General features: G+C 65.1%; 203 protein-coding genes, 9 tRNA genes and 4 pseudogenes (1 of these 216 cut by a window edge). 128 read left to right on the top strand and 88 right to left on the bottom strand.

The annotated features are described in order from the left end of the window. Positions 1–49 precede the first annotated feature (49 nt). Positions 50–1198 (top strand): acyl-CoA dehydrogenase family protein, encoded by a 1149-nt coding sequence (locus IFT65_RS03035; protein WP_192080029.1) that lies wholly within the window; start codon positions 50–52, stop codon positions 1196–1198. Between the two features lie 89 nt (positions 1199–1287). Further along, positions 1288–1581 (top strand): hypothetical protein, encoded by a 294-nt coding sequence (locus IFT65_RS03030; protein ID WP_188326900.1) that lies wholly within the window; start codon positions 1288–1290, stop codon positions 1579–1581. A gap of 69 nt (positions 1582–1650) precedes the next feature. Here IFT65_RS03030 and IFT65_RS03025 read toward each other — a convergent pair whose 3' ends face one another. Genes IFT65_RS03025 through IFT65_RS03015 form a run of 3 tightly spaced genes read right to left on the bottom strand, consistent with a single transcriptional unit; the run spans position 1651 to position 6773 of the window. Beyond that, entirely contained in the window at positions 1651–4824 is a 3174-nt protein-coding gene (locus IFT65_RS03025) for a multidrug efflux RND transporter permease subunit (protein ID WP_192080027.1), read from the bottom strand. 15 nt (positions 4825–4839) lie between these two features. Beyond that, the gene (locus IFT65_RS03020) at positions 4840–6117 is read right to left on the bottom strand and encodes an efflux RND transporter periplasmic adaptor subunit (protein ID WP_192080025.1); all 1278 of its coding nucleotides are present in this window, start codon (positions 6115–6117) and stop codon (positions 4840–4842) included. Further along, the gene (locus IFT65_RS03015) at positions 6117–6773 is read right to left on the bottom strand and encodes a TetR/AcrR family transcriptional regulator C-terminal domain-containing protein (RefSeq protein WP_192080151.1); all 657 of its coding nucleotides are present in this window, start codon (positions 6771–6773) and stop codon (positions 6117–6119) included. The genes IFT65_RS03020 and IFT65_RS03015 overlap by 1 nt, the downstream gene beginning before the upstream one ends. Positions 6774–7033: 260 nt before the next feature. On the opposite strand from IFT65_RS03015, the gene IFT65_RS03010 reads away from it, so the two are divergent. From IFT65_RS03010 to IFT65_RS03000, 3 genes are all read left to right on the top strand, one after another. Beyond that, positions 7034–12010: an NAD-glutamate dehydrogenase domain-containing protein gene (locus IFT65_RS03010; protein ID WP_192080023.1), complete on the top strand. Its 4977-nt coding sequence runs from the start codon at positions 7034–7036 to the stop codon at positions 12008–12010. Positions 12011–12218: 208 nt separating this feature from the next. After that, positions 12219–12992: an NAD kinase gene (locus IFT65_RS03005; RefSeq protein ID WP_188326905.1), complete on the top strand. Its 774-nt coding sequence runs from the start codon at positions 12219–12221 to the stop codon at positions 12990–12992. Positions 12993–13041: 49 nt separating this feature from the next. Continuing rightward, positions 13042–13989, top strand: coding sequence for a 5'-nucleotidase (locus tag IFT65_RS03000; RefSeq protein ID WP_188326906.1), 948 nt, complete (start codon positions 13042–13044; stop codon positions 13987–13989). 1136 nt (positions 13990–15125) lie between these two features. On the opposite strand, the gene IFT65_RS02995 is transcribed toward IFT65_RS03000, so the two are convergent. The 6 genes from IFT65_RS02995 to kynU all read right to left on the bottom strand — a co-directional run bounded on the left by IFT65_RS02995 (position 15126) and on the right by kynU (position 21531). Next, positions 15126–15680 carry a DUF2939 domain-containing protein gene (locus IFT65_RS02995; RefSeq protein WP_192080021.1) on the bottom strand — a complete coding sequence of 185 codons (555 nt, stop codon included), beginning with the start codon at positions 15678–15680 and terminating at the stop codon, positions 15126–15128. A gap of 63 nt (positions 15681–15743) precedes the next feature. Continuing rightward, positions 15744–16733 (bottom strand): aldo/keto reductase, encoded by a 990-nt coding sequence (locus IFT65_RS02990; RefSeq protein ID WP_192080019.1) that lies wholly within the window; start codon positions 16731–16733, stop codon positions 15744–15746. A 5-nt stretch (positions 16734–16738) separates the two neighbouring features. Further along, positions 16739–17425, bottom strand: a complete 687-nt coding sequence (locus tag IFT65_RS02985) for a TIGR02453 family protein (protein WP_192080017.1) — start codon at positions 17423–17425, stop codon at positions 16739–16741. Next, positions 17422–18861: an exodeoxyribonuclease I gene (gene sbcB / locus IFT65_RS02980; protein WP_192080015.1), complete on the bottom strand. Its 1440-nt coding sequence runs from the start codon at positions 18859–18861 to the stop codon at positions 17422–17424. Before sbcB ends, IFT65_RS02985 begins: the two co-directional genes overlap by 4 nt. Beyond that, entirely contained in the window at positions 18861–20240 is a 1380-nt protein-coding gene (locus IFT65_RS02975; RefSeq protein ID WP_249405031.1) for an NAD(P)/FAD-dependent oxidoreductase, read from the bottom strand. The genes sbcB and IFT65_RS02975 overlap by 1 nt, the downstream gene beginning before the upstream one ends. 16 nt (positions 20241–20256) lie before the next feature. Beyond that, positions 20257–21531 carry a kynureninase gene (kynU, locus tag IFT65_RS02970; protein WP_192080011.1) on the bottom strand — a complete coding sequence of 425 codons (1275 nt, stop codon included), beginning with the start codon at positions 21529–21531 and terminating at the stop codon, positions 20257–20259. A gap of 282 nt (positions 21532–21813) precedes the next feature. On the opposite strand from kynU, the gene IFT65_RS02965 reads away from it, so the two are divergent. Further along, positions 21814–22431 carry a haloacid dehalogenase-like hydrolase gene (locus IFT65_RS02965; RefSeq protein ID WP_192080009.1) on the top strand — a complete coding sequence of 206 codons (618 nt, stop codon included), beginning with the start codon at positions 21814–21816 and terminating at the stop codon, positions 22429–22431. 184 nt (positions 22432–22615) lie between these two features. On the opposite strand, the gene IFT65_RS02960 is transcribed toward IFT65_RS02965, so the two are convergent. Genes IFT65_RS02960 through asnS form a run of 6 tightly spaced genes read right to left on the bottom strand, consistent with a single transcriptional unit; the run spans position 22616 to position 26536 of the window. Beyond that, entirely contained in the window at positions 22616–23128 is a 513-nt protein-coding gene (locus IFT65_RS02960; protein ID WP_192080007.1) for a 3-hydroxyanthranilate 3,4-dioxygenase, read from the bottom strand. Positions 23129–23149: 21 nt separating this feature from the next. Beyond that, positions 23150–23812, bottom strand: a complete 663-nt coding sequence (can, locus tag IFT65_RS02955) for a carbonate dehydratase (protein WP_188326915.1) — start codon at positions 23810–23812, stop codon at positions 23150–23152. Positions 23813–23856: 44 nt separating this feature from the next. Beyond that, positions 23857–24483, bottom strand: coding sequence for an FMN-binding negative transcriptional regulator (locus IFT65_RS02950; protein ID WP_192080005.1), 627 nt, complete (start codon positions 24481–24483; stop codon positions 23857–23859). Positions 24484–24488: 5 nt separating this feature from the next. Then, on the bottom strand, positions 24489–24803 hold the full coding sequence (locus IFT65_RS02945) for a hypothetical protein (protein ID WP_188326917.1): 315 nt from the start codon (positions 24801–24803) through the stop codon (positions 24489–24491). A gap of 7 nt (positions 24804–24810) precedes the next feature. Next, complete coding sequence (locus IFT65_RS02940) at positions 24811–25110, bottom strand: hypothetical protein (protein WP_188326918.1); 300 nt, start codon at positions 25108–25110, stop codon at positions 24811–24813. A 31-nt stretch (positions 25111–25141) separates the two neighbouring features. After that, positions 25142–26536, bottom strand: coding sequence for an asparagine--tRNA ligase (gene asnS / locus IFT65_RS02935; RefSeq protein ID WP_192080003.1), 1395 nt, complete (start codon positions 26534–26536; stop codon positions 25142–25144). 130 nt (positions 26537–26666) lie between these two features. Between asnS and IFT65_RS02930 the strand changes: the two genes are divergently transcribed. Further along, entirely contained in the window at positions 26667–27005 is a 339-nt protein-coding gene (locus IFT65_RS02930; RefSeq protein WP_192080001.1) for an iron-sulfur cluster assembly accessory protein, read from the top strand. Between the two features lie 572 nt (positions 27006–27577). Here the strand turns inward: IFT65_RS02930 and IFT65_RS02925 are convergent. After that, entirely contained in the window at positions 27578–28819 is a 1242-nt protein-coding gene (locus IFT65_RS02925; protein WP_192079999.1) for an MFS transporter, read from the bottom strand. A 316-nt stretch (positions 28820–29135) separates the two neighbouring features. On the opposite strand from IFT65_RS02925, the gene rpsF reads away from it, so the two are divergent. From rpsF to IFT65_RS02865, 12 genes are all read left to right on the top strand, one after another. Beyond that, entirely contained in the window at positions 29136–29579 is a 444-nt protein-coding gene (gene rpsF / locus IFT65_RS02920; RefSeq protein WP_188326922.1) for a 30S ribosomal protein S6, read from the top strand. An 11-nt stretch (positions 29580–29590) separates the two neighbouring features. Beyond that, positions 29591–29821, top strand: a complete 231-nt coding sequence (gene rpsR, locus IFT65_RS02915) for a 30S ribosomal protein S18 (protein WP_005926280.1) — start codon at positions 29591–29593, stop codon at positions 29819–29821. 101 nt (positions 29822–29922) lie between these two features. Continuing rightward, positions 29923–30375: a 50S ribosomal protein L9 gene (gene rplI, locus IFT65_RS02910; protein ID WP_188326923.1), complete on the top strand. Its 453-nt coding sequence runs from the start codon at positions 29923–29925 to the stop codon at positions 30373–30375. 234 nt (positions 30376–30609) lie between these two features. Beyond that, a complete protein-coding gene (gene smc / locus IFT65_RS02905; protein ID WP_192079997.1) occupies positions 30610–34113 on the top strand; it encodes a chromosome segregation protein SMC in 3504 nt (1167 codons plus the stop codon). Positions 34114–34220: 107 nt separating this feature from the next. Then, positions 34221–34961 carry a cell division protein ZipA gene (zipA, locus tag IFT65_RS02900; protein ID WP_188326925.1) on the top strand — a complete coding sequence of 247 codons (741 nt, stop codon included), beginning with the start codon at positions 34221–34223 and terminating at the stop codon, positions 34959–34961. 143 nt (positions 34962–35104) lie between these two features. After that, the gene (gene ligA / locus IFT65_RS02895; RefSeq protein WP_192079995.1) at positions 35105–37570 is read left to right on the top strand and encodes an NAD-dependent DNA ligase LigA; all 2466 of its coding nucleotides are present in this window, start codon (positions 35105–35107) and stop codon (positions 37568–37570) included. 49 nt (positions 37571–37619) lie between these two features. Beyond that, entirely contained in the window at positions 37620–38102 is a 483-nt protein-coding gene (locus tag IFT65_RS02890) for a GNAT family N-acetyltransferase (RefSeq protein ID WP_192079993.1), read from the top strand. 5 nt (positions 38103–38107) lie between these two features. Further along, complete coding sequence (epmA, locus tag IFT65_RS02885) at positions 38108–39052, top strand: EF-P lysine aminoacylase EpmA (RefSeq protein ID WP_192080149.1); 945 nt, start codon at positions 38108–38110, stop codon at positions 39050–39052. Positions 39053–39184: 132 nt separating this feature from the next. Next, on the top strand, positions 39185–39883 hold the full coding sequence (locus tag IFT65_RS02880; protein ID WP_192080147.1) for a DUF3011 domain-containing protein: 699 nt from the start codon (positions 39185–39187) through the stop codon (positions 39881–39883). A gap of 20 nt (positions 39884–39903) precedes the next feature. Then, positions 39904–40968: an S-methyl-5-thioribose-1-phosphate isomerase gene (gene mtnA, locus IFT65_RS02875; RefSeq protein ID WP_192079991.1), complete on the top strand. Its 1065-nt coding sequence runs from the start codon at positions 39904–39906 to the stop codon at positions 40966–40968. Between the two features lie 189 nt (positions 40969–41157). Beyond that, complete coding sequence (gene gyrA, locus IFT65_RS02870; protein WP_192079989.1) at positions 41158–43869, top strand: DNA gyrase subunit A; 2712 nt, start codon at positions 41158–41160, stop codon at positions 43867–43869. Between the two features lie 410 nt (positions 43870–44279). Continuing rightward, positions 44280–44771 carry a transposase gene (locus IFT65_RS02865; protein ID WP_342365835.1) on the top strand — a complete coding sequence of 164 codons (492 nt, stop codon included), beginning with the start codon at positions 44280–44282 and terminating at the stop codon, positions 44769–44771. Between the two features lie 232 nt (positions 44772–45003). Here IFT65_RS02865 and IFT65_RS02860 read toward each other — a convergent pair whose 3' ends face one another. The 3 genes from IFT65_RS02860 to IFT65_RS02850 all read right to left on the bottom strand — a co-directional run bounded on the left by IFT65_RS02860 (position 45004) and on the right by IFT65_RS02850 (position 47517). After that, positions 45004–45396, bottom strand: a complete 393-nt coding sequence (locus IFT65_RS02860) for a DUF3037 domain-containing protein (RefSeq protein ID WP_192079987.1) — start codon at positions 45394–45396, stop codon at positions 45004–45006. Beyond that, positions 45374–46150: a HipA family kinase gene (locus IFT65_RS02855; RefSeq protein ID WP_192079986.1), complete on the bottom strand. Its 777-nt coding sequence runs from the start codon at positions 46148–46150 to the stop codon at positions 45374–45376. The genes IFT65_RS02860 and IFT65_RS02855 overlap by 23 nt, the downstream gene beginning before the upstream one ends. Before the next feature lie 140 nt (positions 46151–46290). Next, positions 46291–47517 (bottom strand): MFS transporter, encoded by a 1227-nt coding sequence (locus IFT65_RS02850; RefSeq protein WP_192079985.1) that lies wholly within the window; start codon positions 47515–47517, stop codon positions 46291–46293. A 71-nt stretch (positions 47518–47588) separates the two neighbouring features. Here IFT65_RS02850 and IFT65_RS02845 point away from each other — a divergent pair, with 71 nt between their 5' ends. Next, positions 47589–48386, top strand: a complete 798-nt coding sequence (locus IFT65_RS02845) for a helix-turn-helix transcriptional regulator (protein WP_192079984.1) — start codon at positions 47589–47591, stop codon at positions 48384–48386. 189 nt (positions 48387–48575) lie between these two features. Here the strand turns inward: IFT65_RS02845 and IFT65_RS02840 are convergent, their stop codons facing one another. After that, the gene (locus IFT65_RS02840) at positions 48576–49478 is read right to left on the bottom strand and encodes a LysR family transcriptional regulator (protein WP_192079982.1); all 903 of its coding nucleotides are present in this window, start codon (positions 49476–49478) and stop codon (positions 48576–48578) included. A 105-nt stretch (positions 49479–49583) separates the two neighbouring features. On the opposite strand from IFT65_RS02840, the gene IFT65_RS02835 reads away from it, so the two are divergent. Next, positions 49584–50318: an SDR family oxidoreductase gene (locus IFT65_RS02835; protein WP_192079981.1), complete on the top strand. Its 735-nt coding sequence runs from the start codon at positions 49584–49586 to the stop codon at positions 50316–50318. Between the two features lie 233 nt (positions 50319–50551). Here IFT65_RS02835 and IFT65_RS02830 read toward each other — a convergent pair whose 3' ends face one another. Further along, positions 50552–51700: an aldo/keto reductase gene (locus IFT65_RS02830; protein ID WP_192079980.1), complete on the bottom strand. Its 1149-nt coding sequence runs from the start codon at positions 51698–51700 to the stop codon at positions 50552–50554. 184 nt (positions 51701–51884) lie between these two features. Here IFT65_RS02830 and IFT65_RS02825 point away from each other — a divergent pair, with 184 nt between their 5' ends. The 4 genes from IFT65_RS02825 (at position 51885) to IFT65_RS02810 (ending at position 54295) form a co-directional block, all read left to right on the top strand. Continuing rightward, positions 51885–52622 carry a YqcI/YcgG family protein gene (locus IFT65_RS02825; protein ID WP_192079979.1) on the top strand — a complete coding sequence of 246 codons (738 nt, stop codon included), beginning with the start codon at positions 51885–51887 and terminating at the stop codon, positions 52620–52622. Then, positions 52619–53248, top strand: a complete 630-nt coding sequence (locus IFT65_RS02820; protein ID WP_192079978.1) for a LysE family translocator — start codon at positions 52619–52621, stop codon at positions 53246–53248. The genes IFT65_RS02825 and IFT65_RS02820 overlap by 4 nt, the downstream gene beginning before the upstream one ends. Positions 53249–53515: 267 nt before the next feature. Then, positions 53516–53839, top strand: coding sequence for a hypothetical protein (locus IFT65_RS02815; RefSeq protein ID WP_192079977.1), 324 nt, complete (start codon positions 53516–53518; stop codon positions 53837–53839). 30 nt (positions 53840–53869) lie between these two features. Next, positions 53870–54295, top strand: a complete 426-nt coding sequence (locus IFT65_RS02810) for a hypothetical protein (RefSeq protein WP_192079975.1) — start codon at positions 53870–53872, stop codon at positions 54293–54295. Between the two features lie 93 nt (positions 54296–54388). Here IFT65_RS02810 and IFT65_RS02805 read toward each other — a convergent pair whose 3' ends face one another. Genes IFT65_RS02805 through IFT65_RS02785 form a run of 5 tightly spaced genes read right to left on the bottom strand, consistent with a single transcriptional unit; the run spans position 54389 to position 60791 of the window. Beyond that, complete coding sequence (locus IFT65_RS02805; RefSeq protein WP_192079973.1) at positions 54389–55324, bottom strand: BadF/BadG/BcrA/BcrD ATPase family protein; 936 nt, start codon at positions 55322–55324, stop codon at positions 54389–54391. Then, positions 55321–56481, bottom strand: coding sequence for an SIS domain-containing protein (locus IFT65_RS02800; protein WP_192079971.1), 1161 nt, complete (start codon positions 56479–56481; stop codon positions 55321–55323). Before IFT65_RS02800 ends, IFT65_RS02805 begins: the two co-directional genes overlap by 4 nt. Further along, positions 56468–57757, bottom strand: a complete 1290-nt coding sequence (locus IFT65_RS02795) for a D-tagatose-bisphosphate aldolase, class II, non-catalytic subunit (RefSeq protein ID WP_192079969.1) — start codon at positions 57755–57757, stop codon at positions 56468–56470. Before IFT65_RS02795 ends, IFT65_RS02800 begins: the two co-directional genes overlap by 14 nt. Positions 57758–57768: 11 nt before the next feature. Next, positions 57769–58677 (bottom strand): DMT family transporter, encoded by a 909-nt coding sequence (locus IFT65_RS02790; protein WP_188327243.1) that lies wholly within the window; start codon positions 58675–58677, stop codon positions 57769–57771. 17 nt (positions 58678–58694) lie between these two features. Continuing rightward, positions 58695–60791 carry a glycoside hydrolase family 36 protein gene (locus IFT65_RS02785; RefSeq protein ID WP_192079966.1) on the bottom strand — a complete coding sequence of 699 codons (2097 nt, stop codon included), beginning with the start codon at positions 60789–60791 and terminating at the stop codon, positions 58695–58697. A gap of 114 nt (positions 60792–60905) precedes the next feature. On the opposite strand from IFT65_RS02785, the gene IFT65_RS02780 reads away from it, so the two are divergent. Further along, entirely contained in the window at positions 60906–62051 is a 1146-nt protein-coding gene (locus IFT65_RS02780) for an amidohydrolase family protein (protein WP_192079964.1), read from the top strand. A 327-nt stretch (positions 62052–62378) separates the two neighbouring features. Here the strand turns inward: IFT65_RS02780 and IFT65_RS02775 are convergent, their stop codons facing one another. Then, on the bottom strand, positions 62379–63161 hold the full coding sequence (locus IFT65_RS02775; protein ID WP_188326945.1) for a DeoR/GlpR family DNA-binding transcription regulator: 783 nt from the start codon (positions 63159–63161) through the stop codon (positions 62379–62381). 157 nt (positions 63162–63318) lie between these two features. On the opposite strand from IFT65_RS02775, the gene IFT65_RS02770 reads away from it, so the two are divergent. Next, complete coding sequence (locus IFT65_RS02770) at positions 63319–66168, top strand: TonB-dependent receptor (RefSeq protein WP_342365834.1); 2850 nt, start codon at positions 63319–63321, stop codon at positions 66166–66168. A gap of 404 nt (positions 66169–66572) precedes the next feature. Here the strand turns inward: IFT65_RS02770 and IFT65_RS02765 are convergent, their stop codons facing one another. Next, positions 66573–68747 carry a hypothetical protein gene (locus IFT65_RS02765; RefSeq protein ID WP_192079960.1) on the bottom strand — a complete coding sequence of 725 codons (2175 nt, stop codon included), beginning with the start codon at positions 68745–68747 and terminating at the stop codon, positions 66573–66575. Between the two features lie 215 nt (positions 68748–68962). Here IFT65_RS02765 and IFT65_RS02760 point away from each other — a divergent pair, with 215 nt between their 5' ends. Together IFT65_RS02760 and IFT65_RS02755 are read left to right on the top strand one after the other, a co-directional pair. Next, a complete protein-coding gene (locus tag IFT65_RS02760) occupies positions 68963–69691 on the top strand; it encodes an SGNH/GDSL hydrolase family protein (RefSeq protein WP_249405026.1) in 729 nt (242 codons plus the stop codon). 43 nt (positions 69692–69734) lie between these two features. After that, the gene (locus IFT65_RS02755) at positions 69735–70052 is read left to right on the top strand and encodes a hypothetical protein (protein ID WP_192079956.1); all 318 of its coding nucleotides are present in this window, start codon (positions 69735–69737) and stop codon (positions 70050–70052) included. A 235-nt stretch (positions 70053–70287) separates the two neighbouring features. On the opposite strand, the gene IFT65_RS02750 is transcribed toward IFT65_RS02755, so the two are convergent. From IFT65_RS02750 to hutI, 6 genes are all read right to left on the bottom strand, one after another. Further along, positions 70288–72249 carry an HWE histidine kinase domain-containing protein gene (locus IFT65_RS02750; RefSeq protein WP_192079954.1) on the bottom strand — a complete coding sequence of 654 codons (1962 nt, stop codon included), beginning with the start codon at positions 72247–72249 and terminating at the stop codon, positions 70288–70290. A 145-nt stretch (positions 72250–72394) separates the two neighbouring features. Next, positions 72395–74506 carry a TonB-dependent receptor gene (locus IFT65_RS02745; protein ID WP_192079952.1) on the bottom strand — a complete coding sequence of 704 codons (2112 nt, stop codon included), beginning with the start codon at positions 74504–74506 and terminating at the stop codon, positions 72395–72397. A gap of 205 nt (positions 74507–74711) precedes the next feature. Further along, positions 74712–76379: a urocanate hydratase gene (hutU, locus tag IFT65_RS02740; RefSeq protein WP_188326953.1), complete on the bottom strand. Its 1668-nt coding sequence runs from the start codon at positions 76377–76379 to the stop codon at positions 74712–74714. Further along, the gene (gene hutG / locus IFT65_RS02735) at positions 76376–77230 is read right to left on the bottom strand and encodes an N-formylglutamate deformylase (RefSeq protein WP_192079950.1); all 855 of its coding nucleotides are present in this window, start codon (positions 77228–77230) and stop codon (positions 76376–76378) included. Before hutG ends, hutU begins: the two co-directional genes overlap by 4 nt. After that, a complete protein-coding gene (gene hutH / locus IFT65_RS02730; RefSeq protein WP_192079948.1) occupies positions 77227–78783 on the bottom strand; it encodes a histidine ammonia-lyase in 1557 nt (518 codons plus the stop codon). The genes hutG and hutH overlap by 4 nt, the downstream gene beginning before the upstream one ends. A gap of 14 nt (positions 78784–78797) precedes the next feature. Next, positions 78798–80003, bottom strand: a complete 1206-nt coding sequence (gene hutI / locus IFT65_RS02725) for an imidazolonepropionase (protein WP_192079946.1) — start codon at positions 80001–80003, stop codon at positions 78798–78800. 67 nt (positions 80004–80070) lie between these two features. On the opposite strand from hutI, the gene IFT65_RS02720 reads away from it, so the two are divergent. Further along, the gene (locus IFT65_RS02720; RefSeq protein ID WP_192079944.1) at positions 80071–81441 is read left to right on the top strand and encodes a formimidoylglutamate deiminase; all 1371 of its coding nucleotides are present in this window, start codon (positions 80071–80073) and stop codon (positions 81439–81441) included. A gap of 23 nt (positions 81442–81464) precedes the next feature. Next, on the top strand, positions 81465–82193 hold the full coding sequence (gene hutC, locus IFT65_RS02715) for a histidine utilization repressor (RefSeq protein ID WP_188326958.1): 729 nt from the start codon (positions 81465–81467) through the stop codon (positions 82191–82193). Positions 82194–82326: 133 nt separating this feature from the next. Here the strand turns inward: hutC and IFT65_RS02710 are convergent, their stop codons facing one another. The 3 genes from IFT65_RS02710 to IFT65_RS02700 form a co-directional block, all read right to left on the bottom strand. Further along, positions 82327–83310, bottom strand: a complete 984-nt coding sequence (locus IFT65_RS02710) for a restriction endonuclease (RefSeq protein WP_192079942.1) — start codon at positions 83308–83310, stop codon at positions 82327–82329. 245 nt (positions 83311–83555) lie between these two features. Continuing rightward, positions 83556–84059, bottom strand: coding sequence for a phasin family protein (locus tag IFT65_RS02705; protein WP_188326960.1), 504 nt, complete (start codon positions 84057–84059; stop codon positions 83556–83558). Between the two features lie 106 nt (positions 84060–84165). Beyond that, positions 84166–84441: a polyhydroxyalkanoic acid system family protein gene (locus tag IFT65_RS02700; RefSeq protein ID WP_188326961.1), complete on the bottom strand. Its 276-nt coding sequence runs from the start codon at positions 84439–84441 to the stop codon at positions 84166–84168. Between the two features lie 115 nt (positions 84442–84556). On the opposite strand from IFT65_RS02700, the gene IFT65_RS02695 reads away from it, so the two are divergent. The 4 genes from IFT65_RS02695 to aroA all read left to right on the top strand — a co-directional run bounded on the left by IFT65_RS02695 (position 84557) and on the right by aroA (position 89248). Continuing rightward, positions 84557–85357 (top strand): FHA domain-containing protein, encoded by an 801-nt coding sequence (locus tag IFT65_RS02695; RefSeq protein ID WP_188326962.1) that lies wholly within the window; start codon positions 84557–84559, stop codon positions 85355–85357. Between the two features lie 155 nt (positions 85358–85512). Beyond that, a complete protein-coding gene (gene serC, locus IFT65_RS02690; RefSeq protein ID WP_188326963.1) occupies positions 85513–86598 on the top strand; it encodes a 3-phosphoserine/phosphohydroxythreonine transaminase in 1086 nt (361 codons plus the stop codon). A 60-nt stretch (positions 86599–86658) separates the two neighbouring features. Continuing rightward, on the top strand, positions 86659–87861 hold the full coding sequence (pheA, locus tag IFT65_RS02685; RefSeq protein ID WP_192079940.1) for a prephenate dehydratase: 1203 nt from the start codon (positions 86659–86661) through the stop codon (positions 87859–87861). A gap of 79 nt (positions 87862–87940) precedes the next feature. Further along, a complete protein-coding gene (aroA, locus tag IFT65_RS02680; protein WP_192079938.1) occupies positions 87941–89248 on the top strand; it encodes a 3-phosphoshikimate 1-carboxyvinyltransferase in 1308 nt (435 codons plus the stop codon). Between the two features lie 86 nt (positions 89249–89334). On the opposite strand, the gene IFT65_RS02675 is transcribed toward aroA, so the two are convergent. Then, the gene (locus IFT65_RS02675; RefSeq protein ID WP_249405023.1) at positions 89335–89880 is read right to left on the bottom strand and encodes an energy transducer TonB; all 546 of its coding nucleotides are present in this window, start codon (positions 89878–89880) and stop codon (positions 89335–89337) included. A gap of 167 nt (positions 89881–90047) precedes the next feature. Continuing rightward, positions 90048–90692 (bottom strand): energy transducer TonB, encoded by a 645-nt coding sequence (locus IFT65_RS02670; RefSeq protein ID WP_192079934.1) that lies wholly within the window; start codon positions 90690–90692, stop codon positions 90048–90050. A 112-nt stretch (positions 90693–90804) separates the two neighbouring features. Between IFT65_RS02670 and serS the strand changes: the two genes are divergently transcribed. After that, a complete protein-coding gene (gene serS, locus IFT65_RS02665) occupies positions 90805–92085 on the top strand; it encodes a serine--tRNA ligase (RefSeq protein WP_192079932.1) in 1281 nt (426 codons plus the stop codon). A gap of 408 nt (positions 92086–92493) precedes the next feature. Here the strand turns inward: serS and IFT65_RS02660 are convergent, their stop codons facing one another. Continuing rightward, entirely contained in the window at positions 92494–93072 is a 579-nt protein-coding gene (locus IFT65_RS02660) for an NAD(P)H-dependent oxidoreductase (RefSeq protein ID WP_192079930.1), read from the bottom strand. A 120-nt stretch (positions 93073–93192) separates the two neighbouring features. Between IFT65_RS02660 and IFT65_RS02655 the strand changes: the two genes are divergently transcribed. Both IFT65_RS02655 and IFT65_RS02650 read left to right on the top strand, forming a co-directional pair. Further along, positions 93193–94185: a LysR substrate-binding domain-containing protein gene (locus IFT65_RS02655; protein WP_188326970.1), complete on the top strand. Its 993-nt coding sequence runs from the start codon at positions 93193–93195 to the stop codon at positions 94183–94185. A gap of 149 nt (positions 94186–94334) precedes the next feature. Continuing rightward, positions 94335–94424 (top strand) — tRNA-Ser (locus IFT65_RS02650). Positions 94425–94460: 36 nt separating this feature from the next. Here the strand turns inward: IFT65_RS02650 and IFT65_RS02645 are convergent. The 3 genes from IFT65_RS02645 to IFT65_RS02635 are packed head-to-tail and all read right to left on the bottom strand — an operon-like array spanning position 94461 to position 95393. Then, the gene (locus tag IFT65_RS02645; protein WP_101099120.1) at positions 94461–94703 is read right to left on the bottom strand and encodes an AlpA family phage regulatory protein; all 243 of its coding nucleotides are present in this window, start codon (positions 94701–94703) and stop codon (positions 94461–94463) included. Beyond that, complete coding sequence (locus IFT65_RS02640) at positions 94703–94948, bottom strand: hypothetical protein (protein WP_249405000.1); 246 nt, start codon at positions 94946–94948, stop codon at positions 94703–94705. The genes IFT65_RS02645 and IFT65_RS02640 overlap by 1 nt, the downstream gene beginning before the upstream one ends. Further along, a complete protein-coding gene (locus IFT65_RS02635; protein WP_192079928.1) occupies positions 94941–95393 on the bottom strand; it encodes a hypothetical protein in 453 nt (150 codons plus the stop codon). The genes IFT65_RS02640 and IFT65_RS02635 overlap by 8 nt, the downstream gene beginning before the upstream one ends. Positions 95394–95674: 281 nt before the next feature. Here IFT65_RS02635 and IFT65_RS02630 point away from each other — a divergent pair, with 281 nt between their 5' ends. Further along, entirely contained in the window at positions 95675–96061 is a 387-nt protein-coding gene (locus IFT65_RS02630) for a hypothetical protein (protein ID WP_192079926.1), read from the top strand. Positions 96062–96089: 28 nt separating this feature from the next. Here the strand turns inward: IFT65_RS02630 and IFT65_RS02625 are convergent, their stop codons facing one another. Beyond that, a complete protein-coding gene (locus IFT65_RS02625) occupies positions 96090–96539 on the bottom strand; it encodes a hypothetical protein (protein ID WP_192079925.1) in 450 nt (149 codons plus the stop codon). Positions 96540–96648: 109 nt separating this feature from the next. On the opposite strand from IFT65_RS02625, the gene IFT65_RS18635 reads away from it, so the two are divergent. The 5 genes from IFT65_RS18635 to IFT65_RS02600 are packed head-to-tail and all read left to right on the top strand — an operon-like array spanning position 96649 to position 99429. After that, positions 96649–97839 carry a DUF1376 domain-containing protein gene (locus IFT65_RS18635; RefSeq protein WP_249404999.1) on the top strand — a complete coding sequence of 397 codons (1191 nt, stop codon included), beginning with the start codon at positions 96649–96651 and terminating at the stop codon, positions 97837–97839. After that, positions 97832–98269 (top strand): hypothetical protein, encoded by a 438-nt coding sequence (locus IFT65_RS02615; RefSeq protein ID WP_249404998.1) that lies wholly within the window; start codon positions 97832–97834, stop codon positions 98267–98269. Before IFT65_RS18635 ends, IFT65_RS02615 begins: the two co-directional genes overlap by 8 nt. Beyond that, positions 98259–98450 (top strand): hypothetical protein, encoded by a 192-nt coding sequence (locus tag IFT65_RS02610; RefSeq protein WP_192079921.1) that lies wholly within the window; start codon positions 98259–98261, stop codon positions 98448–98450. The genes IFT65_RS02615 and IFT65_RS02610 overlap by 11 nt, the downstream gene beginning before the upstream one ends. Continuing rightward, positions 98447–99028 carry a hypothetical protein gene (locus tag IFT65_RS02605; protein WP_192079919.1) on the top strand — a complete coding sequence of 194 codons (582 nt, stop codon included), beginning with the start codon at positions 98447–98449 and terminating at the stop codon, positions 99026–99028. Before IFT65_RS02610 ends, IFT65_RS02605 begins: the two co-directional genes overlap by 4 nt. After that, positions 99025–99429, top strand: coding sequence for a recombination protein NinB (locus tag IFT65_RS02600; protein ID WP_192079917.1), 405 nt, complete (start codon positions 99025–99027; stop codon positions 99427–99429). Before IFT65_RS02605 ends, IFT65_RS02600 begins: the two co-directional genes overlap by 4 nt. 8 nt (positions 99430–99437) lie before the next feature. Here the strand turns inward: IFT65_RS02600 and IFT65_RS02595 are convergent, their stop codons facing one another. After that, positions 99438–100097: a DUF4145 domain-containing protein gene (locus tag IFT65_RS02595; RefSeq protein WP_192079915.1), complete on the bottom strand. Its 660-nt coding sequence runs from the start codon at positions 100095–100097 to the stop codon at positions 99438–99440. Here IFT65_RS02595 and IFT65_RS02590 point away from each other — a divergent pair. The 8 genes from IFT65_RS02590 to IFT65_RS02560 all read left to right on the top strand — a co-directional run bounded on the left by IFT65_RS02590 (position 100096) and on the right by IFT65_RS02560 (position 103431). After that, positions 100096–100284 carry a hypothetical protein gene (locus tag IFT65_RS02590; protein WP_192079913.1) on the top strand — a complete coding sequence of 63 codons (189 nt, stop codon included), beginning with the start codon at positions 100096–100098 and terminating at the stop codon, positions 100282–100284. The genes IFT65_RS02595 and IFT65_RS02590 overlap by 2 nt on opposite strands. A 297-nt stretch (positions 100285–100581) precedes the next feature. Further along, complete coding sequence (locus IFT65_RS18470; protein WP_197973954.1) at positions 100582–100728, top strand: hypothetical protein; 147 nt, start codon at positions 100582–100584, stop codon at positions 100726–100728. Positions 100729–100731: 3 nt separating this feature from the next. Beyond that, entirely contained in the window at positions 100732–101022 is a 291-nt protein-coding gene (locus IFT65_RS02585; RefSeq protein ID WP_197973953.1) for a RusA family crossover junction endodeoxyribonuclease, read from the top strand. Then, positions 101019–101255, top strand: a complete 237-nt coding sequence (locus IFT65_RS02580; protein WP_192079911.1) for a hypothetical protein — start codon at positions 101019–101021, stop codon at positions 101253–101255. Before IFT65_RS02585 ends, IFT65_RS02580 begins: the two co-directional genes overlap by 4 nt. Beyond that, complete coding sequence (locus tag IFT65_RS02575) at positions 101248–101961, top strand: hypothetical protein (protein WP_192079909.1); 714 nt, start codon at positions 101248–101250, stop codon at positions 101959–101961. Before IFT65_RS02580 ends, IFT65_RS02575 begins: the two co-directional genes overlap by 8 nt. A 544-nt stretch (positions 101962–102505) precedes the next feature. After that, a tRNA-Gly gene (locus tag IFT65_RS02570) sits at positions 102506–102580 on the top strand. 157 nt (positions 102581–102737) lie between these two features. Next, positions 102738–102950 carry a hypothetical protein gene (locus tag IFT65_RS02565; RefSeq protein ID WP_192079907.1) on the top strand — a complete coding sequence of 71 codons (213 nt, stop codon included), beginning with the start codon at positions 102738–102740 and terminating at the stop codon, positions 102948–102950. 55 nt (positions 102951–103005) lie between these two features. Further along, positions 103006–103431, top strand: coding sequence for a hypothetical protein (locus tag IFT65_RS02560; RefSeq protein WP_192079905.1), 426 nt, complete (start codon positions 103006–103008; stop codon positions 103429–103431). Positions 103432–103977: 546 nt separating this feature from the next. On the opposite strand, the pseudogene IFT65_RS02550 reads toward IFT65_RS02560, so the two are convergent. Then, positions 103978–104643: pseudogene (locus IFT65_RS02550) on the bottom strand (SOS response-associated peptidase). 423 nt (positions 104644–105066) lie between these two features. Here IFT65_RS02550 and IFT65_RS02545 point away from each other — a divergent pair. From IFT65_RS02545 to IFT65_RS02535, 3 genes are all read left to right on the top strand, one after another. After that, entirely contained in the window at positions 105067–106218 is a 1152-nt protein-coding gene (locus tag IFT65_RS02545) for a DUF1173 family protein (RefSeq protein ID WP_342365832.1), read from the top strand. 135 nt (positions 106219–106353) lie between these two features. Further along, positions 106354–106599 carry a type II toxin-antitoxin system ParD family antitoxin gene (locus IFT65_RS02540; protein ID WP_192079899.1) on the top strand — a complete coding sequence of 82 codons (246 nt, stop codon included), beginning with the start codon at positions 106354–106356 and terminating at the stop codon, positions 106597–106599. Next, positions 106592–106882 carry a type II toxin-antitoxin system RelE/ParE family toxin gene (locus tag IFT65_RS02535; protein ID WP_192079897.1) on the top strand — a complete coding sequence of 97 codons (291 nt, stop codon included), beginning with the start codon at positions 106592–106594 and terminating at the stop codon, positions 106880–106882. The genes IFT65_RS02540 and IFT65_RS02535 overlap by 8 nt, the downstream gene beginning before the upstream one ends. Before the next feature lie 222 nt (positions 106883–107104). Here IFT65_RS02535 and IFT65_RS18835 read toward each other — a convergent pair whose 3' ends face one another. Genes IFT65_RS18835 through IFT65_RS02525 form a run of 3 tightly spaced genes read right to left on the bottom strand, consistent with a single transcriptional unit; the run spans position 107105 to position 110504 of the window. Further along, positions 107105–107230 (bottom strand): hypothetical protein, encoded by a 126-nt coding sequence (locus IFT65_RS18835; RefSeq protein WP_274602776.1) that lies wholly within the window; start codon positions 107228–107230, stop codon positions 107105–107107. Continuing rightward, on the bottom strand, positions 107227–108357 hold the full coding sequence (locus IFT65_RS02530) for a PepSY-associated TM helix domain-containing protein (RefSeq protein ID WP_192079895.1): 1131 nt from the start codon (positions 108355–108357) through the stop codon (positions 107227–107229). Before IFT65_RS02530 ends, IFT65_RS18835 begins: the two co-directional genes overlap by 4 nt. Before the next feature lie 8 nt (positions 108358–108365). Continuing rightward, complete coding sequence (locus tag IFT65_RS02525) at positions 108366–110504, bottom strand: TonB-dependent receptor (RefSeq protein ID WP_192079893.1); 2139 nt, start codon at positions 110502–110504, stop codon at positions 108366–108368. Positions 110505–110814: 310 nt separating this feature from the next. On the opposite strand from IFT65_RS02525, the gene IFT65_RS02520 reads away from it, so the two are divergent. The 3 genes and pseudogenes from IFT65_RS02520 to IFT65_RS02510 form a co-directional block, all read left to right on the top strand. Beyond that, entirely contained in the window at positions 110815–111264 is a 450-nt protein-coding gene (locus IFT65_RS02520; protein WP_192079892.1) for a GNAT family N-acetyltransferase, read from the top strand. Positions 111265–111746: 482 nt separating this feature from the next. After that, positions 111747–112205 (top strand): BLUF domain-containing protein, encoded by a 459-nt coding sequence (locus IFT65_RS02515; protein WP_192079890.1) that lies wholly within the window; start codon positions 111747–111749, stop codon positions 112203–112205. Between the two features lie 76 nt (positions 112206–112281). Continuing rightward, positions 112282–112616, top strand: a pseudogene (locus IFT65_RS02510) (IS3 family transposase); the annotation flags it as partial. A gap of 40 nt (positions 112617–112656) precedes the next feature. Here the strand turns inward: IFT65_RS02510 and IFT65_RS02505 are convergent. Beyond that, complete coding sequence (locus tag IFT65_RS02505; protein WP_192079887.1) at positions 112657–113406, bottom strand: abortive infection family protein; 750 nt, start codon at positions 113404–113406, stop codon at positions 112657–112659. A 117-nt stretch (positions 113407–113523) separates the two neighbouring features. On the opposite strand from IFT65_RS02505, the gene IFT65_RS02500 reads away from it, so the two are divergent. Then, positions 113524–119124, top strand: coding sequence for a DUF3320 domain-containing protein (locus IFT65_RS02500; protein ID WP_192079885.1), 5601 nt, complete (start codon positions 113524–113526; stop codon positions 119122–119124). Between the two features lie 344 nt (positions 119125–119468). Here IFT65_RS02500 and IFT65_RS02495 read toward each other — a convergent pair whose 3' ends face one another. Continuing rightward, on the bottom strand, positions 119469–119831 hold the full coding sequence (locus tag IFT65_RS02495; RefSeq protein WP_192079883.1) for a hypothetical protein: 363 nt from the start codon (positions 119829–119831) through the stop codon (positions 119469–119471). 135 nt (positions 119832–119966) lie between these two features. After that, positions 119967–121205, bottom strand: coding sequence for an MFS transporter (locus tag IFT65_RS02490; protein WP_192079881.1), 1239 nt, complete (start codon positions 121203–121205; stop codon positions 119967–119969). A 105-nt stretch (positions 121206–121310) separates the two neighbouring features. On the opposite strand from IFT65_RS02490, the gene IFT65_RS02485 reads away from it, so the two are divergent. Beyond that, positions 121311–122267, top strand: coding sequence for an AraC family transcriptional regulator (locus IFT65_RS02485; RefSeq protein ID WP_192079879.1), 957 nt, complete (start codon positions 121311–121313; stop codon positions 122265–122267). Between the two features lie 76 nt (positions 122268–122343). On the opposite strand, the gene IFT65_RS02480 is transcribed toward IFT65_RS02485, so the two are convergent. Beyond that, a complete protein-coding gene (locus IFT65_RS02480) occupies positions 122344–123252 on the bottom strand; it encodes a LysR family transcriptional regulator (protein ID WP_192079877.1) in 909 nt (302 codons plus the stop codon). Between the two features lie 110 nt (positions 123253–123362). On the opposite strand from IFT65_RS02480, the gene IFT65_RS02475 reads away from it, so the two are divergent. The 5 genes from IFT65_RS02475 to IFT65_RS02455 all read left to right on the top strand — a co-directional run bounded on the left by IFT65_RS02475 (position 123363) and on the right by IFT65_RS02455 (position 127674). Further along, complete coding sequence (locus IFT65_RS02475; RefSeq protein ID WP_192079875.1) at positions 123363–124466, top strand: alkene reductase; 1104 nt, start codon at positions 123363–123365, stop codon at positions 124464–124466. Positions 124467–124569: 103 nt separating this feature from the next. After that, positions 124570–125475, top strand: a complete 906-nt coding sequence (locus IFT65_RS02470; protein WP_192079873.1) for a LysR substrate-binding domain-containing protein — start codon at positions 124570–124572, stop codon at positions 125473–125475. 101 nt (positions 125476–125576) lie between these two features. Further along, entirely contained in the window at positions 125577–126779 is a 1203-nt protein-coding gene (locus tag IFT65_RS02465; protein WP_192079872.1) for an MFS transporter, read from the top strand. 34 nt (positions 126780–126813) lie between these two features. After that, positions 126814–127173 (top strand): hypothetical protein, encoded by a 360-nt coding sequence (locus tag IFT65_RS02460; protein WP_192079870.1) that lies wholly within the window; start codon positions 126814–126816, stop codon positions 127171–127173. A 99-nt stretch (positions 127174–127272) separates the two neighbouring features. After that, the gene (locus IFT65_RS02455) at positions 127273–127674 is read left to right on the top strand and encodes a tautomerase family protein (protein ID WP_192079868.1); all 402 of its coding nucleotides are present in this window, start codon (positions 127273–127275) and stop codon (positions 127672–127674) included. A gap of 105 nt (positions 127675–127779) precedes the next feature. On the opposite strand, the gene IFT65_RS02450 is transcribed toward IFT65_RS02455, so the two are convergent. After that, complete coding sequence (locus tag IFT65_RS02450; protein ID WP_192079867.1) at positions 127780–128685, bottom strand: LysR family transcriptional regulator; 906 nt, start codon at positions 128683–128685, stop codon at positions 127780–127782. Between the two features lie 120 nt (positions 128686–128805). On the opposite strand from IFT65_RS02450, the gene IFT65_RS02445 reads away from it, so the two are divergent. The 7 genes from IFT65_RS02445 (at position 128806) to IFT65_RS02415 (ending at position 137671) form a co-directional block, all read left to right on the top strand. Next, positions 128806–130134: an MFS transporter gene (locus tag IFT65_RS02445; RefSeq protein WP_197973952.1), complete on the top strand. Its 1329-nt coding sequence runs from the start codon at positions 128806–128808 to the stop codon at positions 130132–130134. Between the two features lie 9 nt (positions 130135–130143). Then, positions 130144–130770: a TetR/AcrR family transcriptional regulator gene (locus IFT65_RS02440; protein ID WP_192079865.1), complete on the top strand. Its 627-nt coding sequence runs from the start codon at positions 130144–130146 to the stop codon at positions 130768–130770. Positions 130771–130835: 65 nt separating this feature from the next. Then, positions 130836–131948, top strand: coding sequence for an efflux RND transporter periplasmic adaptor subunit (locus IFT65_RS02435; protein ID WP_192079864.1), 1113 nt, complete (start codon positions 130836–130838; stop codon positions 131946–131948). Further along, positions 131945–135010 (top strand): efflux RND transporter permease subunit, encoded by a 3066-nt coding sequence (locus tag IFT65_RS02430; protein ID WP_192079862.1) that lies wholly within the window; start codon positions 131945–131947, stop codon positions 135008–135010. The genes IFT65_RS02435 and IFT65_RS02430 overlap by 4 nt, the downstream gene beginning before the upstream one ends. A 36-nt stretch (positions 135011–135046) precedes the next feature. Continuing rightward, positions 135047–136324: a beta-ketoacyl-ACP synthase II gene (gene fabF, locus IFT65_RS02425; protein ID WP_192079860.1), complete on the top strand. Its 1278-nt coding sequence runs from the start codon at positions 135047–135049 to the stop codon at positions 136322–136324. A 77-nt stretch (positions 136325–136401) separates the two neighbouring features. Continuing rightward, positions 136402–136926, top strand: coding sequence for a TetR/AcrR family transcriptional regulator (locus tag IFT65_RS02420; RefSeq protein WP_192079858.1), 525 nt, complete (start codon positions 136402–136404; stop codon positions 136924–136926). A 364-nt stretch (positions 136927–137290) separates the two neighbouring features. Then, a complete protein-coding gene (locus IFT65_RS02415; protein WP_192079856.1) occupies positions 137291–137671 on the top strand; it encodes a hypothetical protein in 381 nt (126 codons plus the stop codon). A gap of 43 nt (positions 137672–137714) precedes the next feature. On the opposite strand, the gene IFT65_RS02410 is transcribed toward IFT65_RS02415, so the two are convergent. After that, positions 137715–138266, bottom strand: coding sequence for a CPBP family intramembrane glutamic endopeptidase (locus tag IFT65_RS02410; protein ID WP_192080139.1), 552 nt, complete (start codon positions 138264–138266; stop codon positions 137715–137717). Between the two features lie 376 nt (positions 138267–138642). Here IFT65_RS02410 and IFT65_RS02405 point away from each other — a divergent pair, with 376 nt between their 5' ends. Further along, positions 138643–140091 (top strand): DUF4832 domain-containing protein, encoded by a 1449-nt coding sequence (locus IFT65_RS02405; protein ID WP_192079854.1) that lies wholly within the window; start codon positions 138643–138645, stop codon positions 140089–140091. 160 nt (positions 140092–140251) lie between these two features. On the opposite strand, the gene IFT65_RS02400 is transcribed toward IFT65_RS02405, so the two are convergent. Then, positions 140252–140503: a plasmid stabilization protein gene (locus IFT65_RS02400; protein WP_192079853.1), complete on the bottom strand. Its 252-nt coding sequence runs from the start codon at positions 140501–140503 to the stop codon at positions 140252–140254. Positions 140504–140701: 198 nt separating this feature from the next. Here IFT65_RS02400 and IFT65_RS02395 point away from each other — a divergent pair, with 198 nt between their 5' ends. After that, positions 140702–142879: a TonB-dependent siderophore receptor gene (locus IFT65_RS02395; RefSeq protein WP_342365831.1), complete on the top strand. Its 2178-nt coding sequence runs from the start codon at positions 140702–140704 to the stop codon at positions 142877–142879. An 80-nt stretch (positions 142880–142959) separates the two neighbouring features. On the opposite strand, the gene IFT65_RS02390 is transcribed toward IFT65_RS02395, so the two are convergent. Then, entirely contained in the window at positions 142960–143454 is a 495-nt protein-coding gene (locus tag IFT65_RS02390; RefSeq protein WP_192079851.1) for a ferritin-like domain-containing protein, read from the bottom strand. Between the two features lie 282 nt (positions 143455–143736). Continuing rightward, positions 143737–143916: pseudogene (locus IFT65_RS18630) on the bottom strand (DUF1415 family protein); the annotation flags it as partial. Positions 143917–144272: 356 nt separating this feature from the next. On the opposite strand from IFT65_RS18630, the gene IFT65_RS02380 reads away from it, so the two are divergent. From IFT65_RS02380 to IFT65_RS02365, 4 genes are all read left to right on the top strand, one after another. Continuing rightward, positions 144273–145013 (top strand): CS1 fimbrial subunit B flags: Precursor, encoded by a 741-nt coding sequence (locus tag IFT65_RS02380; protein WP_192079849.1) that lies wholly within the window; start codon positions 144273–144275, stop codon positions 145011–145013. Between the two features lie 249 nt (positions 145014–145262). Further along, complete coding sequence (locus IFT65_RS02375) at positions 145263–145769, top strand: CS1 type fimbrial major subunit (RefSeq protein ID WP_192079847.1); 507 nt, start codon at positions 145263–145265, stop codon at positions 145767–145769. Between the two features lie 80 nt (positions 145770–145849). Further along, complete coding sequence (locus tag IFT65_RS02370; RefSeq protein ID WP_249404995.1) at positions 145850–148354, top strand: TcfC E-set like domain-containing protein; 2505 nt, start codon at positions 145850–145852, stop codon at positions 148352–148354. A 219-nt stretch (positions 148355–148573) separates the two neighbouring features. Continuing rightward, positions 148574–149803 carry a hypothetical protein gene (locus tag IFT65_RS02365; RefSeq protein WP_192079845.1) on the top strand — a complete coding sequence of 410 codons (1230 nt, stop codon included), beginning with the start codon at positions 148574–148576 and terminating at the stop codon, positions 149801–149803. A gap of 25 nt (positions 149804–149828) precedes the next feature. Here the strand turns inward: IFT65_RS02365 and IFT65_RS18625 are convergent. Continuing rightward, a pseudogene (locus IFT65_RS18625) lies at positions 149829–149927 on the bottom strand (NAD-dependent dehydratase); the annotation flags it as partial. Between the two features lie 130 nt (positions 149928–150057). Further along, on the bottom strand, positions 150058–151122 hold the full coding sequence (locus tag IFT65_RS02360) for an SDR family oxidoreductase (protein ID WP_192080131.1): 1065 nt from the start codon (positions 151120–151122) through the stop codon (positions 150058–150060). Between the two features lie 139 nt (positions 151123–151261). Between IFT65_RS02360 and IFT65_RS02355 the strand changes: the two genes are divergently transcribed. Next, positions 151262–151588 carry a helix-turn-helix domain-containing protein gene (locus IFT65_RS02355; RefSeq protein WP_342365830.1) on the top strand — a complete coding sequence of 109 codons (327 nt, stop codon included), beginning with the start codon at positions 151262–151264 and terminating at the stop codon, positions 151586–151588. An 11-nt stretch (positions 151589–151599) separates the two neighbouring features. Here the strand turns inward: IFT65_RS02355 and IFT65_RS02350 are convergent, their stop codons facing one another. Next, entirely contained in the window at positions 151600–152394 is a 795-nt protein-coding gene (locus IFT65_RS02350) for an NYN domain-containing protein (protein WP_192079841.1), read from the bottom strand. Positions 152395–152867: 473 nt separating this feature from the next. On the opposite strand from IFT65_RS02350, the gene IFT65_RS02345 reads away from it, so the two are divergent. Further along, on the top strand, positions 152868–153092 hold the full coding sequence (locus tag IFT65_RS02345) for a hypothetical protein (RefSeq protein ID WP_192079839.1): 225 nt from the start codon (positions 152868–152870) through the stop codon (positions 153090–153092). Positions 153093–153143: 51 nt separating this feature from the next. On the opposite strand, the gene IFT65_RS02340 is transcribed toward IFT65_RS02345, so the two are convergent. Then, positions 153144–153404 (bottom strand): DUF3253 domain-containing protein, encoded by a 261-nt coding sequence (locus tag IFT65_RS02340; RefSeq protein ID WP_192079837.1) that lies wholly within the window; start codon positions 153402–153404, stop codon positions 153144–153146. 156 nt (positions 153405–153560) lie between these two features. On the opposite strand from IFT65_RS02340, the gene IFT65_RS02335 reads away from it, so the two are divergent. Together IFT65_RS02335 and IFT65_RS02330 are read left to right on the top strand one after the other, a co-directional pair. After that, complete coding sequence (locus IFT65_RS02335; RefSeq protein WP_192079835.1) at positions 153561–154775, top strand: OmpA family protein; 1215 nt, start codon at positions 153561–153563, stop codon at positions 154773–154775. A gap of 38 nt (positions 154776–154813) precedes the next feature. Then, positions 154814–155197 (top strand): DUF6180 family protein, encoded by a 384-nt coding sequence (locus IFT65_RS02330; protein WP_192079833.1) that lies wholly within the window; start codon positions 154814–154816, stop codon positions 155195–155197. Here IFT65_RS02330 and IFT65_RS02325 read toward each other — a convergent pair. Then, entirely contained in the window at positions 155186–155848 is a 663-nt protein-coding gene (locus tag IFT65_RS02325) for an NAD-dependent epimerase/dehydratase family protein (RefSeq protein ID WP_192079831.1), read from the bottom strand. The genes IFT65_RS02330 and IFT65_RS02325 overlap by 12 nt on opposite strands. 193 nt (positions 155849–156041) lie before the next feature. Here IFT65_RS02325 and IFT65_RS02320 point away from each other — a divergent pair, with 193 nt between their 5' ends. The 15 genes from IFT65_RS02320 (at position 156042) to IFT65_RS02245 (ending at position 171811) form a co-directional block, all read left to right on the top strand. Further along, positions 156042–157718, top strand: coding sequence for a type IV secretory system conjugative DNA transfer family protein (locus IFT65_RS02320; protein WP_223203017.1), 1677 nt, complete (start codon positions 156042–156044; stop codon positions 157716–157718). Between the two features lie 408 nt (positions 157719–158126). Then, the gene (locus IFT65_RS02315) at positions 158127–158597 is read left to right on the top strand and encodes a toxin co-regulated pilus biosynthesis Q family protein (protein ID WP_223203053.1); all 471 of its coding nucleotides are present in this window, start codon (positions 158127–158129) and stop codon (positions 158595–158597) included. An 84-nt stretch (positions 158598–158681) separates the two neighbouring features. Continuing rightward, positions 158682–159767 (top strand): type IV secretion system protein, encoded by a 1086-nt coding sequence (locus IFT65_RS02310; protein ID WP_192079829.1) that lies wholly within the window; start codon positions 158682–158684, stop codon positions 159765–159767. Then, a complete protein-coding gene (locus IFT65_RS02305; RefSeq protein WP_188327014.1) occupies positions 159764–160540 on the top strand; it encodes a TrbG/VirB9 family P-type conjugative transfer protein in 777 nt (258 codons plus the stop codon). The genes IFT65_RS02310 and IFT65_RS02305 overlap by 4 nt, the downstream gene beginning before the upstream one ends. Then, a complete protein-coding gene (locus IFT65_RS02300; RefSeq protein ID WP_188327015.1) occupies positions 160537–161775 on the top strand; it encodes a TrbI/VirB10 family protein in 1239 nt (412 codons plus the stop codon). Before IFT65_RS02305 ends, IFT65_RS02300 begins: the two co-directional genes overlap by 4 nt. 15 nt (positions 161776–161790) lie before the next feature. Further along, positions 161791–162834, top strand: coding sequence for a P-type DNA transfer ATPase VirB11 (virB11, locus tag IFT65_RS02295; protein WP_192079827.1), 1044 nt, complete (start codon positions 161791–161793; stop codon positions 162832–162834). Between the two features lie 55 nt (positions 162835–162889). Beyond that, the gene (locus tag IFT65_RS02290) at positions 162890–163840 is read left to right on the top strand and encodes a lytic transglycosylase domain-containing protein (RefSeq protein WP_192079825.1); all 951 of its coding nucleotides are present in this window, start codon (positions 162890–162892) and stop codon (positions 163838–163840) included. Between the two features lie 72 nt (positions 163841–163912). Then, the gene (locus IFT65_RS02285) at positions 163913–164299 is read left to right on the top strand and encodes a TrbC/VirB2 family protein (protein ID WP_188327018.1); all 387 of its coding nucleotides are present in this window, start codon (positions 163913–163915) and stop codon (positions 164297–164299) included. Beyond that, a complete protein-coding gene (locus tag IFT65_RS02280) occupies positions 164292–164624 on the top strand; it encodes a VirB3 family type IV secretion system protein (RefSeq protein WP_188327019.1) in 333 nt (110 codons plus the stop codon). The genes IFT65_RS02285 and IFT65_RS02280 overlap by 8 nt, the downstream gene beginning before the upstream one ends. 45 nt (positions 164625–164669) lie before the next feature. Further along, positions 164670–167117 carry a VirB4 family type IV secretion/conjugal transfer ATPase gene (locus IFT65_RS02275; RefSeq protein WP_192079823.1) on the top strand — a complete coding sequence of 816 codons (2448 nt, stop codon included), beginning with the start codon at positions 164670–164672 and terminating at the stop codon, positions 167115–167117. 32 nt (positions 167118–167149) lie between these two features. After that, a complete protein-coding gene (locus tag IFT65_RS02270; protein ID WP_192079821.1) occupies positions 167150–167920 on the top strand; it encodes a hypothetical protein in 771 nt (256 codons plus the stop codon). Between the two features lie 77 nt (positions 167921–167997). Further along, entirely contained in the window at positions 167998–169149 is a 1152-nt protein-coding gene (locus IFT65_RS02265) for a type IV secretion system protein (protein WP_192079819.1), read from the top strand. A gap of 843 nt (positions 169150–169992) precedes the next feature. Next, complete coding sequence (locus IFT65_RS02255) at positions 169993–170502, top strand: DUF4189 domain-containing protein (RefSeq protein ID WP_249404993.1); 510 nt, start codon at positions 169993–169995, stop codon at positions 170500–170502. A 43-nt stretch (positions 170503–170545) separates the two neighbouring features. Beyond that, positions 170546–171085, top strand: coding sequence for a DUF4189 domain-containing protein (locus IFT65_RS02250; protein ID WP_192079816.1), 540 nt, complete (start codon positions 170546–170548; stop codon positions 171083–171085). A 195-nt stretch (positions 171086–171280) separates the two neighbouring features. Next, positions 171281–171811 carry a DUF4189 domain-containing protein gene (locus IFT65_RS02245; RefSeq protein WP_249405018.1) on the top strand — a complete coding sequence of 177 codons (531 nt, stop codon included), beginning with the start codon at positions 171281–171283 and terminating at the stop codon, positions 171809–171811. A gap of 57 nt (positions 171812–171868) precedes the next feature. Here IFT65_RS02245 and IFT65_RS02240 read toward each other — a convergent pair whose 3' ends face one another. The 7 genes from IFT65_RS02240 to IFT65_RS02210 all read right to left on the bottom strand — a co-directional run bounded on the left by IFT65_RS02240 (position 171869) and on the right by IFT65_RS02210 (position 178545). Then, entirely contained in the window at positions 171869–173197 is a 1329-nt protein-coding gene (locus tag IFT65_RS02240; protein WP_192079812.1) for an XVIPCD domain-containing protein, read from the bottom strand. Next, complete coding sequence (locus IFT65_RS02235) at positions 173194–173844, bottom strand: hypothetical protein (RefSeq protein WP_192079810.1); 651 nt, start codon at positions 173842–173844, stop codon at positions 173194–173196. The genes IFT65_RS02240 and IFT65_RS02235 overlap by 4 nt, the downstream gene beginning before the upstream one ends. A 58-nt stretch (positions 173845–173902) precedes the next feature. Then, positions 173903–174490, bottom strand: a complete 588-nt coding sequence (locus IFT65_RS02230; RefSeq protein ID WP_192080125.1) for a hypothetical protein — start codon at positions 174488–174490, stop codon at positions 173903–173905. A gap of 76 nt (positions 174491–174566) precedes the next feature. Then, positions 174567–175892 (bottom strand): XVIPCD domain-containing protein, encoded by a 1326-nt coding sequence (locus IFT65_RS02225; protein WP_192079808.1) that lies wholly within the window; start codon positions 175890–175892, stop codon positions 174567–174569. After that, positions 175889–176536 carry a hypothetical protein gene (locus tag IFT65_RS18620; RefSeq protein ID WP_197973976.1) on the bottom strand — a complete coding sequence of 216 codons (648 nt, stop codon included), beginning with the start codon at positions 176534–176536 and terminating at the stop codon, positions 175889–175891. The genes IFT65_RS02225 and IFT65_RS18620 overlap by 4 nt, the downstream gene beginning before the upstream one ends. Positions 176537–176615: 79 nt before the next feature. Continuing rightward, on the bottom strand, positions 176616–177895 hold a 1280-nt coding region (locus IFT65_RS02215), incomplete at its 3' end, for an XVIPCD domain-containing protein (RefSeq protein ID WP_192080121.1). Beyond that, a complete protein-coding gene (locus IFT65_RS02210; protein WP_188327031.1) occupies positions 177895–178545 on the bottom strand; it encodes a hypothetical protein in 651 nt (216 codons plus the stop codon). The genes IFT65_RS02210 and IFT65_RS02215, both read right to left, overlap by 1 nt. A 395-nt stretch (positions 178546–178940) precedes the next feature. On the opposite strand from IFT65_RS02210, the gene IFT65_RS02205 reads away from it, so the two are divergent. From IFT65_RS02205 to IFT65_RS02185, 5 genes are all read left to right on the top strand, one after another. Then, the gene (locus tag IFT65_RS02205) at positions 178941–180068 is read left to right on the top strand and encodes a DNA adenine methylase (protein WP_197973948.1); all 1128 of its coding nucleotides are present in this window, start codon (positions 178941–178943) and stop codon (positions 180066–180068) included. Positions 180069–180200: 132 nt separating this feature from the next. Continuing rightward, a complete protein-coding gene (gene mntR / locus IFT65_RS02200) occupies positions 180201–180653 on the top strand; it encodes a manganese-binding transcriptional regulator MntR (RefSeq protein WP_223203019.1) in 453 nt (150 codons plus the stop codon). Beyond that, positions 180650–181171: a tRNA adenosine(34) deaminase TadA gene (gene tadA, locus IFT65_RS02195; protein WP_192079804.1), complete on the top strand. Its 522-nt coding sequence runs from the start codon at positions 180650–180652 to the stop codon at positions 181169–181171. Before mntR ends, tadA begins: the two co-directional genes overlap by 4 nt. A gap of 69 nt (positions 181172–181240) precedes the next feature. Next, positions 181241–181810, top strand: a complete 570-nt coding sequence (gene orn, locus IFT65_RS02190; RefSeq protein ID WP_192079802.1) for an oligoribonuclease — start codon at positions 181241–181243, stop codon at positions 181808–181810. A 123-nt stretch (positions 181811–181933) separates the two neighbouring features. Then, complete coding sequence (locus IFT65_RS02185) at positions 181934–182782, top strand: EcsC family protein (RefSeq protein ID WP_192079800.1); 849 nt, start codon at positions 181934–181936, stop codon at positions 182780–182782. Positions 182783–183225: 443 nt separating this feature from the next. Here IFT65_RS02185 and ppsA read toward each other — a convergent pair whose 3' ends face one another. After that, the gene (gene ppsA / locus IFT65_RS02180; protein WP_192079798.1) at positions 183226–185604 is read right to left on the bottom strand and encodes a phosphoenolpyruvate synthase; all 2379 of its coding nucleotides are present in this window, start codon (positions 185602–185604) and stop codon (positions 183226–183228) included. A 145-nt stretch (positions 185605–185749) separates the two neighbouring features. Between ppsA and IFT65_RS02175 the strand changes: the two genes are divergently transcribed. The 12 genes from IFT65_RS02175 (at position 185750) to IFT65_RS02120 (ending at position 197692) form a co-directional block, all read left to right on the top strand. Continuing rightward, positions 185750–186571, top strand: a complete 822-nt coding sequence (locus tag IFT65_RS02175; protein WP_192079796.1) for a pyruvate, water dikinase regulatory protein — start codon at positions 185750–185752, stop codon at positions 186569–186571. A gap of 362 nt (positions 186572–186933) precedes the next feature. Continuing rightward, positions 186934–187446, top strand: coding sequence for a DUF1249 domain-containing protein (locus tag IFT65_RS02170; RefSeq protein WP_192079794.1), 513 nt, complete (start codon positions 186934–186936; stop codon positions 187444–187446). Between the two features lie 41 nt (positions 187447–187487). Next, entirely contained in the window at positions 187488–187976 is a 489-nt protein-coding gene (locus IFT65_RS02165) for an 8-oxo-dGTP diphosphatase (protein ID WP_192079792.1), read from the top strand. 465 nt (positions 187977–188441) lie between these two features. Beyond that, positions 188442–189056, top strand: a complete 615-nt coding sequence (locus IFT65_RS02160; RefSeq protein ID WP_188327041.1) for a CDP-alcohol phosphatidyltransferase family protein — start codon at positions 188442–188444, stop codon at positions 189054–189056. A 13-nt stretch (positions 189057–189069) separates the two neighbouring features. After that, positions 189070–190167 (top strand): class III poly(R)-hydroxyalkanoic acid synthase subunit PhaE, encoded by a 1098-nt coding sequence (phaE, locus tag IFT65_RS02155; protein WP_192079790.1) that lies wholly within the window; start codon positions 189070–189072, stop codon positions 190165–190167. Beyond that, complete coding sequence (gene phaC / locus IFT65_RS02150) at positions 190164–191231, top strand: class III poly(R)-hydroxyalkanoic acid synthase subunit PhaC (RefSeq protein ID WP_192079788.1); 1068 nt, start codon at positions 190164–190166, stop codon at positions 191229–191231. The genes phaE and phaC overlap by 4 nt, the downstream gene beginning before the upstream one ends. 117 nt (positions 191232–191348) lie before the next feature. After that, positions 191349–191555: a PspC domain-containing protein gene (locus tag IFT65_RS02145; protein ID WP_192079786.1), complete on the top strand. Its 207-nt coding sequence runs from the start codon at positions 191349–191351 to the stop codon at positions 191553–191555. Continuing rightward, positions 191552–192010: a hypothetical protein gene (locus IFT65_RS02140; RefSeq protein ID WP_188327045.1), complete on the top strand. Its 459-nt coding sequence runs from the start codon at positions 191552–191554 to the stop codon at positions 192008–192010. The genes IFT65_RS02145 and IFT65_RS02140 overlap by 4 nt, the downstream gene beginning before the upstream one ends. A gap of 216 nt (positions 192011–192226) precedes the next feature. After that, positions 192227–192442 carry a hypothetical protein gene (locus tag IFT65_RS02135; RefSeq protein ID WP_188327046.1) on the top strand — a complete coding sequence of 72 codons (216 nt, stop codon included), beginning with the start codon at positions 192227–192229 and terminating at the stop codon, positions 192440–192442. 156 nt (positions 192443–192598) lie between these two features. Then, a complete protein-coding gene (locus IFT65_RS02130) occupies positions 192599–194989 on the top strand; it encodes a Tex family protein (RefSeq protein ID WP_192079784.1) in 2391 nt (796 codons plus the stop codon). Positions 194990–195219: 230 nt separating this feature from the next. Then, positions 195220–197397 (top strand): PAS domain S-box protein, encoded by a 2178-nt coding sequence (locus tag IFT65_RS02125; RefSeq protein WP_192079782.1) that lies wholly within the window; start codon positions 195220–195222, stop codon positions 197395–197397. 79 nt (positions 197398–197476) lie between these two features. After that, a complete protein-coding gene (locus tag IFT65_RS02120) occupies positions 197477–197692 on the top strand; it encodes a hypothetical protein (RefSeq protein ID WP_192079780.1) in 216 nt (71 codons plus the stop codon). 48 nt (positions 197693–197740) lie between these two features. On the opposite strand, the gene IFT65_RS02115 is transcribed toward IFT65_RS02120, so the two are convergent. From IFT65_RS02115 to IFT65_RS02070, 10 genes are all read right to left on the bottom strand, one after another. Continuing rightward, positions 197741–197826: transfer RNA gene (locus tag IFT65_RS02115), tRNA-Leu, on the bottom strand. Positions 197827–197881: 55 nt separating this feature from the next. Beyond that, positions 197882–198829, bottom strand: a complete 948-nt coding sequence (locus tag IFT65_RS02110) for an SOS response-associated peptidase family protein (protein WP_192079778.1) — start codon at positions 198827–198829, stop codon at positions 197882–197884. A gap of 57 nt (positions 198830–198886) precedes the next feature. Next, positions 198887–198962, bottom strand: a tRNA-Glu gene (locus IFT65_RS02105). A 49-nt stretch (positions 198963–199011) separates the two neighbouring features. Continuing rightward, positions 199012–199087: transfer RNA gene (locus IFT65_RS02100), tRNA-Ala, on the bottom strand. A 43-nt stretch (positions 199088–199130) separates the two neighbouring features. Beyond that, a tRNA-Glu gene (locus IFT65_RS02095) sits at positions 199131–199206 on the bottom strand. A gap of 49 nt (positions 199207–199255) precedes the next feature. Next, positions 199256–199331, bottom strand: a tRNA-Ala gene (locus IFT65_RS02090). A 181-nt stretch (positions 199332–199512) separates the two neighbouring features. Continuing rightward, positions 199513–199588, bottom strand: a tRNA-Glu gene (locus tag IFT65_RS02085). 52 nt (positions 199589–199640) lie between these two features. Next, positions 199641–199716, bottom strand: a tRNA-Ala gene (locus IFT65_RS02080). 76 nt (positions 199717–199792) lie between these two features. Continuing rightward, on the bottom strand, positions 199793–202123 hold the full coding sequence (locus IFT65_RS02075) for a heavy metal translocating P-type ATPase (RefSeq protein WP_192079776.1): 2331 nt from the start codon (positions 202121–202123) through the stop codon (positions 199793–199795). Further along, positions 202120–202518: a heavy metal-responsive transcriptional regulator gene (locus tag IFT65_RS02070; protein ID WP_192079774.1), complete on the bottom strand. Its 399-nt coding sequence runs from the start codon at positions 202516–202518 to the stop codon at positions 202120–202122. The genes IFT65_RS02075 and IFT65_RS02070 overlap by 4 nt, the downstream gene beginning before the upstream one ends. A gap of 196 nt (positions 202519–202714) precedes the next feature. Between IFT65_RS02070 and IFT65_RS02065 the strand changes: the two genes are divergently transcribed. The 4 genes from IFT65_RS02065 (at position 202715) to IFT65_RS02050 (ending at position 208712) form a co-directional block, all read left to right on the top strand. Further along, entirely contained in the window at positions 202715–203770 is a 1056-nt protein-coding gene (locus IFT65_RS02065) for a helix-turn-helix domain-containing protein (RefSeq protein ID WP_192079772.1), read from the top strand. Between the two features lie 97 nt (positions 203771–203867). Further along, positions 203868–204668: a TlpA disulfide reductase family protein gene (locus IFT65_RS02060; RefSeq protein WP_192079770.1), complete on the top strand. Its 801-nt coding sequence runs from the start codon at positions 203868–203870 to the stop codon at positions 204666–204668. A 31-nt stretch (positions 204669–204699) separates the two neighbouring features. Continuing rightward, positions 204700–205536, top strand: a complete 837-nt coding sequence (dsbG, locus tag IFT65_RS02055; RefSeq protein ID WP_192079768.1) for a thiol:disulfide interchange protein DsbG — start codon at positions 204700–204702, stop codon at positions 205534–205536. Positions 205537–205928: 392 nt separating this feature from the next. Beyond that, positions 205929–208712, top strand: a complete 2784-nt coding sequence (locus tag IFT65_RS02050; protein WP_192079766.1) for a glycoside hydrolase family 3 C-terminal domain-containing protein — start codon at positions 205929–205931, stop codon at positions 208710–208712. Between the two features lie 72 nt (positions 208713–208784). Here IFT65_RS02050 and IFT65_RS02045 read toward each other — a convergent pair whose 3' ends face one another. Beyond that, positions 208785–209876, bottom strand: coding sequence for an alkene reductase (locus IFT65_RS02045; protein WP_192079764.1), 1092 nt, complete (start codon positions 209874–209876; stop codon positions 208785–208787). A gap of 186 nt (positions 209877–210062) precedes the next feature. On the opposite strand from IFT65_RS02045, the gene IFT65_RS02040 reads away from it, so the two are divergent. The 3 genes from IFT65_RS02040 to lldD all read left to right on the top strand — a co-directional run bounded on the left by IFT65_RS02040 (position 210063) and on the right by lldD (position 212701). Then, positions 210063–210821 (top strand): SDR family NAD(P)-dependent oxidoreductase, encoded by a 759-nt coding sequence (locus IFT65_RS02040; protein ID WP_192079762.1) that lies wholly within the window; start codon positions 210063–210065, stop codon positions 210819–210821. Between the two features lie 130 nt (positions 210822–210951). Continuing rightward, a complete protein-coding gene (locus IFT65_RS02035) occupies positions 210952–211413 on the top strand; it encodes an MgtC/SapB family protein (RefSeq protein ID WP_192079760.1) in 462 nt (153 codons plus the stop codon). Positions 211414–211540: 127 nt separating this feature from the next. After that, positions 211541–212701 carry an FMN-dependent L-lactate dehydrogenase LldD gene (lldD, locus tag IFT65_RS02030; protein WP_192079758.1) on the top strand — a complete coding sequence of 387 codons (1161 nt, stop codon included), beginning with the start codon at positions 211541–211543 and terminating at the stop codon, positions 212699–212701. Here lldD and IFT65_RS02025 read toward each other — a convergent pair. Beyond that, positions 212698–213363: a hypothetical protein gene (locus IFT65_RS02025; protein WP_192079755.1), complete on the bottom strand. Its 666-nt coding sequence runs from the start codon at positions 213361–213363 to the stop codon at positions 212698–212700. The two genes, lldD and IFT65_RS02025, sit on opposite strands and share 4 nt — an antisense overlap. Before the next feature lie 172 nt (positions 213364–213535). Here IFT65_RS02025 and IFT65_RS02020 point away from each other — a divergent pair, with 172 nt between their 5' ends. After that, the gene (locus tag IFT65_RS02020; RefSeq protein ID WP_192079753.1) at positions 213536–214711 is read left to right on the top strand and encodes an amidohydrolase family protein; all 1176 of its coding nucleotides are present in this window, start codon (positions 213536–213538) and stop codon (positions 214709–214711) included. A gap of 10 nt (positions 214712–214721) precedes the next feature. Here the strand turns inward: IFT65_RS02020 and IFT65_RS02015 are convergent, their stop codons facing one another. Then, positions 214722–215603, bottom strand: a complete 882-nt coding sequence (locus IFT65_RS02015; RefSeq protein WP_192079751.1) for a LysR substrate-binding domain-containing protein — start codon at positions 215601–215603, stop codon at positions 214722–214724. A gap of 116 nt (positions 215604–215719) precedes the next feature. Between IFT65_RS02015 and IFT65_RS02010 the strand changes: the two genes are divergently transcribed. After that, on the top strand, positions 215720–217174 hold the full coding sequence (locus tag IFT65_RS02010) for an amidohydrolase family protein (RefSeq protein ID WP_192079749.1): 1455 nt from the start codon (positions 215720–215722) through the stop codon (positions 217172–217174). A 3-nt stretch (positions 217175–217177) separates the two neighbouring features. Here IFT65_RS02010 and IFT65_RS02005 read toward each other — a convergent pair whose 3' ends face one another. Further along, positions 217178–217969 carry a potassium channel family protein gene (locus IFT65_RS02005; protein WP_192079746.1) on the bottom strand — a complete coding sequence of 264 codons (792 nt, stop codon included), beginning with the start codon at positions 217967–217969 and terminating at the stop codon, positions 217178–217180. A 172-nt stretch (positions 217970–218141) separates the two neighbouring features. Here IFT65_RS02005 and IFT65_RS02000 point away from each other — a divergent pair, with 172 nt between their 5' ends. The 3 genes from IFT65_RS02000 (at position 218142) to IFT65_RS01990 (ending at position 224904) form a co-directional block, all read left to right on the top strand. Continuing rightward, positions 218142–218567, top strand: coding sequence for a hypothetical protein (locus tag IFT65_RS02000; RefSeq protein ID WP_192079744.1), 426 nt, complete (start codon positions 218142–218144; stop codon positions 218565–218567). A 168-nt stretch (positions 218568–218735) separates the two neighbouring features. After that, complete coding sequence (locus tag IFT65_RS01995; RefSeq protein ID WP_192079742.1) at positions 218736–221432, top strand: ATP-binding protein; 2697 nt, start codon at positions 218736–218738, stop codon at positions 221430–221432. A gap of 34 nt (positions 221433–221466) precedes the next feature. Then, positions 221467–224904, top strand: a complete 3438-nt coding sequence (locus IFT65_RS01990) for a hybrid sensor histidine kinase/response regulator (RefSeq protein ID WP_249404990.1) — start codon at positions 221467–221469, stop codon at positions 224902–224904. 26 nt (positions 224905–224930) lie between these two features. Here the strand turns inward: IFT65_RS01990 and IFT65_RS01985 are convergent, their stop codons facing one another. Further along, entirely contained in the window at positions 224931–225584 is a 654-nt protein-coding gene (locus IFT65_RS01985) for a response regulator transcription factor (protein WP_192079741.1), read from the bottom strand. Positions 225585–225706: 122 nt separating this feature from the next. Between IFT65_RS01985 and IFT65_RS18905 the strand changes: the two genes are divergently transcribed. Then, positions 225707–226381 (top strand): response regulator, encoded by a 675-nt coding sequence (locus IFT65_RS18905; RefSeq protein ID WP_192079739.1) that lies wholly within the window; start codon positions 225707–225709, stop codon positions 226379–226381. 89 nt (positions 226382–226470) lie between these two features. After that, entirely contained in the window at positions 226471–226671 is a 201-nt protein-coding gene (locus IFT65_RS01975) for a hypothetical protein (RefSeq protein WP_192079737.1), read from the top strand. Positions 226672–226753: 82 nt separating this feature from the next. Here IFT65_RS01975 and IFT65_RS01970 read toward each other — a convergent pair whose 3' ends face one another. Both IFT65_RS01970 and IFT65_RS01965 read right to left on the bottom strand, forming a co-directional pair. Beyond that, positions 226754–227449 (bottom strand): DUF2968 domain-containing protein, encoded by a 696-nt coding sequence (locus IFT65_RS01970; RefSeq protein WP_192079735.1) that lies wholly within the window; start codon positions 227447–227449, stop codon positions 226754–226756. 95 nt (positions 227450–227544) lie between these two features. After that, positions 227545–227551, bottom strand: partial view of a TadG family pilus assembly protein gene (locus IFT65_RS01965; protein ID WP_192079733.1) — the end only. It continues 2135 nt past the right edge of the window; only the last 7 of its 2142 coding nucleotides appear in the window; its start codon lies beyond the right edge, outside the window — the gene reads right to left on this strand; its stop codon occupies positions 227545–227547.

The following is a 227551-nucleotide window of genomic DNA, read 5'->3' as shown; positions in this document are numbered from 1 at the left end:
CACGGCGCCCCCAGTACAATCCCGTATTCGTTACCCGGGAGGGGTTGTTGTGGATTTCAGCTTTACCGAAGAGCAGTTGATGCTGCAGGACGTTGCGCGCCGCATTGCGCAGGAAAAGATCGGCCCCAGCGCCGAACACCATGACCAGACCGGCGAGTTCCCGCTGGCCAATATCCAGCTGCTCGGTGAGAACGGGCTGATGGGGATCGAAGTGCCAACGGAGTACGGCGGCGCGGGCATGGACCCGATCGCCTATGTGCTGGCGATGGTGGAAATCGCCGCGGGTGATGCCGCGCATTCGACCATCATGTCGGTCAATAATTCGTTGTTCTGCAACGGCATCCTGACCCACGGCACCGAAGCGCAGAAGCAGAAGTACGTGCGCGCCATCGCCGAAGGTACGGCCATCGGTGCGTTCGCGCTGACCGAGCCGCAGTCGGGCTCGGACGCCACCGCCATGCGCTGCCGCGCCGTGAAGCAAGCTGACGGCACGTATGTGATCAACGGCAAGAAGAGCTGGATCACGTCCGGTCCGGTGGCAAAGTACATCGTGCTCTTCGCGATGGCCGACCCGGACAAGGGCGCCAAGGGCATTACGGCTTTCGTGATCGACACTGACAACGCCGGCTTCGGCCGTGGCAAGACCGAGCCGAAGCTGGGCATCCGCGCGTCGGCCACCTGCGAAATCGAGTTCGACGACTACGTTGCGCAGGCAGAGGACGTGCTGGGCCAGGAAGGCGAGGGCTTCAAGATCGCGATGGGCGTACTGGACGCGGGCCGTATCGGTATTGCGTCGCAGGCCATCGGCATCGCGCGTGCGGCGTACGAAGCCACGCTGGAATACGTGAAGGAGCGAAAGGCCTTTGGCGCGCCGATCGGCACCTTCCAGATGACCCAGTCCAAGATCGCGGACATGAAGTGCAAGCTGGACGCGTCCCTGCTGCTGACCCTGCGCGCGGCGTGGGTGAAGGGCGAGGGCAAGCGCTTCAGCAACGAGGCGGCCATTGCCAAGTTGACTGCATCGGAGGCTGCGATGTGGATCACCCACCAGGCCGTGCAGATCCATGGCGGCATGGGGTACTCCAAGGAAATGCCGCTGGAGCGTTACTTCCGTGATGCCAAGATCACCGAGATCTACGAAGGCACTTCGGAGATCCAGCGGTTGGTGATCGCCCGCAACGAAACGGGCCTGCGCTGACCCAATGGCGAGCGCGCTGAAGCGGGTCCATGACCCGCTTCGTGTCGCTGATCACCTAGAATGCCCGTCCTTTCAAAGCAAGTACGGGCATGATCATTTACCGCGGCGCAGGGTTTTTCACCCTGCTCACTCCCATCGTGGCCGTGTTGCTGCTGATGTGGCTGCAACAGGATCCGACCGTGGCCAAGGGCAACATGACGTTGCCGCAGTTCCTGCTGGGCTGCGGCATCGGTGCGGCGATCAATACGCTGCTGGGGTTCGTCCTCAATCGTGGCGTGCGTGCAGACGGCGAGCCGGCGAAGCATCACTTCTTCTACCTGCCCATGCAGTGGCCTTCGTTGGCCATCGTGGTCGTCTGTGCGGTAGTTGCGGCCGTTCGCTGAGTCAGCGTCCCCCGAAAATGAAAAAGGCCCCGGATCGCTCCGGGGCCTTTTCATTTCAACCGCAGCGGATCAACGATCCGGGCGGTGCGGGCCATTGGCCTCGCTCTGGCTCTGCAGGAACTCCTTGGATGGCTCGTCGATCTTGTCGCCCAGCATGCGGCGGACCACGACGAAGAACACCGGAATCATCAGCAGGCCCAGGAACGTGGCGAACACCATGCCGCCGATCACGCCCGTACCAATGGCGTGACGCGAGTTGGCGCCGGCACCGGTACTGATCGCCATCGGGATGACGCCCATGATGAAGGCGAAGGACGTCATCAGGATCGGGCGGAAGCGCAGGCGCGCCGCCTCGATGGTCGCATCGCGCAGCGTCTTGCCCGCCGCACGCTGTTCCACCGCAAACTCCACGATCAGGATCGCGTTCTTCGCCGCCAGGCCGATCACGGTGATCAGGCCGATCTTGAAGAACAGATCGTTGGGCAGGCCACGCGCCATCGAGAACACCAGCGAACCCAGTACGCCCAGCGGCACCACCAGCAGCACCGCCACTGGGATGGACCAGCTTTCATACAGTGCGGCAAGGCACAGGAACACCACTACGATGGACAGCACCATCAGCAGGGTCGCCGCGTTGCCCGCCAGGATTTCCTGGTAGGACATGCCTGACCAGTCGTAGCCGAAGCCGGCCGGCAGCTCGTTGCTGACGATGTCTTCCATCGCCGTCATCGCTTCACCGGAGCTACGTCCCGGCGCCTGCGAGCCGACGATGTTCACCGCCGAATAGCCGTTGTAGCGGCTCAGCGACGGCGGCGCCGACACCCATTCCGAACGCACCACGGTGTTCAGCGGGATCATCGAGTTGGTGCCATCGGCATTCTGGGTCAGCGTCGACGGGCTGTAGAAGCTCTTCAGCGATTCCTCGCCGGTGCGATACGGCGCATCGGCCTGCATGGTGACGCGCTTGATGCGGCCTTCGCTGAAGAAGTCATTGACGTACACCGGGGCCAGCATCAGCTGGATGGTGCTGTACACGTCCGACACCGACATGCCCATCGCCTGCGCCTGCACACGGTCGACGTGCAGCGCCAGCTGCGGAGCGTTTTCCAGTCCGTTGGGGCGCACGCCGGTCAGCAGGTCGCTCTTCTGTGCCGCCGCACCCAGCAGGGTGTTGCGCGCGCTGGTCAGCTGGTCGAAGCCGGCACCGGCACGATCCTGCAGCCACATGTCGAAGCCGCCGAACTGGCCCAGGCCCTGCACGGTGGGCAGGTTGACCACGAAGATCTGCGCTTCCTTGATGCCGTAGAAAGCGCCATTCATGTTGCCGATCAGCTCGGGCACGGTGACCTCGCGATCAGCCCAGGGCTTGAGGCGGATGAAGCCCATGCCCACGTTCTCGCCGGAACCGACGAAGCTGAAGCCGGCGATCTGCAGCAGGCCCTCGAAGCCCTCCTGCTTTTCCAGGATGCCACGCATCTGCGCGAACACTTCGTTGGTCTGGCCCTTGGTCGAACCCGGCGGCAACTGCACGATCGCCAGTGCGTAGCCCTGGTCTTCTTCAGGCAGGAAGCTGCCCGGCATGCGGGTGAACATGAAGGCGCACAGCGCACCCAGCACCACGAACAGGATCATCCAGCGCGGCGCATGCTTCACCGCCGAGGTGATGTGGCCCACGTAGGTGCCACTGATCTTGTCGTAGTACTTGTTGAAGGTGCGATAGACGATGTTGGGGTTGTCGTTGTGCGTCGGCTTCAGGAACGTGGCACACAGCGCGGGGGTGAAGCCCAGTGCCAGGAACGCGGAGAACGCCATCGAGATGGCGATGGTCAGCGCGAACTGCTTGTAGATCTCACCGGCCGCACCGCCCTGCAGGGCCGACGGGATGAACACCGCCGCCAGCACGACGGTGATTGCCACCACCGCACCGGTGATCTGGGTCATCGCCTTCTGCGTTGCCTGCTTGGGCGGCAGCTTTTCCTCGGTCATGATGCGTTCGACGTTCTCGATCACCACGATCGCGTCATCGACCACGATGCCGATGGCCAGCACCAGCGCGAACAGGGTCAGCTGGTTGATCGTGAAGCCGATCATCCACATGCCCAGGAACGTACCCAGCAGCGCGACCGGGATCACCAGGGTCGGGATCAGGGTGGCGCGGAAGTTCTGCAGGAAGATCAGCATCACCAGGAAGACCAGGATGATGGCCTCGATCAGGGTCTTGATCACTTCCTCGATCGAGATCTTCACGAAGGTGGTGCTGTCGTACGGCGAGAACCAGCTGACGCCTGCCGGGAAGCTGGGCTGCAGCTCGTCCATCTTGGCGCGCACGGCCTCGGCCACGTTCAGCGCATTGGCGCCAGGCAGCAGCTGGATGGCGAACGCACCGGTCGGCTTGCCGTTGTACTGGGTATCAAAACCGTAGTTGCCGGCGCCGAAGCCGATGCGGGCGATGTCCTTCAACAGCACGCGCGAGCCGTCCGGATTGGCACGCAGGATGATGTTCTCGAACTCTTCCGGGGTGCTGAAACGGCCTTCGGCCGATACGGTGGCGGTGAAGTGTTGGCCGACGGGAGCCGGATCCGAGCCCAGCGAACCGGCGGCGAACTGCACGTTCTGCTCGCGCACGGCCGCCAATACCTGGCTGGCCGACAGGCCGTAGCCCTGCATGCGCTCGGGGTTGAGCCAGATGTTCATGGCGTACTCGCCGCCGAACTGCTGGGTGCTGCCGACGCCGGGGATACGCGATACCTGGTCGAGCACGCGCGAGGCCACGATGTCGTTGAGCGCATCGCGGCTGTTGGTTCCCGAATCCGAGCGCAGCGCCACCACCATCAGGAAGCCGGCGTTGGCCTTGGCCACCACCACACCCTGCTGGGTCACTTCGGTGGGCAGGCGCGGCGTGGCCAGCGACACCTTGTTCTGTACCTGCACCTGCGCGATGTCCGCGTCGGTGCCGGTTTCAAAGGTCAGGGTGACCGTGGCGCGGCCGTTGGATGCCGATGACGAGCTGAAATACAGCAGGTGATCGATACCGGTCAGCTGCTGCTCGATCACCTGGGTGACCGATTTTTCCGTGGTGTCGGCGCTGGCGCCGGGGTAGGTGGCCGACACGGTGACCTGTGGCGGGGCGATGCTGGGGTAGGACTCCACACCCAGGTTGAGGATCGCGATCACGCCGCTGAGCGAGATCAGGATCGCTACCACCCAGGCAAAGACCGGGTGTTCGATGAAAAATTTAGGCATGACGGATGATTCCCGTTACTGCTTGGTCGAATCGGATGCCGGCGCCGCCGGTTCGGCGGGTGCCGGTGCCTGCGGTGCGGCGTCAGCTGCTGGGGCTGCATCGCCCTGCGCGGCGGGTGCGTCGCCGGCCGGCTTGCCGCCCGCTGCGCCGCCCTGGGCGGCTGCCTGCTCGGGGGTCCACGGCTTGGCCGTCGCCGGTGCACCTTCCTTCACCTTCTGGGTGCCGGCCACCACGACCTTGTCGCCCGGCTCCAGACCGGCGGTGACCAGCCAGTTGCCGCCCTGCGCGCCTTCGGTCTTGACGTTGCGGCGGACGACCTTGCCATCGGCACCGACCACCATCAGGTAGCCGCCGGTGGCGTCGCGCAGCAGTGCCGGCTGCGGTACCAGGTAGGCGTTGTTGCGCTCACCCAGGGTCGCCTGGAAGCTGACGAAGGCGCCGGGCAGCAGAATGCGCTGCGGATTGGGCAGGATCGCACGCAGCGACACGGCACCCGTGGCCGGATCAACGGTGGTGGACGAGAAATCCAGCGTGCCGTTTTCACCGTAAGTGGTGCCATCGGACAACTTGACCTGCACAGTGGCCTTGCCATCGCCGCTCAGCGCGAGCGCGCCCTTGGCCTGCGCGGCACGCAGCTGCGACAGCTCGTCCACGCTCAGCGAGAAGTTCACGTACAGCGGATCGAGCTGGTCCACGGTGGTCAACAGGGTCACATCCCCTTGGCCGACCAGCGCACCTTCGGTGACCTGCTGCTTGCCGGCGACGCCGCTGATCGGCGCCTTGACCTCGGCATAGCCCAAGCTGATGCGCGAGCTGCTCACGGCGGCTTCGGACTGTTTCACCGCCGCCAGCGCGGTGCGCTCGGCCGATTCGGCGTTGTCCAGGTCTGCCTTGGACACGTACTTCTGGGGGGCCAGCGAGCGGGCGCGATCAGCGGCCACCTTGGCATTGGCGTACGAGGCACGGGCCGAAGCCAGCTGGGCTTCGGTGGCATTGAGCTCGGCGCGCAGCGGTGCCGGGTCGATCAGGAACAGGGTCTGGCCCTGCTTGACCTCGCTGCCTTCCTGGTAAACGCGCTTGAGCAGCACGCCCGGGACGCGGGCGCGCACATCCGAACTGCGGTACGGCGACAGCCGGCCGACCAGCTCGCGCTGCAGCGGCAGGGTCTGCGGCTTGGCATCGATCACGCCCACTTCCGGCGGCGGCGGTGCTTGCTGCTCTTCTTTCTTGCAGGCAGCCAGCGCAACGGCGACAGCGCACGTCAAAGCGAGGGTGCGGAGTGGGGCGATCATCAGGAGAAACTCCGGTGTTGGTTTGAAGACGGTTGGGTCGAAGCGTCCGGCGCGAACGCGCGCAGGAAGCTGTCGACGGAGAATTCGGCCCAGCGCCGACGCGCCAGGGCGTCGTCGCGGTGGGTAATGAAGAAGCGTTGCCGGTCAAAATCCTGCCCGCCGATCATGCTGATTAGCAGCTCGGCCATGAAGTGCGGGTCGTCATGCCTCAGCTGGCCACGCGCAACGGCGGCGCCTATCCATTCAGCAAGATGAATCGTCAACGCGCCGGTGCCGTCGCGGTAGAGGTTGCGCGCCTCATCAGGGAACTGCGCGGCGTCGGCGGAAATCAGCCGACAGGCCTGGGCCACGTGCGGCTGGTTGAAATGATCCAGATAGTCGGTAGCGAACTGCAGCAGGCTGCCGCGCAGGTCGTCGCCGCGCAGGCTGCGCAGACCGGCCGTGGCACGGCAGACGTGGCGCTCCACCACCCGGCGCATCAGCTCCTGCTTGCTTCCATAGCGCGAATAAAGGGTCTGCTTGGAGCAGCCCGCGTGCTGGGCCACCGCCTCCATGCTCATCTGCATGCCATGCCGCGCCAACAGTTCGCGCACTGCGTCAAACACACGCAGGTCGCGCGCGTCCGTGGCGGAAGCGGGGAGGGAAGAGGGGTTCACGGAGTGGACTATACCGTCCAGTTCAGAATTGTGGAAACGTTTTGCGGTCAAACGCCGCCGCGCTGTCACACGCTTTGCCGATCCTGTCGGCAGACCTTGCCGATCGCGACAGCCGTACGTCTGCGCATGGGCCAGGTGTCGGCAATCGCATGTAAACCGCACCCAACCCGCGGATTCATATTCCGTCCTGCAGCAAGGCCTTTTCGTGCAACAGGGCTACACTTTCATTTTCCCAACTGGGCAACACGACTCGCTCTGCCATGAAATCGCAAAAGTCTGCAGTCAAAACCGTGAAAACCAAGCCCGCTACGGCGGAAACCCAGCTTGTCCCGGCAACTGGTTTCTCGCTGGAACCGGTGTACACGGCCTTGCGCAAGCGATACCCCGCGGCGGGGCAGGCCGAGGCCGTGGCCTTCGCCGCCGATTTCTACAAGCGCATGGAGGCGGACGAGTTCCCGCACCACAGCGCCGAAGAATGGGCTGCGCTGGCCGCCGATACGCTGGAATTCGCCCGCAACCGCAAGGTCGGCAAGGCCAATGTGCGCGTGTTCAATCCGACGGCCAAGGCCAACGGGTGGGAATCGCCGCATACGGTGCTGCAGATCGTCAATGACGACATGCCGTTCCTGGTCGACACCGTGACCATGGCGCTGGCCGAACAGGGCATCGGCGTGCACGTGCTGGGTCACCCGGTGATCCGCTTCGGGCGCGACAAGGCCGGCAAGCTGTCCACGGTCGGGGAGGGTGACGTCGAGTCGGTGATGTTGCTGGAGATGGACCGTCAGTCGCCCGAGGCGATGGCCGACATCGAGCAGAGCATTGGCAAGTCGCTGGAAGAAGTGCGCTCGATCGTGCGCGATTGGCAGCCGATGCGTGACAAGGCGCTGGCCGTGGCCGAAGACCTGGGCAGCCGCCAGCTGCCGGTCGACGATGCGTCGCGTCGCGAGGCGCAGGAGTTCCTGCGCTGGGCGGCCGACAACCACTTCACGTTCTTCGGCTACCGCGAGTACCGCGTGCAGAAGGAAGGCAAGGAAGACGTGCTGGCGCCGCTCAACGACACCGGCCTGGGCCTGATGCGCGGCCGTGACAAGTCTGCCGCACGTCCGGTCAAGACGCTGGCCGCCCAAGGTCTGAACACCACCACCGGGCTGAAGGATGCGTTGATCCTGACCAAGACCAATGCCCGCTCGCGCGTGCATCGTGCAGGTTACATGGATTACATCGGCGTGCTCGAGTTCGACGCCAAGGGCCGCATCATCGGCGAGCAGCGCTTCCTGGGTCTGTTCACCTCCAGTGCCTACAACCGCCGTCCGTGGGAAATCCCGCTCGTGCGCCAGCGCTACGAGCACGTGATGGAGCGTTCGGGTCTGTCGTTGTCCAGCCATAGCGGCAAGGCACTGCGCCACATCCTGGAAACCCTGCCGCGCGAAGAGCTGTTCCAGTCCAGCGAAGACGAACTGTTCCGCACCGCCATGGGCGTGCTGGGCCTGCAGGAGCGCGTGCGCAGCCGCCTGTTCCTGCGCCGTGACAAGTATTCCCGTTTCATCTCCGCGCTGGCGTTCCTGCCGCGCGAACGTTTCAACACAGACGTGCGCCTGCGGATCGAAGCCATGCTGCGCGACGCCCTGCAGGGTGAGCACGTGGACAGTTCGGTCGTGCTCGGCGATTCGCCGCTGGCCCAGGTGCACCTGATCGTGCGGCCGAAGGCCGGCCCGGTGGTCGATGTGGACACCAACGCGCTGGAACAGAACCTGGCCCACCTGCTGCGCAACTGGCAGGACGACCTGCGCGAAGCGCTGGTCACCCGTCACGGTGAGACCGAAGGCCTGCGTATCGCGGCCCGGATCGGCAAGGCATTGCCGGCCGGTTACATCGAAGACAACAGCACCGCCGTGGCCGCCAGCGATGTCAGCCAGCTTGACGCGCTGACCGGTCCGGACGATCTGCGCCTGAGCCTGCAGACGGTACCGCGCGAGAGCGGTGACGGCCTTCGCCTCAAGCTGTACCGCCAGCTGGACGACATCCCGTTGTCCGATGCGCTGCCGATGATGGAAAACATGGGCCTGCGGGTCATCTCCGAGCGCCCGTACCGGCTCTCCGTGGACGACGCGCCGGTGTACGTGCAGGACTTCGAAGTGGAGTCGGTGGCCGGTGCCATCGATGCCGCCAGTGTCGACGAAGCCTTCGGCCAGACCTTTGCCCGCGTGTGGCACGGTGACGCCGAGAACGACGGCTTCAACCGCCTGGTATTGGCCGCCGGCCTGCATTGGCGCCAGGTCGCCATGCTGCGTGGTTACTGCAAGTACCTGCTGCAGACCGGCGTGCCGTTCTCGCAAGCCTATGTGGAAGGCACGTTCACCCGCTATCCGCTGCTGGCACGCCTGTTGGTGGAGCTGTTCGAAGCGCGCTTCGATCCGGCGACCGGCAACGAGAGCAAGGACGACATCGCGGCCGGCCAGGCCACGCTGAAGGCGCATCTGGATGTGCTGGCTGCCGGTGACGACGCCACGCTGAAAGTGCTCAAGGGCGTGGTCGACGCTCGCAAGGGCGACCGCAACGGGCAGATGCAGGCCGCGCGCGATGCGCTGCTGAAGCTGATGGACCGTGTGTCCAGCCTGGATGAGGACCGCATCCTGCGCAGCTTCATGGGCGTGATCGATGCGACCCTGCGCACCAGCTACTACCAGAGCGATGCCAACGGCCAGCCCGGCCATTGCATCAGCTTCAAGTTCGACGCCGCGCTGGTGCCGGACCTGCCCAAGCCGCGCCCGTACCGCGAAATCTTCGTCTACGGTCCGCGCGTGGAAGGCGTGCACCTGCGCTTCGGCGCGGTGGCCCGCGGCGGCCTGCGCTGGTCGGATCGTCGCGAAGACTTCCGTACCGAGGTGCTGGGCCTGGTCAAGGCACAGATGGTCAAGAACACCGTGATCGTGCCGGTCGGCGCGAAGGGCGGCTTCTTCGCCAAGGTGCCGCCGGCCAGCGGTGACCGCGATGCGGTGTTCGCCAATGGCGTGGCCTGCTACAAGCTGTTCATCCAGGGCCTGCTGGACATCACCGACAACATCGTCAACAACAAGATCGTGCCGCCCATCGATGTGGTGCGTCACGACATGGACGACCCGTACCTGGTGGTGGCCGCCGACAAGGGCACCGCGACGTTCTCCGACATCGCCAACGGCCTGGCCATCGCGCACGGCTTCTGGATGGGCGATGCGTTCGCCTCCGGCGGCTCGGTCGGTTACGACCACAAGGGCATGGGCATCACCGCACGCGGTGCGTGGGAGTCGGTCAAACGCCACTTCCGTGCACTGGGCCGTGACAGCCAGAGCCAGGACTTCACCACGGTCGGGGTCGGCGACATGTCCGGCGACGTGTTCGGCAACGGCATGCTGTTGTCGCGCCACATACGCCTGCTGGCCGCGTTCGATCACCGCCACATCTTCCTTGACCCGAATCCGGATGCCGCCACCACGTTCGTGGAGCGCGAGCGTCTGTTCACCGTGCCGCGCTCCAGCTGGGCCGACTACGACGCCACGCTGATCAGCAAGGGCGGTGGCATCTTCCCGCGTTCCCTGAAGTCCATCGAGATCACCCCGCAGGTGCGCGAAGCGCTGGGCCTGGAGGACGGCGTCAAGGCGATGTCGCCCAACGACCTGATGAGCGCCATCCTGAAGGCGCCGGTCGACCTGCTGTGGAACGGCGGCATCGGCACCTACGTCAAGGCAGCCAGCGAGCAGCACAGCGATGTCGGCGACCGTGCCAACAATGCGCTGCGCGTCAACGGCGGCGAGCTGCGTTGCAAGGTGGTAGGCGAGGGCGGCAACCTGGGCATGACCCAGCTGGGCCGCATCGAGGCGGCACAGGCCGGCGTCCTGCTCAACACCGATTTCATCGACAACTCTGCCGGCGTGGACACCTCCGATCACGAGGTGAACATCAAGATCCTGCTCAACGACGTGGTGCGTGCGAAGAAGCTCACCGTCGAGCAGCGCAACAAGCTGCTGGCGTCGATGACCGATGAGGTCGCCGCGCTGGTGTTGAACGACAACTATCGCCAGAACCAGGCCCTGAGCCTGATGGAGCGGATGGCGGTCAAGCGCCTGGGTTCCAAGCAGCACTTCATCCGCACCCTGGAACAGCAGGGTCTGCTGGATCGCCAGATCGAGTTCCTGCCGTCCGATGCCGAGCTGTCCCAGCGCAAGGCGCGCGGCCAGGGCTTGACCCGTCCGGAGCTGTCGGTGCTGCTGTCCTACTCCAAGCTGGTGGCCTTCCAGCAGCTGCTGGAATCGGACATCCCGGAAGACCCGTACCTGTCCAAGGAGCTGCAGCGCTACTTCCCGCAGCCGCTGCAGAAGAAGTACGCCGATGCGATGGAACGCCACCGCCTGAAGCGCGAAATCATCGCCACGGCGGTGACCAACCAGACCATCAACCGGATGGGCGCCACGTTCCTGATGCGCATGCAGGAAGATACCGGCCGCTCCATCGCCGAGGTCGCCAAGGCATACACCATCAGCCGCGAAACACTGGATGCCCGCGCGCTGTGGGCGCAGATCGATGCGCTGGACGGCACCCTGCCCGAAGCCGTGCAGATCGACGCGCTGGAAGTCATCTGGAAGCTGCAGCGCGCCTTCGTGCGCTGGCTGCTGTCGCGCCCGGGCCCGATGCCGGGCATCACCGAAGCGGTCAACCGGTACCAGGCGCCGTTCAACGACATCCGCGTCGCGTCCGGCGTGCTGCCCGATTCCCAGCGCCCGACCTACGAGGCCCTGGTACAGCAGTGGAACGAGAAGGGGCTGCCTGCCGCGCTGTCGCAGCAGCTGGCCGAGCTGCACTTCCTGGAACCGGCGTTCGACATCATCGAGCTGGCCCGCACGCGCAAGCTGAAGCCGGTGGATGTATCGAAGATCCACTTCCGCCTGGGCGAAGCGCTCAGCCTGCCGTGGCTGTTCGAGCAGATCGACGCGCTGGAGGTCAACGGTCGTTGGCATGCGGTTGCACGCGGCGTATTGCGTGACGAACTGGCAGCGCATCACCGCAATCTGTCCGGCCAGGTGATCGGCACCAAGGGCAGCGGCGCGGAGGCCAAGGTGGCCGCCTGGATGGGCCGTGACGACAGCAGCCTGCGCTTCACCCTGGCCATGCTCAGCGAACTGGCCGAGCAGAAGACGCTCGATTATCCGACCGTGTCGGTTGCGGTACAGCGGTTGGGTCAGCTGGCGTCGCACGGTTCGTAAGCGCATCCGCACTGATGCCCCACGGTCTGCATTGCACACCGTGGGGCACGTGCAGAGCGTGCTTCCAGACTCCCGCGCCTCTTTGGCGCGCCCCCCTGACTGAGGGGGCTCTGGTCCGGATACCGTCCGGGCCGGCGGCACGTGGCGCGGTTTCCGCGCCACGTCCGGTTATGCTCTACCGGTACCCGCGCATCACCGGACAGCCTGCATGAGCGATTCTCCCCGCATTGCGTTTCTTGCCAGCAGTACCGAGCCGGCACGGCTTGCCTTGGCCGCGATGGTGGCACGGCATGGTGCCCATGCCCCCGAGGACGCGGACGTGCTGTGCCCGCTGGGCGGCGATGGCTTCATGCTGCAGACCCTGCACCGCTTCGGTCATCTCGGCCGTCCCGTGTTCGGGATGAAGCTGGGGACGGTCGGTTTTCTGATGAACCAGTACCGCGACGATGACGATGTCGCCCGGCGCATCGCAGAGGCCGAGCCGGCGCACCTGCGTCCGCTGCAGATGATGGCCCTGACCGAATCGGGTTCAACCACCGGGTCGCTGGCCTACAACGATGTGTCCCTGCTCCGGCAGACCCGTCAGGCCGCCCATATCGGCGTGGATCTGAACGGCCAGGAACGCGTCGCCGAACTCATCGGCGACGGCGTGCTGGTGGCAACGCCGGCGGGCAGCACCGCGTACAACTACTCCGCGCACGGTCCCGTGTTGCCCTTGGGCTCAGCGACCATCGCCCTGACCCCGCTCGCCCCGTACCGTCCACGACGCTGGCGCGGCGCCATCCTCAAGGCGGATACCGAAGTGCGCTTCCGCGTACTGGACCCGTACAAGCGACCGGTCAGCGTCACGGCCGATTCGCATGAGACCCGGGACGTGGTCGAAGTCACCATCCGGGAATGCCGCGATCGCCAGGTCACGCTGCTGTTTGACCCGGAGCACAACCTGGAAGACCGGATTCTGTCAGAACAGTTCGTGTTCTGAGCGACAATAGGCGGCCGGCAACCGCCGGCTGCAGCAAGGAACCGAGCCGATGGGCGACAACACCCCCCGATTGTTGACGGTCGCGGTGACAGCACGCGCGCTCTTCGACCTGGAAGAGAGCCACGCACTGTTCGAGAGTGACGGTGTGGATGCCTACGCGCAGTACCAGCGCGAGCACGAAGACGATGTGCTGGGTCCCGGCGTTGCCTTCCCGGTGGTGCGCAAGCTGCTGGCCCTCAACCAGGGGGCAGGCCCGGAAAACCCGCGGGTGGAGGTCATCCTGCTGTCGCGCAATTCGGCCGATACCGGCCTGCGTATCTTCAACTCCATCCAGCATTACGGCCTGGACATCATCCGCGCCACGTTCACCGCCGGTGAACCCACCTGGCCCTACGTGAAGCCGTTTGGCACCGATCTGTTCCTGTCGGCCAACCCGGAGTCGGTGCGCAGCGCACTGCTGCACGGAATTGCCGCGGCCACCATCCTGCCGAAGCCGCCGGGCGAAACGGCCGCTGCGGCGGCCGACCAGTTCGTGGACATGCGTCGACCGGCGGGACAGTTGCGCATCGCCTTTGACGGCGACGCGGTGATCTTCGGCGATGAAAGTGAGCGTATTTCGCGCGAGCAGGGCGTGGAAGCGTTCGGCCGGCATGAGCGCGAGCGCGCACGCGAAGCATTGAGCGGCGGCCCGTTCCGTAACTTCCTGTCTGCGTTGCACACGTTGCAGGAGGTCTTCCCGTCCGGCGAAGACGCACCGATCCGTACCGCACTGGTGACGGCCCGTTCGGCACCGGCACACGAGCGGGTCATCCGCACGCTGCGGGAGTGGGGGGTGCGGCTGGACGAGGCGCTGTTCCTCGGCGGACGGCACAAGGGCCCGTTCCTGCAGGCCTTCGGCGCGGATATCTTCTTCGACGACTCCCAGCACAATATCGACAGCGCCCGCGAGCACGTCGCCGCAGGCCACGTACCGCACGGCGTCGCCAACGAACGCTGACCTGCCGTCGCAACACACCCCGGGCGGCCTGCGTCCGGGATCGCGACGTCGCAGCACGCCCCGGTAGCGCCGACCCATGGTCGGCGAGCGCCCCGCGCGGCCTGTGTCCGGGATCGCGATGCCGGGACGCGGAGCCGCCGAGCGTGGCTCGGCGCTACAGAACACCTCCCAGGTAGCGCCGACCCATGGTCGGCGAGCGCCCCGCGCGGCCTGCGTCCGGGGTTCGCGATGCCGGAACGAAGGGCCGCCGAGCGTGGCTCGGCGCTACAGAACACCTCCCCGGTAGCGCCGACCCATGGTCGGCGAGCGCCCCGCGCGGCCTGTGTCCGGGATCGCGATGCCGGAACGGAGAGCCGCCGAGCGTGGCTCGGCGCTACAAAACACCTCCCCGGTAGCGCCGACCCATGGTCGGCGAGCGCCCCGCGCGGCCTGTGTCCGGGATCGCGATGCCGGAACGGAGAGCCGCCGAGCGTGGCTCGGCGCTACAAAACACCTCCCCGGTAGCGCCGACCCATGGTCGGCGAGCGCCCCGCGCGGCCTGTGTCCGGGATCGCGATGCCGGAACGGAGAGCCGCCGAGCGTGGCTCGGCGCTACAAAACACCTCCCCGGTAGCGCCGACCCATGGTCGGCGAGCGCCCCGCGCGGCCTGTGTCCGGGATCGCGATGCCGGAACGGAGAGCCGCCGAGCGTGGCTCGGCGCTACAAAACACCTCCCCGGTAGCGCCGACCCATGGTCGGCGAGCGCCCCGCGCGGCCTGTGTCCGGGATCGCGATGCCGGAACGGAGAGCCGCCGAGCGTGGCTCGGCGCTACAAAACACCTCCCCGGTAGCGCCGACCCATGGTCGGCGAGCGCCCCGCGCGGCCTGTGTCCGGGATCGCGATGCCGGAACGGAGAGCCGCCGAGCGTGGCTCGGCGCTACAAAACACCTCCCCGGTAGCGCCGACCCATGGTCGGCGAGCGCCCCGCGCGGCCTGTGTCCGGGATCGCGATGCCGGAACGGAGAGCCGCCGAGCGTGGCTCGGCGCTACAAAACACCTCCCCGGTAGCGCCGACCCATGGTCGGCGAGCGCCCCGCGCGGCCTGTGTCCGGGATCGCGATGCCGGAACGGAGAGCCGCCGAGCACGGCTCGGCGCTACGGGTGGGGTGCCGGTATCGCGTTGCGCAGGTCGACCACCCGCCAGCGCAGTCCCTGCGGTTCCAGCACCACCTGCAACGGCGGCTCGGCGGGACCCCGATCTACATCCACCACGAACCGATCCAGCCGCTCGAACCGATGCCGGGCTTCCTTCAGCGGTTGCGCCGGCTCGGTGGCACCGTACGCATCGCCCCCCTGCAACTCGTTGCGACCCCGCTTGTACAGCACGTGTCCCTGCAGCAGGGCGCCGATACCCATCGGGGTGATCATCGTATCGACCGCGGCACCGCCCAGCTGTCCACCCAGCCCGTAGAGCAGCGCACCGAACGGGCTTTCGGCCACGCCGGGTCCCGCCTGGCGGACCAGGTAGTCGCTGATCTGTGCGCGCAGGCTGACGCGAACCCGCGGGAAATCGACGTAACGTTCCAGGCGGGAGGTATCACGCTGCTCGATGGCAGTGGCCAAGCCATGGACGGTCAGATACGGGCCACTGAACCACCAGCCCGCAAGCGCCAGCACCAGCAACACGACAACGGTAATGAGTTTCTTCATCGGACAGGCAGCGCAGAGGAGGACACACAGCGTGCCGCATCGCCAAGGCGGCCGGGTTAAGCCTCAGTGACTGGGTGAGCCACTGCCGTCGCCGAAGGCCTCGACCAGCGCCGCCAGGTCGGCCTCCGTCAGCCGGTCCGGATCGGTCTGCAGTACCTGTTCCAGGCTCGCCACCCGGGTCGTACCGAGGATGCCAGCCGCCACCCCGGGATGCCGCAGCACGTAAGCAAACGCGGTCTGCGCCGGGCGCTGCGAGCGGATCGCCGCCACTGCCTGCTGCATCGCGCGGGCGCTGTGCATCACGCGCCGGCTGCTCGGTTTCAGCCACGCGCGGGCGAGATACCAGGCATCGGCGAGGCGCGGCACACGGGCGCGCGCAGGCAGCAGGTGCCCCTGCGCCAGCACCGTACCGGCCAGTACGCCGATGCCCGCGTCGTGCAGCCGGCTGATGTGCGTGCCGCGATCCTGCTGCAGTGCGTTGTAGTCCAACAGGACCACATCGAAGGCCGCCGGATGCGCCAGCATCCAGTCGAACGTCACCGCCGAATGGGTGTTGATGCCCGTGCTGCGGATAAGCCCGCGCTGTCGCAGCTGCTGCAGGGCGTGCAGTAGGTCATCGGTGATTTCGTGGCCACCGATGCCGTGCAACTGATACACGTCAAGGTAGTCCAGCCCCAGATTGCGCAAGGACGCCTCGCAGCTGGCGACGATCGCCGCCGGCGAAAAGTCGCGTTGCTCCGCTCCGCTGATTCCCGCTTGGCCGGTCAACGTGCCGCCCTTGCTCGAGATCACCAGCGAATCGCGTGGAAAACGTGACAGCAGCGGGCGCAGGATGCGACCTAGCCGAGGTTCCGCGTTGAACCCCGAGTAGTTGTGGCCCGTATCCAGCAGATTGAGTCCGCGTTCCAGCGCATGGGCGACCACGCGCGCGGCTTCGGCTTCATCGAAGCGCCGGTGCCCCCAGAATCCAGAGCAGCCCAGGCCGACGGGCGAAACCTGCAGGCCGGTGCGTCCGAGCGTTCGCCGTTGCTGAGCGAGCGGAGTGGTGCTCACGGGACTCAGAATTCCAGGTCCAGCGCAGCGCACAGGTAGTCCACGAACGGTCCCAGCGCGGCCAGGTCCTTGCCCAAGGTGGAGAGCAGACGCGGCCCCGTCATCATGGTGTCGTCGAGCGGACGCCACATGACCCAATTACGGTGCTTCAGGTCTTCGATGAACTCGAAATCCGCCGGGAATCCGCGCGGCGGCCGGACCAGTTTTTCCGTCTGCTCCAGCTCGAACCGTCGACGCAGTGCAGGGGCATGCGCGGCCTGTTTCCAGCTGCCCGGGTTGTCCAGGATGAAATGACGGATGCGCCGCTGGGTGTCCGGCTCCGGGTGCCACAGTCCTGCGCCGACGAAGCTCCCGCCGGGCTGCAGGTGGATGTAGAAAGACGGGGCGGCGACTTCACGGCGCCGCTCATGGAACAGGCGGGCGCCCTGCCAGTTCTTGTACGGTGATTTGTCGTTGGAAAAACGCGCATCGCGGTAGATGCGGAACAACGATCCGCCCATCGTGCGCGTATCGGCACGGAACTTCGGGCTGACCTCGGCCAGTGCGGGCTGCAGGTCGCCGATCAGGCGCAGGAACGGCTGGCGCACGTGATCTTCGTACTGCTGCTTGTGCTCGTTGAACCACGGCTTTTCGTTATGCAGGGCCAGGTTGCGCAGGAAGGCGAAGCTGGCATCGGAAAAATAGGCACTCACAGGCTGTCCTCAAGCTGCTTGCCCCAATCGCGCAGTGCCTGCAGCAGCGTGTTGCGGCGCAGGTCGTCGGCCGACTCGGCGGCAAGGGTATCGATCTGTTCGCGGTACTCGGCGAGATTCACCTCACCCAGACGGTCGTCGCCCCGCAGTCGCTGCTGCCGGTACGCCTGCCAGCGCGCCTGCGCGGCCGGGTCCAGGCTGCCGGGATGGTTGCGTGCCCGGTAGCGCAGCAGCAACTCGGGCAGACGCGGGTCGTTGAACTCGCCCTCCAGCGCAGCCAATCCGTCCGCCGCTGTAGTGCGTACGCGTGCCAGCAGCGGTTTGTCACCGGCACCGAGGAAGCCATCGTAGATCGAGGCATCCACATCGGAGGGGCCACCTTCGCGCGGGCGGGAAAAGACCAGGCGCGCCTTTTCGGCCAGCATCGGGGCGTGCGGACGCAGCCGCTCCACCTTGGCCTGGATGGCGTCGACGTCCAGCCCCAGCCGCGCGTGGTCGTCCGCACGCAGATGGTTCCAGGCGACCAGCGCCGGTACCTTGTTGGTGTGCACTTCTTTCAATGGCACGCGCGCCATGCCCTCGGGCATCTCACTGGAGCGCAGGTACAGCCGCTCGGCGATGGTCTCGGCCGGCAGTTCCAGCAGCGCATCGATATCGCCCTCCAGATCGAACACGATGTACCGGTTGTTGATCTGCGGGTGCACGGCCAGCCGCAACACCGGGGCCGCGCACAGGCGCGTGGCGGGGTACCGCATGGAGATGTGCAGCAGCGGTTGCAGTGCGGTCACATCCAGCAGGCTGGAAACAAAGCGCTTGTCACGCAGACGCAGCGCGTACTCCCACAGGCGCGGCTGCGCCTTGCGGAACAGGCGTGCCATGCCGATCGTCGCGCGCACATCCGACAGGGCCTCATGGGCGTCGCCATCGCGCACCCCGTTGGCCTCGGCCAGATGTTCCAGCTTGAAGGACGTGGCGCCGTCCTCGCGTTTGGGCCAGACGATGCCCTCCGGGCGCAGTGCATGCATCAACCGCAGCATGTCCAGCAGGTCCCAGCGCGAGTTGCCGTTGCGCCATTCGCGCTCATACGGGTCGAAGAAGTTGCGGAACAGACCATGACGGATGAACTCGTCGTCGAAGCGCAGCGTGTTGTAGCCCAGAGAGCAGGTGCCCGGACGGCTCATCAGGTCGTTGATGCGCGCCAGCGCGTCGGCCTCGCTGATGCCCTCGGCCAGCGCATGCTGCGGGGTGATGCCGGTCACCAGCGTGGCGTACGGCGAGGGCAGCAGGTCATCGGCGGGACGCACGTAAAAGCTGACCGGCGTGTCGATCTCGTTGAGCTCGGCATTGGTGCGGATGGCAGCGAACTGGGCGATGCGGGTGCGGCGTGGATCCTGGCCGAACGTTTCCAGGTCATAGAACAGGAAGCTGTCAGCCATCAGTGCGCGCCCTCCAGCACCGGCAACTTGGCGTGCACTTCGGATTCGAGGGCGGACCAGTCGATCTGCAGCAGCGAATCGAGGCCGTGGGTGGCGTTGCGCAGGATGCGGCGCTGGATCCGGGTGCGCTCCAGCGCGACCGCGTAGGGCGTGTGCAGGAAGGTAACCATGGTGTAGTGTGGCACGAAGCGGGTAGGCCAGCGCTGCTGCAGCGCAAGCTCCAGTTCACGCTGCAGCAGGAACGTCGGCTCGGCGACCTGGTCGCGCATTTCCACGTAGTTTTCCAGCGCCATCTGCTGGATCGCCCACGCATTCGGCGAGCGCTCCACTTCGAATGCGGCGTACGCGGTGCGCAGGTCCGTGGCCACATCCAGGTGCCGCGCCAGTGCCACGCAGTCTTCAAAGGCGCAGTTCATGCCTTGGCCGTGGAACGGCACCATCGCGTGTGCGGCATCACCGATCAGCACGGCCTTGTCGTCACTGTGCCAGCGCTCCAGATACAGCGTGCCGAGCAGCCCGGGCGGATGTGCATCCCAGTCCGCGCGCAGGTCGGGTATCAGGGGCAGTGCATCCGGGAATTCCCGCGCGAACAGCGCATGCGCCTGTTCACTGTTCACCACGGTGTTGAACCCCGGATTGCCCTTGTTGGGCAGGAAGACGGTGACCGTGAACGTTCCTTCGTGGTTGGGCAGGGCGATGCACATGAAGCGACCGCGCGGCCAGATGTGCAGCGCATTCGGATCGATCTGGAACGCACCATCGGGGCCGGGCGGAATCTCCAGCTCCTTGTACGAGTGGTCCAGGAATTCGGTCCGCTCACCCAGTGGCTGGCGGCGGTTCATTGCCCCACGCAGTGCCGAGCCGGCACCGTCGGCACCGATCAGGCTGTCGAAGCGGATGTCGTGCGGCGTATCGTCACGGTCATCGATGAACCGCGCCTGCTGCGCATCGAAGTCGACAGTGTGCAGGCGGCGGTGGAAATGCACCGTCGCACCCGCCGCCTCGGCAAGCTCCAGCAGGGTGATGTTGAGATCGCGGCGGTGGATCGACCAGATCACTTCGCTGTCGTCGCGGCCGTAGCGCTGCAACTGCGGCGCGTCGCCGTCGCGCAGATGGACCATGCGGCCGCGCATCATCACCGCGCGCGCCATCACCGCTGCTTCCACGTGGGCGCCGGCCTGGCGCAGTGCATTGCGTCCACGCTCGGCCAGCGCCAGGTTGATCGAGCGCCCGCTTTCATAACCGCTCACGCGCGGATCGCCACGGCGTTCGTACACCGTGATGTTCCAGCCCTGCCGCGACAGCAGGATGGCCAGCAGCGAGCCGGCCAGGCCCGCGCCGACAAGGGTCAAAGATCGCGGGCGGGCAGGGGTCTTCAGAGAGGGCTGCACGGGCTCAGGCACCGGCCCACGCTTCCACTTCGTCGACGAAGTGGTGCACGTCCTGGTAGCGGTTGTAGAGCGGCGTGGGGGAGATGCGGATGACATCCGGCTCGCGCCAGTCGCCCAGCACGCCAACCGAGCGGAGATGCTCGAACAGGGCGCGGCCCCGCTCGCGGCCACCGATCACCCGCAGCGAGAGCTGGCAGCCGCGCCGCTCGATTTCGGCCGGGGTGATGCGCTCCAGCACGTGCGGCAGTCGTGCCTGCACCAGCGCGTCAAGCAGGCCGGTGAGCACCTCCGATTTCTTGCGCAGCGCGTCCATGCCGGCGCGTTCGAACAGATCCAGCGAGGCACGCAGCGGCGCGAGGCCGAGGATCGGCGGATTGCTCAACTGCCATCCCTCTGCACCGTCCGCCGGGGTGAACTGTGGGGCCATCTGGAAGCGGGTGGACTCTTCATGACCCCACCAGCCAGCGAAGCGGGGCAGGGTGCGGTCGCGGTGATGTCGTTCGTGGACGAACGCACCGGCCACGGCGCCGGGGCCGCTGTTGAGGTACTTGTAATGGCACCAGACGGCAAAGTCCGGTGCCACGTCGTGCAGGTTGAGTGGCAGATTGCCGACCGAGTGCGCCAGGTCGAAGCCGATGGCGGCACCCTGCGCCCGCGCCAGTGCGGTAATGGCCTGCAGGTCGAACGCTTGGCCCGTGCGGTACTGCACGCCGGGCCACAGCACCAGCGCCAGCCGCGCGCCATGCGTGGCGATGGCCTGCTCGATGGCGGCGAGCGAAATCGTGCCGGCCGTCTCGTCGGGCTGTACTTCCACCAGACAGTCGGCCGGGTCGAAGCCGTGGAAACGGATCTGTGCCTCCACCGCATGGCGGTCCGTCGGGAAGGCGCCTGCTTCCATCAGGATCACCGGGCGCTGCGCGGTGGGGCGGTAGAAGCTCACCATCATCAGATGCAGGTTGACGCTCAGCGTGTTCATCGCCACTACTTCGCTGGGCAATGCCCCCACCACCCGGGCCAACTGCTCGCTGACCAGCCGGTGGTAGCCCAGCCACTGGGTGGGGCCGGTGAAGTGGCCTTCCACGGCCAGGTCGCCCCATTGGCCCATCACTTCCTGCACCATCGCCTGCGCACCGCGCGGCTGCAGGCCCAGCGAGTTGCCGACAAAGTAGATCTGCTGGCCGCCATTGTGGCGTGGGATCAGGAATTCATCGCGCAAGGCGCGCAGCGGATCTGCGGCATCCAGGGCCAGGGCATGGGCGCGGGTAAGCAGTTCGGACATGAGGGCAGCGGCATAGATTGACGTGGCACGAAGTGTACCGCGCAGCGGACGGGCCGATCGTCGTCGACCCCGGTGGCGCCGATCCACGCTGGGTGGAATGGCCGAGCCGTGTGAAGCGCCGCCGAGCACGGCTCGGCGCTACCGGATCGTGGCGGTGGCCTTGGCGGGGGATGCAGGTAGCGCCGAGCCATGCTCGGCGGGACGTTCCAGACTGCAGCGATGCCCATGGCCGCGCTGCCGTGCGTATCCCAGTCTTGATGGCTTCGGAGACCGGATACGAAGATGGGCGACGACGTGTTCTTTGATGTCGATGGCACGCTCCACGGCGGCGATCTGTTCAAAGACTATCTACGGCACCTGGCCCGCACACGTCCGCTCAGGCTGGCGCTGACGTGGCCGCTGGTTGTCACCGCGCTTCTTTGCTACCTGCTGCGCCCGCATGGCCGGCGAAGCCTGGGCTTCCTGCTGTGGACGCTGACTCTGGGGCTGTCGGAGGCGGCACTGCAGCGCGGCACGCAGCGCTGTCTGAGTGCGTTCTGTATGAGGGGCGAACGTCATTCTGCAGTGTGGGCTGCACTTGAGCGGCACCTTGCCCGTGGTGACCGTGTGTGGCTCATATCGGGAAGCCCGGAATGCCTGCTCCGGGGGCTGTATCCGCGATTTGATGAAGATCCACGGGTGAGGGTCATCGGCTCGCGGATGGCGCCTTTCCTCGGCGGGCAGGTGCTCGCGATGCGTTGCATTTCGCTGGAAAAGGCGCGGCAACTGGACCTGCGCGCGCAACGGGAAGTGACCTTCCGCGCAGGCTATTCGGACAGCGCGCAGGATATGCCGCTCCTCAGTCGGTGTCGGCGGGCGTACAAGGTGGAGCGTGCGGGCCGCATCACGCGGTGGCACTGACCGGGTCCGCGCGCAGAGCCGCCGAGCACGGCTCGGCGCTACCAGGCAGGTCGGCAATCGTGACCGCAGCGCCAGGTCGCCGATCATGGCGAACGCAGGGTGCAGGGTAGCGCCGAGCCATGCTCGGCGGAATGTCCATCCCGCGCGCAGAGCCGCCGAGCACGGCTCGGCGCTACCAGACAGGTCAGCCCGCAGGCAGCGGGTCGACGTGACCGCACTGCGCACACGTGCGCAGCGACAGATCGCCTTGGTAGCGGGCGAAGACTCTTGGCAGATCACTTTCGATGTTCTGCAGGTGGAACCACTCTTCATGCAGCAGGTGGTTGCAGCGCTCGCAATGCCACGCCACGCCGTCGCGCTCATGGGGAAGTCGCTTGCGCTCCACCACCAGCCCGACACCACCGGCGGGGCGACGCGGTGAGTGCGGTACGTTGCCGGGCAGCAGGAAAATTTCACCGGCGCGTATCGGAATGTCGCGGACCCCGCCGTCCTCCTGCACTTTCAGCACCATCTCGCCCTCGAGCTGGTAGAACCATTCCGGGCCGGCATCGATATGGAAGTCGGTGCGCGCGTTCGGACCGCCGACCACCATCACGATGAAGTCGCCGTCCTCGATCATCTTGTTGCCCACCGGCGGCTTCAGCAGGTGGCGATTCTCTTCTACCCAGGCCAGCAGGTTGATCGGCGACGCAAGCATGACGCTACTCCTGTGGAAAGCTCAGTCGCGCTTGCCGGTGCGCGGAACGAAGGACAGCGCCTTCTCATAAGCCGGCTGCAGTGCTTCGGCGCTGTCCACGTCGATGCCCATCTCGCGCACGCGGCCATCGCGCAGGCTGTAGACCCATCCGTGCACCGTCAGCTTCTGGCCGCGGGTCCATGCATCACGGACGATCGTCGACTGGCACGCGTTGGCCACCTGTTCGATGACGTTCAGTTCGCACAGCCGCGCATGACGCTGGTCCGGATCGTCGATCGCATCCAGGATCGCGGCGTGCTTCTGCGCCACATCGCCGACGTGGCGCAGCCAGTTGTCGGCCAGGCCCACGCGCACATTGTTGAGGCTGGCATGCACGCCGCCGCAGCCGTAATGGCCGACGATCAGGATGTGCTTCACCTTCAACTGGTCCACGGCGTACTGGATCACGCTCAGGCAGTTCAGGTCGGTGTGCGCCACGACGTTGGCCACGTTGCGGTGGACGAACACCTCGCCCGGCGCCATGCCGATGATCTGGTTCGCCGGCACGCGCGAATCGGAGCACCCGATCCACAGATACTCGGGACTCTGCTGGGTAGACAGGCGATGGAAGAATTCGGGGTCTTCCTTCTGCACCCGATCAGCCCATTCGCGGTTGTTCTGCAGCAGCTTGAAAACGTCTTTCATGAAAGTGTCCCTGCGGGAAAGGGGTTGGCTCAATCAGCCATACGCTATGGCGTGGCAAGGAAGCGGCGCATCCACTGCGCCAACTCGTGCGACGCGGGGGAGGGCAACGCCTCCAGCGCGCCCATGACGGCCTGCTGGTTGGCCACCGGATGGTTCTGGCTGAGCTTGAGTTTGAGTTGCACATCGTCCACCACGAAACGGAAGCCGATGATGCCGCGCAGTTGACTACGGTGGTCTTCGCGTTCGGGTTCGAACCGCCATGCCTGGCCCACGCCGGCTTCAAACAGATCGCCGGTAGCGGCAACCAGGTCGGCCAGCGCGTCGGTGTCGTCGAAGCGCTGCAGCTGGCCGCGCAGTTCGGCGGCGGCATAGTTCCAGGTCGGTACGCGGGCCATCTGTTCTTTGTCGGGATACCACGACGCCGAGATATAGCCATGCGGTCCGTCCACCAGCACCTTGGCGGCCCCGTCGCGACGCGACTGCGGGTTCGCCCTGGCCCAGTGGCCATGCAGTGTGATGTCACTGCCTTGGCGCTGGTACAGCACCGGCAGTCGGGTCAGCTCCGGCAGGCCATCGTCACCGGTGGTGAGCACGGTGATGAACGGATCGCGCGCGAACAACGCGTCCAGCCACTGCAGGTCGGTCTCGGCGAACGCGCGCGGGGTGAACACCGTGCTTAGACCGTGCGGCCCAGCGACTGCACCATCAGGCCGCGCAGGCCTTCGTCGCTGGACGCTTTCGGCGGCTGCACTTCATGCAACGAGAAACCGCGCACCAGCGCGTCTTCTTCATCCAGCCCTTCGAACTCGACGAAGTCGGCGTCGAACAGTTGCGCGCGCGCGGTGTCTTCGCCGTCATAACTCAGCGTGTTGCCATCACTGTCGAGCACCTCGGCGGTGCCGGCAGGCCGGATACGCAGGCGTGCCCAGATCAGCGTGTTGCCGAGGCTGGCCAGCCACCAGGTGTCCTGGGATGCGGTTTCTTCATTCATTTCGTGATTACCAGAGCGATGCCAGCCAGAGCAGGGCAGCCATGCCCAATCCTGCCAGCAGGGTCAGCAGCGACACCCAGGCCGGTGTCGCCAGCCCGGACAGCGAGCGGTCCGGCTGCGCGCGGTAGTCACGCCGCAGCAGCCAGGCCAACGCCTCGGGCTTGAGGAAGGCGCCGCTGCCGAAGCGCTGCGACAGCGCCGGATGGCGGTCGCGCAGGTGCACCAGGGTCAGCGGCCAGAAAATCACGAAGGCACTGAACCCGGCGATCGCCACGCCAAAAAAACACAGCGCGAAGAACAGGGTCATCGTTGCAGTACCTCCGTGAGTGCGGGATGGATCAGAAGTCGGCGCTGCCCGGTGCACGCGGATACGCAATCGCATCACGGATGTTGGACAAGCCGCACACGTAAACCACCAGGCGCTCGAAGCCGAGGCCGAATCCAGCATGCGGCACCGAACCGTAGCGGCGGAAGTCGCGGTACCAGCTGTAATGCTCGCGGTCCAGGCCGAACTGCGCCATGCGTGCATCCAGCACGTCCAGGCGCTCTTCGCGCTGGCTGCCACCGATGATCTCGCCGATGCCCGGCGCCAGTACGTCCATCGCGGCGACGGTCTTGCCATCGTCGTTCAGGCGCATGTAGAACGCCTTGATGTGCTCGGGGTAGTTGGTGACCACCACCGGACGCCCGATGTGTTCTTCGGTCAGCCAGCGCTCGTGCTCGGTCTGCAGGTCCAGGCCCCACTCGACCGGGAAGTCGAACTTCTTGCCCGAGTTCTGCAGCAGCTTCACCGCTTCGGTGTAGTCGATCTGCTCGAACGGGGCGTTGATGAAGTTTTCCAGCTTGCTGATCGCATTCTTGTCCACGCGCTCGGCAAGGAAGGCCAGATCATCACCGCGCTCGTCCAGCACCGCACGGAACAGGTATTTCAGGAACTCTTCGGCCAGGCGCGCATCTTCGGCCAGGTCCGCGAACGCGATTTCCGGCTCGATCATCCAGAACTCGGCCAGATGCCGCGTGGTGTTGCTGTTCTCGGCGCGGAAGGTCGGACCGAAGGTATACACCTTGCTCAGCGCCAGGCAGTACGCCTCGACATTCAGCTGGCCGGACACGGTCAGGAAGGTTTCCTTGCCGAAGAAGTCGCGGCTGAAATCCACTTCGCCGCGGTCGTTGCGCGGCAGGTTGATCATGTCCAGCGTGGAAACGCGGAACATCTGCCCTGCGCCTTCGGCATCGGAGGTGGTGATGATCGGCGTGCTGATCCAGTTGAACCCGTTCTGGTGGAAGAACCGGTGCACTGCCTGCGACAGGCAGTTGCGGATGCGGGTGACCGCACCGAACAGATTGGTGCGCGGGCGCAGGTGGGCGACTTCGCGCAGGAACTCCGGCGACATCGGCTTCGGCTGGATCGGGTAGGTAAGCGGGTCTTCGACCCAGCCGACCACTTCCACGTGGCTGCCCTGGATTTCGAACGACTGGCCCTTGCCCTGGGACTTCACCAATGTGCCCTTGGCGATGACCGAGCAGCCACTGGTCAGGCGCTTGATTTCATCGAAGTTGGCCAGTGATTCGGCCGCCACCACCTGGATGGGGGCAAAGCAGGAGCCGTCGGTGACATTGATGAAGGCCAGATTCGCTGAGCCACGGACCGTACGCACCCAGCCGCGCACCGTGACTTCGCCGCCTTCCGGGATCTTCCCCGCAAGCGCATGTTCAACGCTGACCACCGTCATGACTTGAATCCTCTGCTGATCGACTCGATCTGTGAATTCGAAGTTTACCGGTTGCAGCGTTCTGCTTGCGAGGCATTTCTGCCGGGCCGGTCCCCTTTATACTCGTCTGGTACCTTCGTGGAGCACCATCATGGCTGTCAGCCTGACCCCCATTGCCTTTGAGCGCGTCCAGCGCTTCGTTTCCCAGAGCCCGGGGGCGCTGGGCCTGCGCTTCGGCGTGACCCGTACCGGCTGCTCCGGCTGGGGCCATGTGACCGACCTGGCACGCGACGAGCGCGAGGGCGACAGCGTGTTCGAGCAGGAGGGCGTGCGCATCTACGTGGACGCACAGAGCCTGCCGCTGGTGGATGGCACGGTGATCGACTTCGGCAAACACGGCCTGAGCGAGACGTTCACGTTCAAGAATCCGAACGCGTCGGCCGAATGCGGCTGCGGCGAGAGCTTCACCACGGACGAAACCCACCGCTGAAGGGTGGTTGCCGGGCTGCGCCCGGCGCCCGCAGAGGCGGCGTCAACGGCAACGGCAACGTCCAGAGCCGTTTGGCTGAGGGCTGGCGGGGCGGGGTAGGTTGGCGGGGGACGGCAAAAGCCGCTCCTGCGTGCGTCGTTTCGCGCCATCCATGGCGGGGTCCACGTCATCGCATTCGCGCTGCCGCTCCCACGTTTTGCTTCGCAAACCGCGGGCCCCGCCTCACCAGCACCCACACCCCGCCGCTTAGCGGCCGCCCCTGACTCAGGGGCCCCCTCCACCAGACGGATTGCCATCATCGGTAGCGCCGAGCCGTGCTCGGCGGAATGTTCCCGCCAACGGCCCGCTGCGCTCGCCGACCATGGGTCGGCGCTACCGCTTTTCCTTTTTCTTTATTACGCGGCGGGCGGCCCCGGAACCTGTCAGGGGCCGGGCGGTGGGGCTGGGCGGGGGCGTTGAGTGCCATGGATGGCACGAAACGAGCGCTACATGGACGTACTTGTGCGCGTCCCCCGACCAGCCCCACCGCCCGGCCCAGGCCTAGATGCACTCCAGCCAGCCGCGAGGGGGTCTCACCCGTTCGACGCCGCCGCTGCCAGCGACCCGGCGCCACGCCGACGCTCGATCAGCACCGACACACCCCACAGCAGCAACCCCGCCGCCGCAGTCGCAGCGCCCACGTAACCGGTGGAGGCGTAGCCGAACCCGCCGCCGATGGCCATGCCGCCCAGCCACGGGCCCAGCGCATTGGCCGTATTGAACGCCGCGTGGTTGGATGCCGCCGCCAGCGTCTGCGCTTCACCGGCGGCATCCATCAGGCGGGTCTGCAGGGCCACGGCCAGCGCGCCCATCGTGCCCACCGCGATGATCGCCGGCACCATCGCCCACGCCGTGTGGGCCGCCAGCGGAAACAGCAGCAGCACCACCACCGACCACGCCAGCAGCACACCGGCCGCGCGGAACTGCAGGCGATCCACCAGCCAGCCGCCCATCATGTTGCCGATGATCGCGCCGACACCGAACAGGCCCACGGCCGCCGGCATCCAGCGCTCGTTGATGCCAGTGACATGCACCAGCGTGGGGGCCAGATAAGTGAAGACGCAGAACATGCCGGCAAAGCCGATCGAGCCGATGGCCAGCGCCAGCCACACCTGGGTGGTGTTGAACGCGCGCAGTTCGCGCATCGGACTGGTGCGCACTTCATTCGGGTCCGGCGCCAGGTGGCGGGCCACCATCACCACCGTGGCCAACGCCAGCAGGCTGACCAGCGCAAACGCGGTACGCCAGGTGAACTGTTGGCCCAGCCAGGTGGTCAACGGATTGCCGACCAGGATGGCGACGGACAGGCCCAGCAGCACCTTGGACACCGCGGCGCCGCGTTGCGCCGGCGGGCTGATCGACGCCGCCACCAGCATGGCAACGCCGAAGTACGCGCCGTGCGGCAGCCCGGCGACGAAGCGCGCCAGCAACATCGTGGGGTAGCTGGGCGCCAGGGCGCTGGCCAGGTTGCCGATGGCATAGAAGCCCATCAGTCCCAGCAACAGGCTGCGACGGCTGATCCCCGCACCGGCGAACGCCAGCACCGGCGCGCCGACGACCACGCCGATCGCATACGCGCTGATCAGGTGGCCGACCTGGGCTTCAGTGATGGACAGGCCGCGGCTGATGTCCAGCATGAGGCCCATGCTGGCGAACTCGCTGGTGCCGATGGCAAACCCGCCCAGCGACAGCGCCAGCAGAATGAAGGTGCGCTGGCGCGGTGTCAGTGTGGCCGCCAGTGAAGAAGTGACGACAGGGGCAGGGGACGGGTTCACGACAATCCGGGGGCATGTAAACGATTGCAGATTGTACTGCTGCGCTGCAGCACGGTCGCGCGTTTTCCGTCCTGTGCGCTGAACGCTGTATTTCCAATAGCCGGCAGAGATCCCGCCGAGCGTGGCTCGGCGCTACCCATGTCGGGCGCAAACAATGTGTCAGCTCCACCGCCCGGCCCACCCAAGCTTGCCCCGCGCGAGCCAGCAAGGCATACTTGGCGGCTTCCTGCGCCCAGCGCGGGAACCCTTGCCCCACCGCCGAACTTACTGCGGGGGGCTGTCCGGCCTAACGGCCACATCCGAAAGGTATATAAACATGAGTCGTCATTACGAAATCGTGTTCCTGGTCCACCCGGACCAGAGCGAGCAGGTCCCGGCCATGATCGAGCGCTACAAGTCGCTGGTCGAGAACGGCAACGGCACCATTCACCGTCTGGAAGACTGGGGCCGTCGTCAGCTGGCTTACCCGATCCAGAACTTGGTGAAGGCCCACTACGTCATGCTGAACATCGAAGTGGACCAGGCCGTGCTGAGCGAGCTGGTGGAAAGCTTCCGCTTCAACGACGCCGTGCTGCGCAACCTGGTCGTCAAGCGCGATGGCCCGGATACCGAGCAGTCGCTGATCATGAAGAGCAAGGACGAGAAGGGCGAAAAGCCCGAGCGTGGCGAGCGTCGTCGTCGTGACGACGAAGAAGGTGAGACCACCACCACCCCCGCCGCTGACACCGATGCCGGCGAAGACGCCGCTTCGGCCGCTTAAGGAGCACTGACATGTCCAAGTTCTTCCGTCGCCGCAAGTTCTGCAAGTTCACGGCCGAAGGTGTCAAGGAGATCGATTACAAGGATCTCAACACCCTGCGCCAGTACCTGACCGAGAACGGCAAGATCGTGCCGAGCCGCGTCACCGGTACCAAGTCGAAGTACCAGCGCCAGCTGGCAACGGCCGTCAAGCGCGCCCGTTTCCTGGCCCTGATCCCGTACACCGACAACCACGACATCTGATGCCGGCGGGCGGCCCCGTGCCGCCCCTCTGCACCTGATATTCGGACAGCCATCCGCTGCGGGGCCTTGCCTCGCTAACGAATACATTCTGGAGTAACACCATGCAGCTGATCCTTCTGCAGAAAGTCACCAACCTCGGCAACCTGGGCGACCTGGTCGACGTGAAGCCGGGCTACGGCCGTAACTTCCTCGTGCCGCAGGGCAAGGCCGTGCCGGCCACCGAGAGCAACAAGGCCGAGTTCGAAGCCAAGCGCGCCGAATACGAAGCCAAGGCAGAGTCGATCCATTCCGACGCCGAAGCCCGCAAGGCCAAGCTGGAAGGCAAGAGCGTCACCATCGGTGCCAACGCTTCGACCGAAGGCAAGCTGTACGGCTCGGTCGGCGCACGCGAAATCGCTGATGCCTTCACCGCTGCTGGCCTGCCGGTCAACAAGAGCGAAGTCATCCTGGGCGAAGGCGCTTTCCGCAACATTGGCGAGTACGACGTCCTGGTGCACCTGCACGCTGACGTTGAGACCACCGTCAAGGTCGTGGTTGAAGCCGAAAAGGCCTGATCCCACGCCGAAAGGCATGGAATCACCAGAACGGGCTCCCGCAAGGGGGCCCGTTTTGCGTTGGGCGGGCGGAAGGCGGATGCCGGGTGGTGCGCGATCACGCGGGCGCGTTCGTACAACACGGCCACATCGGTATACTCGGCGCATGACACCCGTCCGACGGCCCTGACCCAACCGGGCCAAGGGGTTGGCGGGTAAATGCAGGCCGTACCCCGGCCCCAGCCCGGAAACCCTATGCGTCTTTCCACGATCAAGCTGTCTGGCTTCAAGTCCTTCGTCGATCCCACCACGCTGCACCTGCCGACCAACATGACCGGCGTGGTCGGACCGAACGGCTGTGGAAAGTCCAACATCATCGATGCGGTGCGCTGGGTTATGGGCGAAAGCTCGGCCAGCCGGCTGCGTGGTGACTCGCTGACCGATGTGATCTTTGCCGGTTCGTCGGCCCGCAAGCCGGTATCGCAGGCGACGGTCGAGCTCATTTTCGACAACAGCGACCACACCATCTCCGGTGAGTACGCCTCGTTCAACGAGATATCGGTAAAGCGCACCGTCAGCCGCGACGGCAGCAGCAACTATTATCTCAACGGCACCAAGTGCCGCCGCCGCGACATCACCGATCTGTTCCTCGGTACCGGCCTGGGGCCGCGCAGTTATTCCATCATCGAACAGGGCATGATCAGCCAGATCATCGAGGCCCGGCCCGAAGACCTGCGTGTCTACCTGGAAGAAGCCGCCGGCATTTCCAAGTACAAGGAGCGGCGCAAGGAAACCGAGACCCGTATCCGCCACACCCGTGAGAACCTGGATCGGCTGGGTGACCTGCGCGATGAGATCGGCAAGCAGCTCGAGCACTTGAAGCGGCAGGCGCGGCAGGCCGAGCAGTACCAGGCATTGCAGGAAGAACGTCGGGTCAAGGATGCAGAGTGGAAGGCGCTGGAGTTCCGCGGGCTGGACGGGCGCCTGAGCAAGTTGCGCGAAGGGCTGGCGCAGGAAGAAACGCACCTGCAGCAGCTGATCGCCGAACAACGCGAGGCAGAGGCGCGCATCGAGACCTCGCGCGTCCGTCGCGAAGAATCCGCCGATGCCCTCAATGCGGCACAGGCCGAGGTGTATCAGGTGGGCAGTACGCTGGCCCGCCTGGAACAGCAGATCCACCACCAGCGCGAGCTGTCGCAGCGCCTGCACAAGGCGCGCGATGAAACGCAGCAGGCGCTGGCTGAGCTGGGCCACCACATCAGCGGCGACGAGGCGAAGCTGATGGTGCTGCGCGAATCGGTCGATGCCGCGACCCCGCAGCTGGAGCAGTTGCAGGAAGAGAACGAGATCAAGCAGGACAGCCTGCGTGAAGCAGAAGCGCGACTGGCCGACTGGCAGGTGCGTTGGGAGCAGCACACCCGCCAGAGCTCGGAAGCATCGCGCTCCGGCGACGTCGAGCGCACCCGCGTGGACTACCTGGACAAGCAGGTGCTTGAGGCGGATCGTCGTCGTGAGGCCCTGCAGGCCGAGCGTTCGGGACTGGATGTCGATGCCCTCGAAGCGGTGTTCGAGCAGCTGCACGTGCAGCACGACACGCAGAAGAGCGCGCTGGAAGAACTGGGCGAGCAGGTCGAGCTGCGCAAGCAGGAGGTTGCTGCCGTCCAGGAGCAGCAGCGCGGCACCCAGAATGAGCTGGCCGAGCTGCGCAAGCAGGGCAACGGGGTGCGCGGTCGCCTGGCCTCGCTGGAGACCTTGCAGCAGGCCGCACTCGGCCAGGAGCAGGGCGCCGCCGTTGCCTGGTTGAAAGCGCGAGGGCTCGATTCGGGCGCGCGCGTGGGTGAACGCCTGCAGGTCGAGGCGGGCTGGGAAAACGCGGTGGAAAGTGCGCTCGGCCAGTTGATCGAAGGCGTGCTGGTGGATGCACCCGAGCACCTCGTCGAGGCGTTGGGTGAGCTGGGCGAAGGCCGCATCGCGTTGGTTGCCGATGACGATGCGCCGTTGCAGGTCGCCGCCACGTCGCTCGCAGCAAAGGTGACAGGGCCGGCGGCGATCCGTCGCCTGTTGGCCCGCCTGCACGCCGCCGAAGATCTGGCGGACGCGGCACGGCTGCAGGCCACGCTGCCCGAAGGCGATTCCGTGATCACCCGTGGGGGTGAGCGCCTGGGTACAGGCTGGGTGCGTGTGTCGCGCTCCGGTGCCGCCAAGCAGGGCGCGCTGCTGCGCGAACGCGAGATCAACACCCTGCGCGAGCAGATCGAAGTACTGGCGCAGCGCGAGGCGCAGCTGGAACAGTTGCTGGTCGGCTTCCGTGAGCAGCTGCTCGACGCCGAGCAGCAGCGCGAAGACGTGCAGCGGTCGCTGTACCAGATGCACCGCGGCGTTTCCGAGCTCGCTGGCCAGCTGCAGGGCCAGCAGGGCAAGCTGGAGTCGGCGCGTACCCGTATTGATCGCATCGAAGGTGAGCTGAGCCAGCTGCTGGAGACGTTGGACGTCAACCGCGAGCAGGTGCGCGAGGCGCGGGCGCGGTTGGACAGTGCCGTCAACAGCATGGGTGACCTGGAGTCGGTGCGGAACGCCCTTGAAAACGAGAGGCGGCAATTCACCGAAGCGCGCGATCGCGCCCGTGACGCCGCCCGCAGTGTGCGTGAAACGGCGCATTCCCTGGCGCTGACCCTGGAATCACAGCGTGCGCAGGTGGCGTCGCTGAGCCAGGCGCTGGAGCGCATGAGCAACCAGCGCGGCCAGCTGGATTCGCGGTTGGGCGAACTGCATGCGCAGCTGGACGATGGCGATACGCCCGTCGAGTCGTTGCAGGCCGAGCATCAGGCCGCGCTTGAAGCCCGTGTCCGTGCAGATGGCTTGCTGTCGCAGGCCCGCTCGCTGCTGGATGGCATCGATGTGGAGCTGCGCGAGCTGGAGCAGACCCGGCACAAGCGGGACGAGCAGGCCTTGGCCCAGCGCGAAAAGATCTCGCAGCGGCGGCTGGACCAGCAGGCACTGGTGCTCAGCGCCGAGCAGCTTCAGGCGGCCGTGGAAAAGGCCGGGTTCGTGCTGCAGGATGTCATTTCAACCCTGCCGGACGATGCCCGGCTGGGCGACTGGGAACAGACCGTGCAGCAGATCGACGGCCGCATGCGCCGGCTGGAGCCGGTGAACCTTGCGGCCATCCAGGAATACGGCGAAGCCTCCCAGCGCTCGGAGTACCTGGATGCGCAGAACCTGGACCTGACCACCGCGCTGGAAACGCTGGAAGATGCGATCCGCAAGATCGACCGCGAAACCCGTGGCCGCTTCAAGGACACCTTCGACCGGGTCAACGCCGGCGTGCAGGCGCTCTATCCGCGCCTGTTCGGTGGTGGCCATGCCTATCTGGAGCTGACCGGCGAAGACCTGCTTGATACCGGCGTCACCATCATGGCGCGGCCTCCGGGCAAGCGCGTGTCGAGTATTTCGCTGCTGTCCGGCGGTGAAAAGGCGATGACCGCCGTGGCATTGGTGTTTGCGATCTTCCAGCTCAATCCCGCACCGTTCTGCCTGCTGGACGAGGTCGATGCGCCGCTGGACGAAGCCAACGTCGGCCGGCTGGCCAACATGGTGAAAGAGATGAGCGAGAAAGTGCAGTTCCTGTTCGTCAGTCACAACAAAGCCACGATGGAAGCGGCGCACCAGCTTTCCGGCGTCACCATGCGCGAGCCCGGTGTCAGTCGCCTGGTCAGCGTGGACCTGGAAGAGGCGGCGCGGCTGGCAGGCGCGGCCTGATACACGCTCTGCACGGGGGGATCAGGCATTCTTGCCGCCCCCCCGGTGCAAGAAGCCTTGCATCGTGCCATTCTTGTCTGAACGTATTTAGCCGGAGACCCTCTCGAATGTCCGACACCGCACTGCTGCGCATCGGCATCCTCACTGCCGGCCTGCTGTTGATCGCTGCGATCTTCCTGTTTGGCCGACCGAAAAAGAAAACCCAGGGGCGCCGCGTCGAGGGCGAGCCAGGTGGGGACAAATCCGCGCGTCGCGAGCCCGTGCTGGGTGGCGGCGTGCCAGGCGAGGAGGGCGAAGGCCTCCCATCCTCGGGTATGGAAGGCGAACAGCCCGAGCTGGGCCTGTCCGACGCGGATCCGCACGGAAACAGCGATCTGGGCAAGCGGGCCAGCCAGGACTTCGACAAGATCGTGTCGCTGTTCGTGGCCGCGCGTGCGGGTGAAAAGCTGCGCGGCGAAGACATCGTGGTGGCGGCGGAAAAGACCGGTCTGGTGTTCGGCCACATGAATGTGTTCCACCGTCTGGTTGAAGGCCATCCCGAGCGCGGCCCGATCTTCTCCATGGCCAGCATCATGAAGCCGGGTAGCTTCGACATGGGCACCATCCGCGAGATGGAGACCCCGGCAATCGCCTTCTTCCTGACGCTTCCCGCCCCGCTGACCGCGCTGGATGCCTGGGAAAAGATGCTGCCGACCGTGCAGCGCATGGCCGAGCTGCTGGACGCGGTGGTGCTGGATGACGGGCGCAATGCGCTGGGTCGCCAGCGCATCGCGCACATCCGTGACGACCTGCGTGCGTACGACCGCCAGCATCAGGCACCGCCGCTGACCAAGACGCCGCGCTGGTAAGCAGGGCGCTGACAGGGGAGGCGGGCTGCTGTGCTCGCCGTCCCTGGGTCAACGCTGCAAACGCCTGCACATCACGGACTGCACCGTGTCATGGCGGCCGGTGGCGGTAGAATCTCTGCCTGTCCAAGACCCACCGGATCTGCATGAACGTTACTCCCGCCGAGCGCATCGAAGCGCTGCGCCGTCAGCTTGCCAGTGCCAATGCGGCCTACAGCGAGCGCGATGAACTGCTGATCCCGGACGCGGATTACGATGCGCTGATGCGTGAGTTGCAGGGGCTGGAGCAGGCGCATCCTGAGCTTGCCGCTGCGGATTCGCCCAGCAGTACGGTGGGCGGACGACCCTCATCGCGCTTCGCCGAAGTCACCCACGCCCTGCCCATGCTGTCGCTGGGCAATGCCTTCAGTGACGAAGAGGTTGCCGATTTCGTGCGCCGTATCAGCGAGCGCCTGCGTCGCCCGGCGCTGCACTTTTCAGCAGAGCCGAAGCTGGATGGGCTGGCCATCAGCCTGCGCTTCGAAGACGGCCACTTCGTCCAGGGCGCGACCCGGGGCGATGGCAGCAAGGGAGAGGACGTAACCGCCAACCTGCGGCAGATCCGTGACATCCCGCACCAGCTGCAGGGCAGCGGCTGGCCCGCGGTGCTGGAAGTACGTGGCGAGGTCTACATGGCACGCGCGGACTTCGAGGCCTTCAACGAACGCGCACGACAGCAGGGCGGCAAGGTGCTGGCCAATCCACGCAACGGGGCAGCCGGCTCGCTGCGCCAGCTCGACCCGAAGATCAGCGCGCAACGACGGCTGAGTTTCTTCGCCTACGGCACCGGCCAGGTTGAAGGCGGGGAGCTGCCCGACACCCATTCGCAGACGTTGCAGCAGTTGCACGGCTGGGGCTTCCCGGTCAGCGAACTGTGCAAGGTGGTGAGCGGGACCGAGGGCCTGCTCGCGTATTACCGCGACATCGGCGCGCGCCGCGATGGGCTGGCATTCGATATCGATGGGGTCGTGTACAAGCTGGATGATCGCGAAGGGCAGCAGGCCATGGGCTTTGTCGCCCGCGCCCCGCGCTGGGCGATCGCACACAAGTTCCCCGCGCAGGAACAGAGCACGACGGTCGAGGCGATCGAGATACAGATCGGCCGCACCGGCGCCGCCACACCGGTCGCGCGTCTGGCACCGGTCGCTGTGGCCGGAGTGATCGTGTCCAACGCCACGCTGCACAACGCCGACCAGATCGCGCGGCTGGATGTACGGGTTGGCGACAGCGTGATCGTGCGCCGCGCGGGCGACGTGATTCCCGAAGTGGTGAGCGTCATCGCCGACCGCCGACCTGCCGGTACGGTGCCGTGGACCATGCCCACCGTGTGCCCGGTCTGCGGATCGGAGATCGTGCGCGAAGAGGGCGCCGCCGCGTGGCGCTGCTCTGGCGAACTGAGCTGCCCGGCACAACGCAAGGAAGCCATCGCGCACTTCGCCTCACGACGCGCGATGGACATCGACGGCCTGGGCGGCAAGTACATCGAGACCCTGGTGGATGCGGGCATCGTACGCAGCGTCGCCGATCTGTACCGGCTGACCCGCGACACCCTGCTGCAGCTGAAGCTGGTGCTCGATGCCGAAGATCCCTCTGCGCTGGCGGCCAGCTATCAGCCGCATCTGCCGCCAGAAGGCAGCAGCGCGGTACTCAATTCCGCGATGAAGCTCGACGGTGGCGATGCAGGCTGGCGTGCGCAGGCGCTCGCGCAGCCCGTAGCGTTTACCTGGAACACGAAGAAGATCGCCACGCGCTGGGCCGACAATCTGGTCGCCGCGATTGACGCCAGCCGTGACGCTACGCTGGAGCGCCTGCTGTTCGCACTCGGCATCGAACACGTGGGCGAGAGCACCGCCAAGGCGCTGGCACAGTGGTATGGCGAGCTCGAGCTGATCCGCCACCTGCCGTGGCCGCTGTTCAAGCGGGTGCCGGATATCGGCGGCGAAGTAGCACGTTCGCTGGGACATTTCTTCGAACAGGCAGGCAACCAGCAGGCCATCGATGACCTGCTGCAGGTGGGTCAGGTGCGCATCACCGATGCCCATCCGCCCAGCGCGAAGCTGCGCGAAGGACTGGATAGTGCACAGCTGCTGGTGGAAGCGGAGATTCCCGGCATCACCCGGCTGCGTGCCGAAAAGCTGGTGGCCGCGCTCGGCAACGCGCAGTCCGTGCTCGACGCCGAGCATGGCCAGCTGGTCAATGCCGGGCTGCCGGATGACACGGCCCGCGCCGTGGCTACCTGGCTGGACAGCGAAGGCCATGGCGAGATGTTGTTGAAGGCCGAACAGGCGATGCGCGAGATCCTGCAGAAGGCGCCGACGCAGGTGCAGCAGGCCGCTGGACCCCTGGACGGGCAGACTGCAGTGCTCACCGGCACGCTGACCGCGTTGACCCGCGACGCGGCGAAAGAGCGGCTGGAAGCGCTGGGTGCCAAGGTCGCAGGCAGTGTGTCGAAGAAGACCAGCTTCGTGGTGGCCGGCACCGAGGCCGGGTCGAAGCTGGAGAAGGCGCAGTCGCTGGGCGTACCGGTCTGGGACGAAGACCAGCTGCTGGCGTTCCTTGCCACACACGAATGACGGATACAGGCCGGGCCGATGCCCGGTCGCCCCCTTGAAGGAGACTTGCATGCAGACCGCCCCCCTGGATTTCCGCCTGGCCACGCGTGCCGACGAGGCGCAGCTGATCGAGCTGATGCGCGCGTTCTACCTCGAAGACCAGATCGAGTTCGATGATGCGCGCGTGCGCCGTGGCGTGGATGCGCTGCTGGCCGATCCCCGTAACGGCGAGGTGCTGATGCTGCTGGACGAGCACGGCGCGGTAGGTGGCTATGTGGTGATCGCGATGGGGTTCAGCCTGGAGCAGGGCGGGCACTTCGCGCTGCTGGATGAACTGTATCTCGCTCCCGGCGTACGCGGCCGTGGGCGCGGCAAGCAGGCGCTGGCGATTGTCGAGCAGCGCGCACGCGGGCGTGGCGTCGGCCGCTTGCGCCTGGAAGTGAACCGCCACAACGAGCTGGCGCGCCGCCTGTACACCGCCACCGGTTACATCGACGACACGCGCGACCTGATGACGCTGCCGCTGGACCACCCGCGCGACGGCGTGCTGTGAGCCCCTTGCTGCACGCGCTGCGGCAGCGCGCCGCGCTCAATGCGCTCATCAGGCACTTCTTCGCCGAACACGCTGTGCTGGAAGTGGAGACCCCGATCCTGTCGGCGGCCGGCAACACCGAGCCGAACATCGACAGCTTCCACACCGATTTCAGCGGCCATCGCGATGCCGGCGTGCGCCGGCGCTGGCTGCGTACCTCGCCGGAGTTTCCGCTCAAGCGTCTGCTGGCTGCAGGCGTGGGTGACTGCTACGAACTGGGGCGCGTTTTCCGCAACGGGGAAGCAGGCGGGCGGCACAACCCCGAGTTCACCATGCTGGAGTGGTATCGCATCGGCTGGGATCATCATGGACTGCTGGTGGAAACCGCCGCACTGGTGAATCAGGCGCTCGCGCTGGTGGGACGGCAGGCGACGCTGCAGGTCATCGATTACCGGTCGCTGTACCAGCAGCGCGTGGGCGTTGACCCCTTCGAGGACAGCATCGAGCAGTTGCGGCAGCCACTGGCCGACATCGCCATCGATCCCGCCGGCCTGGGGCGTGACGACTGGCTGGACCTGCTGATGACCCATTGCATCCAGCCGCGTTTCGACGACGCGGTCATGACCGTGGTGCACGACTGGCCGGCATCGCAGGCCGCGCTGGCCCGCATCCGCCCCGGTACGCCTGCGCTGGCCGAACGCTTCGAGCTGTATCTCGGTCCGGTCGAGCTGGCCAACGGGTACCACGAGCTGGGCGATGCGCACGAACAGCGCGCACGGTTCGAGGCCGACCATGTGCGCAGGCAGGCGCGCGGTGACGTATTGCCGCCGCTGGACGACGCATTGCTGGCCGCCCTGCCGGCAATGCCGGCCTGCGCAGGCGTGGCGGTGGGGGTGGACCGGCTGCTGATGGCGATGGCGCAGACCCCGCGCATCGCCGACGTGCTGGCGTTTGATTTCAGCCGTGCCTGAACGACGTGTTTTACGCTTGCGGCGCGCGCGTGATGATGCTCTTATCACGCCGGTTGCCGCATGGTGGCAAGTGAATCGCGATTACAGGCGGGGTTGTCGTTGAACAAGCTGTTGGCAAGCACGGGGGCCTCGATGGGCGCGCTGCTGCTCTGGACCGCGTTGCTGCCTTCGGCGGCCGCGGCGCCGGGGCAGGGCGGCTATGCCGGCGAAGTGGTGCGCTGCCAGTCCCGCGATCTGGAGTGGAAGCATTGCGATATGGACGTCAGCGGAGGCGTTGAACTGGTCCGCCAGCTGTCTGACAACGCGTGCGTGCGCGGCAGCGAGTGGGGCACTGATCGTTCAGGTGTGTGGGTCACCCTCGGCTGCCGGGGCGAGTTCCGCGCGCGCGGTAACGCAGCGCCTGCGGTCGAAGGGGCCGCGCCCAGACTGGTGCGCCGCGTCGTGCGTTGCGAATCCAACGGCCGCCCGCAGAGCTGCCCGGTGCGTCTGGAAGGGGCGCCGGTGCGCCTGCTGCGGCAGAACTCGCGCATGCCTTGCCGCGAAGGCCACAGCTGGGGCTACCGGCGCAACGAAATCTGGACCACCCGTGGCTGCGAGGGCGACTTCGAGATCGGCGCGGAAGACGGCGGCGGCTTCGTCGACGTGCCGCGCCGGTTGACCTGCGAATCCAAGGACCGGCGCAAACGCTTCTGCGGGGCCACCATCAGCACCGGCGCGAACATGGTCCGCCAGCTGTCCGGCAGCCCCTGCGTGGAAGGCCGCAGCTGGGGTTGGGACAAGCGCGGGGTGTGGGTGGACGATGGCTGCCGCGCCGAGTTCTCGGTGAACTGAGCGCGCATTACAATGGGCGCATGAACGCGCCTACCGATATCGATTACGCCCGCTACGACCACATCCGTCCGATCCTGTGGACCGGCGATGCCCTGCAACTGCTGGATCAGCGCAAGCTGCCCTTCGTGGTGGAGCACGTGGCCTGCACCACCAGCGACGACGTCGCCGCGGCGATCCATGCGCTGACCGTGCGCGGCGCACCCGCCATCGGCATCGCCGCCGCGTGGGGCGTCGTGCTTGCCGCCCGCGAGGTGGACGCCGACGACGGCGCGCAGGCGCTGATGAAGCTGGAGCCTGCGCTGCAACGCCTCAATGCGTCGCGGCCGACAGCGGTCAACCTCGCGTGGGCCCTGGCCCGCATGCGGCGCGTGCTGGCCGGAGCCGATGGCCAGTGGAAGCAGGTGCTGGAGGCTGAAGCCGAAGCGATCGCCACCGAAGACCTCGCGGCCAACCGCCACATGGGGGCATTGGGTGCCGGCCTGATCGAGCCCGGCAGCGGCGTGCTGACCCATTGCAACACTGGTTCGCTGGCCACGGCCGGCTTCGGTACGGCCCTCGGGGTGATTCGTGCCGGCATGGCGCAGGAGCGCATCGCGCGCGTGTTCGCCGGTGAAACACGGCCATGGCTGCAGGGCGCCCGGCTGACGGTGTGGGAACTCCAGCAGGACGGTATCGAAGCCACCCTCATTGCCGATTCGGCCGCCTCGCACCTGATGAAAACCGGTGCGGTGCAGTGGGTGATCGTGGGCGCAGACCGCATCTGTGCCAACGGCGATACCGCCAACAAGATCGGCACCTATCAGCTGGCGATCGCCGCGCGCCACCACGGCGTCAAGTTCATGGTGGTGGCACCGTCCTCGACGGTCGACATGGATACCGCTGATGGCACCGAGATCGAGATCGAGCAGCGTGACCCGGGTGAGCTGTACGGTGTCGGTGGCACGCGCACGGTGGCAGAGGGCATCGCCGCCTGGAACCCGGTGTTCGATGTCACGCCGGGTGAGCTGATCGATGCCATCGTCACCGAGCGCGGCGTCATTCTGGCCCCGTCGGTGGCGAGCATGCAGGCCGCTTTCGGCCGCTGATGGGCCGAGCTCGCTCCGATCATCGCGAACCGGTCCCTAAGTTGCTGATTTCTTCGGGTAAAAACCGGCTGAACAGGGGCGGAAAAGGCTGTGTTGTGGTAGACTCCGTCAGTTAATCGAGATTCCGTCGCTGCCGCTCCGCAAGGGCTGGCGCGACGGACTGGACCGCTACCAGACAACGGAACCCGAATGGCAGAATCCGCCAAGGAAATCATCCAGGTAAATCTGGAAGACGAGATGCGCAAGAGCTACCTCGATTACGCGATGAGCGTGATCGTGGGGCGCGCATTGCCTGATGCGCGCGACGGCCTCAAGCCCGTGCATCGCCGTGTGCTGTTCGCGATGAATGAGTTGAACGCGCACAGCAACAAGCCTTACTTCAAGTCGGCCCGTATCGTCGGTGACGTCATCGGTAAGTACCATCCGCATGGCGATCAGTCGGTGTACGACACGCTGGTGCGCATGGCACAGCCGTTCTCGCTGCGCTACATGCTGGTCGATGGCCAAGGCAACTTCGGTTCCGTCGACGGTGACTCCGCCGCGGCCATGCGTTACACCGAAGCCCGCATGTCCAAGCTCACCCATGAACTCATGGCTGACCTGGACAAGGAAACGGTCAATTTCCAGCCCAACTACGACGAAAAGGAACTCGAACCGACGGTCATGCCGACCCGGTTCCCGAACCTGCTGGTCAACGGCTCGGCCGGTATCGCCGTGGGCATGGCGACCAACATCCCGCCGCACAATCTCACCGAGTCCATCAACGCCTGCATCGCGTTGATCGATAATCCGGAGATCGATGTCGACGGGCTGATGGAATACATCCCGGGCCCGGATTTCCCCACCGCCGGCATCGTCAACGGCACGGCCGGCATCATCGCCGGTTACCGTACCGGGCGTGGCCGCGTGCGCATCCGCGCCAAGGCGGCCGTGGAAGTGGCCGACAACGGCCGCGAATCCATCATCGTCACTGAAATCCCGTACCAGGTGAACAAGGCGCGTCTGATCGAGAAGATCGCCGAGCTGGTCAAGGAAAAGAAACTCGAAGGCATCAGCGAACTGCGCGATGAGTCCGACAAGGACGGCATGCGCATCTTCATCGAGATCAAGCGCGGCGAGTCGGCGGAAGTTGTGTTGAACAACCTCTACCAGCAGACCCAGATGGAATCGGTGTTCGGCATCAACATGGTGGCGCTGGTCGACGGCCGTCCGCAGTTGATGAACCTCAAGCAGATGCTCGAGGCGTTCGTCCGCCACCGCCGTGAAGTGGTCACCCGCCGCACCGTGTTCGAGCTGCGCAAGGCGCGCGCCCGTGCCCACGTGCTGGAAGGCTTGACCGTTGCACTGGCCAACATCGACGAGATGATCGAGCTGATCAAGAGCTCGGCCAATCCGAACGAAGCCCGCGAGCGCATGCTGACGCGCGTGTGGGATCCGGGTCTGGTGGGTTCGCTGCTGGGCGCTGCCGGCGCCGAAGCATCGCGCCCGGAAGACCTGCCCAAGGGCGTGGGCCTGATCGAAGGCGGCTACCAGCTGACCGAGATCCAGGCGACGCAGATCCTGGAAATGCGCCTGCACCGCCTGACCGGGCTGGAGCAGGACAGGCTGACCGACGAGTACAAGCAGTTGCTGGAAGTGATCGCCGGGCTGATCCACATCCTGGAGAACCCGGACCGCCTGCTGGAGGTCATCCGCGAAGAGCTGATCAACGTGCGCGAAGAGTTCGGCGACGAACGACGCACCGAAATCCGCCACAGCGAAGAAGACCTGGACATCCTCGACCTCATCGCGCCGGAAGACGTGGTGGTCACGCTGTCCCATGCCGGCTACGCCAAGCGCCAGCCGGTCAGTGCATACCGGGCACAGCGCCGTGGCGGCCGTGGCCGCAGTGCCGCGTCGACGAAAGAAGAGGATTTCATCGAGCAGCTCTGGCTGGTCAACACCCATGACACGCTGCTGACCTTCACCAGCGCCGGCAAGGTGTTCTGGCTGCCGGTGCACCAGTTGCCGGAGGCCGGCTCCAATGCCCGTGGCCGCCCGATCATCAACTGGATTCCGCTGGAGCCGGGTGAACGCGTGCAGGCCGTATTGCCGGTGCGCGAGTACACCGAAGGCCAGTTCGTGTTCTTCGCCACCCGCAACGGCACGGTGAAGAAGACGCCGCTCAGTGAGTTCGCGTTCCGTCTTGCGCGCGGCAAGATCGCCATCAACCTCGACGAGGGCGATGCCCTGGTCGGCGTCGGGTTGACCGACGGTGTGCGGGACATCCTGCTTTTCGCATCGAATGGCAAGACCGTGCGCTTCGGTGAAGACAAGGTCCGCTCGATGGGCCGCACCGCCACCGGCGTGCGCGGCATCAAGATGCCCAAGGGCGAGGAAGTCGTCAGCCTGATCGTCGCAGAGAGTGCCGGCGTCGTTGAGGAAGAGATCGAGGACGACAGCACCGTCGAAGACACCAGCGTGGAGAGCGCAGACGTCGTGGTCGACGTCGGTGACGAGGCCGGCATGCAGTTCATCCTGACCGCCACCGAGAACGGCTACGGCAAGCGCACGCCGCTGCCGGAGTATCCGCGCAAGGGTCGCGGCACGCAGGGCGTGATCGGCATCCAGACCAGTGAACGCAACGGCAAGCTGGTCGCTGCGGTGCTGATGGGACCGGCCGACGAAGTGCTGCTGATCTCCGACGGCGGTACCCTGGTGCGTACGCGCGGCTCGGAAATCAGCCGTGTCGGCCGCAACACCCAGGGTGTCACCCTGATTCGTCTGTCGAAGGAAGAGAAACTGCAGGCCGTCGAGCGGATGGATGCCTTCATCGAAGCGGAGGAGCTGGACGTGGCGGTCGACACCCCCACCGAAGCGCCCACTGCCCCGGTGCCAAGCGACGAGCCACCGCAGGAGTGATGATCGAAGAACGCCGGCCGCAAGCCGGCGTTTTTCGTTACACCGGCCGCATGTAGACGGTAGAGCCGACTTCAGTCGGCTGCCGTTCGCCGGAAACCCAACGCAGCAGGTAGAGCCGACTTCAGTCGGCTGCCGTCCGCCGGAAACCCAACGCAGCAGGTAGAGCCGACTTCAGTCGGCTGCCGTCCGCAGGAAGCCCAACCGCAGCAGGTAGAGCCGACTTCAGTCGGCTGCCGTCCGCAGGAAGCCCAACCGCAGCAGGTAGAGCCGACTTCAGTCGGCTGCCGTTCGCCGACTAGTGAACCAGCCGACTGAAGTCGGCTCTACCCCCCGCCGTCGCCACTCACGGTGCATCTCTCACCCCACTTACCGCTGTGCCCCGATTCCGTGCACGCCCGGTGCTGCCCACCATGGACAGCATGTCCAGCCCACGGCTCCACCTCGGTCGCCACTCTTCCCTCGGCAACGTCTACGCCGTCACCACGATCTGTCGCCACCGCGCGCCGCTGTTCCTTGACCCCGCCAACTCGGCCATCATCAGGGAGGTCATCGCGTCGCTCGACGTCCGAGGCGTCACCAGTACGTTCGCATGGGTTGCCATGCCAGACCATCTGCACTGGCTCTTCCAACTGCAGCAAGGATCGCTGGCGCAGTGCATGCAATCCATGAAAGGGCGGAGCAGTCTGCAGATCAATCGGCAGAGAGGCGGGGGCGGCGCGATATGGCAACCGGGGTATCACGACCACGCCGTCCGAGCAGACGCATCGCTGCACAAGCACGCCCGCTACATCCTGGCCAACCCCATCCGCGCAGGTCTCGCCACCACCCTCGGCGAATACCCACACACCTGGTGCCGATGGACGCTCCAAGAAATAGACGACTCCCAGGCACCCGTAATGTGACCGCAGCAGGTAGAGCCGGCTTCAGCCCGCTGCCGTCCGCGTGGTGTCACGCAAGCCGACTGAAGTCGGCTCTACCCCTCCGCCGGCCGTTCGCGCGGTCACACAAGCCGACTGAAGTCGGCTCTACCCCCCCCGCCGGCCGTCCGCGCGTTGTCACGGAAGCCGACTGAAGTCGGCTCTACCCCCACCGGCCGCATCGGTAGAGCCGGCTTCAGCCGGCTGCCGTTGGCGCCTAGGTCGGTACCCGCACCATCTTCTTCAGCAGATGATCCACCACCCCCAGCGGGTCGGCGGTACGGCCGACATGCGTGCTCGACATCTGCACCACTGAGCTGCGTTTTGCCGTCAGAAAGTGGAAACGGGCCCGGGCCGGAAGTTGTGCGATCGGTCCGGCATTGGCGTCGCCGCGGCAGATGGCCACGATGGCGTCCAACCACGGCTGCAGGTCCTGAAGTTCCAGCGTCGGTGCGAATGCACGCAAGCGCGCCGGATCGATCTCAATTGCGGCTTCCAGGTGCTGGGCGCCGGGGCAGGACACGATCACACCGACATTGATGAACTCCTCGCGGTCGACCCGGGGTACCACGCGGATCACCGCGTAGTCATACGTGTGCAGCGTGGGCACGGATGGCCTCCTGGACGAAGGCGGCGCGGACGCGCAGGCGATGGACGAAATAGTCGACGTAAGCTTGTCGGTACATCGCCGGGGTCGGGAAAGCCGGCTCGTTGACCAGCCAGGCATCGGGCACCAGGGCCACGATGCGCTCGATCTCCTGCGGCGGCAGGCGCGCCGCCAACGCCTCGTCAACATCGGCAATGCATGAGGCAAACGGTAACAGCACGTGGTCACGGATCAGCACGAACGGCTTCGTGCAGGCTTCACCCGCACTGTCCCAGTCGTGGTGGAAGTACATCGCTGCACCATGGTCGATCAGGTACAGCTTGCGATGCCAGACCATCAGGTTGGGATTGCGCGCAGTACGATCCACGTTGCTGGTGAACGCATCGAACCAGACGATGCGCGAAGCCAGATCCGCCTCGACGGGCATGGCCGCAGGATCGTAATTGATGGCCCCGGGAAGATAATCACTTCCCAGATTCAGCCCCTCACTGGCGCGAATCAGTTCCTGGATTTCCGGATCGGGTTCGGTGCGGGCGAACTCGCGGTCCAGCTCGACGAACAGGATCTCCGGAATAGGCAGGTCCAGCGTTCTGGCAAGCTCGCCAGCAATCAGTTCGGCAATGAGCGCCTTGGGGCCTTGCCCGGCACCGCGGAACTTGAGTACCACCATCCCGTCATCGTCGGTCTCGACGATGGCGGGCAGCGATCCCCCTTCGCGCAGCGGGGTGACGTAACGCAGGGCGTGCACGGTGCGCACGGCAGGTTCCTTGGGCGGGGGACCGCAAGATTACCGCAAGGGCGATGATCCAAGCATGCCCAGGTAGCGCCGAGCCGTGCTCGGCGGAGTGGGCGGAGGGAACGGGGTGTGAGCAGCCGACTAACGTCGGCTCTACGCTGTCATGCACGGCGGTTCGGCAGCAGAGCGGCGACGATGCCGAGCAGCGGCAGGAAGGAGATCAGCTGGTACACGTGCACGATACCGGTGTGGTCGGCCAGCACGCCGAGCACGGCGGCGCCCAGTCCGCCCATGCCGAAGGCGAAGCCGAAGAACAAGCCGGACACGGTGCCGATGCGATGCGGCATCAGTTCCTGCGCATACACCAGGATCGCCGAGAACGCAGAAGACAGCACAAAGCCGATGATCACCGCCAGCACGCCGGTCCATGCCAGGTCCACATACGGCAGGGCGAGGGCGAACGGCGCCACGCCGAGGATGGAGGCCCAGATCACCGGCTTGCGGCCGATGCGGTCGCCCACCGGACCGCCGATCAAGGTGCCTGCAGCAGACGCCAGCAGGAACGCGAACAGATGCATCTGTGCGCTCTGCACGGACACATGGAACTTCTGTATCAGGAAGAACGTGTAGTAGCTGCTCAGGCCGGCGATGTAGAAGTACTTGCTGAAGATCAGCACCAGCAGGATGCCGATCACCCAGCGCACCGTGCGGGCAGGAAGCACCTCCGCCGATGCGGCAGGGTCTGCGGAACGCGGCCGCTGTGGTTCCGCTGCCACGCTGGCCAAGTGCTGCTGATACCACCGGCTGACATAGGTCAGCAGTGCGATGCCGATCAGCGCTGCGCCGGCAAACCACGCCACACTGGTACGCCCGTTGGGAACGATCACTGCCGCCGCCAGCAACGGACCGATCGCGGTGCCGGTGTTGCCGCCGACCTGGAACACCGACTGTGACAGGCCATGCCGACCACCAGAAGCCAAGCGCGCGATGCGCGAGGATTCAGGGTGGAAGATCGCCGACCCGATACCCACCAACATGGCAGCTGCCAGCACCAGCGTGAAGCTGGGGGCATAGGCCAGCAACAGCAGACCACAGAGCGTGGACACCATGCCGAAGGGCAGGGAGTAGGGGGCGGGACGACGGTCCGTGCGCAGCCCGATGAGCGGTTGGAACAGCGACGCAGTCAGCTGGTAGGTGAGGGTGATCAGGCCGATCTGGGCGAAGCTGAGATGGAACTGCCCCTTCAGGATCGGATACAGCGCCAGGATCAGCGACTGCATCATGTCGTTGACCAGATGCGAGCCGGTGATCGCGGCAAGGACGCCGCCAATCAGGCGACGGCGCGGTGCAGCGACGGAGGATGACAAGGAAGGGGTGGTGCTGGACATGGGCGCGCTGCATCAGCGGGGGGAGCCGCATGGTAAAGTCGCCGCCGAAGTCCCTCCCGCGCGATATGGTCATGGATCATCGAGAAAAGGACAGCTCGGCGCCCGCCGGTCAGGGACGTCCCCTGCCGATAGGCCTGTCCACGGCGGTGTCCTGCCGAGCGCGCAACTATCAGGCCGATACCGTCATCCCGCTGCACCATCACCCGGATCGGCACCAACTGGTCTATGCCGAAAGCGGGGTGCTGGTGGTGCATGCCGGCACGGGTCGCTGGGTGGTGCCCAGCACGCGCGCGATCTGGATGCCTGCCGGGGTCGGGCATCGGGTCGATTGCCTGGGGCCGGTGCGCATGCGCAGCCTGTACATCGCGCCACAGGCGATGCCGCATGCGGCCGCCGAGGCGTCCACCGTGTCGATCACCCCATTGCTGGCCGCGCTGATCCACGCCGCGGTCGAGGTGCCCCAGCCCTACGCGCCAGACTCCCGTGACGGCCGGCTCATGCAGTTGATCATTGATGAATTGCAGACCCTTCCCGTGCTGCCGCTGCACCTGCCCGAACCCCGCGATCCACGCCTGCGGCGCATTGCACGCCACTGGGAGCGCACGCCCCACGATGTCTCGACCCTGCAGGACTGGGCGCAGCGCCTGCAGATCGACGTCAAGACCATCCAGCGTCTGTGCGCGCGCGAGTTGGGCATGACGTTCGGGCAGTGGCGGCAGCAGGCGCGCCTTCTGCGTGCGTTGGAACGGCTGGCGCAGGGCGGCAAGGTGATCGATGTCGCCCTGGCATTGGGGTATGACAGCCCCAGTGCGTTTGCCAGCATGTTCAAGAAGCGGTTCGGCCTCAGTCCGAGCCAGTTTTTTCGCTGACGCATTACCGCCGTTGGTAGAGCCGGCTTCAGCCGGCGCCGCTATTGGTAGAGCCGGCTTCAGCCGGCTGGCTCGGTGCAGCCGACTGAAGTCGGCTCTACCCGGGCGGGGTGGGTGCAGCGCTTGGTAGAGCCGGCTTCAGCCGGCTGGTTCGGTGCAGCCGACTGAAGTCGGCTCTACCCGTGAGCTCTACCCGTCGGCTGCCGGGGTGTGGGCGCGGATGTGGTCTATCAGTGCGCGCAGCTTCGCCGGCGGATTGTGGCGGCTTGGAAAATACAGAAAGAAGCCCGGGAAGGGCGGCAGGTAGTCGTCCAGCATCGTCACCAGTTCGCCGCGCGCGATATACGGGGCGAAGGTTTCTTCCATGCCGAAGGTGATGCCCCCGCCGGACAGGGCGGTACGGACCATCAGCAACATGTCGTTGGTGGTCAGCTGCGGGGATACGGTGACGTCGAACGCGCGGCCGCCCTCGGCGAACTCCCAGCGATAGGGCGCTGCTTCCGGCGCGGGTCGCCAGCCGATGCAGCGGTGGCGGGAGAGCTCGCCGGGATGCGTGGGAACGCCATGCTCCGCGACATAGCCGGGCGAGGCGACGACGACCTCGCGCTGTGGACCGGTAAGCGCGATGGCCACCATGTCCTGTTCGATCACCTCACCCAGCCGCACACCCGCATCGAAGCCGGCCGCCACGATGTCCGATGGCGCGTCGGTGACGGTGACATCCAGCGTGATGCCGGGATGCGTCTGCAGGAAGTCGGATATCAGCGGCCCGGACAGGAAGCGCTCGGCGATGGAGGTCACTGCAACGCGCAGCAGGCCGCGTGGCTCGCCCACACTGGCGGCATCTTCGAGTGCCGAGGCAACAAGGTTCAAGGGCGCGGCGATCTGGCCGAGCAGCCGCTCGCCGGCTTCGGTCAGCCGCACGCTGCGGGTGGAGCGCTGCACCAGCGCGATGCCCAGGCCGTCCTCCAGTCGCCGGATGCCTTGGCTCACCGCAGAGCGGGTCACGCCCAGGCGGTCAGCCGCCGCACGGAAGTTGCCTCCCTCGGCAACGGCAAGGAACAGGCGCAGCAGGTTGAGATCGGTGTCCATTGGTTACCGATACTAACCACTCTGTCCAGCGGGCGGGGAGTTCTCTGGACACTGCCGCGCTCGTAGGGTGGCTGCTCTTCCACGAAGTCACCACAGGAGTTCGCCATGAACCAGATTCAGGACAAGATCGTGCTCATCACCGGGGCCAGCAGCGGGATCGGCGAGGCCACCGCGCGGCTGCTTGCGCAGCAGGGCGCGACGGTGGTGCTGGGGGCGCGCCGCATCGATCGGTTGCAGGCGCTGGTGACCGAGATCCAGGCTGCCGGCGGAACCGCGATGGCGCTGGCGTTGGATGTCACCGATCGAACGCAGACGGCGGATTTCGTCCAGTGTGCCGTGGAGACCTACGGGCGGGTGGACGTGATCATCAACAACGCAGGGGTCATGCCGCTGTCCCCGTTGGCGTCGTTGAAGCTGGATGAGTGGGATCGCATGATCGACGTCAACATCCGCGGGGTGCTGCACGGGATCGCAGCGGTGCTGCCGCAGATGCAGGCGCAGGGCCATGGGCAGGTGATCAACATTGCCTCCATCGGGGCGCATGCGGTTTCACCGACGGCGGCGGTCTACTGCGCAACCAAGTACGCGGTCTGGGCGATCTCCGAGGGGTTGCGGCAGGAGAGTCCGTCGATACGGGTGACCACCATCAGCCCGGGGGTCACCACGTCCGAACTGGCGGACAGTATTTCCGATGCGCAGGGCCGCGAGGAAATGAGGGCGTTCCGCGCGACGGCGATCCCGGCCGAAGCAGTGGCACGTGCGATCGCGTTTGCGGTGGCGCAGCCGGCTGATGTGGATACCAGTGAGATCATCGTCCGTCCGACCGCCAGTCCGCATTGATTTCCGCACGTACGCTGTGAGGAACCGAGACCCGCAGCCCGCACGAAATGGAGACCGCAGCCCTGGTAGCGCCGAGCCATGCTCGGCGGAATGCGGGACGGCGAGCGCGCCAACAGCAGCCGACTGAAGTCGGCTCTACCAAGCGATCAATCCACCGCCCCGTCAATCCACCAAGCGATCAATCCACCAAGCGATCAATCCACCAAGCGATCAATCCCCGCTTGATCCACACCTCACGCAGGCACTTCGGCGTCGGCGGAAATCAGTTTTTCTTTCTTCAGTTCCGCCCAGAAATCCGCCGGGATGGCGATCGACATCGACGCGACGTTCGCGCGGACCTGCTCGGGCGTCCGTGCACCGGGGACGATGCACGAGACCACCGACGGCGCGTCGGCAAATTGCAGCGCCGCCGTGCGCAGGTCGATGCCATGGCGCTCGCAGATCGCGGCGATCTTGGCGCGCTTGGCCGGCGCCCATTCCGGGATCGGGCTGCCGTACAGATAGCGCTCGCGGCCGGTCAGGTAGCCTGCCAGCAGCGGCGAGCCCACCATCACCGAAACGCCTTTTTCAGCGAGCTTCGGGAAGGTGTCGCGCAGGGTGGTTTCGTGGTCCAGCAGTGAGTACTGGCAGGCCAGCAGCATGATGTCCGGATCTGATTCGGCCACCGCGCGCAGTGCAGGCTGCGGCCGGTTCACCCCGAACCCCCAGCCTTTGATCAAGCCTTCCTCACGCATCTTCGACAGTTCCGGCATGGCGCCGCGCAGTGCTTCGGCAAAGCGCTGTTCCCACGGCATGCCGAGGTCTTTTTCGTTTTCCGGCGACAGGTCATGGATGAACACGATATCCAACTGCGATACGCCCAGCCGGTTGAGGCTGTCTTCCACGGAACGCCGTGCGCCGTCTGCGGAATAGTCGTAGCGATAACGGAACGGCGCCGGATCGTGCCAGTTGGTTTTCTGCAGGGGGCCGGCCGTGCCCGTGAGCAGGCGACCGACCTTGCTGCTGAGGGTGTACTGATCGGCGGGGTGCAGGTGCAGTTCATTGCCCATGCGCCTTTCGCTCAGGCCCAGTCCATACCAGGGCGAGGTGTCGAACAGGCGAACGCCGGAGGCCCACGCCGCCGCCATGGTGGCCTGCGCTGCGTCACGGGTAGTGGGTGCCAGGCTGCCACCCAAGGGCGCACCGCCGAGTCCCATGCGGGTCGGCGGACGGTAGCGGCCACCCGTGGGCTGCGGTCGCGCAACTGGGCTGCCGCCGCTGCGGGGTGTGCCACGCGTGGGCAGCACGCTGCCCGGTGCCGGTGACTGCGCGAACAACGGCGAGGCCGCCATGACCGCCGCGCTGGCCGCGGCAAGGGAAAGAAACTGACGTCGTGAGTTCACTGGGGTCTCCTGGAGGGGAAGGCGTGCAGGGCGCTCGCAAGCCACACGACCTTATCGCGGCACCGTGTCAACGCAGCGGGAACGGCCATCGCCGACGCCCGTTCCGCCGGGGGCGAGCGATTCCTGCAAGTGCGCTGCCAGCGCGCTGCCTAGGCTTTTCCCATGCAACGGAGGGGAGAGTGCGATGCAGGGTGCAGGCAAAGAAACAGGCAGCGATACCGGTCTCGAACTGCCTGCCTGGCAGCAGGTGGCACGGGAAGAAATCCGCCAGCGGCTGGCGGATGCTGATTTCCCGTGTCTGTTCGCGCGCAAGGCGTGGCGGGCCGGTTCCATCTGGTTCCAGTTCTGCGAGCGCGATCGCTACGTTGCCGCGCGTGAAGCACTGGCCGCCTACACCGACATGGTCAAGACGGTCGCCATCGAGGAGCGTCTCTATCGGCCGCTGTGCCTGGTCTTCCGCAGCGAAGAAGGCGAGCAGCCAATGGACCAGCATGCGGCGGCGTGGCAGCTGCTGGAATGGCTGCATCGCTACGATCCGCAGGCATGGCCGGCGAAAGTGCCCGATGACACCGACGACCCGGCCTGGAGTTTCTGCTTCAACGGCGTGCCGTTGTTCGTCAACATCAGCTCGGCCGCCCATGTGCAACTGAGGAGTCGCAACCTGGGCCGATGCCTGGTGCTGGTGGTCAATCCGCGCGAGAACTTCGACGTGGTCGCCAGCGCAGCCTCGCCGCATGGGCGAGCGTTGCGCGCGCGGATCCGTGATCGCGTGGAGTGCTACAACCAGGCGCCTGCGCCGGCGAGCCTGGGATTCCATGGCGAACCGGGCAACCGCGAATGGATGCAGTACCAACTGGACGAGCCAGGACTGGAGGCGCCTGCGTGCTGCCCATTCTCCACGCAGCGCAGGCGCCTGCGATGATCGGACTCGATCTGAACCTGTTACTGCTTTACATCGTGACGGTCACGGTGATGATCGCGCTGCCCGGCCCGGTGATGATCCTGGTGGTCAGTGCGGGACTGTCCGGTGGGCCGCGGCGCGCATTGTCGACCATCGCTGGTACCAATGCGGCGTCGCTGCTGCTGATCGCGCTGTCGGCGCTCATGGTCCAAGGTCTGCTGGCCATCGACGAGGCGTACTTCAACGGCGTCAAACTGCTGGGGGCGCTGTACATCGGCTACGTCGGCTGGGGGCTGCTGCGCGCGGTCCCCTTCGAAGGCCGGCCGCAGGCAGGCGGCGGTATCGGAGGCTTCGGCAAAGGCTTCGTGGTCGCCATCGCCAACCCCAAGGACATCATCTTCTTCGCCTCGTTCTTCCCGCAGTTCATCGGCATCATGCCGCAGCCGGCACTCAGCCTGGTGGTGTTGACACTGCTCTGGGTGGCGCTTGATTTCGCTACGCTGATGGTGATGTTCCAGCTGGTGCGTCGACTGCTTCGACCGGTGCTGCAGCGTGCGCTGCTGCGGTGCTCGGGCGTGCTGCTGATCGTTGTGGCACTGGTGGGGGTGGTGCTTGCCGGGCGCGCGTTCTGGAGCGCGTCGGGATGACGGTCAAGCGGCCGTCCCGGCGATGCGTCATCGCACTTAACCACCGCGCCCTGCGGCAGCTCGCCCAGCCAGAGCGGAATGCGAAAGCGCATCCGCACGCAAGCAGTTTTACTGAAACTCGTGAAATCAGGTGCGCTCCCCCCCGTGTTTCCGATCTCCCCTGTTGGCGGCCGCTCCATCCTGCGAGAGCCCTCTGCACCGGGCGCGCCCGTGACTGCGACCGCCCCCGGCCCGCTCCCGCTGCGAGCAGTTGGCAATGGAGGTGCCATGCAGGCCTCGCCCGTGCGCTCTTCCGATCCGGCGCGGGAGGACTGGAGCAAACGGCTTCCTGCGGTGTGGGAGGCGAGGCAGGCAAGCGTCACGGATCGCGCCCTGGAGCCATGGCGTCTGCAACAGATCGTTCTCGGTCTCGGAGACGATGATGTCTGGCGCCGCCTGAGTTCGCGCCTGGACGAAGCGGCAATGGCGCCGTATGCCGATGCGTTGAGAGACCTCGTTGCCGCGGTCAGCGCACTGCCAACCAGCGTGTGCAAGGCGTATCCGGGTCTGCCCGGCTTCACGCGCCATCAAGCGTTCAAGTCATTGCTGTAGTCCAGAACAGATGTGCCCGTACCCCCAAAGATGCTCGTCAGCATCATGGGATGGCAGCAGTCGGTCATCGGTGAGGTGTACGCCGCACTTTTCTCCGATGGCGAGCTTGACTGGGATAGCACGTGGTTCGACTTCGGCCTGGATCACGACAGTCTCGCCACCGGTGCCATACGCACGGAGTTGTGGGCCGCGATGGTCGTGGGGCCGACATACTCCAGTGTCGAATACAGCGGCGTGGTCTCGCCTGACCAATTCAATGGTCCGATTGTTCAGCGACTGCGGGGCGAAGAATCGGCTGAACAGGTAAGCGTTGCGATGCACATCAATGACGCTGCATTCAACAAATGGATTTCACGTGCGGCCGAGACGTTGCGACGTGGCGGTACCCTGTCGTCGGAGCATGTCCTGCCGTTGAACAGGGACGGTAGTGGACCTGCGCCTGCGGACACGCGCTAACGTTGCCTGATGCGCGTGGGACCTGACAGCCATCATGGTCGTGGCCGCGAGGGCCGCGAACATGGCGCGGCCCCACCCATCTTCGTTACAGCGTCAGTGCGCCAACAGTCGCGCGTAAAGTGCGGCGCCGTAATGCGGTGGATGCTGGGGTGCCTGCAGGGTGAAGTGCGGGCTGGCAGCGTGCAGCGCGGTCGAGAACGGCCCCATCAGTGCATCCCCTGCGCTGAAGGCACCGCCGGACCAGGACAGCGGCACGGTCTCACCCGGCGCGAACCCCAGGCTGATGCGCAGCGCGTCGGCGATGGCAGCCAACTCGTGCCCGGCCCGCTCGAAGATCGAGGCGGCCACCGGGTCGCCTGCCTGTGCTGCGCGCGACACCAGCGGCGACAGCTGCGCCAACTCACCCCGTGAGCCGTGGCCCTCGCCGTATACATGCGCGCAGATGTCCAGGTCATGCTCGCCCAGCTGGAAGTGCTCGCGCAGGATGCCGTGCAGCGGCCCGCGCGGCAGGCGCCCATCACTCATCCGCGAGAACGCATTGAGCCCCTGCACGGCGATCCAGTACGCCGACCCTTCATCGGAAAACGCTTCTCCCCAGCCGCCGGCACGTGCCGAGGCCGCACCGCGACGTCCGTAGCCCATCGAGCCCGTGCCGGCGATGATGTTGATGCCGTCGGCGCAGGCCAACGACCCGGCCCAGCCACAGACCATGTCGTTGTCGCAGCTGTAACGTGCGTGACCCAGCACGTCCCCGGGAATCGACTGCAGCCGGGCAGTGGCGCGGCTGTCTTCGCCGTACGCAGGCAGGCCGAAGAACGCCTGGCGGATGGCCTCGCGTCCTGCGTCAACCTGCGTCAGGACCTGCTCGATGCCTTCAGCAAGAATCGCACGCACGCCGTCCAGCCCCACCTGCGGGTGATACGTCGTCCCCAGCTGCGCCTCGGCCAGCAGCGTGGCCTGCGCATCGATCAGGGCGAAGCGGGTCTTGGTGCCGCCACCGTCCACGCCCAGGTACAGCGCGCCACTCATGCGTCCAACGCGTACAACTGCACGCCCTGTACCACGCGGTTGACGATGCCGGCCGGGTTCGGATTGTCCGGCGTCACCCCGCGCGCCAGCGAATGCAGGAACGCGTAGATCTGCGCCGCGGCGACATAAGGCCACAGGAGCTCGACATCGTGTGCGTCCTGCAGCCCGCGCACCGCCAGCGTATCGGCGGCGTCCGCGTCGCGCGGCTGGGCGGAGATCTCGATCACCCGCGCCGCACAGCCGTCGCGGCGCAGTTCGTCGATCAGGTCGTGGTCGTAGCGCCGCGTGTGCGGATCGTTGGACACGAACACCACCACCAGCGTGGAATCGGTGACGAAGGTCTTCGGACCATGGCGGAATCCCAGCGGTGAGTCATAGCACGTGACCACGGCCCCGTTGGTCAGCTCGCCGAGCTTCAGCGTGGCTTCGCGCGCCAAGCCCTGCAGCAGCCCGCTGCCCAGATACACCACGCGATCATGGCGGGCTTCGGCCAAGGTGTGGAGCAGGGGCAGGGCGGTGTCGATCACCTGCGCGGTGGCTGCCGCAATGGCGTCGACGCGACCGCCGCGCACGCTGGCAGGCACCAGCGCGGCCAGCGTGGCGTACATCATGCAGCTGAAACTGGAGGTCATCGCAAAGCTGGTGTCGTGCGTCTGCTCGGGCAGCAGCAGGGTCATCGAGCGGGCCACGGGCACCCGCGCCAACGCGCCGGTGGGATTGCAGGTCACCACCAGATGGTGCACCTCATTGACCAGCGATTCGGCCAGCTCGACCGCTGCCAGACTTTCCGGACTGTTGCCGGAACGCCCGAAGGACACCAGCAGCAGGCGCTGGGTCGGGTCCAGGTACAGGCGCGGTGCACAGACGATGTCGGTGGTCGGTACGGCGTCCACGCGTGCGGCCAGCTGGCGGTCCAGCAGCGGTGCAAGGCATTGGCCGATGTACGCCGATGTGCCCGCACCGGTCAGCACGACGCGCGCGGACGGGTCATCGATCAGGGGCCCGACGAACGCGCGCAGCTGATCGGCCATCGTCGCCACCAGGGCATCGGTGGCCTGCAGCATGTCCGGTTGCTGGGCGATCTCGCGCGCGGTCCACAGTGCACCGTTCGCTTCCAGCGTCGGTTCGGGGAAACCGAGAATGTCAGGTGAGGTCATGGTTCGTGCATGCATGGTGGTAGTCATCGAGGACAGCGCTGATATGGGCCATGGCCAGGGACTGCGGATCGAACGTTGCCGTTCCGTTGCGCACCGCGTTCAAGGCATGGGGAAGGTACTGGCCGATGAGCGGCATCGGCGGCGGGTCGGCCCGCAGGTTGTCGAACAGCTGCACCCGCGCCGCTTCGATCTGCGGGTCAGGCCAGTAGTAGCGGATGCGGTCGCTGAGGCTGTACTGCAGATCGGTGGACAGGGCACGGCCTTCGCCGTGGTAATAGCGCTGCCAATAACCGGGTGCATCCTGCATGCGGCGCAGGGTGACCTCGCGCAGCCGCGCGCGCTGGTCATCGGCGATCCATTCGCGCTCGATGGCATCGAGTCCCCACAGTGCTTCGCGCAGGGCGAATGTCAGGCCCGGACCCACCTTCAGGATCGCGAAGTGATCACGCACCAGCGCGGCCAGCGCATCGCGGGTCTGGTAGTCGGTGGAATGCGCTTCGAAGACCAGTCCCGGCACCGTGGTGACCGACTGGCTGAGCGCCTGTGCCTTGCTGCTGTCGTAGTCGATGACGTCGTGGTGGTCGAACTCCACGCCCGGTTGCACCACCGAGGCCAGCACGCGCAGCCACGCCTCGCCCAGGCCGGCGGCCTCGAAGGCGACGCGATGCGCCTGGATGGTGGCCAACGCGGCATCGGCAGTGGTCACCGCCAGGCCTTCGATGGACTCAGTGGCGCCGCCGGGCACGGGCACTTCGGTGCCGATCACATACACCGGCGCCTCGCCACCGGCCTGCTGCCACGCGGCCTCCGCAGCACGGCACAGGCGTACGGCACGCCTTACGATCTCGGCTTCCGGCAACGGCTCCGGATCGCCACTGCAGGCCATCGAGCAATCCAGGTGGATCTTGCGGAAGCCGGCAGCGACGTACTCACCGACCATCACCTCGGCCTTGTCCATCGCGGCCGCCGCGTCCAGCGACGTCCACGGATTGGGACCCAGATGATCGCCACCGAGCACGATGCGGCCGGCGTCGAAACCCACGCGCTCGGCGATGTCATGCACGAAGCGCACGAAGTCCGCCGGTCGCATGCCGGTATAGCCGCCATCCTGGTTGACCTGGTTGCAGGTCGCCTCGAACAACAGCAGATCCTGACCGGTGCGCTGCGCGTGGCGCAGGCTGGCCTCGATGACCAAGGGATGGGCCGAGCAGATCGAGGTCACGCCGATGGCGTGGCCTTGCCGATGCCGCGCGACCAGGTCGAGCAGAACGTGCATGGGAAGTCCTGTCAGGGGAGGGGGGAAGGCGGTGTCTGGCGCTCGGGTTCGAGCACCAGCAGCAGCGATGCGATCAGGGCGAGGACCAGGCCGACCGTCTTCAGCGGGCCCGGCACGACGCTGGCGAACAGCAGCGACAGCACGGCCGTCACCAGCGGTGCGCCTGCGTTGCTCAGCGGCGCCACCACCATGGCCTTACCGTAGCGGAAGGCAAAGACCAGGGTGAGCGCGCCGATCGCGTTGAGGATCTGGATGCCGGCGGTCATCCACGGCCCGGTCAGGCCCCAGTTGATCGGTTGCGAAAAGTCGGTCATCGCCAAGGCTACCGGTGCCAGCAGCAGCGCGCCGAGCGTCATGTAGGCAAAGATGCTCTCCGCCCGCACCGTGTCGTTGGCCAGTTTCATGAAATAGGCCTGCAGGCCCCACGCCAGCATGATCAGCAGGGATTGCACGAACCAGCCCAAGCCGGCTTCGCCGCGCCCGAAAGACAGGTCCAGCAGCGGCAGCGCCACCAGGGCCAGCACGATGCCCAGCGTGCCCTGCCAGCCGGTGCGCTCGCGCAGCAGCAGGAAAGACAGCGCAATGGTCACCACCGGCGACAGCGAAATCACCGGGAACACGAAGTACGCAGGACCGATGGTCAGCGTATGGAACAGCAGCATCTGCCCACCGGCACCGAGCAGGCCGATGATCAGGCCGTAGCCGATCGCCCGCTTCGAGCGCTCCAACTGCCAGCCGCCGCGCCACAGGATGTACAGCGCCGGCGGCACCATGGTCAGCGCCCAGACGCAGTACACCAGCGTATCCGGGAAGCCATGCGCAGCGGATAGCGGGGACAGCGCGCCCCACACACCCCACAGGGCCACCGTGGCCAGCGCGAATCCCAACCAGGGGCGACGGCGCGCGGGCGGGGCAGCCATCACGACGGCCTCCGCGCTCATGCGCGGGTACCGGCAGGGGTGGCCTGCAGCATCAGGAAGCGCTCGAACCGCGCGGGCAGGCGGGCCACGGTGCCGCCGTCCACCTCGCCCAGATCGGCGTCGTTGAACAGGTCACGCACCGCCCAACGGCCGGCCGGCAGTCCACGCAGCTCGACCTTGCCATCCCAGCGGGGCGCATAAAAGGTGTAGTAGCGAGCTCCGTCCTTGGCGATGGCATGCGCTTCGGGCTTGTCGAAGCCGATGTCGTACAGCGTGCCCAGGTACTCGCCCTTGGGCAGCATGTGCGTGTTGTACAGGCCCACCCACCGACGCCACAGCGCTTCGCGCTCGTCGGTCAGTACGAAGCCACCGGGCGGAAGGGGGACCGAGGGATGATCGGTGTCTTTCGGCCAGGTGAACTTGCTGGAGATCACCGCGCCGATGCCCACGCTGGAAGCGAAGTCATCGCGGTTGTCGGACAGCTCCACATGGTCGCCGGCGTAGCTGCTGCGGTCGCCGATCAGCGCCTTGATGGATTTACCCTTGCTGCGCACCTGCCACGACGACAGCGGATCCGACGACGGGAACTGGTCGGTGGCCGGCAGGTTGTGGAAGGCGAATGCGGTGCCGCAGGGGCACAGCTCGACGACGGCATCAGGGTTCGCATCGTGCGCCGCGCGGTAGATTGCATCCCAGAATTTCGCCAGGCCGACCACGGAATCCTGCGGGCTGGCGTGCTTGTGCGCCGGATTGAAGCAGGGAGCAACGGCATTGAGGTGCTGGCCATCCAGCTTGATGCCCTCGAAGCCCCAGTCGGCGATCGCCTTGCGGGTCAGTTCGACGTAGAAATCAATGGTCGGCTGGTAAGCCGGACACTGGGTCAGCGCGTTCCACCAGGTGACGGTCTGGAAGGCGCCTTCCTTGTCCAGCAACAGCATGTCGACATGGTCGTGCAGCACGTCGCTGCCCGGATCGGCGGCCAACGGCGCCAGCCACAGGCGCGGACGCATGCCGTGGCGGCGTACCTCCGCGGTGAACGCGCGCATGTCCGCATCGCCGCGCGGGAACTTGCGTAGGTCGATCTTCCAGTCGCCTTCGTTGGTCTGCCACCCGTCATCCAGTACCGCCCATTCGAAGCCGAGCTCCTTCGCCTTCGGCAGCGTGGCGAAGATCTGCTCCACGCTGAAGTCGCGCTCGTAGCCCCAGGCACACCAGATCGGCGCAAACGCCGAATCGGGCGGACGTGGGCCTTCGATGCCTTCGCCGCGCATGAAGACCTGGTACTGCTGCAGGGGCGCGTAGAAATCGCCTTCGTGCACGGCCAGCAGGGTCCGCTCGGTCACCAGTTCCTGGCCCGGTGCCAAGGTGACGGCCTGCGGTGATTCGATGGCGATGGCCGCACCCTTCGCAGTGCGCTTGACCGGCATGTCCAGTGGGCGCGGGACGGGCTCGACATGGCCAACGGCCAGGCCGACATCGCGGCGCCAGATATTGGCAACCGGCGTGCCGCCGCCGTAGTCCGATGAATCCATGGACAGCGTGTTGCGCTGGTCGAAGCCCGCATCCATCGGCTGCACCCAGTCGCGGCGATCGGTGTGGGTGGCACCGGAAAAACTCCAGAAACCGCCCGGCGCCTCGTCCAGCTGGTACGCGCTGTTGCGCCAACCGGTGACGGCCAGCGGCGCGCTGCCGATGTTGCGGTAACGCACCTGCAGCAGGGCCAGACCGGGCTGCTGGTCAAAACTGCTCACCGCAACCTGCTTTTCCACCCCGTCGCGGGAGCGGCCGGTGAAGACCACCTGCTTGCCGGAGCCATGACGGGGGTCATCCAGCACATGCGCCTGCTGATCCACCAGTGCAAAGTCGACGATCTCGCTGTCGGCCAGCAGCAGCGCTTCACTGGGCTGCCAGCCGGTCAGGGGCTTGCCGTTGCGGGAAACGCGGGTATGCATGCGCTTGTCGAAGGCAAGGCTCAGCACGGCATCGCCGGCGGCCTGATCCGTCGAACGGGGAGCCATCGCGGCGCGCGCCCAAGGGGCTGCACTCCACGCCATGCTGCCTGCCACGGTTCCGGCAATCAGCTTCAATGCGGTACGGCGTCCAATCGGTGGCATAACGTCATTCCGAGTAACGATGAGGGTCATTCTGCGCACGCGCCAAACGTTGATGCAAGCGTTTTGTTGCGATATGGTTCGATTAAGTTTCGTTTCCTAACAGTGGAGTGCGTCATGGCAGTGAAGCAGCAGGTGTTGGCCCTTGGAGTGGCGCTGGCGGCCATCAGTCTCACGGCCTGCTCGCCGTCACCCGGGGCCGGCAAAACCGATGCGTCGGTGCCCGCACCGAGCGCTGACGCCGTCACGACGAACACTACGCCCTATGCGATGGCCGACTTCGCCACCGTGCGCAAATTCGATGCCCATGTGCACGCCAACGACCGTGACACCTCCCTGTTGCAGCAGGCGCGCGCGGACAACTTCGAGGTGCTGTCGATCAATGTCGATTACCCGGACTTCCCCAGCCTGCAGGATCAGCATGCGATCGCCGTCGCGCAGGCGAAGCAGGATCCCGCGCACTTCCACTGGGCGACCACATTCTCGATGAAGGGCTATGGCAGCGAGGGCTGGCTGCAGCAGGTCAGCACGGGGCTGGACCGCGACATCGCCGAGGGCGCGCGGGCAGTCAAGGTCTGGAAGAACATCGGCATGGTGGAGAAGGATGAGCAGGGCAGGGCGATCATGCTCGACGACCCAGGCCTTGCACCGGTGGCCGAGCATGTGCGCGCGCTGGGTGTGCCGTTGATCGCGCACCAGGGCGAGCCGTACAACTGCTGGCTGCCGCTGGACAAGATGACCACCAACAACGACCGCGAGTACTTTGCCAAGCACCCGCAGTACCACATGTTCCTGCATCCGGAGCAGCCTTCGCACGCCGACCTGATGGCGGTGCGCGACCGCTTCGTCGCCGCGCATCCGCAGTTGCGGGTGATCGGGGCGCACATGGCCAGCCTGGAGTACGACGTGGACGTGCTGGCCGGCTTTCTTGACCGGTTTCCGAACGCGACGGTCGATCTGGCTGCACGCATGAGTCAGGTGCAGTACCAGTCCAATGCGGACCGCACGAAGGTGCGCGACTTCTTCATCCGCTACCAGGATCGGCTGCTCTACGGCACCGATCTGACCCAGTCACCGGGCGCGGATACGGCACAGTTCAAGGCGGAAACGCATGCGGTGTGGCAATCAGACTGGCGCTACCTGGCCACTGACGAAACCCAGCACATCGACGTGCTGGCCGCCGATGTCGCCGGACTGGCGCTGCCGCGTACGGTGATCGACAAGGTGTACTACGGCAACGCAGCACGCGAGTTCAAGCTGTAACGGCGGGCCCAGGAATCCGGGTGACGCCGCGCCGTGCCTCGCGGCTTCCGGGCGACCGGTGAATGGGATTTGGTAGCGCCGAGCCGTGCTCGGCGGAGTGGGTCGGCGCGTGTGGGTTGGGTGCAGCCGACTGAAGTCGGCTCTACCCGCCGGCTCTACCCCGCCGGTAGGCGGTTGACCACGCGCGGCGACCGGTGAATGGGCTTTGGTAGCGCCGAGCCGTGCTCGGCGGAGTGGGTCAGTGCGCGTGGATTGGGTGCAGCCGACTGAAGTCGGCTCTACCCGCTGGCTGTACCCCGCCAGCCGCCGCCGCCGCTGCGCTGCAAATCAGGTCAGCTGCAGGTCCACGCCCAGGGCCCGGCAGTGCTGGGCCACGTCGTCGGGGGCGCCGACATCGGTGATCAGCGTGTCGATGTCCGATACCGGAATGATCCGGTGCAGGCAGACCTTGCCGAACTTGGAGCTGTCCGTGATCGCGACCACCGCACGTGCCGCCTCGACCATCTTGCGGTTGAGCATGGCTTCGGGTTCGTAATGCGTGGTGATGCCGCGCTCCACATCGAATCCATCCACGCCCAGGAACAGCAGGTCCACATGCAGGGCATCGAGTGCTTCCACGGTCAGCCCGCCATAGAAGGCCATGTTCTTGCGCCGCAGTTCTCCGCCCAGCATCACCAGGTTGATCCGGGTCTTCGGGCTGAGCACGGTCAGCACGCCGAAATCGTTGGTGACGACGGTCAGATCAATGTCCGGCAGGGCCTCGGCCAGCTGCATCGCCGTGGTGCCCGAATCAATCGCGATGGTGTCGCCCGGCCGTACCATCGCCGCAGCGCGTGCACCGATGCGGCGCTTCTCATCCAGAAACACAGTGCGCTTGGTCTCGTAATGAGGCTCGGCCGCAGGCGCAGCACTCACCGCACCGCTGTCGATGCCGCCGCCGTAGGCGCGCGCCATGACCCCGCGCTCAGCGAGGTAGCGCAGGTCCTTGCGCACGGTCTGCAGGCTCACGCCGAACTGTTGGGCGAGCGAGGACACCTGCACACTGCCGTGCTGGCGAACCAGTTCACTGATCTGTTGGCGGCGATGGCTGGTGTCCCGGGTGGCGACCATGCAGAGAGCTCCTTTCAAACGTTCAAGAGTATGCGCCTTTTCGTTACATTTCGCTATTGATGCAAAACGAAACCTCATATACGCTCGGTTTCGTTGCTTCACCAGCCAGGCCCCCACAGCCACCGTCCTACGCTTCATGCCTCAGGAGAAAGAGCCCGTGAACGCCGTCCGTCCGCATCGCCATTGTCTTTACCATGGAATCACCCTTGCCTTGCTGCTGCCCGCCACGGCGTGGTCGCAGCAAGCCAGTCCCGACACGCCGCCGCCCGCCGGCACACCGGTGGCTGCTGCTGAGCAGGCACCTGCCGGCAGCGCCGTCGATCTGGAAACCGTGCAGGTCAGCGGTGTCCGCGCCGCGCTGGCGCGCTCCACCGAACTGAAGCGCGATGCGTCTACCGTGCAGGATTCGATCAGCGCGCTGGAACTGGGCCGCTTCCCGGATGACAACGTGGCCGACTCGCTCAGCCACATCACCGGCGTATCGATCACCCGCACGGCCGGTGGCGAAGGGCAGAAAGTCAGCGTCCGTGGCCTGGGCCCGGAGTACACGCTTACCACCTTCAACAATCGCATCCTCGCCACCGACGGCGCAGGGCGCGACTTCGCCTACGACGTGTTGCCGTCGGACGTGATCAGTGGCGCCGATGTGGTCAAGGGCGCGCAGGCGTCCCTCACGGAAGGGGCGATCGGCGGCCTGATCAATCTGCGTTCGGCCAGCCCGTTCGACAACAAGGGCCAGCATGCGATCGTGCGTGCAGAGGGCGACCACAACCAGATGTCCGAGTTGAACGGCCGCAAGTTCTCTGCGACCTACAGCAACACCTTTGCCGACGACACCATGGGCCTGCTGATCGGCGCGGTCTACGCCGAGCGCAAGGACCGCACGGATATCGCGGGCAATGACGGCGGCTGGACCCGCAATCCGGATCCGGCCGACCCCAGCTGGGGTGGCAATGCCTGGGGCGGCAACATCGACCCGAACGGCAATGGCGAACTGGATCCGGACGAATACGGTCTGATCGCGCCGGGTCAGTTCCGCGTCGGTTCGGTGCTGGAAGACAAGAAGCGCAAAGCCTTCTCGGGCAAGTTCGAGTGGCGTCCCAACGACGACGTGCGCATCGTGGTGGACGGCCTGAAGACCCGCCTGGATTCGCCGCAGGTGTCTTACCAGCAGTCGTTCTACCCGCTGTTCGCACCGGGTCGTTGGTCGGATATCAACGTGCAGAACGGCATCGTCACCGGCTTCACCATGGACAACCCGGATCCGGAGCAGCGGATGAACCCGGAAGTGCTCAACCAGACCGAGCACCGCGTGGTGGATACCGATCTGTTCGGCATCAACGGCAGCTGGAAGGTCAACGACAGCCTGACCATGACCGGCGATGTGTACCGCTCCACTTCCGAGCGCAAGTCGGGCGGGCAGGACACCTACGTGGTGCTGCGCATGAACCAGCCGAACGTCACGCGCATCGATCTGACCGGCGACGCCGTGCCGAATGTCACAACGACGTTGGATGACGGCCGCGATCTGTCCACGGGGCTGGCCAACGGCCAGTTCAATGACCGTGATTTCAACACGCACTACATGGAACTGCGTGGCGACAACATCAAGGACGAGATCACGGGCGGCACCATCGCCGGCAAGTTGTACGTCGGCGAGTGGGGCGTGGACTCACTGAACTTCGGCATGACCCGCACCGAGCGCAGCAAGCGCCGTGACCTGGTCAACAACACCCTCAACGGCGGCGCCGACTACTACTCGGTGGACAACGCGATCAACGTCGGCGACCTGGGAGGCGGCGTGCTGGACCGCACCCTGTCACTGCCGAACTTCATGAACAAAGTGGGCTCGAACTTCCCGCGCAGCTTCCTGGGCTTCGACGTGCCGAACTACCTGGCCAGCCTGGAAGCCTACAACGGCAACCCGCGTCCCGACGGCAGCGTGTACGACTTCGCCAACGCCGCACCGCAGTGGAATCCGCTGGAAAGCTACCGCGTGGAAGAAAAGACCAACGCGTTCTACGTCCAGGCCGACCTGTCCGGCGAGCGCTGGAGCGCGGACGTGGGGGTGCGCGTGGTCAGCACGACGACGCGCGCGCAGGCGTGGGATGCAAAGATCATCAGCATCACCGAGAACGGCGCGTTCAACTACACCGCACGCTACGCCGACCCGACGCCGGTGCTGCAGGACGGCAGCTACCGCTACATCCTGCCGTCGGGCAACTTCACCTGGCGCTTCACCGATGATCTGCTGCTGCGCCTGGGTGCGGCCAAGACGATGGCGCGCCCGCCGGTGGACAAGCTCGCACCGACCAACACCACGGCCAGCGTGTCGTGGGGCGAGTTCACCCAGATCTACGGCGGCAACGTGGATCTCAAGCCGTACACCGCGCAGCAGGGCGATGTCTCGCTGGAGTGGTACTTCGACGAGCAGTCGATCGCCAACATGGCGGTGTTCTACAAGCGGATCGAAAACCAGATCACGACCAGCTGGGAGCCGGGCCAGGACATCGGCGTGCCGGGTTACCTGTTCAACGTGATGCGCCCGATCAACGGCGACTACGCCAAGGTGCACGGCATCGAAGCCGGCCTTCAGCACTTCTGGGAGAACGGCCTGGGCTTCCGCGCGCAGTACACGCGCAACTGGTCCAAGAGCTTCGTCGGCGGCGAAGAGCGCCCGCTGGAAGGCATCGCGCCGTCGGTGTATTCGTTGGGCCTGATGTATGAAAAGGGCCCGTGGTCGGTGAGTGCGACGGCCGATTACAGCGACGGTTTCGTGACCGCCACCAACGTGCTGGGAGCGGGCTACAACGAACAGGCCGACGAGATCACCTGGCTGACCGCGAGCATCTCGTATGAGATCAACGACATGTTCAGCGTCAGCCTGCAAGGCCAGAACCTGCTGGACGAAGCACAGACCTACAGCATCAACGGCAACCCGTTGCTGTCGCAGGGCTACTACCGCTACGGCCGCTCGTTCACGCTGGGCTTCAGCGCGCGCTTCTGAGCGAGCGAAGCGTAGTGCCGGTGCGTGACGGTCGCAGACTGTCACGCATCGGGTGAACCTGACCGGGTGAACCTGACCGGGTGAACCTGACTGGATGAACCTGACTGGATGAACCTGACTGGATGAACCTGACCGGATGAACCTGGACTGGTAGAGCCGACTTCAGTCGGCTGCTTTTGCACCTGCACCTGCACCTGCACTTGCACCTGCACCTGCACCTGCACCTGCACCTGCACCTGATCCCGCTCTTGCATTGGTAGAGCCGACTTCAGTCGGCTGCTTTTGCAGGCCGAAGCCGACTAAAGTCGGCTCTACCATTCTCGGTGAAGCCGACTGAAGCCGACTGAAGTCGGCTCTACCATTTTCCGTGCAGCCGACTGAAGTCGGCTCTACCGGTGTCGGCGCTACCGGGCCGGCAGCAGCCGGGGCTGCTTTTCATACCATTCCTTGGCGCCGGCCAGATGCCACTGGCGGTTCTCACCGTCCAGTTCGATGCCGGCGCCCAGCACGCCCCAACGCAGGTACAGGTCGCCGCGCTTGCCCGGCTTGCCGATGTCCAGCCGCCCGCGCAACGAAAGCCGTGCGTTCTCCGCTTCCAGATCATCCACCACCAGCTGGCCCTGCCGCCAACGCAACTGGCCGCTGGCCTGCACCTCACCCGAATCCACCAGCCCCAGTACCCACCGGGGATAGGCGCTGCGTTCGCCGAATACATCCAGCAACGGTCCTGCATCGCGCAGGCGGATGTCGGCCACCGCATCGGCATTCAGCGGCGCCGACGCACCCAGATGCCCGCTGCGCACCGCCAGCTCGCCCCACCACCCGGCATCGGTGCTGTCGGCGATGCGGACGTCCTGCAGACGTACGGTGGTGCCGCCCAGGTCGAACTGCTTCTGCTCGAAATCCGCCCGCTTGATGCGTGCCCGCAGCAGCGCATCGCCGCGCATCGCGACACCGGCCAGCTGCATCCGCGCACCTTCGCCACGCAGGTCGGCCTTGCCCGTCCCGATGCGGCCGGAGGTATCCAGCTCGACATCGCCACTCAGCAGGCCGGTGCCGCCCAGCAGCCGCAGCTGGTCATTGCCCACGAAGCGGTTGTAGCGCGACAGGTCGGGCACGCGCGCGTCGTTGAACCGCAACCGGGCGCGCACGCCTTCCTTCAGCTCTTTCAGGCGTGCATCCCCGGTGAGATCCAAGGACATGGCGCGGCCGTCAAACAGCACCTGATCGGGCGCATTCATCGGTGCGGCGCGGAACTGGGGAATCTCCACCTTCAACTCCGCCTGCGGCGTGGCGCCTTCGGTAATGCGGCCCTTGGCATGTGCATCGCCGCGCATCCGCACCCCCGCCACATCGGCAATGGCCACCACCTGCGGAACCTCGGCGGTGCTGCCCGGTGCCAGTTGGCCATTGGCCAGTTTCAGGTCTGCCTTCACCAGTCCGCCACCATCCAGCCGGAACCACGGCTTGCGCACGATCAGCTCGGAGATCCAGTTGAGCGATTCGAACTTCCAGCTCGCGCGTACGTCGCCGGAGGTCCGTGGCAGCAGGTCGGACAGATCATCGAAGGGAATCGTGCGGCCGGCGATGTGCAGGTCGGCGTCGATCTCGCTGCCGGTGTCCTCGTCCTTTGGAAGCCGGGCCTGCAGGCGGATCTGCTCGGCGACGTTGAGCTGCAGTGCCAACAGGCCGCGATCGGTCGCGTGATCACCGGCGTGCACCGGCAGGCGCCACACCAGATGGCTACCCGGCCGTAGCACGCCGCCGTGATCCATTGCCAGATCGGCCTGCAATCTCGCCGTAGACGGAATCGTGCCGACCTTGACGTGGGCGCCGGCCGTGTCGATGCGCAGGGCCTGGCTGCGCGCATCCACCTTCAACTCGGCGGTCAGGATGCCGAGCTTGCGGCGTCCCGGCGCTTCGTCGCGGTAGTGGCGCGGAAAGCTGGCACGCGCGTCAAGGTGGGCCTGGTCCAGCACGGTCGTGCCATCGAGGCTGATCGTGGCCTCATCGAACGTCGCCGTGCTGTCGAGCAACTCGGCGGGTCCGCCGCGCAGCTGCTTGACAAATCCCACAGTCGCCTGGCCCTTGCCGGCTATCAGCAGCTTGCCGAACTCGCCGCTGCGGATGCTGTCGCTATGGATCTCATCCATACGCACGGTCCATCCCTGGTCGCTGCGCGGCGGGGGCGGGATGGCCTTGTCGACCTGGCGGATCACCGCGCGTACGCCGGCGGCATCCACGCGCGGGATATGGATCTCACGACGCAGCAGCGCGGGCAGCGAAATATACGCGCTTGCCCGCTCACCACTGAACACGAACACCGTCCGGTTGGCCTGCACCCGTACATGCACGTTCCACAGCACTGCATGCCCTGGCACCACGGTCAGGGCAGGGCCGCTGTGCAGCTGGAATTTGTCCGGCTTGCGGTTGGTGACCATGTCGAACAGCGGCGTGTTGAGGAAGATGTTGCCTGCAAGCAGATACAACAGATACAGCGCCAACAGGGCTGCCAGCGCGATACGGACAGGTCGGGGCCAGCGCGGCAGGCGCTGCAGACGCGCAGGAATCAGGGGCATGGTGGACCGCAGGCGGGAATCATGCCGCTACTATCGGCAGCGGCCGGCGGCAACAGCGTGAAGGCTGCAGGCTCAGGTGTTACTTTCTGCAGGGGGGCTGCACGTCCCTGTTGCCTGTCACTGGAGTGAACCGCATGTCGCTGCTGTCCAACCTGCTGCCGATCCTGATGATGGCCAGCCCCGCCGCACTGCCGGAACCGCCGGCCAGTGACCCGATGTTCCATGCCGAGCCCGGATCGCTTCAGCCCGAACAGATACGCGCCATGCAGCAGCGCCTGGCCGACTGGCCGCAACTGGGGTATTACCGCGAACAGAATGCCGCCTTGCCTGCCGCCCCGGCCGACCGCCCGCGTGTGGTCTTCTTCGGCGACTCCATCACCGAAGGATGGGGCGCCACCGGCAGCAGTACGTTTTTCCCCGGCAAGGGCTACATCAACCGCGGTATCTCCGGACAGACGACGGCGCAGATGCTGCTGCGCTTCCGCCAGGACGTGATCGCGTTGCGCCCGGCGGTCGTCGTGGTGCTGGCCGGCACCAATGACATCGCCGGCAACACTGGCCCTGCGACACAGGCGATGATCGAGGACAACCTGCACGGCATGGTGGAACTGGCCAAGGCCCATGGCATCGCGGTGGTGCTGTCATCGGTGCTTCCCGTGAGCAGTTACCCGTGGCGCGCAGGGCTGCGGCCAGCGGACAAGGTGCGGGCCCTGAACACAGCGCTGAAGCAATACGCAGGCACAGAGGGAATCGTGTTCCTGGACTACCACGCGCTCATGACCAACAAGGAAGGCGGGCTGGATGTCGCGCTGTCGGCGGACGGGGTGCATACCACGCCGGCCGGATACGCGCGCATGGCCCCCCTGGCCGAGGCCGCGATCGCCGACGCACTGGCTGCGGCGGGCGTGGTGCCATCAGGCAGGACGCAGGGGACGCAGCGGTGAAACGAGCCGGGCGGTCTGGTCGCTCGCCGGACGGAATGCTGCGTTGAGCGTGCCCAGCACACCGGATGGCCGTTACATTGTCGTCCGCGGACGTCTGTGGCGTGCAGCCAACCCTGGATTGGACGAGGTCACCCGGGCGGCGTTGGTGGCCCAACTGATGGATGCGCGGCGAGCGGTGAAAACGGCCTTGGCTGCAGACGACGCAGCGCAGCTTGCTGCCGCGCGTGCCGCGGTTGACGCCGCGAAGATAGGGCTGGGAGAGCGTGGGCCGGTCTGGTGGAGCGATGGGGCGAAGGACTTCAACCGTCATCTGGTGAAGAACACGCCGTATGCAACGTGGTATGCGGGTGCACAACGTTAGCGCCGAGCCACGCTGGGCGGAGTGCTGCACCGCGCGGCCGCTGCGCTCGCCGACCATGGGTCGGCGCTACCGGGGCGTCGGCAGATATCAGTAGCGCCGAGCCACGCTCGGCGGAGTGTTGCACCACGCGGCCGCTGCGCTCGCCGACCATGGGTCGGCGCTACGGGGGCGCCGGCAGATATCGGGGCGTCGGCAGATATAGGTAGCGCCGAGCCACGCTCGGCGAAGTACCCGATCAGTTCGCCATCGACGGCTGTGCGCGGTCCATCGCATCGAGCTGCAGCTGTGAAGCATCCAGCTGGATGGTGCAGCGCAGTCCATCATCGGCAAAGCCGTAGTCGACGTCGGCGCCGATCTGGTACGGCAACGCGCGTTCGATCAGCTCACGTCCTGCACCACCGCCACGGATCTGCTGGGGATTCTCCGGCAGGTCGTGTACATCGTGTTCGTTCCAGTCGATGCGCAGCGTAGGGGCACCGTCGGCAGCAGCGCCGGCCTCCAGCAGCGACCACCGCACATGCAGCCGACCTCCCTGCTGGCGCAGCGCGCCGTACTTGACCGCGTTGGTCGCCAGTTCGTGCAACGCCATCGCCAGGGGCTGCACGCTGCCTGATCTCAAGGGAATGTTGTGCGGACCTTCCAGTACGATCTGATCGCCCTGTGCCGCCGGATCGCAATGCGCGGCCAGCTCCCCGCGCAGCAGCGCATCGAACTGCACCCGGTCCAGTTCGCCGAGCCGCGACAGCAGGCCTTGCGCGCGTGCCAGGGCATCCAGGCGGGCATCGAAACGGCCGGCGAAGTCGGTCATGTCGCGGCTGGTGGCGAGGGTGCGGCTGGCCATCGCACGCACTACCGACATGATGTTCCGTGTCCGGTGTTGCAGCTCATCGACCAGGATGCGGAGCATCGCTTCACTGCGTCGCCGTTCTTCTTCATGTTCGCTGCGCTCGGTGACATCGCGCGTGGTCCCGACGATCGCTTCGACGTTGCCGCGCGCGTCCAATTGCGGGACGAAGATGTAGTCGTACATGCGACGCCCCAAAGGACCTTCGAACGGGACGTCGCCACGTACGGGCTTGCCGGTCGCGATCACTTGATCGAGCTCGCGGCCATGCATGGCTGCATGCCAGTCGGGGTAGCCCAGCTCCAGGCAGTTCAGGCCCAGCGCCTCTTCCTCGGTCTTGCCCCACATCCGCAACAGGGCACGATTGGCGTAGGTGAAGCGATGATCGAGGTTGAAGATGTAAGCAAGGTCCGGTGAGCTGTCCAAAAACGCTTTCAGGCGGCGACGCTCGCGTTCTGCGTCATGCAGCGCGTGCACCACCGCATCGGCCGCCCGCTCCAGTGCCAGCTGCTGGTCTTCGCGGTCCAGCACGACGGCCGCGATACGGGTGCCGAACTGCGCGACCTCTTCTTCCCATCCGCTGAGCGGGCGCGCCTCGGACAGGCACATCAGCAGCCATGCACGCGGACCTGCACCGGCGTGGGTGATGGCAATCGGGTTGCACGCCTCTAGTCCCTGTTGCTGGCAATGGCCCTGCCACTGCGTCGCCCATGCCGCGTCCGTCGAAACGTCTGGCGACACAGCAGCGACAGACCCGCCAGTAAAGCGGGCGGCGAGCGGGGAGCAAGACGCGCGCTCGAGTTGCTCCAGCAGAGCAGGGGGCATGCTGCTCCCGATGACATAACGCACCAGCGGCTCACGTGCGGAGGTGACGATGACGCACGCCCGCAGACCCGGCTTCATCCGTTCAATCGAGTCGATCAGTACCTGCAGGCACTCGCGCGGCGGTGTGCCCCGTGCCAGCGTATCCAGCAGTGTTGCTTGTTCTCGTACCAGCAGTTCGGCGCGCACCCGGCGGGTCATGTCCAGGCACATGCCGTTGATATGGTCACGCTGCCGATCCAGCCGCCCGCGCAGCATCAGCCAGCGTCGGCTGTTGCCATCGGTCCAGGGGAGTTCGATCTCAAAGTGCGGGGCGTCGCGGGTCTGCCGATGTACGCGCCGCCATGCAGCGCGCAACACGGCAGGTGCGATGCCGCCCAGTTGATCAGCGGCGGTACCCGACGCCGTGAGCTGCCGTCGAGCGATATCGAAGTGCCAGACACCCAGGCGGGAGTCGTCGAGGATCGTTTCGACGGCGACGTCGGACAGGGCAGGGGGCATGGTGGCGAAGGGAAAGTTCGTCAGGCCCACCGTTTTGCCAACCCCGACGCAAAGAGCACGTGAAGGCTGCCCGGTAGCGCCGACCCATGGTCGGCGAGCGCAGCGGGACTCGAACGGTGCAGGAATCCGCCGAGCGTGGCTCGGCGCTACCCGCCAGTACGCGCAGGGCGCGCCATCACCAACGCAATCGTGCGCCGGCGTACACGCCGAATCCTTCGCCCGGCGTGGAACGGGCCACGTCACGTCCAGCGTCGTCATACCCCGGCGTCACCGTGGCGGCGTAGTGCTTGTCGCCCAGGTTGCGCAGCTCCAGCCACCCCTGCCACCTACCACTCGGGGCATCGAAGCCCACACGGCTGCCGAAGATGACATGGCCGTCCGCGCGGAAGCTGTTCGCGTAGTCAACAAAGGTCTTCGACGCATACTCGGTGTTCACCGCCGCATACAGACCGGACGCGTGGTCGTACCGCAGCTCGGCCTGGTAGTAGTGCCGGGGCAGCCCAGGCAGCCAGTTCTCGCCGAACCGTGCGTCATGCCGGTACCGGAAATCGCTGAACGTGTAGGCCTGCCGCAGTGACATCCGCCCCGTGCTGCCCTGGTACAGGGTGCTGTCCAGCCCGGCTTCCACACCGCGATGCACGGTGGGGCTGGCGTTGTTCTCCGCAATGAACAGGTTCGGGACCGGCGCCACTTCCACGCTCAACAGCTCATGGTTCACGTGCGCGTAGTAGCCGATAAGTTCCCATTGCCCGATGCCCGCCGTGCCACGCGCGCCGAGCTCAAGCGTCGTCGCGGTCTGGTTGTCCAACGCCACCGGCGCACGCTGCCGTCCACTCGATGCGCCATTGCCCGCAGGGAAGAACAGGTTTGATCCCCAGATCATCGACCAAGGATGTGCCGGCTCGACCGAACGGCTGAGATTGCCGAACCACTGGGCGGCCGGCGAGGCCTGCCACGTGAAGCCGAGCCGCGGCGCGTAATCCCAGTCGCGTTCGTTCAAGCGTTCACCGGTGCGTGGCCAGGTGACCTCCACCTCTCGCCGCGTCTGCACCAGCGCCACGCCCGTCTGCACGCTCAGGGCATCGCTCAGCTGCAGCTCATTGCTGACATGCAGCGTGCTGTCGGTGCCGTGATGGGAGAAGTCGCGCGTGTGGGTTCCGGCGGGATAGCCATTGCTGGGGAAGCGCAGCGTCTCGCGCACGTCCGCATCCAGGTCATGGGTGACGCGCAGGCCGATGGTGGTCACGCTGTCACGGCCGAACACTGTGTGGCGGCGGCGGTAATCCAGCGTCGCGTTGAGGTTGGCGTAATCCAACTGCTGCCGGTAGAGGCTTTCGTTCAAGTCCATCGGGTACTTGTGATACACCACGCCAGCCTGCAGCGATGAATCCTCATCCACCTGCAGCGTGGTCATGTTGCCGATCCACGTGCTGCCGGGTTGTGGCCGGCTGGCATCGATGGCCAGGTTGGCTGGGTTGGCCGCGCGCGGGTCGTTGCGGATCTGCGCGCGGGTCAGGCGCCCGGGCGTCTCGTGGTGGGTCTCGCGATAACGCACGAAGAAGCGCGTCTGCAGGTCCGGGGTGATCTGCCAGCCGATGTTGGCCATTGCGCCTTTGCCGTCGCCGGACGCATGCCGCTGGTAACCGTCGAACTGCGTGTCGGTGTAAGCGACGTAGTAATCCAGTGCGTCCTGCACCCCACCGTAGCCGACGCTGCGCTTCTGGTAGCCACGGCTGCCTGCTTCGTAGTGCAGCTCCAGCCCTGGCGCGTCGCGGCCGCTGCGGCTGACGTAGTTGATGGCACCGCCCAATGCCAGCGCGCCACGCTCGAACCCGTTGGCACCGCGCAGCACGTCCACGCGTGAGAGCCACAGCGGTTCCAGCAGTTCGTACGGCGTACCGCCGGCGCCGGTCAGGGGCAGCCCATCCAGTGATACCGAAATGCCCGAGGCATGCGCACCGGGACCGCGATTGATGCCAGATCCGCGGATGGACACCTTCGTGCCTTCGTTCCCCGGTGACTGCGCGGTGATGCCCGGCTGATAGGCGAGCACGTCCGCGGTGCCGACGACCCGGCCCTGCGATACCTTGGCCAGATCCACGACATTGCCGGCGCCCGGCACCCGCGCAAGCGCCTTGCGGGCGGCGTCGGTGGTATCGGCTGCGGTGACATCGACCCGGTCCAGCGTGGTCGGCTGGGCCGCAGTTTCAGCGCGGGCGGGCAGGGCAGCAAGGGCGGTCAGTACCGCAACGGCAAGCACGCAGGGAGGCAGGACAACAGGCGTCATGAGGAGTAAAACCAGCAGCGGAGTGAGGCCGCGGCCGGGCATGAGCCCTGTAAACCGCAGCGAGGCGGCGAAAGTTAACAGGGCGCATGCAGGTTGTCGAGCCCGCGCTGAAGGGGGCGACGGGTATCGGTAGCGCCGAGCCACGCTCGGCGAGCGCAGCGGCAGGGCGTTGACGGCCAGCGGCCGTCACTACCGATCAGATGGCTCAGCCCAGAATGCCCGGCAGGTCCAATCCCTTTTCCTTCGCGCACTCCAGCGCGATCTCATAGCCGGCGTCGGCATGCCGCATCACGCCGGTGGCCGGGTCGTTCCACAGCACGCGGGCGATTCGCTTGGCGGCCGCCTCGGTGCCATCGCAGACGATCACCATGCCGGCATGCTGCGAGAAGCCCATGCCCACGCCGCCACCGTGATGCAGCGATACCCACGTCGCGCCGCTGGCGGTGTTCAACAGGGCGTTGAGCAGCGGCCAGTCCGATACCGCATCGGAGCCGTCCGCCATCGCTTCGGTTTCGCGGTTGGGCGAGGCCACACTGCCCGAATCCAGATGATCGCGGCCGATCACCACCGGCGCCTTCAGCTCGCCACTGGCAACCATTTCATTGAACGCCAGCCCCAGGCGATCGCGATCCCCCAGCCCGACCCAGCAGATACGCGCGGGGAGGCCCTGGAACTTGATCTTCTCGGCGGCCATATCCAGCCAACGGTGCAGATGCGGATTGTCCGGAATCAGTTCCTTTACCTTGGCATCGGTCTTGGCGATGTCTTCCGGATCACCGCTCAGCGCAGCCCAGCGGAACGGGCCGATGCCGCGGCAGAACAACGGACGGATGTAGGCCGGTACGAAGCCGGGGAAATCGAACGCATCTTCAACGCCTTCTTCCAGCGCCATCTGGCGCAGGTTGTTGCCGTAGTCGACGGTCGGGACGCCCAGCGCATGGAAGGCGAGCATGGCGCGGATGTGGTTGGCCATCGATTCGCGTGCGGCTTTCTCCACCGTCTTCGGCGCGGACACACGCTTCTCGTCCCATTCCTCCACGGTCCAGCCCTGCGGCAGATAGCCGTTGACCGGGTCATGTGCGGAGGTCTGGTCGGTCAACAGGTCCGGCTTGACCCCGCGCACCAGCAGTTCGTCCAGCACGTCGGCGACATTGCCGAGCAGGCCGACCGACAGCGGCTTCTTCGCCGTGCACGATTCCTCGATCAACCGCAGCGCTTCATCCAGGTCGTCGGTCCAGGTGTCCAGGTAGCCAGTGCGCAGGCGCATCTCGATGCTGGACCTGCGGCATTCCACCGCCAGGCACGAGGCGCCGGCCATCACCGCAGCCAGCGGCTGTGCCCCGCCCATGCCGCCCAGCCCACCGGTGAACAGCCACTTGCCGGCCAGGCTGCCGTCATAGTGCTGGCGGCCCATCTCCACGAAGGTCTCGTAGGTGCCCTGCACGATGCCCTGCGCGCCGATGTAGATCCAGCTGCCGGCGGTCATTTGGCCGTACATCGCCAGTCCCTTCTTATCCAGTTCGTTGAAGTGGTCCCAGTTGGCCCAGCGCGGTACCAGGTTGGAATTGGCGATCAGCACGCGCGGTGCATCGACGTGGGTGCGGAACACGCCTACCGGCTTGCCGGACTGCACCAGCAGGGTCTGGTCGTCGTCCAGCCGGGTGAGCGCGGCCACGATCGCATCGAAACTTTCCCAGTCACGCGCGGCGCGGCCGATGCCGCCGTACACCACCAGTTCCTGCGGTCGCTCGGCCACATCCGGGTGCAGGTTGTTCATCAGCATCCGCAACGGCGCTTCGGTCAGCCAGCTCTTCGCGGTGAGGGTGGTGCCGGTGGGCGCGATGATGGTGCGGGACGGGTCGTTACGGGTCATGCGGCGCTCCGGGTCGATGCGAATTCAAGGCAGGCGTTCAGTACCTGCGCCAAGGTGTGGCGCAGCGGTGCGGCGTGGTCGTCGTCCAGCGGCGTAGGCCAGCTGTGCGCGTCCAGCGCGGCGGGGGCCGGCTCGTGCATGTAGCCCCGGCAGGCCAGTTCCATCTGCAGGCTGTGCACACCGCCCGGGATGTCGCTGTAGTGACGGGTGATCCAGCCACCCTTGAAGCGGCCGTTGCGCACGTGGGGCATGCCGCTGAGTCGGCAGAAATTCTCCACCACGTCCGACAGCGCGTTGTCGCAGGACGTGTCCACCGCGCCCGACGGACCGGCGGTGCCCAGGTTGAACTGCGGCAGTTCACCGTCGAACAGGTGCGGAATCTGCGATCGGATCGAATGCGCGTCGTACACCACCACGGTGGGGTGGCGCTCGCGCAGGCGCGCGATCTGTGCGCGCAGCGCAGCGTGATAGGGCGCGAAATACGTGTCGCGGCGCCGCGCGATCTCCGCTGCATCCGGCTCCATTCCGTCCGAATACAGGGGCTGATTGTCGAAGGTCGTCAGCGGGCACAGGCCGGTCGTATTCTGGCCCGGATACAACGACACGCCGCTGGGGTCGCGGTTGAGGTCGATCACCGATCGTGAGATCGCCGAACGCACCGTGGTGGCCCCCAGCCCGCGCGCGAAGGCGTAGAGCTCATGCACCCACCAGTCGGCGTCACGTCGCGCCAGCCATGGCGAGACGAAACGGCCGCGCAGGTCGTCGGGCAGCTCACTACCGGTGTGGGGGAAGCTGATCACCAGCGGCGCATCACCTTCATGCACCTCAAGCCAGGACGGATAAGCGTTCATGCAACTGGCTCCACGCTCGGCAGTACCTCGGCGAGTCCAGCAGACAGCGCACCGCTGCGCACCAGGTTCGTTGCCGCCACCATGTCCGGGTGGAAATAGCGGTCGTCTTCCAGCGTCGGCACCTGCGCGCGCAGCAGCACACGCACCGCTTCCAGCGCCCCACTGGACTGCAGCGGGGCATGGAAATCGCAGCCCTGCGCGGCAGCCAGCAGTTCGATACCGACTACATTGGCGGCGTTCTCGGCCATCTGCATCAAGCGGCGTGCGCCATGCGCTGCCATCGACACGTGGTCTTCCTGGTTGGCCGAGGTGGGAATCGAATCCACGCTGGCCGGGTAGGCGCGCTGTTTGTTCTCCGACACCAGCGCGGCGGCGGTGACCTGCGGAATCATGAAGCCGGAGTTCAAGCCAGGACGCGGGGTCAGGAACGCAGGCAGGCCGGACAAGGCAGGGTCGACCAGCATCGCAGTGCGGCGCTCGCTGATCGAGCCGATCTCGCAGATCGCCATCGCCAGCATGTCCGCGGCAAAGGCCACCGGCTCGGCATGGAAGTTGCCACCGCTTAGCGCTTCACCGGTATCGGTGAACACCAGCGGATTGTCCGTCACGCCATTCGCCTCGATTTCCAGCGTCGTGGCGGCCTGGCGGATGATGTCCAGCGCCGCGCCCATTACCTGGGGCTGGCAGCGCAGGCAGTATGGATCCTGCACGCGCACGTCGTTGTCGCGGTGCGATTCGCGGATCGCCGAGCCCTGCATCAGGGTGCGCAGCGCGGCGGCGGTGACGATCTGTCCGCGCTGTCCGCGGATGCTGTGGATGCGCGGATCGAACGGGGTATCAGAGCCCTTGGCCGCTTCCACCGACAGCGCGCCGGTGACCAGTGCAGCCTGGAACACGATCTCGATCTCGAACAGCCCCGCCAGCGCATACGCGGTCGAAAACTGCGTGCCGTTGAGCAGGGCCAGCCCTTCCTTGGCACCCAGCTGCAGCGGCTGCAGGCCCGCCTGCGCCAAGGCCTCGGCGGCCGGCAAGCGAGCGCCCCCCACGAACGCCTCGCCCACGCCGATCATCACGCTGGCCAGGTGCGAAAGCGGCGCCAGATCGCCGGATGCACCGACCGACCCCTGCGCCGGGATCACCGGCACCACGTCGTGCTGCAGCAGCGCTTCAAGCAGCTGCAGGGTCTGCACGCGGATGCCCGATGCGCCCTGCGCCAGGCTGACCAGCTTCAACGCCATCATCAGGCGCACCACCGGCGGCGGCATCGGCTCACCCACACCGGCGGCATGGGACAGCACGATGTTCCGCTGCAGCGTCGCCAGGTCTTCGGGCTCGATGCGCACGCTGGCCAGCTTGCCGAAGCCGGTATTGATGCCATAGACCGGCGCGCCCTTGGCGACGATGGCGTCCACGGTCGCGGCGCTGGCCTGCACGGCCGGCAGGCACGCCGGATCCAGTGCGATGCGTGCGCCGCGATACACCTGCCGCCACTGCGCAAGGGGTACATGGGCGGGGCGAAGGACCAGCGGGGTGTTGCGCGTGTCATCTTGCATTGAAGCGTGCTCCATCAAACAGGGTCGGGCTGCCCGCGCACCACGCGCGCGTGCAGCGGATTGAAGCCGATGCGGTACACCAGGTCGGCCGGCGCGTCGATGTCCCATATCGCCAGGTCGCAGTCCATGCCCACTGCCAGCCGGCCGATGCGATCACCCCGGCCCAGCGCCTGGGCCGCATGCCGGGTGAAGCCGGCAATGCACTCTTCCACCGTCAGCCGGAACAGCGTGGCGCCCATGTTCATCGCCAGCAGCGGGCTGGTGAGTGGTGAGGTGCCGGGATTGCAGTCGGTGGCCAGTGCCAGCGGCACGCCGGCTGCACGCAGCGCCGCGATCGGCGGCAGGGTCGTGTCGCGGGTGAAGTAGAACGCGCCGGGCAACAGCACGGCCACGGTGCCGGCCTCTGCCATGGCGGCGATGCCGGCCGCATCCAGATGTTCGACATGGTCGGCCGACAATGCGCCGTGGCGCGCGGCGAGTTCGGCACCGTGCTGGTTGCTCAGCTGCTCGGCATGGATCTTGATCGCCAGCCCGTGCGCCTCCGCGGCGGCGAATACCTGGCTGGCCTGCGCGGTGGAAAACGCAATGTTCTCGCAGAAGATGTCGACCGCTTCAGCCAGCCCCTCCGCTGCAATGGCCGGGATCATCACGGTGCAGACTTCGTCGATGTATTCCTGCGCCTCACGTCCCGGCGGCACCGCGTGCGCGCCGAGGAAGGTCGGCACGACGTGCACGTTGCACGCTTCCCCCAGTGCGCGTGCAACCTGCAGTTGCTTGCGTTCGTCGTCCAGGGTCAGGCCGTAACCGGATTTGACTTCCAGCGTGGTGATGCCTTCCGCACGCATCGCCAGCAAGCGAGGGCGACTTTGAAGCGCCAGCTCCTGGTGGTCTGCCGCCCGTGTGGCGCGCACCGTGGAGACGATGCCGCCGCCGGCGCGGGCGATGTCGGCATAGCTGACCCCCTGCAGGCGCTGCTCGAACTCGTTGGCGCGGTTGCCGGCGTACACCAGATGGGTGTGGCAGTCGATCAAGCCGGGGGATATCCAGCGGCCTTCGCCGTCGATACGGCGCGTGGGCTGCAGGTGGGCGCCGCTGCCTGCGGGTCCGACATGGAGGATGCGACCCTCATGCGCGGCAAGCTCGCCATCGCGCAGGATGCCCAAGCCGTCGCCGCACAGGGTGATCAGGTGTACGTTGGTCCACAGGGTGTCGCACTGCATGGGCGTCGCTACACGGTTGCGCTGATATGTCTATACAATATAGGCGTCCTTTCCGGGTTGTCCAGCCATGACCGATGCGATGTCTCCGCCTGCCTTCCACGCTGCCCACGCCCTGCTGCCTGATGGCTGGGCGCGCGATGTCAGGTTGCAGGTACGCGACGGATGCATTGCGTCGGTCGACGCGGGTATTCCGGCGCAGCCCAGCGATACGGCGGTGGAGATTCTGGTCCCCGGCCTTCCCAACCTGCACAGCCATGCGTTCCAGCGGGGCATGGCCGGGCTGACGGAGATCGGCGGCGGCGACGGCGACAGCTTCTGGAGCTGGCGCGAGCTGATGTACCGCTTCCTGGCCCGGCTGGTACCCGACGCGGTCGAGGCCATCGCGGCACAGGCGTACATGGAGATGCTGGAGAGCGGGTTCACCCGCGTCGGCGAATTCCATTACCTGCACCACGATGCCGACGGCAACGCGTATGCGGACCCGGCCGAGATGTCCGCGCGTATCGCCGCTGCGGCCGCGCAGACGGGCATCGGCCTGACCTTGCTGCCGGTGTTCTATGCGCATGCGGACTTCGGTGGCGCGGCGCCCAATCCGGCGCAGCGGCGGTTGATCCACGACGTGGACGGGTTCGCGCGATTGCTGGAAGGCGCGCGCGCCGCGTTGGCCTCGCTGCCGGACGCGGTGCTCGGCATGGCCCCGCACAGCCTGCGCGCGGTAACCGGCGATGAGCTGTCCGCGTTGCTGCCGCTGAACGACGGTCCGGTGCACATCCATATCGCCGAGCAGCTGCGCGAGGTCGATGCCTGCGTGGCGTGGAGCGGCGTGCGCCCGGTGCGTTGGCTGTACGAACACGCCGCAGTGGACGCACGCTGGTGCCTGGTGCACGCCACCCATATCGACGAAGACGAGCGCGCACGCATCGTGGCCAGCCAGGCCGTAGCAGGGCTGTGCCCGATCACCGAAGCCAACCTGGGTGATGGGCTGTTCCCGATGCAGGCCTTCGCGCGCGAGGGCGGGCGCTTCGGTGTCGGCTCCGATTCCAATGTGCTGATCGATGCGGCCGAGGAACTGCGCCTGCTGGAATACGGGCAGCGCCTGAGCCTGCGCGGGCGCAACGTGATTGCACCCGATGCGTCGCGTAGCTCGGGACGGTTCCTGTTCGACGGCGCGGTTGCCGGGGGAGCACAGGCCCTCGGCGTAGCCGCCGGGCTGCAGGTGGGCGCAAGCGCGGACCTGCTGGAACTGGATGCAGCGCACCCGGCCCTGGTGGGCCGCAGCGGCGACGCCTTGCTTGACAGCTGGGTGTTTGCCGCACGTAATGGCGCGCTTCGCACGGTGTGGCGACACGGTCGCCCGTGCGTGTCCGGTGGGCGCCATCATCAGCGCGATGCCATCACCGCCCGCTTTGCCCAGGCCCTGCGCGGCGTGCTGGGCTGATTTCCCTACCTCAAGAGACATCCGTGAAGGCCAGCAAGTCCGCCACGCTCAATCAGCGCATCCGCAGCGAACTGGAAGGCCGCATCCTGAGTGGTGAGTGGGCGCCCGGTTTCCGCATCCCGTACGAACACGAGCTGATGGAACAGTACGGCTGCTCGCGGATGACGGTGAACAAGGTGCTGACCGCGCTGGCGGAGAGCGGCATGATCGAGCGCCGGCGTCGCGCCGGTTCGTTCGTGGCCAGGCAGTCACCGCACCTGGAGCAGGTCGCGCTGGAGATTCCGGATATCGCGATGCAGGTCAGCGCGATGGGTCATGCCTACGCGTATCGGCTGCTGCGGCGGCAACTGCGTACCGCGCACGAAGGGGATGCGGGCGAGGCCGAATTGGCAGGTACCGCGCGATTGCTGGCGATGGACTGCCTGCACCTGGCGGATGGTCGGCCGCTGGCGCTGGAGCATCGCCTGATCAGCCCGACCGGTGTGCCGGAAGTGCTGGAAGTGGATTTCGCGGTGACGGCGCCGGGCAGCTGGTTGCTGCAGAACGTGTCCTGGACGCGCGCACAGCACCGCATCAGCGCATGGGGGGCGGACGCTGCCACGGCCAAGCTGCTGGACGTCAAGGCAGGCACAGCGTGTCTGGTGATCGAGCGGCATACGTGGCGCGGTGAGCAGGCCATTACCCGCGTGCGGCAGATATTCCTGGGCGATGCCTGGGACCTGGTGGCCCGCTTCGCACCGGGAAACCGGTGAATGGGTGAGGGCGGGTAGTGACGGCCGCTGGCCGTCAAACGCCGGGTTCGGGCATTCCGCCGAGCGTGGCTCGGCGCTACAGACATCGCGCGGATAGGGACGGCCGCGGGCCGTCAATCGCGTGATCCAGGCATTAAAGCGTGGTGCACTGCCGCCAGCGCACGGGCTCGTCCACGCCGGGACGGGCGTTGAGCTGTACGCGTACGTTGCGCAGGGCGGGGTAGCGCATCACTTCCTCGCAGATGCGGGGCCACACCTCGTCGATCTCCGCGGTGCGGTTCACCGCCAGGGTCTGCCGGGTCTGCCAGATGCCGCTTGCCACGCCGGGCAGGCGGCCCAAGGCGCGCGACAGCTCCTGCTGGTAGCGATCCAGCGTTGCGGTATCCGGATTGATCTCCTGGCCCGCCGGTTCGCGACCCGGGGCATCGGCGGGCGCTGTCGGAGCAGCCGCCGCAGGCGCCACGGCAGGGGCGGCTTCCGCACGGGGTGCCGCTGTGGTCGACTCCACCACCGGTGCCTCGCTGTGCACCGTCTGGTAGCCCACGCCCACCAGCAGCCCCAATGTGCTTGAGGCCAGCGCGGCAATCATGATCCGGCGCAACGCTTCGTGCCGCGCGGCATTCTTCACGCCCGATTCGATATCGCCCGGCAGGTACGGTGACAGCAACGGCCACAGGCGCCGACCGTCCAGCACTTCCACGGACTGCTTTTCAGCAATCGCCTGGCCGTCGCCGTCCACCAGCCCTTCAGTGATCAGGATCCCGCCGCGTGCACCGGCAAGGCGGGCGGCGGCGCCCAGCTCGTTGATGGCGGCCGTGCCGATGCGGTAGGCCAAGCCGTGCTTGCACGACACCAGCCACTGGTTGGCACCCTCGGCCATCAGGAAGTCGCTGCGCGGTTCGCGGCTGTCGTCCTCATGGCGTCGCATCTCTTCCAGCCCGCGTCGCTCACGCAGGGCGCGCTTGACCAGTTCAGAGAAATCGCGCCAGTGCATGCCGGCCAGGGCCTGCAGCCCGAGACTCATTTCCTTGCGCCGCCGTTTCACCAGCCACAGGTAGGCGGTGGCGAGCAGGAAACAGGTGAGGGCCAGCAGCAGGGCCAATATCCAGGAGAACATGCAGGCGGGAACGCTGACGGCAGAGGGGGGCGGACAGTGTAAAGGTCCTGCGTGCCCATCGCGTCAGGGCCACCCTGACACAGCATCAGCCAAGCCAGGTGCCAGACATGAAAAACCCGCCATTACCTGAAGCCGTGAGGGGAGGGACAAACGGCGGTAACAGCGGGTTGGGGTGATTCTGTTCCAGCAGCCTGCTGCTTTGCAACAAAGCAGCAGGAACGCTGTGTTTCCCGCAGCAACTCCAATCAGGGCGTGCTGCCCGGCGACTGGTGGCTGCCCGGGGTGGGGTCGCCGCTGGCGGTGCTGGCAGTGCGGCTTTCCAAGCGGTTGAGACGGGTGGTCAAGGCATCGATGCGCGCATTGAGCGTTGCCACGTCTTCCGCGTTCGGCACGTGCAGACGCTTCAGCACACCGTGCACGCGGTCTTCGAAGGCTTTCTCGACCTTGTCCCAGGTGCCGGATGCTTTCTCACGTGCCTGGCCCAGATGCTCTTCCACGTTGTCGCGCCAACCCGGGCCGTCTTCGGTGGATTTCTCGCGGCGGCGGTTTTCGAACGCTTCGCCTTCCTTCACCAGGCCATCGAAGAAGCGGTTGCCTTCCGCCTGTGCGCGGCCCAACGCGCCGAGACCGGCCAGCCAGACCTGCTGGGCCGAATCACTGAGGCGTCGGGAAACGCGCTCGGCCTGATCCTGGAAGGACGCCTTGTCCTGCGCGTCGTTGCGGGGGTCGTGCTCGTCGTACTGGTTCATGGGGTCTCCTGCATGGACGGATGCAGGAGTCAGCCTAGCGCTGCGAATGCTGGGGCGGCGTGATGGCCGCCCGCCCGGTCGATCCGTGATTCAGCCGGGCGTTGGCTCAGCCCAGCTTTTCCTGCAGCACGCGCTGGATCTCACTTTCCACCATGCCCTTCATCGCTGACAGCAGGAAGCCCAGCTTGGCCGTCACCCGCACGGCGCTGGCCTGCAGCTCGATGGCACCGTCCACGCCGCTGCCGGAGAAATCCAGCACATCGCCGCGCCAGTTCGACTGCACGCCGAACCGCTCGGTGAGTTTGGCCGCCACGTCCTCGATGGCCTGGCGCGCAGCGGGCGCGGGCAGGGCGTGGGCGTGGACGATATCGATGCTGGACATGGCGGTTCCTTGCGAATGCTGGTGGTGTTTGACCGTGCATTGTGCGCATGGCGACAGCAAACGCCAACTGACAAGGTTCTTCTGCGAATGTCAGCCACCTGCTAGGCTGCGCCGCATGCCTAATCTGCACGTCCATTACAGCCAGAACCCGCAGCCCGACCAGCCCTTGTTGCCGGGGGTGCAGAAAATAGTGCGCCAGGCCAACGGCAGCATCAAACTGGTGGAAGGCAGCCAAGGCAGCCTGTTGCTGGCCCAGCTCAGCCTGGACCAGCGCGGCCTGTGGCTGCAGGTGGCTGCCGGGGTGCGCGGGCTTCATGTCAACGGCCGTCCGGTGCGGCGCATGGCGCTGCTGCGTGCCGGCGACGCGGTGTATGTGGAAGGGGTGGAGTTGTTGATCGTGGGTGAGGTGGACACACCGGTGATCGCCCCGTCGGCACAGGCCGCACACCCGTCCGACGAACCGCGCCTGCTGCGAGGCGTCGGCGGACCGCACCACGGCCGCGGCTTTCCGCTGGATCGCCCGCTGGTGGTGGGGCGCAGCGCCGACGCAGATATCCAGATCGACGAGCCGGCCTTCGCCGATCAGCATGCGCGCGTGGAGAGTCACGGCGAACGCATCCTGCTGCGCGACCTCGGCACCGGCGAAGGCAGCCGGGTGAACGGCGTGGCCGTGCGGCATTGCTGGCTGCAGGGCGGCGACCAGGTGGTGTTCGATGGCCAGCATCGTTTCGTGCTGGAGCTGCCGGATGATCCGCGCCAGCGACCGCAGCCGATGGACGAGTACACGTACAGCGAGCCGGATGAAGCCGCGACGGATCTGGCACCGCGCCGCGTCCGGCGTTGGCCGTGGTTGTTGGTGAGCGCGCTGCTGCTGGCGGGTGTGCTGAGCCTGCTGCTGTGGTTCGGCGCGCGCTGAGAGATGGCCGCTGCGCTCGCCGAGCGTGGCTCGGCGCTACCGATGTATCCGGGCGCGCGCCGATGGATACCGATGCAACCAAATTTCCCTTGAACGGCCGCCTCTAAAGGCTGGTGCGCTGCGGCATACTAGGGGTCTTGCCTCACAGGTGTGACATGACCCGCGCGTACAACTTCAGTGCCGGCCCTGCAGCGTTGCCGGAAGTGGTCCTGCGCCAGGCGCAGGAAGAGATGCTGGAATGGCATGGTGCTGGCGCCTCCATCGTGGAGATGAGCCATCGCGGACCGGAGTTCATGGCCGTGGCCGCCGCTGCCGAAGCCGATCTGCGGCAACTGCTCAGCGTGCCGGACGACTACGCCGTACTGTTCCTGCCCGGTGGTGCCACCACCCAGCAGGCGCTGATTCCGCTCAATTTCGCCAGCGCCGGCCAACGCGCCGATTATGTGCTGACCGGTCATTGGGGCAATACCGCGGTCAAGCAGGCCTCGCCGTACGTGTCGCCGGTCATCGTCGCCAGCAGCCAGGCCGACGGATTCCGTGACATCCCGGCGCGTGCCGGATGGCAGCTGTCCGACGATGCGGCTTACGTGCATATCACCGCCAATGAAACCATCCACGGCGTGGAGTTCCGCGACACGCCCGATACCGGTGGCGTGCCGCTGGTGGCCGATTTCAGTTCGTCCATCGCCAGCGAGCCGCTGGATATCAGCCGCTACGGCGTGATCTATGCCGGCGCGCAGAAGAATCTCGGCCCGGTGGGTATTGCGGTGGTGATCATCCGCCGCGACCTGCTGGAACGCAGCGGGCAATCGCGCGCCGACATTTTTGATTACCGCTCGCACGCCGCGCGCGACTCCATGCTCAATACCCCACCGACCTGGAACTGGTACCTGGCCGGGCTGGTGTTCAAGTGGATGCTGGCCGAGGGCGGCGTGGTCGAATTCGCCAAGCGCAACGCGGCCAAGGCGGCGCTGGTGTACGCGGCGATCGATGCGTCCGGCGGGTTTTACCGCAACGAGGTCGCCGTCGCCGCGCGCTCGCGGATGAATATCCCGTTCTTCCTGCCCACTGCCGAGTTGGATGCGCGATTTGTCGCCGATGCCAAGGCGGCGGGACTGCTCGCCTTGAAAGGCCACAAGGCCGTGGGCGGCATCCGTGCCTCGCTGTACAACGCCATGCCCGTCGCCGGCGCCGAAGCGCTGGTCGCCTTCATGGCGGACTTCCAGCAACGTCACGGTTGAGTCGCTTCACTGTCCATCCCCGGCGCGCGCTGACTGCGCGCCCTGCATCAAGGAACACAGATGGCTAGCAAACCTGCCAAGCCGGCTGCCGCCAAGGCCGCCAAGGCCAAGCCCACCGCGCCGGGCAAGCCGAACGCCGCCTCGAAAGCCAAGGCCGCGAAGGTCGAAGCACCCGCATCCGCACCCCCGGTGCTGGCCGATGTGCGCGGCAAGATCGACCAGATCGACCGTGACATCCAGTCGCTGATCGCCGAGCGCGCCCGTTTCGCCCATCAGGTGGGCAAGGCCAAGGGCAAGCTCGCCGCGGCCGTGGATTACTACCGCCCCGAACGCGAAGCCCAGGTGCTGCGCATGGTGGTGGACCGCAACGAAGGCCCGCTCAGCGATGAGCTGCTGGTGCATGTCTACCGCGAGATCATGTCGGCCTGCCTGGCCCAGCAGGAGCCGCTGAAGATCGGTTATCTCGGTCCGGAAGGCACCTTCAGCCAGCAGGCTGTGCTCAAGCATTTCGGGCGCTCGGCGCTGGGCCTGCCGATGGGCAGCATCGAAGAAGTGTTCCAGGAAGTGGAAGCAGGCAACGCCGATTTCGGCGTGGTGCCGGTGGAAAACTCGGGGCAGGGCACCATCCAGATCACCCTGGACATGTTCCTGACCTCCAACCTGAAAATCTGTGGCGAAGCCGAACTACGCGTGCAGCAGTTCATCATGTCGCGCAGTGGCCGACTGGACGACATCGAGCGCATCTACGCGCATCCGCAGTCCTTCATGCAGACCTCGGCTTGGCTGCGTGCCAACCTGCCGAAAGCGGAGAAGATCCCGGTATCGAGCAACGCGGAAGGCGCACGTCGCGCGCGGAACGCCGATGATGCGGCGGCGATCGGCGGCGAGAACGCCGGCCACGTGTACAACCTGAAAAAGGTCGTCACCAAGCCGATCCAGAACGACGCCGACAACACCACGCGCTTCCTGGTGATCGGCCGCAACATCTTCCCGACGTCCGGCCATGACCGCACCTCGGTGCTGGTGTTCATCCATGACAAGCCCGGCGCGCTGTTCGACGTGCTCAGCCCGTTCGCGCGCCATGGCATCAGCATGAACCGCATCGAGTCGCGGCCCTCGCACCACGGCAAGTGGGAGTACGGCTTCTTCATCGATCTGGCGGGGCACATCGACGATGAGCCGATGCAGGCCGCACTGGCCGAGCTGGAAGCGCATGCCGCACAGATCAAGGTGCTGGGCTCGTACCCGGTCGCCGTGCCCTGAGTTCATTCCTGCGGGGCCGCCCATGCGCCCCGCACCCAGTTCCATCGCCGCACGGCGGCGCTGACGGAAGCAGCAGACGATGAGCAACACGCAGCATTGGATCGCCCGCAAGGGCCAGCCCCTGCAGGGCAGCCTGGTCATTCCCGGCGACAAATCGGTGTCCCACCGCGCGGTGATGTTCGCCGCGCTGGCCGACGGCACCTCCACCATCGATGGCTTCCTGGAAGGCGAAGATACCCGTGCGACCGCGCGCATCTTCAGCCAGATGGGCGCACGCATGGAAACGCCATCGCCGTCGCGGCGCGTGGTGCATGGCGTGGGCATTGACGGCCTGCAGGCCCCAGTGGGCGAGCTGGATTGCGGCAATGCCGGCACCGGCATGCGGCTGATCGCCGGCGTGCTGGCCGGGCAGGCGTTCGACAGTGTGCTGGTCGGCGATGAATCCTTGTCGCGTCGCCCGATGCGCCGCATCACCGGCCCGCTTGCGCAGATGGGTGCCCAGATCGATACGCAGGAGGACGGCACGCCGCCCCTGCACGTGCGCGGTGGCCAGGCGCTGCACGGCGTCGACTTCGCCTCGCCGGTGGCCAGCGCGCAGGTCAAATCCGCTGTGCTGTTGGCCGGGTTGTATGCCAGCGGCGAAACGTCCGTGGTGGAACCCCATCCGACGCGCGATTACACCGAGCGCATGCTCGCCGCTTTCGGCGTGGACATCGAGTACTCGCCGGGCAAGGCCCGCCTGCGCGGTGGCCAGCGCCTGCGTGCGACCGACATCGTGGTGCCGGCCGATTTTTCGTCGGCCGCGTTCTTCCTGGTCGCCGCGAGCATCATCCCCGGTTCCGAACTGCGACTGCAGCAGGTGGGTTTGAATCCGCGCCGCACCGGGCTGCTGCATGCGCTGCGCCTGATGGGCGCGGACATCCGTGAAGAGAATCCGGCCGAGCAGGGCGGGGAACCGGTCGCCGATCTGGTGGTGCGCTACGCACCGCTGAAGGGCACGCAGATTCCCGAGGCCCTGGTGCCGGACATGATCGACGAGTTCCCGGCGCTGTTCGTGGCCGCCGCCGCAGCGGAAGGCAACACCGTGGTGACCGGCGCGGCCGAACTGCGGGTGAAGGAATCCGACCGTCTGGCCGCCATGGCGACCGGCCTGCGTACGCTGGGTGTGCAGGTGGATGAGACCGAAGACGGCGCCACGATCCATGGTGGCGCCACGCTGGGCAGCGGCACGATTGAAAGCCACGGCGACCACCGCATCGCGATGTCCTTCGCCATTGCCGGGCAGTTGAGCAACGGGGAGGTGCGGATCAACGATGTGGCCAATGTGGCGACCTCGTTCCCCGGGTTTGATGCGCTGGCGGGTGGTGCGGGGTTCGGGTTGGCGTGAGGGCAAAGACGGCCGCTGGCCGTTCCCGGAATTGAAAATGCCGACCCGCTGGGTCGGCATTTTCGTTTCACGTCACGCGATGTTGCTTAACGCTGAGTACGGAAGTCCACCGGCACGTTGACCACGCTGGCAACGGCACGGCCATTCTGCATGGCCGGCTCGAACTTCCAACCGCGCACGGTGCTCAGCACGGCGCGGTCGAGGTCGCGATCACGCTGGCCGGTACGCGACACGATGCTCGCATCGGTGACGGCACCCGTCGGCGCTACCTTCAAGCTCGCCACCACGCTGCCCTGCACGCCATTACGCAGCGCAGTGGTCGGGTAAGTCGGCTTGGCATTGCTGGTCAGCGGACGCGCCTCGCGATTGCGTACGGCGGGGGCCGCGCGCTGCTGTGTGGCAGGGGCTGCGGCACGCGGGCGCTCGGCTGGCGCGGTGGCCACGGGGGCATTGGTGGCGGGCAGCATGCGCTCGCCGATCGGCGCTGGCGCCACTTCGGTGTCCGCCATCCGCAACCACACCAAGGCCGCCGCAAACATCGCCACGATCAACGCCATCCACAACAGCGGTGAGGGGCGACGGCGTTCTACTGCGAGGTCACCATCGGCCTGGTGACGCGACGAAGCGGGCATATCGGGAGCATGGGTCGCACTCATGGTGATTCTCCTGCACTGTCGTTTCCGACGTCGCCCCGAGTCTTGCGCGGTCGGCATGGCGTGTGCGTAAGCATCGCGTCAACGCGGTGCATGGAGTTCAGGTTCGGGTATCGGCACCGTTCAGCGATGCAGACGGGTTGTGATCAACGACCCGGCGTGAAATCGAACGGCACTTCGACACTGCCCGTCACCGGCTGGCCATTGCTCACCGCAGGGGTGAACTTCCAGCGGCGCACCGCTTCCATGGCGGCGCGATCCAGATCGCGCGAACCGCTGCGCTGCACCAGGGTCACGCCATACGCGCGGCCGGTGGCATCCACATCCACGCGCACCACGACGGAACCGGCGTCGCCGCGGCGCAGGGCAGCGGGCGGATAGGTCGGCGGCGGCGACTGGCCCGGGATCGGCATCGGGCGGTCATTGGCCGGGGCACCTGCGGTAGCCGGGGCAGTGCCCGGTGCCGGAACGCCTTCGCTCATTGCCGGCGGTGCAGGCGTGGTCTCGACCAACTGCGGTACTTCTTCCGACGGCGGGGCAGGGCGCGCCTCGGGCATGTCACTGGACCCGGCCGCAGCGGCCAAGGGCTCCGGCAACGGCTCGACTTCCGCCACTTCCTGCGGCGTCTTCGCTGCCGGTTCGGCCTGGAAGAAGCCCTTGTCGCGGCTTGCCAGCCAGACCGCCACGAAGAGCAACAGCCCGACGGCAAACGCGATGCCGGCGATTTTCAGGCTGTTGCGCGGAATCTGCAGGGTGATCGACTTGCCGGACGTAGAACGGGTAGCAGGCATGACTGAAACCGTGAAGGGACCAGGCGATTCTGGCACAGCCCCGATGAACCGGCGGCAGAAATCCGCATAACAAGCGATAATCGGCTTCCTGATCCACAAACGACCTTCCGCCATGCTCGATCCAGCCCTGCTTCGCCAACAGCCCGCCGACCTCGCCGAACGCCTGCGCACCAGTCGCGGCTTCGAGCTCGACGTGTCTGCACTGGAGTCGCTGGAAAGCGACCGCAAGCGCATCCAAGTGCGCACGCAGGAGCTGCAGAGCCTGCGCAACAGCCGTTCCAAGGCGATCGGCCAGGCCAAGGCGAAGGGCGAAGACGTGTCGGCGATCATGGCCGAAGTGGCCGCGTTCGCAGATGAGCTGAAGGCATCGGAAGTGACCCTGGACGAACTGCGCGAGAAGATCGACGCGATCGCGATGATGATCCCGAACATTCCCTCTGAGGACGTGCCAGCCGGCGCCGACGAGAGTGACAACGTGGAGCAGTCCCGTTGGGGCACCCCGCGCCAGTTTGATTTCAAGGTGCTCGACCACGTAGAACTGGGTGCCCGCAACAAGTGGCTGGACGGCGAGACCGCGGCCAAGTTGTCCGGCTCCCGCTTCACCGTGCTGCGCGGCCCGATCGCGCGCCTGCATCGCGCCCTGGCCCAGTTCATGCTCGACCTGCACAGCGGCGAGCACGAATACCAGGAAACCAACGTGCCGGTGATCGTCAACGCCGACAGCCTGTACGGCACCGGCCAGTTGCCGAAGTTCGAAGAGGATATGTTCATCACCCATCTGGGTGAGCAGAAGCGGTACCTGATCTCGACCTCGGAAATCTCGCTGACCAACATCGTGCGCGACGAAATCGTCGACCCCGATCGCCTGCCGCTGCGCATGACCGCCCACTCGCTGTGTTTCCGTTCCGAAGCCGGCAGCGGTGGCCGCGACGTGCGCGGCATGATCCGCCAGCACCAGTTCGAGAAAGTGGAACTGGTCACCGCCTGCCGCCCGGAGGACAGCGATGCCGAGCACCAGCGCATGACCCGCTGCGCCGAAGTGGTGCTGGAAAAGCTGGGCCTGCCGTACCGCAAGGTGCTGCTGTGCACCGGCGACATGGGCTTCAGCGCGGTAAAGACGTACGACCTGGAAGTGTGGCTGCCCTCACAGGACACCTACCGCGAGATCTCCTCGTGCTCCAACACCGGCGACTTCCAAGCCCGCCGCATGCAGGCCCGCTGGCGCAACCCCACCACCGGCAAGCCCGAGCTGCTGCACACGCTCAACGGCTCCGGCGTGGCCGTCGGCCGCGCCATGATCGCCGTGATGGAGAACTTCCAGAACGAAGACGGCAGCATCACCGTCCCCGACGTCCTGCGCCCCTACATGGGCGGCCTGGAAACCATCGCCTGACCGACCAACCGGGTAGAGCCGGCTTCAGCCGGCTGCCCTTCGCACCACACCATGGTGCAACGACGGCCCCCGGCCGTCCAATCCACCGCACCTCGCGCCACGCCATCGGGCAACGACGGCCCCGGCCGTCCCACCCGCCCCGCCGCCGCACCCGCGTGCGCGCTCGGTAGAGCCGGCTTCAGCCGGCTGCACTTCGCGGCAATGTCGGCCGCCGGCCGTCAGCCCACCCACCGCTGCGCTCGCCGAGCACTGCTCGGCGCTACCCCGCGCCCCAACACACCGCAAAAAAAAACGGCCCCACATCTCTGCAGGGCCGCTACACGGGCTGAAACGGGGGAGGGACACTTTCAGCCCACGGTCACCGGCCGACGACGAGCCGCCAGCAACCGCTGGAACACTTCAACCACCTCAGGCCGCAGCCAGCTCCGCTTCCGGCAGGTTCGCCAGTGCCGCCGCGATCGCTTCTTCGCGATGCTTCGGCGAATACGCGATGCCTTCAGCACGCACGAATTCCACGTCATTGATGCCCATGAAGGCAAACACCTGACGCAGCAGCGGCTCCTGGAAGTCCGCCGGCGAATCGGTATAGATGCCGCCACGGCTGCTCACAATGATCACCCGCTTGCCACCCGCCAGCCCAACCGGGCCTGCCTCGGTGTACTTGAACGTCTTGCCGGCCACCGCAACGCGGTCGATCCAAGCCTTCAGCGTGGACGGGATGCTGAAGTTGTACATCGGCGCACCGATCACCACCACGTCAGCAGCCAGGAACTGCTCCAACACCTGCTGCGCATCGGCGGTTTCTGTCGCATCCAGCTGGGCCAGCGAGCTGCCGCGCAGGTGGGGGATCGGGTTTGCGTCCAGATCGCGGTACGCCACATCCAGGTCCGTAGCGGAATCCTTGAAACGGCCAACCACCGCCGCGGACAGCTGGCGGGAAACCGAATTGTCGCCAAGCGCGCTGGCGTCGATATGCAGAAGCTTCATGGCAGTCACCTATGTATGGGGGAGGCTTAAGCGCCGCCGACAGGGCACACGATAGGTTGTTGCCAATGTGGGATAAAGATGGTTGAATGCCACGTATTGTTCTACCTATGGAACTGCGACATGCAAGACCTCAACGATCTCTACTACTTCGCCATGGTGGTCGACCACGGCGGTTTTGCCGCAGCAGAACGTGCGCTCGGCATCCCCAAGTCGCGCCTGAGCCGCCGTATCAGCCAGCTGGAAACCGACCTCGGCGTCCGCCTGCTGCAGCGCTCCACGCGTCGCTTTGCCGTCACCGACGTCGGCACCAGCGTGCACCGCCATGCGCAGACAATGTTGGCTGAAGCCCAAGCCGCCCGCGAGGTCGTGGACCGCCTGAGCGCCGAGCCGCGTGGCCTGGTACGCGCAAGTGTGCCGGTATCGCTGGCGCAGATGCAGTTGCCCAAGCTGCTGCCGAAGTTCCTGGAGCAGTACCCCAAAGTGCGGCTGCAGTTGAACATCAGTAATCGCCGCGTAGACATCATCAATGAAGGCTACGACGTCGCCCTGCGCGTCCGTTCGCGGCTGGATGACGACGGCAGCCTGGTCATGCGCAGCTTCGGCCAGGTGCAGGAACTGCTGGTCGCCAGCCCGAAGTATCTGGATCGGGCCGGCCGCCCGAAGGATCCGGATGAGCTGATCAACCACGTAACACTGAGCATCAGTGAAGACGAGGCCCGCCAGCGATGGGAACTGCATGGACCGGAAGGCGCCGTGCGCCGCGTCGACCTGCAACCGCGCGTAGCCGGCTTCGATTTCCCGCTGCTGCAGAGCATGGTCAAAGACGGTTTCGGCATCACCATGCTGCCGGAAACGGTCTGCGCCGATGCCGTGCGCAAGGGCGAGCTGGAAGTGGTGCTGCCCGAATGGTCGCTGCCGCAGGGCATCTGCCACGCGGTGTTCGCCTCACGCCGCGGCTTGCTGCCGGCCGTGCGGGTGTTCATCGATTTCCTGGCCGAGCACCTACCGCCGCAACTGGAAGCCTCACGACTGGATTGCGGCGGCGCGTGCGAACGGGCCAAAGAGAAGATCAAGGCGACAGCCTTGGGCGCGTTGGCCGTAGACGCCGGCTGACCCAACAGGCTGACCTCTGGTAGCGCCGAGCCATGCTCGGCGTAAACCTTCACCATCCGGGCTACTGGCACGCGCCGAGCCATGGGCAAACGCCCCCGACGCATGCGAGAATACGCCTCCCCGGACAGCCTCCGGGACTGCAGCACATCGGAGAGATGGCCGAGCGGTTTAAGGCACCGGTCTTGAAAACCGGCGAAGGGTCAAACCTTCCGTGGGTTCGAATCCCACTCTCTCCGCCAAGACCTTTTGTAAGTGACTGAAAAGGCAGTGGAATACTACGCTGCCAAATCCTGTCCCATACAGTCTCCCATACTTCCGTCTCCGATCACTTCAGCGCAGAAGCGGTCGATATCCGATTTCGCCCACACCGTACGTGCGCCCAGCTTCCGCTGCTTAGGGAAGCTGCCTTGTGCCATTCGGCGATAGATCGACGCCCGACTCAATGAGGTGCGGATCATCACGACCTCGATGTCCTGGAGGTCGGCGGCCAGATCGGCCGCGGTCTTCTTGCCGCTCATCATTGCTCCTTCGCCGCGTCGATCGCGGGCGGTTTCGTTTTGCCAGTGCGGCCTTTCGCATGCGCCATGATCCTGGCCACCTCTTCTTTGTCGCCGCGCACCAGCGCGATCAGCGCCAGGCCGCGTGCTTGCCACAGCCGCACGACGCCTTTCCGTGCGCGCGTCAGGTCCACCCCGGAGCGCCGGGCCAGCTCGTGGCCCACCGCCCGGTGGTCGGGCGCTTCTTCCTTCAGCAGGTCAGCCACCTGCCACCTCCACGCGCTTGAACTCAATCACCCACACCCACGGGTTGTTGCCCCAGTCGCCGCCGGTGCTGGTCCAAAGGTCGCGGAAGGCGAACTGCTTGCCGCCACCCGACATAGTGGTCGGCAGGCCGCCCCACGGCCCCCAGCGCTCGCCATCGGCGCGGTGCTGGCCGTGCGTAGGGAAGATGGCGTGCGTCTCCCGCACCCACAGCCGGTCGCCGGGCTGGCCGAAGGGGCAGTTCACATCCACCAGCGAAGTGCCGACAACACGATTGGCCACGCTGTCGAACATAGGCTTCCGACGTAGATGCGAACCGTGCCTTGCTGCGCCAAGATCGACGGGATTCTGGTCGCGGAGCGCACGCCGCGTCTGCGTCTTCGCGCCGGCCAAAATGGCGCGCACCATGGCGCCGTTGAACAGGATGGGTCGTTCGCGGGCTGTCATGACAGAATCGGCTCCTGGCCAGGTGAGGAAGGACGGCAGTGGATAGCCGATTGCGAGACGTCTTGCGGCATGGGGCAAGCCCTTGGTTCTTGGCGCCTCTTTGTTTCGGGCTCGGAGGTGCGGTAACCATCGGCTTTATGGGCGTCCCTCAACTTGCGAGCGCTGAGGCTGCCGGTTGGGCGTCGGCGGTTGGGACCTTCGCTGCCGTGGTCGTTGCGCTCGTGCTTGCTCAAGCAGAGGGCCGACGCAGGCGACGTGATGCAGTAGATCAATCTCGCGGCATGAGTGTTTTGCTTTTGACCGGCTTGATCGATTGGCAGCACAAGATCAGGCAACTGGCGCACCACGTTAAGTTGAAGCGTCGGATGGCAATCACCGAAAGCTTCGACGTGGAGGGTGGCGATATTCTCCGGATTCCGCCCATGCTGGAAGCGCGTCTGGAGAAACTGCACGTTCTCGGTTCCGCTGCTGTGCCGCTTAGCCGAGCGGTGATGGGAGCAGCGGCCGCCAAGCGAATGGAGTGGGCTGTTCGTGACGCGGTGAAGAATTACACCGGTGACAACGTGGAAGTCATGGATGTTTTTCAAAGCACTCTGGAGAAGGCGGCTGCCGATCTCTTGGTTGCGATTAACCTCATCGGTGGAGCTTTGCAGGCTGAGGAAAGTTGAGGGGCTGCCAGCAAGCAAGCGCTTTGTCTCAACCATTCGCCTGCTCCTGTGGGAGCAGCTTCTGGTGCTGCACGTGCTCGATGACCGTCTGCCCGCTGGGCAGCAGGATGTGCGACAGGAACGCCGCCTCGAAGGTCAGCATGCCGATCTCGATGGCGGTGACCTGACCCTTCACCCAGTCGCGCAGGATTGAGTAGACCGCGATACCGCCGATCTTCATTGCCTTCGATTCGTGCTCGGCCTTGGTGGCGCGCACGCGCGGGCCGTATGGATGCTCGCGTAGCCAGGCGGCGGCGTAGCCCCGCGCGCTGGCCTTCAACTGCACCTGCCGGCCGCGGTGCTCGAACTGGATGAACAGCTCGCCCGTGTCGTAGTCCTCGCCGGTGGCAAAGCGCTGGCAGCCGAAGGCGCGCAGCATCTTCTGGATATCGTTGATGGCGTTGCTGCCGCTGGTGGCGTTCTCGTAGGGCAGGCTCACGACTGGACCGCCTGGCCGTCGATCAGGGCTAGCGCGTCGCGGAACTGGCTGCGCATGTTCTGGCCGAACGCATTCAACTCACTGCGCGAGTATGCCATTCGGGCGTGCCTTGGATCAGGTTGACGTCGACCTCCGCGGCATGCCGTTCATGCCACTGGACGTTGCGAGGCTCCGTGACAGCGATCTAGCCATCATGGCCACCGGCGACGAGTTCCGTGCTGCGGTGCTGCTGTGGTGCGCTGCCTGGAATCAGCTGCCGGCGGCGAGCCTGCCGGACAACGATCAAGCACTGGCAGCCTATGCCGGCTTCGGTCGCGATGTTCGCGGCTGGTTGGCCGTCAAGCCTGGCGCGATGCGCGGCTTCGTCGTATGCAGCGATGGGCGCTGGTATCACCCCGTGGTCGCGGAGAAGGCTGTCGAAGCGTGGGCCGAGAGAAAGGAATACCGCGCCGGCAAGGAGCATGACAACGACAGGAAGCGCCGGGAGCGCGAGTGGCGTTCCTTGGCATTCAAGGCACTGCGCGCGGTGGGTATCTCCCCCGTATGGAACATCAGAACCGGCGAGCTGAGGAAGCTGCTGGAGCGATACGAGCTACAGGTCGTGCAGGTCGATAAGCAGTGCAGCGGCGGGGAAGGCGACGACGATTCGGACGACTGTGACGGCATGGAGCGTGTCACTCCACCTGTCACACCACCTGTCACAGGGACAGGTCACGGACATGTCACGGCTAAGACAGGGACAGGGACAGGGACAGGGACAGATATATCTACTCCAGATAGATCTCAGCAAGCACCAGAGATCTCTGAGGGCGCGACCTTGGCGGGGCAGGCGTGCTTGCTCATGCGCCGAGCTGGTTGCCACACGACGAACCCGAGCCATCCGGACCTGCTGGCCGCTCTCGGCGAGGGCGTCACGCCGCAGGCCTTGGGCGACACCGTCACTGAGGGCCTGAGCCGCGCACCACCGGTGGCGAAGCCCTTCGCCTGGGCGATCACCACCGCCCGGGCCCGCCACGCCGAAGGCCCCAAGCAACCACCGCAGAACACCGGAACCCACCATGGAACACGTCGCCTCGCTCCTGCCGACCAAGTTGAGCAGTTCATCCGCGCCCGAGAGCAGGGCGGAAACGTCATCGACGCCACGTCTGCAATCGCAGCACGTCATGGATCAGCTCTGGAAGCACATGGCTCAGATCTACGGACACAAGTGGACGAGTGGGTATACGGCGGATCCGGCGGGGGCAGCGGCGAAGACGTGGTCGAAGGGTCTTTCCGGGTTGTCGGGACGGCAAATGGCTGACGGCCTCGCCGCCTGCATTGCCACTGCGGATCCGTGGCCGCCGACGCTGCCGCAGTTCCGGATGATGTGCCTGGGCATTCCTCCATTCGACGCGGTGCGCGCCGATGCTGGCCAGCAGGACGGCTTCACCCGGCTGGTGTGGCACTACCTGGACGGACACCGCTACCGGCTGGCCAGTGCCGACAAGGCCGACAAGCTGCTGCAGGCCGCCTACAACCGGGCGAAGGAGTTTGTGATGCGCGGCGGTGACCTGCCGCCGGCGCCGGTGGCTGAGATCGAGCACGAGGTGCGGCATCCGGTTCCGGCGACCCGCGACCAAGTTGCCCGCCACATGGACGACATCGCGGACTTGCTGGGAGTTGCGGATCCGGCGCCGGAAGTGCAGGCCGCTCCGGTTAGCGAGCCCGATGAGGTCCGACATGCAGCCTGAGGTCAGCAAGGAGCTGCTGCTGCGCGCGCGCCAAACAGGCCGCTACATGCGCGAGGCGCACAAGCCGCGCAGCTCGGTGCCGCTGTACGAGATGGGCACCGCCGGACATCTGCAGCGCAAGGAATGGGAAGCCGGCTGGGACCAGCGGGACTACGAAATGAAACTGGGAGTGGCGGCATGAGCGACCTTACCCATACGGACCTCGTCAAGATCGCCGGTCGCTGGCTACGCAATACCGCGGGTTGCCCGGTGGTGTTGGAAGAGCTGTGCGCAGCGACGGCCAACGGTGAAAACCCGGATGCCATTGGCTGGTACACCGGGCGTTCGATGCTCATCGAATGCAAGGTCAGTCGCTCGGACTTCCTCGCTGATCGGAAGAAGCCGTTCCGCGCGGAACCTTCCAAAGGCCTTGGCCTGTACCGGTACTACATGGCCCCGAGGGGTTTGCTCCGTGCGGCCGAGATACCCACCGGCTGGGGCCTTCTGGAGGTTTCAGGGAGGCGCGTGTTCCTGACCTCCGGCCACGAGCCGAAGACCTGGCACCAAGGTCACAACCCATGGGCATTCGAGCGCCGTTTCCACGAAGGCGAGATGCAGATGTTGTTGTCGGCCATGGCCCGCATCAAGGTGCGCGTTGGTGCGGCGGAGTTCCATTCCGTGCTTCACCAGCGGCTTATGCAGCCAGCGCCGCAACCGAGCACTCGCGCGGCGGAGACCGCTGCGGCGTTGGCGGCCGTCGCTGCGGAGAAAGCAGCATGAGCGGAATCCAGCCCTCCGACTGGCAGGACCGCGGCGAGGGGATGATGACGACCAAGCAGCAGCGCATGCTCAACGCCATCTGCGGTGATCTTGCCGCCGGCCTGTCCTGGCACGGCCAGCGTCTTACGAAGGACGACTGGCGGCACATGGTGGCCGGCACGATGCTGGGCTGGCGCCTAATACCCGCGATCGACCGGGGGCAGGGCGCACCTGGCCACATCATGCTGGGCGGATCCAGCATGAAGCTGACGAAGTCGCTGGCCTGCGATGCCATCACCGTGCTGGTGCACATCGGCGACCACCCAGACGAGCAGGGCATGCACGCGCGGCCGGTGCGCTGGTCGGACACGGTGCTCCTTGGACTGGGGCACAACCCGCGCGATTTCGCGGAGGCCGCATGAGTGACGAGCTAGGGGCCATTTCCAACAGCTTGAACTGCAGCGGCCTTCTTGCCTGCAACTTGAGCCGGAAGAGTGAAGGTGTAGGTAAGGAACAGTTCTGTGAAGCTAGCGAGCTGTGCGATCTCCTCTCGCGTGAGTTCTTCGTCGTCGTGGGCGCCATGATTCCCATCCAATCGAATCATATGCGCCCAGTCTTTGAGGTCCTGAGTCAGTTTCCCCGCCTTATGAAGTGCATCGATTCGCGGCGCGAGATTTTTACCAGCAAGGCCTGCATCAAGCTCCTTCGTCGCCAGATCGAGGGCCTTTCGGTACATCGCCGCTGCAGCATCAGATTGGCGCCTGGCGGCGTTGTCTTCGCCTTGGAGGAAAGCCCGCTTTACTGCGTTCGAGACGTGTTCTGGTGCGTATGCACGCTCCTGCTGCGGGTAAACATGCTGGATCCGGGCGTGGTTTACCCGAGATACGTCATCCAAGTTCCCCGCCGACTGCTCAATCCAGTGGTACATGCCGCTGTCAGATTTAAGGAGAGCGCACACCAAATTAAGGCAGCTATTGCAACGAAAAACGACCGTTGGATCACTCCTGCGCGGAACAGATGTCGCGACGTAGGTCATTCCGACATTTTCCGTTCGGCAGTGAGGGCAATTCGCAACGTGGGTAACAGCCATGTCTGATATTCCTTTCCAGTCCAAGAAAATTGAGGGCGAGCTTGATTACCTCGACGCTACAACCGCAACGCGTCTCTTTGAGCATTATGATGGCTGCTCAGCCGACGGCAAATTTGATTTCGTCGCGGCTTTGATTGCGGCGCTGTTGGTTTCTCGCGCCCGCTGCAGGGGTGACGCCGGTGCATAGCAACTACCGCGACCGCGCGTTACTGGACGCTGTCTACCAAGTCGAGTGCAGCCTGCAGATCGAAAACTGCTGCGACGGCGGCTTCGGCGAGCCCGCGCACAGCAACCAGAGCCGGCACGGGTAGGGCGGCGGACTCAAGGCCCACGACTGTTTTGTCGCCAGCGGTTGCCGGAGCTGCCACCGCGAGCTGGACCAAGGGAGGCGCTTCACCCGCGAGGAGAAGGCTGAGATCTGGCTACGCGGGCACGAGCGCACGATGCTGGCCCTGTGGCAGATGGGCGCGATCCAGGTGGCCGCATGAGCATCCGCATCGTGGTCTACGGGTCGCCGGCGCCGCAGGGCAGCAAGTCGTTCAAGGGGCTGGCCAAGGATGGCCGGGCGATCCTGGCCGAGTCGTCGAAGAAGGTCAGGCCGTGGAGACAGGACGTCAAAGCTGCGGCGTAGCAGGTGCGTGCGCAGCTGGGCCTCGCGCTGCTGGATGAGCCCCTGCGCGTGCGGATGACCTTCACCCTGCCCAAGCCAACCAGCGCCCCGAAGCGCCGCGTAACGCTGCCCAGCAAGCTGCCCGACCTGTCGAAGCTGGTGCGTTCCACGGAGGACGCCATCACCGACGCGGGCTTGTGGCGCGATGACGCGAGGGTGGTCGAGTGCACAGCCTCGAAGCGTTACCCAGGCGAGGGCGCGCACGCTCTCGATGCGCCGGGTTGCGTAATCGAGATCGAGCGGCTGCTGCCATGACCACGCGGCGCTACAGCGAGGAGATCGGAGGGCCCCGGCACTCAGTTCGCCTGGGCCTGCTGATCGCCTGCCGGGTTGCTGACAAGTACCGGCGCCGCCTCCCCACCTTCCAGGAGCTGATGGACGACTTCGGCATGCATCGAGCAACCGCATATCGCTGGCGCGCCACCCTTGCAGAAGCGCGCGGCATTTCTACCAACAGTAGTACCCCAGGAGAGAACACCCATGGTTGACCGCCGCGAGATGCTGGCCCGCCTGAACCCGCAGACCGTGCGCTTTGACGTGGGGCAGGGGGGAGGCGCGCCCAGCCTGACGACGTCCGATATCGCTGCCGCGCTCGGCATGGTCCCGGCCGGCTTGGGCCGCGAGGTGATGGAAGCGGTGTACCTGCCCGATGGCGCCTTGCGGCACCGGCCCAAGCTCGCTGAGGCGGTGCTGGCCATCGTCCGGCCTGAGTTCACCCGCCGCGCGCGAGCGCTGGCCGATGCGGAGGCCGACCTGGAGTTCGTGCAGGCCATCGTGTCGCTGGGGCGGCGCGGGATGTCGGATGCGCAGCGCCGCGCCCTAGAGCAGCGCAAGGTTGCCGTTGACCAGGCGCGCGCCGCCGCTTGGCTGCGCAACACCTACCAGCACCTCAGCCGAATGGTCGATGCCGTCGTGCAGGAGCTGGCCAGCGGCAACCACTGCGGTAACTGTCGCGGCACCGGGCTGGTCAGCGAGAAAGGGTGCCCCGAGTGCAGGTGCACCGGCATTGAGCCTCTTCCGGACCGACGTCGAGCTCTGGCGATGGGGTGTGATCCCTCGGCGTACCCGAAGCGTTGGAGGCCGGTGTTCGAGTGGTTACTGGCCGAGCTGCATCAGGCGGGCGAGGTGTCAGCGCGCAAGTTTTCCCGCGCACTGAGCAGCTCGGATTACGTGCCCGAGGCACGCGCAGCATAGGTCCGGAAAACGTGGTGTTGCCGGGTCCATGCTTTGGCCTGCAGAATCCACAACATCGCGAGACTTGGCCGCCGGCCAAACTTACCAGCCCCGCCATCGAGCGGGGCTTTTTCGTTCATGGGGTGCGTTGCCAGATGGGCGCTGGGCCAGTCTGCAGATCCGCCGTCTTCGACCCTCGTGCTTCAAGTCCAAGGCACGCCTCCAAATGCAACTCACTCTCTATCTTCTCAATGAAGTCGCACTGAGCAGCGAGCAGCCTCTCATGGCGGCGCGCGAGCCGGTTGAGGGGCCACACCGCCTCAGCAGGCATTAGCTCGGCACCCGTTGCCCAGGCGCGGATGGTTTGCTTCGAAATGCCAAGCAGGCTGGCCATTCCCGATTCCCAATCAGGGCCGCAGAGAATGCGGCCAACGCTGATCAGGTGTTGCTGGCGAGGGTAGGGGGCGAGTGACGCTTGTGTACTCATGGAAGTGATCTCCGCGATGGAGATGCCACTACAACAGTTCTGCGGGAACCGTCAACGGACGCGTCCCGAACACTTAGCGCGGGCCTGGCCGAGTGGCTCAGGCATCAGCCTTCCAAGCTGACCACATGGGTTCGAATCCCATGGCCCGCTCCAGCTACGCCCGCATCCCCACACCGGATCAACCCTCGTGCCCAGCCGGGAGCGGGGCGGGCACCCATACCCCGAGCGAGGTTCTGCCCCAGCGCGGTGATCGCTCACCGTACAGGGCGGCAACGAAGCGTTGTGGACTTCGTTCACAGCCGGCGGTGGCGTGGACATCACCAACGAGACGGACGGCCCGGACATCGCCAACTCGGCGTGGTCAGGTTCGATCACGTTGAACGACAGCGCCAACGGTGCGCTGGACCGCTCCTACCGCGCCGAAATCGTGGCCTATGGCGAGCAGTCTGTGACCCACAGTTCCGGGTCTTTCGACAGTCAGGCAATCACGCAGAACCTTTCCATTGTTTCCATCGAGCAGTAACCCTGCCTGGCCGCCAGCGCATGCGCGGCCCATCCTTTTCAAGAGGCGGAACACCATGAATTTTGAGACCGTATTGAACCTCCGTACCGAAAGCGCTTCCCAGCGCGGCGTGGTCATCCTGCAGTTCGTCCCGCAACAGGCCATTGGCACTCAGCAGCTCACGCTCTCCACTGCACCCGCGACCGCCGCAGCCATGGAGGTCGGCGCCCGCTATAACTGGACCGCCGTGAAGGTGGAGGCGGGCGAGGCCGGCGCCGGTGAGGCGTCCGCAGCCATGAGCTTCGCAGCCAGCCTCAATCAGCGCACCGAGTCCGCAAACCAGCCTGGCGTGGCCACGCTGCAGTTCCAGCCGGAGGCCAGCATCGGTGCGGCCCAGCTGACCATGACGGTGCCGCTGGCCATGTCTTCGCCGCTCGAGGTCGGCTCTACCTACCGCTTTGAGGCGGTCAAGGTCGAAGAACCGACGGAAGGCACTCTGTAAACGACGGACGCAAACTTCTCAGAAGTCTCCTGTCCAGACAGCTTGCCCCCGAGCCGCTCCGCGATCCGGCGGCTCGCCTGATTGGCAACGGCCACAGGATAGCGGTAGGCGGCGGGACAGAACCGCACGTTCGACCAACCAATCAGCGCTTTCACTGCCTCGCCTCCGTAGCCATGCCCGTGCTCTTGCTCGCTGACCCAGATGCCTAGTTCGGGCTCGCTTATATCCCGCCTGTGCAGGGTTGCGACTCCGACGAACTGATCCGTTTGGAGGCGGCGCACGACGAACGTGAACTCCGACGCATCCTCCATTGAGCGGACCCACTGTTGCCAGATACCCTCGAACTCGTCCCGCGTTGGCGGTTCGAAAGACATGTAGCGTGTCAGAGTCGGCGTCAGCGCACCAAATACCTCGTCCGCGTCGGCTGGAGAGAACGGGTTGAGTGAGAGGCGCGCGGTTCGTATTGCATCTGAGAATTTGGCGTCTGGGTGCATCCGGATCTTTCGCCCCACGAAGAGGTATGAGCGTAGCATTCCGGTGTTCCGCTCAGGCCACCGGCTCAAGTAACTGTTCCACGTTGTTGCGGGGCGAGTTCACAGCACGGCTGACGCGGTAGGTCTCCATGGCTGGAGGCTCGCTGGCCAGCAGCATCCCCATGGCGTCGTCGGGCTCGGCGGCCATCCAGTCGTCCACCTGCCCGGGCTGCAGCCACACCGGCATGCGGTCGTGGATATCAGCCGATACGCCGCTGCTGTCGCCGGTGATGATGGTGAAGGTGCCGAGGTTGCCCTCGGCCAGCAGTGGGCTGTTGTCTTCCCACAGGCCGGCCGCCAGCAGGGGCCCGGCCGCGTGGATGAACCACGGATCCTTCTTCCCGTCCTCGGGGCTAACCGATCATTCGTAGTAGCCGGCAATCGGCACCACGCAGCGGCGTTTCTTGAAGGCCGTGCGGAACGCTGGCTTCGTGGCCACGGTTTCGATCCGCGCGTTGATCGTCGATCCCTGCAGGCCCTTGGCCTTTGCCCAGAATGGCAGGAGGCCCCACGCCAGGCGGGTGACCTGCCGCCCTGCGCCGCGGTCGAGGATGACCGACGCGCGATGGGTCTGCGCCAGGTTGTAGCTGGGCGGCAGCTCGACCAAGTCCTGCGCCAGATCGGGCAGGCCGAGCTGGTCAGGCTTGAAGATCGGGGTTTGGACGAATCGGCCGCACATAGCTCTAGCCTAAGCCTGACCGTGTGAGGGCGCTTGCATCGGCGTTGTGGTCTGGCAGGCAGTCACATCGTGGGCCGGCGGACCAAATGATGCTGGCAGGGTCATGAGGAATGCTGAAAGCAAGAGGTTGGCGCGCGTGGTGCGGAATTTGAGCTTCAGTTGCAAGGCGAACATCGGCGGGTGTGTCCTTCTGGTGGTTTGACGATGCAAGTTATTCATTTCCGCAGCGCCGTAAATACCCGCTTTTGACGCGTGTTCAGTTGCCGATGACCTTCCATGAACTCGCGTGATCTTCCGTGTTTTTTGGTGTGATAGCGTGACGTCGAATGGGGAAGGAGCATTCATAAAAATGTTGCCGATCACACGCTGTCACGCCACATGCGCGCGTGAAACTGCGCTGAACTGACAGGACTGTCGTAGCCCGTGAGACTGAGCCTGCCTACCCGTGCCCAACGTGTGACCCATTTCGTTTGTCTTTGCACGCCGACTGGCGAAGGTCGGCTTTCGGTCCAGTTGCGCAACAACTATCACCTGCATCGTTACCCTGGCTCTGGTCCGAGCCATCGTCGGAACTGCCGCTTCTACTCACCGGATGCCACCAGTTCGGGGTTGCAGGCTTACAGCCTCAAGGCGGTCAAGGAACTTGAGGATGGGGGGCTGAATGTCCGGTTGGACCTTCCACTGCGTCAGCCGCGTCAAGCCAAGACAGAGGCCAAGCCAGCACCGCCGCGCGTTGCGGGACCGGGCGTGAAACGCGACGCGATGTCGCTGCTGGGACTCTTGCATCTGCTCTGGACCGAAAGCGGTCTGATCCAGTGGTACCCGGCAATGGATGGAAAGCGTGGCGAATGGCTTGTCGCCCGTTTGATGGCCGAGCAAGCGCAACGGATCAGTACTGCAAGAATGACCTTAAACGACGTGCTGTTGGTGCCCGCCGCTGATGGTTCCAAGGAAAAGGAAAGGAACCTCCAGGTCGTGGCGACTGCCCGGCAGCACAAGCGCAACGTGGTGGCCATTGCGCCGCTGGCAAGATACAACCCGGATCGTGATGCAGTGCTCGAACGACTGCCCCTGCGCAGCGCCGCCGGCATGCCAGCTATGTACTTGGCCGATATGGCGAGGACGGCGGTAACCGAGAGCTTCGTAGCCGAGTTGAATGCCTGGGAGGCGGGGGCTCAGATCTATGCCATCTTGCATGTGAGCGTTCGGGCCGGAACCAAGCCCTATGCGGACGTGAACAAGGTCGCGCTGATGCGGGTCAGTGAACGCCTGATTCCTCTGGATTCCGGCCATGAGGCGACAGTGGAACAGTTGCTCTACGACAACCAACGCAGCTTCTACAAGCCGCTTCGTTTTGACTCGGCGCTTGATGCGGTTTTCCCGGATTTTTGGCTGCTGGACATGTTTCGCGATTACCCGATGGAAGTGTTCGGCATGAACACGCCGGAGTATCTGGCGCGAAAGGTGATCAAAGTTGCTCACTACAATGCGAGCTACCCATCTGGTTGGTGGCAATGGGATGCCTATGCGACTGCTACGATTCCGCCCCTTCCTGTGTCGGCTGAGTCTGCTTAGGTCAGTCGTCCACTGCGGATACGCCGCCAAGGGACTTGGCTCGGCTGCGTGGTCAACTAATGCCTCGCCTGCGTCATTGCGCACCAATAGTATGATAGCCTTTGCGCTGCTGATGACGATACAGGACGCCGAATCATGGGAACCGTGCGTAAGACCATCACTGTGACCGACAAGCAGGACGGCTGGATCAAGGCTCAGATCGATGGCGGTCACTACACCAACGACAGCGAATACATCCGCGACCTGATCCGCCGTGAGCAGGAGCGTAGCGCCGAAGTGGAGGCGATCCGTTCGGCGCTGATGGTCGGTGAGTCCAGCGGCGAACCGCGCCCCTTCGACGCTGACGCCTTCAAGCAGCGGATGTCGGCCAAGCATGGTTGAGTATCGCCTTGCACCGGCCGCCGAGCGTGACCTGGAGGTGATCTGGGCCTATACCGTTCAACAGTGGAGCGTGGAGCAAGCGCATCGCTACATCGACATTCTGACCGCCGCTTTTGCTGCTTTGGCGCAGTCGCCCAAGACCGCCCAAGCTTGTGACCACATCCGGCCGGGTTACCGTTGCAGCCGCGTTGAGCGGCACATGGTCTACTTTCGCATCACCGAGTATGGGATCGCGATCATTCGTGTCTTGCATGATCGGATGGATGCGCTGCGTTACCTGTGAGGTTCCCCAATTCCCCCCGTTTCTAGCGGTCGCCTAAAGTGCAGCTATGCTGTTGACGCCGGCCTTCTTGAGTACGGCGATGATCTGGCTGTCGGTGAATCGTGACGTTTCATGGGATCTCCTCGGGTTAGGTTACGAGAAGATTCCACTTATGGCTTCTGCTTACCTGCGGGGGAATCACCCCGGCAGCACGAGTGAAGCCAGCAATTTGGCCAACCGAATCTATTTCCCCGCCTCAAACGGCACCAGCGACGCCCACACCAGCAACAACACCAGCCACAGCCATCTCCAACGCCCCATGCCGTGCCATGCCGCGCGCCAAGGCCCCGGCAGCTTCTCACCACTCATGCCTGCCTCCTCTTTGCTGCCGATCGCAGGGAATCCACGGTACGCAGTCCATAGAGATATACCCCGGTAAAGCACAGACCGGTCAGCAGGGTGCCGGCCAGCAACCAGAGCAGTCGGATGGACCAGCCACCGAAACTGCCGAAGTGCAGCGGATCGGCCATTTCTGCAATGCGCTGATGCACGCCCAGCGCGCGGCCGTCATGCATGCCCATCACCTGCCCGGTATGCAGGTCGACGGCGATGTTGTTTGCTCGCTCCCGCACCAGCCAGGCGTCGGCTTCGCCCATGAAGAGGATGCTGCCGCCATCGACCGCGGGAATGGCCGCGAGGATGGCGAGCCCGGGCCATTGCTGGCGGACGCTCGCTACCGCGTCATCGACGGCGGCCGGGTCTACGGGGGCAATGCGGTCGCTGCCCTTGGCCAGTTGCATCGTGGGCGCAGCCGGTGCATCGCCGCCGAGCGATTCGATCAGGTACCACGCCCCGGTCAACCCGATCAGCAGCAGAAACCAGAGTGACCACACCCCTGCCAAGCGATGCACATCGCCCCACAGGCGGCGCGGTCGCGAAGGGTCGGGCCGTTTGAAGAAACCCCGCCACCACTTCTTGTAGATGTAGAGGCTGCTCACTAGCGAAAGCAGCAGCGGGATGGAGAGCGCCGCCACCAGTGGCACGCCCCAGACCACCGGCAGCATCAGGTGGCGGTGGGTGTTGCGGAGCAGCCGTTGCGTATTGAACCAGCCGGTGTCGCCGGTCACCCGCGCGGTATACGGATTGACCCAGACGAAGCGTCGCTTTCCATCGGGCAGGTGCATCTGCGCGCGCGCCGCGAACAGGCGGGTATGGCCGGCGGTGATGCCTTCCAGTTCCCAGTCCGGATGTGCCGTCTGTGCGGAATGGATGACCGCACCCCAGCTGGCCTGCTCGCCCCCGTCAGCCACGCGCATGGGGGAGTGCAGCAGCCAGTCGATCTCCTGCGAGAACACCGCCAGCGTTCCGGTGAGGCAGACAAAGCCCATGAACAGGCAGAGCTTCAGGCCCAGCCAACTGTGCAGGTCGAACCACAGCCGGCGCCCACTCCCGCTGCGCGCAGGGCGGGTGGGGTGCGCTGGCGTAGGCTGGCGCATGGGCAGGCTCAGAAGGAGTAAGCCGCTTGCACGTACACGCGGCGTGGCTCACCCGGGAAGTGGCCGGTGCGCTCGGTGAACCCACTGGCGGCATAGACCTTGTCGAACAGATTCTTGATGTTGGCCTGGAACTGCCACTGCTGCCACTGCGTCTTCCAGCTCATGTCGAACACGGTGTATGGCTTGACCCGTTGACCATCCAGGCTGACGCGCTCATCCACGTAATCGGCGCCGAAGCCGATGGCGGAGTTGATCGCCGGCAGGTCGTAGCGTGTCCACAGGCCGAGCTTGTTCTGCGGCGCATTGGCGAAGCGGTCGCCCGAAGCATTGGTGATGCCGTTGCTGCCGGCATCCTTCACCCGCGCATCGTTGTAGGCGTAGGTCAGGTTGAGCACCCAGCGCTCGGTGACGTCGGCCAGCAGATCCAGCTCCATGCCCGTGCTGCGCACGAGGCCCAGGGCGGCCAGCTGGTTGACGCCGTCCACGATCTCGCCGGTGGCCTGCACGATATTACTGCGGTCGATCCGGTATGCGGCCAGGTTCAGGGTCACACGCTCGGCCAGCAGGGATTTCAACCCGACTTCCCATTGTTTGCTGCGCTCGGCATCGAACGGGCCGCCCGCCTCGGCGCTCTGGTTGGCCGCGCTCTGGGGCATGAAGCCGCTGGCGATGTTGGCGTAGACATTGACGCCGTCGCGCACGGTATACGTGCTGCCCAGCCGCCAGCTGATGTCGTTGCCATCCACGCTGGTGCCGGCAATGCGGTCATCGTCCTTGAACCCGTCCCAGCGCAGTCCGGCCAGCACATGCCAGCGCGGTGTCAGGGTCAGTTCGTCCTGCAGGTAGCCGCCATAGCGCTTGCTGCGCGTGCTCGTGCTGCGCCAGGGCAGGGCGGCCAGGTTGTAGTCGCGCCACGAACTTGCGCCATACACCGGGTTGAACAGGTCGATGCCCGGCACCGGGCCGGCACCCCGCGCCAGGTCGGCGCTGTTGGCCGTCTGCGCGGTGAAGTCCGCATCCTGCTGGTACACATCGGCGCCGAACAGCACCTTGTGCTCGATACTGCCGGTGCTGACGCGCCACACGGCGTTGCCGTTGGCCGTGAATGCGTCGTTGTCGCGGATCTGGTTGCGCAGCTGGCGGGTCATCCATTCGGGCACGCCGTCGCGGTTGCGGTCGATCAGCCCCATCGGCTCGTGGTAGATCTGATGTTCGTTGTTCTCGAACCAGCGTGCACCCACATCCACGTCCAGGTTGCTGCTGGGCGAGAAGCGGTACTGCGCCAGGGCAACCTTGGCGCGCATGTCGAGAAAGTCGGTGGCTTCGTTGTGGTTCCAGCGACGGTCGGTCAGAAAGCTGCCGTTGTCGTCCACAGGCACGCCGCGCAGGCGGTTGCCGCCCAGGTTCTGGGTGATGTCGGTGAACTGCAGGGTCAGCTCGCCGGTGTCGCCGACGTCGAAGGCCAGCGATGCATCCCCGATCACGCTCTCGCTGTCCGCGTTCCAGCGCACGCCCTGTTCGGTGTCGCCATACAGCCCGGCGCGATAGCGCACGGTGCCCGCCGCATTCAATGGCCCGGTGGCGTCGATCGATGCGGCCCTGAAATCGTTGTTGCCGGCCTGCAGTTCGATGCGGCGCTCCGGGGTGGCTTTCGGCTTGCGCGTCACGTAGTTGATGACGCCCCCAGCATCGCCGCCGCCGTACAGAGCGCCGGCCGGCCCCTTCAGGACCTCCACGCGCTCGATGTTGAACAGCTGCGGCACCGAAAAACCAGCATAGGGGTCGCCACGCAGGCCGTCATACAGCACGTTCTCCTGGCGAAAGCCGCGCAGGGTCACGCCGGCATAGCTGAAGAAACTGATGCCGCTGATGCTGCGGTACAGGTCGGTGATCTGGCGGGCCGCCTGGTCTTCAATCAGCTCGCGCGGCACCACCTGGATGGACTGCGGCACCAGCGCCAGTGGCGTGTCCGTGCGCGTGCCGACCGTGGCGTCGTCCACCCGGTAGAGGCTCTGGGCGCGACCGAGCACCTGCACAGCGTCCAGCTGGCGCACATCGGGCGAGGAGGGCGGGGCCGCATGGGCAGACGCACAGGCCGAGGTCAGGGCCAGGCCCAGGGCAGAGAAGCGGAGCGGCTTGCAGGTCATCGAGGCGGCGGTCAGTAGGTGCGAATGAGAAATATTAACATGTAGGCCGATCGCGTCGACCCTTCGGTTTGAGGTCCGGTCTGATGTCGTGGCGACGCCGAAGAGGCTGCAGGCGCAGGACATCGTCGGCGATTCCAACGCTGGGATCGCCACAGTGCCGCGTCGACCCTGCCACTTCGCCAGGCCATCCATAGCCGTATCCGTGACCAATTTCGTTACCCGCCTTCGCCTGCAGTCAATTATGCAAGCCCGCCTGTGCAACGCATCTGTAAAATCGTGTTTACCTGTCGATGGTGATTGAGGTCAGCTCTTGTCAGTTCGCGCGCTCGCTCCAGACGATTTCGAAGCCGCCAGTGCAATCTGCGTAGCGGCATTCGCACAATCGGTTGCTCCTACGGTTACCGCTCAGGGTGTCGCGACATTCGGCTCGATCGCAGCCGCGTCATCTTTCGCCAAGCGTTTCGTAGGCGACAACAACATGTTCGTGTTCGAAGAGACTGGACGCGTAGTCGGTGTGATCGAGCTCAAGGAAGGCCGGCACATTTCCATGCTGTTCGTCGACCCGAACGCCCAGGGGCGCGGCATTGGGCGACAGCTGGTTGAAGCGGCGCTGGCGCAGGCTCGGGCCGATTTGATCACCGTCAGCGCGTCGCTGCCCTCGGTGCCGGCATACACGCGCTACGGATTCGCCTTGGCCGGTCCGGTGGCTGAAGCTGCTGGGCTTATCTATCAGCCCATGAATCGCGCTCTGGCTGCCTGAGTGGCGTCCAAAAAATGATCGGCCAGGCGTGGGCAACGTCGGTCAGGCCAAATTTGGTAGCGCGCAACGCCGGGCCAGAACGAAGCGACCGCACTTGGCCATTTACGCTCTGGCGGCGTCAGAGCGAGCAGATGACAAGCCCGCATTGGGGAGCGCTTGCCGATTGCTGCACTGCTCGCATTGCATTACCAAGCCCCCGGTCAGGTGGTGGATTGCCCCGTCGGTGATGGTGGTAACGTGGCCACACCGCAGGCAACGGGCCGTGATGGAATCGACCACCTCGTCTTCAGCCTCGGGAATACGGACCATTTCGAATCTCAGGATCTGGAATGCGCCGGTGTTCGTCATAGCTGATCCATGTTGTGACCTGCACTGAACGTACGCTCGCGCATGTGAAGTTGACCTCACCCTTTCGTGGGCCTAGCATCAAGGGCTCTTGAGGGCATGAGCACGCTGCTTTCATATTTCCCAAAGTGGGCGCAATGCCAATTCGAGCAATTGCTTACACCAGCAATGCAAGTCCGGGGCTTTCCCTGGCGTCAGTCCAAGATTTAGTCCGAAAAGCCGCTGCGTTCAATATGCAGGCCGGCGTGACGGGCGTGCTGTTATTCGACGGCGAACGGTTCTTCCAGTACATCGAAGGGCCGGAGGACGGCTTGTCTGTGGCCTTCGCCCGTGTGATCCATTCTGAGGCCCACACCGGCATTACTGAGCTGGGCCGCGCGCGGACAGGTGGGCGCCACTTTCCTTACTGGTCTATGCGGGTGCTGTCCACGGATGAGCGGGACATCAGCAAGCTTGTGGCCAGTGCGTGGGACAGTTTTGCTCTCCGTCCGGTTCGTGATGAGCAGACCTTGCCTACCGGCGTGGAGGAGCTGTCTCAGATTGTGCTCCCGCACGTGGTGGGCGGCCTTTCGATCTCTGTCCCAAGCCAACCGTAGGCGATGCACTGCTTGTGCGTGCAAGGCCGACTATTTGAGCAACGCCTGCCATCACTATCAGGCAACGGTCTGCCAGGAAGACGCGGTCATCGCCGACGTTTCGGTCATGATGGGTAGTGCTTGCCGTGACTGGGGGTTAGGGCTGTTTTCTTGCATCTGCGGAACGTGAAAGGGTTTGCCTGGAATCACGAGCACGTGTATCGCATCTACTGCGAGCTGGAACTGAATCTCCGGATCAAGCCACGCAAGTGCATCATCCGAGAGACCCTGGAGCCGCTGGCGGTACCGGAGGCGGCCAACCAGACCTGGTCGCTGGATTTCCTGCAGGATCCGCTGGCCGATGGGCGAAGCATTCGGCTTCTGAATGTATTGGACGATTTCAGTTGGCACGGACTGGCGACGGAGGTCGATATCTGACTGAATGCAGCGAGGCCCGATAGGTCTTCAATCTTCAGGAAAACTTGCAGTCTAGGTACTGAAACACGGACCGGGCGGCGTTGATCGCGAGCATGGCCTCATCTTTATCCAGCAGAGCGTCGTTGGCATGAGCCAAACTGCCGTGGTTGCGAACTGGATTGAGGCAGTCAATAACATTGCTCAACGACCTCAAAATATTGTTCATTGTTTCCGATTGGCTTCCCAAGTCGCGCAGGCTCGGGTGCTCTGTTCGAAGAAGCTTGAATAAGTTAGTGATTGTTGCGCTTGGCGGTGTTTCAAGGCCTTGCGCGTGACAAACAGCTTTCAGGTAGGCATGAAGCGCCGTATGGACGCGATCAACCGCGTGCGTTGGGCCCGCGCTTTGGATCAGCGTATTGGCGTCGGCAAGTGCGCGCTTCAAGATATCGCTCGTGATGACGGGGTTGCTTGCTTGCACTGAAAGCCCATCGGCGCATCGCATAGCCAGCGCTAAAAGTTTTTGATAGGCCTGTGGCGTCCGAAAGTGTTCCCCTCCATGCGGATACTTCTCGGCAATGCCTCGAAGAATGGCTGCTTGTTGGTGTCCTTCAACGCCACTTAGGATGGCCAGAAATCGCTCGCGCGTTGTGTTACCGCCGAAGGCATCGAGATCCAGGTCCAGGTCGCAGAAAGCTGAATAAAACTCGCGGTGGGTACGGTAGGAGAAGTCGCCCAAGTAGCCACCCTCCACGCCGACGTAGTGGTGGACTACCCAATGAATCTCACTGCTTCGCAACTCGCCCACAGATCACCCCTTAATCGGCTGGAACACTCGTCGCATTAAGAGCATTATAGGCAGACGCTTTGGGGCAGCGAAGGGGCGTTCGACGCCCGGCCTGGCCCCGTAATCAGGGAAAAGTCAATGGATCAGACGGCGCTGGCACAGGCAGGTGAAGAGTCCTCCTCGCTCCGGGGGGCTGGTGGCCTTAATGACAAGATCGAAAGGGCCCGCTTGGAGCTTTTGGATCTGTCGACGCGTAATCGACTCCTTCACACGCCCCGAGGCGGACGCGCGAAGACCATCGAGGTTGCCCATGAGCTGGCCAAGGCGATGTATCAGACCTTGGTCATCGACGGTAAACGCTTCACCTTCGTAGCAGGCAAAGAAGATCCAAAGCGGGGCAGCGCGATGCCTGGCATGGATGAAGATGACACGGAGGTTTTCCTGGATGAAGCGCCGGAAGACCCGGATCTGATCGCGCAACCAGACTTTGAGCTCGATGAGAACGGGCGCGTCAAGGCGCATTGGGATGCGCATCTCACAACGCGCCTAACGCCCACGGGCCTGCAAAAGCGTTTATTGGATCTCTATATGGACGCGCGGACGCTCCAAGAAGAGCAGGGCGTCAATGTCCTTTACTTGGCGGTCGGCTACTTGCGCTGGCGCGCTACCTCCACGCCGCAAACTGACCGCTTTGCGCCTTTGGTGTTGATCCCCGTTCAATTAGAGCGCAGCACAGCAGGCGAGAAGTTCCACCTTAAATGGACCGGCGACGACATCCAAGCGAACTTGTCATTGCAGCTTTTTCTGCAGCGCGAGTTTGGTCTTCGTTTGCCGGGCATTGAGGAGTTCGAAACACTCGATATAGATGCCTACTTGGCGTCGGTTGAAGTGATGCTGGAAGGGAAAGAAAGCTGGGGCGTGCTTCGCGATGACGCCATCCTTGGGCTTTTCTCTTTCGCCAAGTTCATGATGTATCGAGACTTGGACCCCCAAGGCTGGGTGGCGCTTGGCGGTATGGAGTCCATCCCGACGCTTCGCGGCGTCGTTCAGGACGGCTTTCCGGGTGCGAGTCTGACGGATGAAGCAAGCAATCTGGATTTCATCATCCCTCCCGAGAAGATGCGTCATGTCGTTGATTGCGATTCGTCGCAAGCCTTGGTGGTGCACGATGTGCTCCAAGGCAACAATATCTTGGTGCAAGGGCCGCCTGGAACGGGTAAGTCTCAGACCATCGCGAACATCATCTCTGGCGCTGTGGCTGAGGGTAAGCGCGTGCTGTTCGTGGCCGAAAAGATGGCCGCGCTTGAAGTTGTCAAACGGCGGTTGGACCATGTCGGTGTGGGCGTGGCGTGTTTGGAGCTTCACAGCAACAAGGCCAACAAGCGTTCTCTTCTGGAAGAACTTCGGCAGACGCTGAGCCTAGGTGAACCGAAGCGAACCAGCACGGCGCCCATCATCGAGCAGCTCACCGAGCGACGCGACACGCTCAACGCCCATGTTGCGCGAGTCCACGAAGCTCATCAGCCGTCTGGACTGACGGCCTACCAAGTCTTCGGACACATGGTGCGCCTGCGTCGCTTGGGCTACACGACCCAAAGCCTGCCTCTCGCAGAACCGACCTCTTGGGCGTCCCATCAAAAAGACGAGCGGGAATCGCTCCTGCGCGAACTTATCGAGCGAATTGAGGTAATCGGCGTTCCAGATGAGCACGCTTGGAGCGGCGTTCAGAACGACGGCCTCTTGCCGAGTGAACGCGATCGGTTGCTCATTTTGGTCGCGGAAGTGAGCGAGCGATTGAACGATTGGGAGGCATCTACCACCGAGCTTCACAGTGCGCTGGATCTTGCCCCTCCGGTTCGGTTTGATGACGCCGGCCTTGCTGTTCAACGCGTTAAGGCTCTGCTCGAAGCGCCGAAACTTGGTTCCAATGCGCTTCAGAGCAAGGTTTGGGATGAGCCTGATCGTGCTTCGAAAGTCATCGATGCGCTGGAAAACGTTCAGAAGGCGAGGGCGTCGGTCGAGGGACGGATCAAGGTAGAGGCGGTGGAGCAAGACTGGGACGCTACCAGGGCCGCTTTGAGTTCCTTGCCAGACAGTTTCGTTTTGGGGAAAGAGCTTGCAACGCTAGGTGCTGCACACAGTGCCTTGGCCCGGATCCTGCCTGACCTGACTCGGTTGACGCAGCTTCTGGCCGAGAGGGCGCCACTTACTCTGGATCTGGCCCTTCGACTGGTTGCCATTGCTGAGCGCGCGACGAGCATTCCGGAACTCGACCGCGATGCGTTGGTAGCTCACATTTGGGACCGAGGCGTTGATGCAGTCGAAGATATCGTGGTCGACGTTGAAACGGTCCAGCGGGCAAAATCAAACTTGTCCACGGTCTTCCGAGACGCAGCTTGGAGCAAAGACAGCGCGGAGCTTGAAGAGGCGCGTGGGCAGCTGGCCATGCGCGGCACAAGCCTGTTCCGCTTCCTGCGTGGAGATTGGCGTCGCGCCAATCAGACAGTCCGCACACTGCTTTCTAATCCCAAGCTGCCGGTTCTGGACATGCTTGGGTCGCTCGATGTGCTCTTGGATGCCAAGAGCGCTCAGAAAAGAATTGTTGAACACGACACCCAAGGACGAGAGGCATTTGGCTCGAATTGGCAGGGTGAGCGTTCGAATCCATCGTTCCTCAGAGGAGTCGTGGCCTGGATGCGTACGCTTCGTCCCTTGGGAAGCGGAGTGCGCGAGCGTTTGGCCGATATCGGTGATCGGGTGCTGGCAACCGAGATCGCCAAGCGTGTGAAGCCATTCTTGGAAGAACTCAGTCGCAATCTTTCGCCCGTGCACGAAGCGCTGCTTGCAGCTGAGCGTAATCCTTGGGGCGAGGAGACAGTCTTAAAGCGTGTTGCGCTCTCTGATCTCACGGATAAATCTGCCCTGTGGTTCGCCGCATTTGAACAGGCAGCATTCTTGCGCGGGTCAGAGGATCTGCCGGTTGAGCAGGCGCTTGCCGTGATTGGGGAGATCCAGCAGGCACAAGCAGCACATGCTGCTTATGAGGCCATGGCAGAGGATGGAGGCGCTGCGTTCGGCTCGTTCTGGCTTGCGCTTGAAGGTAAGCCGGAGGAGCTTCGCGAACTTGTGTCTTGGATTGAGCAGAATCCTGAGCTTCGCCCATTGGCAGCACGTATCAGTGAGCCTCAGCTGCTGTTGGGCCAAGCCGAGCGCGCTTCGTCGTCGGCAGGCGTCTTGGCAGGGGAAGTAACAGATCTTCTGGTTGGCCTGCAGTTTGAAGGTAGCGACGAGATCACGCGCAATCCGAGCCACGCTCCTTTGGCAACGCTCAAAGCACAGCTGGCAAGCTGGCAAGCCGACCCGGAGGGCCTTAGGACTTGGGTGGCGTATCTGGCCATCGACAACGAAGCCAAGCGCAAAGGACTCGGCGCGGTGGTGGATGCGCTTGCTGAGGGCAACCTCGCCGTTGCTGATGCTTTGGGCGTGTTTGAGCTGTCTTACTACGAGGCGGTGCTTCAAGCATTGGTGCAGCGCGATCGAGCCCTTGCAAGCTTTGACGGGCAGCGGCAATCGCAAGTGGTGGCAAGCTTCGCAAGCCTCGACCAAGAGCGCATGCAGCTCGCTCGCTACGAGGTCGTCAAAGCGCATCACAGCAAGATCCCGCGTCAAGGTGGCGCGACTGGGCCGACCGCCGTCTTGATTGGCGAGATGGCGAGAAAGAAGGGGCATCTGCCGATCCGCCAACTGATGCAACGGTGTGCCCCCGCGATCCAGGCGCTCAAACCCGTCTTCATGATGAGCCCGCTTTCGGTGGCGCAATTCCTGCCGGCAGGGGCGCTGGACTTTGACATGCTGGTCATCGACGAAGCGAGTCAGGTGCAGCCCATTGATGCGCTCGGTGCTATTGCACGCGCCAAGCAGTTGGTGATCGTCGGTGACGAGCGACAATTGCCGCCAACGCGCTTCTTTTCTAAGGCCCTTGGCGATGGCGGTGACCGGGATGACGACGAAGGCGGGGCGCAGGCGTCAGACGTTGAGAGCATCTTGGGGCTTTGCCGTGCGCGAGGCTTGCCCGAGCGCATGCTTCGTTGGCACTACCGGAGCCGCCATCAGTCCCTGATCGCCGTTTCCAATCAGCAGTTCTATGAAGGCAAGCTCTTCATTGTTCCCAGTCCGTACACCAGCGAGGCGGGTGTTGGTTTGCGACTGCATCATCTGCCAGAGGCCATCTACGACCGGGGCAACACGCGCACCAATCCGAGAGAGGCCAAGGCCGTAGCGCTCGCGGTGCTGGCGCATGCCCAGAACACACCGCAGCTCACACTCGGTGTGGCGACCTTCTCCACTGCACAGCGTCGTGCCATTCTCGACGAGCTGGAATTGCTGCGCCGCCAGCACCCGGAAACAGAAGGATTCTTTGCGGATCATCCGGCAGAGCCCTTCTTCGTGAAGAGTTTGGAAAACATCCAAGGTGACGAGCGCGATGTCATCTATATCTCGATCGGCTATGGCCGTGACGCTCAGCGTCACATGACGATGAATTTTGGTCCCGTGAGCAGCGACGGCGGCGAACGCCGCTTGAATGTGCTCATCAGCCGTGCCAAGTCGCGCTGCGAAATATTTACCTCTATCACCGATGAGGATATCGACACCGATCGAGCCAAGGGCAAGGGTACCTTTGCCTTGAAGCTCTTTCTGAACTACGCCAGGACTGGTCGTCTTACGCTCACCGCGGAGGAGCGCGACGCCAAGCAAAGCGTGTTCGAGCAAGAGGTCGCCCAAGCTCTCCGCGCGCGGGGCTACGATCTTCACACCGATGTGGGCCTGGCTGGCTTCTTCATCGATATCGCGGTTGCCAATCCGGACGAACCTGGGCGCTACATCTTAGCGATCGAGTGCGACGGACAATCGTATCGAGACGCAAGAAGTGCGCGTGATCGGGATCGCTTGCGTGAGAGCGTGCTCCGTGACAAGGGCTGGCAGGTTTACCGCGTTTGGAGTTCGGACTGGTTCCATCGTCCGGAGGCCGAGCTTGAAAGGCTTGTTGCGGCCATTGAACGCGTGAAGTCCGAGGCAGGCGCCTTCGCGTCCAAGACTAAGGTTTCGCACCGTGCGGTGCCTGTTGAGATCCTGACCGTTGATCGCGGTGAAGTGGCCGAGATGGGGCTCATCGAGGCGCAAAGTCCGCTTGACACTGAGCATTACATCGAAGCTTCCTTTGCCGTGCCAAGCAATCAGTTCGAATTGCATCTGGTTCCAACAGGGCAACTCGCGACCATTGTGCGGCAGATTGTTGAGGTGGAAAGCCCCATTCATCGCAGCGAGGTAGTCACGCGCGTCCGAATGCTTTGGGGCTTGCAGCGTGCTGGCTCGCGCATTCAACAGGCGGTTGAAGAGGCGATTAGGTCGGTAGTGTCGCTGGGTTGGGTGCAGATAATCGACAAGGACTTCTTGGCCGTTCCGGGGAAAGAGGTCCGCGTACGGGACCGCTCGATGGTCGAGTCATTAACGCTGCGCCGCCCGGAATTCCTGCCCCCTTCCGAAATCGACTCTGCTCTGATCAAGGTCGTGCGGGATAATTTGGGCGCGAAGGCTGAGGAGTTGGTAACGATGGTCTCGCGGCAGCTGGGATACAAGAGCACAAGTCCACAACTTCGGCGGGTCATTCTTGATCGCTGTGAGGCCCTCGCCGGTGCGGGGCGATTGGTTTCGAAGGCTGATCTTTTAGTGGTGCCCTGATCGGCCGCTGGGGCATTTACCCTTGACGTTGATCTTCGCCGACTCTAAGGATGGTCTGAGCAGATCAACCGCGTTCGTGAATTCGCGCGCCGAGCGGGTTCTGCGCTCTATCTGAACAGCAGATCTTGTTGTAAGCGGGGTTCGGAGGGGGCCGGTCGGCACTTCCAAAGCCCCACTTCCATCGAAATCCACCGCAGCAGTCGGTTGCGGGTTGCGCTTGCCTCACAAATCGAGCATTGCGGGTGATCGTCTCAGACTTTGCCTAGCCTGCCGGCCAGCGGCCGGCACTACCGTCGGATTTCGTGCAGATTTATTCAGGCCTTCCCTAGGGAGAGCCACGAAGCTCAATCCCTACGATGCAGGCGGCGACGCAGAGCGCCCGCTGCCGCCGCGATAGCCAAAGCAGGCACGGCCAGCACCAGCGTGTATACCAGTCCGGCCAGCAACAGGGGGCCAAAGCCCGACGCCACGACAACCACCGGCACCTGCACCACCATGAACAACACTCCCCATAGCCACGCGCGCCGTGGAAAACAGGCGCCTAGAACCGCCGCAATGGCCAATGCAATGGGATAGACGACAGTCCAGTACGCGGGCGCGTCCCAAGGCTCGCCCCCCGGAGTGCGCCAGGCCACCAGCACCCAGAAAATCACCCCGACTGTCAGCGTTACGACGCTCGCTGCAAGCAAATTATTTTCTTTCCGCATTGTTGGTCTCCCGCACGAACATGCAGCATCTCACCTTCGCTATTGATGGTGTATGACCAGCACCCGCATCAGGCACGCAGCAGCCAGGCACGTTAACTTGCTATCGCATTTCGTGCAGCTCCACTCAGACCTTCCCTAGAGAAAGTGGCCACCAGGCGCCCCAATGCCTTGGGCCTGAACCTTGACGCGCAGCGCGATAACAATGCTTGCAACCAGCATGGTGATCGCCGCGACCACGAAGACCGTCGTGATGCCGCCCATGCCGAAGACGAGGCCGCCGAGTGCCGCCCCTGCTGCAATGGATGACTGCACAGCAGCGACCACCATCCCGCCGGCACTCTCTGCCTGATCCGGAAGAGCGCGAGCGACCCAGCTCGACCACGCGACCGGGACGCCGCCGAACGCCAGGCCCCACAGCAAGACGAGGAAGCTCAGCCCCGTGACGTTCACGGGGAGCAAGACCATGCCAAGCGCCGCAATGGCGACCAGCGCGGGCATCACAACGAGCGTGGCGCGCAGAGTGCGCTCCATCAGCCAGCCCGCAAATAGAGTGCCGACAAAGTTGGCCACGCCGAAGCCGAGCAGCATCAGGGCGATGCCATCAACATCGATCGCCGCTAAGGTTTCCAAGGCGGGACGGATGTAGGTGAACAGCGAATACTGACCGGTATGGGCCAGCACGCAGCCTGCCATCCCGACGGCAATCCCGGGCCGACGCAGCAGTGCCACTACGGACACCGCATGCGTGGTCGAGCGAGGGGCCATACGTGGCAGCGTGAACCACTGGAACAGCAGCGTCAGGCTGCCGACCCCAGCAGCCGCCCAGAAGGCGCTCCGCCAGCCAAACAAGCCGCCCAGGTAGCTGCCGAGCGGAACGGATACGACGGTGCCCACGGCGATGCCACTGAAAATGATCGAGAGGGCGCGCGGCACCCGATCTGCTGGCACAAGGCGCATCGCCACGGCCGCTGCCATGCTCCAGAAGCCGCCCAGTGCGATGCCCAGAAGAACGCGCATCACCAGCAGGGTGACAAGGCTGTTCGACACCGCGACCAGCAGATTGGACAGGATCATCAGCACTGTGAAAGAGAGGAGGACATGCCGTCGGTCAAACCGCTGGGTCAATCCAGGCACCAGCAGTCCGGCAAACAGAGCGACGACCGCCGTCACCGTTACCGCCTGTCCTGCGAGTGCTTCTGACACGCCCAGGTCTGTTGCCATAGGCGTGAGGAGGCTTGCGGGCAAGTATTCGGCCGTGAGAAGCCCAAAGACGCCCATGGCAAGCGAGAACACAGCGACCCATGCCGGCGGCGGCAGCTCTCCCACTGGCTCTGCGGGCACCTCGCGTGCCGGTTCAACGACGACATTACTCATTGCATGGTTCTCGACGAAGCGTGGAATGCCGAGAGTCTAGGGATGCGATGCCGGATGATCTATGATCATATGACCTGAAGTTTTGATCGAAACACCGAGCCCTTTATGAGCGAGCATGCTCCCGCGCCTGCGGATCTGATCAACCAGCTGCTGGGCGATATGCATCTGCACGGCGTTGAATATCGCCGTATCCAGACCGGCCCAGACTTTGGTTTGGGATTCGAGTTCAAGCCGGGTCACGCCTACTTTCACTACATTGCGGTTGGCAGCGCTGTGCTGCGTTGTGACGACGGAAGCGAGCACGTGTTGACTGCTGGGGATGCGGTGTTCATGCCGCGCGGCGAGGGTCATTCGCTGGTGTCCAGCCAAAAGCAGCGGGTAAGACCCATCGACAGCTTTTCAGCAGCGCCCCTCAGCGATTCAGTGGCGGGGGTCGACACGTGTCCGAGCACGCATGCGGTGCCCAGTGCGGTGCTCTTCTACGGACGCATGGCGTTTGATCTTGGTGGCATGCAGGGCCTGAGCAAGTTGATGCCGAGCGTGATGCTTGCCGGTTACAACGACGCCCAATTCGCTGGACTTATGCCGTTGATCGATTCAATGAAGCGCGAGGTGTGCTCAGGTCGGATCGGCTTTGCCGGCATATTGGCGCGACTGGCGGATGTGATTGCGGCCATGATCGTGCGGGGCTGGGTGGAGCGGGGGTGCGACGATGCGTCGGGGTTGGTTGCAGCATTGCGCGATCCCCGCTTGGCTCGGTCATTACTGGCGCTGCATGACAACCCGGGCCGGGACTGGACGGTAGACACCTTGGCGGCGGAGTCGCACGTGTCCCGATCCGTCTTCGCCGAGCGCTTCCAGAGCACCATCGGCGTGCCGCCCCTCCGATATGTCACGCAGATCCGGATGCATCTGGCGACACGGTGGCTCTCGGTCAACCAGCTTCCGATCGAAGAGGTCGCGCTTCGCTTGGGCTACACCTCGCAAGCGGCGTTCAGCCGAGCCTTCAAACGAGTGAACGGTCAATCGCCTGGCGCGAGCAAACGAAATCGGCTCGCCTGACGGCACGTTGCCACGCTCAGCTGCGCCCACGCGACAGCCCTCCCGGGCCCGCGACAAATCGGCAGGACGCGCGGAGTCAGTCAAACACCCCCGCAGCCGAAAGCCTGAGCAACTCATCCACGACGTACCGCACCTTGGGACGCAGGTTGCGTGTGCGAGGCCACAGCGCGTGAATCTCGATGTAGTGCTGCGCACAGTCCTCCAGGACCAGCTGCAGTGAGCCTGCCTCCAGATAGGGGCGCACCAGGGAAATGGGCATTTGACAGACGCCAAGACCGCCGACCGCAGCTGCGATGACCCCATCTCCATCGCTCAGGTGGTGCGTCCCCCTCGGAACAAAGCCAGGCTTCATATTCTCTGGGCCGACGCGCCACGGGACGGCTTGTCCATAGCGGAGTCCGACGATGCTGCGATGGGTGCGGAGGTCATCTATCGTACGGGGCACCCCGAAGGTCTGGAGATAGGAAGGTGATGCGCAAAGCACCAGCCGTTGGTGGCCAAGCTTGCGCGCAACCAGACTGGCTGAATGTTCGAGCGCTCCGAATCGAATCGTCAGATCGATGCCTTCTTCAACGGGATCGACCAGGTGATCCGTGAACGTCAGCGTGTAGTGGAGGTCGGGATGCGCAGCACCGATGCGCAGCAATATCGGCAGGAGTACGTGGCGCCCGAACGAGGTCGGCATGTCGATGCGTAGCCTTCCGACAGGCAGGGATGACCTGGACGCCAAAGATGCCTCGGCGCTGGCGATTTCCTCCAACGCGGCAGCGCATGTGGCGAAATAGGATTCGCCGTCCGCCGTGAGGGCGATTCGCCGCGTCGTGCGATGGAAGAGGCGCACCCCCAGCCTGCTCTCCAGTCGCGCGATGGCCTTGCCCACGGCCGACCGCGATATCCCGAGCGTCTCGGCTGCCTCCGTGAACGTAGTCGACCGGGCGGCGGTCACGAAGGTCGTCAAACCTGTCAGGGATTCGACAGCAAGCATGCGGATCCTATTGGGGAATTGTGTTCCCTAATGAGGGGATAGTTGGCTCCTTTATGCCGCATCCTGTCAACCTTATCTTGGTAGTCACTACATCGTTCGAGACGTCCGTTATGACACCCAAGCTGTTTGCACCCTTTGACCTCGCTGGAACACCGCTTAGCAACCGCGTCGTGATGGCGCCGATGACTCGCGCCCGGAACCCTGGCTGCGTTGCCAACGCGTTGACGGCGGAATACTACGCACAGCGATCCAGTGCGGGCTTGATCATCAGCGAGGGAACGCCCGTGTCGCCGGAAGGTCAGGGTTACATTGATGTCCCGGGGATGTGGTCCTCGGAACAGGTTGCCGGTTGGAAACGTGTGACCGACGCAGTGCATGCGGACCAGGGCAGGATCTTCGCCCAGCTGTGGCACGTAGGGCGCATGTCGCACTCCTCTCTGCAGCCCGGCGGTGCGGCTCCGGTCAGCGCAAGCAGCCGGCCGGTTGCTTCCAGCTCGAAGAGTTTTGCCTTCATCTACCGCGAAGACGGGTCGCGTGGGACGGCGGAGCCAAGTCAGGCGCGCCCACTCGAAACCGAAGAGGTGCAACGGGTTGTGAGCGACTTTGTCGAGGCGGCCCAGCGGGCGCGCGAGGCCGGCTTTGATGGGATCGAGATTCACGCCGCCAACGGCTACCTGTTCGAGCAGTTCCTCAACCCGGTGACGAATGACCGGACGGATGCTTACGGTGGTTCGCTGCAGAATCGGGCGCGCCTGATCCTGGATACGGTCGATGCGATCGCCAGCCGGATCGGGTCGAGCAGGGTGGGTATCCGCCTGGCTCCGAATAACCGTCAGTTCGACATGCCGGAGTACGCGGAGAACGAGGCCAGTTATCTGTACCTCGCCAAAGAGTTGGGCACCCGGGATCTCGCGTACGTCCACCTCAACAACAATTTCTCCCATGGCGAGTCAGCCCTCGACGAAGCGTTCCTGCGCACATTCAAGCGTGCTTATGGCGGGGTCGTTATCTTGGCCGGTGGCATGACCCGCGAATCCTCGTTGAGGCTGGTCGAGGAGGGAGTAATCGATCTGGCAGCCTTCGGCCAGCCCTTCATTGCCAACCCCGACCTGGTAGAGCGACTGGAGAGCGACCTTCCGCTCGCGCTGCCTGATCGCGCGACGTACTACGGCGGCGGCGCAGAGGGATACACCGATTACGCGCGGGCTACCTGACCGTTAGAGATGGATGATCGGCCCCGGAAGGGGCGATCATCCGCTCACTGATTTGCTATGTTGAACACGCCCGATCCAGGGAAACCAGAGGTGTGGCGCTTCAGTGATAGAGACCCGCCTGCTCCAACAGTTCGTTGCCGTCGCCGAAGAGCTCCATTTCAATCGGGCTGCCGAGCGGTTGCACATGGCGCAGCCCCCGCTGAGCCAGGCGATCCGCAAGCTTGAGAGCGCTGTCGGTGCACCTCTCTTCGTGCGCACCCATCGCAGTGTGGCGCTGACCCCGGCCGGTGCGGCATTTCTTGTCACGGCGCGCACCACCCTGAGCGCTTTGGAGGAGGGGGTAGCGCAGACGCGACGGGTTGCGCGGGGGATTGAGGGCCACCTCACGCTGACTTTCATCAACATTGCGCCCTATACCCCTCTGTTACGAGCACTGCGTGGTTTTCGAAACGCCTGCCCCGGCGTTGCGTTCACCATGGTGGAGGCCACGACCCAGGAGCAGGTCATCGCGCTGGAGCAGGGCAGGGCGGATATCGGATTCATGCGGACGCCAGGAACGTCTGTCCCGCACTTGCGCATGGCCACCGTATCCAGCGAACGGATTTACGTGGCGCTGCCCGCCGGCCATCGGCTGGAAGCGGCCCCGACCATTGAGCTGGCGTCGCTCAAGGACGATGCGTTCGTCGCCTCACCGCGGACGCTTGGCAAGGGGTTCCATGACCAGCTGATCAGCCTTTGCCAGGCAGCAGGGTTCGTTCCCAACATCGTGCAGCACGGCCGACAGATGCAGACCCTGATCGCCTTGGTGGCCGCCGGGTTTGGTGTGGCACTGCTCCCCGCGTCCTTGGCGACGACTGCGCGGGAAGATGTAGTGTTCCGCCCACTCCAGGCGGACCCATCCGATGAAATGGCCCGCCTGGACCTGTTCATGGCGTGGAACGAAACCCGGGCATCCACACTCCGCGACCGGCTGATACAGGCTGTCCTGCAGAGTCTGTCAGCGTCGTGACCTGACAAGACGCGCCGCGTCTTGCTGCAGTATGTAGAGCGTCCTTCACCAGCGCCACGCCAGCCACTACGCTTCGGCAGCATCGCTGTTGAGGATTTTAAATGCCTGCCGCCATCTATGTATTTTCGCTGTGCGCATTCGCGTTCGGCCTTTCCGAGTTCGTTGTCGCTGGCCTGTTGACCGCGCTTGCCGACGACCTTGATGCACCAATCTCCCTCGTCGGCACGGCCATCGCCGCCTATGCACTGGGCGCCGCCATCGGTGCGCCTTTCCTCACTGCGCTGGTCGCCCACTGGCGGGACAGGAACATCCTGCTTCTGGCAACGGCATTGCTTGGGGTGGGCAGCTTGCTGATGAGCGCGTCACCCAATCTGGTGTTCCTGCTGGTTGTTCGCTTCGTGGTCGGGCTGGGCCACGGCGTGTTCATGGCGGTGGCCTCCGACGCAGCGACAAGGCTCGTGGATCCACAGCGGTCAGGCCGGGCGCTGTCGGTGGTGTGGATTGGATTGACGCTTGCATTGGCAATCGGTGTTCCCCTGGGCACCTATCTGGGAAGCCTGTGGAGTTGGCGGGTGGTCTTCCTGGCCATCGGCGTACTCAGTGTGGGGGGAATGCTGGGATTGGCACTGTCCATGCCACGCGGCGAGGTCGCGGTGGACTCAACCGGCGGCGGCGCGTGGAAGGGCATCCAGGCGGTCGCCCATCCCCAGCTGCTGGTGACGGCCAGTATCGGCGCACTCGTCAGCATCGCCACCTTCGCGTTCTTTACGTTCGTTTCGCCCTACTTGCAGCAGGTAACTGCGGTGGATATGCAGTGGCTGAGCCTGGGGATGTTGTTGTTCGGCGTCTGTGCGATCGCAGGCAATCTGCTGGGTGGATTCCTTGCCGACGCGATGGACGTGGATCGCAGTATCCGATTTGCGTTGATCGCATTGGCGCTGAATCTGCTGGGGTTGTACGGCTTCGCACGCATGCCGGTCCCGATGATGATTCTGATCGGCACGCTGGGCATCTGCTTCTTTTCTATTGTGACGCTGCTGACCCTTCGGCTGCTCCGGCTGGCTCAGCGCTTCATTCCTGCCTACAGTTCGGTGGCAGCGGGATTGAATATCGCTTCCTTCAATCTGGGGACCGCGCTGGGTGGTGCGCTGGGAGGCCTCACGATAAGCTTTGCGACCTTGGCTTCCGTCCCGCTGACGGGCGCGTCGGCCGCGGTGCTGGCCCTCGTGGTGCTGTACCTGCAGAGGCGGTGGATGAGCGAGCCGTCAGAGGACATGCCGCAACAAGCCGGGCAGGGCACTTGACTCAAACACTGGCACTGCAAAATAAGGGAATGGCATGAAGGCGTACTGGAATGACTGCGGCGAAGGGCCAACGTCTGATGCCCCCGTGGAGCTTGATCTCGCGCAGACGCAGTTGGTCTGGTCCGATGAAGTCCGAGGGGTGGAGGGTAACTTTCTGGGTATCACGGATGGTTCCGGAAACACAGTCCAGTTCTATTTTACCGAGGGCATTCCAGACGACGTTGAAGATGCGAGTCATCTCACTATCGTTCTTGTCGACTTTCCCGTCATCGAAGAGCGCGGCTCGTACTCAAAACAGGTCGCCATAGGTGAGGTCGCCGGACTTGTAGCAAAAGTGTTTGAGATGGGAGCGAGCTATCGGTCTTTCAGTGGCTTGCGTTTTGTCGAGTGGTAGATATCGAGGAAGTGCGGGCCCTGCGGACGCGCGCGTGACTGAACATCCCGGTCCGGTACACTTCAGATAGCGCGTTCGCCACCTTCGGAGAGTCCCGGTATGCCGTATCTCAGTTTCCATGTCTCTGCGGACGCATCGCAAGCCCAGTCAGACGACGTCGCACGTGTCCTCACGGAGCTTACAGCGACCGTGCTCGGCAAGAAGCGCGAGCTCACTTCGGTCGAGATAAAGGCAACGTCGCCTGAAAGCTGGTACATCGGTGGCAAGCGTGTTGCGGGGCAGGACGTGGTGACGTTCTACCTGGACATCAAGGTAACCGAGGGGACCAATACCAAGAATGAAAAGTCCCAGTACGTCCGCCAGGTCTTTGATGCGGTGGCTGAAATCTTCGGGCCACTGGCACCTGCGAGTTACATCGTGATCCACGAAGTGCATGCAGACGCGTGGGGCTATGAGGGGAAGACGCAAGAGTACCGTTACATCTCTGGTGCCTCGCTCTAAGGCGCCTATCGGTGCATTTCAGGATTTCGTTGCGGCTGGCCTGACGGTGATTCCCTTGGACTACGGCCACATCCGAAAAAGTGAGCGATGCAGCCGACTGCCCACTCAAATTCCCCTGCTCTCCACATCCGGAAACACCCGCTCACAGAGAAAATCAACGAGCGCCCGGATCTTCGGCGAGGGATGCTTGCTCGCCGGCCACAGCACATGGAACACGCCGCTGCGCTGCACGTAGTCACTCAGGATCGGCGTGAGCCGGCCATCAGCCAACGGCTCGCGCACCGCGAAGTCCGGAAGGTAGGCAATCCCAAGCCCGCGCAGTGCAAAACAGACGCGCGTCTCGATGTTGTTGCAGATCATCGACGTGGGCAGCTGTAACTCTGGGTCACCTGATGCCTGCACCAGTGCCCAGGTCTCCAGCTTGCCGCTGTTGGGAAAGCGGTAGTGCAGGCAGGTGTGTTGCCGTAGATCGTCTGGCGCCATGGGCGTCCCTCGACGTGTCAGATACACCGGCGAGGCCACCAGCCGCATCTGGAAGGCGCCCAGCCGACGGGCCGACAGGCGTGAATCGGCCGGCTCGCCCGTGCGAACCACCGCGTCGAAGCCTTCTTCGATCACGTCGACCATCCGGTCGGTGAAGTCCAGATCGAGCTCGATCTCCGGGTACGCCTGCATGAACTCGCCGAGCACCGGCAGCACCAGCGAGCTGACCAGCGGCAGGCTGATCCGCAGCCGTCCGCGCGGGGCGGCGCTTGCCTGCGACAGTTCCATTTCGGCCGCCTCGATCTCAGCCAGGATGCGGCGGCTGCGCTCCAGGAAGAGCGTGCCCTCGGCCGTCAACGTGACGCTGCGCGTGCTGCGGTGGAACAAGCGCACCCCCAGCTTCTCTTCCAGCCGCGCCACGCTCTTCCCCACCGCCGACGCCGATACGCCCAGCAGCCGTCCCGCCGCGACGAAGCTCCGCGTTTCGGCGACCTGCACGAACACCACGAAGCCGCTCAGGCTGTCCATGATCTTTTCACTGTCCATTGCGGACAAGGTGTTCCGCACATCGAGGAACTGTAGCCCAGTTTTTCTTTAATCGCCCGGTATCTATCGTCATGGCCTGACCCACGAAACGAGTTCAATGCCATGGCGCGTCATCCAATTTCTCTGCGCGAGCATCTCCGGCCTTCATCGCTGGCCCAGCGTGTGGAGCAGGCTGAGTTCCGTCCCGTGTTGGCTGACGACCGCCCCGCAACCCTGACGACGCAGAGGGGCACTGCCGCCCAAGAGCGCCTGCCGCTGGCCTCGCTGCTGGCGCTGGCGATGGCGGCGTTCATTACCATCCTGACCGAAGCGCTGCCTGCCGGTCTGTTGCCGCAGATGGCGCACAGTCTGGCGGTGTCTGAAGCCTGGGTCGGGCAGACCGTCACCCTCTACGCCGTGGGCTCCCTGTTGGCGGCGATTCCACTGACGGCCTCGACGCAGGGCCTACGTCGCCGACCCCTGTTGTTGGCGGCCCTTGCGGGCTTTGTAGTGGCCAATACCGTGACGACATTTTCTGCCAGCTATGTGCTGACCATGGCGGCGCGTTTTGTGGCGGGCGTGTCGGCCGGACTGGTGTGGGCGCTGCTGGCCGGTTACGCCGCGCGCATGGTTCCGGCCCATCAGAAGGGCCGTGCGATTGCGGTTGCGATGGTCGGCACACCGTTGGCGCTGTCGCTGGGCGTACCCGCCGGCACCTACATTGGCAATCTGGTCGGCTGGCGGATGTGCTTTGGCATCATGAGCGCGCTGGCGCTGGTGCTCATGGTGTGGGCACGCATCAAACTGCCAGATTTTGCAGGCCAGCCCGCCGGCAGGGCGTCGTCGCTGCGACAGGTCTTCACGTTGCCCGGCGTGCGCCCGGTCCTGTTCGTCGTCCTGGCTTTCGTATTGGCGCATAACGTTCTCTATACCTACATCGCGCCGTTTCTGTCGGCGGCGGGCATGGTGGAGCGGACAGACGTGGTGCTGCTGGTGTTCGGCGTCTCGTCGCTGCTGGGGATCTGGATCGTTGGTGTACTGATCGACCGTCGGCTGCGTGCACTGACGCTCGCCAGCATGGCGTTGTTCGGAATGGCCGCGTTGGCGCTCGGCGTGGCCGGTGATGCGCCCAAGGTCGTGTATGTGGCGGTGGCAGCCTGGGGCCTGGCGTTCGGTGGGTCGGCGACGCTGTTCCAGACAGCATTGGCCAACGTGGCAGGGGACGCTGCAGATGTCGCACAGGCGATGCTGGTCACGGCGTGGAACCTGGCGATTGCCGGCGGCGCCCTGGTGGGAGGCGTGCTGCTTGAGCGGGTGGGCGTCCACGGTTTCCCGCCGGTCTTGCTGGGGCTTTTGGTGGCGGCGCTGGGGGTGGTGTGGGCAGCCAGGCGGCACGGGTTTTCTGCTCCGGTGCCCCCGCCACCATTTGCCCACAAAACCGAGCAGCGCTAACCTCCCGCAATGACAATTCCACTCTCCGCAGCGCCCGAGACCGTCCGCGGCCCCGCTGAGCATGATGTGCGCACCCAGATCATCGAGGCGGCCACGGCGCACTTCAGCCACTACGGTTATGACAAGACCACGGTGTCCGACCTGGCCAAGGCCATCGGCTTTTCGAAGGCGTACATCTACAAGTTCTTCCCGTCCAAGCAGGCCATCGGCGAAGTGATCTGTGCCAACTGCCTGAGTCAGATCGAAGCGGACGTGCATCAGGCACTCAGTGCGACGGCTGCGCCGCCAGAGAAGCTGCAGGTGCTGTTCACGGTGATTGTCGAGTCCAGTCTTAGGCTGTTTCTGCAGGACCGGCGCCTCTACGAAATCGCGGTCGCGGCCGCGACCGATCAGTGGCCCTCGGCGCAGGCCTACCAGGCCCGTATCCGGAAACAGGTCGAGGGCATCCTCAAAGAGGGGCGTGCATCGGGCGAGTTCGAGACCGTGTCAGACCTGCAGATGACGAGCCACGCGGTCTATCAGCTGCTGGCCCCGTACCTGAACCCCGTAACGCTTCCCCATCTGAAGGCGTTGCACGCTGAACACCCTCAAGCGCTGCAGCAGCTGGTCCTGCGGAGCCTTGCGCCACAACGATAGTGACCATTGACGAAAACGGTCACTAGGAACAGAATGCATCCGGATATCCCACTCCGGAAGACCGCATGCGGCGCCGTCTTGTAGTCATAGCCCTCTCCTGTGTTGTTCCGCTTTTCCTTGTGGCGTGCGGAAAGTCGGAAGACGTCGACCCCCGGACCGCTCCGCCCATCGTCCGGGTTGCTCAGGTGCAACCGGCCGCAGGAAACGCGCGCACGTTTACCGGTACCATCGCCGCCCGCGTGCAGAGCGATCTCGCCTTCCGCGTGGGGGGCAAAGTCACCGAGCGCTTGGTAGAGACCGGTCAGACCGTCAGGCGAGGCGATGTGCTCTACCGGATTGATCCGCTTGATCTGAACCTGGCAGCGGCCTCGCAACAGCAAGCCGTTAACGCGGCCCGGGCGCAAAGCGTGCAGGCCACCGCGGACGAAGCGCGGTACCGCGATCTGGCGACCAAGGGCGTCGTGTCCCGGTCGGCCTACGATCAGATCAAAGCGGCGGCAGATGCAGCATCGGCGCAGCTCAAGGCGGCCGAGGCGCAATCCCGGGTTGCACGCAATGCCAGCCAGTACACCGTGCTCGTCGCCGATGCCGATGGGGTGGTGATGTCGATCTCCGCGGAGCCCGGCCAGGTCGTCGCGGCGGGACAGATCGTCGCCCGGCTTGCCCGTGCAGGTAGTCGAGAGGCGCTGGTCCAACTGCCCGAGACGCTGCGTCCCTCGATCGGCTCGGTGGCCTCGGCGTCCGCGTTCGGGGGGAGCGTAAAGATTCCCGCCCGGTTGCGCGTGCTCTCCGAATCGGCCGACCCCGCAACCCGCACGTTTGAAGCGCGCTACACCCTGGAAGAGGGCGGCACGGCGCTGCCCTTGGGTTCAACGGTGGCCGTAGAGATGGCCGGTGCTGTACCTGCCGGCGCGTCCGCGGGCGTTGAAGTGCCGCTGGGTGCGCTGTTCGATCCTGGCACCGGTCCCGGCGTCTGGGTGATCGGCGGTAAGCCGCTCAAAGCCCGTTGGATGCCGGTAGAGGTCAAGCAATTGGGCGATGACCACGCCCTGGTTGCGGGTGCCCTGAACGCATCGGATCGCGTGGCGGCCCTAGGCGCCCATCTGCTGCGCGAAGGCCAGCTGGTTCGCCTGGCTGACACGGCCAGCAACGCCGCGGCAGACGGAGTGCGTCCGTGAGTGGCTTCAACCTCTCAGCGCTTGCGGTACGCGAGCGCGCCATTACGGTCTTTCTGATCTTTCTGATCTCTGTTGCCGGCATCGTCTCTTTCTTCCAGCTGGGCCGCGCCGAGGACCCGGCGTTCACCGTAAAGGTGATGACCGTGGTCACGGCCTGGCCGGGCGCCACGCCGACGGAAATGCAGGACCAGGTCGCAGAGAAGCTGGAAAAGCGCCTGCAGGAGCTGCGCTGGTACGACCGCAGCGAAACCTATACCCGACCGGGGTTGTCCTTCACCACGCTGACGTTGCAGGACGGCACGCCCCCTTCGGCCGTGCAGGAAGAGTTCTATCAAGCGCGCAAGAAAATGGCAGACGAAGCCGCCAATCTGCCGGCGGGCGTCATCGGTCCGATGGTCAACGACGAATATGCGGATGTCACCTTCGCGCTGTTCGCCTTGAAAGCGAAAGGGGAGCCGTTCCGTTTGCTCGCGCGCGATGCGGAGACCCTGCGCCAGCGATTGCTTCACGTGCCCGGTGTAAAGAAGGTCAACATCATCGGCGAGCAGTCCGAGCGCATCTATGTGGAGCTGTCCCATGAGCGGCTGGCGAACCTCGGCATCACACCGCAGGACGTGTTCGGGGCGCTGAACGGCCAGAACGCCCTCACGCCGGCCGGCTCTGTGGAGGCCAAAGGGCCGCAGATCTTCATTCGCCTGGATGGTGCGCTGGATCAGCTGGAAAAGATCCGGGATACGCCCATCGTGGCACAGGGCAGGACGCTGAAGCTGCGGGATATTGCCACCGTCAAGCGGGGTTATGAGGATCCGTCGACCTTCATGATCCGCAACGGTGGCGAGCCGGCCATGCTGCTGGGCATCGTCATGCGTGACGGCTGGAATGGCCTGGATCTTGGTGAATCCCTCGATGCAGAGGTCAAGAAGATCAACGACGGGCTGCCGGTGGGGATGGCCTTGGACAAGGTCACCGATCAGGCGGTGAACATCAGCTCGTCGGTAGACGAGTTCATGATGAAATTCTTCGCCGCGCTGCTGGTGGTGATGCTGGTCTGCTTCGTCAGCATGGGCTGGCGGGTGGGTGTGGTGGTGGCGGCGGCCGTGCCGCTGACGCTGGCTGCGGTGTTCATGGTGATGGCCGCCACCGGCAAGAACTTTGACCGCATCACGCTGGGTTCGTTGATCCTGGCGCTCGGCCTGCTGGTCGACGACGCGATCATTGCCATCGAAATGATGGTGGTGAAAATGGAAGAGGGCTACAGCCGGGTCAAGGCATCGGCCTACGCGTGGAGTCACACGGCAGCCCCCATGCTGGCGGGCACGCTGGTGACCGCCGTGGGCTTCATGCCCAATGGCTTTGCCCGGTCCACCGCGGGCGAATACACCAGCAACATGTTCTGGATCGTGGGCATCGCGCTGATCGTGTCGTGGGTGGTCGCGGTGTTTTTCACGCCCTACCTGGGCGTGAAGCTGCTGCCCGAACTCAAGACCGTCGAAGGCGGGCACAGCAGTCTCTACGACACGCCGCGCTACCACCGTTTCCGATCGATCCTGACGCGTGTGATTGCGCGCAAGTGGCTTGCCGCTGGCTCGGTGATTGCGCTGTTCGTGCTTTCGGTGGTGGGGATGGGGTTGGTCAAGAAGCAGTTCTTCCCTATCTCTGATCGCCCGGAGGTGTTGGTCGAAGTGCAGATGCCCTACGGCACGGCCATCGAACAGACCAGCCTGTCGACGCGGAAGGTCGAGAAATGGCTTTCTGCGCAGGAAGAATCGAAGATCGTCACGGCCTACAACGGCCAAGGGGCGCCACGGTTCTATCTGGCCATCTCGCCGGAACTACCGGATCCCGCGTTTGCCAAGATCGTGGTGCGCACCGACAGCCAGGAACAGCGCGATTCCCTGAAAGCAAAGCTGCGTCAGGCGGTGTCCGAGGGACTGGCACCGGAAGCACGCGTGCGTGTGACGCAGCTGGTGTTTGGTCCTTATTCGCCCTATCCCGTGGCCTATCGGGTCAGCGGACCAGATGTCGACGTGATCCGTGGCATAGCGGCCAAGGTCGAGCAGACCCTGCACGCCAGCCCGATGATGCGCACCGTCAACAGCGACTGGGGCGTGCGCACGCCGACGCTGCACTTCACCTTGGATCAGGACCGCCTGCAGGCGATGGGGATGACCTCGGCCTCTGTTTCGCAGCAGCTGCAGTTCTTCCTGAGCGGGGTGCCGGTGACGGCGGTTCGCGAGGACATCCGCACCGTTGAAGTGGTGGCGCGGTCCGGTGGGGAAACACGGCTGGATCCTGCTCGGATTGCGGACTTCACCCTGGTCGGGGCGGCTGGCCAGCGCGTGCCCCTGTCCCAGATCGGCGCGGTGGAGGTCCGGATGGAAGAGCCGGTGCTGCGCCGTCGTGATCGCGTTCCCACCATCACCGTGCGCGGTGACATTGACGATGCGCTGCAGCCACCGGACGTATCCACCGCGATCAGCACGCAGCTGGAGCCGCTCATTTCCTCGCTGCCCGAGGGCTACGCCATCACCCAGGCGGGCTCCATCGAGGAATCCGGCAAGGCCATGAGCGCGATGCTGCCGCTGTTCCCGATCATGTTGGCGGTGACCCTGCTGATCATCATCCTGCAGGTACGCTCCATCTCAGCGATGATCATGGTCTTCATGACCAGTCCGTTGGGGCTGATCGGCGTGGTGCCGACCCTGCTGCTGTTCCAGCAGCCGTTCGGCATCAATGCGCTGGTGGGTTTGATTGCCCTGTCGGGCATCCTGATGCGCAACACGCTCATCCTCATCGGGCAGATCCACGAGAACGAAGCAGCAGGGATGGAGACCTTCCACGCCATCATCGAGGCGACGGTGCATCGCGCGCGCCCGGTGATCCTGACTTCCTTGGCGGCGGTGCTTGCGTTCATTCCGCTGACCCACTCGGTGTTCTGGGGAACGCTCGCCTACACGTTGATCGGCGGCACCATCGCCGGCACGGTGATGACGCTGGTGTTCCTCCCGGCGATGTATGCCATCTGGTTCAAGGTCCGGGCGGAAAAAGCCCCCGCTGTCTGACAGCGACCCGGACCTCTTTTATATGGGAAGTAACTCATGAGCATTGCTGACAAAGATCGCATCGTGGTGACCGGAATGGGCGCGGTCAGCCCACTCGGCTGCGGTGTCGAAACGGTTTGGTCGCGCCTGTTGGCCAGATGCTCCGGCATCGGGTCGCTGGGTGCCGAGCTTGCGGAGGGAACCGGCTGTGCAGTCGGTGGTCGCGTGCCTGATCGTCTCCAAGACCCGGAAGCGGGCTTTGATTCCACCGGCATCATCGCGCCGAAGGACCTCAAGAAGATGGATCGGTTTGTCGAGTTCGCGCTGGTCGCCGCCCACGAAGCGCTCGAACAGGCGGGCTGGCGCGAAGCGGATGAGCGCGGGCTGCTGCGAACCGCGACGGTGATTGCCACCGGCATCGGAGGGTTCGGATCGATCGTCAATGCCGTCCACACCACCGAGAGCCGGGGGCCTGGCCGGCTGTCGCCGTTCACTGCGCCCACGTTCCTGGCCAACATGGCGGCGGGGCAGGCGTCGATCCGTTATGGCTTCAAGGGCCCGCAGGGCGCCCCTGTCACAGCCTGCGCGGCAGGGGTCCAAGCGATCGGTGATGCGGCGCGCCTCATTCGTTCCGGCGAGGCGGACATCGCCCTGTGCGGCGGCGCCGAGGCTGCAATGCACCGGGTCAGTCTGGGCGGCTTCGCTGCTGCCAAGGCGTTGAGCACGTCCTTCAATGACACGCCCCACGCCGCGTCTCGCCCGTTTGATGAGCAGCGCGATGGATTCGTCATGTCCGAAGGGGCAGGGCTGTTGGTGATCGAGCGGCTGGATCATGCGCTGGCGCGTGGTGCCACGCCACTGGCAGAACTGGTCGGCTATGGCACGACGTCGGACGCGTATCACCTTACTGCCGGGCCCGACGACGGCAGCGGCGCGCGGCGGGCAATGGAGATTGCGCTGACCCAGGCCGGCATTTCTCCGGATCAGGTCCACCACATCAACGCGCACGCAACGTCGACCCAGGTGGGCGATCGGGCAGAGCTTGCCGCCATGCGCGCGTTGTTTGGTTCGCGTGCCGATCTGCTGATCTCCGCCACCAAGTCGAGCACGGGACATCTTCTGGGTGCAGCGGGTGGCATCGAGGCGATCTTTACGGTGCTCGCGTTGCGCGACCAGATCGTGCCTGCCACGCTCAACCTGGAGCATCCCGATGCGCTCGCCACTGGGCTGTCGATTGTCTCCGGGCAACCCCAGAACGCCGACATCCAGTTCGCGCTGACCAACGGGTTTGGCTTCGGCGGAGTAAATGCCAGCGCGTTGTTCAAACGCCTGTGAGCATCTGCGGGCCCGCGCACAGTGCCAGCAGAACGGCATTGCGCTGGGAAGATGCGAGATCGAGAAGTCGGCAACGCATGCTGGAGGCCGCCAGCACGGTGTTTGCGCAATACGGCTTCGAGAACGCGACGATGAATCGCATTGCTGAAGGGTGCGGGATCACCAAGGCGACGATCTACGCGTATTTCCGTGACAAGGAATCTTTGTACCGGGTGGTGATGGACGGCCACCTTGATGGGCTCCCTGCAGCGGAAGTGGATCTGCCGAACAGCGCCCCTACCGCCAAGGCGTTGCAGCGGATACTGGAGGGCATCGCGCGCCTTGCTGAGCATCCGGGCTGCCGGGCGTTTTGTCAGGCGCTGGAACGTTCTGGGCACGATCGCAGCATTTACTTCGCCCGCTGGGAGACGGTGCTGCACCCATTTCTGGCCTTGGCAGCGCGGACGTTTGCAAACGCGCCGCCACAGCTGGAGATGTGGGATGACGGCGAGACCTTCATCCGGCTGGTAGCGGAAGAACATGGCTTGCCGCGTGGCCCATCACCGATGTTCAGACGCGGGATGGCCGAAGCGCTCGTTGTCCAGGCTTGCCCGCTCAGATAGGGGGCGCTCGACACCCTGCGGGCGAGGCCGCCCGTCGCGGTGACTGTCAGCAATGCCTTGGTTCTGATGCGATGCCATGACGAGAAAGGCAGCAATCCTCATGGACGCTCGAGGCTGTCCCACCCACGATGTCGGTGCTGACCCGCAGGGCCAGCCGGGATTGCCATCCCGAACGTCGTTAGCAAAGCATCTCTGTTGTCGCCTTCGGGCACGGCGGAGCATGCGCCCTCGTGCCATCCTTTTGGCGGACGGTGCGGGGGATCGCATGATCCGCCGGTTAACTGCTTTGTACGACACCGGTATGGCAACCCGCACCGTCCGCCGCCCAGCGCCTGCGCGCTGGCGGCCGCATGCGAGGCCTTTCATGTCTGTAGAACTCACTGCCGGCGCACGCCTGTACGCCGTGATCGGCGAAGCCGTACACGACCTTCCGCCGCGTTTCGTCAGCCGTCTTGAAGGCATCCTGAAGGCGCAGGAGGACGCGCAGTACGCCGGGCATCCCGCCGTGCCATCAGCCTCCCCGCAGCCCGGTCACTTCAATGGCGGCAAACGCGCTCACTTGATGATGATCGAGCGCAAGCTCTCCGGTCTGGACGCCATTCTGGAGATCCTCCATGCCGCGCATATCGACGCCGCCGACGGAGCCGACGAGCCGGTGATCGGCGAGCATCTGGTAGAGGGTCTGCTGGTGGCAGGGCGCGATCTGCTGAAGACCTCGCGCGATGCACTGAACGGCGCGCTGTGAGCGCCTTATCGCGACGTTGCGAGGCGCGCTGCACGCTGCCGTATCAATACCACCCCAGATACAGCGTAGCGACGCCCCACGTATCGATCAGGCCATGCGCCACGATCATCGCCCACAGATTGCGCCCGGAGCGCAGATACACATAGCCGAAGAGCACGCCGACCACGCCGGTGAGCAGGACGCCGGACAGGCCCTGCGACGCGTGCATCAGGCCGAAGGCCGCGCCACCCAGCAGCGCGGCGAGCAGCATCCCGCCGAGCAGGCGGCCGACCAGGCGCTCCAGCTGATGCATCAAGAAGGCACGGAACACCAGTTCCTCTCCCACTGCGGCACTCAGCCACGCACCGCCGACGAGCTGGGCGGCGGCGGCGATGTTTCCCCGCAGCGCGCCGTAGCCGCTGTAGTCGGCCTTGGTCCCGGTCAGCTGATCCATCAGCGGCTGCACGAAGGGATTGACCAGCCCGATCACGATCACCAGCAACAGGAGGATCCAGCCCAGCGTCGCGCGCAGGGAGCGCGGCTTCAGTCCGCAGGCGTCCCATGAGCGCGTTTCCACCCAGACCAGACCGACCGCGAGAGCACCCACCACTGGCATCCGCCACGGGAAGGACAGCCAGTGGAAGTGGGCGAGAGCCCCGATGAGCATGATGGCAGCGACGCGCGCAAGCGGATGGCGAAGCGCCGACATCAAGGCGGCTGGTGGTGGGGCAGGGTGGCCAAGCGGAGGCATGCGAGTGCGCGATCAGGACAGGGATCCCGAGCGTAGCCAGCCGTAGCGCCAGTTCCCCGTGCCAGAGGACATGCGTCGACCTTGTTATCGAAACTGTGATGCGCTCGTTATATTTCGCTATTGATGCATAACGAAACATAAGATACCGTCAATCCCGCCATAGATGCGGCCTGACGACTGACAGCCCGCATGCACCGCCCCTCGTTGCCGTCTTTCCCCGCGCACCTGAAGAGGTAAGTCCATGTCGTCACGTCCCGTCCGCGCAGCATTGGCTGCCGCTGTTCTGGCGAGCGCGCTCAGCGCCGCCTGTGCCCACGCCGGCACCCTGACCCCGGCCGTATCCACCCAGGAGTTCGACAACCCGCACCGCGGCTTCATGCTGTGGGGCAGTTCCTATGCCGTGGATGGCGGTGTGGACAACTTCCACGGTGCGCACATCTATCACGTGTACCTGCCGTGGCGGATCATCGAAACCGCAGACCAGGTATTCGACTGGAATGCCGTGGAAACCCATTACCTGCAGCCGATCCTCGCCGACGATCCGTTGGCGACTTTCGTACTGCGCCCGGTGGCCGATTATCCGGAAAGTGCCGCCAGCCAGATCGACGCGCATTACACCGGCGGTGAAAACGAGCGCGACTATCCCAAGTTCCTGGAACAGGCGCCGCTCAATATTCCGTACACGGTACGCGCCAAGTGCGATTCCGATGGCCCCATCCGCAGCCTGGATTACAACAACCCGGCGGCGCGACAGCAGATGCAGCAGTTCGTGCAGGCGCTGGCCGCACGCTTCGACGGCGATCCGCGCATCACCGCGATCCAGGTCGGCTTGCTGGGGTTCTGGGGGGAGTGGCACACCAGCGGGTGCGACGACCTGCAGCCGAACGCGCAGACACGCTCGCTGATCCGTGACGCGTATACGGCAGCCTTCATCAAGACCCCGCTGCAGACGCGCTATGCGCGCGCATCGGACGTGGGCTCGGCGATGTTCGGCTTCCACGAAGATTACTTCCCGTCCTTCACTGGCAAGTGCAATGCCTTCAGCCCGCAGATGCCGGACTGCAGCGACGATGGCTGGTGGAACCTGGAGTACGGCCTGACCAACGAGGTGCCGGCGGCGCGCCAGAACTGGATGGTCAATCCGATCAGCGGCGAGAGCCCCAACACCGACCAGAAGAGCACCTGGATCAACCGCACCGCCAACGTGCGCAAGCTGCTGCGCGATTATCACTTCAGCTTCCTCGGCCCGGCGGGTGCCCACGAAACCAGCGGCAATGCGAGCAAGCTGAAGGACATCAAGCGCGACCTCGGCTATCGCTTGGGCATTACCAAGGTGACCTGGCCCAATACCCAGGTGCGAGGCCAGCAGGCCGCGCTGCAGTTGGACATCACCAACCATGGCTCAGCCCCGCTGTACAACGCATATCACGTGGAACTGCACTGGGTGGCGGCCGACGGCAGCACCAAGGCCCGCACCTCCATCCCGGCCGTAGCCCTGAGCGAGATCATGCCCGGCACGGTGCAGGCACGCAGCACGACGTTCACCGTGCCCGGCACGCTGGCGGCAGGCAGCTATTCGCTGCGCCTGGCGCTGGCCGACGACGCACCGGGCCGCCGCAACATCGCTCCCCAGAACGACGGCCAAGACACACAGCGTCGCCTGCCGCTGGGACAAGTGCAGGTCAACTGAGCCCGCAGGGGCAGCCAGGGGGCTTCCAAGGGTAGAGCCGACTTCAGTCGGCTCCTCCCTTCCATGGATTGATGACATGCATGCCAGCGGCCTCAAAAGCGCTGACATCGCGAGTCGCCACGGCGACTCTCTGACACAACGTTCGTGCTCAGGACGAGCATTACAGATCCAAGGGCACGGCTGGCGTCGTATCGCGGTTTCGCTCAAACGCGTCGACATCCGCATTGGTCATCCCAGCCTCCCGACCGAGTTCAGCCAGTGCCTTGCCCACAAGCAGGCACTCACCAGAGTGAACCGCATCTTCCAGCATGGTGTTGATTTCGGCCTCCGCGCTGCGCCCGTGCCGCGCGGTGCGGACCTTGATTGCCTGTTGTGCCGCGCATGGCAGGTGGCGGATGGTGGTGATGGGCATCGAGTGGGCTCCTTCAGGAGTGCACCGTATGCCATCACATTAAAAAATACTGGTGCCTTTCCGTCTAAGGCAGGCGTCAGCCCTTGCCCATCAGGCCATCGGCACCTTTCCACGTCGTCACATTTGCGTCATCATGCCGCCCATTCCTTTACCTCAAGCCGCCGCCAGAGGGAGTCATTCCTGCCTGGAGGCCTTGCCGTGTCCGTTGTCCCGTTCCGCGCCATCCCCGCTGTTTCCCCGTTGACCCAGGCCATCCTGGCCGGCCTTGCCCTGGGGCTGCTGACCTCTGCCGCCCATGCGCAGCAGACCACGGCGCAGGTCGACGACGAGGCGGCCCGCACGCTGCAGACCGTGCAGGTCACCGCGAACCAGCTGGGTACCGTGACCGAGGGCAGTGATTCCTACACGCCCGGCACCATCGCCACCGCCACGCGCCTGGTGCTGACGCCGCGGCAGACCCCGCAGTCGATCAGCGTGATCACCCGGCAGGAAATGAATGACTTCGGCCTCAACGGCATCGACGATGTCATGAAGGTCACCCCGGGCATCAGCATCGTGACCTACGACAGCGAGCGCACCGAGTACTACGCACGCGGGTTTGCGGTGCAGAACTTCCAGTACGACGGTATTCCGATGGCGCGCGACTCGGCGTACTCGGCGGGCAATACGCTCAGCGACATGGCCATCTACGACCGTGTGGAAGTACTGAAGGGCGCTACCGGCCTGCTGACCGGCATGGGCGACCCGGGCGCCACGATCAACCTGATCCGCAAGAAGCCCACCCGCGAGCTGGCCGGTAGCGTAGGTCTGGGGGTCGGCTCGTGGGACAGCTACCGTGCCGAAGTGGATGTGAGCGGCCCGCTGACCGAAAGCGGACGCGTGCGCGGCCGCGCGGTGGCGGCGCAGCAGGACAAGCATTCCAACGTCGACCATTACCAGCGCACCAACCAGGTGTTCTACGGCATCCTCGAAGCGGACATCGATGACAGCACCCTGCTGACCGTCGGCGCTGATTACCAGGACAGCGATCCGCAGGGTTCCAGCTGGGGCGGCATTCCGCTGCTGGACAGCACCGGCAACTTCAACAAGATGCCGCGCTCGTTCAACAACGGCGCGCGCTGGAGCAGCTGGGCGCAATACAGCCGCACCGCCTTCGCGACGCTGGAACATACCTTCAGCAACGACTGGGTGGCCAAGCTGCAGCTCAACCACCAGGTCAACGGCTACGACGCGCCGCTGGGCGCAGCAGCCGGCGGCAACCCGGACCCGGTCACCGGTGAGGGCGTGAGCATGTGGCTGGGCAAGTACGTGGGCAAGACCACCAGCAACGCCGCGGACCTGTATGTCAGCGGCAAGTTCGACTGGTTCGGTCGTCAGCACGAGCTGGTGGTCGGTGGCAGCGTGTCGCGCAAGCGCTGGATCAACAACGGGTACTCGCCGCAGCCGGGATACGTGAGCAGCGTCGCCGATTATTACGGCTGGACCGGCGATGTGCCCGAGCCGGACTGGCAGTGGGGCTACGGCGATAACCAGGTCACCCGCGAGAGCGGTGCGTACGTGGTCGGCCGCTTCGACCTGGCCGATCCGCTCAAGCTGATCCTGGGCACCCGCATCGCCAACTACACCTCACCGGACACCGACGAAAGCGGTGTGGTCGTGCCGTATGCCGGCGTGGTCTATGACCTCAACAAGAATTACTCAGTGTTCGCCAGCTACAGCAGCATCTTCAAGCCGCAGGGCAACCAGGACGAGCAGGGTCGGGTGCTGGATCCGCTGGAAGGACGCAGCGTCGAGGCCGGCCTGAAGGCGGAGTTCCTGGAAGGGCGTTTCAATGCCAGTGCAGCGGTGTTTCAGCTGGAGCAGGACAACTATGCCGAGCCCAGCGGCGGCCTGACCCCCGGCGGTGGTATCGCCTACCGTGGCCTGATGGGCGTGCGTACCAAGGGCTACGAGCTGGAGATGTCCGGCCAGGTTGCGCCGGGCTGGCAGGTGCAGGGCGGCTATGCGCACAAGATCGCACGCCAGCAGTCGACCAAGGTCTCCACGCTGGAGCCGGAAGACCAGTTCAGCGTGCACACCACCTACCGCCTGCAGCGGGGCGTGCCGGGCCTGAGCATCGGCGGCGGCGCGCGCTGGCAGGGCACCACCTTCGGCACCATCACCAACCCGGTGGATGGGGGCAGCCTGGTGCATCGCACCGAGCCGTACTGGCTGCTGGATGCAATGGCGCGGTATGAGTTCAACGACCAGCTGTCAGCCACGCTCAACGTCAACAACCTGCTGGACAAGCACTACTACACGATCTTCAACTGGTACAGCACGTACACCTGGGGCGAGCCGCGCAATGTCCGACTCACGGTGAACTACAAGTTCTAAGAAGCCGCCTGCGTGGCAGCTTCGGGATGAGAGCCGCTGGGGTCGGACACCCCCAGCGGCCATCGTCACTGCGCCGGGTATCAGCCCGCCGCAGCCGCTTCCTTGGCGCCTGCCTTGGCGATCATCGTCAGCTTCTCGTCGGTGACCTTTTCCTCTTCCAGGGTTTCCAGCAGCAGCGGCAGGGCGTCTTTGTAGCCCAGCTGCTTGGCCAACGCGGCGATGGTGCCGTACGAGGCAATCTCGTAGTGCTCCACTTTCTGCGCGCCACCAATCAGTGCCGCATCGCGCACCGGGCCCTTCTCCACGCTGTCGATCACTTCCTTGCCTTCTTCCACCAGGCCTTCCATCGCGGCGCACTTGATGCGCTTCAGGCGGATGCCCAGCGTCTCGACCACCTGGTCGATGCGCTCGATCTGGCCTTTGGTTTCTTCCAGGTGGGTCTCAAAGGCCGCCACCAGGTCCGGGTTGGTCGCTGCACGGGCCAGGCGGGGCAGCGCCTTGGTCAGCTGCTTTTCGGCGCTGTAGATATCGGACAGCTCGTGGATGAAGAGGTCTTCGAGGGTCTTGATGGCCATGCGGATTCTCCGGCTGGGTGGGTGGGAGCGCAAAGGTAGGCGCGGGTCCGTTAGCGTCCGCTGGAGGAAGGGTGAAGGGGGCATGCAGGTGGGTCGGGGAGGGGTGGGCAGCCGACTGAAGTCGGCTCTACCACGTCGGCTCTACCACGTAGGCTCTAGCACGTCGGCTCGGGGAATCAGGCGCTGGTCGCGTAGTTTCTGGAACAGCGCAAAGAACGCGTCGTCGCTGGGCTGGTAATCCAGGAAGCCCATGCTCCGCTGCCAGCTGTGCCCACGCTGCGGCACCAGCTCCTCGGCCAGTTCTTCGACCAAGGCTTGGGTCTGGTCGCATCGCTGAGTGACAAAACGCACCTGGTCGTTCACATACACGGTCTCAGCGAACGGGCACAGGTTCAGGCCGATGACGATCTGCTCGAGCCAGGTGCGGGGGCCGGCCCGATATCGCGGCAGATGATATCGCAGGGGCCTTCCGCGCCGGCATATCGGCGGCCCGGTCCGGTGCGGTCCAAGAGCGTCATCCCCTGGGCTTGCGTAGGGTGACGTTTTAGGCCTGGAACTATGCTTCAGCCCCAAGGGACTGGATAGTATCTACCTCGTCAGGACCGGCCAAGGCGAGGAACGGCAAGCGTTTCAGGCAGAGTCCCATGAGCAGTTTAGGTCGCGTCCTATCTCAACAGTCAGTATCAGCTGTCATGATTAACCCGTACCGAGAAAGGCACTGAATGTCAAGCGCTCCATTTACAGCACCAATGAACTGAACGTCCTTCAGCACCGGCAGTCATCCCGGTCAACGTATCGAACACCAAGAGGTCCTTCTTATGCGACGCACACTGATTGCCCTGGCGCTGACTTCGCTCGCCGCCACCAGCCATGCCGCTTCGCCGCAGATCAATGTCGGCCCGATGTTCGAATACATGCCGGCCGGTAGCAGCCAGTATCTCAAACGCGTGCGCAACAGCGGCGACGCCACAGCCTACGTGCGGGTGGAAATCACCCGGATGAACTTCGACTCTGCAGGGAAGATCAGCGAAACGCCGGTGGACGCTGCTGCGCTGGCACGCAACCAAACAGATGCAAGTGGCCTGATTGCCAGCCCCAGCCGCATGATCATCCCGGCAAACAACGGCATGCAGGCTACGCGCCTGATCTTTCGTGGCCAACGCGATAGCGAACAGTACTACCGCGTGCGCTATGTTCCGGTGGTCCCCGAATCGGGCGAATTCTCACTGGATGAGCAGCAGTCCGAGGATTACAAGCGGGGCATGAGCGCCGGGGTCAACGTGTTTACCGGTTTCGGTACGGTGGTGTTCGTGCCGCCAAGCAATGCGCGCTATGACACCCGGGTGGAGGGTCGCCAAGTAAGCAACCATGGCAATGCAACCGTCGTTCTCGACAACGTCAAGACGTGCCAGCTGGCCAAGCCTGATCAATGCGTGAAGGGCAACAAGGTTCATCTGCGCCCAGGCCAGAGCAGCGCACTCCCTGCGGATGCTGCCGTATACAACCGTTTCGATGTGATCGAAGGCGGCAACAAACGCAGCGTGGATTCGCGGCGCTGAGTCAACCATTGCCGCGATGGGTTTCCTGTTGAACCAGGGTGTGACGCCCTGAGGCGGGGCGATATGCATCGACCCGGCCACGCGCTGCTTCGCTACACCCGAGCCATCCCGTAACCCTGAATATCGAGGGCGGCTTTGAATCTCCAATTTTTCCTCACCAGTCCTTTGCCGGGGCTGCGGGGAGCGCTGTATCCAAAAACCGGCATCTTCCCTTGTTTCAACCTATTAATACTCCGAGGAATATCCAACATGAACATCAAGAAGACCCTGCTGACCGCTACCGCTGCTCTGATCATCACCCCCGCCGTCAGCTTCGCTGCCGATTCGGCCATTACCGTGGACGTTCGCGCGATCGTGCCGAACGCTGATGGCATGTCCATCACCGCCGAAGGCGGTTGGGATTCCACCGCGCAGACGCTGCGCTGGGATGAAGACAACGAGGTGTTCGCGGCCTTCCGCAACAACATCAGGGCCAAGAGCACCGCCCCCATTGAAGCTTACCTGGATGTCACCCCGCAGCTGCGCTCGGGAACCGACACTGTCAACATTTCGGTGAAGCTGGACGGTGCCGAACTGGGTGTGGGCGCGGCCAGCAGGAAAGTCGTTGCCAACTTGGCCCAGGCCACTGCCGGGAAGCTGATCGAGACCGAGATCAATGCCGTCGAGCCGACTGGCGGCTTCGTTCCGGGCACCTATCAGGGCAACGTCACCATGATGTTCGAAAGCGCGGTCACCGACAGCTCGCCCGCTTTTTAACAGCAAATGCTGGCACTCCGGGGGGGCGGCTCCCGTCCCCCCCATTTTGATCGATTCGAACCTCTGCGGGACTCCTCGCCATGCGTACCATCCATCGTCTCAATGGGCTGGCCGCTGCAACGTTGTGCCTGCTGGCAACGATGGCAGCGGTACCTGCACACGCCTCCGCCGATGGGGGCTTGGGCACGCTGCTGCATCAACGCGAGCGGATGCCCGCAGAGTTCCGTGAGCACCTGTTCGGTACGCCATTGACGGTGCGAGTGGAGCTTGACGGAACTTACCTGGGCAATGCCGATGTGGTGCTGGGAGAGGACAACAGCGTGCAGCTGATCGGCTTTGTTGAAAGCCACGACAGTGAATTGCCGGCGAGCGACCGCGCGCGCTGGTCGGCCCTGTTGGCTGATCCGGTGCCGTTGGGCTTGCGCGGCAGCAGCAGCCAGGGCGTGGCTGCGGTGCATTACAATCTCGAAAATTCCCTGCTCTCGCTGATCAGCAGCGAGGGCCAGCGTGCCACCGTGGACGGGCGCTATCTTCTGCAGCCCGAGGGCGGTAGCACCGGTCTAGTGCTGCGCAACAGCCTGAATTTCAGCGGTGGCCAACAGCAGGACAGCGCGCTGCGCTACAACGCTGACCTGCAGGGTAGCCTGGGCCAGTGGACAACACTGGGCAGCTACCAGTACTACCACTCCAGCGCCAATAGCCGCGCGTCCGGGCACTATCTCAGCGCGCTGTATGCGCAGCGCGAGTTCCGCGACAATTTCCTGCGGGTGGGTTATTTCCTGCCGAGCTTCGAAGGCGCTACCCGCCAGCCGCGCGCACCGGGCACGGCCAACTACACCAGCCTGGGCATCATGCTGGGTTCCTCCGATGCGCTGCTGGCCGACAATGGCAGCGCCAGCGTGTACCCGATCTACGTCACCGCCAGCCGCGAAGGCGTAGTGGAAATTTATCGTGATGGCAGGTTGATCAACGTTCAGCCGGTCAAGCCGGGCATGCAGCAGGTGGATACGCGCCGGTTGCCGGGCGGCATCTACGATGTCGAACTGCGCGTGGTGGCTGATGGCCAGACCCTTTCAAGTGAATCGGCGGCGATCCACAAGCCCAACAGCTGGAGCGATCCCTCGCGCCGCTGGCGCTACAGCGTGTTCGCCGGACAGCAGGCAGGCCTGCTCGACAGCGGTGGCGATCAGCAGGATGGCAAGCTGGCTGCAGGGGCGGTGGTCAATTATCTACTGCACCCGCGCGCCGTGGTGGGCGCCACCGTGCAGCAGGTCGGTGAGCGGCGCAGCGCGGGTGTTTCCCTCGATTGGCAGGCCAGCGATCGTTTCAACCTGTATACCAATCTCTATGATTCCACCGATGCCGGCCGGGGCATGGACGTACAGGGCATGTTCCGCCTCGGTAGCGGCTCGATCGTTGCCTCCCATGCCAGAACCTGGGTGGAACAGCGCGATCGGATGCCGCCCGGCGATGGGCAGCCTTCGCGTTGGGAAACCCGCAGTGGCTGGCAGGACAGCAGCAGCGTGTCGTTCTCGCAACGCATCGGCAGCCGCGACGACCTTACCGTGCGCGTGGGCCAAAGCAACGGTTTCAATGCCGGCACATCCTGGGATGCGTCCTGGAACCGGCGCCAGCCGTTGTTCGGCAACAATGCCAGTTGGCGCGTGTCGCTCTATGACCGTCCCAGTGGCACGTTCGCCACCCAACGCCGCGATCGTGGTATTGATTTTTCGCTCAGCCTGTCGCTGGGTAACGATAAGCGCAACTACAGCGGCAATCTGGGGAGCCGTAACACCCAGGGCGGCATCGGCGATCTGTACGCCGGTGTGGGCGTGCAGCAGGAGCTGGATGCCGCGTGGCTGAAGAGCGTGACTGCCAGTGCCGGTTTTGATCGGAGTGGCGTGAGCGTGGCGACCGGTGGGTACTTCGACCAGCAGCAGTTGCAGGGCAACGTGCAGCTGCAGCGATCTGCGGCGAATGGCGAAGTAAGTGGCAGTGCCAATCTGGAGAGCACCTTGGCCCTGGGCGGCGGTAAGGTTGCGCTGCTCGGTACCACGCAGGCCAGTGGCAGCGGTGCCGGCATGATCGTGGACGTACGTTCGGACTTCGCGGATCTGCAGTTGCGTGCCGACGATAGCCGCGGTGGCGGCACGGTGCTCAAGCCTGGCCGCAACTTCGTTCCGGTCACCGCTTACCGTCCCGGCCAGGTGCAGTTCGACTTCAGCGGTGCCACGGCGCCGGCGGCGGCCATTCATCCGGCCACGGTCAGCTACCACCTCAACCGAGGCGGCGTAATGCATGCACAAATCGATGTGCTGCGCACGTTCACCGTGATGGGGCAGGTGCTGGATGCCGACGGCAACGGCGCGCGCGGCGTCCAGGTCATCAACCATGCCGGGCGCAGTGTCAGCCAAGAGGAAGGTTTCTTCACCGTGGAACTGAGCAGCCGCGAGCCTGTGGTGGAGCTGCGCCACCCTGACCAGAGCCGGTGCATGCTCCGCCTGGATGAGGCCCGCTACCCGCGTGAGGGCGATGTGTTGATGGTGGGGGGGCTGCAGTGCCCGGTGCAGGTGGCCGGGTCTTGAACGTCATCGCCTCGTCACTCTTTTACAGGGAATAACAATGTACTTGTGGTCGCCCTTTCCCCACCCGCATCCCCCCTCTTGGATGGGAGCAACACGATGCGCCGCGGGCCGCGATGCACGCGGGCTGCCCCTGCCGCGAGCCGAGGGTCGAAAAGTGCCATCTTGGCCAGCGCGGGTGTACGCTCGGCCAGGACGAGGTCCGTTCACGGGAAGAGCACGATGAAAGCAGTTTCGTGGATTACCCGAGGCCGGGTGAAGTATGTAGTGGCAGCATTGTCGGCGCTGGCCATGCCGCTGGCATCGGCTGCGGTGGTGGAGGTGACGGCCGAGTACAGGCCCACGCCGGGCGGGGCGCTGGAGTTTACCAACACTACCGTGGAGTCTGGAAACTGCACCAATCCCGGTCATCGGCCACGGTGCTTGGCTGCAAAAATGTTCGGCATTTCGGTTCCCGGTATTACCGGAACCAAAACACTCTACCGAAGCTCGCTTCGAAATCGCTGGTACATGGGTATGCCGTTGGGAACTGTACAAGTGCCGCTGCAAAGTGAGGACGGGCGTGATTTCAGCGTGAACTTTTCGGTAGTGGCAGGCGGGCACCGTTACATCGTGGGTAACGGGTCGGGGGGGCGTCTCATCAATCCGGAGGATCTGAGATTGGACAACGGCTGCAGCGTTGTCGTTGACGGGCAGGGCGTCCCTCCCAATGAGGCAACCCTTTTCATCCTGGCAGTGAGAAATCCTGCTCATCGTGTCTGCAGTAATCAGGGATTTAATAGTGGATATAATGGGGCGGCATTCAGGGATTTCGAGTTTGGATTCAGGATCTCGGCGGATTCGCCAACTTCGCTGCCCAATGGCATATACCGGGGGGTCAAAACATTCAGCGTAGGCGGGGAGGGGGCCGATTTCGATCTTGGCAACATCCTCACCATCAGCGACCCCGTGTTGACCGTCAATTTCACCCTGACCGTCGAGCACGCGTTCTCGGTTGTGTTTCCAGATTATTCGACCGTTTACCTTACGGCAGTCGGAGGATGGGACCGGTGGCTCAACGGGGGGGCGCCCCCGGCCCGGCTGGAGCGGGAGCTGCCTTTTTCCTTGAGTACAAGCAGTGAGTTGAGCGTCAAGATGCGCTGTGAACACCTCAGTACGGCGGGGCGCTGCGGTATCAAGAACACCGCAGCGGCTACGGTGGTGCCGATCGAGGTGGATGTCACCATCCCTGGCATGGCCGAGTTGTCCACCAAGGCGCCTGCCATCCAGTTCCCCCTCGTGGAAGAGGCGTCAGGCGCTACCGCGCCACGCTTCCTGCCGGACAGCTTCCTGGAGAATGCCGGTTCCAAGCTCCGGTTCTCTGCCAATGGGGCCGCCATCGGCGAAATGGTCAAGGCCCCAGGCTCCCATTGGCAGGGCAATGTGACGGTCATCATCGACACCATCCCATAATGCAGCCGGCTGGTGTGCCAACTGGCGCGTCTGTCATGTCAGGCAGCCCACCGCATTGCGCCAGTGACCCGGGAAAATAGAACGGACGGCGGCTGCGCTTGCACAGCGAGGCATGCAACGCCAAATCTCTGAGATTCCCGAGCCAAGTCAGTCCGCTGGAGGAGGGGTCAAGGGGGGCATGCGGGCGGGTCTCGCAGCCGACTGAAGTCGGCTCTACCACATCGGCTCTACCACATCGGCTCTACCACGTCGGCTCAGGGAATCAGGTGCTGGTCGCGCAGTTTCTGGAACAGCGCAAAGAACGCGTCGTCGCTGGGCTGGTAATCCAGGAATCCCATGCGCCGGCTCTTGGACATGTCGGTGACGACTTCCAGTGGACGCCCCAGGTCGGCATCGGTATGCCACGGTGATACCAGCCGGTTGATGTCCGCCTCGGCCAGGCCATGCTCGGCTGCCAGCTGTGCCCACGTTGCGGCGTCGTCGGCCATCTGCTGCTCCAGTGGGCGGACCTCACCGTTGAAGGGGGCAGCGTCCAGGTCGAACCAGTGCGCGATGCGGCCCCACATCCAGCTCCAGCGGAAGATGTCGCCGTTGACGATGTTGAACGCCTCGTTGGCCGCTGCGGGCGTCTGTGCCGCCCATAGCAGCTGCCGTGCCAGCTGGCCTGCATCGGTCATGTCGGTCAGGCCATCCCATTGCGCCTGCGAGCCGGGGAAATAGAACGGCCGCCCGGTTGTCTGGCACAGGGTGGCATACACCGCCAGGGTGGTTCCCATGTTCATCGCGTTGCCAACGGCTGCGCCGATCACGGTGTGCGGGCGGTGCACGCTCCAGGTGAACCCATCGCGCGCCGCTGCGGCAAAGACTTCGTCTTCCTGCGCGTAGTAGAAGTTCTCCACCGGCAGGCGCGGCTGTTCTTCGCGGAACGGCGTCTGCGGCAGCACGCCCTGGGCGTAGGCTTCAAACGGGCCGAGATAATGCTTGAGTCCAGTCACCAGGGCGACGTGCTGCACGCTGCCCGCCGGCTGCAGGGCGTCGAGCAGGTTGCGCACCATCTCCGCATTGACGCGGATGTTCTCGGCCTCGGTGGCCTGGCGGGACCAGGTGGTGATGAATACATGGGTGGGGGACAGCCCTGCCAGTGCGCTGCGGGTGGCCTGTGCGTCCTGCAGGTCGGCCGATACGCCGGTGACCCCGGCCGGCAGGTTGCCCAGGTTGCGTGCCATGCCATGTACCTGCCAACCGGCCTGCAGCAGCTCCTGTACGAGGGCGCTGCCGGTAATGCCGGTCGCGCCGACCACCAATGCGTTCTGGTTCATCATGTCGCCTTCTCATCAAATGCAGGGTCACACCTTAAAATAGCGGCCTCGGCTTCGAAAGAAGGCACCAAACGGTAACCAGGGCATGAAGTCAGGTAGCGCGGAAGAAGAATGGCGGGAGGATTGCGCCCCGCGGAGGGTGCTGGAGCTGTTCAGCACGAAGTGGACATCGATGGTGCTGCACACCCTGGCGGTACGGCATGAAGGCACCGCCCGCAGCAACGCGCTCCATCGGAGCCTGCCCGCCATTTCCAAGAAGATGCTGATCCAGACCCTGCGGGAGATGGAGACGGCCGGCATCGTGCTCCGCACCGAGCACCCGACCGTGCCGCCATCCGTGGAATACGGGCTGACCGTGCTGGGCCGGCAGTTGGTGGAGCCGATCGAGCTGATCTACGACTGGGCGCGGCGGAACGCCAGCACGCTGGATGCGCTGCAGCCCCGGGCGACCTCGCGGCGGCGCTGAACGCGCAAGGGCTAGCCGCCGCTGACCACGTGCACGGACCATGCCCCGGCTTTGCCCTGCACGTGGCGAAGCACATCGTAGGTTTTGATCATCTTCAGCAGCGTGGAATGGCCGTACTTCTTCGATGTAAATCCAGGGTGCGCCTTGCGCAGGTGCTGTCCCAACGCGGACAAGCCCACCTTGGTGCTGGGGTCGATCCCCCCCAGCGCCCGTACCGCCTTCACCAGCAAGTCCGGCTTCTGTTGGGCGACGGCCGGGGTTGCTGGTTTCTTCACAGCCGGCGCAACGGGTGCCTTCACCGCATTTGCAGCAGGCGCAACGGGGATTTTCACCGCCTTTGCGGCAGGTGTGACCACCACCGGCGCGGGACAGGCCCACTCATGGAAGACGTCGCAGGCGTTCCGTAGCGTGATCGGTGATTTCGTTTCCCCCACCACGGCGACAACCGCCCCGCGCTCCCGCAGCTTTCGGCACAGGTAAGCAAAATCGGAGTCGCTGGTCACCAGCACGAAGTGATCCGCCCGATCATCCAGCAGAGCTTCCAGGGCATCCACGGCGAGCGCGATATCGGTGGTGTTCTTGCCCGCTACGCAGGCGTACTGAAGGCAGGGCGTGAAGGCTTCCCGTACCAGCTGTTCCTTCCACTTCTTTGCCAGCGTGTCATGGTTGCCGTAGCCGCGCCGCATCATGACCCGACCGGCCTGCGCAGCGACCCGCAGTGCGACGCTCAGTATTTCCGGCCTGACATTATCGCAATCGACGAAAAGCGCGACGCGCGGTTCGTGGGGTAGGGCTGAGCTGCTCATCCGTGGCTGCCAGTGGTGGTGGGTGACAGGGCGACTATGGGGGGAACGGTCGTCCGTCGGCAATGCCCCGCTGGATCAGGGCGCTGAGGGACAGGGGCCTTCGGTTCCGTGGCGGATAGCACCCCGATGGCGCTCGGAGGATGCCGTAGATCCCAAGGCCGGCGTGGGCTGAGGCTGGACCTGCCACGTCCGCTGCCGCCGGGTGTCGCGATTGAGCAAGGACCCGTGCGCCTGGTCGTGTCACCCTCCCGGCGGTGTCTACGGCGCGCGCACGGCGTCCGCTCCAGCACGCCGAATCGCAGAATGTAGAGGTCCATGATGTCCGTCCACCTGCATGTCAGCACACCCCTGTATGTCTGGAGGAACGCGTAATGACCGTCCGTGCCCGGTGCGCGCGATGCCGGTGCGCCATCCCCCTGAGTTTCAGCGACTGCTGCCGCCAGCAGGGGCTTCCAGATGGTCGCAGCGCGACGGTGTGGAAGGTCGATTGTCCGGTGTGCGGACGGGAGCTGAAGCTGCCCTTCCTGGTGGATTTCACCGCAGTGATGGTCGCGGTGGTCGTCACCGGCGTGGTGGGCTATGGACTGATCCGGGTTGCCGGCCTTGGATGGTCCGCCGCACTGCTTGCCCTGCCACTCCTTTGGCTGGTCGCGGGTCTGTGGCGATACTGTTTCGTGGAAAGAATGTTCACGCGCTGACGCGCAACGGTAAGGTCGGCCATACCCCGCTCGTTACGAACCACACCGCCATCAGCGCTGCGGAAAGCCCGGCCCACGCCGCAGTCGTATCGGCCCAGCGTCGATCGTGTCCGGATCGCGTTGCGTATCGCCCTGGGTAATGATGATCATGCCGGCGCGCGCCAGATCGGCTGCCGCATCGCGGACCGGCTGCATCAGGGCGCGCCACGCTGTTTCACTCTCGGCCAGTGCCCGTGCAGCGTCGGAAGGGCAGATGGAAGAGGTGGGAGCGCGTTGGTGCAGCAGTGCGATGATCGTGTGGGCGATATCCATCCCGGCACCCTAATCGGTTCCGGGTGACCACGGTGTCTGGCGCGGTTCGGCGCGGGGGCGACGCCGCCCATCCACCTGCTTACGAGTGTTTCACGCGGCGCAAATGGCTGCTGGATAGGATGCTGGCCTCGCTGTCATCACGGAATGATCCAGTACATGAGCTCATCCACGCGCGTCTTCGCGTTGTCTGCTTTCCCGTTGCTGTTGGCTGCACTGGCCGGCTGCTCGAAATCGCCGGATGGCGAGCCCGCCGCGACTGCGGAGTCACGTATTGCGCGTGATGCGCCTGACCCGCAAGGCGAAGAGGCCGACGCCGATGCGCAGAATCAGGGGCCCGAGTTTCCCATCATTCCCAGCATCGTCGTCCCGGAGATAATCGGCGTCACCCCGGCGCAGCGCGCGCTGGAATCGTCCCTGCAGTCGATCCTCAATCCCGTTGAAGGCATCACCGTATCGCCTGCGCGCTGCAGTACCGATGGCAGCCTGATCAACGAGGGCGGCATCACCGAGGTGGACGAGCAGGGCAAGCTGACCCGCAACGGCGACGAAGGCATTTTCATGATCAACCCCGACGGTAGCGGCACGGCCAACTTCGAGGGCGGGCTGGTGCGGGTGAATGCCGACGGCAGCGGCACCATCAACGGCAATCCGTCCGGCGGTGGCGACGATGCGATCATCACCGTGCAGGCCGACGGCTCGGGCACGTACAACGGCGTCGCCGGCCTGATCCAACTGGACGGCAAGGGCGCGGGCACCTGGAACGGCGATAGTGGCCTGATCACCAACAACGGCGACGGCAGCGGTACCTGGAATGGCCCGAAGGGGCTGGTGCGGGTGAATGCCGATGGCTCGGGGACGTGGAACGGCGAAGCGGGCCTGGTCTACAACAACGGGGATGGCACCGGTACCGTGGGCCCGCCTGCGCGCCCGGTGAAGATGGCGCCACTGCCGCCGCTGCCCAAGGCCGGTAGCTTCCCGCCGCTGAAAAAGTTCGCGCCGCCCGGCGCGCCGTGCGGTTACGTGATCACGCTCAACGACCGCGTGCTGTTCGACTTCGACAAGTCCAACATCCGCCCGGACGCGGCCAGCCTGCTGGATACGCTGGCCGGTGCGCTGAAGGACGTGAAGTCGACCGGTATGCAGGTGCGCGGTCACACCGATTCCAAGGGCGCCGATGCCGACAACCAGCAACTTTCGGAACGTCGCGCGGCATCGGTGGTCGCGGCGCTGCGTGAGCGCGGCACGGCCCAGCAGGCCGATGCGAAGGGGTACGGCGAAACCGAGCCGGTTGCCCCTAATGAAATCGAAGGCAAAGACAATCCGGGCGGGCGGCAGTTGAATCGCCGCGTCGAGATTTTCGTCCGTTCGTAATAGATCGTCCGCCAATGCGGACTGCCATGGAGATGTGGATGAAAGCTACCGTTCTTGCCGCCTTGACCGCCGCTGCCGTGCTGCTGCCGGCGTTGCCCGCGGCGGCTGATGATTTCAGCCTGGGCTACGACGTGGACCGTTTCCCGGCCAGCAAGCTCAGCATGCAGGCCTGTCGCGCCGCCGTATCGCGCGGTGCCGCCGCACTGGGTTACACCACCCGCGTCGACCAGGACCAGAAGACCCTGGCGCTGCATGTGTCCGCGCCGCGCACCGATGGCCGGTCGTTGATCGCTTACTGCATCAGCGCAGGCGACCAGACCGTTTTCGTGATCCAGGCGTTCGACTACTCCGGACCTGGTAACCCCGACGTGGACCGGGTCAAGGCCCGCGTCGGCGCGGAAGTGCGCAAGTCAGTGCGGTGAGCCGAGCGCGTTGACCTCGCGGTTTTCCACTACGCGGGGCGGATTGGGCGTACGCACAAGCGCGATCATCGCGCGCCCGATCGCCCCGTTGGTGGTGGCTGCGGCCGGTACGTTCTTCACGATCAAGCTCTGCAGGGGAGCAGCCAGGGTGTGCATGGCGCGCAGCAGTCCATGCGGGCTGTGCGTGCCTTCCTCCGGCAGGATGCCACCCGGCCGCACCATGACGGTGGTGATGGGAAGTGCCTGCAGGGCTGCTTCGGTTTCGCCCTTGATGCGCAGTGGCATCAATCGGCTGTCCGGGTCCGAGTTGGCACCTGAGATGTAGAAGAACCGCCCCTGTGGATTGGCCGAGGCGTAGGCGCGTGCCACCGCCAAGGTGAGGTCCAGCGTGACGTGCCGGTAGGTCGCTTCGGCGGTACCGATGGGGGGCGCGCCGGCGCAGTAGAAACAGGCGTCGATGTCGGCCAGCTGCGGCGCGACAGTCGCGGCCTGCGCGAAATCTTCCAGCCGTACTTCGTGCAGCTTCGGATGAGGGCGGTCGATCGCACTGCGTGTCAGCACCGTAACGCGGGTGACGTCTGCCGCGTCAAGGCAGGCATTGAGCACGCCCTGGCCCAGCAGGCCGGTCGCTCCGGTCAGAAGGATATGCATGGTGGGAGTTCCTGCGCGGTGGGGCCATCGACTCTACAAGCGCAGGCAGGGAAGGGTGGTGATGGCCGCTGGCCGCCAGCCCCGCGCGTCAGATCACGTCCTCTCCCGCCGCATCGGTCGGTGCCGCCACCTACCCGCATCACGGCCAGTTGTGTACAGTCCGCGCAATCATGCGCTCAGGGAGGAATCGGGTTTGGCCACGCAGAAATGGGTTCGTCTTACCGTCGGCATCGTATCGACGCTCGTCGTGGGTTACCTGCTTTCAGGCTACCTGACCCTGGTCTTCCTCGGTCTGGATACCGCGCACTGGTCCTGGGATACGTATCACCAGTACTTCAGCGCGCTGGACCAGCCGCAGGTCGCCCCGTTCGTGGGCAAGATCAAGGCCGCCGGCTACGTGGGCTTCGGCCTGCCGCTGCTCATTTTCTTCGTCGTGTGCGCCTTCCTGCTGCTGCGTCGCAAGAAAAAGGGCCTGCATGGCGATGCACGGTTCGCCAACGGGTCCGATCTGTCGTCACATGGGCTGTTCAAGAAGACCGGCGACAGCATCGTGGTGGGCAGTTACAAGGGCAAGCTGGTGCGCCTGTCGGGCCAGCAGTTCGTGATTCTTGCCGCGCCGACGCGCTCGGGCAAGGGCGTGGGCGTGGTGATCCCGAACCTGCTGGAATACGAAGAGTCCGTCGTGGTGCTGGACATCAAACAGGAAAACTTCGAGCTGACCAGCGGCTGGCGCGCCCAGCAGGGTCACGAGGTGTTCCTGTTCAATCCCTTCGCGGAAGACCGCCGCAGCCATCGCTGGAACCCGCTCAGCTATGTGTCCAACGACCCCGCGTTCCGGGTGTCGGACCTGATGAGCATTGCGGCGATGCTGTACCCGGACGGCTCGGACGATCAGAAATTCTGGGTCAGCCAGGCGCGCAACGCCTTCATGGCGTTCACCCTGTACCTGTTCGACAACCATGACGATGAGCTGCGCAGCGGCTTCCCGGGCGGGCAGGGCGTGCCGACGCTGGGCGCGATCTACCGCATCTCCTCCGGCGACGGCAGCGACCTGCGCAAGTACCTGCAGACCCTGGCGGGGCGCCCGTTCCTGACCAGCAATGCGAAGTCCGCCTTTGCCAATCTGTTGTCGCAGGCGGACGAGACCTTCGCCTCCATCATGGGCACCTTCAAAGAGCCGCTCAACGCCTGGATCAACCCGGTACTCGATGCGGCCACCAGCACCAACGACTTCCTGCTGACCGACCTGCGCAAGAAGAAGATGACCATCTACATCGGCATCCAGCCCAACAAGCTGGCCGAAAGCCGGATGATCATCAACCTGTTCTTCAGCCAGATCATCAACCTCAATACCAAGGAACTGCCCAAGTCCAATCCGGACCTCAAGCACCAGGTACTGCTGCTGATGGACGAATTCACCTCGATCGGCAAGGTGGACATCATTGCCTCGGCGGTGTCCTACATGGCCGGCTACAACGTGCGCCTGCTGCCGATCATCCAGAGCATGGCGCAGCTGGATGCAACCTACGGCCGGGATGTATCGCGCACCATCATCACCAACCACGCCCTGCAGATCCTGTATGCACCGCGCGAGCAGCAGGATGCGAACGACTACTCGGACATGCTGGGCTACACGACGCTGCGCAAGAAGAACATCACCAAGGGCCGTGAGAAGACCCACAGCTTCAGTGAAGAGCGCCGCGCGCTGATGCTGCCGCAGGAGCTGAAGGCGATGGGCACGGACAAGGAGGTGTTCCTCTATGAGGGCATCCCGCATCCGGTGATGTGCGACAAGATCCGCTATTACAAGGATCGTCATTTCACCTCGCGCCTGCTACCAAAGGTCGACGTGCCGAGCTTGCAGATATGACGCATCGCTCCACGGCGCGTGTCGCATAAACGCGTTCATGACGCTGAAGTAGTGAAGTGGGTCATCTTTTTGGCGTGAACTTGTACAACTTTCATGCTTTCTTGACGCACTTTTGACCTCTATGTATGAGACCCTTCCGCATCGGTTCAGTGCATCGAACTGTTGGAATTGTTCAGGTGGCTGTATCGGCCACCGCAACAGGGATGGCTTCGAACGAGGTGAAGGTCGGTGCTGCAGGCCCACAGGGCAGGTACACCGACCGGTGGGCAGGCGGCCACGGCCGCAGGGGAGACGGTTTCACGCAGCGGCATAGGCCGGCGTGCAACCGGTTCCAGCGTGCAGATGCAACGCTGGACTGCCGAACCACCCGATTCGCAGCTGCTTTTTCGTACGTCAAAGGATGTTCGTATGCGGCAAGCGTTGGTAAAGACTTTTATCGCCGTGGCGGCGGTAGCAATGGCAGGCTGTGCAACCAAACCCGCACCGGACTTCGGTGGGCGTTGGAAGCCAGTCAATCGCTTCGACGCCGCGCCCACGGAAATCCCCCTGTACACCAGCTATGCCTTCCAGGCATCGCCGATGGATGGCACCTTGAAGGCCATGCTCGAGCGCTGGGCAGCGGATTCGGGCATGACCCTGGATTACCGCCTCGGATCGGATTACACGCTGCATGGCGGCGTATCCCGCATATCGACGACGAGTGCGCAGCAGGCGGTGGCCGATGTGACCACAGCCTATGCCGCACAGGGCGTTTACGTGAGCATCGTGGGCAACAAGATCGTTGCGGGCAGCAGTGCGGCGGTGCCGACGGCGGCCACTACGCCTGCGCCTGTCGTGACCGCGCCCGCACCGGTAAGCGCTGCGCCCAGCGGTAGCTGACAGCTGTTGTTTTTCTCCACGTAGTGTCCTGCACGCGGTGCGGGACATGGCGCTCATTGACGTCCACGTAGTCCGGAAGAATCCATGTTCCGTAAGAAAGACCCAGGCAACAGTCCCAAGGTCGAGCAGGCTGTGGCGAAGGCCGTCAGCTACGAGATCACCGTGGCCGACATGGCGCGCAAGAGTGAGCGTCGTGCGTGGTGGGTGGCGAGCGCCTCCTTGCTGATGTCCTTGGCGCTGGCGGGTGGGTACTACTACGTGCTGCCGTTGAAGGAAAAAGTGCCCTTCCTGGTGATGGCCGATGCATACACCGGCACGGCGTCGGTGGCGCGCTTGTCGGGGAATCTCGGCGAGAACTCGATCACCAGCAACGAGGCGATCAACCGCAGCAACGTGGCGCAGTACGTACTGGCGCGCGAATCCTACGACTACGCGATCATGGGCCTGCGGGACTGGGAACAGGTCTTCGTGATGTCCGATCAGGCGGTGGGTGCAGCGCTGCAGGCGCAGTACAACCGTAGCAATCCGCAGAGCCCGCTGGTGCTGTATGGCACCGAGCGCGCGCTGCGGGTGAAGATCCTCAGCATCACCCCGCTGGGCACGTTGCCCAACGGCGGCTTCCGCGGGGCCTCGGTACGCATCCAGCGCACGTTGCTGGACAAGCGCACCGGCGCATCGACCTACCTGGATAACCAGCTGGTCACGCTGCGCTTCGAATACAAGGCTGCCCTGGCACTGAGCGAGCAGGAACGCGTGCTCAATCCGCTGTCGTTCCAGGTGACCGAATACCGCGTGGACCGTGATTACGCCGCTGCAGGCGTACCGGTGCCGGATGCCTCGACCGCCGCCCCGGCTGCCACGCCGGCCGTGCCCAGCGACGTCGCAGCCCAGCCGGCAGCAGAGGTCCCGGTCGCCCGTTTCGATCCGATCACCGGCCAGCCGCTGGCTGAGCCTGTGCAGACCGCTCCGGGCCAGATGGTGCCTGCGCAGCCACTGCCGCCGGGCACGAATCCGAACCAGGCCGCGCCTGGCACTTACACGCCGCAGCCGGTCCCCGCGCAGGGCACCCCGGTTCCCGGCGCGCCGGCGCAGGCTGCGCCGGGCCAAGGCACGCCGCTGCCGGCGCGCAATCTTTCCAGCGGAACTGCTGATGGAGCAAGCAACCGATGAGTAGTCGCAAGATCAGGACATGTGCATGGTTGGTCGCCGGGGCGTTGGCCCTGTCGGCTGCCAGTGCGTCGGCGCAGGGCGTCGACCAGTACGAGTATGAAAAGGACCGGATCTATCAGGTGCGCACCGGCCTGGGTCTTACCACCCAGATCGAGCTCAGCCCGAACGAAAAGATCCTCGACTACAGCACCGGATTCAGCGCGGGCTGGGAACTGACCCGTCGCGGCAACGTGTTCTATCTGAAGCCGAAGAACGTGGACGTGGACACCAACATGATGGTGCGCACGGAAACCCACCACTACATCTTCGAACTGAAGGTCGTGGCCACCGACTGGCGCCAGCTGGACCAGGCACGTCGGGCAGGTGTGCAGTACCGCATCGCCTTTACGTATCCCAGCGACAGCGAGTTCGGTGTCGCCCAGGAAGCGGTGGAAGAAGAGGCCAAGCCGCTGCTCAGCACGGTGCTGGCCAAGGACCGTCGTTACAACTTCGACTATTCCTATTCCACCCGCCGCGCCAAGAAGATGGGCTGGTTGATTCCGGTCAACACCTATGACGATGGTCGCTTCACCTACGTGCGGCTGCCCGCGTCGCCGGAGTACAAGACCGGCATCTTCCCGGCGGTGTTCGGCCGCGAGACGGAAAACGGCGAAGACTTCGTGGTCAATACGACCGTGGAAGGCAACACGCTTGTGGTGCACGGCACCCATCCGTACCTGGTGATCCGCCATGGCGATAACGTTGTTGGCCTGCGAAGGAACGTCAAGAAATGAGCCAGACCACTCCCCCGGGTAATGGACCCGACGACAGGCGCGATGGCACGCAGCCGGAAAACAACCCGTATTTCAACCGGGTAGATCCGGAGCCTACGCCTGACCTGGACGCTGCGGCCCCGCGTCTGCGGACGGTGGAAGAGCGCCGCCTGGATCGCAAGGCGCTGCTGTTCCTGGGTGGCATCCTGCTGCTGCTGCTGGCCATGGGCTACCTGCTGTTCCGCAAGGGCAACGAACCGGAGCCGGCACCGGTGCCGCGTGCTGAAGCACGTACCACCACGCCCGTGCTGCCGACCATCCCGAGCGCGACGCCGATCGAAGCGCCTGCCGAGCCGATTCCGATGTTGCCGCCGCCGCCGGTCGATGACACAGCGCCGTCGTACGCCGGTGGTGATCGCGGTGATCGCGGCCCGCGTGGCCCGACCTTGCTGGAGCGCCGCATCGCTGCTGCCGAAGCACTGGGTGAAGGCCAGGGCCAGACCCTGGGGCAGTATCCGCAGCCGCAAGGCCAGGCCAATCCGTATCTGCCGGGCGGTCCGCTGGATCCGGCCGCGCAGGGTGCCGGCGGTGCTGGTGCCCAGGGTGCGCAGGGCGGGATGCTGGGCCGGGAAGGCGAAGCATTGCCGACCTCCGCTGCCTTCATCCGCAGTCCGGATGCACTGCTGGTGCGCGGCACCTATCTGCGTTGCGTACTGGAAACGCGGATCATCACCGACATCCCGGGCTACACCTCGTGCCTGGTGACCGAGCCGGTGTATTCGATCAACGGTCGGACGCTGCTGCTGCCGAAGGGTTCGAAGATCTACGGCAGCTACAACGGTGGCCCGGTGGCCAAGCGCGTGGACGTCATCTGGGACCGCATCACGACGCCGAATGGCATCGACGTGGCCATGTCCAGCCCCGGTACCGACGGACTGGGTGGCGCCGGCGTGCCCGGGCAGTACACCGCCCACTGGGGCAAGCGTCTGACCAGCGCGCTGATGATCAGCCTGCTGGCCGATGCCTTCAAGTACGCCGCGGCGGAAAACGGTCCGGAAACCACCACGATCGGCAGCAATGGGTTCGCGGTGCAGAGCCCGTATGAAAGCGCGACCGCGCGGACCATGGAACGCCTGGCCGGTGAAGCGTTGTCGGATCGGCCGCAGCCGACCGTCACCGTCAACCAGGGCACCGTGATGAACGTCTACGTCGCCAAAGACGTTGATTTCAGCGCCGTGCTCGGCCGCCGGATGTAAGGAGCGAGAAGGACCGTGGACGCAGAAACTTCCCCCATCGCACTGGTTTCCAGTGAATTCCTGCAGTACCAGTACGAAGTGCTGGGCATTGCCGGGTTCATGGAATCGCAGGACGTGACGGAAATCTGCATCAACCGTCCGGGCGAGCTGTACCTGGAAACCCGCAATGGCTGGGAACGGGTCGCTGTTCCCACGCTGACCTTCGAGCGCGCACGCCAGTTCTGTACGGCGGTGGTCAACGAGAGCAACACCGGGCAGCGCATCACCGATGCCGACCCGATGGTCTCGTTGACCTTCCCCAGCGGCCCGCGTGCGCAGTTCGTGATTCCCCCGGCGTGTGACGGCGGCAAGGTCTCCATCACCATCCGTCTGCCGTCCAAGCACACGCGCACGTTGTCGCAGTACCAGGACGATGGGTTCTTCGACCAGATCCTGGAGCAGGATGCTGGTCTGAACACCCAGGACCAGGAGCTGCTGGCGCTGCGCCAGTCGCGCGAATATGCCGAGTTCTTCAAGCGCGCCGTGCACTACCGCAAGAACATCGTGGTGTCCGGTGCCACCGGCAGCGGCAAGACGACATTCATGAAATCGCTGGTCAACCATATCCCCGCGGAAGAGCGCTTGGTGACCATCGAAGACGCGCGCGAGCTGTTCATCACCCAGCCCAATGTCGTGCACCTGTTGTACTCGAAGGGCGGGCAGAGCAGCAGCAACGTCAGCGCCAAGACCTGCATGGAAGCCTGCCTGCGCATGAAGCCGGACCGGATCATCCTGGCCGAGCTGCGCGGCGATGAGGCGTTCTACTTCATCCGCAACTGTGCGTCCGGCCATCCCGGTTCCATCACCAGCTGCCATGCCGGCAGCCCGGAACAGACCTGGGACCAGTTGGCGCTGATGGTGAAGGCGTCGTCGGAAGGCTCGGGGCTGGAGTTTGCCGTGATCAAGCGCCTGCTGCAGATGACCATCGATATCGTGGTGCATGTAAAGGCGCATGCGGGTTCGCGCTACATCACCGGCATCGATTTCAATCCCGGCCGCACCCAAGGGCAGGAGCAGTGACCATGGCCATGCAGAACCATCGACCGTACCGCGCAGGCAAGGGGAGGGCACGCTGATGCTGCCTGGACTCGAAGTACTGGCCTGTCCGGAAATGGCCGTCTCCATGGACGTGATGAAGCACGTGGTGCAGGTGGAATCCTCGCGTAACCCGTACGCGATTGGCGTAGTGGGCGGCGCATTGGCGCGCCAGCCGCAGCGTCTGGACGAAGCAGTGGCGACGGCCAAGATGCTGGAACAGAATGGCTACAACTTCTCGCTGGGGTTGGGTCAGGTGAACCGCTACAACCTGGCCAAGTACGGCCTGAACAGTTACGAGAAAGCGTTCGAGACCTGCCCGAACCTGCAGGCGGCCTCGCGCATCCTCGCTGAGTGCCACTCGCGTTCCGGCGGCGATTGGGGCAAGTCGTTCAGTTGCTACTACTCGGGCAACTTCACTACCGGTTTCCGCCACGGCTATGTGGACAAGGTGTTCAACTCGATGCGGCGTGGCCAGATGGTGGCCGCCGTTGGCGGGGTGCAGCCGATCCGGGTGATCGACCGACAGGGCCCGCGTCCAGCCTCTGCCACGCGGCAGCCGCTTCCGGAGCACGTCACGCGTTTGAACAACCGGATCGCCGGTTCGGCGTCGGCACCGGTAGTTGTTGCGCAGCCGGATGATCCGGCGCGCGCCTACGTGGTGTATCCCAATACGAATGACATGGTCCGTGGCAGCTTGCTGCGCACGGCCGACGGCGCCTTGTCGCGCGCGGTCATGGGCCTGGTGGATCGCGCGGTGCAGCCGCAGCAGTCCGCTCAGCCGGTGGCCGGCGGCATGTACGCCGAGCCGCCGCAGCAGCAGATGGCCGCGCCTGCGCCCGGATATGCGCAGCCGATGCAGGAGCAACCGGTACTGGTGCAGCCGTGGGGACAGCGCAACGCGCCGGCCCAAGGCGCCACACCCGTCCAACAGGCGCCGCAGCAGCGGGCACCGCAAGGCCCGCCTGTCGATGACGCCTTTGTTTTCTGACCCTTTTACCGGGGCGCCCCCGCACCCCTTCACCCGCAACACCCCTCCAGCACAGCAGAAGGAACGAAATCCATGAACAAGTCCCACATCGATCTGGCGCATGCCAAGCGCACTGCCAAGACCCTTGCACTGGCCACCGCCTTCGTTGGCGCTCTGTTCGTGCCGGAAGTGTTCGCGACCCCGGGTGGCTTTGCTGACACCGACAAGAAGGTCTGCGGTTTCTTCGACAGCATCAGCGGCCTGCTGAACATGGCCTCCATCGCCGTGGTCACCATCGCAGTGATCTTCGCCGGTTACCAGATCGCGTTCGCTCACAAGCGCATTTCCGACGTCTCGCCGATCCTGATCGGTGGCCTGCTGATCGGTGCGGCCAGCCAGATCGCCAAGATGCTGCTGGGTGACGGCGCTACCGAATGCACCGCCGCGCTGATCCAGGCGTCCAGCTCCTACTATGCATAAGAACGTCGTCTTCCGCGGATGCACACGGCCGGCGATGTTCCTCGGCGTGCCGTATGTCCCGTTCTTCATGGTCGCCGGCGGTCTGCTGCTGCTGTCCATGTACTGGAATCTGTGGGTACTGCTCGCGATTCCAGTGGCGGTTTTCATCATGCGGCAGATGGCAAAGCGCGACGAAATGATCTTCCGCTTGATGGGTCTGCGCCTGCAGTTCAAGTTCCGCGCGCGGAACCTGCAGGATCATGACGGCATGTGGGTGTTCAGTCCGAACGCGTATCGCAAGACCCCGGCACCGGACGACCATCGTCGTCCCGCGCGTCGGCGCTGACCGTTTTTCCAGCAGTACGTTCGTCCAGCGATCCAGGAGAGTTGCATGTTCAGTCCCGATACGTCGATCAGCGAGTTCATTCCCTTGTCCTCGCACGTTGCACCGTCTGTGGTGAAGACCACCGGTGGCGACTATCTGCTGACCTGGCACCTGGAAGGCCTGCCCTTCGTGGGCCGCGAAGAGTGGGAGCTGGAGCACAAGCACAACACGTTCAACCGGTTGCTGCAGTCCCTGCGCGCGCCTGACTTCGTCAATGTCGCCTTCTGGGTGCATGACGTACGTCGCCGCCGCAAGCTGAAGTCGCGCAGCACGTTCCGTGAGCGCTTCAACCAGGACGTGTCGGATGTGTACATGGACATGCTGTCCAGCCAGCGCATCATGCAGAACGAGCTGTACATGACGATGATCTACCGGCCCGTCGTGGCCGGTAAGCGCTTCGTGGAAAAGTCAGGGAACGTCGAACGCCTGCAGGCCGAACAGGAGCAGGCGGTCGACAAGTTGATGGAGCTGGCGGGCAACGTGGAAGCGGTGATCCGTGACTACGCCCCGTACCGGTTGGGGATGTACGAAGCAGCCAACGGCGTGGTGTTCTCCGAAACGCTGGAGTTCTTCGGTTACCTGATCAACCGGATCGACGAACCGGTGCCGGTGCTGGCCGCGCCGGTCGCCGATTACCTGCCGGTCAGCCGGCACATGTTCTCGCCGAAGACAGGCGATTTCGTGATCAACACGCCAAACGGCGAGAACCACTTCGGCGCGATCCTCAACATCAAGGAGTTCGCTGAAGGGACGTGGCCGGGCGTGCTCAATGGGTTGAAGTACCTGGATTTCGAGTACGTCATCACCCATTCCTTCAGCCCGATGGGTCGCCAGGATGCACTGAAGATCCTCGACCGCACCAAGGGCATGATGATCTCCTCCGGTGACAAGGCCGTCAGCCAGATCACCGAGCTGGATTACGCCATGGACCAGCTGTCCTCCGGCAATTTCGTGCTCGGCGAGTACCACTACATCATTGCCGTGTATGCCGAGAGCCAGGTCAAGCTGGCCAACAACGTGTCGGCTACCCGCGCGGAACTGTCCAACGCCGGCTTCGTGTCGGCCAAGGAAGACCTGGCTGTTACTTCGTCGTTCTACTCGCAGATTCCGGCCAACTGGCGCTATCGCACCCGTCTGGCCAACCTGAGCTCGTTGAACTTCCTCGGCCTGTCGCCGCTGCACAACTTCGCCACCGGCAAGCAGCAGAACAATCCGTGGGGCGAGTGCGTGACCACGCTGCAGACCACCAACGGTCAGCCGTACTACTTCAATTTCCATGCCACCCACCCGGCAGAGAACTCGCTGGGCGAAAAGGCGATCGCCAACACCATGGTGATCGGCAAATCCGGTACGGGTAAGACCGCGCTGATCAACTTCCTGCTCAGCCAGGTGCAGAAGTACGATCCGGCGCCGACCATCTTCTTCTTCGATAAAGACCGCGGCGCGGAGATCTTCGTCCGTGCCTGCGGCGGCAACTACCTTGCGCTGGAGAACGGACGCCCGACCGGCTTCAATCCGTTCCAGTGTGAGCGCAATGAATCCAACGTGCAGTTCCTGGCCGATCTGGTCAAGGTGCTGGCCGGCAAGACGCAGTACAGCGCTCGTGAAGAAGAGGACATCTTCCGCGCCGTGGAGAGCATGCTCGATACGCCGATGCACCTGCGCAGCATGACCAACTTCCAGAAGAGCCTGCCCAACATGGGCGATGACGGCCTGTATGCGCGCATGCGCCGCTGGACGTCGGGCAACTCGTTGGGCTGGGTGTTCGACAATCCGGTGGACACCATCGATCTGACGCGCGCGAACATCATTGGCTTCGACTACACCGAAGTAATCGACAATCCGGAAGTGCGTGTGCCGGTCATCCAGTACCTGCTGCACAAGCTGGAATCCCTGATCGACGGCCGTCGCCTGATCTACGTGATGGACGAGTTCTGGAAGATCCTTGACGGCAGCGGCGGCCTGAAGGAGTTCGCCAAGAACAAGCAGAAGACCATCCGTAAGCAGAACGGCCTGGGCATTTTCGCCACGCAGAGCCCGGAGGACGCGCTCAACAGCGATATCGCCGCAGCGCTGATCGAACAGACCGCGACGCTGATCCTGTTGCCGAACCCCAACGCCAGCCGCGAAGACTATATCGAAGGCCTGAAACTGACCGAAGCCGAGTTCAAGGTCGTCACCGCCCTGGATGAACGCTCGCGGTGTTTCCTGGTCAAGCAGGGGCATGCGTCCAACGTCTGCCAGCTTAATCTTCGCGGTATGGACGACATTCTGTCGGTCATTTCAGCCTCGACGGACAATATCGATGTCATGCACCATGTACTCCATGACGCTGCAGTGCGCGAGAAAGTCAGCGAGGCCGATCTCACACCGGAACAGTGGTTGGAAGATTTCTACAAGCAGCGGAAGGGCTCGGGTAAGCCGGCCTCTTCCAGCAGGGAGCAGGCCGCATGAACGCCAAACAGACTCACCGCATGGAGGTTCTCATGACTCGTCCGAATTCGAAGCGCCCGCGCACGGCGCGTCGCATGACCAAACTCTGCTCCAGCCTGGTACTGGGAGCCTCGATGCTGTTCGCGACCAACGTCGGCGCCTCTGGTGTGCCGGTGTTCGACGGCGCGAACTGGTTCGAAAACATGTGGTCAAAGATCCAGTCCGGGGCAGAGTTCGCCAAGGATGAACTGCGCTGGGCCGAGCAGCTGAAGCGCTACACCGATGCGTTGGTGACCATCAGCGGCACGATCAACAACTTCGGCCTGCCGGCGGGTGCACCACTGACCACCGTGCCGGACGACTACATGGTGGCCGAGACCTGCGGCGGCGCCGATCTCAGCCTGACCGGTCTGTTCAAGCGTTTCGTCTACCAGCCCGAGGGTGACTGGAAGGCCCAGCAGCAGACGATCTGCTCGCGCATCCGTGTCATCCGCAACCGGAAGTACAACGAGTCCATCGAGTTCGCCGGCGGCACCATGGCGCAGATGCAGGCCGCGCTGGATCGCATCAATAATCTGCGTACGGGGAGCAAGCTGCTAGGCAACGTGACCGCAGTTGACAGCGAGTCGCTGCGCACGGCCAACGATATCGCGGTCAAGACGCGCGAGTGGGAGACGCGCATGAAGGCCTACGACGCGTTCATCTCCGTCGAGGAAGAGAACCTGAAAGTAATCGCGATGGGTGCGCTGAAAGGCAAGTCCAACCGGCTTGCGCGTGATCTGGTGAAGACGGCAGCCCTCAAGACTGCCCTCAGCATCAAGTAAGACCGCTGCATCACCGTTTGATGCGCAACGACAGGCTGTCGCTGGGCAAACAGGAATAATTTCCAAGGATCGCAGGAATGATGTTCAGGGCACTCGACAATTTCCACTTCTCCGACGGGTTGCTGCACCTGCTGCAGAACGTCGCACGCGTGCAGTCCTCCATCGGTGACTTCGTTTTCTTCCGCCTGATCCTGGATTACCTGGAAAAGCGGATCAGCGATTTCGGCGTGGCGTTGCTCGGCAACATGATGACCTGGGTAGGCGGTATCGCCCTCACCCTGATGACGCTGTGGGTGCTGGTGCAGGGTTTCCGCATCGTCACCGGCCGCAGCCGCGAATCCATGATGGCGCTGGTGACCGACATGGCGCGTGCCGCGCTGATTGTCAGTATCGCCACGAGCATGGCCATGTTCGGCACCAAGGTGCATGACTTCCTCGCCAACGACGTCAAGAACGAGATTTCGCAGGTCGTCACGGATTCGGACAAGAAGCCGGAGGACCAGATCGATGACGCGCTGGCGTGGATGCAGGTTGCCATGTCCAGCATCGACGCGATCAACGTGGCGGGTGATCCCGTACTGGCAGGCGACAAGAACCGCGCCATGATGCTTATTGCCCTCGGTACGGGTGGGCCAGCGGTCACTGCGGGCTCCATGCTGCTGCTGTATCAGATCGCTTTGGCGTTGTTCATCGGCCTTGGGCCACTCTTCATCCTCTGTCTGCTGTTCGACCAGACCAAGGCGTTGTTCCAGAAATGGCTCTTCTACGGCATAGGCACGATGTTCTCGATGGCCGTCCTGGCGGCGATGGTGTCCATTGCGCTGGACATGGTGATCCGTGTCGCCGGTGCATTCTGGGCTACGGCTTTGGTTGATACCTTCCTGATGAATGGCAGCATGAGTGATGGCATGACCAGCCAGGCCATGCAGCAGGGTGGTATGGGCTTGATCCTGACGACGTTGATCTTGACTGCGCCGCCGATGGCAGCGTTCTTCTTCCAAGGCACGTTGGGTAACTACGCAGCGTATTCGCAGATCGGTGGCACTGCTTCGTCAGCACCGAGCGCGGATGGTCGTCCGCCGGGTACTTACACGCCGGCTGCACCGATGGCGCAGCCCGCAGCCGTAACCATGGTCGGCCAGTCCGATTTGGGTCGGACGGTTTCGGGGACGGCCCCCGCATCGCCCACAAGTTCTCCCGGACGCATGGGTAACGCGCCGACCGTATAAGTAGACTTTAGTAACAATCAACATACGTTGGCTGGAGATTTGGATGATCATGAGAAGCCTGGTTTTTCTCTCCCTTCTCTTACTTGGCGGGGGAGCCGCAGCAGAGGGGCGGTGCCCGCCTGGCCAGTTTCCTGTAGGAGGTCCTGGGATGCTTGGGTGTGCTCCTATCCCAGGGGGGCAGGCTCCAGCGCAGGAACCGCCCAAACCGAATGGACGCTGGCACTCCAGGTTTGGCGCTATCGCAGAGGATGCCTCCGCAGGTGAGCGTGGCGTCGTGCTATCCACCGGCGTGGCAGAGGCTCAACCTTCAAGTGGTGAAGCAAGCTCGCTCGCAATCAAGAATTGCGAGCAGAACGGCGGCTTGAGATGCAAGGTCGTGACTTCCTACACTGATAGCTGCATTGCCTTGGCGGATCCGATTCCTCGCCCTCGCCCTCCGTCAATGAAGTCTGTCAGCGCTGGTGGACGAACGGAGGCCCTTGCCATCGACGCAGCACGCAAGGGGTGCTCGCCCCAGGACGGTGGCAAGAGCTGCAACATTGCATACGCGGCCTGCAGCCTGCCCCTATTTGAGGCATTTCGCTGACTCGATTGCCTCGAATTCACGCTTGATCGGCGTAGGCAGCATGTACCTTTTGGCTCGTGCGAGCAAAGCCCTGCACCAGGGACGTCCTGAGTACTCCGATTCTCGCCGCTGCGCCGATTCCAGTGCTCTTCTTCCACGTCGCGATGTGCACGCTCATGGCTTAATCGCAGGTCGGTTGCACGATCTTCGGTCAGCGCCAAGTATCACGTGACAGCTGCGTTGCCTTGGTGGAGCGCAATGTTTACAGGATCCACGATATGTTTCGTTTCGTAGTCATTCTGGCCGTGTCCGTTGGCGCTCTACTTCCAATGGGCGAGGGTGTGAAGGCTGAAGGACGCTGCCCGCCTGAACAATTTCCGGTCGGAGGCCAGGGAATGCTGGGTTGCGCGCCGATCCCGCAGGCTGCTGCAGAGCCTGCTGCACCGCGTCCTACGGGCAGATGGATTGAGACGTGGGGGGGCTTTGCAGTTTCAGGCACCACCGGCGGAGCCGCGACGGGCTTGAGAAGCAAGGCGGAAGCATCCAGAGCCGCTATCGCCGACTGTGCGAAGGATGGCGCCAAGAACTGCGCAGTGAAAATGACCTATAAGAATCAATGCATGGCGGCGATGTATTTTGGCCCGGGATACGAGAGCAGGCTTCGGTCCGCCGCAACGGTCGACATCGCCAGCCAAGGCTTGGAACGTGACTGTAGGGCGCAGGTTCCGAACGGCGTATGCGAAATCATCTACACCGGCTGTAGCGAGCCGATTTTCGAGAAGTTCTAGCGTTCGATCAGGACTAGCGTCGGATTTAGGCCCCAGAGGATGTATGTTCAAGCAAGCACACTACTTCCAAGTCTTGGTCGCGCTTTCGGTGTTGGTTCTGCCTTGTTTCGCGGCCAGTGCCGAGGGCAACTGCCCTCCCGGTCATTACCCCGTTGGCGGACAAGGCGTCATGGGGTGTGCGCCGATATCCAATTATGGCGGAGCGCAGCCGGGGCAGCCTCAGCAGCCTGCGGTGGATCCTGGGCGGTATGAAGCGCGTTGGGGAGCGTTCGCACTCTCTGACACCACCACTGACGCGGGTGTTGCAGCAGACGAAGTGAGTCGCAGCGCGGCCGTTGCGACTGCGCTTGGAAAATGCTCGCGCAATGGCGTGAAGGATTGCCGGGTCATCTTGGATTACAGCAGCCAGTGTGCCGCGTGGGTTGTGCCACCGGCTGATGTGCCTGGTGCGAAGGTCGGCTTGGGCGTTGGCAAGACGACCGAAGCGGCCATCGGCGATGGATTGATGAAATGCAAACCTGCTGCAGGCGGGACGTGCACCGTCGCTTACAGCGGTTGCAGTCTGCCAAAGTACATTCGCTGAGTGTTTGTTCGGTTCGAGAAGGGGGCGCAGATAAATGGGCTCCCTTCAGATAGGCGGTTGACGGTGCGATCTGGCAACCTTGCCTTGCGCATGGATGGACTACAACCTCAGCAAGGCTGAGGTAACGTTTTCAAGTAAGTTGCAATGCCTCGTAAGTCCTCTGTAGGTCAGACTGGGGGAGGGTTTTCCGGCGTGATGGAGAGCGACAGTGATAAGGAGAAGTGCGTGCTTGAGCGATTAATCTTCATGGCAACGCTTGTCGCGTTTGCCTTCCTGCCGTTCGCAGCCAGGGCGGAAGGCCGCTGTCCGCCGGGGCAGTTTCCCGTGGGCGGGCCTGGCATGCTGGGTTGCGCACCTACCGGGGGCGGCGCACCGTCACCCCTCGCTGAGGCGTGGACCGCGCCATGGGGCGCTATCGCGACCTCACCGACACAGTTGGCCATGGGCGTTTCCAACACCCAGAACCGCAAGCGGCGCGCGGAGCGGGAAGCGCTGGATCAGTGCAAGCGCAGTGGTGCGAAGGACTGCGTGATACGTGTGAGCTATCAGAATTCCTGCGTGGCGGTCGCGTCGCCGCCGGAGCCGACGCCACAGCATCTTGTGGTCGGCAGAGCATTCACCCTCGAGAATGCGATCACAACGGCGACGGCCGAATGCTTCCTCCAAGGTGTGGGGGAATGCAAAGTGGGGTACTCGGATTGCTCGGTCGCGGTGCGTATACGCTGATTGCGATGCGCCGCGTGGGCCGGGTGTTGCCCGGCCCAACGCATCTGTAAGACGACTTCAGGCATTCATGCTGCGTGCTGCCGCCTGGCTCTGCTCGATCTGCATATCGCGGTCCTGCGAGGCCACCTGTTGGGCAGCCTGCTGCGACGCGACGCGTTCGCTGGACTGATCCAGCGGGATGTTCATCGCTTCAGTCGTCGCCACTGACACCCGCAGGTGCGCTGGATCGTTCACTTCACCCTGCACCCCGAAGGTGCGCGAGGCATCGTTGCTCATCAGCACGTTGTCGATACGGGTACCGCCATTGGCATGCATTTCCGCCGCCAGGCTGCCGGCCAACTGGCCCGTGTGCTGATCCGGCGTACGTCCCGCGCGCAGGTCCTGCGCTTCCACGCCGCGCAGAGCGTCTTGGAACAGCAGGTTGCCAGGGTGGCCGGGGCTGTCCATGCGCATGGCGCCGTCGCGCTTGTGCGATTCTTCTTCGGCCGCCTTGCGTGCGGGTTCGCCGGGGTCAAGCGGGCCGCGGATCCGGTCGTATATGTCCACTGCGTTGCCGATACCGCCGCGCGTGGCCGTGGTGAGGCCGCCACGCAGAAACTCCAGCTTGTCGCGGTACTCGTTGATCATGCCCGCGTTCTGCTTGGCCAGCGCTTGCGAGGCTGGATTGTCCAGCACCGATTGCTTGTCCAGGAAGTTCGTCATCATGTGGGAATCCAGCGAGCGACCGGCGGCCAGCAGGGCAGAGTCGGGCATCAGGAAGCCGGCAACGGCGCCGTTGCGGAAGCCGGATCCGTACAGGTTCTTGATCTCGGTCTCATTGGCGTAGACCTTGACCTGGCCATAGTGGCCGGAAGCCGCGCTGACCGGGTCGGCGGACATCACGTGGTTGACCATCGCATTGCCGCCTTCCGGAATGCGGTAGCCCAGGCTGGCCGCGCCATAGGCGTTGAAGGTTTCGCCCTTCAGGCCGTGGTGGTGCGCAGAGATCTGTGCGAGCGAGCCACCGAGCGAATGACCGGTGACCGTGACATCCAGGTGCTGTCCGCTACGGGTTTCTTCGCGCTGTGCGAACTGATTGGCCCGTGCAGTCAACGCAATCGCATCGTCTGCCTGCAGGTTGGTGCGGGCGACCACCATACCGAGGTCGGCAACCACGTCGTGCAGCGGCTGCTCGGTGCCCCGATGGGCGACGACGATTTCGTTGGTATCTACACGCTGGTAAATGAAACCCTGGTAGCCGTTCTTGTTGTTGACGTGCTCCAGGATGCGGTAGCTATGGTCACCGATCGGGACCACCTCCGCTTCATCGGGCGCCCAGCGGCCGACAGCGCGATCCTTGTAGGCATCATCGGCGAGTGCGGCGTAATCCTGGCTGCGCAGGCTCATGAGCGCGCCTCTTTACCGGTCAGCGTCACCGAGAACAGTGCGTCACGCAGCTCGGGCTTGAAGCCCTCCGGAGCGTCTTTTCCGTAATCGGCGTAGTTGTCCATCTCGTCGCGCGGGTAGCCGAGGTCGGCGTAGTGCTGGGTTTCCCGCTCACCCTTCACGAAACGGTCCGCATCGATGAAGGACACGAAGCGGGTCTCACCCTCCGCACCCGTAGCCTTCAGCGTGGCGCCGGCTCCACTGAACTTCCACTGGCAGACGCCGCGATCGTAGTAGTCCTCATCCAGCATGCGATCGAGGTAGACCGTCCCTTGGTACTCCGTGTCGGAGATTTTCTTCAGCTCTACCGGCTCCTGGCTGGTGATGCGACCCGCACGGCCGGTCGCCGGCACGATGCGCCCGCATTCCTGCTCGTTGACGACGTCGTACTGGGCGGTGCCGTTGACCACGGTGAACGGGCCGGGCGCATCGTCGATTTTCAGCACGAATTGGTAAGCCTGGCGGGGTGCGGGATTGAGCTTGGCCAGCCCGCGGCCGCCCTGTTCAACGTCCTGTTCTGCGGTAGCGATTTCCTGATTCATGGCGGTCTCCGAATGGCAGGCAGTAAGAAGCAGCAACACAGCGCACGGCAGAAGTGATCGGCGCACTGGGGGCCTCCTGGATGGTGGGGAAAAGAGTGAAGCAGGTGGGGTCATGGGGCAGCACTCACGGGCGCGCCTCTTTACCCATCAGGGTGGCTGAAAACAAAGACCCGCGCAGTTCCGGCTTGAAGCCCTCCGGGGCGTCCTCACCGTAGTCGGCGTAGTCATTCAGCGATTCGCGTGGATAGCCCATGTCGGCGTAATGCCGGCTTTCGGTCTCACCCTTGATGAAGCGGTCAGCTGGGATGAAGGACAGGAAGCGGGTCTCGCCGTCGGCACCGGTTGCCTTCAGCATGGCGCCCGCTCCGCTGAACTTCCACCGGCAGACGCCGCGATCGTAATAGTCTGCGTCGAGCATGCGATCCAGATGGACTGTGCCGTGGTACTCGGTGTCGGAGATCTTCTCCAGCGCGACCGGTTCCTGGCTGGTAATGCGCCCGGCGCGTCCCGTCGACGCCAGGATGCGTCCGCATTCCTGTTCGTTGATGACGTCGTACTGGGCACTTCCTTCAACCACCGCGAACGGGCCCGGCGCATCGTTGATCGTCACAACGAATGCGTACGCCTCGCGGGGGGCAGGATTCAGCGCGGCCAGCCCGCGGTCGCCCGTCTCCTGCTGCTCCACCCCGGAGTGACAGGCGGCAAGCAGCATGAGGACGAAGCAGGGCAAGACGGTGTTTCGCATGGAAAGCGTCTTCGCGGATCCGGTAAATGGCAGTGAGGGGCGATCAGGCATGCATCTGCCGCGTTGCATTCTGCTGCTGGGCCAGCTGAAGGTCCTGTTCCTGGCCCATGCGCTGTATGGCAGCCTGCTGCACGCGCTCGCTGCTCTGTTCCAGGGGAACCTGCATCGCCTCGGTGGTCGCTACGGAAACGCGCAGGTGCGCCGGGTCGTTGGCTTGGCCCTGCACGCCGAAGGTGCGCGAGGCATCGCTGCTCATCAGCACGTTGTCGATGCGGGTGCCGCCGTTGGCGTGCATTTCCGCCGCCAGGCTGCCGGCCAGCTGGCCGCTGTGCTGGTCCGGCGTACGGCCGGCGCGCAGGTCCTGTGCTTCCACGCCGCGCAGCGCGTCCTGGAACAGCAGGTTGCCGGGGTGGCCGGGGCTGTCCATGCGCATGGCGCCATCGCGCTTGTGCGCATCTTCTGCTGCCTTGCGGGCCGGTTCACCCGTATCCAGCGAGCCGCGGATGCGGTCGTAGAGGTCCACGGCGTTGCCGATACCGCCGCGGGTGACGCTTGTCAGGCCGCCACGCAGCGACTCGAGTTTCTCGCGGTAGCCGCCGATGAGGCTTTCGTTCTGCTTGGCCAATGCCTGCGAGGCGGGGTTGTCCAGCACCGAGCCTTCGTTCAGGAAGTTGCCCATCTTGTGCGAATCCAGCGAGCGCCCGGCCGCCAGCAACGCCGAATCGGGAATCAGGAAACTGGCGATCGCGCCATTGCGGAAGCCGGATGCCCGCAGCGTATTCATCTCTCCTTCGGTTGCGTAAGTACGCACCTGGCCATAGTGGCCCGACGCCGCGCTGACCGGATCAGCTGCCATCACATGATTGACCATGGCGTTGCCGCCTTCCGGGATGCGCAGGCCGAGGCTGGCCGCGCCATACGCATTGAAGGTCTCGCCCTTGAGGTCGAAATGGTGTGCGGTGACCTGGGCCAGCGCGCCGCCCAGCGAATGCCCGGTGACGCTGACCTCGGCGGCCCGTCCGTTCAAGGAGGCATTGACCTCCGCCTGGGCTACCGCTCGCTGGGTCAGGGCAATGGCGTCCGGCGCCTGTTGGTTGGTTCGCGAGAGCACCATGCCGGCGTCGGTCACCACGGCATCCAGCAGGATCTGCTCGGTGCCACGGTGCGCTACGACAACTTCGCCGGTGTCGGCGCGCTCGTAGACGGTGCCTTGGTAACCCGTGTTCCTGTTGTTTACATGCTCGATGATCTTGTAGGCATGGCCATTGAGCGTGACCAGCTCGTCCTTTGCCGTGTCTCGGCGGCCAACGGCGTAATCCTTGTACGCATCATCGGACAGCGCAGCATAGTCCTGGCTGGTCAAGCTCATAGCGTGACCTGACGCGCGGAAAGCTGGACAGAGAACAGTGCCTGTCGCAGCTCGGGTTTGTAATCGCCAGGAGCGGCCTCACCGCCTGCGCGGTAGTCGGGCAATGAAGCAGCGCGTGGGTACACGGCATTGGCGTAATAGCGCGTCAGTGGCTCTCCCTTGGTGAAAGCCGGGGATTCGAGGAACGCAGTAAAACGGGTTTCGCCCTCCGCACCGGTGGCCTTCAGCACCGCGCTGGCGCCGCTGAATTCCCAGTGGCAGACACCGCGGCCGTAATAGTCTTCGTCCTGCATGCGGTCCAGGTAGACTGTGCCTCGGTACTCGCCCTCGGAAATCCTGCGGAGCTCCACGGGCTCCTGGCTGGTGATGCGTCCGGCGGTTTCGGTCTCGGGTTGTATACGCCCACACTGCGCTTCGTTGGTTACATCGTATTGCGCGACCGCTTCGACAAGGTTGATGGGCCCCGGCGCGTCCTGGATCTTCAGTACGAGCTCATACGCCTGTCGCGGAGCGGGATTGAGCTTGGCCAGCCCGCGGCCGCCCTGTGCGACGTCCTGTTCTGCGGTGGCGATTTCCTGGTTCATGGCGGTCTCGGAGTGGCAGGCAGTAAGCAACAGCAAGGCGAAGCAGGACAGGATCCGCATGTGAATGGAAAACCTCTTCGCGGATCCGGTAAATAGCAGTGAGGGGCGATCAGGCATGCATCTGCCGCGTTGCATTCTNTGAAGGTCCTGTTCCTGGCCCATGCGCTGTATGGCAGCCTGCTGCACGCGCTCGCTGCTCTGTTCCAGGGGAACCTGCATCGCCTCGGTGGTCGCTACGGAAACGCGCAGGTGCGCCGGGTCGTTGGCCTGGCCCTGTACGCCGAAGGTGCGCGAGGCATCGCTGCTCATCAGCACGTTGTCGATGCGGGTGCCGCCGTTGGCGTGCATTTCCGCCGCCAGGCTGCCGGCCAGCTGGCCGCTGTGCTGGTCCGGCGTACGGCCGGCGCGCAGGTCCTGTGCTTCCACGCCGCGCAGCGCGTCCTGGAACAGCAGATTACCGGGGTGGCCGGGGCTGTCCATGCGCATGGCGCCATCGCGCTTGTGCGCGTCTTCTGCTGCCTTGCGTGCCGGTTCACCCGGATCCAGCGGGCCGCGGATGCGGTCGTAGACGTCCACGGCCACGCCCGGCACGCCGCGCGCGCCGGTGGTGACCGCACCGCGCAGCAGTTCCATCTTGTCGCGGTACTCATCGATCATCCGCGCGTTCTGCTTGGCCAGCGCCTGCGTGGCAGGGTCGTCCAGCACCGAGCCGCTGTCAGCGAAATTGCCGAGCTTGTGCGCGCCCAGCGAGCCACCGGCGGCGACCAGCGCCGAATCCGGAATCACGCCGTTGTACCACTTGTTGCTGAAACCGGCGTTGCCCAGCGTGCGGATCTCATCGGGCCTGGCGTACAGTCGCACCTCGCCGTAATGGCCGGACGCGGCGCTGACCGGATCCGATGCCATGGCATGGTTGAGCACGCTGCTGCCGCCTTCGGGGATGCGCAGGCCCAAACTGGCGGCGCCGTAGGCGTTGAAGGTTTCGCCCTTCAGGTCGAAGTGGTGGGCGGTGACCTGGGCCAGCGCTCCGCCCAGCGAGTGCCCGGTGACACTGACTTCCGGGGCCCGGCCTTCGTTCTCGCCGATGTGCTTGGACAGCGCGACCGCACGCTGGGTCAGCGCGATGGCATCGTTGGCCTGCAGGTTGTAGCGCGCCAGCACCATGCCGCCATCGGCAAGCACGGCGTCCTGCAGGATCTCCTCGGTGCCGCGATGGGAGACGATGATCTCCCCGGTGTCTTCGCGCTGGTAGATCGTGCCCTGGTAGCCGTTCTGCCGGTTGTTTACGTGCTCCAGCACCTTGTAGTTGTGCCCATTGAGCGGCACAACTTCTTCCTGGCCAGGCGCGCGGCGGCCGACCTTGTGGTCTTCATAGGCATCGGCGGAAAGCGCGGCGTAGTCGCGGTGGGTGAGCGGCATCAGCGCACCTCATGGGCGGTCAGGGTGGCGGTGAACAGCGCATCCTGCAGTTCCGGGCGGAACCGCGACGGGTCTTCGTGGCCGGCTTGGCCGAAGTCCGGCACCGACTCCACGCGCGGGTAATCGCGGTCCGGGTAATGGCGGGTCAGTGCCTTGCCGGCGATGAACGTGTCCGCTTCGATGAACGAGGTAAAGCGGGTTTCGCCCTCGGCGCCGGTGGCCTTCAACATCGCGCCGGCACCACTGAACGTCCATTTGCAGACACCGCGGCCGTAGTAATCCTCATCCAGCATGCGGTCCAGGTACACCGTGCCGCGGTACTCGGTATCGGACACCTTCTTCAGCTGCACCGGTTCCTGGCTGGTGATGCGCGCGGGCATGCCGGTGGCCGGGACGATGCGGCCGCATTCCTGCTCGTTGGTGACGTCGTACTGGGCCACGCCTTCCACTACGGCGAACGTACCGGGGGCATCGGCGAGGCTCAGCACCAGCTCGAACGCCTGGCGTGGGCTGGGATTGAGCTTGGCCAGGCCACGGCCGCCGTTTTCGACGTCCTGTTCGGCGGTGGTGATTTCCTGGTTCATGGCGTTCTCCGGGTGGCAGGCGGTGAGGAGGAGCAGGGCAGCGCACGGCAGAAACGTTCGGCGCACTTGGGGCCTCCTGGCTGCGGATGGGAAGGGGGAAGTCGATGCGGTCATGCTGTGGCCACGGAAGCCATCGAGCGCGCCGGTGGCAGGCGCAGAGCAGGGCGCATGCACGGGAACCCGGGGTTCGAACCGGCGTGCGGGGCTGCGATGTTGTCTCCATTCCTTGGCGACATGTGCTCGATTCGTGACGGTGAGACGTACGTTTTACCAAATTGGCGTTCCGATTGCGTCAAAGTGTTGGCGCGTGGGTAGCGGGATTGCATCGGCAGCGCCGGGCCACGCTCGGCGGAATGCCCAATCCCAGGCCGGATCAGCCGCACTGCAGACCCCCGCCGAGCGTGGCTCGGCGCTACCATGGCCTGGAGTTTCGAAGGCAATCACGTGATCAGGGGCACCGTTTGAATCCGCAGGAAGATGCCATTGACCGCGTGCCTGTCGAGCACGAGGCGTTCCTGCGTAGCCAGCTGATCACCTACATCGGCAACAAGCGGGCGCTGCTGCCCTTCGTAGAAGCTGGCATCGTGCATGCGATGGCGTGTCTGCAGAAGCCGACCATCCATTTCCTGGATATGTTTTCCGGTTCCGGCGTAGTGGCCCGGCTGGCCCGGCGCTATGCCGCGACCCTGCACTGCAACGATCTGGAGCGGTACAGCGAGGTAGGCAACCGCTGTTATCAAGCCAATGCGCAGGAGGTGGACACTGGCGCGTTGGCGGACGAACTTGACCGAGTGGCCCGCCGCGTTGCGCAGGATAGCGCCCCGGGTTTTCTCTGCGAGCTGTACGCTCCGCGCGACGATGACAACATCGAGCCCGGTGAGCGGGTGTTCTATACGCGGCGCAACGCGATGTTCCTGGATACCTTCTGCCAGGTTGTAGCCGATACGCCGGAAGAGTTGAAGCCGTTCCTGCTGGGGCCGGTGCTCGCCCAGGCGTCGATGTACACCAATACGTCCGGCGTGTTCAAAGGCTTCCACAAAAACCGCGAGGGCATTGGACAGTTTGGCGGCAGTGCGCGCAATGCGTTGTCGCGGATCCTGCGGCCGATCGAGGTGCAGCCGCCGGTGTTCAGTCGCTTTGCGTGCGAGGTGCAGTTGCATCGCCGCGATGCCAATGCGCTGGTGCGCGAGCTGGGCATGGTGGACGTGGCCTACTTCGATCCGCCCTACAATGAGCATCCGTATGGTTCGAACTACTTCATGTTGAACCTGCTGTGTGACTACCAGCGGCCGTCGCAGGTGAGTCGGGTGTCGGGCATTCCCACCGACTGGAATCGGTCAGACTACAACAAGGCCCGTCTGGCCGAGTCCGCGCTGTTCGACGCGGTGGCGCAGGTGCGGGCGCATTTCGTGTTGATCTCGTACAACTCCGAAGGGTTCATCAGTCACGAGCGGTTTGTGGCGGGGCTGGAGGGCATGGGGGCGTTGAGCGTGATGGATACGCGCTACAACGCGTTCCGCGGAAGCCGGAACCTGGCAGCGCGGGATACGCATGTGACGGAGTTTCTGTATCTGTTGGACAAACGGTGAGTCACATCCGGTAGTGATGGCCGCTGGCGGTCATGGGTGTGCCTTCCGCTGCGCTCGCCGAGCGTGGCTCGGCGCTACCGGAGGGTTGTGGGGCTGCGGTGCGCGGCTTTCGGCCCGCGTACAATGGCTGCCATGCCTGATACTGCCCGCCCCAAATCCGTCCTGCCCGCTTCCCAGGTCCATATGGAGGGCTTCGCGCAGGTGCGCGAGGCGCGGCGGTCCGAGCTGGTGGAAGATTATGTGGAACTGATCGCCGACCTGATTGCCGATGGCCGCGAGGCCCGCCAGGTGGATATTGCCAGCCGCCTGGGTGTGGCCCAGCCGACGGTGGCCAAGGCGCTGAAGCGGCTGGTCAAGGAGGGCTGGGCGATCCAGCGGCCGTATCGCGGGGTGTTCCTGACGCCGGCCGGCGAGCAGCTGGCACGCGATGTCCGCACCCGTCACCAGACCGTGGAGCGCTTTCTGCTGGCACTCGGCGTGGATGCCGATTCGGCGCGGCGCGACGCCGAGGGGATCGAGCACCACGTGAGCGAAGCGACGCTGGCTGCGTTCGAGGCGTTCCTGCAGAAGGCGGGCCGCCCATGAGCGACGCCTTGCCGGTGCACGACGCCGACGAGCACTGGATGCGCCATGCGCTGGCCCTGGCCGAGCGCGCGGAGCGCGAGTTCAACGAGATCCCGGTTGGGGCGGTGCTGGTGAGTGCACAGGGTGAGGTGCTGGGCGAGGGTTGGAATCTCAACATTGCCGAGCACGATCCCAGTGCGCATGCAGAGATCGTGGCGATGCGGCGGGCGGGGAGGGCGCTGCAGAACCATCGGCTGATGGGCAGCACGCTGTACGTCACCCTGGAGCCGTGCGCCATGTGTGCCATGGCGATCGTGCATGCGCGCGTGGGGCGCCTGGTCTACGCGGCCACCGATCCGAAGACCGGCGCCTGCGGCAGTGTGTTCAACCTGCTCGGCGATGCGCGGCACAATCACCGCGTGGAGATCCACGGCGGCGTGCTGGCGCGCGAGGCCGGCAACCGGCTGACCAATTATTTTCGTGCCAAGCGCGGGCGCCCGCTGCTTGCGTTGGACGCGCCGCCTGCCGACGCAGACTGAAGGGCGCGGTATCATGGCCGCATCCATTCATGGCGCGGTCGTCCGGCCCGCCCTCAGCGAGGAAGCACGATGGCCGACACCGGCGCAGGCAATGACCGATTGATCTGGATCGACCTGGAAATGACCGGGTTGGATACGGACAACGATTCGATCATCGAGATTGCCACGGTGGTCACCGATGCCCAGCTCAACGTGCTTGCCGAAGGCCCGGAGTTCGCGATCCACCATCCGGTGGAGCGGCTGGAGGCGATGGACGAGTGGAACCGCAACCAGCATCGCCGTTCGGGCCTGTGGCAGCGCGTGGTCGACAGCCAGGTCACTTTGGGCCAGGCCGAAGCGGCGACGGTGAACTTTCTCAGCGAGTGGATCAGTGCCGGCGCATCGCCGATGTGCGGGAACTCGATCTGCCAGGACCGCCGCTTCCTGCACCGTGAGATGCCGCGGCTGGAAAAGTACTTCCATTACCGCAACCTGGATGTGTCCACCATCAAGGAGCTGGCCAAGCGCTGGGCCCCGATGGTGGCTGCGGGCGTCGGCAAGAACAGCAACCACACAGCGCTGAGCGATGTGCAGGATTCGATCAATGAGCTGAAGCATTACCGACAGTTCATGGGTGCGTTGGCGGGGCTGCCCGACTGAAGGGCAGTGACGGCCGCTGGACGTCAAGGGGCTGCGGACGATGACAGATCTGACGGCCAGCGGCCGTCACTATCAGATCGTCGTCACCCGGCCGTTCAACCCCGCAGCGCTACCATCGGCAGCATGAACGAACCGATCCTGCTCCCCCGCGATATTGCCCAGCAGCCTGACGATTGGGCTGCCCTGCAGCGTGCTGTTTCCCTGTTGGAGGCACCGACCATCACCGCGCGCATGGCCAATCTGGTCGGCACGCCGCTGGAGTTCGCCGTCAGCCGCCTGCCCAATGCGGTGTCCAGTCGCATCCACGGCGCAGTGCAGGCGGCGTTGTACAAGGCGGTGCAGGGTGCGTTGATGAGCATGGACAATACGCCGGGCAAGGCGGCATCCACGCGCTGGCACAAGTTCGCGGCGGCGACCTCCGGCGCGGTGGGCGGCGCGTTTGGCTTCACCGCGCTGCTGATCGAGCTGCCGCTGTCCACGACCATCATGATGCGCGCCGTGGCTGACGTGGCCCGCAGTGAGGGGTTTGACCTGGCTGATCTGTCCACGCGCCAGGCCTGTCTGGAAGTGTTTGCGCTGGGCGGCAACGCGAAGAGCGATGACGCCAGTGAGACTGGCTATTACCTGGCTCGGGGTTTCACGGCGGACGTCGTGCGGCACCTGTCGGCCGAACTGGTCGGGCGGGTGGCGACGGGGCGCAACCTGACCTTGGGCGTTGCGCCGAAGGATGCCGGTAAGTTGCTGGCCAAGCTGGCGGAGAAGGTGGCGGCGCGCTTTGGCGTCGTCATCACCGAAAAGTTCGCCGCGCAGGCTGTACCGATCGTGGGTGCAGCGACGGGTGCGGCGTTGAACACGATGTTCACCGATTACTACCAGGACGTCGCGCGCGGGCATTTCATCGTGCGCCGGCTGGAGCGAAAGTACGGCGAAGACGTGGTGCAGGCGTGTTACCAGCGGATCGCCAACGGCTGAACAGCGCGGCGTGGCGTTGGACGCGGTTTTGGACGCGGCTTTGGGCGCGGCTTTGGACACGGCTTTGGACGTGGCTTTGGTAGAGCCGACTTCAGTCGGCTGGTTCATGAGCGCCGCCACAGCAGCCGACTGAAGTCGGCTCTACCGATCGGCTCTACCCGATAATAGCGCGCGCGGCAGCGTTGGTAGCGCCGAGCCATGCTCGGCGAGCGCAGCGGCAAAGCGTGGACGGCCAGCGGGCGTGGGTGCTAGGTGCGTCATGCGAAAGGCAGCCGACTGAAGTCGGCTCTACCGGGTAATCGCGGCAAAGCGTGGACGGCCAGCGGGCGTGAGAACCGGGTACGGCACGCTAAAGGCAGCCGACTGAAGTCGGCTCTACCGGTCGGCTCTACCGGTCATCGTGCGGTGAAAGCGTGACGGCCAGGGGCCGTCACGCTGCTTCGTCAGCTGGCCGACTTCAGCTTGGCCAGGCGCAGCCAGGTGTCGACTACGGTATCCGGGTTCAGCGATACCGATTCGATGCCTTCCTGCATCAGCCATTCCGCCAGGTCCGGGTGATCCGACGGGCCCTGGCCGCAGATGCCAACATACTTGCCCTTGGCGCGGGCCGACTTGATCGCCATCGACAGCAGCTTCTTCACCGCCGGGTTCCGTTCGTCGAACAGGTGCGCGACGATCGACGAATCGCGGTCCAGGCCCAGGGTGAGCTGGGTCAGGTCGTTGGAGCCGATGGAGAAGCCGTCGAAGATCTCAAGGAACTCATCGGCGAGCAGTGCGTTGGACGGCACCTCGCACATCATGATGATCTTGAGGTCGTTCTCGCCCTGCTTCAGGCCATTCTGTTCCAGCACCTCGATGACCTTGCGGCCTTCTTCCAGCGTGCGCACGAACGGAATCATGACCCACAGGTTGTCCAGGCCCATCTCGTTGCGGACGCGCAGTACGGCCTTGCATTCCAACGCGAAGGCTGCGGAGAAGCTCGGGTCGACGTAACGGCTGGCGCCGCGGAAGCCGATCATCGGGTTCTCTTCGTGCGGCTCGTAGTTGGTGCCGCCGATCAGGTTGGCGTACTCGTTGGACTTGAAGTCCGACAGGCGCACGATCACCGGGTTCGGGGCCACCGACGCGGTCAGCGTGGCGATGCCTTCGGCCAAGCGATCCACGTAGAAGCTCACCGGATCCTTGTAACCGGCGATCTTCTCGTCGATCTTCTTCTTCGTCTGCGCGTCCTGGCGGTCGTACTCCAGCAGCGCGTTCGGATGGATGCCGATGTGGCTGGCGATGATCATTTCCAGGCGCGCCAGGCCGATGCCTGCGTTCGGCAGCTGGCCGAAGTCGAAGGCACGTTCCGGGTTGGCCACGTTCATCATGATCTTCAGCGGTGCCGGCGGCATGTTGCCCAGATCGGTGGTGGTGCGCTCGAACGCGAGGATGCCTTCGTAGATCATGCCGGTATCACCTTCGGCACAGCTGACGGTGACTTCCTGGCCATCCTGGATGAGCTGGGTGGCATTGCCCGAACCGACCACGGCCGGCACGCCGAGCTCGCGCGCGATGATCGCGGCGTGGCAGGTGCGTCCACCGCGATTGGTCACGATGGCCGATGCACGCTTCATCACCGGCTCCCAATCGGGATCGGTCATGTCGGCGATCAGCACGTCGCCGGGCTGCACGCGCGCCATGTCGTCGAGGGTTTTCACCACGCGGGCGACACCGGCGCCGATCTTGGCACCCACGGCGCGGCCTTCGGCCAACACCTTGCCGTCTTTCTCGGTCAGCGCGAAGCGCTCGATCTGCGTGGCGTGGCTGCGCGACTTCACCGTCTCCGGACGCGCCTGCACGATGAACAGCTTGCCGCTGACGCCGTCCTTGGCCCACTCGATATCCATCGGGCGGCCGTAATGCTGCTCGATGACCAGCGCCTGCTTGGACAGTTCCTGCACGTCTTCGTCGCTGATGGAGAAGGTGCTGCGCAGTTCGGCCGGGGTGTCTTCGATGCGCACGCGCTCACCGGGCACATCCGAATACACCATGCGGATCGCCTTGCTGCCCAGCGAACGACGCAGGATCGCCGGCTTGCCCGCGGTCAGGGTGGGCTTGTAGACGTAGAACTCATCGGGGTTCACCGCACCCTGCACGACCATCTCGCCCAGACCGAACGACGAGGTCACGAAGACCACATCGCGGAAGCCGGATTCGGTGTCGAGGGTGAACAGCACGCCGGACGAGCCGACGCCCGAACGCACCATCAGCTGCACGCCTGCGGACAGGAACACGTCTTCGTGCTTGAAGCCGTGGTGCACGCGGTAGGCGATGGCGCGATCGTTGTACAGCGACGCAAACACTTCCTTGACCTTGACCACGACATCGTCGGCACCGGTCACGTTGAGGAAGGTTTCCTGCTGGCCGGCGAACGAGGCGTCGGGCAGGTCTTCGGCGGTGGCCGACGAACGCACGGCCACGGCGATGTCGCCGCCGCCGTTTTCAGCGCTCAGCTGCGCGTAGGCGGCGCGGATGTCCTGGTCCAGCTGCGGCTGCAGCGGTGCATCGATGACCCAGCCGCGGATTTCCTTGCCGGCCACCGTCAGCGCGGCAACGTCTTCGACATCCAGCGTGGCCAGCTTGTCGAAGATGCGCGTGGAGAGGTCGTTGTGGGCAATGAAGTCCTTGAAAGCTTCAGAGGTCGTGGCATAGCCTCCGGGCACGGACACCCCGAGACCGGCGAGGTTGCCGATCATTTCGCCAAGCGACGAATTTTTTCCGCCGACGCGGGCCAGGTCGGCCAAGCGCAGTTCGTGCAACCACAGGATATTGTCGTTCAAGCGCGATGCTCCGTTAGGCCATCGCCCGAGGCGGGCTGGGATGGCCGCGTCCGTAGGAAGAAGCCGCTATGATGCCGGTCGGACCGCCGTCGGCACAAGCGTGTCACGGCAGGCGTTTTAAGCTTCGGACTGGGAAAACACGCCTATGACGACCATCAGACCGGTGTTCTACGTTTCCGATGGAACCGGTATCACCGCTGAAACCATTGGGCATAGCCTGCTCACCCAGTTCTCCGGATTCAGTTTCATCACGGACCGGATGTCGTTCATAGATGACCCCGAAAAAGCCGCCGAAGCCTGCGCTCGGATCCGCGCAGCGGGCGAGCGCTACCAGGTAAGGCCGATCGTGGTGAACTCCTGCGTGGATCAGGGGCTCAGCGTCATCCTCGCCGGCAGCGGGGCGCTGATGCTGGATGTGTTCGCCCCGTTCATCGAAACGCTGGAGGCCGAACTGTCCTCGCCGCGGCTGTCGCGGGTGGGCCAGGCGCACGGGATGGTCGACTTCGAGACCTATCACCGGCGGATCAACGCGATGAACTTCGCGCTGAGCCACGACGACGGCATCGCGGTCAATTACGACGCTGCCGACGTGATCCTGGTGGCGGTGTCGCGTGCGGGCAAGACGCCGACGTGCATCTACCTGGCCCTGCATTACGGCGTGAGTGCGGCCAATTACCCGCTGACCGACGAAGACCTGGAAAGCGATCGCCTGCCGCCGCGCCTGCGCAATTACCGCCGCAAGCTGTTCGGCCTGACCATCGACCCGGAACGGCTGCAGCAGATCCGCCAGGAACGTCGGCCGAATTCGCGCTACGCCGCGGCGGACACCTGCAAGAAGGAAGTCATCGCGGCCGAGCGGATGTTCCAGATGGAGCGCGTGCCCACCCTGAGCACCACGCACACCTCGATCGAGGAGATCTCGAGCAAGGTGCTGGCCACTCTGGGGCTGCGCCGGGAGCTGTACTGACGGAGCGGGGTGCGTGGGTGGTGCGTTATTGACGGGGCGGGATGCCCGGGTGGTGTGTTATTGGCAGGGCGGGATGCCCGGGTGGCACGTTATTGACGGGGCGCGTTGCCCGGGTGGCGCGTTATTGACGGGGCGCGTTGCCCGGGTGGCGCGTTCCCCGGGCGGCACGTTGCTTGGTAGAGCCGGCTTCAGCCGGCTTTCGTTGACGGCTGAAGCCGTCACTACCAAGGCGTTCGTTGACGGCTGAAGCCGTCATTACCAGGGCGTTCGTCGACGGCTGAAGCCGTCACTACCGGGCGCGCCTGAATCGCGGTGCTGACCGGCGCTATCGGGCGCGGGCCGGCTGCGTGTAGGATCAAGCCATGGCCCAAGCACGTCCTCTTACCGAACGCATCCCGCGCCTCAGCCGCCTGAGCTGGCTGATGGGCCTGTACGCGGAAAACCACCGCCACCTCGTGCGCCTGTTCGCCCCCGGTGATCTGGCGGTCGGCAGTTACGTATCGTCCGTCGGCGATGGGCTCGATGTCCGTGTGGATATCATTGCCTGCCACGCCTACACGGTGGAAATGCGGCTGACCTACGACCTGTGTGATCCGGTCACTGGACAGCCCGACCCCTCGGCGTATGTGCGTCTGTACCGTGACGCCCGCCAGGCCGAAACCACTCACTGCTACGTCGGCCGCCGCTGGCAGGACGTGATGGGGCTGTACCCGCCACCGGCGGAGTTGATCAACCACCGCATGCGCATGAACACGTTCCTCGGCAAGTGGCTGGAGTATCTGGCCGAGCGCGGGCATGGCGTGGCCACGCTGGCGCGCGACCCCGATGCGCCTGCCGCGGTGACGGCCGAGCGCCGCCTGACAGTCGTGCCCTGATCCGGCCATAATCGGCGGCTTCGCCTCTGCCGGAACCTCGCATGCCGTATACCCCCATCATCGCCACGCTCGGCTACGTGCTTTCGCCGGACCGCCGCCAGGTGCTGATGATCCATCGCAACACCCGGCCCGGCGACCATCACCTGGGCAAGTACAACGGGTTGGGCGGCAAGGTCGAGCCGGACGAAGACGTGGCCGAAGGCATGCGCCGCGAGATCCAGGAAGAAGCCGGTATCGACTGCACGTCCATGCAACTGCGCGGCACGATCAGCTGGCCGGGGTTCGGCAAGCAGGGCGAGGACTGGTTCGGCTTCGTGTTCGTAGTGGATACCTATGAGGGTACGCCGCACGGCGGTAACCACGAAGGCACGCTGGAGTGGGTGGACGTGGACAAGCTGGACACGCTGCCGATGTGGGAAGGCGATCGCCATTTCCTGCCGCTGGTGTTCGATACGGACCCGCGCGCCTTCCACGGCGTGATGCCTTATCGCGACGGCCGCATGCAGTCCTGGAAGTACACCCGGGTCTGACGGGCGCGGGCAGCAAGGCCCTCACACCGCGGGCCGTGGGACAGAGAGCCCCCTTAAAAGGGGGCGCGCCGAAGGCGGGGGGATGTAGTGCATGCGCGGACAACCTGCGCCACATCAGTGGCGCCAGCCGTGGGACGGAGAGCCCCTTGAGTCATACCGCGGTCCGTCAGAGGGAAAGCCCCCTTCAAAGGGGGCGCGCCGAAGGCGGGGGGATGTAGGGCATGCGCGGACAACCTGCGCCACATCCGTGGCGCAGGTTGTCCACAGGGGGTGTGGATTGTTGGTGAGCAACTTTGTGGATAACCTCCTTCCGCCCCCGCCCTCCAACGCTGTCAAGATGGGTGGCCAAAAATTCACCGCATGTGATGAAGCGTGAGGCCCGGGTGAAGCGTGCCGGGAGGATCCGTCTGTCGTCCGCACGCGGCCTCGCGTACCCTGTAGACCACCGTAGTCCCGTGAGCCTTCATGAAACGACACTTCTCGATGCTGCGCGAGTTCCATCTGGCTGACTGGTTCACCTTGGCCAACGCGTTCTGCGGCACTGGTGCGGTGTTTGCCGCGATGCGCTTCCTGCAGGACGGAGCACAGGGCTATCTCCTGTTCGGCATGGCGTTGATCCCGCTGGCCTTCATCTTCGACGCGCTCGACGGGCGCATCGCCCGCTGGCGCAAATCCAGTTCCACGCTGGGTCGCGAGCTCGACTCGCTGTCCGATGTGATTTCCTTCGGTGTGGCGCCCGCGGCCCTGGCCTATGCCTGCGGCATGCAGGGGGGCTGGGATTGGCTGGTGCTGAGCTATTTCGTGTGCTGTGGCGTCAGCCGCCTGGCGCGCTACAACGTGACCGCCGAGGCGTTGTCCGATGGCGGCGACAAGGTGCCGTATTTCGAGGGCACGCCGATTCCGAGCAGCCTGCTGCTGGTGATCGTGCTGGCGGTCGCAGCGGGCACGGGCGCGATCGGTGCGGACCTGTGGCTGGGCCAGTGGCAGATCGGCCCGTGGCAGCTGCATCCGCTGGTGCTCCTGTTTGCACTGTCGGGGTCGCTGATGATCAGCAAGACCCTGCACATTCCCAAGCCATGACGCAGGCACCGGCATGAAGGGTTCCCCCAACGGCCCGGGCAGCCCGCCGTTCGACGACACCGCGCGGCAGTATTTCAGCGCCTGGGGCGATGCGTTGAAGCAGGGCGGCGTGGGTGCACCGGGCGCGGGCAGCGACCCGGCAGACTGGAAGCAGGTGCTGGACTGGTGGGCGCAACTGCTGCCCGAGCGCGGTCCGGGTCCGGCGGATGACGCCGTTAACCGGTTCCGGTCGCAGGCGGGCGGCTGGTACGGCACGATGCAGCAGGTCGCCTCGCAGTTCGCCGGTCGTGACGCGACCAGTGCCGAGGTCGCGAATGCGTGGCGCGAGGCCGTGATGGGCCAGGGCCAGGGCGCGGGCATGCTGCAGTGGATGCTGCAGGGAGCACGCGGCAGCACGGGCGTCGATGGCGGCATGGACGATGTGGTCGCGGTAATGCAGCAGTGGCAGGAGCGCTTGGCGCCGTGCTTGCAGGGGCCGGCGTTCGGCCCGGCCCGTGAACACCAGGCCCGCTGGCAGAAACTGGTGCTGGCCCAGCAGGAATTCCAGGATCAGTCCAAGGCGTATGTCGACCAGATCCAGCAGGCGCTGGATGCGGCATTCGCTCTGTTCGAACAGCGTCTGGGTGAGCATGAAACGCCGGGCAGCCAGCTGACCAGCGCCCGGGCGATGTTCGATCTGTGGATCGAAGTGGCCGAAGAAGCGTATTCCAAGGTGGCGTTGTCCGAACCGTTCCAGCAGGTCTATGCCGCGCTGGGTAATGCACAGATGCGCCTGCGCGCGGCGGTACAGCGCGAAGTGGAGCAGGTGAGTGAGCGGGTCGGGCTGCCCACGCGCAGCGAGATGGATGCCGCGCACAAGCGCATTGCCGAGCTGGAACGGCAGCTGCGCCGCTTGCAGGTGGCCGTGGAGCAACTGGGCCGCGCCGCGCCGGACGATGGCTGGGCGCAGGCGGTGCAGCCTGCCGTAGCCAAGGTCGCGCCCCGCGTCCGCAAGCGCGCCTCGGCGCCGACGGCGGACGCGCCAAAGAAAGCCGCCGCGAAGAAAGCCGCCGCGAAAAAAGTGACCGCGAAGAAGGCCGCACCCATCCCCCCACGGAAACCGCGCACATGAAAGGGCCCCTCGGGTTCAATGCCGATGACCTGATGCAGGAGACGTTGGCCATGCGGCGCAAGCTGATGGAAGGCCTGCAGCTGCTGCCGTCGGTGGACGACGTGGACTACGGGGTGACTGCGCGCGAAGCGGTGTGGTCCGACGGCAAGGTGGTGCTGTACCGCTTCGTCGGCGATACGCCGCCTGTGCACAAGCGCCCGTTGTTGATTGTCTACGCGCTGGTCAACCGCCCTTACATGGTCGACCTGCAGACCGATCGCTCGCTGGTGCAGAAGCTGCTGGCGCTGGGCCACGATGTCTATGTCCTGGACTGGGGCTATCCGGATCGGTCCGAGCGGTACCTGACGCTGGAAGACTACCTGCTGCGCTATATCGACGGCGCGGTGGACGCGTTGCTGGCACGCGCGGGCATGACCGTGGACATGCTCGGCATCTGCCAGGGCGGGGTGTTCGCCTTGTGCTACGCCGCCCTGCGCCAACGGAAGCTGGCCAATCTGGTGACCATGGTCACCCCGGTGGATTTCCATACGCCGGACAACATGCTGTCGCACTGGGCGCAGCAGGTGGATGTGGACCTGCTGGTGGATACGCTGGGCAACATCCCGGCCGACCTGATGAATACCAGTTACCTGATGCTGAAACCCTTCCGCCTGAACGTGCAGAAGTACGTCGGCCTGCTCGACATCCTGGATGACAAGGCGGCGCTGGAAGACTTCCTGCGGATGGAAAAATGGATCTTCGACTCGCCGGATCTGGCAGGCGAGGCGTTCCGTGACTTCATCAAGCAGTTCTACCAGGGCAACGGCCTGATGCACGATGGGGTGCGGATCGGAACCGAGCCCGTGGCGCTGTCGCAGGTCACGCTGCCGGTATTGAACATCTACGCCGAGCAGGACCATCTCGTGCCGCCGGATGCGTCACGCGCGATGCGCGGACGACTGGGCAGTACCGATTACACCGAATCCAGCTTCCGTGGTGGGCATATCGGCATTTATGTGTCCGGCCGCGCACAGCGCGAGGTACCGGCAACCATTCATGAGTGGCTGCAGGCCCGCAGCGGCTGATCGCGGCGGCGGACGGGCAGGGCGTGGCGATCGGGTGTCACCCCGGCTCCTCTGACTGCTGACCCGTCGTAGACGGCCTTGCCGCTAGGGTAGTAACCAGATCCTCGGAGCCCTGCCATGAATGCCACCACGCCCCGCACCCTCTCGCGCTCTCTGAACAACCGCATGATTGCCGGCGTCATCGGCGGCATCGCCCAGCGGTTTGGCTGGAGTGCAACGCTGCTGCGCATCCTGTTCGTGGTGGTCTCCATCGCCTCGGCTGCGTTCCCTGGCATCCTGGTGTACCTGATCCTGTGGCTGCTGATCCCGAACGAGGCCGATTGAACCGGTCGCCGGCACGACCTGCATGGCTGCGCCCGTTGCAGGTGCTCGGCGCGCTGTGGACCTCGCCCAACACCCTGATCGGCCTGGTCGGCGGTGGCGTGGGCATGCTGGGCGGATCGCGTCCTCACTGGAGCGCGCGGGACTGCGCGCTGGTGTTCCATCACTGGCCGTGGGGGCCGGGTGGGGCGATCACGTTGGGCAACGTCATCCTGCACACCGGCGGTGACCTGGGCATCAGCTGCCGCACGTATGCCCATCGGGCGGGCCATGCCGTGGAGCCGTGGATCCGCCTGGACGACCATGAGCGCGCACATGTGTATCAGTACTTCGTACTGGGTCCGCTGTACTTGCCCGTCTATCTGCTCTGTGGCGGTGTCAGCGCGCGCAATCCCTTTGAAATCGCCGCAGATCACTACGCCCACCACGGGCGCGGCTGGTGGCCCGGCTTTCGCTGAGCGCGGGATCGGCACGGCGCCGCGTCAGCGCGGTGTTAAATATTTGTAAGCATGTGGCGGCGAACGGGCGTCATGTCCGTGCAACCGGTCGACATTACCCTTCGTGACAAGCGAGTCAGCTTCGAGGCGTTAAGCTGTAGCGAGGCCATGGTGAAGGCAGTACTGCAACCATGGCCTGCGATACCGAGCAGTACGTAACCTGGAGGAACACATCACATGGCAATCGTTCTTTATGTCGGTGGTAGCAAGGATGGCGACAAGGGCGTGGTGCCCTATGGCTTCAGCAAATCCCGCGCCGATACGGCGCTGGGGCCGGAGATCTACACGGAGCGGTTCATGGAACTGCAGGGCGTGGGCAAGGTCCGGTTGATGGCGCTGGAAGGGCTGCGCGACGACATCGTCATGCAGCATGCGGCGCGCTACTACCGCTGATCCTTTGTTGAACAGGCCGGACACGCAGGGTCGCGTGTCCTGGCCGGTGCGATGGACCATCCCGCACTGTTATCCGATGCGCTGTCAACGCCTTCCGCTGCCTGCCCTCGCGGGCCAGAATGGGGTCTTTCCGCACTATGGCCCCGGCCGGACGCAATGTCAGACACCCCGCTTGCCCAGCAGATCGCCCAGACCATCGCCGATGAGATCGGTGCCCAGGCCGCCCAGGCGCGCGCCGCCATCGCCCTGCTCGACGAGGGTGCCAGCGTTCCCTTCATCGCGCGCTACCGCAAGGAAGTCACCGGCGGGCTGGATGACACCCAGCTGCGCAACCTGGAAAGCCGGCTGACCTACCTGCGCGAACTCGAAGATCGCCGCGCCTCGGTGCTGGCCAGCATCGACGAGCAGGGAAAGCTCACCGATGAACTGCGCAACGACATCCTGGCCGCCGACACCAAGAGCCGCCTGGAAGACCTGTACCTGCCGTACAAGACCAAGCGCCGCACGCGTGCGCAGATCGCCCGCGAAGCCGGCCTGCAACCGCTGGCCGATGGCCTGTTGGACGATCCGACGCAGGACCCCAAGGTGTTCGCCGAAACCTTCGTCGATGCCGAAAAGGGCGTGGCCGATGCAAAGGCGGCCCTTGAGGGCGCGCGCGCGATCCTGATGGAACGTTGGGGCGAAGACGCGGCACTGGTCGGCGAGCTGCGCAGCTGGTTGTCGGACACCGGGGTGATCCGCGCCCGCGTGGCCGAAGGCAAAGAGAACGAAGGCGCCAAGTACCGCGACTATTTCGAACACGCCGAAGCGCTGGCGAAGATTCCGTCGCATCGCCTGCTGGCGCTGTTCCGCGCGCGACGCGAGGAGATCCTGTTCCTGGAGCTGGATCCGGGCACCGATGCCGAGGCGGGCAATGCGTATGCCGAGGGCCGCGTGGCCTTCCGTGCCGGCATCAGTGACAAGGGGCGTGCGGCGGATCGTTGGCTGCTGGATGCCTGCCGCCTGACCTGGCGGGCCAAGCTGCACATGCACCTGCTGCTGGACCTGTTCAACCAGGCGCGCGAGAAGGCCGAAGCCGAGGCCATCACGGTATTCGGTGACAACCTGAAGGACCTGCTGCTGGCCGCGCCGGCCGGGCCGAAAACCGTGCTTGGACTCGATCCGGGCATCCGCACCGGCTGCAAGGTGGCGGTGGTGGATGCCACCGGCAAGCTGGTGGCGACCGATACGATCTATCCGCACGAACCGCGCCGGCAGTGGGAACAGTCACTGCAGACCCTCAAGCACCTTTGCATCAAGCACAACGTGGAGCTGATCGCGATCGGGAACGGCACCGCCAGTCGCGAAACGGACAAGCTGGCCGGTGAGGTGATCGCTGCGTGCGCGGATCCGAAACTGCAGAAGGTGGTGGTGAGCGAAGCGGGTGCGTCGGTGTATTCCGCATCGGAGTTCGCGGCCAAGGAATTCCCGGACCTGGATGTGTCCATCCGGGGCGCCGTCTCCATCGCCCGTCGCCTGCAGGATCCACTGGCCGAGCTGGTGAAGATCGAGCCGAAGGCGATCGGCGTAGGCCAGTACCAGCATGACGTGGATCAGTACCGGCTGGCGCGCGCACTGGAAGCGCGGGTGGAAGATTGTGTCAACGCGGTCGGGGTACACGTCAACACGGCATCGGCGGCGTTGCTGTCGCGGGTATCGGGGCTGTCGTCGACCGTCGCCGAGAACATCGTGCGCCATCGCGACGACAACGGGCCGTTCAAGCGCCGCAAGGATCTGCTGAAGGTGCCGCGGCTGGGCGACAAGACGTTCGAGCAGTGCGCCGGCTTCCTGCGCATCGCCGATGGCGACCAGCCGCTGGACGCGTCGTCGGTGCACCCGGAGGCCTATCCGGTCGTGGAGCGCATCGTGGCGGCGACGGCCCGCCCGATCCGCGCCCTGATCGGGGATGGCAGTTTCCTGCGCGGTTTGAAGGCGGAGCAGTTCACCGACGAAACCTTCGGCGTGCCGACCGTGCGCGACATCCTGAAGGAGCTGGAGAAGCCCGGCCGCGATCCGCGCCCGGAGTTCAAGGCCGCACGCTTTGCCGAGGGCGTGGAGGACATCAAGGACCTCCGCGAAGGGATGATCCTGGAGGGCGTGGTCAGCAACGTGGCGGCGTTTGGTGCCTTCGTCGATATCGGCGTGCACCAGGACGGTCTGGTGCATATCTCCGCGTTGTCCGACACGTTCGTGAAAGATCCGCGGGACGTGGTGAAGGCCGGCGATATCGTCAAGGTGAAGGTCCTGGAGGTCGATGTGGCGCGCAAGCGCATTGCGCTGACCCGACGGCTGGATGATGTGCCGGGGCAGTCCACCAGCCGGCCGGGTGCGCGTGACGAGCGCGGTGCCGGTGCCGCCGGTGCAGGCCGTCCGCCACGGCGCGAGGAAGGTAGCCGAGGTCCCGCGCGGGCGCGCACGGACGGTGGCGGCGGCCGGGGTGCGTCCGCTTCCAGTGCGCCGGCCAACAGTGCGCTGGCCGACGCTTTTGCCCGCGCCAAGCGCAGCTGACCGCCCGGCGCGCTGCCGGCCCTCGTGGTGCGGCAGCGGCCTTTCTGTCGAACCGTGACCGAGGGGCTTACGCATTGACGCCGTATTGAGCACACTGCGCGTTGAATGGGCCCGCGGGTTCAGCAGCAGATGCCGGGAGGCGGTTTGGAGCTCAGTTCTGCAGGCAGGGTGATCCGGGTCGGGCGCGAAGGCGCGAGGGGGCTCGGCAACGCCCTGCGCGACGCCTTCCCATGAGCCTGCCGGCAACCCCTCCCGCACCACCGCTGCAGTCGCAGCTGGATGCTGCACTTGCCGAGATCCGGCGATTGCGAGGGGTGATCGATGGCAGTGCCGCCGGGACCTGGGAGTGGAATCCGCAGACCGACGAGATGCGGGTCAATGCGCGATGGGCGGAGATCGTCGGCTACGCATTGGCCGAGCTGGAGCCGGTGTCGTCCGACACGTTCGTGCAGCTGGTGCACCCGGATGATCTGCAGCGCTCCGACGCCGTACTGTCCGCGCACCTGAGGGGCGAGACCCCGTTCTACGAGTGCCTGGTGCGCATGCGCCACCGCCAGGGCCACTGGGTCTGGGTGCAGGACCGTGGGCGGGTGCTGGAGTGGGATGCCCAAGGCGGTGGCCTGTGGATGGCGGGTGCGCATGCCGATGTGACCGATCTGCAGCAGGCGCGGCACGACGTATCGGCGGCCCGCCAGCGGTTGCAGTCGATCGTGGATGCGTCCGACGAAGTGGCGATCATCGTCACCGACCTCGCCGGAACGATCACGCTGTTCAATTCCGGTGCCGAGCGGCTGCTGGGTTATCGGGCGGACGAGGTCGTCGGACAGGCACGCCCGACGCTGTTCCACGATGTCCAGGACATGCAGCACTTCCTGCAGGCCCTGCCGGCGGAGCAGAGACGGGACGGCACGGATCTGTTCGGCATTCTCAGCGAGCGGGCGCGTGCGCATACGTTTTCGCGCCAATGGACCTTCGTACGCAAAGACGGGCGCCAGCGGCAGGTCCGTTTGTCCGTCAGCGCGCTGGCCGATGCGCAGGGCGACATCACCGGATTCGTCGGCATGGCGACGGACGTGACCGAGGTGCTGCAGGCGCGGGCCGAAGCCCGCTTGGCCGAGGAAAAGTTTGCCGGCGCCTTCACCAGTGCCGCGCTGGGCATGGGGCTGGTGTCGCTGGAAGGGCGCTGGCTGGACGTCAACGACGCGCTGTGCCGGATCCTCGGCTACTCCCGCGATGAGCTGCTGCAGGTTGATTTCCAGCGTCTGACCCATCCTGACGACCTGGACGCCGACCTGCAGCTGGTGGATGACCTGCTGCGCGGCAAGCGTGCCCACTATCATCTGGACAAGCGCTACATCAGCCGCGATGGCCACTTGATATGGGCGCGCCTGTCGGTGTCGCTGGTCCGCAGCGAACAGGGTGAGCCGCTGCATTTCGTATCGCAGATCCAGGACGTCACCAGCGAGCGCGCCAGCGAACTGCGCGTGCTGGAAGCCGAGGCGCGCAGCCGGATCACCCTGGATGCCGTGACCGACCTGGTGCTCAGCGTGGACCTGCACGGGCGCATCGAGCATGCCAACGCCGCAGCCGTCCGCGCGTTGCGCGGGGAGGGGACGCTGCATGGGCGCCACGTGTCCGAGGTGATGCAGCTGACCACCGAGTACGCGCCACAGTCGGTGCTGGACATGTTGGTGCTGCTGGATCCGGACAGCAATGCGGTGGATCTGCACTCGGATCTGCTGCTGGTGCAGGAGGGTGTCAACGTGCCGGTGGATGTATCGCAGGCATGGCTGCACGACGATGCCGGCACGCTGCGGGGGGCGGTGTGGGTGATCCGTGACGTGACCCAGCTGCGCGCCCGTCAGCGCGAGGCGCGGCAGCTGGCCGAGCTGGACCCTCTGACCGAGCTGATCAACCGGCGGGGGTTCGATGCCCATCTGCAGCAGGCGATCGCCCATCTGGAGCGGACGGGTCAGGCCGCCTCGCTGATGTTCATCGACCTGGATCAGTTCAAGCCGGTCAACGATACGTACGGCCATCTTGCCGGTGATGCGGTGTTGTGGGCAGTGGCCAACGTGCTGCGCCACGGCGTCCGCGATTCGGACGTGGTCGCGCGGCTGGGCGGTGACGAGTTCGCGGTGATCCTGGCGGGCTGCTCATTGCGGCGCGCGCGGCGCATCGCAGGCGAATTGCTGCACGGGATCGGCGGGCTGAGCATCCCATGGGAGCAGCACACGATACGCGTTGGGGTGAGCATCGGCATCGCGTCGATACGGGTCGGCATGAGCGTGGATGAAGCCGTGGCGGCTGCCGACGTGCAGTGCTATCGGGCCAAGGCGTCGGGTCGCAATACGGTGCAGTCCGAAACCGATGGCGAGGCGGATGTCCCGCCGGCCACTGTGGCGTGACGTGGTTTGCTGAAGATCTCAGCTGGTGAGAGCGGGGCAGGGAACACTGGCCGCACCTTCAGACACACCGGTGGCAGAGATGACAGGTTGGGATCAGAACGTACTTCGTGCCTATCGGCCCGCAATGGGCGCATGGGTGGCTGCGGTCCTCGGCTGGCTGCTGCTGGAGCAGCTGCAGGCCCAGGCGGTGCAGCTGGAGGTGGCAGCGGTGCTGCGCTGGACCGTGGTGGGACTGTTGATGACCACGCTCGGCCACGGTGGCTGGGTCAGCTGGGGATTGTGGCGGAGGGCGTGATCACAGGCACAAAAAAGCCAGGCGCGGGCCTGGCTGTTCTGATGTCACTGGTGCCGGTGAAAGGACTCGAACCTTCATGGGGTCACCCCCGGCTGATTTTGAGTCAGCTGCGTATACCATTCCGCCACACCGGCAGCGTGGCCGCGTAGTGTAAACAAAACTGCGGCAGACGGGTAGGGGCAGCGACGATCAGGCGGCCTCGCTCCACACGTACTGAATATCCTCGCGATCATCGAGAATGCGGTACTGGGCGGCAAGGTCGGTGGGGTCCGGATTCAGCCATGCATCCAGATGGGCGTCGCGGATGGGCACGATGCCCCGGTCGTGACCGGTCACTGCCACATCGCGTGGTGGCTCATCGGTCACGGCGGCGAAGGACAGCAGGCGACCTTCGGGACCCTCCCACTCGGCCCACAGGCAGGCAATCAACAGATCTCGCTGCGGCCGCGGCTGGAATTCCAGCACGACATCGCGCTCGTCATCGGCGGCTGCCAGCGGGAGCCCCTTGCGCGGCACGTGCTCATAGAACGACTGCACCACCACCACGCCATGGCGATGGCCGAAGGCGCCGCGCCAATAGCCCTCGAGGCTGTCCCTGCGCGCGTTGTAGGTGCCTGGATACAGGGCGTCGTTGCGCGCGGGTTTGTCAGGCAGCCTGCATTGGTAGCGCATCGGTTTGATCACCCGCCGGCCCTGTTCGGACACGATCACCGGCGCGTACGTGCCGGGAAAAATACGGTTGTCGCGCGGCAGGTGCTGGCTGCGCTGCAGGTCGTCCAGGCGTGACTGCGCGCGCTCGATCCGGTTGCCGGCGATGCGCAGTTCATTGCGGGCTTTCTGCGTGGGGGTGATGGCCAGGGCGGCCTGCGCGGTGCGGCGGCGTTCGTGCTGGCGGCGCAGTTCGGTCTCCAGTTCGGCGTGCTCGGTGGCATGCCATTGCTGGATCATCGCCACGATCTCGCGCCCCTGGTCGGTGCGCGCACCCCGGAATCCGTCGTCCATCGCCTTCGGTGTCTTCGGCCGTTTCTTGGCCGGGTCGAAGGTGTAAAGACGGGAGAATTCCTCCAGCGACATCGTCGCGCCGTAATGGCGGACCAGCTTGGCGTAATCGGCGCGGATCTGGGCGGAGTAGCACATGGAGGCAGCTTAGCGCAGGAAAAGAAAAACCCGGCCGAAGCCGGGTTTTTGCATAATTGGCGTCCCCACGGGGATTCGAACCCCGGTCGCCACCGTGAAAGGGTGATGTCCTAGGCCTCTAGACGATGGGGACGCACGAAAACTTGAGTTGTACTGCTATCCAGACGGCCTAATGCCTGGAGTGGTGGAGCCAAGCGGGATCGAACCGCTGACCTCCTGCATGCCATGCAGGCGCTCTCCCAGCTGAGCTATGGCCCCGATGAAACCCGGTTGCCTGATGGGTCAGGTTTCCGTTTGAAACTGGCGTCCCCACGGGGATTCGAACCCCGGTCGCCACCGTGAAAGGGTGATGTCCTAGGCCTCTAGACGATGGGGACGCACGAAAAACTTCAAGTTGTAGAACCTTCGACGGCCTATTGTCGAAAGTGGTGGAGCCAAGCGGGATCGAACCGCTGACCTCCTGCATGCCATGCAGGCGCTCTCCCAGCTGAGCTATGGCCCCGTTTAACCGAGCCGCCTATCATACCGGCTTATTCACGTTTGTGGAAGCACTTTTTCTGCTTCCTGTCGCCTGTATCGTCCCGCACCGGCAGTGAAGGAAATGCAATGCGCGCCGCCCGTGAAGGCCGAAGGCGATGAACAAAAAAGACCCGGTTTCGGCAGGTCCTGCTTGTCCAGATGAGTGGCGTCCCCACGGGGATTCGAACCCCGGTCGCCACCGTGAAAGGGTGATGTCCTAGGCCTCTAGACGATGGGGACGCGTATCTCATCAATTTTTTCGCGACCTTCCGACGGCCTATTGCCGGAAGTGTGGTGGAGCCAAGCGGGATCGAACCGCTGACCTCCTGCATGCCATGCAGGCGCTCTCCCAGCTGAGCTATGGCCCCACGTCGCCGAGGTGCGAAATCATAGCGATGGGGTCTGGGGATGGCAAGCATTTATTGCAGTTTTCTGCAGGCCTCTTCAGCCATCTGGAAGACGTTGTGTACGCAGTCGAAGCGCGTTGCCGATCACCGATATCGAACTCACACTCATCGCCACGGCGGCAAGCATCGGGGACAGGCTGATTCCCCATGGCATCAACATGCCGGCGGCTACCGGAATGCCGACCCCGTTGTAGACAAACGCGAACGCCAGGTTCTGCCGCATGTTGCGTACCGTGATGCGTGACAGATGGCGTGCACGCAGGATGCCGCGCAGGTCGCCCTTTACCAGCGTCACCTGTGCGCTGGACATGGCGACATCGGTGCCGGTGCCCATGGCGATGCCGACGTCGGCGCTGGCCATCGCCGGGGCATCATTGATGCCGTCGCCGGCCATCGCTACCTTGCGCCCCTCTGACTGCAGGCGCGTCACCAGCGTGGCTTTGTCCTGCGGGCTCATGGCGCCGTGCACCTCATCCAGATCCAGTGCAGCGGCCACCGCCTGCGCGGTGCGTGCGTCGTCGCCGCTGGCCATGATGATGCACAGGCCATCTGCGCGCAGCGCGGTGAGTGCCTCTGCGGTCGTGGACTTGATCGGATCGATCACCCACAGCACGCCCGCAAGTACCGTGTCGGCGGACAGGAACATCACGCTGGCACCGCGGCTGCGCTGGGCGTCCGCATCGGCCCGCGTTGCGCTTTGCAGCGTGACCGCGTTGTCGGCCATCAGGCTGCTGCTGCCAATCAGCAGCGCACGGCCATCGACCACGCCGCGCACGCCCCTGCCAGTAATCGAATCGACGTCTTCCACGGGCAACAGCGTGATCTGCCGACGGCGTGCTTCGGCCACGATGGCCGTGGCCAGGGGGTGCTCGCTGCCCTGGTCCAGGCTGGCCGCCAACTGCAGCACCTGGTCGGGCATGAAGCCGGGTGCCGCGATGACGCCACCGAATGCAGGGCGGCCCTCGGTCAGGGTGCCGGTCTTGTCCATTACCAACGTATCGATGTCGCCCAGCTTTTCGATCGCTTCGGCATCACGGAACAGCACCCCATGCCGCGCAGCGCGCCCGCTGGCGACCATGATCGACATCGGGGTGGCCAGGCCCAGCGCGCACGGGCAGGCAATGATCAACACCGCGACCGCGTTGAGCAGTCCATGCGTCCATGACGGCGGAGGGCCGAACAGCCCCCATCCCAGCAACGTCAGCACGGCGACCAGCAGCACCGCCAACACGAACCAGTACGCCACCTTGTCCGCCATCTTCTGCATCGGCGCGCGCGAACGCTGGGCCTGTGCCACCCACTGCACGATCTGCGACAGCAGGCTGGCCTCGCCTACGCGTACGGCCTCGATCACCAGTGCGCCGGTTCCATTCAACGAGGCGCCGATCACGCTGTCCCCCGCGCGCTTGGTGACCGGCACCGGCTCGCCGGTGAGCATCGATTCGTCCAGATGGGACTGGCCGTCGAGGATCAGGCCATCCGCGGGTACCTTCTCGCCGGGGCGTACGCGCAGGCGGTCACCCACCGCAATCGAAGACAGTGGCACGTCGTGTTCGCTGCCATCGGCATCGATCCGCCTCGCCGTCTTCGGTGCCAGACCCAGCAAGGCCCTGATCGCGTCGGACGTGCGCGCGCGTCCGCGCAGTTCCAGCAACTGGCCGAGCAGGGTCAGCGATACGATCATCGCGGCGGCTTCGAAATACACCGCGACATGGCCGTGCGTGCGGAACGAGGCCGGGAACAGGTCTGGAACCAGGGTGGCGACCAGCGAATAGCCGTAGGCGGCGATGACACCGGTGCCGATCAGTGTCCACATGTTCGGACTGCGGTTGACGATGGATTGCGCCCACCGCTGCAGGAAGGGCCAACCGGCCCACAGCACCACCGGCGTAGCGAGTGCGGCCTCCATCCAGACGCGCGCGCCCGCAGGCAGGGCATGCAGCAGGGGCGTCATCGCCAGCATGGCCAGCGCCATGGTGGCTGCGCTGAGCGGCAGCGACCACCAGAATCGACGGCGGAAGTCGATCAGCTCGGGACTCTCCTGCGTATCCAGCGTCGGCATCATCGGCTCCAGCGCCATGCCGCAGATCGGGCAGCTGCCCGGTCCGTCCTGGATGATCTCCGGGTCCATCGGACAGGTATACGGTGTTCCGGCGGCCACGATGGGGCGTGTCTGCGGATCGAGGAACCGGCGCGGATCGGCAATGAACCGTTCGCGGCAACGTGCACTACAGAAGTGCCATGCCGTGCCATCGTACTGGGTGCGGTGGGGCGTGGTGGCGGGGTCCACCGTCATGCCGCAGACCGGATCCTTCGCCTGCACGCTGTCGGCAGGGGCGGAGCTGCCGCAGCAGGCAGTCGGGCTCATGCGGGGTCCTCCTGCAGGGCGGCCATGATCGGGCAGGCGGCCAGCGCGCCATGGCCCGGGCAGGCATCGACGAGGTGCGCCAACGCCTCGCGCATCCGCTGCAGTTCGCGCAGCCGCTGGTCGATATCGGCAAGCCGGGCGGTAGCGGCCAGCCGCACTGCGGCCATGTCCTGCGGTGCGCGCGCCGACAACGAAAGCAGTTCAGCGATTTCCTGCAGGGTGAATCCCAACGTTTTGGCGCGTCGGATGAAGCGCAGCCGCTGCACCGCGTTCTCGTCGAAGACCCGATAGCCGGCCGCTGACCTGTGCACCGGCGGCAGTAGCTGCTGGCGCTCGTAATAGCGGACCGTATCGATAGGCACGCCCACATGGCGCGCGAGTTGACCAATGTTCATCTGCACCTCCGAATGTGACCATCATCAACCCTTGAGTGTGGTCTAGAGTCAATACCGAGCTAAATGCAAGGCTTTTGGCGCAGATTGCAGCTTTCTTCATAGCCTCGGCCTGTCCGCCGTTCCTAACCTGCAGCCACCGAAGAGTCACGCTGTCAATGGCGCCGACTCTGTTCGCGGTAGGCAAGAGGAGGAGCTGATGGACGCACACAAGAACGAGCTGACAGAAATCGCAGTAGTTGAATACCCGGGCGCCGACCCGTCTGCGGCATCGATGCTGGCCGAAATGGCCCACGTCGGAAACCGGCTCGCACAACAGCAGGGGCGCCATACCGCGCGCATCCTGGTGTCGCGCTGGGTCATGGCCAATGACGGCGGCGGGCCACAGCGCGTAGCCGGCGCGGACGTACTGGATGCGACGGTGCCTGCGATCATCGCCCTGCCGGGACAGGTAAGCCAGAACGGCCAGATCCGTGACGAGGCGATCCTGCTGGAATGGCTGAGTGCGCACTACGACGGCGGCAGCCTGCTGGCGGCGGTAAATGATGGAATCGGCGTGCTTTCACGTGCCGGGCTGTTGGCCGGGCGTGCCGTGGCCAGTCTGGACAGCACCCGTTTTCCCGGCCTGAATGCGCAGAGCGGCAGCTGGGTGCCCAGCGAGCGGTTGCTGGTGGATGATGGCGATCTGCTGACCGTCAGCGGCTCCCAGGCGTGGCGTTTCCTGGCCCTGCGCCTTCTGTACCGCGTGCACGGTCAAGGTGTCATGGCGGCCGTGGCCCAGCAGCAGGGCATCGTGGTGCCTGCGGCGATCCAGCAGGACCTGGAGCGGTTCAGTGCCAATTTCGCCCACGGTGACCGTGACGTGCTGAAGGCGCAGCGTTGGCTGCACACCACGGCGGCACGTGGTGCGACGCTGGGCGCGATCTGCCAGGCGTCGGGACTGGAGCCGCGCACGCTGCAGCGGCGGTTCCTGAAAGCGACGGGCCTGCGCCCCATCGAGTACTGTCAGCGGCTGCGCATCGCCAAGGCCCAGTTGCTGCTGCAGCAGGGCGGCGCGATCGATGAAGTGGCATGGGGGGTCGGTTACGCGGACCAGAGTGCGTTCCGGCGCCTGTTCCTGCGCATCGTCGGTATGACACCGGCGACGTATCGCCGCATGGTCTCCGGCAAGCTGCGTGATCGCTCGCTGGCGCCCGCGCCGGTGCCCTCGGTGATGGGTGCGCCGGTGCGCCCGGTAGATCGTCACGCTGCCTGAATGACGGCGCTTTCCCTGTCTTGTGCTGGATGCAGGGGTCGTGGAGCATCAGCGGTCGCGACAGTGCAGGGCAGGGTGTGGTGATGAGGGACAAGCGATGTTGAGTGTCGGGCCAGTACCGCTGCCGGTGGTGCTGGCCCTCGTGTTCCTGTTGCTTGCGATGGGGGTCGCGCGGTTCTGGCCACGGCCGCCGTTGCTGTCGTGGCGGCCTGCGAACGCGCTGCTGCTGGACATGTTCCTGCTCGGGCTGGTCGGTGCACGCGGAGTGTTCGTGCTGCGCAACGCCGCCTCTTACCTGGAGTCGCCCTGGTCGGTGCTGCGCATCGGCGATGGCGGGTTCGACCCATTGGGTTTCTTCGTCGTCGCTGCAGCCTGGGCCATCTGGCGCCTGCGCAAGGCACCCGCCGTGCGGGGGCCGGTGTTGGCGGCTGCGCTGCTGGGCAGCGGCGGCTGGCTGTTGGCGTCGTTCGGCCTGCAGCACCTGCAGGCACAGCGCGTGCAGGTGCCTGCGGTGGTGCTGCAGGACCTGGCAGGCGCGCCGGTCCGGCTCGCCGATACGCAGGGCCAGCCGCTGGTGCTGAATCTGTGGGCCAGCTGGTGCGGCCCCTGCGTGCGCGAAATGCCGGTGCTTTCCGCCGCGCAACGCCGGCATGGGCAGGTGCGCTTCGTGTTCGTCAACCAGGGCGAAGACGCTGAAACCGTCCAGCGCTTCCTACGGCAGCATGCGCCCGCGCTGCAGGGCGTGTTGCTGGATGCGCCGTCCGCCACCGGCGATGCGCTGGGGGTGCAGGCCTATCCCAGCACCCTGTTTTTCGACCGTGATGGTCGCCTTCGAGAGCTGCACCTCGGTGAACTTACCGCCGCCGGGCTGGAGCACAAACTGCGCCGGCTGAGGTAGCCTTGCGCACGCAATCAACCAGGAGTTTTCCATGTTGCCCACGTATCTGCGCGCTGCTCCGGTAGCGCTGGTGTTGCCGATCCTGCTGGCGGTGTCCGGCTGCGGCCAGGCGCAGGCCCCCACGCCTGCAGCCGCTGGCGGCGGCAAGCCGGCGGCGGTGGCCAAGGACGGCGCGGCCGTGCCTGCGCCGATCAAGGGCCTGCAGAAGCTGGGCTTCGAGGTGGTATCCGAATTCGACGCACCCGGTGGCCTGCGCGGCTTCGCCGGCGTGGTCGGCGGACAGCAGCCTGCGGCCGCCTACCTCACCCCGGATGGCAAGCACGTGGTGGTCGGCAGCCTGTTCGATGCGCAGGGCAATGACGTCGGGCGTGACCTGCTGACGGCAAAGGTCGCCGGGCCCATGACCACGAAGATCTGGAGCCAGCTGGAGAACAGCGCCTGGGTTGCCGATGGCAAGGCGGACGCGCCACGCGTGGTCTACACCTTTGGCGATGCCAATTGCCCGTACTGCCACCGATTCTGGGATGCGGCGCGTCCCTGGGTGGATGCCGGCAAGGTGCAGCTGCGCCACATCATGGTCGGTGTCATCCGCGAAGACAGCCCCGGCAAGGCGGCGGCCATCATCGGTGCGAAGGACCCCAGCGCGGCGTTGCTGGAAAACGAGCGCGGCTTCGAACGCGGCGGCATCAAGCCGGTCGCCATCAGTGCCGATGTCGGCCGCAAGCTGGAGGCCAACCAGGCGTTGATGGTGGAACTTGGTTTCCAGGGAACGCCGGGGATCCTGTTCAAGGATGCCGAAGGCAACGTACAGCGTCGCTCGGGCATGCCGCAGGGCAATGACCTTGAGCTGATGTTCGGTCCGCGCTGAGTACCGCAAGGGTAAGGGCGATGCGCCGGGCAAAGCCCGGCGTCACGGGGTCACGCCGGGCTTGAAGCTGCGCAAGAGCCGCAGACGCCGTGCAGGGATCCGCCAGCGACGCCAGCGGAGCTGGCCAGGGTGCCCCGGGCGCGCCTGCGACCTTTGGCGTATGCGTCAGAGGTTGACAGCAAATAACCCGGTAACCGACTCTTCACCTGTTGGGTTGCTCTGCGACCCGCAGCAGGTTGTCACGCCGGACGGAGGGGTCCGTGCGCAGGCCTGCTGCACCCCGGCCCGCGCAGCATCGCTTTGGTGATGCCTGCGCATGGCTAGCGCTGCTCCCTTCGGCGGCACCCTTTCCAGGACCGACTGCGTAGGCATCGGTATTCAAACGTCCGTCGATGAAAACGTTTACACAGCAGCTTTCCCTCTCCGCGGCCATTGCCGTCGCGCTCTCCGCACCGGCCTTCGCGGCCGACACCGCGCCCGGCTTCAGCGTGCTTGCGCTGGAAAAAGCCCCGGCCAGTGCCGATGTCGCGGCGCTTGCCAGCCAGTTGCCTGGCCTGCAGGCCGATATCGTGGCCGTGCACGAGGTCCAGCGCGCAGCGGGGGCGATCGACCCGCTGCAGACCCTGGCTGACCAGCTGGGTTACGCCTATCGCTTCGTGCAGGCCGATGTCGATGCGCAGGGCAACGCGCGCGGCCAGGTGGTGCTGAGCCGCTTGCCGGTGCAGGCCGAATCCGGCCCGGACCATCCGGGCCGCAGCTACCTGCGCGTGGCCGACGGCCGCAACGTGGTAGCGCTGTATACCGATGCGGACCAGGATGCCAACGGCATGGCCTCGCTGTTGAGTGCCTCGCGTCTTGGCGCACCGGCGGTGGTGCTGGGTGGCAAGGCAGGCATCGATGGATTCACCGCGACCGGACTGGACAGCGCCGCAAGCGCGGGTTTCGCCGACGCGGATGTGCAGAAGGTGGCGCTGCGTGATGCGGCCGGCAAGTCGCTGGCCGCGCGGCTGCTGGTGCTGGGCTACGCCGAAGCGGCGGGCGGCGCGAAGCCGTGGATGGATGCGGCCCTGAGTGCGGATGAGCGCACGCGGCTGTTACTGGGTGAAATGACCCAGGACGAAAAATTCCAGATGCTGCGCAGCTACTTCGGCCTGGGCAAGGACGGCGGCCCGCTGCCGGAAGGCGCGGTCGGTTCGGCCGGTTTCGTACCGGGCGTGGAGCGGCTGGGCATCCCGGCGCAGCAGTCTGCCGATGCGGGCGTGGGCGTCACCAATCCGGGCGGCATCCGCCCGGGTGATTTCGCTACCGCCATGCCGTCGGGCCCGTCCACTGCCTCCAGCTGGAACCCGGAAGTGGCCTATACCGGCGGTGCCACGATGGGCCGCGAGGCCTGGCAGCAGCGCTTCAACATCCTGCTGGGTGGCAGCGTCAACCTGCAGCGTGACCCGCGCAACGGCCGCAACTTCGAGTACGCCGGTGAGGATCCGTTGCTGGCCGGCGTGATCGTCGGTGAGTCGATCCGTGGCATCCAGAGCCAGCACGTCATCTCCACGATGAAGCATTACGCGCTGAACGACATGGAGACACGGCGCAATTTCCACAGCGTGCAGATCGGCGACCAGGCCATGCACGAGTCGGACCTGCTGGCGTTCGAGATCGCCATCGAGCTGGGCAAGCCCGGTTCGGCCATGTGTTCGTACAACAAGATCAACGGCATCTACGGTTGCGAACATCCCTACCTGATGAACCAGGTGCTGAAGCAGGAGTGGAAGTTCCCCGGTTTCGTGATGTCGGATTGGGGCGGCGTGCACAGCGGTTCGAAGGCCGCCCTGGCCGGGCTGGACCAGCAGTCGGCCGGCGAAGTCTTCGATGCCACCACGTTCTTCGATGCACCACTGCGCATGGCCGTGGCCGGTGGCGTGGTGCCGCAGGCCCGCCTGGATGACATGGTGTCGCGCATCCTGCGCACGATGTTCCTGCACGGCAACTTCGACAATCCGCCGCAGCACCTGAAGATCGACGTCGAAGCCGGCTTCGCCGCGGCCCAGCGCACGGTCGAAGAGGGCAGCGTCCTGCTGCGCAACGAGGGCAACCTGTTGCCGCTGGCCGACAGTGTCAAGCGCATCGTGATCATCGGCGGCCACGCGGACAAGGGCGTGATCGGCGGCGGCGGTTCGTCGATGGTCGGCATCACTGCCAAGGGCACCAACGCGGTACCGGGCGTGCTGCCGACGACGTGGCCGGGCCCGGTGATGTTCCACCCGTCCTCGCCACTGGAAGCACTGCGTGCCGAACGTCCGGACGCCGACATCCAGTACGTGGACGGCCGTAACACCGCCGCTGCGGCACGCGCTGCGGCCCAGGCCGATGTGGCCATCGTGTTTGCTACCCAGTGGGCGGCAGAGTCGGTGGATCTGCCGGATATGCAGTTGCCGGACAAGCAGGACGGCTTGATCGCCGCCGTGGCCAAGGCCAATCCGAAGACCGTGGTCGTGCTGGAAACCAACGGCCCGGTGCGCACCCCGTGGCTGCAGCAGGTGCCGGCGCTGATGCAGGCATGGTACCCGGGCATCCGTGGCGGTGAAGGCATCGCGGCGTTGTTGACCGGCAAGGCCAACCCGTCCGGCCGCCTGCCGGTGACCTGGGTGGTTGACGAATCGCAGCTGCCGCGGCCGCAGATCCCGGGCCTCGGCTTCAACCCGAAGCAGCCGCCGGTGGATATCTTCGACTTCGATATCGAAGGCGCCAACGTGGGCTACAAGTGGGCAGCGGCCAAGGGCCTGGTGCCGACGTTCGCGTTTGGCCACGGCCTGTCGTACACGCAGTTCGCGTACGAGAACCTGAGCGTCAGCGTGGAGGGTCAGCGTCTGGTGGCCAGCGTGGATGTACGCAACACCGGTGCACGCGCCGGTGCGGACGTGGCCCAGCTGTACCTCAAGCTGCCGCAGGGGCACACCACGCCGATCCGCCTGGTGGGCTTCGACAAGGTGACGCTGCAGCCGGGCGAACAGCGCCGCATCCGCATCGATGCCGAGCCGAAAACGCTGGCCGATTTTGATCCGGCGACGCGCCAGTGGACGATCGCGGCGGGCACCTACCAGGTGCAGTTGGGTCGTACGGCCGCCGAGCCGCTGCAGGTCGTGGACATCACGCTGCAGGAAACACCGGTCCGCTGATCCAGGCGACGAACAGAGCCCGCCCGCGCAAGCAGGCGGGCTCTTTTACGTTGTGGCGTCGTGTCCGCTGGCTCAACTGCCCAGTGCGGGGTAGTCGGTGTATCCGTGTTCGCCGCCGCCGTACAGCGTGTCCTGGTCCGGCTGTGCCAGCGGGGCATTCCGGCGCAGGCGTTCCACCAAGTCCGGATTGGCAATGAAGGGCCGCCCAAACGCGACCGCGTCGGCCTGCCCGGCCGTGAGCACGTCGACAGCGTGCTGCTTGTCGTACCCATTGTTGACGATCCACGGCCCGGTGAAGCGTGAGCGCAACGCAGCGTAATCAAAGTCGATGTTGTCACGGTCGCCACCGGTGGCGCCTTCGATGACGTGGACAAAGGCCAGTCCGCCGATACCTTCCAGACGCTCCACCGCGCGCTCGAACAAGGGCTGCGGGTTGCTGTCGTGGGCATCGTTGGCCGGCGTGGTCGGCGACAGGCGCACACCGGTGCGTGCGGCACCGATGGTGTCGGCGACGGCACTGACGACTTCAAACAACAGACGGGTACGGTTTTCGATGCTGCCGCCGTACGCATCGTCGCGGTGGTTGCTGCCATCGCGCAGGAACTGGTCGATCAGGTAGCCGTTGGCGGCGTGGACCTCCACGCCGTCGAAGCCTGCGGTGATCGCATTGCGTGCGGCGATACGGTAGTCCTCGACGAGGCCCGGCAGCTCATCCAGTGCCAACGCGCGCGGCGTGGAGACCTCTTCGAATCCGTTCGCCGTGAACGTCTTCGTATCCGCACGCAGGGCGCTGGGCGCTACCGGGACCTCACCGTCCGGCAGCAGGCTGGTATGCGAGATCCGGCCGACATGCCACAGCTGCAGGACGATGCGTCCGCCGCGAGCGTGCACTTCGTCGGTGATCGCTTTCCAACCGGTGATCTGCGCGTCGCTGTAGATGCCGGGTGTGTCCAGGTACCCCTGGCCGAGCGGGCTGATCTGGGTGGCTTCGGCAATGATCAGGCCGGCACTTGCGCGCTGTCCGTAGTACGTCGCCGCCAGTGGCGTGGGCACGCGATCTGCCTGCGCGCGGTTGCGCGTCAGCGGGGCCATCACGATCCGGTTGGCGATGTCGATGTCGCCCAGGCGGGTGGGGGAGAACAACACGGTGTCATGGTCTGACATGGAAACCTCGTGGTGGGGAAGGAGGATCTGCAGCATCGCAGCGAACATAGGCGATGCGGTGTTGCAATCATGGGAAGGCCTGTTGCACGAGGCGTGGACAGAGAAGGCAGGGGCATAACGCGCTGCGGCGTAGGGTCGGACACAGGTGGTGCCTGCACCACGCCTGTCCAAACGAGGAATACGCACATGATTGATTACCAGCTGCAGGGCAAGACCGCGATCGTCACTGGCGGCGTGTCGGGCATCGGCCTGGCCGTTGCTGAAATGCTCGCCGCGTCCGGTGCCCGGATTGCCGTGTGGGACCTCAAGCAGGAGGCAGTGGATGCCACGGTCACTGATCTGAAGGCCAAGGGTGCCGAGGCCATCGGGATCGCGTTGGACGTTACCGATGAGGCGGCCGTCGAGGCCGCCGTGAAGCGCACCGTGGACGCATTCGGCGGGGTGGATATCGCGGTCAACAATGCCGGCATCTCCGGCCCGGCTGCGAGCAGCGGTGACTACCCCATCGACGGCTGGCGGCGGGTGATCGATGTGAACCTGACCAGTGTCTTCCTGTGCCAGCGTGCGCAGATCCAGGCCATGCGTGCAGCGGGCAAAGGCGGAAGCATCATCAACATGGCCTCGATCCTCGGCCAGGTGGGTTACGCCGGATCGTGCGCCTACGCGGCGGCCAAGCACGGGGTGGTGGGCCTGACCCAGACCGCCGCGTGGGAGCACGCCGCCGACAGGATCCGCATCAATGCCGTGGGTCCGGGATTCATCAGCACGCCGTTGCTGGAGACGATGGAACCCAAGGTGCGCGCGACCCTGGAAGGGCGCCATGCGATGAAGCGGCTGGGTACGCCGGAGGAGGTGGCGGCGTTGGTCGCGTGGTTGTCCAGCGATGCGGCATCGTTCGCGACCGGCACGTATTACGCCATCGATGGCGGATACCTGGCCGTGTGAGCTGCGGCGCCGGCGCGATGTGCGCGGGGCAGGGTGCGGCGGTGCCGGTTGCCGCCGCCGCGCGCGCGGCTTCACGTCATCCGCACGTGACCCTCGCCAACGTGCCGGATCATTCGACCGGAGTTGTGCGATGGATCTCAGCCAGGATGTCTCGATCCTGCTACGTGTGGCGGCGGCCATGGTCTTCGGTGGCGTCATCGGCTTCGAGCGGGAGCTCGGCAAGCATGCCGCCGGCCTGCGTACCCACATGCTCATCGCCGGTGCGGCCGCCCTGATCGTGGGCCTGGGGGATTCGGTCGCCGAGCATTTCCGCCAGGAGCAGTACCGCGACCTGCTGCAGGTCGACCCCATCCGATTGATCGAAGCGGTGATTGCCTGCGTGGGCTTCGTGGCGGCCGGCACGATCCTGCGGGGTTCGCGCGACGGTGAGGTCAGCGGATTGACCACGGCCAGCTCGCTGATCATGTCGGCTGCGGTGGGAATTGCCGTGGGCATCGGGGCGTATGTCATCGCCACCGGGGTCACGTTGATGTGCGTGATCGTGCTGGCGGTGATGCAGCGCGTTGAAAAACGCATCGAAAAGCGCGAGTGACCGCTATCGGAGGAGGGGCCCAGCGGCCGGGGTAGCCCATGGTCTAATGGGCTTGATGGCGGCGGGGCGGTTCACTGCGTCCCTGTACCCTGCGTGCGTTCCGCTGCTCCCGGACCTTGGCTGACCGATGATCATCTCCGCTTCCTCCGATTACCGTGCCGCCGCGCAGCGCAGGCTGCCGCCGTTCCTGTTCCACTATCTCGATGGCGGTGCGTACGCCGAGCAGACGTTGCAGCGCAACGTGTCCGACCTTGCCGACATCGCGCTGCGCCAACGCGTCCTGCGTGACATGGCCGAACTCAGCCTGGAGACCGAGCTGTTCGGCGAAGCGATGTCGATGCCCGTTGCGCTGGCGCCGGTGGGACTGACCGGCATGTTCGCCCGACGGGGCGAAGTGCAGGCAGCGCGTGCGGCGGACCGTCACGGCATCCCCTTCACGCTGTCCACGGTGTCGGTCTGTGCGCTTGAAGAAGTCGCCCCGGCGATAAAGCGGCCGATGTGGTTCCAGCTTTATGTACTGCGTGACCGCGGCTTCATGCGCAATGCGCTGGAGCGCGCGCAGGCAGCAGGCGTCTCGACGCTGGTGTTCACCGTGGACATGCCGGTACCCGGTGCACGCTACCGCGATGCGCATTCCGGCATGAGTGGCCCGCATGCGGCGTTGCGACGCGCACTGCAGGTGCTTACGCGCCCCCGGTGGGCGTGGGACGTCGGCGTGAACGGGCGGCCGCATGATCTCGGCAACATTTCCGCGTATCGCGGTGAATCCACCGGCTTGGCCGATTACATCGGCTGGCTGGGCAGCAACTTCGACCCGTCCATCAGCTGGAAGGACCTGCAGTGGATCCGCGAGTTCTGGAAGGGGCCGATGGTGATCAAGGGGATCCTGGATCCGGACGATGCGCGCGAAGCGGTGCGCTTCGGTGCGGATGGCATCGTGGTGTCCAACCATGGCGGCCGCCAGCTGGACGGCGTGCTGTCCACGGCGCGGGCCTTGCCGCCGATCGCCGATGCGGTGCAGGGCGACCTGAAGATCCTCGTCGACTCGGGCATCCGCACCGGCCTGGACGTGGTACGCATGCTCGCCCTGGGTGCGGATACCGTACTGCTTGGGCGTGCGTTCGTGTATGCACTCGCGACGCACGGCGAGGCCGGCGTGGGCAACCTGCTGGATCTGATCGCCAGGGAAATGCGCGTGGCGATGACGCTCACCGGTGCACGGTGTATTGCGGATATCGGCCCGGATGCGCTGGTGCGGATCGATCCGCTGGCTGTGTCACCCCGCTAGCGGTGGGGTGCCGTCCCACCTGCCGCCGGTGTCTGCCGCGGCAGGATCTCCTGCTGATAATTCTCCACCACGTAGCTGAAGGGACGACGCTGGCCATCGCGCAGCAGGGCGCGCACTTCCAGCACCGTGGCACGCGTACCGTCCACGCGTGGCGGCCAGAATTCCCGGTCGTGCAGCGTCTGCCGTTTGAAGTCGAGCGGCGCCACGACACGGCCGAACGGTTCATCGCTGCTGTCCAGCGCGTGGTTCATCGCAGCCGTCAGCAGGGACGGGACATACCAGTTATCGGCTTCGGACAGCACGCGCTGGCCGCAGGTCAGCTGGACCCGGCGGTAGCGTAGCGGCGTGGCGTCTTCGATCGCGAGGGCGCTGCGCACCTCCGCCGGTGCGTCACGCTGCACGCCGCGCACGCGCACGGCGCGCACGCGCGGGGTGTCGGCAAGCCCATGCTCGGCACACCAGGCTTCAAGGGTGGCCGTCGCGCTCTGGCCTGCGAGCAGGCGCCGATGCAGGTCCGCCACCAGGGCGGCAGGGCTGGCGTGCACGGGTGCGCCCAGGGGCGGCGCGGGCAAGTCGCCTGCCGCAAGCGCGGCAATCGGCGCGGCAGCCAGCACGGAAGCGGCCTGCCAGCGAAGTCGGTCGGGGCGGTTGAACGGGCCCATGGGAGTCCACGCTTGATTCTGGTGCCTAGTTTACCCGCTGTCGTGCACGCACGGTGTGCGCTCAGCCTTGGCCATCGCCGACGTGCATGCCTGCGATGCAGGGATTTCATTTGCAGGGCCAGACGCGCGGCGCGTAAGGTCCGCAGCATTCATCCCCCTGAAGGAGGCGCAGATGCGCGCCCAGCATTTCCACGGTGCCGTGGATTCCGCCGGCCAGCCGCTGGCGTTCACCGTCGATAACGGCCGTTTCAGCCATTTCGGCGCGCCGTCGCCGGGATCGCCGCCGATGGACGCGACCGATCTCACCGGCTATACCGTGCTGCCTGCGCTGGTGGACGGCCACATCCATCTGGACAAAAGCTTTGTCGGCGACCGCTGGCATCCCCATCAGCCGGTCGCCAGCCTGCGTGAACGCCTGGCGCAGGAGAAAGACGCCTTGGCCACTGCGGCGCCGATGGCCGACCGGGCCGAAGCACTGATCCGGCAGATCGTCGGCTGGGGAACCAGTGCGGTGCGCTGCCATATCGACATGGACGCGACCACCGGGCTGCGCAACCTGCATGCCGTGCAGGACGCCCACGCGCGTTGCGCGGACCTGCTCGACATCCAGTACGTCGCCTTCCCGCAGGCCGGCGTGATGTCCTGTGCGGGTACCGCGCAGGTGTTGCAGCAGGCACTGGAATCGGGTGTGCAGGTGATCGGCGGCATCGATCCGGATCTGCTGGACGGCGATGCCCAAGGTCAGCTGGACCTGTTGTTCGATCTGGCGCAACGCCATGGCGCGCGCATCGACATCCATCTGCACGAGCCCGGCGAGCAGGGGCTGCGGCAGTTGCAGCGCATCTGCGAGCGCACGGCGGCCGGTGGATTGCAGGGGAGGGTGGCGGTGAGCCATGCCTATGCCTTGGGCGAAGTGCCATTGGCACGGGCACTGCAGGTAGGGGAGCAGTTGGCACGTGCCGATGTTGCGATCATGACCAACGCGCCGGGCGACCATCCGTTCCCGCCGGTGGCGGCCCTGCATGCGTTGGGGGTTCGCCTGTTCGCCGGCAACGACAACATCCGTGACAGCTGGTGGCCGTACGGCAACGGCGACCTGTTGCAGCGGGCGATGCTGATCGGCTACCGCTCGGGCTTCAATACCGATGCCGAGCTGCAACTGGCGCTGGACATGGTGACCACGCACGCGGCCGCGGTGCTCGGCCTGCAGGATCACGGGCTGGGCGAGGGCAAGCCGGCCACGTTCTTCGCGGTGCGCGCGGACAATGCGGCGGCGGCCGTGGCGGGCACGCCGGCGGCACGGCTGTCGATGCGCCAAGGCCGCTGGGTGGTGCCGCCACCGGCGTGACGCGCACCGATCAGGTCGACTCCTCGTCGACCTGGCGCTTGAGCTCGCGTGCCAGTGCATGCACACCCTCGTCGGCCGTGTCGCGGAACAGGATGCCGATCTCGTAATTGTCGATGAGCGGCAGCCCGTGCTCACCGTCGATGATGCGGTGATCGGCGCGGACCGCGCGGCGCGGCAGCAGACTGATGCCGATCCCATCGGCGACCGCGCCCTGGATACCGCTGAGCGAGGAACTGGTGAACGCGATGCGCCACCGTCTGCCCAGCGTTTCCACGACGTGCAGCATCTCATCCCGGTACAGGCCGCGCGGCGGGAACGTCACCAATGGCAGCACGTCTGCGGCGGAGCAGGGCGCACGGGCGCTGTCGATCCAGTGCAGGGGCTCGGGCCAGCAGTACACGCTGGGGCGACTGTTGCGTCGTTGTTTCACCAGCACCAGGTCGAGTTCGCCATGGTCGAAGCCGTGGGCGAGGTCACGGCTCAGGCCGCTGCTGATCTCGAGCCTGACCTGGGGATGGCGGCGACTGAACGTGGCCAGCATGCCGGTCGTGCGCGCGTTGACGAAGTCTTCGGGCACGCCCAGGCGCAGCGTGGTGGCCACCGTCTCGCCGGCCAATGCCTGCAGCAGTTCATCGTTCACCCCCAACATCCGCCGCGCATGGCCCAGCACGGTATGCCCGGCGTCGGTGGGCTGCACATCACGATGGCCGCGCTCGAGCAGGCGATGGCCGGCCAGTGTTTCCAGCCGACGGATCTTCTGGCTGATGGTGGACTGGGTTGAGTGCAAGCGACTGGCGGCGGCGGTGAAACTACCGCAGTCCGCGACGGCGACGAGCGCGCGCAGCAGGTCGAGCTCGAACAGCGATCTATTCGACTGCGTCATGACTGGCATTCACTTATTTTGTTTCCGCATGCGGTTTGCGACTTCTACCATGCGCTGACGGGACAGGCCAGCGCGCGGTTCCGCCCCAACCCGCGGCCGACGCGCCGCTTCGACGGATACCCGCCATGTTTGCCCGAACCCTGTTGAGTCTCGCCCTCGCCCTGCCTGCGATCGCGCAGGCGGCACCGCAGACAACGGACGTCCTGATCCGGCATGCCGTGGTGATCGACGTCGAACACGCGCGCGCCGTTCCCGGGCAAAGTGTGGCGATCCGGGGCGACGCGATTGTCGCGGTGGGGCCCGATGCCGCCATGCAGGCGCAGTGGACGGCAGCGCGGCAGGTGGAAGCTGCCGGCCGCTACCTGATCCCCGGGCTGTGGGACATGCACGTGCATTTCGGTGGCGGGCCGGCGCTGGTGGAAGAGAACAAGGCCCTGCTGCCGCTGTACATCGCGCACGGCATCACCACGGTGCGCGATGCGTCGGGCGACCTGCCGCAGCAGGTGCTTGAATGGCGTGGCGATATCGCAGCGGGCACCTTGTTCGGCCCGCGCCTGTTGACCTCCGGCGCCAAGATCGAGGGCATCAAGCCGGTATGGAAAGGCACCCTGGAGGTGGGCAGCGAGGCCGACGTGGATGCTGCCATCGTGCAGTTGCAGCGTGACCGGGTGGATTTCGTCAAGATCACCGACAGTACGCTGAAGCCGGCGTTGTTCCTGTATGCCGCCCGTGCGGCGCGCAAGGCAGGACTGAAGGCCTCCGGCCACATACCGATGGCCTTGACGGTGGAGCAGGCCGTCGATGCGGGCTTGGCGTCCATCGAGCACCTGGACTACGCCTTCAAGGCGGGCAGTCGCGACGAAGCCGCCATCGCCGCGGACTTCGCTGCCGGCAGGATCGACCGGGCACAGGCGAACCAGCGTATCGATGCCAGCTTCGACCGGCCGACGGCGATGGCCGCCTACCGTGATTTCGCCCGTCGCGGCGTATTCGTGACACCGACGCTCAATGGGGGGCGGATCCTCGACTTCCTCGATCAGGATGACCATCACGCCGACCCCTACCTGGCCTATATCGGGCCCGGCCTGCGCGCGACCTACGCGTGGCGTGTGGAGCGCGCGGCGAAGGCAACGCCGGCGCAGATCGCCGCCCGCCACCAGCATTACCACGACGTGGCCGCGGTGCTGCCGATGCTGCAGCAAGCGGGGGTGACGATCATTGCCGGTACCGATGCGGGCTTCCTCAATTCGTTCAACTTTCCCGGCATCGGCCTGCATCAGGAAATGCAGTTGTTCGTCCGCGAAGGCCTGACCGCGCCGCAGGCGCTCGCCGCCGCCACCCGCGCGGGACCTTCCTGGTTCGGCACCCTGGATCGCTATGGCGCGGTCGAAGCGGGCAAGGCCGCTGACCTGGTGCTGCTCGACGCGAACCCGTTGCAGGACATCCGGGCGACCGAACGGATCAATACGGTGATCGTGCGCGGCACCGTACTGGACCGCGCTGCACTGGATGCGTTGTTGCAGCAGGTCCGTGGCCAGGTGCAACAGTGGAACGCAGAGGCGGCGAAGGCCGCGCCCTGAGGCTTACGGATCGGGCGGTGCAGCGGGCGGGCGCCGGTGGCAGCTGCAACGGCAGCCCGTGGCCGTCGCGTCGCGATCCTGCAGCACACCGGCGAATATCTCCGCGCCCAGCAGGCCGGTCGGAAAGGCGATGATGCCGTAGCCGAGCAGGATCGCGCAGCCGGTGATGAAACGTCCCAGCGCGGTCTGTGGGGTCAGGTCGCCGTAGCCGGTCGTACTCATGGTGACGGCCGCCCAGTACACGCCCGTGGGGATGCTGTTGAACCCGTTGCGCGGTCCTTCGACGAGGAACATCACCGTGCCCAGCAGCACCAGCAGCAGGCCCATGACGCCGATGAACACCAGGATGCTGCGCCGTGCACGCACCAGTGCCTGGCGCAGGTGGCGGGTTTCTTCCAGATAGAACGGCAGCTGCAGGATCCGGAACAGCCGCAGCAGCCGCAGCAGGCGGACGTCGGCCAGCACGTGCAGGCCGGGCATCAGCAAGGCCAGGAACACCGGCAGGATCGACAGCAGGTCGACCACACCGAAGAAACTGCGCGCATAGCGCCACGGACGGCGGAGCAGCCAGAGGCGCAGCAGGTATTCCATCGTGAAAAGCGCGGTGAAGGTCCATTCCAGCACGCTGAGCAGCGGCCCATGACGGCGATGCACCTCGGGCACGCTGTCGGCCATCAGCACCAGCACGCTGAGTACGATGAGCACCAGCACGCCCGCTTCGATGCGGCGGACCCGTGCGCGGTGTTCGGCATGGCATCGCGCCGTGTCGCGCAGGCGGGCAAGCAGGGCGATCATTCGTCTTCGCCGGTGGGGAGGGAGTGGCGGCGCAGGTCATCCACGCCAAGCAGCTTCGTCGCTGGCCGCAGACAGCGGAATACAACAATCACGAAAGGTGAGCCCTGCCGCGTACCGCGCTTGGCAGGCAGCGAACCGATGAACGACGGTGGGCCTTCCACGGAGGCTTTTCATGCGCACGGTGATCCTGAGGACGCTGGTCTGGGTGCTGACGCTTCTCCCGGCGGTGGCAACGAGCGTGCAGGCACGGGACGGGGGGGACATCCATCGCTGCGTCGCCGCGGGTGCCGTGCGCTATCAGGACCGGCCCTGCGCGGTCGATGAGGCCGGCGGGCAATGGCGGCCGCACGATGGAGGCACTGCGACCCGTCAGGCGGGAGCAACGCCCAGCGCGCCGCGCCGCGCCGCCGTTACCCGCAAGCGCGGTGCACGCGTGCAATCGCGCGGCCAGGCGGCGCTGATCACCCTCCAGCGTGATCCCGATGCCTGCAGGCGGATGCAGCGCCTGCGCGAGGAGGCCTTGCGTCGTGCACTGCGGCGACCGGACTACCTCATGCAGCGCGGCTGGGACGATCGCGTGCGCGAGGCCTGTCGCTGAGGAGGCCGCGGCTTCCGCGATTCAGGCGGGTCCTATAGGGACCCACGTCCGGTCTGCATATCGTGGATGGTCCTTTCCCAACGCTCGCTGCGCTGCGTCGGCCGCGCTGCTCCCGCGCGCGACCGCGGCCCCGCCCCCCCCGTCATGAGCCCCTTGCTGCGATCCATCATGGCGCGCCTTCAGCCCCTGCAGGACACGTGCGCCAACGACGAGGACCTGCGCGCGCTGCGCAGCCATCCGCGCCGGCTGCTGCTGATCGCCGGCGCGTTGCTGAGCGTCCTGCTGCTGGCGGCGCTGGCGACGGCGGTGTGGCTGCATGCGCGCAGCTACGAGGAAAATCGGCTGCAGGCGTTCATCCGTGCCCGGACCGCACTGGATGCGCAGCTGACCCGGCATGACGCGAGCTACGCGCGTCTGGTCAACATGACCGAGTACGCGTGGCGGCACCGCATGGACAGCGACCCGGCGGTACTGGAAGCAGAAACCCGGCGCTACCTGGCCGACGCCCAGACGCTGCGGTTGCAGCAGGGTGCGCAGGACGCCCCGCAGCTCGTGCTGGGGCTGGGGACCGATCACTGGCCCGCAGAACGGCTGCATCGCTACCTGGCGCTGGCACGTACCATGTCGGTCATCACGCGGATGGCGTTCAACGGACCCGATGCGGAAGCCGCGGGCGCTGCCTACTTCCTGGACCCCACCGGGCATCTGGTCGTGATCAACGAAGGGCTGGACGACAGCGGCACCGGCATCGCGAGCGCCGAGCGTGATCGCCAAGGCACGTTCGGCCAGCTACGGGCCTATGCGCACCTGCTACCGCCGGCCTCGGCGGCCGATACGGTCCCTGCGCTGCGTGCCAGCCATGGCCGGGGGGAGGCGCGCATCGGCTTTGCCGCACACCCGGTGACCGGGCGGGCGTCGCTGGTCACCGTGTTTGCCGCGCACGACGGCCGACGCGGACTGGGTGTCTTCGTGGCGTTCGAGCCGACTGCGGGGCTGGCGCAGGTTCTGCGCGAGGCCAGTGACAGCAACCTGCAGGTGATGGCGCCCAACGGCGAAGTCATCCTGGGATCGCGCAGCGCAGCGGCCGATGGCGTGGTCGGCACCCTGCACGATGCCGGGATCTGGTCGCATGCGGACGACGGCATCGTCCAGTACCGTCGCAACGGCCGCAGGGTGATCGCTTCATTGGTCACGGGCACGGACTGGGCGCTGGTGACCACCGTTGGCTGGCGCGACATGCTGGCTGACGGAACGCCCATGTTGTGCCTGGCACTGGCCCTGTGGGCGGGCTTGATGGCAGGTCTGTGGGGGCTGCTGGCGTGGGTGGACCGGCACGTGCTGGCGCCTGCTGCTGCGCGCGCCATGCAGGTGTACGCGAACGAAGCCCTGTTCCGTTCGTTGATCCAGATGACGCCGGCAGGACTCTGCCTGGTGGACATCGAGCAGCGCGTGCCGCAGGTGCAGAACGAGCTGGCGCGCCGCTATGCCGGTGCCGCCGAACGCTCCGGGGTCGCGCTGTACGATGCGCTGGTCGACGGTTACGCCGAGGCGGTTTCGCGTCGTGACGACAACCTGGACATCCGAGAGTTCCAGGTCTTTTACCCAGGCGGCCGCGGCGCGGTGGCGACGCACCTGCTCGTCAATGCCACGCCGCTGTTCGACAGTGCAGGCAGGGTGCTGCTGTGTACTTTGCAGGACCTGACCGCGAGGGTGGAACTGCAGGTGCAGAAAGACCAGCTGCGCGATGAAGCCGAGGCGGCGCACCGCGCCCGGTCCCGGTTCCTGGCGGCCATGAGCCATGAGATACGCACCCCGCTGCACGGCATCCTGGGCCATCTGGAGCTCTTCGCACGCTCGTCGCTGGATATCGAACAGCGTGCGCGCCTGGGCCGCATCACCCAGTCCGCCGATTCGCTCCTGCTGATCATCAACGACGTACTGGACCTGGAGCGTGCCGCATCCGGCCGTCTGGAGCTGGACAGCGCCGTGTTCGAGCCGGCCCTGCTGCTGGAGCGGGTGGCGCTGCTGTACGCGCCGTTGTCGCAGGGCAAGGGCGTGGACCTGGACCTGCTGGTCGACGGGTCGTTGGCGCCACGGTACCGCGGTGCCGCGGACCGGGTGGAGCAGGTGCTGCGCAACCTCGTCAGCAACGCCGTCAAGTTCACCGCGTCGGGTCGGATCGAGATCCGGGCCGTCTCCTCACGACATCCCCACTGCCTGCGGCTGGAAGTCGCCGACTCCGGGGTCGGCCTCAGCGAGGTGCAACAGCGCAGGCTGTTCGAGCCGTTCGCGCAGGCCGATGCCTCAATTGCCGGCCGTTTCGGCGGCTCTGGCCTGGGGCTGTCGCTGTCCCGGCAGCTCTGTCATCTGATGGGCGGTGAGATCGATGTACACAGCACGCCGGGGGTGGGCAGCGTGTTCGGTTTCGATATCGAGGCACAGGCGGTGGAAACAACCGCTGACGCTGCGCCTCCGCTGCAGGGGCGCGGTGTGCTGCTGTACTCCGCCACCGTGACGTGGCGCGAAGAGCTTGCCCGTCGTCTGCGTGCATGGGGCGCCAAGGTGGTGGTGCTGGAATCGCTGCAGCAGATCGAGGCCGTGGCGTCATGCCGCGCACTGCCGTTGGTGATCTTCGAGCGGAACCAGCGTGCGGCACGAGGAACGGTGGATGGATTCCGTGGACGGATCGTGCGGGTGCGCGGCGATGGGCCGCTGCGCGCCGCTGGCCCACCCGGCGACCTGCGGGTGTCGGCGTACTCGGCCGCCGCGCTGCTGGAGGCGCTGCAGGCTGACATTGCGGATGAAGCCATCGGCGGCACAGCGGATCCGGGCGGCGACATGGAAACCCCTGCGACGATGAGCTAGATTCGACGCGCGCAGACGCGCACGAGGAACTGCCTTGGACCCGCTGTCATCCACCTTGGGAACGACCGTGCAGGCACGCCCGTCGCTCGCTTCACTGCGCCGCCACCAGCGTCGCCTGCTGTTCGGCGGTGGGGGGCTGGTCAGCCTGCTGATCGTGGCCACGCTGCTGATGGCGGTGTTTTCGGACGTCGATACGTTCCACGCCGAAGAACGCCAGCGCTTCGTCGACGCGCGCTCGGCGGTCGACTACTTCCTGTTCCAGCGGGATCGCGCCTACGCCAGCAACATCAATGGCAGCGAGATGATGTGGAATACGCAGCAGCCGAGGCTGAAGACGCTGGGCGCTCCATTGGCTGACCGTTTTCTGGCCAATGGCGGGCAGCTGCTGGTGCGCGCCGAAGGGCGCACGGCGGTGCCGTGGCTGGTGCTCGGGGCGAAGGACAATCCGGTGCCGCGGCCGCTGCTGGATGCCTACATGGGCATCATGCATGAGTACTCGGTGTACACGGCAGCATCGGTGGCCGCGCTGCGGTCGGTGGGACCGGTCACGATGTATTTCTACGAACCGAAGCGCCGGCTGCTGGCCGTGTCCGGTGTCACCGACGAGGCACAGCTGCTGCGTGCCCTGCGGGTCAGCAGCCGCGAAGAAGCCTTTACCCGCTTGCTGGCGACCGAAGCACGGGCGCTGCGCATGCGTCCCGCCGTCGGCCCGGTGCAGAGCGCAGCGGGCGGAGGCCGCATGGTGTCGACCTTCGACGCCAATCCCATCACCGGCCAGCCTTCGCTGGTTGCGCTGCAGTTGCTGCAGCAGGGCCGCGAACCGATTCTGCGTCGGGTGGCGTTCGAGCCGGTGGACACCATCAAGGCACGGCTGGACGCGCGGGAGTCGGGCGCCTATACGGTCATTACCGACGACGGCCGCACGGTGCTGCGCAGTGCCGGTGCGGCTGCCGCCATCGCGCCCGCATTGGCCAGGCGCGTGAACGACGAGGCGGGAAAGGCCGACGTCCGGTTCTACCAGGATGGCCAGTTCGTGGTGGCCGGTCCGGTGGCGGCAGTGGACTGGCGCATTCTGCATACCTATGGCTGGGGCGACCTGTGGCACGACAAAGGTCACCGGCTGTTGGCCCAGCTGCTGGCGGCGACGCTGATCCTCGCTGCGTTGTGGTGGGTGTTGCTGCGGCTGGATCGGCGCGTCTTCATGCCTGCGCTGGCAGATGCGTGGCGGGTGTACGAAAGTGAAGCGCTGAGTCGCGTCATCATCGATACCTCGCCGGTCGGCCTGGTGCTGATCGATCCGGAAAGTGGTGAGCCGCTGGTGCAGAACGAGCTTGCCCGGCAGATGGCGGATGCGGCAGCGACGGTGGACGGGCAGACCTTGCATGCGGCGCTGGCGGATAAAGTGCAGGCCGATGCGGCTAGCGGTCAGCCGGTGCGGGAGTTCCTCTGGAGCGCGCCGGTCGCCGCGCCGGACCAGCCTGCGCTCAGACTCCAGGTGGCCATGGCATTGGCTGCGTACCGCGACCGTGCCGTGTGGGTGTGCGCGTTGCGCGATGTGACCGCTCAAGCCGAGCTGGAGCAGACGCTGCGAAGTGCGCGTCACGATGCAGAGCGTGCACGCGCTGCCGCCGAATCGGCATCGCGGGCCAAGTCGGCGTTCGTCGCCACGATGAGCCACGAAATCCGTACCCCGCTCAATGGCGTGCTGGGGCACCTGGAGCTGCTGGCGCGTTCGCCGATGCAGCCGGCGCAGCGCGAGCGGGTGGCGCGTATCCGTCTTTCGGCCGATGCGCTGCTCGGCATCATCAGCGACGTGCTGGACTTTTCCAAGATCGAGGCCGGACAGCTGGACATCGATCCGGTCGCATTCACGCCGCGGCCGCTGATCGAGCAGGCGGCGTTGCTGTTTGCGCCGGAAGCCCAGCGCAAGGGCGTCAAATTGTTCTACGCCATCGCCCCAGAGCTCGAGCGCACGTTCCAGGCGGACATGCACCGCATCCGCCAGGTGCTGAACAACCTGCTTGGCAATGCGGTCAAGTTCACCGAGTCGGGCCGCATCGTGGTACGCGCGCAGTTGCTGGAGCGTCCGCCCGGTGCCGCGCCGATGCTGCGCCTGCAGGTGGTCGACTCCGGCATCGGCCTGGGCGAGGAGGCGTTGGCGCAGTTGTTCCAGCCCTTCCAGCAGGCGGATGCGAGCATCTCGCGGCGCTATGGCGGCAGCGGCCTCGGGCTGGCGCTGTGCCAGCAGCTGGCGCGGCTGCTGGGGGGCAGCATCCGCGCAGAGAGCACCCTGGGCGTCGGCAGCGTCTTCACCTTCGAAGTGCCCGTGCAGCCGGAGGGGGCTTCGGTCAGCAGCGCACAGCCGCTGCGCGGCCGTCGCATCACGCTGCTGTCGGCGGCAGCGGAGTGGCGCCATGAAATCGCGGAACTTCTGCAGCGCTGGGGTGCGGAGGTCACGGTGCTGGAGCAGCCCCCCTTGCAGCCGTTGCCGCACGCCGATACAACGCTGCTGCTGTTCGGCGAGCGACGCGCCTGGACGGCAGACGAGGAAAATGCGCTGGCGGCGCTGCATCGTGATGTTGTCCGCGCGTCTCCGAATGGGCCCTTGTCGCCACAGCCGATGGACGATGGCGTGCATGTCAGCAGCTACGCCGCCGACGCATTGCTGCGGGCGTTGAATGACACCGTCGAGGGGGCGCCCGCCGTCGTCGCCGCAGCCCCGGTCAGCGCGATGCAGGCAGCACAGGGACGCGTGTTGCTGGTTGAAGACAATGCGGTGAACCGCGAGCTGATCCAGCAGCAGCTGGAGACACTGGGCCTGAGCGTGGACACTGCGGAGAACGGCAGTGACGGCCTGCTTGCCTGGCGCCCCGATGTACACCTGGCTGTCCTCACCGACATCAACATGCCGGTGATGGACGGTTACGCGCTGGCCCGCGCGCTGCGCGCGCGCGACAGTGCCGTGCCGATCCTGGCCATCACCGCGACGGCGCTTGCCAGCGAGCGCGAGCGCTGTCGCGCGGCGGGCATCAGTGACCTGCTGCTGAAGCCGATGAACCTGGACACGCTGGCGCGCGCGCTGGAACCGTACCTTGTGGCAAGTGCGCCTGCGGGCCCGCGTGAGGGTGGGCGGGTCGCGACGCAGGCGGGCACTGCGGACCCGCCGCCGATGGTCCTGCCGGATGCATTGCGCCGCACCTTCGTGACCAGCACGCTTGATGACCTGCAGCGGATCGCGCAAGCGCGTCTCGCGGAGGACCACGACGGCCTGCTTGATCGCCTGCATGCGGTGAAAGGCGTGCTGATGATGCTGGGCCATCGCGCGCTGGGGACCCGCTTCGGCGTCATGGAGGGGCAGTTGCGTGACGGCGTAGCCGTCGATGGCGTCGCACTCGATGCAGCGCTGTCCGATCTGCGTGCACTGGTGGACCAGCATGCCGCGCAGCTTCCGCCGACCGCGCAGGACGATTGATGGAGCGGACCGGGCCGGCGGTCCGCTCAGCCTGCAGCGGGAGCCTCCAGGCCAAGTTCAACCGCGTATTTGAACAGATCGGCATCACGCTCCACGCCCAGCTTGGCCATGCCATTGACCTTCTGCGTGCTGATGGTCTGCTTGCGCCTATCCAGTTGCTCGGCAATGGCGTTGATGCTCATACCCCCCACGAACAGGCGCAGCACTTCACGCTCCCGTGGTGAAAGTGGCACGGTACTGCGCTGGCTGCTGCGCGCCGGCAACAGCGGGGCCACGCTGGGAGACAGATAGCGTCTGCCTACATGCGCGGCCATGATGGCGGCCGCCACGTGCGATACATCGTCTCCCTTGCTGAGGATGTGGTTCACGCCGGCGTCGTACAGCGCCTGGACGACAGCGGTCTGGTCCAGTCCGGTGAACACGGCGATCTGCAGCTCGGGATAGCGCGAACGCAGCAGCTGCAGCAGCTGCAGACCGTCGCCGTGCTCGCCGTGGGGCATCGCGAAATCGGTGACCACGACATCGCACGGGTGCGCATCGAGCAGGGCGATGAGCTCGGTGGAGTTGGCGGCAGAACCGACATGGACGATCGCCGGTACGGTATCAAGTGCCGCTTCGATGGCCATCCGGATCAGGGGGTGGTCGTCGGCTATGGCTACACGGATCGAGTTATCGACCATTCTGGACTCCAGCTCTCATCGGGGGGGCAGCCTGCAGACGGGCAGCGGCGCAACTATATGCCAGCTTCGTGCCGAGGTGGCATATAGTGGCCGCCGTACCCCATCCTGGACGGGCTGCAGACGTGAAACTCCGAATCGTGCTTGCCGATGATCATCCCGTGCTGCTGGCGGGCATCGCCCACCTGTTGCAGGGCCAGCCCGGGCTGGAACTGGTGGGCATGGTCAAGGATTCCACGGCGCTGGTCGATCTGGTCAGCAGCAGCAGCGTGGACGTGGTGGTGTCGGATTTCTCGATGCCGCATGGTCGCTATGGCGACGGCATTGCCATGCTGCGTTTCCTGCAGCGACGTTTCCCGAAGACCCGGCTGGTCGTGCTGACCGGGATGGAAAGCCCCCTGGTGCTGAGGAACATTCTGGCGGCGGGCGTCCGCTGCATCGTCAGCAAGAGCGATCCGCTGGACCACCTGTTGCCGGCCGTGCGCATGGCAGCGGCGGACGGCGCGTATCAGTCCCCCGAGGTCGAGTCCCGATTGGCCGTCGAACCTGCCATGGCCGATCACGGCGCGGTGTTGTCCAAGCGCGAGAACGAAGTGCTGCGCATGTATGCCGAAGGGCTTTCGGTGATCGAGATCGCCGAGCGCATCGGTCGCAGCCGCAAGACCGTCAGTACGCAGAAGGTCGCCGCCATGCGCAAGCTCAACCTCGCCACCGACGCAGAAGTCTTCCACTACGCCATCGCACATGGGCTGGTCAACGCATCCCAACAAGCGCGGGCCAAGGCAGTCGAGTCGGAGTAGGCCCTGCACGGGATTCAGCCGGGTCCGATGCGTCCACGCTGCGGCGATGGGTATCGTGACGGGCTCCGCTTTGATCTTCCGGTGTCGATGTGTTTCCCCTGCCTCCTGTCAGCGTTGTGCTGTTGTTGGAACAGTTCGCTGATCTGGCGATACTGGAGCAGTCCACGTTCCTCGACACGCTCAACATCTATCTCTACACCTCGCCGCAGCAGCGCAGGCGCATGCGCGAGGCCTGGCGCGAAACGGCAGAGGCGCTGCCGGTCATGGAGGACCCCGACGTCGTCCGTTGAGCCTGCACCGTAGACGATGACGGCGCCCCTGGGGCGCCGTCGGCGTGCATCACGTCGGTGGAACGGGGACCCGTGCCGGGTCTCAGTCGCCGACCACCGGTGCGGCCGACGTCGTCGTCGGCGCGGGCAGCGTGGTTTCCGGGTTGCCCTGCTGCAACTGCAGCTGCTGGATCCGCTGCTGCAGGGTATCGAGCTGGCTGTTGCTGCTCTGCAGGTCGGTGCTCAGACTGACGGCCTGCTGCTGTGCCTGCTGCAGCGCGGTGCTGACCTGCAGCGACTGCGCGCGTTCCTGCTCGACCTGCGCCTGCAGGGTGCGCAGGCGCTCCTCGTTGAAGCTGACCAGGCGCTCGGTGTAGCGCTTGCCGGCATCCAGGCGGATGGTGTCGAGGCTCACCTGTGCGAGCTGCTCGGTCTGCTGCACGAACGTGCGGTACGCATGCTCGGCGTTCTCCACCGAATCGGTCTTGATGACGCGCCAGAAGTTCTTTTCCTGGAACAGCGCGACGTAGTAATTCAGCGTGCTCGGATTGAACAGCAGGCTGGCGCCGTACGCGCCGTTGTAGGTCGTGCGCAGTTCCGTCAGCTGTTGGGAATCCATCAACTGGCGGAGCTCGTCCACCGACGTGCGGGCGACGGGCGCGGTCGGAGCGGGATCCGGTCGCGGCGTGCGTTCGGTGCGCGCGGCGAACGCCGACGGTGCGGAAAGGATCATCAACAGCGCCATCGACGCGACGGTGATCCGTCGGTTGGTCGCTGCATCCCCAGAGTCATGTCGCATGTATAGACCACCCACGAGTGGATTGTTGTTGAAGTGGAGTTCCCCGCGCGCAGTCTAGCATGCGTGAAACTGTCGCCGATGCCGCGTGCATGGCGTCAATAA

The organism is Stenotrophomonas sp. CFBP 13725 (assembly GCF_014841935.1).
GTDB lineage: Bacteria > Pseudomonadota > Gammaproteobacteria > Xanthomonadales > Xanthomonadaceae > Stenotrophomonas.
The sequence above is the reverse complement of the archived record's forward strand: the minus strand, read 5'-3'. Positions and strand labels throughout refer to the sequence as shown.

Bases quoted from the DNA above. Each gene is read 5' to 3' on its own strand.
- IFT65_RS03030 (WP_188326900.1), top strand. From the start codon at position 1,288: ATGATCATTTACCGCGGCGCAGGGTTTTTCACCCTGCTCACTCCCATC.
- IFT65_RS03025 (WP_192080027.1), bottom strand. From the start codon at position 4,824: ATGCCTAAATTTTTCATCGAACACCCGGTCTTTGCCTGGGTGGTAGCG.
- IFT65_RS03020 (WP_192080025.1), bottom strand. From the start codon at position 6,117: ATGATCGCCCCACTCCGCACCCTCGCTTTGACGTGCGCTGTCGCCGTT.
- IFT65_RS03010 (WP_192080023.1), top strand. From the start codon at position 7,034: ATGAAATCGCAAAAGTCTGCAGTCAAAACCGTGAAAACCAAGCCCGCT.
- IFT65_RS03005 (WP_188326905.1), top strand. From the start codon at position 12,219: ATGAGCGATTCTCCCCGCATTGCGTTTCTTGCCAGCAGTACCGAGCCG.
- IFT65_RS03000 (WP_188326906.1), top strand. From the start codon at position 13,042: ATGGGCGACAACACCCCCCGATTGTTGACGGTCGCGGTGACAGCACGC.
- IFT65_RS02995 (WP_192080021.1), bottom strand. From the start codon at position 15,680: ATGAAGAAACTCATTACCGTTGTCGTGTTGCTGGTGCTGGCGCTTGCG.
- sbcB (WP_192080015.1), bottom strand. From the start codon at position 18,861: ATGGCTGACAGCTTCCTGTTCTATGACCTGGAAACGTTCGGCCAGGAT.
- kynU (WP_192080011.1), bottom strand. From the start codon at position 21,531: ATGTCCGAACTGCTTACCCGCGCCCATGCCCTGGCCCTGGATGCCGCA.
- IFT65_RS02965 (WP_192080009.1), top strand. From the start codon at position 21,814: ATGGGCGACGACGTGTTCTTTGATGTCGATGGCACGCTCCACGGCGGC.
- IFT65_RS02960 (WP_192080007.1), bottom strand. From the start codon at position 23,128: ATGCTTGCGTCGCCGATCAACCTGCTGGCCTGGGTAGAAGAGAATCGC.
- can (WP_188326915.1), bottom strand. From the start codon at position 23,812: ATGAAAGACGTTTTCAAGCTGCTGCAGAACAACCGCGAATGGGCTGAT.
- IFT65_RS02945 (WP_188326917.1), bottom strand. From the start codon at position 24,803: ATGAATGAAGAAACCGCATCCCAGGACACCTGGTGGCTGGCCAGCCTC.
- IFT65_RS02940 (WP_188326918.1), bottom strand. From the start codon at position 25,110: ATGACCCTGTTCTTCGCGCTGTGTTTTTTTGGCGTGGCGATCGCCGGG.
- asnS (WP_192080003.1), bottom strand. From the start codon at position 26,536: ATGACGGTGGTCAGCGTTGAACATGCGCTTGCGGGGAAGATCCCGGAA.
- IFT65_RS02930 (WP_192080001.1), top strand. From the start codon at position 26,667: ATGGCTGTCAGCCTGACCCCCATTGCCTTTGAGCGCGTCCAGCGCTTC.
- rpsF (WP_188326922.1), top strand. From the start codon at position 29,136: ATGAGTCGTCATTACGAAATCGTGTTCCTGGTCCACCCGGACCAGAGC.
- rpsR (WP_005926280.1), top strand. From the start codon at position 29,591: ATGTCCAAGTTCTTCCGTCGCCGCAAGTTCTGCAAGTTCACGGCCGAA.
- rplI (WP_188326923.1), top strand. From the start codon at position 29,923: ATGCAGCTGATCCTTCTGCAGAAAGTCACCAACCTCGGCAACCTGGGC.
- smc (WP_192079997.1), top strand. From the start codon at position 30,610: ATGCGTCTTTCCACGATCAAGCTGTCTGGCTTCAAGTCCTTCGTCGAT.
- zipA (WP_188326925.1), top strand. From the start codon at position 34,221: ATGTCCGACACCGCACTGCTGCGCATCGGCATCCTCACTGCCGGCCTG.
- ligA (WP_192079995.1), top strand. From the start codon at position 35,105: ATGAACGTTACTCCCGCCGAGCGCATCGAAGCGCTGCGCCGTCAGCTT.
- IFT65_RS02890 (WP_192079993.1), top strand. From the start codon at position 37,620: ATGCAGACCGCCCCCCTGGATTTCCGCCTGGCCACGCGTGCCGACGAG.
- IFT65_RS02880 (WP_192080147.1), top strand. From the start codon at position 39,185: ATGGGCGCGCTGCTGCTCTGGACCGCGTTGCTGCCTTCGGCGGCCGCG.
- mtnA (WP_192079991.1), top strand. From the start codon at position 39,904: ATGAACGCGCCTACCGATATCGATTACGCCCGCTACGACCACATCCGT.
- gyrA (WP_192079989.1), top strand. From the start codon at position 41,158: ATGGCAGAATCCGCCAAGGAAATCATCCAGGTAAATCTGGAAGACGAG.
- IFT65_RS02865 (WP_342365835.1), top strand. From the start codon at position 44,280: ATGGACAGCATGTCCAGCCCACGGCTCCACCTCGGTCGCCACTCTTCC.
- IFT65_RS02850 (WP_192079985.1), bottom strand. From the start codon at position 47,517: ATGTCCAGCACCACCCCTTCCTTGTCATCCTCCGTCGCTGCACCGCGC.
- IFT65_RS02845 (WP_192079984.1), top strand. From the start codon at position 47,589: ATGGATCATCGAGAAAAGGACAGCTCGGCGCCCGCCGGTCAGGGACGT.
- IFT65_RS02840 (WP_192079982.1), bottom strand. From the start codon at position 49,478: ATGGACACCGATCTCAACCTGCTGCGCCTGTTCCTTGCCGTTGCCGAG.
- IFT65_RS02835 (WP_192079981.1), top strand. From the start codon at position 49,584: ATGAACCAGATTCAGGACAAGATCGTGCTCATCACCGGGGCCAGCAGC.
- IFT65_RS02825 (WP_192079979.1), top strand. From the start codon at position 51,885: ATGCAGGGTGCAGGCAAAGAAACAGGCAGCGATACCGGTCTCGAACTG.
- IFT65_RS02820 (WP_192079978.1), top strand. From the start codon at position 52,619: ATGATCGGACTCGATCTGAACCTGTTACTGCTTTACATCGTGACGGTC.
- IFT65_RS02815 (WP_192079977.1), top strand. From the start codon at position 53,516: ATGCAGGCCTCGCCCGTGCGCTCTTCCGATCCGGCGCGGGAGGACTGG.
- IFT65_RS02810 (WP_192079975.1), top strand. From the start codon at position 53,870: ATGCTCGTCAGCATCATGGGATGGCAGCAGTCGGTCATCGGTGAGGTG.
- IFT65_RS02805 (WP_192079973.1), bottom strand. From the start codon at position 55,324: ATGAGTGGCGCGCTGTACCTGGGCGTGGACGGTGGCGGCACCAAGACC.
- IFT65_RS02800 (WP_192079971.1), bottom strand. From the start codon at position 56,481: ATGACCTCACCTGACATTCTCGGTTTCCCCGAACCGACGCTGGAAGCG.
- IFT65_RS02795 (WP_192079969.1), bottom strand. From the start codon at position 57,757: ATGCACGTTCTGCTCGACCTGGTCGCGCGGCATCGGCAAGGCCACGCC.
- IFT65_RS02790 (WP_188327243.1), bottom strand. From the start codon at position 58,677: ATGGCTGCCCCGCCCGCGCGCCGTCGCCCCTGGTTGGGATTCGCGCTG.
- IFT65_RS02785 (WP_192079966.1), bottom strand. From the start codon at position 60,791: ATGCCACCGATTGGACGCCGTACCGCATTGAAGCTGATTGCCGGAACC.
- IFT65_RS02780 (WP_192079964.1), top strand. From the start codon at position 60,906: ATGGCAGTGAAGCAGCAGGTGTTGGCCCTTGGAGTGGCGCTGGCGGCC.
- IFT65_RS02775 (WP_188326945.1), bottom strand. From the start codon at position 63,161: ATGGTCGCCACCCGGGACACCAGCCATCGCCGCCAACAGATCAGTGAA.
- IFT65_RS02765 (WP_192079960.1), bottom strand. From the start codon at position 68,747: ATGCCCCTGATTCCTGCGCGTCTGCAGCGCCTGCCGCGCTGGCCCCGA.
- IFT65_RS02760 (WP_249405026.1), top strand. From the start codon at position 68,963: ATGTTCCATGCCGAGCCCGGATCGCTTCAGCCCGAACAGATACGCGCC.
- IFT65_RS02745 (WP_192079952.1), bottom strand. From the start codon at position 74,506: ATGACGCCTGTTGTCCTGCCTCCCTGCGTGCTTGCCGTTGCGGTACTG.
- hutU (WP_188326953.1), bottom strand. From the start codon at position 76,379: ATGACCCGTAACGACCCGTCCCGCACCATCATCGCGCCCACCGGCACC.
- hutG (WP_192079950.1), bottom strand. From the start codon at position 77,230: ATGAACGCTTATCCGTCCTGGCTTGAGGTGCATGAAGGTGATGCGCCG.
- hutH (WP_192079948.1), bottom strand. From the start codon at position 78,783: ATGCAAGATGACACGCGCAACACCCCGCTGGTCCTTCGCCCCGCCCAT.
- hutI (WP_192079946.1), bottom strand. From the start codon at position 80,003: ATGCAGTGCGACACCCTGTGGACCAACGTACACCTGATCACCCTGTGC.
- IFT65_RS02720 (WP_192079944.1), top strand. From the start codon at position 80,071: ATGACCGATGCGATGTCTCCGCCTGCCTTCCACGCTGCCCACGCCCTG.
- IFT65_RS02710 (WP_192079942.1), bottom strand. From the start codon at position 83,310: ATGTTCTCCTGGATATTGGCCCTGCTGCTGGCCCTCACCTGTTTCCTG.
- IFT65_RS02705 (WP_188326960.1), bottom strand. From the start codon at position 84,059: ATGAACCAGTACGACGAGCACGACCCCCGCAACGACGCGCAGGACAAG.
- IFT65_RS02700 (WP_188326961.1), bottom strand. From the start codon at position 84,441: ATGTCCAGCATCGATATCGTCCACGCCCACGCCCTGCCCGCGCCCGCT.
- IFT65_RS02695 (WP_188326962.1), top strand. From the start codon at position 84,557: ATGCCTAATCTGCACGTCCATTACAGCCAGAACCCGCAGCCCGACCAG.
- serC (WP_188326963.1), top strand. From the start codon at position 85,513: ATGACCCGCGCGTACAACTTCAGTGCCGGCCCTGCAGCGTTGCCGGAA.
- pheA (WP_192079940.1), top strand. From the start codon at position 86,659: ATGGCTAGCAAACCTGCCAAGCCGGCTGCCGCCAAGGCCGCCAAGGCC.
- aroA (WP_192079938.1), top strand. From the start codon at position 87,941: ATGAGCAACACGCAGCATTGGATCGCCCGCAAGGGCCAGCCCCTGCAG.
- IFT65_RS02675 (WP_249405023.1), bottom strand. From the start codon at position 89,880: ATGCCCGCTTCGTCGCGTCACCAGGCCGATGGTGACCTCGCAGTAGAA.
- IFT65_RS02670 (WP_192079934.1), bottom strand. From the start codon at position 90,692: ATGCCTGCTACCCGTTCTACGTCCGGCAAGTCGATCACCCTGCAGATT.
- serS (WP_192079932.1), top strand. From the start codon at position 90,805: ATGCTCGATCCAGCCCTGCTTCGCCAACAGCCCGCCGACCTCGCCGAA.
- IFT65_RS02660 (WP_192079930.1), bottom strand. From the start codon at position 93,072: ATGAAGCTTCTGCATATCGACGCCAGCGCGCTTGGCGACAATTCGGTT.
- IFT65_RS02655 (WP_188326970.1), top strand. From the start codon at position 93,193: ATGCAAGACCTCAACGATCTCTACTACTTCGCCATGGTGGTCGACCAC.
- IFT65_RS02645 (WP_101099120.1), bottom strand. From the start codon at position 94,703: ATGAGCGGCAAGAAGACCGCGGCCGATCTGGCCGCCGACCTCCAGGAC.
- IFT65_RS02635 (WP_192079928.1), bottom strand. From the start codon at position 95,393: ATGACAGCCCGCGAACGACCCATCCTGTTCAACGGCGCCATGGTGCGC.
- IFT65_RS02630 (WP_192079926.1), top strand. From the start codon at position 95,675: ATGAGTGTTTTGCTTTTGACCGGCTTGATCGATTGGCAGCACAAGATC.
- IFT65_RS02615 (WP_249404998.1), top strand. From the start codon at position 97,832: ATGGCTGACGGCCTCGCCGCCTGCATTGCCACTGCGGATCCGTGGCCG.
- IFT65_RS02610 (WP_192079921.1), top strand. From the start codon at position 98,259: ATGCAGCCTGAGGTCAGCAAGGAGCTGCTGCTGCGCGCGCGCCAAACA.
- IFT65_RS02605 (WP_192079919.1), top strand. From the start codon at position 98,447: ATGAGCGACCTTACCCATACGGACCTCGTCAAGATCGCCGGTCGCTGG.
- IFT65_RS02600 (WP_192079917.1), top strand. From the start codon at position 99,025: ATGAGCGGAATCCAGCCCTCCGACTGGCAGGACCGCGGCGAGGGGATG.
- IFT65_RS02590 (WP_192079913.1), top strand. From the start codon at position 100,096: ATGTCTGATATTCCTTTCCAGTCCAAGAAAATTGAGGGCGAGCTTGAT.
- IFT65_RS02595 (WP_192079915.1), bottom strand. From the start codon at position 100,097: ATGGCTGTTACCCACGTTGCGAATTGCCCTCACTGCCGAACGGAAAAT.
- IFT65_RS18470 (WP_197973954.1), top strand. From the start codon at position 100,582: ATGAGCATCCGCATCGTGGTCTACGGGTCGCCGGCGCCGCAGGGCAGC.
- IFT65_RS02580 (WP_192079911.1), top strand. From the start codon at position 101,019: ATGACCACGCGGCGCTACAGCGAGGAGATCGGAGGGCCCCGGCACTCA.
- IFT65_RS02575 (WP_192079909.1), top strand. From the start codon at position 101,248: ATGGTTGACCGCCGCGAGATGCTGGCCCGCCTGAACCCGCAGACCGTG.
- IFT65_RS02560 (WP_192079905.1), top strand. From the start codon at position 103,006: ATGAATTTTGAGACCGTATTGAACCTCCGTACCGAAAGCGCTTCCCAG.
- IFT65_RS02540 (WP_192079899.1), top strand. From the start codon at position 106,354: ATGGGAACCGTGCGTAAGACCATCACTGTGACCGACAAGCAGGACGGC.
- IFT65_RS02535 (WP_192079897.1), top strand. From the start codon at position 106,592: ATGGTTGAGTATCGCCTTGCACCGGCCGCCGAGCGTGACCTGGAGGTG.
- IFT65_RS18835 (WP_274602776.1), bottom strand. From the start codon at position 107,230: ATGAGTGGTGAGAAGCTGCCGGGGCCTTGGCGCGCGGCATGGCACGGC.
- IFT65_RS02530 (WP_192079895.1), bottom strand. From the start codon at position 108,357: ATGCGCCAGCCTACGCCAGCGCACCCCACCCGCCCTGCGCGCAGCGGG.
- IFT65_RS02525 (WP_192079893.1), bottom strand. From the start codon at position 110,504: ATGACCTGCAAGCCGCTCCGCTTCTCTGCCCTGGGCCTGGCCCTGACC.
- IFT65_RS02515 (WP_192079890.1), top strand. From the start codon at position 111,747: ATGCCAATTCGAGCAATTGCTTACACCAGCAATGCAAGTCCGGGGCTT.
- IFT65_RS02500 (WP_192079885.1), top strand. From the start codon at position 113,524: ATGGATCAGACGGCGCTGGCACAGGCAGGTGAAGAGTCCTCCTCGCTC.
- IFT65_RS02495 (WP_192079883.1), bottom strand. From the start codon at position 119,831: ATGCGGAAAGAAAATAATTTGCTTGCAGCGAGCGTCGTAACGCTGACA.
- IFT65_RS02490 (WP_192079881.1), bottom strand. From the start codon at position 121,205: ATGAGTAATGTCGTCGTTGAACCGGCACGCGAGGTGCCCGCAGAGCCA.
- IFT65_RS02485 (WP_192079879.1), top strand. From the start codon at position 121,311: ATGAGCGAGCATGCTCCCGCGCCTGCGGATCTGATCAACCAGCTGCTG.
- IFT65_RS02480 (WP_192079877.1), bottom strand. From the start codon at position 123,252: ATGCTTGCTGTCGAATCCCTGACAGGTTTGACGACCTTCGTGACCGCC.
- IFT65_RS02475 (WP_192079875.1), top strand. From the start codon at position 123,363: ATGACACCCAAGCTGTTTGCACCCTTTGACCTCGCTGGAACACCGCTT.
- IFT65_RS02465 (WP_192079872.1), top strand. From the start codon at position 125,577: ATGCCTGCCGCCATCTATGTATTTTCGCTGTGCGCATTCGCGTTCGGC.
- IFT65_RS02460 (WP_192079870.1), top strand. From the start codon at position 126,814: ATGAAGGCGTACTGGAATGACTGCGGCGAAGGGCCAACGTCTGATGCC.
- IFT65_RS02455 (WP_192079868.1), top strand. From the start codon at position 127,273: ATGCCGTATCTCAGTTTCCATGTCTCTGCGGACGCATCGCAAGCCCAG.
- IFT65_RS02450 (WP_192079867.1), bottom strand. From the start codon at position 128,685: ATGGACAGCCTGAGCGGCTTCGTGGTGTTCGTGCAGGTCGCCGAAACG.
- IFT65_RS02445 (WP_197973952.1), top strand. From the start codon at position 128,806: ATGGCGCGTCATCCAATTTCTCTGCGCGAGCATCTCCGGCCTTCATCG.
- IFT65_RS02440 (WP_192079865.1), top strand. From the start codon at position 130,144: ATGACAATTCCACTCTCCGCAGCGCCCGAGACCGTCCGCGGCCCCGCT.
- IFT65_RS02435 (WP_192079864.1), top strand. From the start codon at position 130,836: ATGCGGCGCCGTCTTGTAGTCATAGCCCTCTCCTGTGTTGTTCCGCTT.
- fabF (WP_192079860.1), top strand. From the start codon at position 135,047: ATGAGCATTGCTGACAAAGATCGCATCGTGGTGACCGGAATGGGCGCG.
- IFT65_RS02420 (WP_192079858.1), top strand. From the start codon at position 136,402: ATGCTGGAGGCCGCCAGCACGGTGTTTGCGCAATACGGCTTCGAGAAC.
- IFT65_RS02415 (WP_192079856.1), top strand. From the start codon at position 137,291: ATGTCTGTAGAACTCACTGCCGGCGCACGCCTGTACGCCGTGATCGGC.
- IFT65_RS02410 (WP_192080139.1), bottom strand. From the start codon at position 138,266: ATGCCAGTGGTGGGTGCTCTCGCGGTCGGTCTGGTCTGGGTGGAAACG.
- IFT65_RS02405 (WP_192079854.1), top strand. From the start codon at position 138,643: ATGTCGTCACGTCCCGTCCGCGCAGCATTGGCTGCCGCTGTTCTGGCG.
- IFT65_RS02400 (WP_192079853.1), bottom strand. From the start codon at position 140,503: ATGCCCATCACCACCATCCGCCACCTGCCATGCGCGGCACAACAGGCA.
- IFT65_RS02390 (WP_192079851.1), bottom strand. From the start codon at position 143,454: ATGGCCATCAAGACCCTCGAAGACCTCTTCATCCACGAGCTGTCCGAT.
- IFT65_RS02380 (WP_192079849.1), top strand. From the start codon at position 144,273: ATGCGACGCACACTGATTGCCCTGGCGCTGACTTCGCTCGCCGCCACC.
- IFT65_RS02375 (WP_192079847.1), top strand. From the start codon at position 145,263: ATGAACATCAAGAAGACCCTGCTGACCGCTACCGCTGCTCTGATCATC.
- IFT65_RS02370 (WP_249404995.1), top strand. From the start codon at position 145,850: ATGCGTACCATCCATCGTCTCAATGGGCTGGCCGCTGCAACGTTGTGC.
- IFT65_RS02365 (WP_192079845.1), top strand. From the start codon at position 148,574: ATGAAAGCAGTTTCGTGGATTACCCGAGGCCGGGTGAAGTATGTAGTG.
- IFT65_RS02360 (WP_192080131.1), bottom strand. From the start codon at position 151,122: ATGAACCAGAACGCATTGGTGGTCGGCGCGACCGGCATTACCGGCAGC.
- IFT65_RS02350 (WP_192079841.1), bottom strand. From the start codon at position 152,394: ATGAGCAGCTCAGCCCTACCCCACGAACCGCGCGTCGCGCTTTTCGTC.
- IFT65_RS02340 (WP_192079837.1), bottom strand. From the start codon at position 153,404: ATGGATATCGCCCACACGATCATCGCACTGCTGCACCAACGCGCTCCC.
- IFT65_RS02335 (WP_192079835.1), top strand. From the start codon at position 153,561: ATGAGCTCATCCACGCGCGTCTTCGCGTTGTCTGCTTTCCCGTTGCTG.
- IFT65_RS02330 (WP_192079833.1), top strand. From the start codon at position 154,814: ATGAAAGCTACCGTTCTTGCCGCCTTGACCGCCGCTGCCGTGCTGCTG.
- IFT65_RS02325 (WP_192079831.1), bottom strand. From the start codon at position 155,848: ATGCATATCCTTCTGACCGGAGCGACCGGCCTGCTGGGCCAGGGCGTG.
- IFT65_RS02315 (WP_223203053.1), top strand. From the start codon at position 158,127: ATGCGGCAAGCGTTGGTAAAGACTTTTATCGCCGTGGCGGCGGTAGCA.
- IFT65_RS02310 (WP_192079829.1), top strand. From the start codon at position 158,682: ATGTTCCGTAAGAAAGACCCAGGCAACAGTCCCAAGGTCGAGCAGGCT.
- IFT65_RS02305 (WP_188327014.1), top strand. From the start codon at position 159,764: ATGAGTAGTCGCAAGATCAGGACATGTGCATGGTTGGTCGCCGGGGCG.
- IFT65_RS02300 (WP_188327015.1), top strand. From the start codon at position 160,537: ATGAGCCAGACCACTCCCCCGGGTAATGGACCCGACGACAGGCGCGAT.
- IFT65_RS02290 (WP_192079825.1), top strand. From the start codon at position 162,890: ATGCTGCCTGGACTCGAAGTACTGGCCTGTCCGGAAATGGCCGTCTCC.
- IFT65_RS02285 (WP_188327018.1), top strand. From the start codon at position 163,913: ATGAACAAGTCCCACATCGATCTGGCGCATGCCAAGCGCACTGCCAAG.
- IFT65_RS02280 (WP_188327019.1), top strand. From the start codon at position 164,292: ATGCATAAGAACGTCGTCTTCCGCGGATGCACACGGCCGGCGATGTTC.
- IFT65_RS02275 (WP_192079823.1), top strand. From the start codon at position 164,670: ATGTTCAGTCCCGATACGTCGATCAGCGAGTTCATTCCCTTGTCCTCG.
- IFT65_RS02270 (WP_192079821.1), top strand. From the start codon at position 167,150: ATGACTCGTCCGAATTCGAAGCGCCCGCGCACGGCGCGTCGCATGACC.
- IFT65_RS02265 (WP_192079819.1), top strand. From the start codon at position 167,998: ATGATGTTCAGGGCACTCGACAATTTCCACTTCTCCGACGGGTTGCTG.
- IFT65_RS02255 (WP_249404993.1), top strand. From the start codon at position 169,993: ATGTTTCGTTTCGTAGTCATTCTGGCCGTGTCCGTTGGCGCTCTACTT.
- IFT65_RS02250 (WP_192079816.1), top strand. From the start codon at position 170,546: ATGTTCAAGCAAGCACACTACTTCCAAGTCTTGGTCGCGCTTTCGGTG.
- IFT65_RS02245 (WP_249405018.1), top strand. From the start codon at position 171,281: ATGGAGAGCGACAGTGATAAGGAGAAGTGCGTGCTTGAGCGATTAATC.
- IFT65_RS02240 (WP_192079812.1), bottom strand. From the start codon at position 173,197: ATGAGCCTGCGCAGCCAGGATTACGCCGCACTCGCCGATGATGCCTAC.
- IFT65_RS02230 (WP_192080125.1), bottom strand. From the start codon at position 174,490: ATGCTGCTTGCCGCCTGTCACTCCGGGGTGGAGCAGCAGGAGACGGGC.
- IFT65_RS02225 (WP_192079808.1), bottom strand. From the start codon at position 175,892: ATGAGCTTGACCAGCCAGGACTATGCTGCGCTGTCCGATGATGCGTAC.
- IFT65_RS18620 (WP_197973976.1), bottom strand. From the start codon at position 176,536: ATGCGGATCCTGTCCTGCTTCGCCTTGCTGTTGCTTACTGCCTGCCAC.
- mntR (WP_223203019.1), top strand. From the start codon at position 180,201: ATGCCTGATACTGCCCGCCCCAAATCCGTCCTGCCCGCTTCCCAGGTC.
- tadA (WP_192079804.1), top strand. From the start codon at position 180,650: ATGAGCGACGCCTTGCCGGTGCACGACGCCGACGAGCACTGGATGCGC.
- orn (WP_192079802.1), top strand. From the start codon at position 181,241: ATGGCCGACACCGGCGCAGGCAATGACCGATTGATCTGGATCGACCTG.
- IFT65_RS02185 (WP_192079800.1), top strand. From the start codon at position 181,934: ATGAACGAACCGATCCTGCTCCCCCGCGATATTGCCCAGCAGCCTGAC.
- IFT65_RS02175 (WP_192079796.1), top strand. From the start codon at position 185,750: ATGACGACCATCAGACCGGTGTTCTACGTTTCCGATGGAACCGGTATC.
- IFT65_RS02170 (WP_192079794.1), top strand. From the start codon at position 186,934: ATGGCCCAAGCACGTCCTCTTACCGAACGCATCCCGCGCCTCAGCCGC.
- IFT65_RS02165 (WP_192079792.1), top strand. From the start codon at position 187,488: ATGCCGTATACCCCCATCATCGCCACGCTCGGCTACGTGCTTTCGCCG.
- IFT65_RS02160 (WP_188327041.1), top strand. From the start codon at position 188,442: ATGAAACGACACTTCTCGATGCTGCGCGAGTTCCATCTGGCTGACTGG.
- phaE (WP_192079790.1), top strand. From the start codon at position 189,070: ATGAAGGGTTCCCCCAACGGCCCGGGCAGCCCGCCGTTCGACGACACC.
- phaC (WP_192079788.1), top strand. From the start codon at position 190,164: ATGAAAGGGCCCCTCGGGTTCAATGCCGATGACCTGATGCAGGAGACG.
- IFT65_RS02145 (WP_192079786.1), top strand. From the start codon at position 191,349: ATGAATGCCACCACGCCCCGCACCCTCTCGCGCTCTCTGAACAACCGC.
- IFT65_RS02135 (WP_188327046.1), top strand. From the start codon at position 192,227: ATGGCAATCGTTCTTTATGTCGGTGGTAGCAAGGATGGCGACAAGGGC.
- IFT65_RS02130 (WP_192079784.1), top strand. From the start codon at position 192,599: ATGTCAGACACCCCGCTTGCCCAGCAGATCGCCCAGACCATCGCCGAT.
- IFT65_RS02125 (WP_192079782.1), top strand. From the start codon at position 195,220: ATGAGCCTGCCGGCAACCCCTCCCGCACCACCGCTGCAGTCGCAGCTG.
- IFT65_RS02120 (WP_192079780.1), top strand. From the start codon at position 197,477: ATGACAGGTTGGGATCAGAACGTACTTCGTGCCTATCGGCCCGCAATG.
- IFT65_RS02110 (WP_192079778.1), bottom strand. From the start codon at position 198,829: ATGTGCTACTCCGCCCAGATCCGCGCCGATTACGCCAAGCTGGTCCGC.
- IFT65_RS02075 (WP_192079776.1), bottom strand. From the start codon at position 202,123: ATGAGCCCGACTGCCTGCTGCGGCAGCTCCGCCCCTGCCGACAGCGTG.
- IFT65_RS02070 (WP_192079774.1), bottom strand. From the start codon at position 202,518: ATGAACATTGGTCAACTCGCGCGCCATGTGGGCGTGCCTATCGATACG.
- IFT65_RS02065 (WP_192079772.1), top strand. From the start codon at position 202,715: ATGGACGCACACAAGAACGAGCTGACAGAAATCGCAGTAGTTGAATAC.
- IFT65_RS02060 (WP_192079770.1), top strand. From the start codon at position 203,868: ATGTTGAGTGTCGGGCCAGTACCGCTGCCGGTGGTGCTGGCCCTCGTG.
- dsbG (WP_192079768.1), top strand. From the start codon at position 204,700: ATGTTGCCCACGTATCTGCGCGCTGCTCCGGTAGCGCTGGTGTTGCCG.
- IFT65_RS02050 (WP_192079766.1), top strand. From the start codon at position 205,929: ATGAAAACGTTTACACAGCAGCTTTCCCTCTCCGCGGCCATTGCCGTC.
- IFT65_RS02045 (WP_192079764.1), bottom strand. From the start codon at position 209,876: ATGTCAGACCATGACACCGTGTTGTTCTCCCCCACCCGCCTGGGCGAC.
- IFT65_RS02040 (WP_192079762.1), top strand. From the start codon at position 210,063: ATGATTGATTACCAGCTGCAGGGCAAGACCGCGATCGTCACTGGCGGC.
- IFT65_RS02035 (WP_192079760.1), top strand. From the start codon at position 210,952: ATGGATCTCAGCCAGGATGTCTCGATCCTGCTACGTGTGGCGGCGGCC.
- lldD (WP_192079758.1), top strand. From the start codon at position 211,541: ATGATCATCTCCGCTTCCTCCGATTACCGTGCCGCCGCGCAGCGCAGG.
- IFT65_RS02025 (WP_192079755.1), bottom strand. From the start codon at position 213,363: ATGGGCCCGTTCAACCGCCCCGACCGACTTCGCTGGCAGGCCGCTTCC.
- IFT65_RS02020 (WP_192079753.1), top strand. From the start codon at position 213,536: ATGCGCGCCCAGCATTTCCACGGTGCCGTGGATTCCGCCGGCCAGCCG.
- IFT65_RS02015 (WP_192079751.1), bottom strand. From the start codon at position 215,603: ATGCCAGTCATGACGCAGTCGAATAGATCGCTGTTCGAGCTCGACCTG.
- IFT65_RS02010 (WP_192079749.1), top strand. From the start codon at position 215,720: ATGTTTGCCCGAACCCTGTTGAGTCTCGCCCTCGCCCTGCCTGCGATC.
- IFT65_RS02005 (WP_192079746.1), bottom strand. From the start codon at position 217,969: ATGATCGCCCTGCTTGCCCGCCTGCGCGACACGGCGCGATGCCATGCC.
- IFT65_RS02000 (WP_192079744.1), top strand. From the start codon at position 218,142: ATGCGCACGGTGATCCTGAGGACGCTGGTCTGGGTGCTGACGCTTCTC.
- IFT65_RS01995 (WP_192079742.1), top strand. From the start codon at position 218,736: ATGGCGCGCCTTCAGCCCCTGCAGGACACGTGCGCCAACGACGAGGAC.
- IFT65_RS01985 (WP_192079741.1), bottom strand. From the start codon at position 225,584: ATGGTCGATAACTCGATCCGTGTAGCCATAGCCGACGACCACCCCCTG.
- IFT65_RS01970 (WP_192079735.1), bottom strand. From the start codon at position 227,449: ATGCGACATGACTCTGGGGATGCAGCGACCAACCGACGGATCACCGTC.